The sequence below is a fragment of the Pseudomonadales bacterium genome (assembly GCA_024234215.1).
Classification (GTDB): Bacteria; Pseudomonadota; Gammaproteobacteria; order Pseudomonadales; family UBA5862; genus JACKOQ01.
Window position 1 is genome coordinate 113,909 of sequence record JACKOQ010000002.1, and the last position, 228,431, is coordinate 342,339.

222 protein-coding genes, 3 tRNA genes and 1 CRISPR repeat array (2 of these 226 running past the window's edge) are annotated in these 228,431 nt (G+C 64.2%); of the genes, 114 read left to right on the plus strand and 111 right to left on the minus strand.

Translation table 11 applies throughout. The annotated features are described in order from the left end of the window. The 3 genes in view from cas4 to cas2 are tightly spaced (at most 8 nt apart) and all read left to right on the plus strand, a layout consistent with a single transcriptional unit that may run on beyond the window. Positions 1–133, plus strand: the final stretch of a protein-coding gene (gene cas4, locus H7A13_04855) for a CRISPR-associated protein Cas4 (protein MCP5332670.1). 494 nt of this gene lie to the left of the window's left edge; 133 of the gene's 627 nt are visible here — the last part of the coding sequence; its start codon lies off the left edge, out of view; the stop codon is at positions 131–133. Between the two features lie 5 nt (positions 134–138). Next, positions 139–1,173, plus strand: a complete 1,035-nt coding sequence (gene cas1c, locus H7A13_04860; protein MCP5332671.1) for a type I-C CRISPR-associated endonuclease Cas1 — start codon at positions 139–141, stop codon at positions 1,171–1,173. A gap of 8 nt (positions 1,174–1,181) precedes the next feature. Beyond that, positions 1,182–1,472, plus strand: coding sequence for a CRISPR-associated endonuclease Cas2 (cas2, locus tag H7A13_04865; protein MCP5332672.1), 291 nt, complete (start codon positions 1,182–1,184; stop codon positions 1,470–1,472). A gap of 185 nt (positions 1,473–1,657) precedes the next feature. Then, positions 1,658–4,784: direct repeats of the CRISPR family, unit length 37 nt; unit sequence GTTTCTCCCGGCCGAAAAGCCGGGAGCGGATTGAAAC. A gap of 11 nt (positions 4,785–4,795) precedes the next feature. Here the strand turns inward: cas2 and H7A13_04870 are convergent. From H7A13_04870 to trxB, 3 genes are read right to left on the minus strand one after another with little or no spacing between them, the layout of a single operon-like run. Then, the gene (locus tag H7A13_04870) at positions 4,796–5,503 is read right to left on the minus strand and encodes an arginyltransferase (protein MCP5332673.1); all 708 of its coding nucleotides are present in this window, start codon (positions 5,501–5,503) and stop codon (positions 4,796–4,798) included. Positions 5,504–5,512: 9 nt separating this feature from the next. Further along, entirely contained in the window at positions 5,513–6,247 is a 735-nt protein-coding gene (locus tag H7A13_04875; GenBank protein MCP5332674.1) for a leucyl/phenylalanyl-tRNA--protein transferase, read from the minus strand. A gap of 18 nt (positions 6,248–6,265) precedes the next feature. Beyond that, a complete protein-coding gene (gene trxB / locus H7A13_04880) occupies positions 6,266–7,219 on the minus strand; it encodes a thioredoxin-disulfide reductase (protein MCP5332675.1) in 954 nt (317 codons plus the stop codon). Between the two features lie 168 nt (positions 7,220–7,387). Between trxB and H7A13_04885 the strand changes: the two genes are divergently transcribed. From H7A13_04885 to H7A13_04905, 5 genes are all read left to right on the plus strand, one after another. Then, the gene (locus tag H7A13_04885; GenBank protein ID MCP5332676.1) at positions 7,388–8,398 is read left to right on the plus strand and encodes a GTP-binding protein; all 1,011 of its coding nucleotides are present in this window, start codon (positions 7,388–7,390) and stop codon (positions 8,396–8,398) included. 64 nt (positions 8,399–8,462) lie between these two features. Next, positions 8,463–10,370 carry a histidine kinase gene (locus H7A13_04890; protein MCP5332677.1) on the plus strand — a complete coding sequence of 636 codons (1,908 nt, stop codon included), beginning with the start codon at positions 8,463–8,465 and terminating at the stop codon, positions 10,368–10,370. A gap of 10 nt (positions 10,371–10,380) precedes the next feature. Further along, positions 10,381–11,022, plus strand: a complete 642-nt coding sequence (locus H7A13_04895) for a response regulator transcription factor (protein MCP5332678.1) — start codon at positions 10,381–10,383, stop codon at positions 11,020–11,022. A 154-nt stretch (positions 11,023–11,176) separates the two neighbouring features. Continuing rightward, positions 11,177–11,878, plus strand: a complete 702-nt coding sequence (locus H7A13_04900; protein MCP5332679.1) for a hypothetical protein — start codon at positions 11,177–11,179, stop codon at positions 11,876–11,878. 171 nt (positions 11,879–12,049) lie between these two features. Continuing rightward, positions 12,050–12,712 carry a discoidin domain-containing protein gene (locus H7A13_04905; protein ID MCP5332680.1) on the plus strand — a complete coding sequence of 221 codons (663 nt, stop codon included), beginning with the start codon at positions 12,050–12,052 and terminating at the stop codon, positions 12,710–12,712. Between the two features lie 51 nt (positions 12,713–12,763). On the opposite strand, the gene H7A13_04910 is transcribed toward H7A13_04905, so the two are convergent. The 13 genes from H7A13_04910 to H7A13_04970 form a co-directional block, all read right to left on the minus strand. Beyond that, positions 12,764–13,567 (minus strand): TatD family hydrolase, encoded by an 804-nt coding sequence (locus H7A13_04910; protein MCP5332681.1) that lies wholly within the window; start codon positions 13,565–13,567, stop codon positions 12,764–12,766. Between the two features lie 41 nt (positions 13,568–13,608). Further along, entirely contained in the window at positions 13,609–13,959 is a 351-nt protein-coding gene (locus H7A13_04915; protein MCP5332682.1) for a PilZ domain-containing protein, read from the minus strand. 69 nt (positions 13,960–14,028) lie between these two features. Then, the gene (holB, locus tag H7A13_04920) at positions 14,029–15,057 is read right to left on the minus strand and encodes a DNA polymerase III subunit delta' (GenBank protein MCP5332683.1); all 1,029 of its coding nucleotides are present in this window, start codon (positions 15,055–15,057) and stop codon (positions 14,029–14,031) included. Next, on the minus strand, positions 15,054–15,695 hold the full coding sequence (locus tag H7A13_04925; protein ID MCP5332684.1) for a dTMP kinase: 642 nt from the start codon (positions 15,693–15,695) through the stop codon (positions 15,054–15,056). The genes holB and H7A13_04925 overlap by 4 nt, the downstream gene beginning before the upstream one ends. A 1-nt stretch (position 15,696) precedes the next feature. Continuing rightward, positions 15,697–16,749, minus strand: coding sequence for an endolytic transglycosylase MltG (mltG, locus tag H7A13_04930; GenBank protein MCP5332685.1), 1,053 nt, complete (start codon positions 16,747–16,749; stop codon positions 15,697–15,699). Next, a complete protein-coding gene (pabC, locus tag H7A13_04935) occupies positions 16,746–17,648 on the minus strand; it encodes an aminodeoxychorismate lyase (protein ID MCP5332686.1) in 903 nt (300 codons plus the stop codon). Before pabC ends, mltG begins: the two co-directional genes overlap by 4 nt. Positions 17,649–17,775: 127 nt before the next feature. Continuing rightward, positions 17,776–19,017 carry a beta-ketoacyl-ACP synthase II gene (fabF, locus tag H7A13_04940; protein ID MCP5332687.1) on the minus strand — a complete coding sequence of 414 codons (1,242 nt, stop codon included), beginning with the start codon at positions 19,015–19,017 and terminating at the stop codon, positions 17,776–17,778. Positions 19,018–19,112: 95 nt separating this feature from the next. Further along, the gene (gene acpP, locus H7A13_04945; protein MCP5332688.1) at positions 19,113–19,352 is read right to left on the minus strand and encodes an acyl carrier protein; all 240 of its coding nucleotides are present in this window, start codon (positions 19,350–19,352) and stop codon (positions 19,113–19,115) included. 137 nt (positions 19,353–19,489) lie between these two features. Continuing rightward, complete coding sequence (fabG, locus tag H7A13_04950) at positions 19,490–20,233, minus strand: 3-oxoacyl-ACP reductase FabG (GenBank protein ID MCP5332689.1); 744 nt, start codon at positions 20,231–20,233, stop codon at positions 19,490–19,492. A gap of 38 nt (positions 20,234–20,271) precedes the next feature. After that, a complete protein-coding gene (gene fabD, locus H7A13_04955; GenBank protein MCP5332690.1) occupies positions 20,272–21,225 on the minus strand; it encodes an ACP S-malonyltransferase in 954 nt (317 codons plus the stop codon). 45 nt (positions 21,226–21,270) lie between these two features. Then, on the minus strand, positions 21,271–22,284 hold the full coding sequence (gene plsX / locus H7A13_04960) for a phosphate acyltransferase PlsX (GenBank protein MCP5332691.1): 1,014 nt from the start codon (positions 22,282–22,284) through the stop codon (positions 21,271–21,273). Positions 22,285–22,287: 3 nt separating this feature from the next. Beyond that, complete coding sequence (gene rpmF / locus H7A13_04965; GenBank protein MCP5332692.1) at positions 22,288–22,470, minus strand: 50S ribosomal protein L32; 183 nt, start codon at positions 22,468–22,470, stop codon at positions 22,288–22,290. A 46-nt stretch (positions 22,471–22,516) separates the two neighbouring features. Further along, positions 22,517–22,999 (minus strand): DUF177 domain-containing protein, encoded by a 483-nt coding sequence (locus tag H7A13_04970; protein MCP5332693.1) that lies wholly within the window; start codon positions 22,997–22,999, stop codon positions 22,517–22,519. A gap of 433 nt (positions 23,000–23,432) precedes the next feature. Between H7A13_04970 and pdxH the strand changes: the two genes are divergently transcribed. Beyond that, entirely contained in the window at positions 23,433–24,050 is a 618-nt protein-coding gene (gene pdxH / locus H7A13_04975; GenBank protein MCP5332694.1) for a pyridoxamine 5'-phosphate oxidase, read from the plus strand. A gap of 353 nt (positions 24,051–24,403) precedes the next feature. On the opposite strand, the gene H7A13_04980 is transcribed toward pdxH, so the two are convergent. From H7A13_04980 to H7A13_04995, 4 genes are read right to left on the minus strand one after another with little or no spacing between them, the layout of a single operon-like run. Then, entirely contained in the window at positions 24,404–25,069 is a 666-nt protein-coding gene (locus tag H7A13_04980; protein ID MCP5332695.1) for a glutathione S-transferase family protein, read from the minus strand. A gap of 42 nt (positions 25,070–25,111) precedes the next feature. Beyond that, the gene (gene purT, locus H7A13_04985; GenBank protein MCP5332696.1) at positions 25,112–26,293 is read right to left on the minus strand and encodes a formate-dependent phosphoribosylglycinamide formyltransferase; all 1,182 of its coding nucleotides are present in this window, start codon (positions 26,291–26,293) and stop codon (positions 25,112–25,114) included. Beyond that, entirely contained in the window at positions 26,290–26,499 is a 210-nt protein-coding gene (locus H7A13_04990; GenBank protein MCP5332697.1) for a DUF1289 domain-containing protein, read from the minus strand. Before H7A13_04990 ends, purT begins: the two co-directional genes overlap by 4 nt. 10 nt (positions 26,500–26,509) lie before the next feature. Next, entirely contained in the window at positions 26,510–27,046 is a 537-nt protein-coding gene (locus tag H7A13_04995) for a gamma carbonic anhydrase family protein (GenBank protein MCP5332698.1), read from the minus strand. Positions 27,047–27,501: 455 nt separating this feature from the next. Here H7A13_04995 and H7A13_05000 point away from each other — a divergent pair, with 455 nt between their 5' ends. Then, positions 27,502–27,849, plus strand: coding sequence for a DUF3135 domain-containing protein (locus tag H7A13_05000; protein ID MCP5332699.1), 348 nt, complete (start codon positions 27,502–27,504; stop codon positions 27,847–27,849). Positions 27,850–27,935: 86 nt separating this feature from the next. After that, a complete protein-coding gene (locus H7A13_05005) occupies positions 27,936–28,499 on the plus strand; it encodes an NUDIX hydrolase (GenBank protein MCP5332700.1) in 564 nt (187 codons plus the stop codon). A gap of 33 nt (positions 28,500–28,532) precedes the next feature. Here the strand turns inward: H7A13_05005 and prmB are convergent, their stop codons facing one another. The 4 genes from prmB to H7A13_05025 form a co-directional block, all read right to left on the minus strand. Further along, positions 28,533–29,444 (minus strand): 50S ribosomal protein L3 N(5)-glutamine methyltransferase, encoded by a 912-nt coding sequence (gene prmB, locus H7A13_05010; protein MCP5332701.1) that lies wholly within the window; start codon positions 29,442–29,444, stop codon positions 28,533–28,535. Between the two features lie 9 nt (positions 29,445–29,453). Next, complete coding sequence (locus H7A13_05015; protein ID MCP5332702.1) at positions 29,454–31,097, minus strand: acyl-CoA synthetase; 1,644 nt, start codon at positions 31,095–31,097, stop codon at positions 29,454–29,456. 102 nt (positions 31,098–31,199) lie between these two features. Next, positions 31,200–31,529, minus strand: coding sequence for an NGG1p interacting factor NIF3 (locus H7A13_05020; GenBank protein ID MCP5332703.1), 330 nt, complete (start codon positions 31,527–31,529; stop codon positions 31,200–31,202). Between the two features lie 47 nt (positions 31,530–31,576). Beyond that, complete coding sequence (locus H7A13_05025) at positions 31,577–32,788, minus strand: tyrosine--tRNA ligase (GenBank protein ID MCP5332704.1); 1,212 nt, start codon at positions 32,786–32,788, stop codon at positions 31,577–31,579. A gap of 244 nt (positions 32,789–33,032) precedes the next feature. Between H7A13_05025 and H7A13_05030 the strand changes: the two genes are divergently transcribed. Together H7A13_05030 and H7A13_05035 are read left to right on the plus strand one after the other, a co-directional pair. Next, positions 33,033–34,346 carry a peptidoglycan DD-metalloendopeptidase family protein gene (locus H7A13_05030; GenBank protein MCP5332705.1) on the plus strand — a complete coding sequence of 438 codons (1,314 nt, stop codon included), beginning with the start codon at positions 33,033–33,035 and terminating at the stop codon, positions 34,344–34,346. A 41-nt stretch (positions 34,347–34,387) separates the two neighbouring features. Beyond that, entirely contained in the window at positions 34,388–35,479 is a 1,092-nt protein-coding gene (locus tag H7A13_05035; GenBank protein MCP5332706.1) for an anhydro-N-acetylmuramic acid kinase, read from the plus strand. A 9-nt stretch (positions 35,480–35,488) separates the two neighbouring features. Here H7A13_05035 and erpA read toward each other — a convergent pair whose 3' ends face one another. Then, a complete protein-coding gene (gene erpA / locus H7A13_05040; protein ID MCP5332707.1) occupies positions 35,489–35,842 on the minus strand; it encodes an iron-sulfur cluster insertion protein ErpA in 354 nt (117 codons plus the stop codon). A gap of 90 nt (positions 35,843–35,932) precedes the next feature. Further along, positions 35,933–36,973 (minus strand): N-acetyl-gamma-glutamyl-phosphate reductase, encoded by a 1,041-nt coding sequence (locus H7A13_05045; protein MCP5332708.1) that lies wholly within the window; start codon positions 36,971–36,973, stop codon positions 35,933–35,935. 155 nt (positions 36,974–37,128) lie between these two features. On the opposite strand from H7A13_05045, the gene hemJ reads away from it, so the two are divergent. The 8 genes from hemJ (at position 37,129) to H7A13_05085 (ending at position 43,439) form a co-directional block, all read left to right on the plus strand. After that, on the plus strand, positions 37,129–37,551 hold the full coding sequence (gene hemJ, locus H7A13_05050) for a protoporphyrinogen oxidase HemJ (GenBank protein ID MCP5332709.1): 423 nt from the start codon (positions 37,129–37,131) through the stop codon (positions 37,549–37,551). Positions 37,552–37,564: 13 nt separating this feature from the next. Then, positions 37,565–38,341 carry a hydroxymethylpyrimidine/phosphomethylpyrimidine kinase gene (locus tag H7A13_05055; GenBank protein MCP5332710.1) on the plus strand — a complete coding sequence of 259 codons (777 nt, stop codon included), beginning with the start codon at positions 37,565–37,567 and terminating at the stop codon, positions 38,339–38,341. After that, on the plus strand, positions 38,338–38,970 hold the full coding sequence (locus tag H7A13_05060) for a thiamine phosphate synthase (protein ID MCP5332711.1): 633 nt from the start codon (positions 38,338–38,340) through the stop codon (positions 38,968–38,970). Before H7A13_05055 ends, H7A13_05060 begins: the two co-directional genes overlap by 4 nt. After that, entirely contained in the window at positions 38,967–40,253 is a 1,287-nt protein-coding gene (hemL, locus tag H7A13_05065) for a glutamate-1-semialdehyde 2,1-aminomutase (GenBank protein MCP5332712.1), read from the plus strand. The genes H7A13_05060 and hemL overlap by 4 nt, the downstream gene beginning before the upstream one ends. A 14-nt stretch (positions 40,254–40,267) precedes the next feature. Further along, the gene (locus H7A13_05070; GenBank protein ID MCP5332713.1) at positions 40,268–41,830 is read left to right on the plus strand and encodes an AAA family ATPase; all 1,563 of its coding nucleotides are present in this window, start codon (positions 40,268–40,270) and stop codon (positions 41,828–41,830) included. 248 nt (positions 41,831–42,078) lie between these two features. Then, positions 42,079–42,624 carry a hypothetical protein gene (locus tag H7A13_05075; protein ID MCP5332714.1) on the plus strand — a complete coding sequence of 182 codons (546 nt, stop codon included), beginning with the start codon at positions 42,079–42,081 and terminating at the stop codon, positions 42,622–42,624. Positions 42,625–42,765: 141 nt separating this feature from the next. Beyond that, positions 42,766–43,059 carry a hypothetical protein gene (locus tag H7A13_05080; protein MCP5332715.1) on the plus strand — a complete coding sequence of 98 codons (294 nt, stop codon included), beginning with the start codon at positions 42,766–42,768 and terminating at the stop codon, positions 43,057–43,059. Continuing rightward, entirely contained in the window at positions 43,056–43,439 is a 384-nt protein-coding gene (locus H7A13_05085; protein ID MCP5332716.1) for a hypothetical protein, read from the plus strand. Before H7A13_05080 ends, H7A13_05085 begins: the two co-directional genes overlap by 4 nt. Before the next feature lie 33 nt (positions 43,440–43,472). Here H7A13_05085 and H7A13_05090 read toward each other — a convergent pair whose 3' ends face one another. The 5 genes from H7A13_05090 to H7A13_05110 all read right to left on the minus strand — a co-directional run bounded on the left by H7A13_05090 (position 43,473) and on the right by H7A13_05110 (position 48,943). Continuing rightward, the gene (locus H7A13_05090) at positions 43,473–44,768 is read right to left on the minus strand and encodes a S41 family peptidase (GenBank protein MCP5332717.1); all 1,296 of its coding nucleotides are present in this window, start codon (positions 44,766–44,768) and stop codon (positions 43,473–43,475) included. 53 nt (positions 44,769–44,821) lie between these two features. Next, entirely contained in the window at positions 44,822–46,135 is a 1,314-nt protein-coding gene (locus H7A13_05095) for a peptidoglycan DD-metalloendopeptidase family protein (protein MCP5332718.1), read from the minus strand. Then, complete coding sequence (locus H7A13_05100) at positions 46,135–47,715, minus strand: 2,3-bisphosphoglycerate-independent phosphoglycerate mutase (GenBank protein MCP5332719.1); 1,581 nt, start codon at positions 47,713–47,715, stop codon at positions 46,135–46,137. The genes H7A13_05095 and H7A13_05100 overlap by 1 nt, the downstream gene beginning before the upstream one ends. A gap of 110 nt (positions 47,716–47,825) precedes the next feature. Next, positions 47,826–48,509 carry an RES family NAD+ phosphorylase gene (locus tag H7A13_05105; GenBank protein ID MCP5332720.1) on the minus strand — a complete coding sequence of 228 codons (684 nt, stop codon included), beginning with the start codon at positions 48,507–48,509 and terminating at the stop codon, positions 47,826–47,828. A gap of 68 nt (positions 48,510–48,577) precedes the next feature. Then, positions 48,578–48,943, minus strand: coding sequence for a DUF2384 domain-containing protein (locus H7A13_05110; GenBank protein MCP5332721.1), 366 nt, complete (start codon positions 48,941–48,943; stop codon positions 48,578–48,580). A gap of 126 nt (positions 48,944–49,069) precedes the next feature. On the opposite strand from H7A13_05110, the gene H7A13_05115 reads away from it, so the two are divergent. Further along, positions 49,070–49,429: a cupin domain-containing protein gene (locus H7A13_05115; protein ID MCP5332722.1), complete on the plus strand. Its 360-nt coding sequence runs from the start codon at positions 49,070–49,072 to the stop codon at positions 49,427–49,429. 6 nt (positions 49,430–49,435) lie between these two features. On the opposite strand, the gene H7A13_05120 is transcribed toward H7A13_05115, so the two are convergent. The 7 genes from H7A13_05120 to H7A13_05150 all read right to left on the minus strand — a co-directional run bounded on the left by H7A13_05120 (position 49,436) and on the right by H7A13_05150 (position 54,928). Continuing rightward, positions 49,436–50,062 (minus strand): TetR/AcrR family transcriptional regulator, encoded by a 627-nt coding sequence (locus tag H7A13_05120; GenBank protein ID MCP5332723.1) that lies wholly within the window; start codon positions 50,060–50,062, stop codon positions 49,436–49,438. 113 nt (positions 50,063–50,175) lie between these two features. Continuing rightward, positions 50,176–50,631 carry a YaiI/YqxD family protein gene (locus H7A13_05125; GenBank protein ID MCP5332724.1) on the minus strand — a complete coding sequence of 152 codons (456 nt, stop codon included), beginning with the start codon at positions 50,629–50,631 and terminating at the stop codon, positions 50,176–50,178. Positions 50,632–50,639: 8 nt separating this feature from the next. Beyond that, positions 50,640–51,032 (minus strand): MAPEG family protein, encoded by a 393-nt coding sequence (locus tag H7A13_05130; protein ID MCP5332725.1) that lies wholly within the window; start codon positions 51,030–51,032, stop codon positions 50,640–50,642. Between the two features lie 64 nt (positions 51,033–51,096). After that, complete coding sequence (locus H7A13_05135) at positions 51,097–51,654, minus strand: cytochrome b (GenBank protein MCP5332726.1); 558 nt, start codon at positions 51,652–51,654, stop codon at positions 51,097–51,099. Positions 51,655–51,798: 144 nt separating this feature from the next. Continuing rightward, positions 51,799–52,365, minus strand: a complete 567-nt coding sequence (locus H7A13_05140) for a sel1 repeat family protein (protein ID MCP5332727.1) — start codon at positions 52,363–52,365, stop codon at positions 51,799–51,801. A 139-nt stretch (positions 52,366–52,504) separates the two neighbouring features. Further along, complete coding sequence (locus tag H7A13_05145) at positions 52,505–53,767, minus strand: acyl-CoA dehydrogenase family protein (GenBank protein MCP5332728.1); 1,263 nt, start codon at positions 53,765–53,767, stop codon at positions 52,505–52,507. A gap of 51 nt (positions 53,768–53,818) precedes the next feature. After that, entirely contained in the window at positions 53,819–54,928 is a 1,110-nt protein-coding gene (locus H7A13_05150; GenBank protein ID MCP5332729.1) for an acyl-CoA/acyl-ACP dehydrogenase, read from the minus strand. 327 nt (positions 54,929–55,255) lie between these two features. Here H7A13_05150 and H7A13_05155 point away from each other — a divergent pair, with 327 nt between their 5' ends. The 8 genes from H7A13_05155 to H7A13_05190 all read left to right on the plus strand — a co-directional run bounded on the left by H7A13_05155 (position 55,256) and on the right by H7A13_05190 (position 62,322). Continuing rightward, positions 55,256–56,785, plus strand: coding sequence for a carboxylesterase/lipase family protein (locus H7A13_05155; GenBank protein MCP5332730.1), 1,530 nt, complete (start codon positions 55,256–55,258; stop codon positions 56,783–56,785). Positions 56,786–56,829: 44 nt separating this feature from the next. After that, positions 56,830–57,267, plus strand: coding sequence for a DNA lyase (locus H7A13_05160; GenBank protein MCP5332731.1), 438 nt, complete (start codon positions 56,830–56,832; stop codon positions 57,265–57,267). A 7-nt stretch (positions 57,268–57,274) separates the two neighbouring features. Beyond that, positions 57,275–57,646: a DMT family protein gene (locus H7A13_05165; GenBank protein MCP5332732.1), complete on the plus strand. Its 372-nt coding sequence runs from the start codon at positions 57,275–57,277 to the stop codon at positions 57,644–57,646. Positions 57,647–57,701: 55 nt separating this feature from the next. Continuing rightward, positions 57,702–59,096, plus strand: a complete 1,395-nt coding sequence (locus H7A13_05170; GenBank protein MCP5332733.1) for an FAD-binding oxidoreductase — start codon at positions 57,702–57,704, stop codon at positions 59,094–59,096. Positions 59,097–59,142: 46 nt separating this feature from the next. Next, positions 59,143–59,808 (plus strand): fumarylacetoacetate hydrolase family protein, encoded by a 666-nt coding sequence (locus tag H7A13_05175; GenBank protein ID MCP5332734.1) that lies wholly within the window; start codon positions 59,143–59,145, stop codon positions 59,806–59,808. Between the two features lie 430 nt (positions 59,809–60,238). Continuing rightward, positions 60,239–61,039, plus strand: coding sequence for an OXA-10 family oxacillin-hydrolyzing class D extended-spectrum beta-lactamase OXA-17 (locus tag H7A13_05180; protein ID MCP5332735.1), 801 nt, complete (start codon positions 60,239–60,241; stop codon positions 61,037–61,039). Between the two features lie 129 nt (positions 61,040–61,168). After that, entirely contained in the window at positions 61,169–61,564 is a 396-nt protein-coding gene (locus H7A13_05185) for a VOC family protein (GenBank protein ID MCP5332736.1), read from the plus strand. Positions 61,565–61,659: 95 nt separating this feature from the next. Next, the gene (locus H7A13_05190) at positions 61,660–62,322 is read left to right on the plus strand and encodes a DJ-1/PfpI family protein (GenBank protein MCP5332737.1); all 663 of its coding nucleotides are present in this window, start codon (positions 61,660–61,662) and stop codon (positions 62,320–62,322) included. A gap of 65 nt (positions 62,323–62,387) precedes the next feature. Here the strand turns inward: H7A13_05190 and H7A13_05195 are convergent, their stop codons facing one another. Further along, positions 62,388–62,606 (minus strand): DUF2798 domain-containing protein, encoded by a 219-nt coding sequence (locus tag H7A13_05195; protein ID MCP5332738.1) that lies wholly within the window; start codon positions 62,604–62,606, stop codon positions 62,388–62,390. A gap of 284 nt (positions 62,607–62,890) precedes the next feature. Beyond that, positions 62,891–63,580, minus strand: coding sequence for a ribose-5-phosphate isomerase RpiA (rpiA, locus tag H7A13_05200; GenBank protein ID MCP5332739.1), 690 nt, complete (start codon positions 63,578–63,580; stop codon positions 62,891–62,893). A gap of 177 nt (positions 63,581–63,757) precedes the next feature. Between rpiA and rpmB the strand changes: the two genes are divergently transcribed. Both rpmB and rpmG read left to right on the plus strand, forming a co-directional pair. Next, positions 63,758–63,994 carry a 50S ribosomal protein L28 gene (gene rpmB, locus H7A13_05205; protein ID MCP5332740.1) on the plus strand — a complete coding sequence of 79 codons (237 nt, stop codon included), beginning with the start codon at positions 63,758–63,760 and terminating at the stop codon, positions 63,992–63,994. A gap of 31 nt (positions 63,995–64,025) precedes the next feature. After that, the gene (rpmG, locus tag H7A13_05210) at positions 64,026–64,181 is read left to right on the plus strand and encodes a 50S ribosomal protein L33 (GenBank protein ID MCP5332741.1); all 156 of its coding nucleotides are present in this window, start codon (positions 64,026–64,028) and stop codon (positions 64,179–64,181) included. Between the two features lie 92 nt (positions 64,182–64,273). Here the strand turns inward: rpmG and hisF are convergent, their stop codons facing one another. From hisF to hisB, 4 genes are read right to left on the minus strand one after another with little or no spacing between them, the layout of a single operon-like run. Further along, positions 64,274–65,047, minus strand: a complete 774-nt coding sequence (gene hisF / locus H7A13_05215; GenBank protein ID MCP5332742.1) for an imidazole glycerol phosphate synthase subunit HisF — start codon at positions 65,045–65,047, stop codon at positions 64,274–64,276. 5 nt (positions 65,048–65,052) lie between these two features. Next, complete coding sequence (hisA, locus tag H7A13_05220) at positions 65,053–65,793, minus strand: 1-(5-phosphoribosyl)-5-[(5-phosphoribosylamino)methylideneamino]imidazole-4-carboxamide isomerase (GenBank protein MCP5332743.1); 741 nt, start codon at positions 65,791–65,793, stop codon at positions 65,053–65,055. Continuing rightward, positions 65,790–66,455, minus strand: coding sequence for an imidazole glycerol phosphate synthase subunit HisH (gene hisH, locus H7A13_05225; GenBank protein ID MCP5332744.1), 666 nt, complete (start codon positions 66,453–66,455; stop codon positions 65,790–65,792). Before hisH ends, hisA begins: the two co-directional genes overlap by 4 nt. An 8-nt stretch (positions 66,456–66,463) precedes the next feature. Then, positions 66,464–67,057: an imidazoleglycerol-phosphate dehydratase HisB gene (hisB, locus tag H7A13_05230; GenBank protein MCP5332745.1), complete on the minus strand. Its 594-nt coding sequence runs from the start codon at positions 67,055–67,057 to the stop codon at positions 66,464–66,466. Between the two features lie 166 nt (positions 67,058–67,223). On the opposite strand from hisB, the gene H7A13_05235 reads away from it, so the two are divergent. After that, positions 67,224–67,670 carry an acetyl-CoA sensor PanZ family protein gene (locus H7A13_05235; protein ID MCP5332746.1) on the plus strand — a complete coding sequence of 149 codons (447 nt, stop codon included), beginning with the start codon at positions 67,224–67,226 and terminating at the stop codon, positions 67,668–67,670. 26 nt (positions 67,671–67,696) lie between these two features. Here the strand turns inward: H7A13_05235 and radC are convergent, their stop codons facing one another. Further along, entirely contained in the window at positions 67,697–68,371 is a 675-nt protein-coding gene (gene radC / locus H7A13_05240; protein MCP5332747.1) for a DNA repair protein RadC, read from the minus strand. 176 nt (positions 68,372–68,547) lie between these two features. Between radC and H7A13_05245 the strand changes: the two genes are divergently transcribed. The 9 genes from H7A13_05245 to ssb all read left to right on the plus strand — a co-directional run bounded on the left by H7A13_05245 (position 68,548) and on the right by ssb (position 74,209). Beyond that, positions 68,548–68,623: transfer RNA gene (locus H7A13_05245), tRNA-Ala, on the plus strand. A gap of 19 nt (positions 68,624–68,642) precedes the next feature. Next, positions 68,643–68,717: transfer RNA gene (locus H7A13_05250), tRNA-Glu, on the plus strand. 133 nt (positions 68,718–68,850) lie between these two features. Next, a complete protein-coding gene (locus H7A13_05255) occupies positions 68,851–69,339 on the plus strand; it encodes a CYTH domain-containing protein (GenBank protein ID MCP5332748.1) in 489 nt (162 codons plus the stop codon). Next, positions 69,326–70,339 (plus strand): alkaline phosphatase family protein, encoded by a 1,014-nt coding sequence (locus tag H7A13_05260; GenBank protein MCP5332749.1) that lies wholly within the window; start codon positions 69,326–69,328, stop codon positions 70,337–70,339. The genes H7A13_05255 and H7A13_05260 overlap by 14 nt, the downstream gene beginning before the upstream one ends. A gap of 125 nt (positions 70,340–70,464) precedes the next feature. Next, complete coding sequence (locus H7A13_05265; GenBank protein ID MCP5332750.1) at positions 70,465–70,908, plus strand: Hsp20/alpha crystallin family protein; 444 nt, start codon at positions 70,465–70,467, stop codon at positions 70,906–70,908. Positions 70,909–71,135: 227 nt separating this feature from the next. Next, on the plus strand, positions 71,136–71,804 hold the full coding sequence (locus tag H7A13_05270) for an acyltransferase (protein MCP5332751.1): 669 nt from the start codon (positions 71,136–71,138) through the stop codon (positions 71,802–71,804). A gap of 53 nt (positions 71,805–71,857) precedes the next feature. Then, the gene (locus tag H7A13_05275) at positions 71,858–72,175 is read left to right on the plus strand and encodes a PA4642 family protein (protein MCP5332752.1); all 318 of its coding nucleotides are present in this window, start codon (positions 71,858–71,860) and stop codon (positions 72,173–72,175) included. Positions 72,176–72,320: 145 nt separating this feature from the next. Beyond that, positions 72,321–73,694, plus strand: a complete 1,374-nt coding sequence (locus tag H7A13_05280; protein ID MCP5332753.1) for an MFS transporter — start codon at positions 72,321–72,323, stop codon at positions 73,692–73,694. Positions 73,695–73,729: 35 nt separating this feature from the next. Beyond that, complete coding sequence (ssb, locus tag H7A13_05285; GenBank protein MCP5332754.1) at positions 73,730–74,209, plus strand: single-stranded DNA-binding protein; 480 nt, start codon at positions 73,730–73,732, stop codon at positions 74,207–74,209. A gap of 46 nt (positions 74,210–74,255) precedes the next feature. On the opposite strand, the gene H7A13_05290 is transcribed toward ssb, so the two are convergent. The 8 genes from H7A13_05290 to polA all read right to left on the minus strand — a co-directional run bounded on the left by H7A13_05290 (position 74,256) and on the right by polA (position 84,407). After that, positions 74,256–74,639, minus strand: coding sequence for a RidA family protein (locus tag H7A13_05290; protein ID MCP5332755.1), 384 nt, complete (start codon positions 74,637–74,639; stop codon positions 74,256–74,258). Between the two features lie 18 nt (positions 74,640–74,657). Further along, positions 74,658–76,850: a RelA/SpoT family protein gene (locus tag H7A13_05295; GenBank protein MCP5332756.1), complete on the minus strand. Its 2,193-nt coding sequence runs from the start codon at positions 76,848–76,850 to the stop codon at positions 74,658–74,660. A 30-nt stretch (positions 76,851–76,880) separates the two neighbouring features. Then, positions 76,881–77,129: a DNA-directed RNA polymerase subunit omega gene (rpoZ, locus tag H7A13_05300; GenBank protein ID MCP5332757.1), complete on the minus strand. Its 249-nt coding sequence runs from the start codon at positions 77,127–77,129 to the stop codon at positions 76,881–76,883. A gap of 66 nt (positions 77,130–77,195) precedes the next feature. Then, the gene (gmk, locus tag H7A13_05305) at positions 77,196–77,810 is read right to left on the minus strand and encodes a guanylate kinase (GenBank protein ID MCP5332758.1); all 615 of its coding nucleotides are present in this window, start codon (positions 77,808–77,810) and stop codon (positions 77,196–77,198) included. Positions 77,811–77,895: 85 nt separating this feature from the next. Further along, positions 77,896–77,972, minus strand: a tRNA-Pro gene (locus tag H7A13_05310). A gap of 20 nt (positions 77,973–77,992) precedes the next feature. Further along, a complete protein-coding gene (locus H7A13_05315) occupies positions 77,993–78,994 on the minus strand; it encodes a polyprenyl synthetase family protein (protein MCP5332759.1) in 1,002 nt (333 codons plus the stop codon). A 148-nt stretch (positions 78,995–79,142) separates the two neighbouring features. After that, positions 79,143–81,497, minus strand: a complete 2,355-nt coding sequence (locus H7A13_05320) for an EAL domain-containing protein (protein MCP5332760.1) — start codon at positions 81,495–81,497, stop codon at positions 79,143–79,145. Positions 81,498–81,701: 204 nt separating this feature from the next. Further along, a complete protein-coding gene (gene polA, locus H7A13_05325) occupies positions 81,702–84,407 on the minus strand; it encodes a DNA polymerase I (protein ID MCP5332761.1) in 2,706 nt (901 codons plus the stop codon). An 89-nt stretch (positions 84,408–84,496) separates the two neighbouring features. On the opposite strand from polA, the gene H7A13_05330 reads away from it, so the two are divergent. Together H7A13_05330 and H7A13_05335 are read left to right on the plus strand one after the other, a co-directional pair. Beyond that, positions 84,497–84,775 carry a DUF2782 domain-containing protein gene (locus H7A13_05330; protein MCP5332762.1) on the plus strand — a complete coding sequence of 93 codons (279 nt, stop codon included), beginning with the start codon at positions 84,497–84,499 and terminating at the stop codon, positions 84,773–84,775. 219 nt (positions 84,776–84,994) lie between these two features. Continuing rightward, complete coding sequence (locus H7A13_05335) at positions 84,995–85,768, plus strand: sulfite exporter TauE/SafE family protein (protein ID MCP5332763.1); 774 nt, start codon at positions 84,995–84,997, stop codon at positions 85,766–85,768. 8 nt (positions 85,769–85,776) lie between these two features. Here the strand turns inward: H7A13_05335 and H7A13_05340 are convergent, their stop codons facing one another. The 5 genes from H7A13_05340 to H7A13_05360 are packed head-to-tail and all read right to left on the minus strand — an operon-like array spanning position 85,777 to position 89,905. Continuing rightward, positions 85,777–86,433, minus strand: a complete 657-nt coding sequence (locus H7A13_05340; protein MCP5332764.1) for an SCO family protein — start codon at positions 86,431–86,433, stop codon at positions 85,777–85,779. Then, positions 86,430–87,353, minus strand: coding sequence for a protoheme IX farnesyltransferase (locus H7A13_05345; protein ID MCP5332765.1), 924 nt, complete (start codon positions 87,351–87,353; stop codon positions 86,430–86,432). The genes H7A13_05340 and H7A13_05345 overlap by 4 nt, the downstream gene beginning before the upstream one ends. Continuing rightward, positions 87,350–88,375, minus strand: a complete 1,026-nt coding sequence (locus H7A13_05350) for a COX15/CtaA family protein (GenBank protein MCP5332766.1) — start codon at positions 88,373–88,375, stop codon at positions 87,350–87,352. Before H7A13_05350 ends, H7A13_05345 begins: the two co-directional genes overlap by 4 nt. A 7-nt stretch (positions 88,376–88,382) precedes the next feature. Continuing rightward, positions 88,383–89,030 carry a hypothetical protein gene (locus tag H7A13_05355; GenBank protein ID MCP5332767.1) on the minus strand — a complete coding sequence of 216 codons (648 nt, stop codon included), beginning with the start codon at positions 89,028–89,030 and terminating at the stop codon, positions 88,383–88,385. Next, positions 89,027–89,905 carry an SURF1 family protein gene (locus tag H7A13_05360; GenBank protein MCP5332768.1) on the minus strand — a complete coding sequence of 293 codons (879 nt, stop codon included), beginning with the start codon at positions 89,903–89,905 and terminating at the stop codon, positions 89,027–89,029. The genes H7A13_05355 and H7A13_05360 overlap by 4 nt, the downstream gene beginning before the upstream one ends. Here H7A13_05360 and H7A13_05365 point away from each other — a divergent pair. Then, positions 89,886–90,101 carry a DUF2909 domain-containing protein gene (locus tag H7A13_05365; GenBank protein ID MCP5332769.1) on the plus strand — a complete coding sequence of 72 codons (216 nt, stop codon included), beginning with the start codon at positions 89,886–89,888 and terminating at the stop codon, positions 90,099–90,101. The two genes, H7A13_05360 and H7A13_05365, sit on opposite strands and share 20 nt — an antisense overlap. A 49-nt stretch (positions 90,102–90,150) precedes the next feature. Here H7A13_05365 and H7A13_05370 read toward each other — a convergent pair whose 3' ends face one another. The 11 genes from H7A13_05370 to H7A13_05420 form a co-directional block, all read right to left on the minus strand. Next, the gene (locus H7A13_05370; GenBank protein MCP5332770.1) at positions 90,151–91,047 is read right to left on the minus strand and encodes a cytochrome c oxidase subunit 3; all 897 of its coding nucleotides are present in this window, start codon (positions 91,045–91,047) and stop codon (positions 90,151–90,153) included. Between the two features lie 41 nt (positions 91,048–91,088). Then, the gene (locus tag H7A13_05375; GenBank protein MCP5332771.1) at positions 91,089–91,667 is read right to left on the minus strand and encodes a cytochrome c oxidase assembly protein; all 579 of its coding nucleotides are present in this window, start codon (positions 91,665–91,667) and stop codon (positions 91,089–91,091) included. A gap of 33 nt (positions 91,668–91,700) precedes the next feature. Then, complete coding sequence (ctaD, locus tag H7A13_05380; GenBank protein ID MCP5332772.1) at positions 91,701–93,296, minus strand: cytochrome c oxidase subunit I; 1,596 nt, start codon at positions 93,294–93,296, stop codon at positions 91,701–91,703. Positions 93,297–93,308: 12 nt separating this feature from the next. Then, positions 93,309–94,409 (minus strand): cytochrome c oxidase subunit II, encoded by a 1,101-nt coding sequence (gene coxB / locus H7A13_05385; GenBank protein ID MCP5332773.1) that lies wholly within the window; start codon positions 94,407–94,409, stop codon positions 93,309–93,311. 355 nt (positions 94,410–94,764) lie between these two features. Next, complete coding sequence (locus tag H7A13_05390; protein MCP5332774.1) at positions 94,765–95,028, minus strand: YheV family putative metal-binding protein; 264 nt, start codon at positions 95,026–95,028, stop codon at positions 94,765–94,767. Further along, positions 95,021–97,081: a M3 family metallopeptidase gene (locus H7A13_05395; protein MCP5332775.1), complete on the minus strand. Its 2,061-nt coding sequence runs from the start codon at positions 97,079–97,081 to the stop codon at positions 95,021–95,023. The genes H7A13_05390 and H7A13_05395 overlap by 8 nt, the downstream gene beginning before the upstream one ends. 21 nt (positions 97,082–97,102) lie before the next feature. Next, positions 97,103–97,915: a shikimate dehydrogenase gene (gene aroE / locus H7A13_05400; protein ID MCP5332776.1), complete on the minus strand. Its 813-nt coding sequence runs from the start codon at positions 97,913–97,915 to the stop codon at positions 97,103–97,105. A 13-nt stretch (positions 97,916–97,928) separates the two neighbouring features. Then, positions 97,929–98,849 carry an oxygen-dependent coproporphyrinogen oxidase gene (gene hemF / locus H7A13_05405; GenBank protein ID MCP5332777.1) on the minus strand — a complete coding sequence of 307 codons (921 nt, stop codon included), beginning with the start codon at positions 98,847–98,849 and terminating at the stop codon, positions 97,929–97,931. A 46-nt stretch (positions 98,850–98,895) separates the two neighbouring features. Next, entirely contained in the window at positions 98,896–99,453 is a 558-nt protein-coding gene (locus tag H7A13_05410) for a Sua5/YciO/YrdC/YwlC family protein (protein ID MCP5332778.1), read from the minus strand. Between the two features lie 79 nt (positions 99,454–99,532). Next, on the minus strand, positions 99,533–100,696 hold the full coding sequence (dprA, locus tag H7A13_05415) for a DNA-protecting protein DprA (protein ID MCP5332779.1): 1,164 nt from the start codon (positions 100,694–100,696) through the stop codon (positions 99,533–99,535). Positions 100,697–100,725: 29 nt separating this feature from the next. After that, a complete protein-coding gene (locus H7A13_05420) occupies positions 100,726–101,787 on the minus strand; it encodes a LysM peptidoglycan-binding domain-containing protein (protein MCP5332780.1) in 1,062 nt (353 codons plus the stop codon). Between the two features lie 228 nt (positions 101,788–102,015). Here H7A13_05420 and def point away from each other — a divergent pair, with 228 nt between their 5' ends. Next, complete coding sequence (def, locus tag H7A13_05425; GenBank protein ID MCP5332781.1) at positions 102,016–102,519, plus strand: peptide deformylase; 504 nt, start codon at positions 102,016–102,018, stop codon at positions 102,517–102,519. Positions 102,520–102,554: 35 nt separating this feature from the next. On the opposite strand, the gene H7A13_05430 is transcribed toward def, so the two are convergent. Beyond that, complete coding sequence (locus tag H7A13_05430; GenBank protein MCP5332782.1) at positions 102,555–104,387, minus strand: phosphogluconate dehydratase; 1,833 nt, start codon at positions 104,385–104,387, stop codon at positions 102,555–102,557. Between H7A13_05430 and H7A13_05435 the strand changes: the two genes are divergently transcribed. The 4 genes from H7A13_05435 to H7A13_05450 all read left to right on the plus strand — a co-directional run bounded on the left by H7A13_05435 (position 104,386) and on the right by H7A13_05450 (position 107,442). Next, complete coding sequence (locus tag H7A13_05435; protein ID MCP5332783.1) at positions 104,386–104,583, plus strand: hypothetical protein; 198 nt, start codon at positions 104,386–104,388, stop codon at positions 104,581–104,583. The genes H7A13_05430 and H7A13_05435 overlap by 2 nt on opposite strands. After that, positions 104,580–106,046 carry a glucose-6-phosphate dehydrogenase gene (gene zwf / locus H7A13_05440; GenBank protein MCP5332784.1) on the plus strand — a complete coding sequence of 489 codons (1,467 nt, stop codon included), beginning with the start codon at positions 104,580–104,582 and terminating at the stop codon, positions 106,044–106,046. The genes H7A13_05435 and zwf overlap by 4 nt, the downstream gene beginning before the upstream one ends. Positions 106,047–106,052: 6 nt before the next feature. Then, positions 106,053–106,748, plus strand: a complete 696-nt coding sequence (gene pgl / locus H7A13_05445) for a 6-phosphogluconolactonase (protein ID MCP5332785.1) — start codon at positions 106,053–106,055, stop codon at positions 106,746–106,748. A gap of 64 nt (positions 106,749–106,812) precedes the next feature. Continuing rightward, a complete protein-coding gene (locus H7A13_05450) occupies positions 106,813–107,442 on the plus strand; it encodes a glutathione S-transferase family protein (GenBank protein ID MCP5332786.1) in 630 nt (209 codons plus the stop codon). An 11-nt stretch (positions 107,443–107,453) separates the two neighbouring features. Here H7A13_05450 and prpF read toward each other — a convergent pair whose 3' ends face one another. After that, entirely contained in the window at positions 107,454–108,641 is a 1,188-nt protein-coding gene (gene prpF / locus H7A13_05455; GenBank protein MCP5332787.1) for a 2-methylaconitate cis-trans isomerase PrpF, read from the minus strand. An 8-nt stretch (positions 108,642–108,649) separates the two neighbouring features. Beyond that, positions 108,650–111,259 carry a Fe/S-dependent 2-methylisocitrate dehydratase AcnD gene (acnD, locus tag H7A13_05460; GenBank protein MCP5332788.1) on the minus strand — a complete coding sequence of 870 codons (2,610 nt, stop codon included), beginning with the start codon at positions 111,257–111,259 and terminating at the stop codon, positions 108,650–108,652. Between the two features lie 549 nt (positions 111,260–111,808). Here acnD and H7A13_05465 point away from each other — a divergent pair. The 8 genes from H7A13_05465 (at position 111,809) to H7A13_05500 (ending at position 123,518) form a co-directional block, all read left to right on the plus strand. Then, a complete protein-coding gene (locus H7A13_05465) occupies positions 111,809–115,012 on the plus strand; it encodes an efflux RND transporter permease subunit (protein ID MCP5332789.1) in 3,204 nt (1,067 codons plus the stop codon). Then, positions 115,002–116,216 (plus strand): efflux RND transporter periplasmic adaptor subunit, encoded by a 1,215-nt coding sequence (locus H7A13_05470; protein MCP5332790.1) that lies wholly within the window; start codon positions 115,002–115,004, stop codon positions 116,214–116,216. The genes H7A13_05465 and H7A13_05470 overlap by 11 nt, the downstream gene beginning before the upstream one ends. After that, on the plus strand, positions 116,200–117,642 hold the full coding sequence (locus H7A13_05475; GenBank protein MCP5332791.1) for an efflux transporter outer membrane subunit: 1,443 nt from the start codon (positions 116,200–116,202) through the stop codon (positions 117,640–117,642). The genes H7A13_05470 and H7A13_05475 overlap by 17 nt, the downstream gene beginning before the upstream one ends. A gap of 66 nt (positions 117,643–117,708) precedes the next feature. Further along, positions 117,709–118,902, plus strand: a complete 1,194-nt coding sequence (locus tag H7A13_05480; GenBank protein ID MCP5332792.1) for an MFS transporter — start codon at positions 117,709–117,711, stop codon at positions 118,900–118,902. A 101-nt stretch (positions 118,903–119,003) separates the two neighbouring features. Then, entirely contained in the window at positions 119,004–119,597 is a 594-nt protein-coding gene (locus tag H7A13_05485) for a hypothetical protein (GenBank protein MCP5332793.1), read from the plus strand. 139 nt (positions 119,598–119,736) lie between these two features. After that, a complete protein-coding gene (locus tag H7A13_05490) occupies positions 119,737–121,692 on the plus strand; it encodes an acyltransferase (GenBank protein ID MCP5332794.1) in 1,956 nt (651 codons plus the stop codon). A 183-nt stretch (positions 121,693–121,875) separates the two neighbouring features. Next, the gene (locus tag H7A13_05495) at positions 121,876–122,184 is read left to right on the plus strand and encodes a hypothetical protein (GenBank protein MCP5332795.1); all 309 of its coding nucleotides are present in this window, start codon (positions 121,876–121,878) and stop codon (positions 122,182–122,184) included. A gap of 74 nt (positions 122,185–122,258) precedes the next feature. Then, positions 122,259–123,518 carry an MFS transporter gene (locus tag H7A13_05500; GenBank protein MCP5332796.1) on the plus strand — a complete coding sequence of 420 codons (1,260 nt, stop codon included), beginning with the start codon at positions 122,259–122,261 and terminating at the stop codon, positions 123,516–123,518. A 51-nt stretch (positions 123,519–123,569) separates the two neighbouring features. On the opposite strand, the gene H7A13_05505 is transcribed toward H7A13_05500, so the two are convergent. The 3 genes from H7A13_05505 to argH form a co-directional block, all read right to left on the minus strand. Beyond that, complete coding sequence (locus tag H7A13_05505) at positions 123,570–124,064, minus strand: DNA starvation/stationary phase protection protein (GenBank protein ID MCP5332797.1); 495 nt, start codon at positions 124,062–124,064, stop codon at positions 123,570–123,572. 139 nt (positions 124,065–124,203) lie between these two features. After that, complete coding sequence (locus H7A13_05510) at positions 124,204–126,969, minus strand: class I adenylate cyclase (GenBank protein ID MCP5332798.1); 2,766 nt, start codon at positions 126,967–126,969, stop codon at positions 124,204–124,206. A gap of 53 nt (positions 126,970–127,022) precedes the next feature. Continuing rightward, positions 127,023–128,432 carry an argininosuccinate lyase gene (gene argH / locus H7A13_05515; GenBank protein MCP5332799.1) on the minus strand — a complete coding sequence of 470 codons (1,410 nt, stop codon included), beginning with the start codon at positions 128,430–128,432 and terminating at the stop codon, positions 127,023–127,025. Between the two features lie 90 nt (positions 128,433–128,522). Between argH and H7A13_05520 the strand changes: the two genes are divergently transcribed. The 6 genes from H7A13_05520 (at position 128,523) to H7A13_05545 (ending at position 134,547) form a co-directional block, all read left to right on the plus strand. Then, positions 128,523–129,593 carry a histidine kinase gene (locus H7A13_05520; protein ID MCP5332800.1) on the plus strand — a complete coding sequence of 357 codons (1,071 nt, stop codon included), beginning with the start codon at positions 128,523–128,525 and terminating at the stop codon, positions 129,591–129,593. A 15-nt stretch (positions 129,594–129,608) separates the two neighbouring features. Beyond that, a complete protein-coding gene (locus H7A13_05525) occupies positions 129,609–130,385 on the plus strand; it encodes a response regulator transcription factor (GenBank protein ID MCP5332801.1) in 777 nt (258 codons plus the stop codon). A 75-nt stretch (positions 130,386–130,460) separates the two neighbouring features. Next, positions 130,461–131,402: a hydroxymethylbilane synthase gene (gene hemC / locus H7A13_05530; GenBank protein ID MCP5332802.1), complete on the plus strand. Its 942-nt coding sequence runs from the start codon at positions 130,461–130,463 to the stop codon at positions 131,400–131,402. Further along, complete coding sequence (locus H7A13_05535; GenBank protein ID MCP5332803.1) at positions 131,386–132,186, plus strand: uroporphyrinogen-III synthase; 801 nt, start codon at positions 131,386–131,388, stop codon at positions 132,184–132,186. The genes hemC and H7A13_05535 overlap by 17 nt, the downstream gene beginning before the upstream one ends. Beyond that, a complete protein-coding gene (locus H7A13_05540) occupies positions 132,164–133,291 on the plus strand; it encodes a uroporphyrinogen-III C-methyltransferase (protein MCP5332804.1) in 1,128 nt (375 codons plus the stop codon). Before H7A13_05535 ends, H7A13_05540 begins: the two co-directional genes overlap by 23 nt. A gap of 2 nt (positions 133,292–133,293) precedes the next feature. After that, the gene (locus H7A13_05545) at positions 133,294–134,547 is read left to right on the plus strand and encodes a heme biosynthesis protein HemY (GenBank protein ID MCP5332805.1); all 1,254 of its coding nucleotides are present in this window, start codon (positions 133,294–133,296) and stop codon (positions 134,545–134,547) included. On the opposite strand, the gene H7A13_05550 is transcribed toward H7A13_05545, so the two are convergent. The 3 genes from H7A13_05550 to rho are packed head-to-tail and all read right to left on the minus strand — an operon-like array spanning position 134,506 to position 138,169. After that, complete coding sequence (locus tag H7A13_05550; protein MCP5332806.1) at positions 134,506–135,423, minus strand: 2Fe-2S iron-sulfur cluster binding domain-containing protein; 918 nt, start codon at positions 135,421–135,423, stop codon at positions 134,506–134,508. The two genes, H7A13_05545 and H7A13_05550, sit on opposite strands and share 42 nt — an antisense overlap. Before the next feature lie 6 nt (positions 135,424–135,429). Continuing rightward, positions 135,430–136,896, minus strand: coding sequence for a 4-hydroxy-3-polyprenylbenzoate decarboxylase (gene ubiD, locus H7A13_05555; GenBank protein MCP5332807.1), 1,467 nt, complete (start codon positions 136,894–136,896; stop codon positions 135,430–135,432). A 13-nt stretch (positions 136,897–136,909) separates the two neighbouring features. Then, positions 136,910–138,169, minus strand: coding sequence for a transcription termination factor Rho (gene rho, locus H7A13_05560; GenBank protein MCP5332808.1), 1,260 nt, complete (start codon positions 138,167–138,169; stop codon positions 136,910–136,912). A 579-nt stretch (positions 138,170–138,748) separates the two neighbouring features. Between rho and H7A13_05565 the strand changes: the two genes are divergently transcribed. The 3 genes from H7A13_05565 to H7A13_05575 all read left to right on the plus strand — a co-directional run bounded on the left by H7A13_05565 (position 138,749) and on the right by H7A13_05575 (position 142,537). Continuing rightward, positions 138,749–140,752: a potassium transporter Kup gene (locus tag H7A13_05565; GenBank protein ID MCP5332809.1), complete on the plus strand. Its 2,004-nt coding sequence runs from the start codon at positions 138,749–138,751 to the stop codon at positions 140,750–140,752. Between the two features lie 199 nt (positions 140,753–140,951). Beyond that, entirely contained in the window at positions 140,952–142,142 is a 1,191-nt protein-coding gene (locus tag H7A13_05570; GenBank protein MCP5332810.1) for a thiolase, read from the plus strand. Further along, on the plus strand, positions 142,139–142,537 hold the full coding sequence (locus H7A13_05575; GenBank protein MCP5332811.1) for an OB-fold domain-containing protein: 399 nt from the start codon (positions 142,139–142,141) through the stop codon (positions 142,535–142,537). The genes H7A13_05570 and H7A13_05575 overlap by 4 nt, the downstream gene beginning before the upstream one ends. Before the next feature lie 211 nt (positions 142,538–142,748). On the opposite strand, the gene H7A13_05580 is transcribed toward H7A13_05575, so the two are convergent. The 3 genes from H7A13_05580 to H7A13_05590 all read right to left on the minus strand — a co-directional run bounded on the left by H7A13_05580 (position 142,749) and on the right by H7A13_05590 (position 145,488). Continuing rightward, entirely contained in the window at positions 142,749–143,822 is a 1,074-nt protein-coding gene (locus tag H7A13_05580; protein ID MCP5332812.1) for a ferritin-like domain-containing protein, read from the minus strand. A 159-nt stretch (positions 143,823–143,981) separates the two neighbouring features. Continuing rightward, a complete protein-coding gene (locus H7A13_05585) occupies positions 143,982–144,728 on the minus strand; it encodes a thioredoxin fold domain-containing protein (protein MCP5332813.1) in 747 nt (248 codons plus the stop codon). A gap of 37 nt (positions 144,729–144,765) precedes the next feature. Beyond that, on the minus strand, positions 144,766–145,488 hold the full coding sequence (locus H7A13_05590; protein MCP5332814.1) for a ComF family protein: 723 nt from the start codon (positions 145,486–145,488) through the stop codon (positions 144,766–144,768). 120 nt (positions 145,489–145,608) lie between these two features. Between H7A13_05590 and bioB the strand changes: the two genes are divergently transcribed. The 4 genes from bioB to bioD are packed head-to-tail and all read left to right on the plus strand — an operon-like array spanning position 145,609 to position 149,384. After that, positions 145,609–146,679 carry a biotin synthase BioB gene (bioB, locus tag H7A13_05595; protein ID MCP5332815.1) on the plus strand — a complete coding sequence of 357 codons (1,071 nt, stop codon included), beginning with the start codon at positions 145,609–145,611 and terminating at the stop codon, positions 146,677–146,679. A 10-nt stretch (positions 146,680–146,689) separates the two neighbouring features. Beyond that, positions 146,690–147,892 carry an 8-amino-7-oxononanoate synthase gene (bioF, locus tag H7A13_05600; protein ID MCP5332816.1) on the plus strand — a complete coding sequence of 401 codons (1,203 nt, stop codon included), beginning with the start codon at positions 146,690–146,692 and terminating at the stop codon, positions 147,890–147,892. Further along, positions 147,889–148,713 carry a malonyl-ACP O-methyltransferase BioC gene (gene bioC / locus H7A13_05605; protein ID MCP5332817.1) on the plus strand — a complete coding sequence of 275 codons (825 nt, stop codon included), beginning with the start codon at positions 147,889–147,891 and terminating at the stop codon, positions 148,711–148,713. The genes bioF and bioC overlap by 4 nt, the downstream gene beginning before the upstream one ends. Further along, a complete protein-coding gene (gene bioD, locus H7A13_05610) occupies positions 148,710–149,384 on the plus strand; it encodes a dethiobiotin synthase (GenBank protein MCP5332818.1) in 675 nt (224 codons plus the stop codon). The genes bioC and bioD overlap by 4 nt, the downstream gene beginning before the upstream one ends. A 9-nt stretch (positions 149,385–149,393) precedes the next feature. Here the strand turns inward: bioD and H7A13_05615 are convergent, their stop codons facing one another. After that, positions 149,394–149,840, minus strand: coding sequence for a DUF1499 domain-containing protein (locus H7A13_05615; GenBank protein MCP5332819.1), 447 nt, complete (start codon positions 149,838–149,840; stop codon positions 149,394–149,396). A 137-nt stretch (positions 149,841–149,977) separates the two neighbouring features. Between H7A13_05615 and H7A13_05620 the strand changes: the two genes are divergently transcribed. Continuing rightward, positions 149,978–151,276 (plus strand): M18 family aminopeptidase, encoded by a 1,299-nt coding sequence (locus H7A13_05620; protein ID MCP5332820.1) that lies wholly within the window; start codon positions 149,978–149,980, stop codon positions 151,274–151,276. 5 nt (positions 151,277–151,281) lie between these two features. Here H7A13_05620 and H7A13_05625 read toward each other — a convergent pair whose 3' ends face one another. Further along, positions 151,282–151,626 carry a TusE/DsrC/DsvC family sulfur relay protein gene (locus H7A13_05625; GenBank protein MCP5332821.1) on the minus strand — a complete coding sequence of 115 codons (345 nt, stop codon included), beginning with the start codon at positions 151,624–151,626 and terminating at the stop codon, positions 151,282–151,284. 238 nt (positions 151,627–151,864) lie between these two features. Here H7A13_05625 and H7A13_05630 point away from each other — a divergent pair, with 238 nt between their 5' ends. The 8 genes from H7A13_05630 to tatC all read left to right on the plus strand — a co-directional run bounded on the left by H7A13_05630 (position 151,865) and on the right by tatC (position 159,894). Next, a complete protein-coding gene (locus tag H7A13_05630) occupies positions 151,865–155,002 on the plus strand; it encodes a VPLPA-CTERM sorting domain-containing protein (protein MCP5332822.1) in 3,138 nt (1,045 codons plus the stop codon). A 172-nt stretch (positions 155,003–155,174) separates the two neighbouring features. After that, complete coding sequence (ubiE, locus tag H7A13_05635; protein ID MCP5332823.1) at positions 155,175–155,948, plus strand: bifunctional demethylmenaquinone methyltransferase/2-methoxy-6-polyprenyl-1,4-benzoquinol methylase UbiE; 774 nt, start codon at positions 155,175–155,177, stop codon at positions 155,946–155,948. 10 nt (positions 155,949–155,958) lie between these two features. Further along, on the plus strand, positions 155,959–156,573 hold the full coding sequence (locus tag H7A13_05640) for an SCP2 sterol-binding domain-containing protein (GenBank protein MCP5332824.1): 615 nt from the start codon (positions 155,959–155,961) through the stop codon (positions 156,571–156,573). Further along, positions 156,570–158,195, plus strand: a complete 1,626-nt coding sequence (gene ubiB / locus H7A13_05645; protein ID MCP5332825.1) for a ubiquinone biosynthesis regulatory protein kinase UbiB — start codon at positions 156,570–156,572, stop codon at positions 158,193–158,195. Before H7A13_05640 ends, ubiB begins: the two co-directional genes overlap by 4 nt. A 28-nt stretch (positions 158,196–158,223) precedes the next feature. After that, entirely contained in the window at positions 158,224–158,565 is a 342-nt protein-coding gene (locus tag H7A13_05650) for a phosphoribosyl-ATP diphosphatase (GenBank protein MCP5332826.1), read from the plus strand. Positions 158,566–158,576: 11 nt separating this feature from the next. After that, on the plus strand, positions 158,577–158,801 hold the full coding sequence (locus tag H7A13_05655) for a Sec-independent protein translocase subunit TatA (protein ID MCP5332827.1): 225 nt from the start codon (positions 158,577–158,579) through the stop codon (positions 158,799–158,801). 15 nt (positions 158,802–158,816) lie between these two features. Next, complete coding sequence (tatB, locus tag H7A13_05660; protein ID MCP5332828.1) at positions 158,817–159,122, plus strand: twin-arginine translocase subunit TatB; 306 nt, start codon at positions 158,817–158,819, stop codon at positions 159,120–159,122. Continuing rightward, positions 159,109–159,894 carry a twin-arginine translocase subunit TatC gene (gene tatC / locus H7A13_05665; GenBank protein MCP5332829.1) on the plus strand — a complete coding sequence of 262 codons (786 nt, stop codon included), beginning with the start codon at positions 159,109–159,111 and terminating at the stop codon, positions 159,892–159,894. The genes tatB and tatC overlap by 14 nt, the downstream gene beginning before the upstream one ends. Before the next feature lie 26 nt (positions 159,895–159,920). Here the strand turns inward: tatC and H7A13_05670 are convergent, their stop codons facing one another. After that, complete coding sequence (locus tag H7A13_05670; protein MCP5332830.1) at positions 159,921–160,358, minus strand: D-tyrosyl-tRNA(Tyr) deacylase; 438 nt, start codon at positions 160,356–160,358, stop codon at positions 159,921–159,923. Beyond that, positions 160,355–161,326 carry a prolyl aminopeptidase gene (gene pip, locus H7A13_05675; GenBank protein MCP5332831.1) on the minus strand — a complete coding sequence of 324 codons (972 nt, stop codon included), beginning with the start codon at positions 161,324–161,326 and terminating at the stop codon, positions 160,355–160,357. The genes H7A13_05670 and pip overlap by 4 nt, the downstream gene beginning before the upstream one ends. 310 nt (positions 161,327–161,636) lie before the next feature. Between pip and H7A13_05680 the strand changes: the two genes are divergently transcribed. From H7A13_05680 to H7A13_05695, 4 genes are all read left to right on the plus strand, one after another. Then, positions 161,637–163,994, plus strand: a complete 2,358-nt coding sequence (locus H7A13_05680) for an EAL domain-containing protein (GenBank protein MCP5332832.1) — start codon at positions 161,637–161,639, stop codon at positions 163,992–163,994. A gap of 76 nt (positions 163,995–164,070) precedes the next feature. Next, positions 164,071–166,032 carry a hypothetical protein gene (locus H7A13_05685; GenBank protein MCP5332833.1) on the plus strand — a complete coding sequence of 654 codons (1,962 nt, stop codon included), beginning with the start codon at positions 164,071–164,073 and terminating at the stop codon, positions 166,030–166,032. A 124-nt stretch (positions 166,033–166,156) separates the two neighbouring features. Beyond that, complete coding sequence (locus H7A13_05690) at positions 166,157–168,802, plus strand: glycosyltransferase (GenBank protein MCP5332834.1); 2,646 nt, start codon at positions 166,157–166,159, stop codon at positions 168,800–168,802. A gap of 55 nt (positions 168,803–168,857) precedes the next feature. After that, positions 168,858–169,670 carry an alpha/beta hydrolase gene (locus tag H7A13_05695; GenBank protein ID MCP5332835.1) on the plus strand — a complete coding sequence of 271 codons (813 nt, stop codon included), beginning with the start codon at positions 168,858–168,860 and terminating at the stop codon, positions 169,668–169,670. Here the strand turns inward: H7A13_05695 and H7A13_05700 are convergent. Continuing rightward, the gene (locus tag H7A13_05700) at positions 169,645–170,139 is read right to left on the minus strand and encodes an LEA type 2 family protein (GenBank protein MCP5332836.1); all 495 of its coding nucleotides are present in this window, start codon (positions 170,137–170,139) and stop codon (positions 169,645–169,647) included. The two genes, H7A13_05695 and H7A13_05700, sit on opposite strands and share 26 nt — an antisense overlap. 170 nt (positions 170,140–170,309) lie before the next feature. On the opposite strand from H7A13_05700, the gene H7A13_05705 reads away from it, so the two are divergent. Together H7A13_05705 and H7A13_05710 are read left to right on the plus strand one after the other, a co-directional pair. After that, complete coding sequence (locus H7A13_05705; GenBank protein ID MCP5332837.1) at positions 170,310–170,570, plus strand: zinc ribbon domain-containing protein; 261 nt, start codon at positions 170,310–170,312, stop codon at positions 170,568–170,570. 186 nt (positions 170,571–170,756) lie between these two features. Continuing rightward, positions 170,757–172,001, plus strand: a complete 1,245-nt coding sequence (locus H7A13_05710; GenBank protein MCP5332838.1) for an MFS transporter — start codon at positions 170,757–170,759, stop codon at positions 171,999–172,001. A 15-nt stretch (positions 172,002–172,016) separates the two neighbouring features. Here H7A13_05710 and H7A13_05715 read toward each other — a convergent pair whose 3' ends face one another. Next, the gene (locus tag H7A13_05715) at positions 172,017–173,153 is read right to left on the minus strand and encodes an N-acetyltransferase (GenBank protein MCP5332839.1); all 1,137 of its coding nucleotides are present in this window, start codon (positions 173,151–173,153) and stop codon (positions 172,017–172,019) included. A gap of 10 nt (positions 173,154–173,163) precedes the next feature. Further along, positions 173,164–174,039: a 4-hydroxybenzoate octaprenyltransferase gene (ubiA, locus tag H7A13_05720; GenBank protein ID MCP5332840.1), complete on the minus strand. Its 876-nt coding sequence runs from the start codon at positions 174,037–174,039 to the stop codon at positions 173,164–173,166. A 216-nt stretch (positions 174,040–174,255) separates the two neighbouring features. Between ubiA and H7A13_05725 the strand changes: the two genes are divergently transcribed. Continuing rightward, a complete protein-coding gene (locus tag H7A13_05725; protein ID MCP5332841.1) occupies positions 174,256–174,429 on the plus strand; it encodes a rubredoxin in 174 nt (57 codons plus the stop codon). Further along, the gene (locus H7A13_05730; GenBank protein MCP5332842.1) at positions 174,359–174,760 is read left to right on the plus strand and encodes an HU family DNA-binding protein; all 402 of its coding nucleotides are present in this window, start codon (positions 174,359–174,361) and stop codon (positions 174,758–174,760) included. The genes H7A13_05725 and H7A13_05730 overlap by 71 nt, the downstream gene beginning before the upstream one ends. A gap of 24 nt (positions 174,761–174,784) precedes the next feature. Here the strand turns inward: H7A13_05730 and H7A13_05735 are convergent, their stop codons facing one another. After that, positions 174,785–176,125 carry an HDOD domain-containing protein gene (locus tag H7A13_05735; GenBank protein MCP5332843.1) on the minus strand — a complete coding sequence of 447 codons (1,341 nt, stop codon included), beginning with the start codon at positions 176,123–176,125 and terminating at the stop codon, positions 174,785–174,787. A 106-nt stretch (positions 176,126–176,231) separates the two neighbouring features. Then, complete coding sequence (gene recG / locus H7A13_05740; GenBank protein MCP5332844.1) at positions 176,232–178,319, minus strand: ATP-dependent DNA helicase RecG; 2,088 nt, start codon at positions 178,317–178,319, stop codon at positions 176,232–176,234. Positions 178,320–178,396: 77 nt separating this feature from the next. Here recG and H7A13_05745 point away from each other — a divergent pair, with 77 nt between their 5' ends. Then, a complete protein-coding gene (locus tag H7A13_05745) occupies positions 178,397–179,236 on the plus strand; it encodes an SDR family oxidoreductase (protein ID MCP5332845.1) in 840 nt (279 codons plus the stop codon). Positions 179,237–179,247: 11 nt separating this feature from the next. Here H7A13_05745 and typA read toward each other — a convergent pair whose 3' ends face one another. Next, the gene (typA, locus tag H7A13_05750) at positions 179,248–181,071 is read right to left on the minus strand and encodes a translational GTPase TypA (protein ID MCP5332846.1); all 1,824 of its coding nucleotides are present in this window, start codon (positions 181,069–181,071) and stop codon (positions 179,248–179,250) included. A gap of 197 nt (positions 181,072–181,268) precedes the next feature. Here typA and H7A13_05755 point away from each other — a divergent pair, with 197 nt between their 5' ends. Continuing rightward, entirely contained in the window at positions 181,269–182,093 is an 825-nt protein-coding gene (locus tag H7A13_05755) for an SDR family oxidoreductase (GenBank protein MCP5332847.1), read from the plus strand. A gap of 33 nt (positions 182,094–182,126) precedes the next feature. On the opposite strand, the gene H7A13_05760 is transcribed toward H7A13_05755, so the two are convergent. Then, positions 182,127–182,555 (minus strand): TIGR01244 family phosphatase, encoded by a 429-nt coding sequence (locus H7A13_05760; GenBank protein ID MCP5332848.1) that lies wholly within the window; start codon positions 182,553–182,555, stop codon positions 182,127–182,129. A 176-nt stretch (positions 182,556–182,731) separates the two neighbouring features. Between H7A13_05760 and H7A13_05765 the strand changes: the two genes are divergently transcribed. Then, positions 182,732–182,998 carry a hypothetical protein gene (locus H7A13_05765; protein MCP5332849.1) on the plus strand — a complete coding sequence of 89 codons (267 nt, stop codon included), beginning with the start codon at positions 182,732–182,734 and terminating at the stop codon, positions 182,996–182,998. 18 nt (positions 182,999–183,016) lie between these two features. On the opposite strand, the gene thrH is transcribed toward H7A13_05765, so the two are convergent. Continuing rightward, positions 183,017–183,634, minus strand: coding sequence for a bifunctional phosphoserine phosphatase/homoserine phosphotransferase ThrH (gene thrH, locus H7A13_05770; GenBank protein ID MCP5332850.1), 618 nt, complete (start codon positions 183,632–183,634; stop codon positions 183,017–183,019). Positions 183,635–183,875: 241 nt separating this feature from the next. Here thrH and H7A13_05775 point away from each other — a divergent pair, with 241 nt between their 5' ends. From H7A13_05775 to aroQ, 14 genes are all read left to right on the plus strand, one after another. Beyond that, on the plus strand, positions 183,876–184,601 hold the full coding sequence (locus H7A13_05775) for a phosphoadenylyl-sulfate reductase (GenBank protein ID MCP5332851.1): 726 nt from the start codon (positions 183,876–183,878) through the stop codon (positions 184,599–184,601). A 220-nt stretch (positions 184,602–184,821) separates the two neighbouring features. Continuing rightward, positions 184,822–186,375 (plus strand): bifunctional phosphoribosylaminoimidazolecarboxamide formyltransferase/IMP cyclohydrolase, encoded by a 1,554-nt coding sequence (purH, locus tag H7A13_05780; GenBank protein MCP5332852.1) that lies wholly within the window; start codon positions 184,822–184,824, stop codon positions 186,373–186,375. A 15-nt stretch (positions 186,376–186,390) separates the two neighbouring features. Next, positions 186,391–187,686 (plus strand): phosphoribosylamine--glycine ligase, encoded by a 1,296-nt coding sequence (gene purD / locus H7A13_05785; GenBank protein ID MCP5332853.1) that lies wholly within the window; start codon positions 186,391–186,393, stop codon positions 187,684–187,686. 7 nt (positions 187,687–187,693) lie between these two features. Next, the gene (locus H7A13_05790; GenBank protein ID MCP5332854.1) at positions 187,694–188,287 is read left to right on the plus strand and encodes an LON peptidase substrate-binding domain-containing protein; all 594 of its coding nucleotides are present in this window, start codon (positions 187,694–187,696) and stop codon (positions 188,285–188,287) included. A gap of 36 nt (positions 188,288–188,323) precedes the next feature. After that, positions 188,324–188,593 carry a DUF493 domain-containing protein gene (locus H7A13_05795; GenBank protein ID MCP5332855.1) on the plus strand — a complete coding sequence of 90 codons (270 nt, stop codon included), beginning with the start codon at positions 188,324–188,326 and terminating at the stop codon, positions 188,591–188,593. Beyond that, positions 188,590–189,252, plus strand: a complete 663-nt coding sequence (gene lipB / locus H7A13_05800) for a lipoyl(octanoyl) transferase LipB (protein MCP5332856.1) — start codon at positions 188,590–188,592, stop codon at positions 189,250–189,252. Before H7A13_05795 ends, lipB begins: the two co-directional genes overlap by 4 nt. Positions 189,253–189,256: 4 nt before the next feature. Continuing rightward, entirely contained in the window at positions 189,257–190,240 is a 984-nt protein-coding gene (gene lipA / locus H7A13_05805; GenBank protein MCP5332857.1) for a lipoyl synthase, read from the plus strand. A 139-nt stretch (positions 190,241–190,379) separates the two neighbouring features. Next, entirely contained in the window at positions 190,380–192,158 is a 1,779-nt protein-coding gene (locus H7A13_05810) for a DUF1446 domain-containing protein (GenBank protein MCP5332858.1), read from the plus strand. A gap of 65 nt (positions 192,159–192,223) precedes the next feature. Next, entirely contained in the window at positions 192,224–193,033 is an 810-nt protein-coding gene (locus H7A13_05815; protein MCP5332859.1) for an enoyl-CoA hydratase/isomerase family protein, read from the plus strand. Positions 193,034–193,103: 70 nt separating this feature from the next. After that, positions 193,104–194,726 (plus strand): acyl-CoA carboxylase subunit beta, encoded by a 1,623-nt coding sequence (locus tag H7A13_05820; GenBank protein ID MCP5332860.1) that lies wholly within the window; start codon positions 193,104–193,106, stop codon positions 194,724–194,726. Positions 194,727–194,795: 69 nt separating this feature from the next. After that, a complete protein-coding gene (locus tag H7A13_05825) occupies positions 194,796–196,784 on the plus strand; it encodes an acetyl/propionyl/methylcrotonyl-CoA carboxylase subunit alpha (GenBank protein ID MCP5332861.1) in 1,989 nt (662 codons plus the stop codon). A gap of 226 nt (positions 196,785–197,010) precedes the next feature. Further along, positions 197,011–200,490, plus strand: coding sequence for a transcription-repair coupling factor (gene mfd, locus H7A13_05830; GenBank protein ID MCP5332862.1), 3,480 nt, complete (start codon positions 197,011–197,013; stop codon positions 200,488–200,490). Between the two features lie 119 nt (positions 200,491–200,609). Beyond that, complete coding sequence (locus H7A13_05835) at positions 200,610–201,527, plus strand: alpha/beta hydrolase (GenBank protein MCP5332863.1); 918 nt, start codon at positions 200,610–200,612, stop codon at positions 201,525–201,527. 5 nt (positions 201,528–201,532) lie between these two features. Then, positions 201,533–202,855, plus strand: coding sequence for a gamma subclass chorismate mutase AroQ (gene aroQ, locus H7A13_05840; GenBank protein MCP5332864.1), 1,323 nt, complete (start codon positions 201,533–201,535; stop codon positions 202,853–202,855). Positions 202,856–203,128: 273 nt separating this feature from the next. On the opposite strand, the gene H7A13_05845 is transcribed toward aroQ, so the two are convergent. The 8 genes from H7A13_05845 to gatC all read right to left on the minus strand — a co-directional run bounded on the left by H7A13_05845 (position 203,129) and on the right by gatC (position 210,364). Then, positions 203,129–203,437, minus strand: a complete 309-nt coding sequence (locus H7A13_05845) for an RNA-binding protein (GenBank protein MCP5332865.1) — start codon at positions 203,435–203,437, stop codon at positions 203,129–203,131. 406 nt (positions 203,438–203,843) lie between these two features. Further along, positions 203,844–204,707, minus strand: a complete 864-nt coding sequence (locus tag H7A13_05850) for an ABC transporter permease (protein ID MCP5332866.1) — start codon at positions 204,705–204,707, stop codon at positions 203,844–203,846. Then, positions 204,707–205,465 (minus strand): ABC transporter ATP-binding protein, encoded by a 759-nt coding sequence (locus tag H7A13_05855; GenBank protein MCP5332867.1) that lies wholly within the window; start codon positions 205,463–205,465, stop codon positions 204,707–204,709. Before H7A13_05855 ends, H7A13_05850 begins: the two co-directional genes overlap by 1 nt. A 9-nt stretch (positions 205,466–205,474) precedes the next feature. Beyond that, positions 205,475–206,464 carry an ABC transporter substrate-binding protein gene (locus H7A13_05860; protein ID MCP5332868.1) on the minus strand — a complete coding sequence of 330 codons (990 nt, stop codon included), beginning with the start codon at positions 206,462–206,464 and terminating at the stop codon, positions 205,475–205,477. 37 nt (positions 206,465–206,501) lie between these two features. Next, positions 206,502–207,125 (minus strand): 5'-nucleotidase, encoded by a 624-nt coding sequence (locus H7A13_05865; protein MCP5332869.1) that lies wholly within the window; start codon positions 207,123–207,125, stop codon positions 206,502–206,504. After that, positions 207,122–208,555, minus strand: coding sequence for an Asp-tRNA(Asn)/Glu-tRNA(Gln) amidotransferase subunit GatB (gene gatB, locus H7A13_05870; protein ID MCP5332870.1), 1,434 nt, complete (start codon positions 208,553–208,555; stop codon positions 207,122–207,124). The genes H7A13_05865 and gatB overlap by 4 nt, the downstream gene beginning before the upstream one ends. 5 nt (positions 208,556–208,560) lie before the next feature. Continuing rightward, positions 208,561–210,030 (minus strand): Asp-tRNA(Asn)/Glu-tRNA(Gln) amidotransferase subunit GatA, encoded by a 1,470-nt coding sequence (gene gatA, locus H7A13_05875; GenBank protein ID MCP5332871.1) that lies wholly within the window; start codon positions 210,028–210,030, stop codon positions 208,561–208,563. 52 nt (positions 210,031–210,082) lie between these two features. Then, positions 210,083–210,364 (minus strand): Asp-tRNA(Asn)/Glu-tRNA(Gln) amidotransferase subunit GatC, encoded by a 282-nt coding sequence (gene gatC, locus H7A13_05880; protein MCP5332872.1) that lies wholly within the window; start codon positions 210,362–210,364, stop codon positions 210,083–210,085. A gap of 219 nt (positions 210,365–210,583) precedes the next feature. Here gatC and H7A13_05885 point away from each other — a divergent pair, with 219 nt between their 5' ends. The 6 genes from H7A13_05885 to H7A13_05910 all read left to right on the plus strand — a co-directional run bounded on the left by H7A13_05885 (position 210,584) and on the right by H7A13_05910 (position 217,959). Next, positions 210,584–211,621, plus strand: a complete 1,038-nt coding sequence (locus tag H7A13_05885; GenBank protein ID MCP5332873.1) for a rod shape-determining protein — start codon at positions 210,584–210,586, stop codon at positions 211,619–211,621. Positions 211,622–211,671: 50 nt separating this feature from the next. Beyond that, positions 211,672–212,544 carry a rod shape-determining protein MreC gene (gene mreC / locus H7A13_05890; GenBank protein MCP5332874.1) on the plus strand — a complete coding sequence of 291 codons (873 nt, stop codon included), beginning with the start codon at positions 211,672–211,674 and terminating at the stop codon, positions 212,542–212,544. Further along, positions 212,534–213,022: a rod shape-determining protein MreD gene (gene mreD / locus H7A13_05895; protein MCP5332875.1), complete on the plus strand. Its 489-nt coding sequence runs from the start codon at positions 212,534–212,536 to the stop codon at positions 213,020–213,022. The genes mreC and mreD overlap by 11 nt, the downstream gene beginning before the upstream one ends. Continuing rightward, on the plus strand, positions 213,023–213,640 hold the full coding sequence (maf, locus tag H7A13_05900) for a septum formation inhibitor Maf (protein ID MCP5332876.1): 618 nt from the start codon (positions 213,023–213,025) through the stop codon (positions 213,638–213,640). It abuts the gene before it with no gap. Positions 213,641–213,703: 63 nt separating this feature from the next. Continuing rightward, on the plus strand, positions 213,704–217,534 hold the full coding sequence (locus tag H7A13_05905) for a TIGR02099 family protein (protein MCP5332877.1): 3,831 nt from the start codon (positions 213,704–213,706) through the stop codon (positions 217,532–217,534). A 155-nt stretch (positions 217,535–217,689) separates the two neighbouring features. Next, positions 217,690–217,959: a hypothetical protein gene (locus H7A13_05910; protein ID MCP5332878.1), complete on the plus strand. Its 270-nt coding sequence runs from the start codon at positions 217,690–217,692 to the stop codon at positions 217,957–217,959. On the opposite strand, the gene H7A13_05915 is transcribed toward H7A13_05910, so the two are convergent. From H7A13_05915 to H7A13_05960, 10 genes are all read right to left on the minus strand, one after another. Beyond that, the gene (locus tag H7A13_05915) at positions 217,960–218,472 is read right to left on the minus strand and encodes a DUF615 domain-containing protein (protein MCP5332879.1); all 513 of its coding nucleotides are present in this window, start codon (positions 218,470–218,472) and stop codon (positions 217,960–217,962) included. Between the two features lie 15 nt (positions 218,473–218,487). Continuing rightward, positions 218,488–219,852 (minus strand): magnesium transporter, encoded by a 1,365-nt coding sequence (gene mgtE / locus H7A13_05920; protein ID MCP5332880.1) that lies wholly within the window; start codon positions 219,850–219,852, stop codon positions 218,488–218,490. A gap of 113 nt (positions 219,853–219,965) precedes the next feature. Continuing rightward, the gene (rapZ, locus tag H7A13_05925; protein MCP5332881.1) at positions 219,966–220,886 is read right to left on the minus strand and encodes an RNase adapter RapZ; all 921 of its coding nucleotides are present in this window, start codon (positions 220,884–220,886) and stop codon (positions 219,966–219,968) included. 77 nt (positions 220,887–220,963) lie between these two features. Further along, a complete protein-coding gene (raiA, locus tag H7A13_05930) occupies positions 220,964–221,272 on the minus strand; it encodes a ribosome-associated translation inhibitor RaiA (GenBank protein ID MCP5332882.1) in 309 nt (102 codons plus the stop codon). Positions 221,273–221,326: 54 nt separating this feature from the next. Continuing rightward, entirely contained in the window at positions 221,327–222,814 is a 1,488-nt protein-coding gene (locus H7A13_05935) for an RNA polymerase factor sigma-54 (protein ID MCP5332883.1), read from the minus strand. A 42-nt stretch (positions 222,815–222,856) separates the two neighbouring features. Continuing rightward, entirely contained in the window at positions 222,857–223,615 is a 759-nt protein-coding gene (gene lptB, locus H7A13_05940) for an LPS export ABC transporter ATP-binding protein (protein ID MCP5332884.1), read from the minus strand. Beyond that, the gene (gene lptA, locus H7A13_05945; protein ID MCP5332885.1) at positions 223,612–224,145 is read right to left on the minus strand and encodes a lipopolysaccharide transport periplasmic protein LptA; all 534 of its coding nucleotides are present in this window, start codon (positions 224,143–224,145) and stop codon (positions 223,612–223,614) included. Before lptA ends, lptB begins: the two co-directional genes overlap by 4 nt. Then, positions 224,142–224,735 (minus strand): LPS export ABC transporter periplasmic protein LptC, encoded by a 594-nt coding sequence (gene lptC, locus H7A13_05950; protein MCP5332886.1) that lies wholly within the window; start codon positions 224,733–224,735, stop codon positions 224,142–224,144. The genes lptA and lptC overlap by 4 nt, the downstream gene beginning before the upstream one ends. After that, positions 224,732–225,256, minus strand: a complete 525-nt coding sequence (locus tag H7A13_05955) for an HAD hydrolase family protein (protein MCP5332887.1) — start codon at positions 225,254–225,256, stop codon at positions 224,732–224,734. The genes lptC and H7A13_05955 overlap by 4 nt, the downstream gene beginning before the upstream one ends. 30 nt (positions 225,257–225,286) lie before the next feature. Continuing rightward, positions 225,287–226,270, minus strand: coding sequence for a KpsF/GutQ family sugar-phosphate isomerase (locus tag H7A13_05960; protein MCP5332888.1), 984 nt, complete (start codon positions 226,268–226,270; stop codon positions 225,287–225,289). Between the two features lie 206 nt (positions 226,271–226,476). Between H7A13_05960 and H7A13_05965 the strand changes: the two genes are divergently transcribed. The 3 genes in view from H7A13_05965 to mlaD are tightly spaced (at most 2 nt apart) and all read left to right on the plus strand, a layout consistent with a single transcriptional unit that may run on beyond the window. Continuing rightward, entirely contained in the window at positions 226,477–227,292 is an 816-nt protein-coding gene (locus tag H7A13_05965; GenBank protein MCP5332889.1) for an ATP-binding cassette domain-containing protein, read from the plus strand. Continuing rightward, complete coding sequence (gene mlaE / locus H7A13_05970) at positions 227,292–228,068, plus strand: lipid asymmetry maintenance ABC transporter permease subunit MlaE (GenBank protein MCP5332890.1); 777 nt, start codon at positions 227,292–227,294, stop codon at positions 228,066–228,068. Before H7A13_05965 ends, mlaE begins: the two co-directional genes overlap by 1 nt. 2 nt (positions 228,069–228,070) lie before the next feature. Beyond that, a protein-coding gene (gene mlaD, locus H7A13_05975) for an outer membrane lipid asymmetry maintenance protein MlaD (protein ID MCP5332891.1) crosses the window boundary here: on the plus strand, positions 228,071–228,431 show its 5' portion. The gene runs 110 nt beyond the window's last position; only the first 361 of its 471 coding nucleotides appear in the window; its start codon is at positions 228,071–228,073; its stop codon lies off the right edge, out of view.

A 228,431-nucleotide genomic window follows, 5' to 3' on the forward strand; every position in this document is an offset into this window, starting at 1 on the left:
CCTGCCGCCGCCGGTGAACGACGCGCGCTGCCGCGAGTGCTCGCTGATCGAGATCTGCCAGCCGGCGCTCGCCGCACGGGACGTGCAAAGTGAACTGCGCGCCGAAATGTTCAGCGCCACAGATGGGGCTTAGCCGCCGTGTACACGCTGCAAAACACGCTCTACGTGATGACGCCCAACGCCTACGCGCACCTGGAAAACAGCACCCTGCGCATCGACGTGGAGCGCGAAAAGCGCCTGCAGGTGCCGCTGCATCACCTCGGCAGCCTGGTCTGTTTCGGCAATGTGCTGGTCTCGCCCGCGCTGCTGCACCGCATGGCCGACGAGGGCAAATCCGTGGTACTGCTGGATGGCAGCGGCCGCTTCAAGGCGCGGCTCGAAGGGCCGGTGTCCGGCAACATCCTGCTGCGCCAGTCACACCACCGCAGCGCGGCGGATGGCGCCTTTGCGCTGGAATTCGCCCGCGCCCTCATCGCCGGCAAGCTCAAAAACAGCCGCGGCCTGCTGCTGCGCGCGGCGCGCGAGGCCGCCGATGCCGATGAACAGGCGCAGCTCACCCGCGCCGCGGACAACCTGGCCGCCTCACTGCGCGCCCTGGCGCAAACACGCGATCTCGATACCCTGCGCGGCGTGGAGGGCGAGGCCGCGCGCGGCTACTTCGCGGCGCTCAATCTCGTCGTCAAACCGCAGGCGCGCGAGCACTTCGCCCTCAACGGCCGCACCCGCCGCCCGCCGCTCGACCGCTTCAACGCGCTGCTGTCGTTTCTCTATTCCATGCTGATGAACGACTGCCGCTCGGCGCTCGAAACCGTCGGCCTCGATCCGCAACTCGGCTACCTGCACGCCGTGCGCCCAGGACGCGCCGCGCTGGCGCTGGATTTGCAGGAGGAATTCCGCTCAACGCTGGCCGACCGTTTGGCGCTCACCCTCATCAACCGCGGTCAGCTCGGCCCGCGCGACTTCGACGAACGTGAAGGCGGCGCCGTGATGCTGAATGACAGCGGCCGGCGCGCCGTCGTCACCGCCTGGCAGGAACGCAAGCAGGAGGAGATCACCCACCCGCTGCTCGGCATCAAGGTGCCGATCGGCATCGTGCCCTTCGTCCAGGCGCGGCTGATGGCGCGCACCGTGCGCGGCGAGATGGACGGCTACCTGCCGTACCTGCCGCGATAGGAGCCGCCATGCTGGTCGTCGTCACCTACGATGTCTCCACCGAAACCGCCGCTGGCCGTCGGCGCCTGCGGCGCGTGGCCAAGGTCTGCGAAAGCACGGGCCAGCGGGTGCAGAAATCGGTGTTCGAGTGTCAAGTCAACGAGATGCAGCTGGAACAGCTCGAACGCGCGCTGCTCGCCGAGATCGACGAGGCGCAAGACAACCTGCGCTTCTACCGCATCACCGAATCGGCCCACCTTCGGGTGAAGCAGTACGGCGTGTTCCGGGCGGTGGACTTCGAGGGGCCGTTGGTGATTTGATGGACTTGCGCGGACCCTGAGTGAGGTGAAATTCCCCGGACGGTTCGCGCGACACGTTTCCAATTGAAAACATAGAGAATTGTTGTGCCGCACGTGCTTCAACCAAGACGCAAGCAGACCTGCCGCGGAAGGTTCGCGCAGCACACGACAAATTCGCTTTGGCGGCCAACGGTTGCCGAGGCGGAGTTTCTCCCGGCCGAAAAGCCGGGAGCGGATTGAAACATGCACGGGCCGCGGGAACCGGCCCTCTTGCATGGTTTCTCCCGGCCGAAAAGCCGGGAGCGGATTGAAACATGATGGGGTGAGCGTAGATGTTGCTCATTGTGCGTTTCTCCCGGCCGAAAAGCCGGGAGCGGATTGAAACCGTCCGCCCGAGGAGTTCCCGGGTGCGTCCGTTGCGTTTCTCCCGGCCGAAAAGCCGGGAGCGGATTGAAACCTACGCTGCTGCTCAAGACTCTGCGCATATCGCCGTTTCTCCCGGCCGAAAAGCCGGGAGCGGATTGAAACTAGATGAGCTTGTGAATGGTACTCACGTTGGTCGCGTTTCTCCCGGCCGAAAAGCCGGGAGCGGATTGAAACAAGGTAGTCGTTGCCGCCCACATCGAGCTGCGACGGTTTCTCCCGGCCGAAAAGCCGGGAGCGGATTGAAACTTCGCTTGAGCTGATGGAGCCAGACCTGATACCGGTTTCTCCCGGCCGAAAAGCCGGGAGCGGATTGAAACTTGAACGACCCAGCGGGGCAGGCTCGGCTGGCGCGGGTTTCTCCCGGCCGAAAAGCCGGGAGCGGATTGAAACACGGCAGAGATGCTGGCCGCCATCTGGGATGTCGGTTTCTCCCGGCCGAAAAGCCGGGAGCGGATTGAAACACCCGCAACAGCGACCAGCAGCAGGTGGCCCCCTGTTTCTCCCGGCCGAAAAGCCGGGAGCGGATTGAAACTATCACTGCCCGGTCTTCGGCGGCAATGCCGTCGGTTTCTCCCGGCCGAAAAGCCGGGAGCGGATTGAAACAGATCGGCCGAGATGTTCTGCAGGTCAAGCAGCGGTTTCTCCCGGCCGAAAAGCCGGGAGCGGATTGAAACATCGACATGGCGGATGACGTGGCCGCCGCTCTGGTGTTTCTCCCGGCCGAAAAGCCGGGAGCGGATTGAAACAAAAAGGGGTTGTGGTATCAGCTCGGCGTATCGAGGTTTCTCCCGGCCGAAAAGCCGGGAGCGGATTGAAACATCGATACTGCGCCGCGCATCGTGCAGGCGCTGGGTTTCTCCCGGCCGAAAAGCCGGGAGCGGATTGAAACCTGACCCGCGACCAGCAAGCAGCAGTGAGTAGGCGTTTCTCCCGGCCGAAAAGCCGGGAGCGGATTGAAACGATGGTCGGCAATTTGTCTGAGGGTGATGCCACGTTTCTCCCGGCCGAAAAGCCGGGAGCGGATTGAAACACCATGGTGCGCGATGAAGTTGATGTCAAGCGGCAGGTTTCTCCCGGCCGAAAAGCCGGGAGCGGATTGAAACGGCCAACGCCGGCGCCGGCTCGCGGGTAATCCGCGTTTCTCCCGGCCGAAAAGCCGGGAGCGGATTGAAACAGTGCCACGCCCAGCATGGTGCCCAGCAACACGCGTTTCTCCCGGCCGAAAAGCCGGGAGCGGATTGAAAACAAGGTAGTCGTTGCCGCCCACATCGAGCTGCGACGGTTTCTCCCGGCCGAAAAGCCGGGAGCGGATTGAAACAGCCCGCCGCCGGCTTTGTAGCCGCCGAACAGGTGTTTCTCCCGGCCGAAAAGCCGGGAGCGGATTGAAACTTGCGCTGCGACCTTGACGGATCCACGGTGCCGCCGTGTTTCTCCCGGCCGAAAAGCCGGGAGCGGATTGAAACCGGCAATCAGCCGGCAACATCAATGGGTCGCTGCCGTTTCTCCCGGCCGAAAAGCCGGGAGCGGATTGAAACTCGCTCGATTGGATATAGCAGGGGGGCACAAACAAGTTTCTCCCGGCCGAAAAGCCGGGAGCGGATTGAAACGCAAACAGAATAGCCGCCATATCCGTGCGCAATAAGTTTCTCCCGGCCGAAAAGCCGGGAGCGGATTGAAACGAATTTTGTTCCGGCACCTCCCAGGTGCAGGATAGTTTCTCCCGGCCGAAAAGCCGGGAGCGGATTGAAACACTCCTCAATAACAACTTAAATTAAGATGCGGTAGGTTTCTCCCGGCCGAAAAGCCGGGAGCGGATTGAAACAGGCGAGAACCCTGAGACGTCAGCCTCTATGCGCGTTTCTCCCGGCCGAAAAGCCGGGAGCGGATTGAAACACAACGCACCACAGCAAAAACAGTTGTGAAACCAGCGGTTTCTCCCGGCCGAAAAGCCGGGAGCGGATTGAAACACCTGAATAGGAATCGGCGCGTTCTGTGATGCACCTGTTTCTCCCGGCCGAAAAGCCGGGAGCGGATTGAAACGGTCGACATTGCAACATCAATGCAGGCAATGGCAACGTTTCTCCCGGCCGAAAAGCCGGGAGCGGATTGAAACAGGCGCTGGCGTGTTGCTGGGCACCATGCTTGGAGTTTCTCCCGGCCGAAAAGCCGGGAGCGGATTGAAACCAGCTCATAATCGGTGCCTGCCACATAGGTTGGCGTGGTTTCTCCCGGCCGAAAAGCCGGGAGCGGATTGAAACACGGCGGCGCTGCGGAACAAAATCCAGACGACGGGTTTCTCCCGGCCGAAAAGCCGGGAGCGGATTGAAACAACGATGACCTCGGCGCATTCAGCCGGCCAGTGAGTTTCTCCCGGCCGAAAAGCCGGGAGCGGATTGAAACAATTTGCTGTCGTCGAACGGCACTGGGATGGGTGGTTTCTCCCGGCCGAAAAGCCGGGAGCGGATTGAAACCATTATCGGTGGTGCATTAATATCTGGCGGCGCATCTCTGTTTCTCCCGGCCGAAAAGCCGGGAGCGGATTGAAACATACGCTGGTGCAGCGGTTGCCGCAGAGCCTGAGCGTTTCTCCCGGCCGAAAAGCCGGGAGCGGATTGAAACGGTCTCGGACGTTATCGACGGTACTGGGTACCGGCGTTTCTCCCGGCCGAAAAGCCGGGAGCGGATTGAAACTTAGGCTCGTCGTTCATTTCTGCATTCCTCCACAAGGTTTCTCCCGGCCGAAAAGCCGGGAGCGGATTGAAACTCAGTGCTGAGCGGGACAGGGGCGGTGATGGTGTGGTTTCTCCCGGCCGAAAAGCCGGGAGCGGATTGAAACCACCCATTTGGAGGGTAGTGCGCTTTCCACCATGGTTTCTCCCGGCCGAAAAGCCGGGAGCGGATTGAAACCGGGCCGCCGCTCAGTTGAGCTGGATCCAGCGCTGGTCGATCAGCAGTTCGGCCGGCCGATAGCGCAGCTTGTAGCGCATTTTCCGGCAGTTCTGAATCCAGTAACCCAGGTAGAGATAGGGCAGCCCGCGCTGACGGCAGTACTCGATCTGCCACAGCACCGCCAGCACGCCGAGGCTGCGTGGCTCCAGGTCAGGATCAAAGAAGGTGTAGACCGCCGACAGTCCATCATCGAGCAGGTCGGCCACCGCCACCGCGATCAACTGCTCGCCGATGCGCAGTTCGATGAAGCGGGTGAAGTCGCAGGCGGTGGCCAGAAAGGAGTGAAACTGCTCGGGCGTGGGCGGGAACATGTCGCCATCGGCATGGCGCTGGCAGATGTAGCGCTCGTAGAGGTCATAGTGGAGGGCGCTGTCGATCGATTCGACCAGTTGCAGGGTGACATCGTCGTTCTTCTTCCAGACCCGGCGCTGCTGGCGGTCGGGCGCAAAGCGTTGCACCGGAATGCGGATCGACAGGCAGGCGCTGCAACTGCGGCAGTTGGGGCGGTAGACATGGGCGCCGCTGCGACGAAACCCCATGCGTGACAGCACGGTGTAGAGCCGGCCGGTCATCGGCAGTTCCGGATCGACGAAGAGCGAGGTGGCCACCTCATCGGGCAGGTAGCTGCATGGATGGGGCAGCGTGCTGAAGAGCTTGATCTGGGTCTGACTGGTCATGGCCTCCACTCACTGGTTCGCGGGCGGTTGATCGGCAACCGCTCCAGCATCGCGCACCCATGGCCGGCAACTTTGCCCGCGCTGACAATATTCGTGCAACAACCGTGCAAAACGTGCCCGGTCGATCTGCTCGGCACCCAGGCTGATCATGTGGTCATTGGCCACCTGACAGTCAATCAGCCGATAGCCCCACTCTCGCAGCCAGTCGACCAGCTGGGCAAAGGCCACCTTGGAGGCATCGCTGCGGCGACTGAACATCGATTCGCCGAAGAAGACCCGGTCGATCGCCACGCCATAGAGGCCACCGACCAGTTCACCCTGCTGCCAGCTCTCCACCGAATGGGCAAAGCCGAGGCGATGCAGACGGCAGTAGGCGGCATGCATCTCGCGGGTGATCCAGGTACCGGTCGCCCCGGCGCGCGGGGCCGCACAGTGGGCCACCACGGCGCTGAATGCCTGGTCGGTGGTGACCTGGTAATCGCCACGGCGAATCCGCTTGCGCAGGCTGGTCGAGGGGCGGTAGTGCTCCGGAAAGATCACCGCACGCGGGTCGGGCGACCACCAGAGGATCGGCTGCCCGGCCTCATACCAGGGAAAGATGCCACGCCGATAGGCGTGCAGCAGCCGCTCGGGGGAGAGGTCACCGCCAATCGCCAGCAGGCCGTTGGGCTCCTCCAGCGCCTGCTCGATCGGCGGAAAGTGTATCTGGCCGGGGTCGAGCAGCGCCGGCGCCTGAACGCTCATCCGCTGACTCCGCCGCCATCAGCCATGGCCGTCGAGATAGCGCTCGGCATCGAGTGCCGCCATGCAGCCAAAGCCGGCCGAGGTGATGGCCTGCCGGTAGACCGAGTCGGCCACGTCACCGGCGGCAAAGACGCCGGGCACCGAGGTGGCCGTGGCGTTGCCCCAACCGCCGCCCTGAATCCTGATGTAACCACCCTCCATCTCCAGTTGCCCACTGAAGATTCCGGTGTTGGGTTGGTGACCGATGGCGATGAAAATGCCATGCAGGTCGATCTGCTGGCATTGGCCATCCAGCGTCGAGCGCAGCCGCATGCCGGTGACGCCGCTGTCATCGCCCAGCACTTCGTCGAGCGTCTGGTTCCATTCGATGCGGATGTTGCCGGTGGCGGCACGGTCGAGCAGCTTCTGCTGCATGATCTTCTCGCCGCGCAGCTGATCGCGCCGGTGCACCAGCACCACTTCGGCGGCGATGTTGGAGAGGTAGAGCGCCTCTTCGATCGCGGTGTTGCCGCCACCGATCACCGCCACCCGCTTCTTGCGGTAGAAAAAGCCATCGCAGGTGGCACAGGCGCTGACGCCACGGCCGCGGTAGAGCTGTTCGGAGGGCAGGCCGAGGTAGCGGGCCGAGGCGCCGGTGGCGATGATCAGCGCATCGCAGCTGTAGGCCTGACTGTCGCCCTGCAACCGGAACGGGCGGCGGCTGAGGTCGGCCTCGATGATGCGGTCCATCACGATCCGTGTCTCGAACCGCTCGGCATGTTGCTGCATCCGCGCCATCAGCGCCGGTCCCTGCAACCCCTCGACATCACCAGGCCAGTTGTCGACATCGGTGGTGGTGGTCAACTGTCCGCCCAGCTCCAGGCCACTGATGACCACCGGAGCGAGGTTGGCGCGCGCGGCATAGATGGCGGCGGTCAGGCCGGCCGGGCCTGAACCGAGGATGATGAGCGGATGGTGCTGGACGGTGGTCATGAGGCAGTGCGGCTCCACAGTTGGATTTGGGAGGCCGATTATAGCCATGCGCCATGAAGAGCGCCCAGCCGCGCTTGGGCAGGCCTGCTGCCGGGCCGATCGCCAGCCGTCACGCGGACGGCTAGAATCCGTGCGCAATTCAGTCCTATCTTTCTGCAAGGAGTCCCGATGTCGGCATCCCGGCCCATTCCCACCAATCTGATCAGTGGCTTTCTCGGCGCGGGCAAGACCACCGCGATTCTGCACCTGCTCAGACAGAAGCCGGCCGATGAGCGCTGGGCAGTGCTGGTCAACGAGTTTGGCGAGATCGGCATCGATGGCGCGATTCTGGCCGGCGAGGGCGCCTATGTGCGTGAGGTGACCGGCGGCTGCATCTGCTGTGTGGCCGGGTTGCCGCTGCGGGTCGGACTCAATTTGCTGATCGCCCAAGCCCGGCCCGACCGGCTGCTGATCGAGCCGACCGGCCTCGCCCATCCGCAGCAGATCGGCAAGATGCTGACCGACGAGCACTACCGGTCACAGCTCGAGCTGCGCGCCAACCTCTGTCTGGTCGATCCACGCAAGCTGGGCGATGCGCGTTACCTCGACAATGACACCTTCAACGCGCAGTTGCGGCTGGCCGATCTCATCGTCGGCACCAAGAGCGACCTGTGCGATGCGCAGGACCGGCAGCGCTTCGAACAGCTGCTGGCCGCGCTGCCGACCCCGCGGCCGGCGCAGGAGTGGGTGGCCCATGGCCAGATCGATCCCGCCTGGCTCGACCTGCCGCGGCTGGCGCGCCCTTCCACCACCGCGGTGGTGCTCGATGCGCACCACCATCACCACCACGGCGAAGACGACGCCGAACCGGCCAGCATCGAATCGGTGCGGCTGGCTGTCGGTCAGCGCTTCGTCCGGCGCGAGAACCAGGGACAGGGACACTACAGTTGCGGCTGGCTGTTTGCCCCTGACACCCGCTTTTCGCTGTCGCTGCTGATGCAATTGGTGTCACAACTGACGGTGCTGCGCTGCAAGGCGGTGGTCGACACCAGCCAGGGGCGTCTGGTGCTGAACATGGAGAGCGGCGCGCTGTCGGTGTCACCGACCCGCAGCGAGGAGGCCGGTCGCATCGAGATCATCGACAGCGAACCGCTCGACTGGGATGCGATCGAACAGGATCTGCTGCTGACGCTGCAATAGCCGGGACTGCCGGCTATGCTCAAGCGATGAGCCATCTGATCGACAACGCGGTCGTCACGACCGCATGAACGCCAGACACACCGCACGCCCACGCCTTCTGAAAGGACGGTCTGCCCTCTGTCTGCTGCTGGGCGGCTGGCTGCTGCTGGCCCTGCAGCCGGGCTGGACGCAGGTGCTGGAGCTGCACGAGGCCCGCTTTCTGCTCAGTGATGCGCAGCAGCCTCCAGCGGACGATGCCGCCTGGCAGCCGCAGCCACTGCCCGACATCTGGACCCAGAGCCGCAATGGCATCGGCGGTGTCGGCTGGTACCGCTTCGATTTCGACTGGTCGGGCGATGAGCCTCTGACCCAGGCCATCTACCTGCCACGGCTCTGCATGAACGTGGCGGTCTACCTCAACGGCGTGCTGATCGGCGATGGCGGCCGCTTCGATGAGCCGCTGGCGCGCAACTGGAACCGCCCGCTGCTGTTTCTGCTGCCACGGGATGCACTGCGCTCCGGCCACAACCGCCTCCATCTGCGGCTGCACACCCTCGGCTACTCGCAGAACAGCCTCTATCCACCCTTCATCGGACCGGAGCGCGAGCTGCGCCCCGACTACGAGCGGCTGCACTTTCTGCGCATCACCTTCAACCAGAGCATGACGCTGCTGATCACGGCGACCGGGTTGCTGATGCTGGGCCTGTGGTGGCGGCGCCGGCAGGACACCATGTATGGCTACTTCGGCCTGTCGGCACTGCTCTGGGCGCTCAACTCGACCAACCTCTACCTGGTGAAGGTGCCGCTCGCCAGCCGCGACTGGGAGATTCTGATCCATTCGGTCTTCCCGCTCTTTGCCGCCCTGCTGCTGATCTCGCTGCTGCGCCTGCTCGACCTGCGCCCGCGCCGGCTGGAGCAGGGGCTGTGGCTGACCCTGCTGCTGCCGATCCTGACGCTGCCGCTGGCCTTCACCGACGGATTGCCACAACTGCTGGTCATCTGGCAGAGCGCACCGCTGCCCGCCACCGGCGCGATGACGCTGCTGCTGACCCGGGTCGCCTGGCAGCGGCGCACGCCGGAGAGCCTGCTGCTGGCACTGGCGCTGTGGCTGACCATCAGCCTCGGATTGCATGACTGGCTGCTGCACAACCGCTGGCTGGTCTGGAGCCGATCGATCCTCTGGGTCCGTCCGGGCGACCTGCATCTGCTGCACTATGGCGCGCCACTGCTGTTTCTGGTGGTGGGCTGGATCATGACCAGCCGCTTCGTCGATGTGCTCAACCGCTTCGAACAGCTCAACCGCGATCTGGAGCTGCGGGTCGCCAGCAAACATGCCGCGCTGGAGGCCAACTTCGCCCGCATCGAGGAGCTGAACCGTGAGCAGGCGATGCTGGCCGAACGACAACGCATCGTCGCCGACCTGCACGATGGTCTGGGTGGACAACTGGTCACCGCGCTGCGACTGGTGGAGTCGAAACGCATCGATGCCACCGGCATGGCGGAACTGCTGCGCGAATGTCTCGATGAGATGCGCATGGTGATGAACTCCATCACCCCGCAGGAGCATGACCTCGACGGCGTGCTGGCGACACTGCGCCACCGCTTTGCCAGCCGGCTGGAGCAGGCCGGCATCGAGCTGTTCTGGCAACTCGACAGCACGCTGCCCGACCGTCTGCTGAGCGCCCGGCAGGCGTTGCAGATGCAGCGCATCGTGCAGGAGTGCTTCACCAACATCCTCAAACATGCCGGCGCCAGCCAGGTTCATGTTCACAGCAGCGAGGTCGATGGAGTGCGCCAGCTCTGCATCGCCGACAACGGCCGCGGCATGGCACCGCAGGCGGATGGCACTGGCCACGGCATCGCCAACATGCGCAGACGCATGGCCACGCTGGGGGGCAGCATCGACATCGACAGCTCGGCAGCGGGCACCCGGATTCTGCTGCGGCTACCCCCCGTGGGCAAGGGGTGGCGCACCCTGCCGGAACAACCATAATGGCCCGATGATGAAAAACGGATTGATCGTCGAGGATCTGGCCGAAAACAGACTCTGGCTGAGCCAGACGCTGCAACAGAGCTTTGCCGACATGGCCATCCATTGCGCCACCAGCCTCGCCGAGGCACGCCACTGGCTGGCCACCTCCCCACCGCCCGACATGGCACTGATCGATCTGGGCCTGCCCGATGGCAGCGGCATCGAGCTGATCGAACTGCTCAATCAGCGCGCGCCGGCGACCCTCTGCGTCGTCGCCACCATCTATGACGACGACAACCACCTTTTTGCCGCCCTGCGCGCCGGCGCCCAAGGCTACATCCTCAAGGATCAGGGCCGCGACGAGGCAGCCCGGCTGCTGCAGGGCATCGCCGCCGGGCAGCCACCGCTGTCGTCGAGCATCGCCCGGCGGATTCTTGGTTCGTTCAAGGCAGAGCCGCCCCAGCCACTGCCGGAGGCGCAGCCGACGCTGACCCCGCGCGAGCATGAGGTGCTGCGGCTGATCAGCAAGGGCATGACCCTGACCGAAACCGCCCGGCTGCTGCAACTGAGCCGCCACACCGTCGATGGCTACGTCAAGGAGATCTACCGCAAGCTCAATGTCTCCTCCCGCGCCGAGGCGGCACTGACCGCCCACAACTTCGGGCTGGTGTAGGCCCGCTTTCGCACCTGCTCTGGCGCGTCTCCCCCGTGTTCACGGGGATGCGTTGACCGATCCACTGGATATTCTGACGCACCGCACCGCCGGACACCCCGTCGGTGCGGTGCGGATCAGTCAGCATTCCCCGTCCACTGCACAGGAATCAGCCATGAACACCTCCGTCAAGTCGATCGCAATCTCGACCTTCACTGCCATTGCACTGGCAACTCCGCTCACCAGCCTTGCTGCCCTCGCCCTCAACAGCGGCGTATCGAGCAGCGGCACCACACTGGCTGCGGGCAGCATCGATCCCTTCTGGACCATCTCCACCGATGGCATGAACTTTTCGGCTGCCCGCGTGGCCTATCCCGGCTCCAACATGGTTTCAGGGCAGATCTGCTGTGGCATGGAATCGGTCAACAGCAACGCGGCCTGGATCAGCACCCCCAGCGTGACCGCCACCAATCCGACGACCGGTTGGGGTGTCAACAACACGGTCTATGCGCGCCGAACCTTCGATCTGACTGGCCATGACCTCGCCACAGTGGCGCTGAGTGGCGCCTTCCGTGTCGCCGACGTCGCCAGAGGGGTCTACATCAATGGCACGCTGATCGCCGGCACCAGCGGGAACAGCTACTCCTTTGCCGCGGACAACCCTTTCTCCATTGCCGCTGGCAGCGGTCTGTTCCTGCAGGGACTCAACACCCTCGAACTGCGCGGTCTGTCGGTCAACAACGGCTGGGATGCCTTCTGGTTGAACAGCACACTGACCTCTCAACCAGCACCGGTGCCGCTGCCGGGTGGCCTGGGACTGCTGCTCTCCGGACTGGGCCTGCTTGGGCTGGCGCCGCGCCTGGCCCGGTCGTGCTGAACCGCACCCGCAACCAAAGACCATTGCCCAAGGCCGTGCCAGCGCGCACGGCCTTGGCGCATTCGACACAACCCGAAAGCCGTCTCCCCCCGTAACCACGGGGTGCCGCACATCGATCCACTCCAATAGCATCTGCTCCAGTACTTTTTGATCAACCCCCTGGAGTCGAAGATGAACAGCATCCATCCGCAACCGCCGGCAACCCTGCGCAAACTCACCCTGGCCATCCTGGCCTGTGCCACCACACTGTCGGTCGCCGAGGCCGCAGTGCTGACCGATCTGCCCGGCATCACCACCTCTGCCGGCAGTTGCTACACCGGCTGCGACAAAGCTCAATATGACCACAGCAACATCCTCGACAAGGACTATGGCGCCAGCGGCAACACCGGACTCAATACTTGGAACTCAGGCTATTGGGGCGGCTGGGTAGAGGTCGACTTCAAATCGGCCTACCTGCTGGACCGTGTCGAGCTGTATGGCATCTATGCTTATGGCAACCCCTACACCCTCTCGGCCAGCAGCGATGGCACCAGCTGGGTGACGGTCGGCTCCGGCGCCTACCATCAGGAGCCGGCCCTGTCGCAACCGGCCTCGGTCAATCTGGGTGGCATCGAGTTCGGCGGCGTGCATGATGTGCAGAACAGCACCCTCACCAGCAATGTGCTGGCCCGCTACCTGCGCTACACGGTCAGCTCAGGCAGCCTGCACTGGGGTTACATGGCCGAGCTGCGCGTCGAGGGGCATGCGCCGCCGGCACCGGTGCCCACCCCGGCCGCCTGGAGCCTGCTGGCTTCCGGCCTCGGTCTGCTGACCGTGATGCGCCGTCGCCAGTGATCCGATCTTGTTGAGGGCTGCGACTGCCAGAGGGCACTGGCAGTGCGGGAGCTATGACCGCGTCGCCACCGCCAGCAGCGCCGGATCGATTCTGAACAGGGTGCAAAAGTTGGCGCTGGTCTGTTCGGCCAGCGCCTGCGGCGCGATGCCGCGCAGTTGCGCCACAAAGTGGCCCACCGCCGGCAGGTAGCGCGGCTCGTTGCGTTTGCCGCGATAGGGGATCGGTGCCAGATAGGGGGCGTCGGTCTCGATCAGCAGCCGATCGAGCGGCACCCGACGTGCCACCTCGCGCAGTGCATCGGCATTCCTGAAGGTGACGATGCCCGAGAACGAGACATGGAAGTTGAGCTCGAGCGCACGCTCGGCCATCGCCCAATCTTCGGTGAAGCAGTGCAGCACGCCGCCCACCGCCGGGTCGGCATGGGCTTCGAGCAGGGCCAGGGTCTGCGCCCGGGCATCGCGGCTGTGCACCACCACCGGCTTGCGCAGTGCCCGGCTGGCCAGCAGATGACGACGAAAACTCTCCTGCTGCAGTGCGCTCTGCTCGCTGCCGTAGTGGCCGTCGAGCCCGGTCTCGCCAAGGGCCACCACCCGCGCATCCGCCGCCAACGCCAGCAGTTGCTCGACCGTCGGCAGTGGCTCCGCCACCTCCAGCGGATGCAGACCACAGGTTGCCCACACCGCCGGCTGGCTGGCAGCGGTCGCCAACACCTGGGGAAACTCGTTCAGATCGACAGCGACGTTGAGAATGCCGCTGACGCCAGCCGCGCGGGCCGCCGCAATGGCAGCCTCCAGCGAGCCGCCATGGGGGGTGAGATCGATACGGTCGAGATGGCAGTGGGAATCTACGAACATCGGACAAATCCGCGGCGCCGGCTTGCTGCCGGCCAGTCGGGTCACAGGGTGTGGTTGGGCCGGTCGGTTTCGAGCATGCCGGCCAGATAGGTCTCGATCTTGTTGCGCGCGGTGTCATCCTGACCACTGAACTGCACGCCAATGCCGGCGACGCGGTTGCTCTGCGCCCCCTTGGGCGTCACCCAGACCACCTTGCCGGCCACTGGCAGCTTGTCGGGCTCTTCCATCAATTGCAGCAGCATGAACACTTCATCATGCAGCTGGTAGTTTCTGGAGGTGGGAATGAACAGGCCACCATGCCTGACAAAGGGCATGTAGGCGGCAAAGAGCACGGCCTTGTCCTTGATGGTCAGGGAAAGAATTCCATGCCCGCTGCCCTGACGAGGCTTCATGCGGTCGATCTCCCGGTTGATACTGCGTTCCACATCATCAGAACCATGAACTGTTGCGATTGTATCAGTCTAGCCCATTTGCAACGGCTGCCGCCGTGCAAAGGCATCGCGCCAGCGCAGGGCCAGATCGCCCAGCAGCAGCGAACGGTTCAGCGTGATCTGCTGCCCCTGAATCGTGCGCGCCTGCTCCAGCCGGTTCAGAAAGTCGAACAGCGCCAGCGGACTGGCCTGCCCGGCCCGGGTCGTCAGCTCCGTCGGCAGCGGCAGGTCGGCCGCCAGACCGCTGGCCAGCCGGATCGCCGCGACCAGCCAGCCCCACCACCAGTCGATCAGCAGTTCGGGATCGAACTGCTCGCCCCCTTCGGCCAGCAGCAGCGGATCGCTCCGCCCAGTCGAGATGGCGCTCAACAGGGTCAAGGCCCGGTTGTACTGCTTCCAGAGCGGCTCCCGCGCCAGATCGAGCGCGCGCAGCGGCCGGTTGCGGCTGGCAGCCAGAATTTCATCCCACGGCAGTTCGGCATCGGTGTGGTCACGCAGCCACGCCTGCGCCTGCGGCGCCGTGGGTTCGACCATCGTCAACCGCTGACAGCGGCTGACGATGGTCGGCAGCAACATGCCATAGCGGCTGCTGACCAACAGCAGCCAGCGCTCGGCGGCCGGCTCCTCGAGCGATTTCAGCAGCGCATTGGCGGCATTGCGGTTGAGCTGATCGGCCGGGTCGATGATCACCACCTTGCCGTGACCGGCCTGGGCGCTCAACTGCATGAATTCGTTGGCTTCGCGCACCTGATCGATCTTGATCACCCGCGCCGGCGATTCCGGCAGCAGCCAGAACAGGTCGGGATGGGTGCCGGCACGAATCCAGCCGCAGCTGCGGCAGGCGCCACAGGCCTGCTCGCGCCCTGGCTGGTGGCAGAGCAGCCAGGCGGCCAGACGCTCGGCAAAGCAGCGCTTGCCGATTCCCTGCGGACCGCTCAGCAGCAGCGCGTGGGCCAGCTTCTGCTGCTGTTGCAGCTCGACCAGCCGTTGCCACTGCGGCCGCTGCCAGGGCAGCGGCGGCGCCAGCGGATCCTGACCCGCTTCGCGTGGAACGCTCATGGCGCGCTCCAGCGCTGAATCGCCTGCCGCAGGGTCTGTTCGATGGCTGCCGTCACCTGATCGAGCGGTGCGGAGGCATCGATGCGGCGGACACGCTCCGGTTCGGCCGCGCTGCGCGCCAGATAGCAGGCCCGTATCCGTTCGAAGAAGTCGATCTGTTCACGCTCGAAACGGTCCAGCTCACCATCCCGCCCATCGATCCGCCGCAGGCCATCCGCCACCGGCAGGTCGAGAAACAGCGTCAGGTCGGGACGCAACTCGCCCTGCACCAGCTGCTCCAGCTGTGCAATCATCGACTGCGGCACTCCGCGCCCGCCGCCCTGGTAGGCATAGGTGGCATCGGTGAAGCGGTCGCTGACCACCCAGATTCCGGCCGCCAGCGCCGGTTCGATCAGCTGCTGGATATGTTGTGCCCGGCCGGCAAACAGCAGCAGCAGTTCGGTCAACGGCTGAACCGGCTCAGCCCAGGGCCGAAGCAGCAGGTCGCGGATCGCCTCCGCCAGCTCGGTGCCACCCGGTTCGCGGGTGATGCGATGCTCGATCGACAACTGCTGCAACAGCGCGGAGATCTTGCGCAGGCAACTGCTCTTGCCCGCCCCCTCGCTGCCTTCGATGGTGATGAAACGGCCCCGCTGCATCTCACTGCCCGCCATTTCGCGGCGCCGACCGGTAATCGGCACGGCGCTGACGCTGTTGATACTGTTCAACGGCCTGCTGATGCGCTTCCAGCGTGGCCGAAAAGTGGTGGCTGCCATCACCCTTGGCGACGAAGTAGAGCGCATCCCCCGCCGCTGGATGCAGCACCGCCTGAATCGCCGCCTCGCCCGGCAGGCCGATGGGCGTCGGCGGTAACCCCTTGTTCAGGTAGCTGTTGTAGGGGCCGGGGCGGCGCAGATCGGCCAGGGTCAGGTTGCCGTCGAAGCAGGCACCCAGACCGTAGATCAGGGTCGGGTCGGTCTGCAACGGCATGTCACTGTGCAACCGTCGCACGAAGACGCCGGCAATCTGCGGTCGTTCGCTGCCCTGTCCGGTCTCCTTCTCGACGATCGAGGCCAGAATCAGCGCCTCATAGGGCGATTTGAGCGGCAGGTCGGTCGCCCGCCCGCTCCACTGCTCGGCCAGCCGCTTTTTCATGCTCTGATGGGCACGTCGCAGCAGTTGCACATCACTCTCTCCCTTGCGGTAGTGGTAGGTGTCGGGATAGATCCACCCTTCTGGTTGCGCCGAATCGAGCTCGAGCACCCTGGCCAGTTCGGCATCATCCGCTGCGGCCAGACGGTGCTCCAGTTTGGGCTGTCTCTGCAGCAGGTCAAGCACCTGCCGGAGCGTCCAGCCCTCGACGAAGGTGACGCGATAAACCACCACCTCGCCCCGCAGCAGCTTCTGCAGCAGTGATTGTGGCGTGCTGCCGACATCGAGCTGATATTCGCCCGCCTGAATCCGCCCCGCCACCCCGTGCCACTGACCGACGGCAGTCAGCAGCCAGGCGGGTGACAGCAGACCCTGCCGTTGCAGCCGCTGCCCCACCGCCCAGAGCGAATCGCCGGGAAGGACCTCGAACAACTGCCCCTGCGCCGGAAGTGGCCGGTTCAGCCATGCCTGAACGCTCGAATGGACAAAGAGCGCGGCGGCACCCACCACCACGCCAAACAGCGCCATCCACAGCGTGACAGTGCGAAGCGATCGCTTCATGACGCAGCGAGAAAGAGTGAATTCACTTCCACCTGCAGGCGCCGCAGCACTGGATTCCCGCCAAGGCGCCAGCCCAGGTCACCGCCCGCCTCATCGAGCCACTGCGCCACCGGCCAGAGACCAAACAGGCTGTTGCTGAGAAAGATCTCCTCGGCCGACAACACCTGTTCGAGCGACAGTGCCACCTCGCGACAGGGAATCGACAGCGCAGCACAGCGCGCGATGATGAAGGCGCGCATCGCCCCGGCCACTCCGCACTGGTCGAGCCGCGGCGTCTCCACCACACCACCGCGCACGACGAAGAGGTTGCTGATCACGCCATCGATCAACTGGCCTGCCTCGTCGCGCAGGATCCCCTCGGCGATCCGCGCATCATGCCACTCGCTGCGCGCCAGCACCTGTTCGAGGCGGTTCAGATGCTTGATGCCCGCCAATGCCGGCTGACGGGAGAGCCGCAGCCGGCAGAGCCGAACCGTCACCCCCGACTCGCTCTGCGGTGCCGGAAAGGGCGTTCCGGGAAACAGCGCCAGCATCCGCGTCGGCACCACTCCGGCCGCCGGCAGATAGCCGCGTCCGGCAACCCCGCGGGTCAGGGTCAGCTTCAGGACCCAGTCGGCCTTGGCCTCCTCCGATCCCAGCGCGGCCAGAAACTGGCCGATCTCCCGCTCGATCGATGCAAGGTCACACTCGATCGCCAGCCGCTGCAGCCCCTCGCTCAGCCGTTGCAGGTGGTGACCCAGCAGCGGGATGGCGCCCCCCACCACCCGCATGGTCTGGAACAGCCCGTCGCCATAGGCCAGACCACGGTCGAGCGGATGCAGAAACGGCTCGGCCCGGCCATTGACCCACAGCAGCCGAAGATCACTGCCTGGTATTGCGGCGTCACGGAGTGTCGACATCGGTCATCGTGTCAGTGGACGTGTTCTGGAAGGAATCAACAGCGACACCACCTGTCGCACCCGGCGTGGTGACGCAACGCCGATGCAGCGGCGGCAAGGCCTCACGGCTGCCGGGCCGCCTGGGCAATCAGCGCATTCTGGAAAAAACCAGGCTGCCGTTGGTGCCGCCAAAGCCAAAGGAGTTGGAGAGCGCGGCATCGATGCGCATCGGTCGAGCCTGGTGCGGCACATAGTCGAGGCGGCACTCGGGATCGGGGTTGTCGAGGTTGATGGTGGGCGGCGCCACCTGATCGCGCAGTGCCAGGATGCAGAAGATCGCCTCGACCGCACCGGCCGCGCCGAGCAGATGGCCGATCATCGACTTGGTGGAACTGACCGCGACAGTGCGGCTGGCCTCGCCGAACAGCGACTCGATGGCCTTCGATTCGGCCACATCACCCAGCGGGGTCGAGGTGCCATGGGCATTGATGTACTGAATCTGCTCCGCAGTCAGTCTGGCATCCAGCAGCGCACTGCGCATTGCCTGCGCGGCGCCGGCGCCATCTTCCGGCGGTGAGGTGATGTGGTGCGCATCGGCGCTCATGCCGAAGCCCGCCAGTTCGGCCAGAATCCGTGCACCGCGGGCCTTGGCGTGCTCATACTCCTCCAGCACCAGTGCACCGGCACCATCGCTCAGCACGAAACCATCCCGGTCACGGTCCCAAGGCCGACTGGCGGCCTGCGGCGCCTCATTGCGGGTCGACAACGCCTTGGCGGAGGAGAAACCGGCCAGACCACCTTCGGTGGTGGCCATCTCGGCACCGCCGCAGACCATCACGTCGGCATCGCCCGACTGGATCAGCCGCGCCGAAATGCCGATGTTGTGCGCCCCGGTGGTGCAGGCGGTGGCAATGGCGATGTTGGGCCCCTTCAGACCATACCTGATCGACAGGTTGCCCGAGATCATGTTGATGATGGCCGACGGCACAAAGAAAGGTGAGGCGCGCTTCGGGCCTTTGTCCCGCACCACGTCGCGGCTCTGCTCGATGGTCAGCAGGCCACCGATGCCCGAGCCGATGGCCACGCCGATGCGCTCGGCGTTGGCTTCGGTGACCGTGATCGCCGCATCCTCGAAGGCCTGAATGCCTGCCGCCATGCCATATTGAATGAAGGGATCCATGCGGCGGGCATCCCGCTGCGGGATGTACTGCTCGACGTCGAACCCTTTCAATCCTCCACCAAACTGCGTGGCGTAGGCGGTCACATCGAAGGTCTCGATCGGGCCGATGCCGCTGCGTCCAGCCAGGATCGCAGCCCAGGTTTCGGCAACCGTGTTGCCGAGGGGGGTCAGCATCCCCATGCCCGTCACCACCACCCTGCGTCTTGACACGGCATTCACCCTCTTTCACTCGCCCAAAACAAAAGCCGCTCTGTGCGGGACAGAGACGGCTTTACCACTGCTCACTTGACTGAACAGGCGCGGTCTCAGGCTTCGAGATTGCGCTTGACGTAGTCGATGGCTTGCTGAACGGTCGTGATGTTTTCGGCATCTTCATCGGGAATTTCGGTCTCGAATTCATCTTCGAGCGCCATCACCAGTTCGACGGTGTCCAGGGAGTCTGCGCCCAGATCCTCGACAAAGGAAGAGGCGTTGGTGATGTCTTCTTCCTTCACGCCAAGCTGTTCGCAAATGATCTTCTTGACGCGGTCTTCGATGCTACTCATGGTGCGTATTATCTCCCGATAATGTTGAATTCCAAGAAGTGGGCCAACGGCCACCCTTCAGGCATCTTCATGAAAAGGCAACAACCCGAATTGGGCCCGCCGATTTTGCGGCGGCATTGTAGCCCAAAAAGTTGACCTTAAGCCATATACATTCCGCCATTGACATGCAGGGTCTCTCCGGTGACGTAACCGGCTGATTCACTGCAAAGAAATGCCACCACCGCCGCCACTTCGGCCGCCGATCCAAGGCGTCCGAGCGGAATCTGCTGCTGGAGTGTCTGACGATGAGCCTCATCCAGCGCGCGGGTCATGTCGGTGTCGATGAAGCCCGGCGCGACCGCATTGACGGTGATGCCGCGCGAGCCCACTTCACGGGCCAGCGCCCGGGTGAAGCCACCCATGCCCGCTTTGGCCGCAGCATAGTTGGTCTGGCCGGCATTGCCCATGGCCCCTACCACCGAACCGATGTTGACGATGCGTCCCCAGCGCGCCTTGGTCATGCCGCGCAGCATGGCCTTGGAGGTGCGGTAGAGAGCACTCAGATTGGTGTCGATCACCTCATCCCACTCGTTCGACTTCATTCTCATCAGCAGGTTGTCGCGGGTGATGCCGGCGTTGTTGACCAGAATCAGCGGTGTGCCGAATTGTGCTTCGATCTGCTGCAACACCGCAGCGACTGATTCATCGCTGCAGACATCGAGACAGAAGCCGCTGCCGCTGATGCCCTGTTCGGCCAGGGTGGCCGAAATCTTCTGCGCGCCGGCCTCGGTCGTTGCGGTGCCGACCACGGTGGCACCCTGGGCACCCAGCGCCAGCGCGATGGCCTGGCCGATGCCCCGGCTGGCGCCGGTGACCAGTGCAATTCTGGCTTCCTGACTCACGCTCTGCTCTCCTGATGGGGATGAAAAAACTGATGCGATCAGCCGATGCTGCCATTGGCGAGCTGCGTCGCCACCTCGTGCAGTGAGGCCGACTCCTGGATGGCGAAGGTGTTCAGGCGCTTGTCGATGCGCTTGTTGAGCCCGGACAGCACCTTGCCCGGTCCACATTCGATGGTGGTTGCCACGCCGGCGGCAGCCAGCGTCTCGACCGAGCGGGTCCAGCGCACCGGGTGGTCGAGCTGGGCGACCAGGTTGGCGCGAATCGCTTCGATCTGGTGCTCCTCACGGGCATGAACGTTCTGCACCACCTTGATCTGCGGCGCGCGAATCTGAATCGACGCCAGCTCGCCGCGCAGCCGCTCCGCCGCCGGGCGCATCAGCGCGCAGTGCGAAGGGACACTGACCGGCAACGGCATGGCACGCTTGGCGCCGCGCGCCTTCATCAACTCGATGGCCCGCTCGACCGCCGTCCGGTGGCCAGCAATCACCACCTGCCCGGGAGCGTTGTAGTTGGCTGCGGCCACCACTTCATCACCAGCCGCTTCAGCGCAGGCCGCCTCGACCTCGGCATCTTCCAGACCCAGAATGGCGGCCATCGCACCGACGCCGACCGGCACCGCCTCCTGCATCAGCAGCCCACGGGTGCGCACCAGCCGAACCGCATCGGCAAAGTCGATCGACTCGGCCGCCACCAGCGCGGAGTATTCACCGAGGCTGTGTCCTGCCACCCACTCCGGCAGCGGTGCGGCCAAGGAGCGCCACACCCGCCAGATCGCCACACTGGCCGCCAGCAGCGCCGGCTGGGTGTTGGCGGTCTGGTTGAGCTGCTCTTCCGGCCCCTGTTGCGTCAATTGCCACAGATCGAAGCCAAGCTGTTCGCTGGCCTCGGCAAAGGTCTCCTGCACCAGCGCGAAGTGCTGCGCCAGATCGGCCAGCATGCCGACCTGCTGTGAACCTTGGCCCGGAAAGACGAAAGCGGTGAAGCCAGACATTGCATCCCTCATCGTGGATCGACGGCAGAGTGTGATTATTCTTGATTACGCCAGTGTGGCTTCGAGCATGCGGTGAATCTGTTGCGGCACATCGGAGTCGACCTCCCGTACCGCCACCTCGATGGCCTGACGGAAGCCATCGACATCGGCATCGCCATGGCTCTTGACCAGAATGCCCTGCAGCCCCAGCAGGGTGGCGCCATTATAGCGGCCAGGATCGATTTGTCTGCGCAGCCGCCGCAGGATCGGCCATGCCAGCAAGCCAACGAACCGGCTCAGAATGTTGGCTCTGAACGCCGCATTGAGCCGCTGGTCGATCAGTTCGGCCAGCCCTTCGCTGGTTTTGATGGCGACATTGCCGACAAAACCGTCACACACCACCACGTCGGCGGCGCCGCGAAAGATGTCATCGCCTTCGATGTAGCCGATGTAGTTGAGCCGGGCATTCTCCCGGATCAGTTGCGATGCCAGCTTGATCTGCTCATTGCCCTTGATCTCCTCCTCACCGATGTTGAGCAGGCCCACCCGCGGCGCCTCAAGACCATCCATCGCGGCAGCGGCCACCGAGCCCATGATGGCAAACTGATGCAGATGCTCGGAGGTGAGCGCGACATTGGCGCCGAGATCAAGCAGATGGCAATGGCCAGTGGCGGTCGGAATCTGGGTGATGATGGCGGGACGGTCGATGCCGGCCACCATCTTCAGCAGATGACGACCGATCACCATCAGTGCGCCGGTGTTGCCGGCACTGACACAGGCCTGCGCCCGACCGGACTGCACACATTCGATGGCCAACCACATGGACGAAGGTTTTCTGCTGCGCAGCGCCACCGACGGGCGCTCATCCATGGCCACCACGTCACGGGCATCGATGGTCTGCAGCCGCTCGTGCAGCGCAGCCGGAACATCGCGCAAAAACGGAGTGATCTGCTCCTGCCGCCCGACCAGCAGCAGATGGAGCAGCGGATCGCGGGAGAGCGACTGAAGCGCGGCCGGAACCGTGACGGCGGGACCGTGGTCCCCGCCCATCACATCAATGGCGACGGTCCGCATGGTCAGACATCAATCGTCGTCCTTGCCCGAGACGATCTTGCGTCCACGGTAGTAGCCATTGGCGCTGACATGGTGGCGGCGATGGGTCTCGCCGGTGACACTGTCGACCGACAGCGTCGGCGGCGTCAGGGCATCATGCGAGCGTCTCTTGTCACGCTTGGAGCGGGTCACACGGTTCTGTTGTACGGCCATCTTCTGTTCTCTCGTTCAATGACGGAATCAATGTCTCACTCAAAATTCATTGCGCCGGATCGGTCCGATCGGCCGCAGCAAAGTACTCCCCGGGCGCCGAACACTCCGCCCACGGATGGCGGGGAATGATCGGCAAGCTCAACAGCAGCTCATCCTCGAGCAGCACCGGCCACTCGACGGCGCCGGCCTCTGCCGGCAGCACCAGCGGATCGTAACTGTCGGGCAACCGCTCGATCGACGCCTCGCTCTGCAGCAGTGCCAACCGAAACGGCACATCGATCGGGTGGCGCATCGGCTCCAGACAGCGCTGACAGATCAGCCCCACCTCGCCGGTCAGACGGCCCGCCAGGCAGGCAACCCCCTGCTCATCACGTCCGGCCTGCAACTGGACGAAGAGCTGACCTTCATCGCCGGTCAGCTCGGCACAGAACCGGCGAAAGCGCCCCATCTGGAGCCGTCCCTCGAGCACAGCACCGCTTTTGACCAACTTGAACGGATCGACCCGAAGAGGCAGCAAATCAGATGACATAAGGGGGCGAGATTCTAAATGCCGCAAGCAGACGTGTCAAAGAGTCGCACTGCTCCAGCACCTTCGGCACCGGGTGGTTCTGGAGGCGCCAGTTTACCGGGGAGATCAGGCCGAGCAACGATTTAAGATGAAAGCGTGGCAGATGACAAGCCAGCCGGCGAGCTTTGAGTTGAAGCAGGCCGGGTTGATGCAGAGCAGTGTTGCATGGCAATCGATGAACCGCTCCTGGAGGGTGGGTTCGCGGCGGTTGCTGCGCTGGATCGCATACAGCGGTTGGCCAAGCACAAAGGTCGCGACAGGCGGACCATGGAACACCCTGTTCAGATCGGACAGCTCACCAGACTATCCTGATGAGGGAAATGATCCGGGCCTGAGCTATCTTGGGATAGATCAGACTGTCCCCATTTTCTTGTCTGGAGCAGCCATCTTGACCATGACCACCCTCTTCCCTCCCTTGAATGAACACGAAGCGCCGCCCCACCCGTGGGGATTGTTCCGTGAATGGTATGATGCTGCCCGGCCCCTGCATCCACCCGAACCGGACGCCATGACCTTGGCGACCGTCGGTGTCGATGGTCGCCCCAGCGCGCGAATCGTGCTGCTCAAGCAGTTCGATGAAGATGGGCTGGTCTTCCATACGCATTATGAAAGCCGCAAGGGTGCGGAACTCTCCCACAACCCCTCTGCGGCCCTGCTGTTCTACTGGCCGGTTCAGCTTCGGCAGGTGCGCATCGAAGGCGGCGTCGAACGGATCGATCCCGCCGAATCGGACGCCTACTTCCGCACCCGCCCACAGGGCAGTCAGATCGGCGCCTGGGCGTCGCCGCAAAGCCGGGTGCTGCAAGGACGCGAGGAGCTGGACGCGAGAATCGATCGCTTCACCCGCGATTTCGCCGACAGGGAGATTCCGCGGCCGCCGGGCTGGGGCGGATACCGGCTGCTTCCGTTGCGTTTTGAATTCTGGCAGGCGCGAATCGACCGACTGCACGACCGCTTGCTGTATCAGCGCCGCCCGGATCAAACCTGGTCCCTGAAACGTTTGGCTCCGTGATGGTCCCTGTACCAATGGCGCGACCGGGCGCCCCTTGATCTGTTCGCCCTCCCGGGAATCGACCGCCCTCTTTTTCCTCCCTTCCCGACGAAACGAAACTCGATCCCAAACCAGAAGGCGCCTGCCGGCCAACTGGCTGATTTTTCCAATTAACGGGTCTTCAACGGACATCCATCGCGCAGAGAGACCAAACGACACGGTCGGCCCTCCCATCGCGGTCCGACCGATGACGGAGCATCTCATGCAGATCGATGCCGTCTCGAACTGGCAGACCCAACCCCAGCGGCGATCCGATCAGCGCTCCAGGAACTTCCGGGCGAACAGCCATTGAAACATCGCCGGGTTGATGCAGCTCAGCCGCCAGCCGTGCGAGCGCGAATCTTGTCGATGATCGCCGCCTCTTGCGCCAGGCAGTCCGCGGCACTGGGGCGTGCCTTCACCCGCTCGACCAGTGCTGCCAGCGTCGGCCAGCGCTGGGCATCGACACATTCGCCGCCATGCCCCATGTTGATGCACTGCGAAGCCACCGCGATGTCGGCCACGGTGAGACGGTTGTCGATCAGATGGTCGGCGCCGTCGAGCTGCTGCTCCAGGTAGTCGAAGTGGGCCGGCAACTTCTGCAGCGCGCTCTGTACCAGCTGCTCATCGCAACCCTGTCCCATCATCGGCATCAGCAGGCGCTGGCGAAAAACCGAAAAGGTGCACAGTGGCACCAGTTCGTAGTCGGCGTACTTCTCGAACCAGACCACCCGTGCATGCAGGTAGGGGTCATCGGCATAGAGCGGCGGCGTCGGCCACTTCTTTTCGAGGTATTGGGCAATGACGCCGGAGTCGGCCAGGGTTTTTCCATCGTCGACCAGCGCCGGGACCCGTCCGAGCGGACTGAGTCGCAGCAGCTCCTCACTCTTGCGAAACGGATCGAGCGGCACCAGATCGTAGTCGATGCCCTTTTCGGCCAGCACGATGCGTGCCTTGCGCACAAAGGGTGACAGTGGAGCGCCATAGAGGGTCGGCTTCATGCGAGTCTCCTTGGTGATCTTATTGAGTGGGACAGCATCGATTTACAGCCTGACCCTGACCGCGGCTGCCACCCGCTTGGCCTTTTCCAGCGCCGCTTCGACGCTGTCGGCCCGTGCCAGGCCGACGCCCATGCGCCGCTGTCCGGCCACATCGGGCTTGCCGAACAGGCGCAACTGGGTATCGGGCTCGGCCAGAGCGAGCTCCAGGGCACCATAGCTCGGCTGTTGCGACGCCCCCTGCACCAGAATCACCGCCGAGGCGGCAGGCCCCAGCTGGCGCACATTCGGAATCGGCAACCCCAGCAGGGCGCGTGCATGCAGGGCGAATTCGGAGAGATCCTGCGAGATCATCGTCACCATGCCAGTGTCATGGGGGCGGGGCGACACCTCGCTGAAGTAGACCTCATCGCCGCAGATGAACAGCTCGACACCGAACAGGCCAAAACCGCCCAGCGCTTCGGTCACCTTGGCGGCCACCGCTTCGGAGCGTTCGAGCGCAGCCCGGCTCATCCGCTGTGGTTGCCAGGATTCACGGTAGTCGCCCGCCTCCTGTCGGTGGCCGATCGGCGCACAGAAGGTGGTGCCGTCGCGGTGACGGATGGTCAGCAGGGTGATCTCATAGTCGAACCGGACGAAGCCTTCGATGATGACCCGTCCGGCACCGGCCCGACCGCCCTCCTGGGCATAGCGCCACGCCTTGATGAGCCCGGCCTGGTCATGCGCCACCGACTGCCCCTTGCCGGAGGAGCTCATCACCGGCTTGACCACGCAGGGAAAGCCGATTCGCGCGACCTGCTCGATCAGCTCCGCCTCGCTGTCGGCAAAGCCGTAAGGTGAGGTGGGCAGGCCCAGCTCTTCGGCAGCCAGCCGGCGAATGCCCTCCCGGTCCATCGTCAACCGTGCCGCCCGCGCGGTGGGCACCACCCGATGGCCTTCGGCCTCGAGTTTCAGCAGCTCATCGGTGGCGATCGCCTCGATTTCCGGAACGATGTAGTGGGGCTGCTCCAGCTCGACCACCCGCCGCAGCGCAGCGCCATCGAGCATCGAGATGACATGGGCGCGATGCGCCACCTGCATCGCCGGCGCATCGGCATAGCGGTCGACAGCGATCACCTCGACACCGAGCCGTTGCAGCTCGATCGCCACCTCCTTGCCGAGTTCACCGCTGCCCAGCAGCAGCACCCGCAGCGCGGTCGGGGAGTTCGGGGTACCTATCTCTGTCACGGTTCTGCTCCATCCGGGGGAATCAGCCAGCCACCCGCAGCCCGGACGCGTGCCTGACTCAATTGAATGACCTGCCACTTCTGCGCAGCGCTGAGCTGCGACCACGCCGCAATCTCATCCACGGAGCGGTGACAGCCGATGCAGATGTCCATTTCATCCAGCGCACAGACCGACACACAGGGCGACGGCGGCGGCCGCTCACCCATGATCTGCGGATCAGCCATGAAAGCGCGGATCGAGCCGCAACTGCTGCGTGTAGCGCCTGGAATTTTCGACATAGTGTTGGGCGCTGCCCTCGAGAATCTTTCTCTGCAAATCAGAGATCTCGCGTACCACCTTGCCCGGCGAACCCATCACCAGCGAGCCGTCGGGAATCTCCTTGCCCTCCGGAATCAGCGTGTTGGCGCCGATCAGACAATATTTTCCGATGCGGGCGCCGTTCAGCACCACTGCGTTCATGCCGATCAGACTGTAATCACCGATGGTGCAGCCATGCAGCATCACCTTGTGACCGACGGTGACCCCCCGACCCACGGTCAGCGGCACCCCATGGTCGGTGTGCAGCACCGAGCCATCCTGGATGTTGGAATCTTCGCCGATGGTGATCAGGTCGTTGTCACCCCGCAGCACTGCGTTGAACCAGATGCTGGCATTTCTCTCGAGCCGCACGCTGCCGATGACCACGGCGCTGTCGGCGACAAAGAACTCATCGCCACACACTTCGAGCTGACGTTCACCCAGACGGTAGATCACTGTTCTCTCTCCATGGCGGGTTGATCAAGGATGAAGCGGGACAGGGCTGCTTCGAGTCTGCCGCCATTCTAAACCAATCCACCCATAGACGGCGGCAAGCCAGCGCCGCCAACAGCGTCGGAATTTCTGCCAAAACCGGGCGTGACAGGACAAAAAACCGACGATTTCGGCTTTCAAATAAGAAAATGTTCTTGCCTATGCCTCTATTATGCAAATGGATTGATTGAGATCCATGCAGACAACTTCGCTCAACAGCCAGCATCCATACGCTTTTTGCAGCGATATTTCGACAAAAACACCAAAAAATTCCGGTGCCGCACCACCGCCAGCCACAGTCTGTGCAAATATTGATCAGCTCGACCGCGCCGGGTAGACTGCTTTTGAGTTTTAGCAAGTCGCGCGGGCAAATTTTTCTTTCATGCACTGTTTGCCTGCCTTCACCGGGAGCCACTGCCATGCCTACATTCACCCCGCTGCCCGCCCCCGAGCAACTGCGCCAGCTCGCCGAGCAGGATCCACAGGCACTCGAAGCCCTGCGCCTGCAACTGGTCGATGAGCTGATCGCACAGGCGCCTGAAAGCCGGCAGCAGCGGCTGCGCGGGTTGCAGTTCCAGATCGACATGGAACGCCGGCGCGCCAAGACCCCGATGGCCGCCTGCATCAAGCTCTCGCAGATGATGCATGACTCGCTCTACACGCTGAATCTGGCACTGAAGGGCGAACCCCTCCCGACCAGCCAGCAGGCGCGCGCCGAACCCACCGCCACGGTGACGCCGTTTCGCACCCGCGAAGCACGGGCCTGATCACTGCTCGCCCACCACTTTCATTCAGGGCAGTGGTTGCGTAGATTGGTGCTGGTTCCACCGTCATTGCCTGCCGGAGTCAGCCCATGAAGTTCTGCACCCACTGCGGCGAGGCCATCGTGCTGAAAGTGCCGGAGTCGGACAACCGTGAACGCCATGTTTGCGGCGACTGCGGCACCATCCATTATCAGAACCCCAAGATCATCGCCGGCTGCCTGATCACCCAGAATGATCAGGTGCTGCTCTGCCGACGCGCGATCGAGCCGCGCCTGGGTTTCTGGACCCTGCCGGCCGGCTTCATGGAAAACGATGAGACCACCCAGGAGGCGGCCGCGCGGGAAACCTGGGAAGAGGCCAATGCGCGGGTACGGGTCGGCGATCTCTACACCCTCTTCAACCTCGTGCACATCAATCAGATCTACCTGTTTTTTCGCGGCGAACTGATCGAGCCCGGCTTTGCCGCCGGCAAGGAGAGCCTGGAGGTGAAGCTGTTCGCGCGCGAGGAGATTCCGTGGGAAATGCTCGCCTTTGCGGTTATCAGAAAGACCCTCGAATTCCACTTTGCCGACCGTGAACGAGGTGACTATCCACTGCGGATGCAGGACATTCGCGCCGCGGATCCTCGTTTCTTCCAGCCAAAACCACTCTGATTGGCCGACTGAAACAGAGAACCGACAGGCCGATCAGAGCTGATCGGCCTCCAGAATGAAGATTCCCTCGCCACCCTGCTCGAAATCGGGCCAGAAGAAGCCGAGGTCAGGATGGCGCGCCACCAGCGCCTCGGCCGCCGAGCCCACCTCGACCACCAGCAGACCGCCCGGACGCAGATGGCGCCGGGCCTGCGCCAGAATGCGCTCGACGATGTCGAGCCCCTCCACCCCCGCCGCCAGCGCCAGTCGCGGTTCATGGCGATACTCAGCGGGCAGCGCGGCCAGCTCCTGCTCGGCCACATAGGGCGGGTTGCTGACGATCAGATCAAAGGTGCCGGTCACTCCGGAAAAGAGGTCACCTTCGATCAGCGTCAGCCGCTGTTCGAGGCCATGGCGGGCCCGGTTGATGGCCGCCACCTCGAGTGCGGCGGCCGAGAGATCGGTCGCCACCACCTCGGCAGCCTCGAACGCATGGGCCAGAGCGATGGCGATGCAGCCACTGCCGGTGCAGAGGTCGAGCACCCGATCGACCCGGCTGGAATCGATCCAAGGCTCGAAGCGGCGCGCGATCAGCTCGGCCAGCGGCGAGCGCGGAATCAGCACCCGCTGATCAACGAAGAATGGCAGGCCGGCAAACCAGGCCTCGCCGGTCAGGTAGGCATTCGGCAATCGATCGACGATGCGGCGCCGGAACAGCTCGACCACCTGCTGACGCTCGCGCGGCAGCAGCCGGGCATCCAGCACCCGGTCATCGACCTCCAGCGGCAGATGCAGCGCGTGCAGAATAAGCCGCAACGCCTCATCCCACAGATCATCGCAGCCATGGCCCAGGGCCACCTGCGCTGCCCCCAGACTGCTGACCCCCCAACGCAGAAAGTCGCGCAGGGTCAGCAGCTCGGACTGGGCGGCCTCGAAGTCGGGCTGGAACGCTGCCGTCGGTGCCATTGCGACCATTCAGCCTCCCATCTCCAGTTTGCGCGCCTCTTCGTCGGCGCGGCTGCGGGCCCACTTGTAGTCGGCCTTGCCGTTGCTGGCGCGCTGCACCTCATCGACGATGAAGATGTTGCGGGGCTTCTTGTAGCCAGCCAGCCTGTGTGCCACATGGTCGATCAGCGTCTGCTGGTCGGCCTGCTGCCCGGGACGCAGTGAGACCACGGCCGCCACCCGCTCGCCATATTTTGGATCCTTGACCCCCACCACCAGGCAGTCATAGACCGCCGGATGGGTCTTGATCGCCTCCTCGACCTCTTCGGGATAGACCTTCTCGCCCATGGTGTTGATGCACATCGAGCCGCGCCCCAGCAGACGAATGGTGCCATCGGCCTCGACAGTGGCGAAATCGCCGGGAAACGAGTAGCGGAGCCCGCGAATGGTACGGAAGGTCTTGGCCGATTTCTCCGGATCCTTGTAGTAACCGGTCGGCACCCGACCGGCTTGGGCGATCATGCCGATCGCGCCGGAACCGGGCTTGACCTCCTCGTCGTTGTCGTCGAACACCTTGGTCGACTCCATCATCTGGAACTTGGCGGTCTCGCCGATGTTGGCGCGGGTGGTCAGCGAACGGCCCATGCCGCCCTCGGTGGAGCCCAGCCCATCGTTGAGGATCATGTCGCCGAACTCCAGCAGCCCGGCCTTGACCTCCTGGGTCCACATGACGCCGGAAGAGCTGATGAACCTGACCGACGAGATGTCATAAGAACGGCCTGCTGCCTGTGCAGCGCGCAGGGCATCCAGCATCGGTTTGGCAAAGGCGTCGCCAACGATGACGATGTCGGTCACCCGTTCGCGCTGCACCGCCGCCCACAGCTCATCGGCATCGAACTTGGTGCCGGCCAGGGTGACCACGGTCCCGCCCATGTTGTGCGGCATCATCGCGCCAAGCCACATGCCGGTGCCGTGCATCAGCGGACAGGCCACCAGCGTGACCGGCAGCAGTCCGGCCGGCTCCAGCCGCTTGATCGCCGCCAGCGTCTCTTCGATGGTGGCGGGAGGCGGCGAGACGCCGCGCGCCTCGAACGGCGCCAGAAATCCGGCACACATCTCGCCCAGCTTGTACATCACCCCCTTCGGCATGCCGGTGGTGCCACCGGTATAGAGCATGTAGGTGTCATCCCAGCCGCGTTCGATCGGCGCCATCGGCGCATGGGTACGAATGATCTGCTCATAGTCGTGCGCACCGGCCAGCAGTGGCGCACCACTGCCATCATCCACCTGGATCAGGCAGCGCACCTTGGGCAGCTTGTGCCGAATGTTGGCGATGCGCTCGGCGAAGCGGCCATGAAAGAACAGCGCCTCGCTGTCGGAGTTGTCGAGCAGATAGACCAGCTCATCCTCGAGGTAGCGGTAGTTGACGTTGACCGGAACGCCGCGAATCTTGAAGCCGGCGAACTGCGCTTCCATGTACTCCGGCGAATTGTAGAGATAGAGCCCCATCTTGCTGTCATGCCCCAGCCCCTGCTGATGCAGAAACTGGGCGATGCACGCGGCGCGCTCCTGGTAGGGGCCCCAGGCGACCTTGCGCTCGCCATGGATCAGCGCGGTACGCTGGGGAATCTGGGCAGCGATCTGCTCCCACAGGGTGGCAAAGTGCATCTCCATCGACAGTTCTCCTTTGAGTTGTAGTTATCGTTTTGGCTGACGCCACGCGGCGCCTTTTCGAGCATCAGGTTGCATTGTACCCACTGCGCTGACCCATCGGCTTCAGGTCGGCTTCAGATGTGAAAAATCCTCCAGGTGGCACACATCATAAGCCGGCTCTTCATAGGGGTGAACGGCATGGAGCGCCCGGATCACCGGCTCGATCAGTGCATCGGCCACCACCATTTCGACCCGGTACTCCTGCACCTGCTCCAACTGCTCCTGGCTGCCCAGAAAAGGATTGCTGCCGGCACGTGGACGAAATTGACCCAGCCCCAGCACCTGCCAGGCACAGCAGTCATAGTGGCCGATCCGCCCGCCACCTGCGGCAAAGAGCGCTGCTTTCACCGCTTCGAGCTGCTCGATCGGAACGAAAAAGACCAGTTTGTACATGGGGCCTCAACAGTGCTCCAGCGCTCCGTGTCGGTGCGCGGGACGCATCAATTCACCCGAATCCGGGCAAAACGGTGCTTGCCGGCTTGATAGAGATGCTCGCTGCCGGGTGCCACCCGATGGTTTTTTTCCTGCAAACGGATCCCATCGATCCTGACCCCACCCTGGCCGATCAGCCGCAGCGCCTCGGAGGTGCTGGCGACCAGACCGGCCTCCTTCAGCAGGTTGGCGATCGGCACCCCCTCTGCCGGATAACCGCCATGGGCGATGCACAGTTCGGGAATCTCCTGCGGCAGGGCACCCTGCTGAAAGCGGGCCACGAACGCCTGATGCGCCGCCTCGGCCTCGGTGGCGCTGTGGAACCGCGTCACCAGCTCCCGGGCCAGCTCCACCTTGGCATCACGCGGATTGAGCTCTCCTGCCTCGCACTGCGCCTGCATGGCGGCGACCTCTGTCGGCAACCGCCTGCTCAGCAGTGCATAGTAGCGCCACATCAAGGTGTCGCTGATCGACATCAGTTTGCCGAACATCGTGTTGGGCGGTTCACGCAGGCCAATGTAGTTGTCGAGCGACTTGGACATCTTCTGCACGCCATCCAATCCCTCGAGAATCGGCATGGTCATCACCACCTGCGGCGTCTGACCGGCATCGCGCTGCAACTCACGCCCGACCAGCAGATTGAACTTCTGGTCGGTGCCGCCCAGCTCGATGTCGGCGCGCAGTTCGACCGAGTCATGGCCCTGAATCAGCGGATAGAGAAACTCATGCAGTGCGATCGGCTGGCCACCACGGTAGCGTTTGTGAAAATCATCGCGCTCGAGCATGCGGGCAACGGTGTAGCGACTCGCCAGCTTGATCATGTCACTGGCATCGAACCTGCCCATCCACTGCGAATTGAACACCACCTGGGTTTTTGCCCGGTCGAGCACGGTGAACACCTGCTCGCTGTAGGTCTGCGCATTCTGTTCGACCTGCTGACGGGTGAGGGGCTTGCGCGTGACATTCTTGCCAGTGGGGTCGCCGATCATGCCGGTGAAGTCACCGATCAGAAACAGCACCTCATGGCCCAACTGCTGGAACTGATGGAGCTTGTTCAGCAGCACCGCGTGACCCAGATGCAGATCGGGCGCGGTGGGATCGAAGCCCGCCTTGACCCGCAGTTTGCGGCCACTGCCCAGTTTTTCGATCAGCTCCGGCTCGGAGATGATCTCATGCGCCCCGGCCTTGATGAGCTCGAGCGCGGCCTTTACCGATGTCATTCGTCACAACCCATTAAATTGGTGTCTATATTGCTTATTTGAGGTTGACACCTTGTTTCAGTGCCAATTTTCAGACGGCACCGAACAGATGCATTGAACCATTGGCCCGGATGTCGCACTAACGCACCGGGCCGCCCACTCGACGGGGTAGCCCTGCCGGATTCAGTTGATATAATCCGGCCCGCAACGGAAGAACGATAAAGTGAGATTGTATCCGATGGCAGCACTGCCACCAGCTTCTGCTGTGAAAACAGCCTTCCCTCGACTGCACCTGATCGCCGCCACCCTGCTGCTGAGCGCCACCGTGCTGATCGCCTGGCTGCTGCCAAGCGAAGAGGCCGCCGCCATCAAGAGTGTCGTGCCGCTGACCCTGCCCGCCCCCACCACACCGCAGAGCACCGAACAGCCGGCGGTGGCCGTCACCACCGCTCTGGTCGAGCCGGAACTGTGGGATGAATATGTCGTCCAGACCGGCGACACGCTGGGCACGCTGTTCAAACGCGCCGGCATCGCACCCAACGAACTGGCGATGCTGCTCGATTCGGGCAAGGAGACCAAGCGGCTGCATCAGATCCATCCAGGGCACAAACTGGCACTGCAAGTCGGCACGGAGGGTCAACTGGAGAGGTTCAAATTCAGCCCCAACGCGCTTGAGTCGGTACAGTGGCAAAGGACCAACGACAGCTTCGATGTCACCGTTGAGAAGCGCGAGCCCGAGCTCCAGCTCCGCCGGCACAGCGGCGTGATCGATCAGTCGCTGTTTCTCTCTTGCCAGAAAGCGGGGCTCTCCCAAGCCGTGGCCAGCCAGTTGGCCGACCTCTTCGGCTGGGACATCGATTACACCGAGGATCTGCGCCAGGGCGACCGCTTCTCTGTCATCTATCAGGAGCGCTTCATCGACGGCAAGAAGATCGATGACGGTCCGATTCTGGCCGCCGAATTCATCAATCAGGGACGCCGCTACCAGACCGTGCGCCATGTCGATGCGCAGGGCAACGAGGGTTACTACACTCCAGACGGCCGCGGCATGCGCAAGGCGTTCATCCGCAACCCGCTCGACGTCGTGCGCATCACCTCACTGTTCAGCCTGAGCCGCTTCCACCCGATTCTGCACACCATGCGCGCCCACAAGGGCATCGACTACTCGGCCAGTGCCGGCACGCCAGTCAAGAGCGTCGGCGATGGCCGGGTAACTTTCGCCGGCCGCAAGGGTGGCTACGGCAACACCATCACGATCCAGCATGGTGACCGCTACACCACCCTCTATGCCCACCTCCAAGGGTTCGCCCCCTCGATCCGCAACGGGCAGAAGGTGCGGCAGGGTGAAGTGATCGGCTATGTCGGCGCCAGCGGTCTCGCCACCGGCAACCACCTGCACTATGAGTTCCAGGTCGATGGCGTGCACCGCAACCCGCTGACCGTCCCGCTGCCGCAAGCGCCCGCCGTGGCCGGGCGCGAGCTCGACCGCTTCAAGTCACAGACCGGCCCCTTGGTGGCGATGCTGAAGCAGGGTGAGTCCACCCCCGCGGCGGTGGCACGCGCCGGGTTGAATGATTGAGCACGGAAGAGAGATCCGACGGCGACTGCTATCTGGGGGTCATGTCCGGCACCAGCCTTGATGCCGTCGATGTCGGCCTGTTCCGGTTCACCGACACCTCCTGTCTGCTGCTGGCGAAGCACAGCCTGCCGATTCCCGCCGACATCCGGCAGGAGGTCATCGCGCTCGCCACACCGGGCCCCGATGAACTCAATCGCCTCCATCGGCTCGACATCGACCATGCCGAGCTGATCGCGACGGCGGTCAATCAACTGTTGGCGCAGTGCGGCATCGATCGCGCGCGCATCCGCGCAATCGGCAGCCATGGCCAGACCCTGCGCCATTCACCCGGCGGCGACCATGCCTTCACCTGCCAGGTGGGCGATCCCAACCGCATCGCCTACCTGACCGGCCTGGTCACGGTGGCCGATTTCCGCCGCAAGGACATGGTGGCCGGAGGAGAGGGGGCACCGCTGGCGCCGGCATTCCACCACTGGCTGTTCTCCCACCCCACTGAATATCGGATGGTGCTCAACCTGGGCGGCATCGCCAATCTGACGGTTCTGCCGCCGACGCAGCACCCTGCCGCGGTCGTTGGCTTCGACACCGGGCCGGGCAATGCGCTGCTCGATGGCTGGTGTCAGCGCCACCTCGGCCAGCCCTATGATCACCGTGGCAACTGGAGCCGCAGTGGCAGTTGCCATGAACCGCTGCTGCGCGCCTTGCTGGACGACGCTTTTTTCCAGGCAACTCCGCCGAAGAGCACCGGTCGTGAACGGTTCAACCTCAACTGGCTGACGCAACGACTGCGCGACTTCGCGCACTGCGCTCCGGTCGATGTGCAGGCGACGCTGCTCGAACTGACCGCCCGGAGCGTGGCGCAGGCCATCGACCGCTGGGGGTGCGGGACCGAACTCTACCTGTGTGGAGGGGGCGTCGAGAACCGCGCGCTGGTCGATCGGTTGCAGGCTGCCCTGCCCGGGCGGCGGATTCACTCCACCGAACTGCTGGGACTACCGCCGCAGTGGGTCGAGGCCGCCACCTTCGCCTGGCTGGCACGGCAGCGGTTGCTGGGTCGACCGGGCAACCTGCCCAGCGTCACCGGCGCCCGCCGGCCCGTCATGCTCGGCGGGGTCTATCTGCCTGACGACTGATCCGCTGGATCAGACCGCGAAACTCGATCCACAGCCGCAGGTGGTGGTCGCGTTGGGATTGCGGACCACGAAACGTGACCCTTCGAGCCCTTCGGAGTAGTCGATCTCCGAGCCGACCAGATATTGAAAGCTCATCGGATCGACCAGCACGGTGACGCCATCGCGCTCGATCCGGGTGTCATCCTCGGCCGCTTCGTCATCGAAGCTGAAGCCATACTGAAAACCGGAACAGCCACCGCCGGTCACGAACACCCGCAACTTGAGCTGGCTGTTGCCCTCTTCATCGACCAGACGACGCACCTTGCGTGCCGCGGCCGCGGTCACCTCGAGTGCAACCGGCTGCTGCACCTGTACGCTGCTCATTGCTCACTCACCTGCATTGTGAAAGCACCGGCAATCACCCTATTAAAACCAAGCATTAAAGTCAACTATTTCGTCGGCAGAGCGCTCGCTTCAGGGCAGCAGCGCCGGCGCGTCGAGACCACTCGTCTCCGGCAGCCCGCAACAGAGGTTCATGTTCTGGATCGCCTGCCCGGCAGCCCCCTTGACCAAGTTGTCGATCACCGAGAGCACGACCAGGGTGTCGCCCCCTTGCGGGCGGTGCAGCGCCAGCCGGCAGAGGTTGGCGCCGCGCACGCTGCGGGTCTCCGGATGCTCTCCGGCGGGCAGCAGATCGACGAAGGGTTCATCGCGGTAACGCTCGGCGTAGAGCTGCTGCAGATCGGGCTGGACTGCCGGATCCTTCAGCCGCGCATAGAGGGTGGCATGAATGCCGCGAATCATCGGCGCCAGATGGGGCACGAAGGTGAGGCCAGGTGCGGCGCGGCCGAGGTATTGACCAAGATGAGCGGTGATCTCGGGCAGATGACGGTGGCCAGGAACGCCATAGGCCTTGAAGCTGTCCGCAACCTCACACAGCAGGTTGGCGATCTTGCCCTGACGGCCAGCGCCGCTCACCCCCGATTTGGCGTCGGCGATCAGCGACCGTTCGTCGACCAGTTTCGCCTCCAGCAGTGGCAGCAGGCCCAGCTGTATCGCCGTCGGATAGCAGCCCGGCACCGCCACCAGCCGCGCCTGCCGAATCTGCGCGCGGTTGCATTCCGGCAGACCATAGACCGCCTCCTGCAACAGGTCGGTGGCGCTGTGCGGCATCCCGTACCACTTCTGGAACAGCAGCGGATCCTTCAGGCGAAAGTCGGCGGAGAGGTCGATCACCCGCACGCCGGCCGCCACCAGTGCTGGCGCCATCTCCATCGCCACGCCGTGAGGGGTGGCGAAGAAGACCACATCCAGCTCGCTCAGGGCGGCAGGATCGGGGGCGACAAAGGCCAAGTCATAGAAGCCGCGCAGGTTGGGATAGATCTGGTCGACGCGAATGCCGGCCTCGCCGCGCGAGGTGATCAGCTCGACCGAAACCTCCGGATGGCGCGCCAGCAGCCGCAGCAGCTCCACACCGGTGTAGCCGGTGCCCCCGACAATGCCCACTTTGACCACGACGATCTCCTTTGATCTCTTCAGAACAGCCAAGACGAATGGCGGAGATTATAGCGGCTCGGCTACCCGGGAATGAGTGCGTCAACGCCGACAGATCAGCGGCACCGCATTACAATGGTGCCGGTTTCGCCCAACTCAATGCGCGGGAGTGCTCGATGCTCTGGCTCAAGGCCTTTCACCTGATTGCCGTGGTCTGCTGGTTTGCGGGCCTCTTCTACCTGCCTCGGCTGTTCGTCTATCACAGCATGAGCGAAGATCAGCCGAGCCGCGACCGCTTCAAGGTGATGGAGCGCAAGCTCTATCGCGGCATCATGACCCCTTCGATGGTGGCGACGGTCGCTCTGGGGCTGGCGATGCTGCTGCCCAACTGGGAGAGCTACCGCACTGCCTACTGGATGCACGCCAAGCTGACACTGGTGCTGATCCTGCTTGCCTACCACCTATACTGCGGCCGGCTGCTGCAACGCTTCGCGGCCGATCAGAATCGCCATGGCGAGATTTTTTACCGCTGGTTCAATGAGTTCCCGGTACTGATCCTGCTGCCGGTGGTGATTCTGGTGATCGTGCGTCCCTTCTGAGCCAGCCCCGACCATGCGCCCGCTGATCCTCTGCCTTGGCGGTCACGATCCGACCGGCGGCGCAGGCATCCAAGCCGACGCCGAGGCCGCCGCCGCGGCAGGCTGCCATGCGCTGACCGTGGTGACGGCACTGACCGTGCAGAACAGCCACGACATCGCGCGGATCGAGCCGGTGCCAGCCGGCTGGATCACTGCCCAGACCCGTTGCCTGCTCGACGACTTTGCCATCAGCGCCATCAAGATCGGTCTGCTTGGCAGCACGGCCGCCATCGACGAAGTCGCCGCCCTGCTGGAAACCGCACTGTCACGGCTGCCGCTGGTGGTCGATCCGATCCTGCGCAGCGGTGGCGGACACCTGGTCACCGACCGCGCCTACCTCGATGCGCTGCGCCAGCGGCTGCTGCCACGGGCGACCTGCCTCACCCCCAACCGCGAAGAACTGTTCCAGCTCGCCGGGGTCGACGACGAAGCCAGTGCGGTCGGCCGGCTGCTCGACAGGGGCTGCGAGCACCTGCTGGTGAGTGGTGGCCATGATGGCGACACGCCCTGGCTGGAGAACCGCCTCTACGGCCGGCAGGGGCTGATCCAGCGTGACCGCTGGCCCCGGCTGCCGCACCGCTTCCATGGCAGCGGCTGCACCTTGGCGGCCCTGCTCTGCGCCCAGATCGCGCTGGGCCAGCCACTGCCGACGGCGGTGAGATTGAGCAGCGAGCAGAGTCACCGCGCCATGGTGCTGGCAGAGCCGCTGGGCGGTGGACAGTGGATTCCCCGGCGGATCGCGCCCCGATGATCCGCGGACTCTACGCCATCACCCCGACCACCACTGACGACGCACGGCTGTTGCAGTGGGTCGAAGCCGCATTGAAAGGCGGCGCCCAACTGGTGCAGTACCGCGACAAGTCGACCGATGCCCAGCGCCGCCGGCAGCAAGCCGAGGCCCTGCTCGCGCTCTGCCGCAAGCAGGGTCGGCCGCTGATCGTCAACGACGACCTGCAACTGGTGCTCGACATCGGCGCCGATGGACTCCATCTGGGCCGTGAAGATGGCGATCTCGCCACCGCACGGCGCCAACTGGGCCCGACGGCACTGATCGGCGCCACCTGCCATCAGCGGCTCGACTGGGCCGAAACGGCCGTGGCCGCCGGCGCCAGCTATGTTGCCTTCGGCCGCTTCTTTGCCTCACGCAGCAAGCCACAGGCGCCGCCGGCGCCGCTCGGGCTGCTGCATGAGGCGCGTCGACGGCTCGACGTGCCGATCGTGGCCATCGGCGGCATCAGCGTCGATAATGCCCGCAGCGTGATCGAAGCCGGTGCCGATGCCATCGCCGTGATCGAAGGGCTGTTCGGCAGCCACGACATCGCGCAGCGCGCTCTCCAGTTTCAACGACTCTTCATCGAACCGCAGGCAGCCAGACCATGACCCACTCAGAGACCCTCTTCAGCGCCGCCCAGCAGGTGATTCCCGGCGGCGTCAACTCGCCGGTGCGCGCCTTTCGCTCGGTCGGTGGCACGCCACGCTTCATCGAACGCGGCGAAGGCGCCTGGCTGATCGATGTCGATGGCCGCCGCTATGTCGACTATGTCTGCTCCTGGGGCCCACTGATTCTCGGCCACGCCCATCCGGCCGTGGTGGCAGCCGTCGAGTCGCGGCTGCGGCTGGGTTTCAGCTTCGGCGCCCCCACTGCGCTCGAAACCGAACTGGCCGAGAAGATCCGTGCGCTGATTCCATCGATCGAACAGGTGCGGATGGTCAGCTCCGGCACCGAGGCCACCATGAGCGCAATCCGGCTGGCACGCGGCTTCACCGGCCGTGACAAGATCGTCAAGTTCGAGGGCTGTTACCATGGCCATGGCGACTCACTGCTGGTCAAGGCCGGTTCGGGTGCCCTCACCTTCGGCGTGCCCAGCTCGCTGGGCGTGCCCAAGGCACTGGCCGAACTGACGCTGACCCTCGAATACAACAACCTGGCACAGCTCGAAGCGCTCTTCGCCGCGCAGGGCAGTGAGATCGCCTGCGTCATCATCGAGCCGGTGGCCGGCAACATGAACTGCATCCCGCCGCTGCCCGGCTTTCTCGAAGGGTTGCAGCACCTCTGCAACCGCCATGGCGCCCTGCTGATCTTTGACGAGGTGATGACAGGCTTTCGCGTCGCGCTGGGCGGTGCCCAGGCGCGCTATGGCATCACGCCGGACCTGACCGTGCTCGGCAAGGTGATCGGTGGCGGCCTGCCGGTCGGCGCATTCGGCGGCCGGCGTGACGTGATGGCCAGGCTGGCGCCGCTCGGACCGGTCTACCAGGCCGGCACCCTGTCGGGCAATCCGCTGGCGATGGCCGCCGGGCTGGCCACGCTGCAACAGCTCGAACAGCCCGGCGTCATCGCCCGGCTCGAAGCCCAGACCAGCGCCCTCAGCCAGGGGCTGGCCGAACTGGCCCGCAGCGCCGGCATCCCCTTCATCACCCAGCATGTCGGCAGCATGTTCGGCCTCTTCTTCACCACACAACCCGAGGTCAGCAGCTACGACCAGGCCACCCGCTGCGACAGCGCACGCTTCAACCGCTTCTTTCATGCCATGCTGGACGAAGGAGTCTATCTGGCACCCTCGGCCTTCGAGGCCGGCTTTCTCTCCACCGCGCATGGTGCAGCCGAACTGGAACACACCTTCGCTGCCGCCCGGCGGGTCTTCGCCCGCCTCATGGAGTGAACACGAAGGGCGCCATGGCCGCACATTGGATCGAGCAACTGCTCAACCCCGCCTGCTACCCCCACCCGACCGGGCGGATCGAGCTGATCGAGACCCACATCTCCTGGGTGATCCTGACCGGCGAACTGGCCTACAAGGTCAAGAAGCCGGTCAACTTCGGCTTCGTCGATTTTTCGACCCTGGCGCTGCGCAAGCGGTTCTGTGAGGAGGAGCTGCGCCTCAATCGCCGCTTCACGCTGTCGCTCTACCTGCGGGTGGTGCCGATCACCGGCACGCCGCAGGCACCGCGCATCGGCGGCACCGGTGAGGTGCTCGACCATGCGGTGGTGATGCGCCAGTTCGACCAGAGTGCCCTGCTCGACCGTCAGCTCGCGGCTGGCCAGCTCAGCCTCGAAGAGGCCTTTCGCCTCGGCGCCCTGATCGCCGAAAAGCACCAACTGCTCGCCGAGGCCGCCGCCGACTCGGCCCATGGCAGCGCGGCCAGGGTGATGGCGCCGGTGCGGGAGAACTTCACCCAGCTGCGGCCGCGCATCGATGACCCGGTCGACGCCGCCCGGCTGCTGCGGCTGGAGCGCTGGAGCGAAGCCGAGGGCAAGCGGCTCGGCCGCCACTTCACTGCCCGCAAGGCGGCCGGCTGCGTGCGCGAATGCCATGGCGACCTGCATCTGGGCAACATCGCCCGCATCCAGGGTGAGTTCGTGCTGTTCGACTGCCTCGAATTCAACGCCGATCTGCGCTTCATCGACGTGCAGAGCGAGCTGGCCTTCGTCACCATGGATCTGACCGACCGCGGTCACCCCGAACTGGCCGCTGGCCTGCTGAACGGCTACCTCGAGGCCAGCGGCGACCATGAAGGGCTGCTGCTGTTCAATTTCTACCAAGTCTACCGCGCGCTGGTGCGCGCCAAGGTGGCGCTGCTGCGCGCCGAACAGCTGCAAGGCGCAGCACGCCAGCAGGCCGTGCAGCAGGGCAGCCACTACCTGCGGCTGGCCGAGCAGTTCATCCAGCCCAGACACCCCTGGCTGGGACTGGCCCATGGCCTCTCCGGCAGCGGCAAGTCACACCTGGCGCTCTACATCGCCAGCCAGACCGGCGCCGTGCGGCTGCGCTCCGATGTCGAGCGCAAACGGCTGCATGGCCTCGACCGCACCCAGCGTGGCGGTGCAGCGGCGGGGCTTTACAGCGCCGAAGCCACCCAGCGCACCTTCGCGCGGCTGGCCGAACTGGCCCGCACCCTGATCGCGGCCGGCTTTGCCGTCATCGTCGATGCCACCTTTCTGCATCGACCGCAACGCGCCACTTTTGCCGCCATCGCCACCGAGCTCGGCGTGCGCCGGATCATCCTCTCGATCAGCGCGGAACTCGCCACCCTGGTGAGCCGACTCAAGGCCCGCGCCAGCGACCCGAACGAGGTCTCCGATGCCAACCTGGCGGTGCTGGAGAGCCAGTTGAAAACGCAGGAGCCACTGACGGCCGATGAGCTCGCTGACACCATCACCCTCAGCGCCGAACGGCTGCCCGCCATCAGCGAGCTGGTCGAGGAGATCGAGCGGCGGGCACAGACGCCGGCACAATGAAAACGCCTTCCATGACGGCGCCATCCCGACCACCGGCACCGCCATCACCAAGGTGCTGCCGCCGGGATCACGCTTCTCCAGGGAAAACGGCCACGGGCTGAAGAAGCAGGCCGTGCTGGACAAACTCGCGGCGTTTTTTGAATGCTACTTCGGGTTGGCATGATGAACAGGGATCCCGGATGAATGGAAGAAAATCATCACCCGCCGCCCAAGAGGAACGGAGCCGGCCAGCGACGAGGAACAAGACGATGACCACGAAGAAAAACAGGCCCAGCTGGAGCGACGTCAAAGCCAGGCTGGCCGGCTTCGACCGTGCCGGCCTGATCGGTCTGGTGCATGACCTCTACGCCGCCAGCAAGGAGAACCAGACATTCCTGCACGCGCGCTTTGCGCTCGGCGACGATGTTCTGCAACCCTACAAGAGCACCCTCGACCGCTGGCTCTGGCCAGATGCATTCAAGAACCAGGACACCTCGGTCGCCAAGGCCAAGAAGGCGATTGCGGACTACAGAAAAGCGGTTGGTCAACCCGACGGACTGGCGGAACTGATGGTGTTCTACTGTGAGCGTGCGGCGGGTTTCAGCCACGACATTGGCCTGCAGGACGAGGGCTACTTCGATGCATTGGTGCGGATGTTCGGCCAGGCATTGACAGCCATTGCCGCGCTGCCTGATGCGGCGCGACCCGCCTTGCTGGAACGCCTGGCGGTGGTACGAAACATCAGCCGCGACCTTGGTTACGGCGTCAGCGACGACATGGATGAGTTGCTTGAAGCGCATGGGGGCGATGACTGATCTGCCGCTCCTTGCAGCGCTCCAGGCCAGGAACCACCGGCGGCGCGTTGCTTTTACCCGGCCGATTTGCTTAATTCAGCTGCGCTGACCCCGATTGAACGACCTGTCTGATCCACCCTGGGTCGGCAGCAGGAGACACCCATGCGCGAACCGAACTCGCTTTCCGATGCCATCACCCAGTTGCAGGCGCAGGGTGGTTCGACCATTACCGATGAGGCGAAGGCACTGCTGCGGCGGGACATCGAACGGCTGCGGCAGACGGTGGCCGAGCTGAAACCGCAACTGGCCGAGCTGAAGGCCGAACTCGGCATCGATGCGCAGACATTGCAGCAGCAGGTCGAGCAGAGCACCGCCGAGCGCCCCTGGACGGCACTCGGCCTGGCCGGACTGGCCGGCCTGATGCTGGGGCTTCTGCTCAGAAGTGGCCGCAAATGAAGCTGGGCTTTTTCGGCCGCGCGGCGCGTCTGCTGCTGCAACAGCGCCTGTTGAGTGCCACCTGGCTGCACTGTGAACGGCAGGGGTTGATCGCCTATCTGAAACTGCTGCAGGCAGTGCGTCTCGGCATGGCCGGCGCACTGCTGTTGCTATGCGCCGCGCAAATGCTGGTCGCCGGACTGATTGGCGGCACTGTGACCGCGCTCTTTCTGTTCGTCGATGAGCCACGCACCCGGCTCTGGCTGCTGCTGGGGTTCTTTGGCCTGCTGCTCCTGCTCTCGCTGATTGCCATCGGCACGCTGCTGTCGCAGCGGCTGTGGCTGAAGCATTCCGGCGCGGCCCGGCAGATTGCCCAGCTCAAGGGGCAGGAGCCGCCCTGACCACCACCCTTCGCGACAGCCGACCGTGGCCTATCAGCCCCCCTTGAGTGGCCGGTTCAGAATGGCGAGCCCCTTGAGCAGGTTGAGCGCCTCCTGCAACTGGTAGTCGCCGTCGAGCTCATCCTGCTCCGCCGGCTTTTTCCTGCTGCTGGATGGCTCATTCTTGTGGCTGCCATTGAGCAGGTGGCCGGCGAGATCCTGCTCCTTGATCGACCGATCATCCTCCTTGAGCCGGGTGATGCGGGCACGCTCGACGACGATGTCGGGCTGGATGCCCTCGGCCTGGATCGACCGGCCGGACGGGGTGTAGTAGAGGGCGGTGGTCAGCTTGACACCGGTCTCCTCGGTCAGCGGCAAAATGGTCTGCACCGACCCCTTGCCGAAGCTGCTGGTGCCCATGATCACGGCACGGTGCTGGTCTTGCAGCGCGCCAGCAACGATCTCGGCCGCCGAGGCGGTGCCGCCATTGGTCAGCACCACCACCGGCATCTCGCCGGCCGGATTGGGCGGTGTCGCCCCATAGGTCATTCTGGAGTCGGACAGCCGCCCCTGGGTGTAGACGATCAGGCCATCGCTCAGGAAGGCATCGGCCACCGCGACGGCCGCGTCGAGCAGACCGCCGGGATTGTTGCGCAGATCGAGCACCAGCCCCCGCAGCGGCTTGGCCTCCTTGCGCAGCTTCTCCAGCGCCTTCAGCAGGTCGGTGCCGGTGTTGGCCTGAAACTGGGCGATGCGCAGGTAGCCATAGCCCGACTCGAGCAGCCGGCTCTTGATGCTGGGCAGCTTGATGGTGTCGCGCGCCAGCGTGAACTGGCGCGGCTGCTGCTCGCCTTCGCGCATGATGGTCAGCGTCACCTTGGAACCGACCTCGCCGCGCATCAGCTTGACCCCTTCACTCAGGTCGACCCCCTTCATCGACCGCTCGTCGATCTTGAGGATGATGTCACCCGCCTCGATGCCGCCACGCTGTGCCGGGGTGTCATCGATCGGCGTGATCACCTTGATGAAACCATCCTCGACACCCAGTTCGATGCCCAGACCACCGAACTCGCCGGTGGTGCCCACCTCCAGCTCCTTGAAACTCTCGGCGTCGAGATAGCTGGAGTGCGGATCGAGCTCGTTCAGCATCCCCTTGATGGCGTTGCGCAGCAGGGTCCGGTCGTCCACCTCATGCACATAGGCGGTGCGGATGCGGTCGAACACCTCGACGAAGATGCGCAGATCATCGAGCGGCAGCGGATCGCGCGGTTCCGAAGGGGCCGCCATCGGTCTGACGACGACGGCGCAGAGCAGCAGAAGCAACAGCGGACGGTGCGGTTTGAAGGCCATTGAGGGTCATTCCAGTGAGGAGGTGAGGAGACAGGAGAATGGATCGGACCGGCTCAGCCAGGTGGCGTCAGCCAGGTGAGCGGATCCTGGGGCTGGCCCTGATAGCGAATCTCGAAGTGCAGACCGCTGCTTCTTTGGCCACCGCTCGATCCGACCGTGCCGATCGGCTCGCCGGTCCTGACCGCGTCGCCCACCCTCTTGCCGAGGCTCTGATTGTGGGCATAGAGGCTCATGAAGCCATTCTGGTGGTCGATGATGAGCAATAGCCCGGTTCCACGCAACCAGTTGGCGAAGACCACCCGACCACCCTGCACGGCGGTCACCGGGCTGCCCTCTTGCGCGGCGATCAGAATGCCCTGGCGGGCGATGCCGCCGGCACCGGCACTGCCATAGCGGTAGAGCAGTTTACCGCGGACCGGCCAGGGCAACTGGCCACGGGCGAAACCGCCCCTGGGCGACGCAACGACCTCCCTGGCGGGTGCCTCTTCGTCATGCCTGGGGGCCTCGGCCTTGGCCGAAGCCGATTTTTCTGCCTGTTGTGCACGCTCGGCACGCGCTTTTGCCTGCTGGGCCTGTTTTTGTTCCGCCTCGGCCTGACGTCGCGCGGCCTCGGCCCGCTTGCGTTCGGCTTCACGGTTGGCGGCCAGAATGGCTTCGAGCACCTGCTGCAACTCGGCACGGTCTTTTTCGAGCCGCTTCAGCTCGCTCTGCTTGTCGACGATGCTGCTCTGCAGCCGGTTCAGTGCGGCACTGTGGCGGGTTCGCTCCTGCTCGAGGCTGGCGAGCTGTGCCTGCTGCTGTCGCTGCGCCGCCTGCAGCGCCTCCTGCTGCTGGCGGATGCGCGGTTCGAGCGCATCCAGCTCGGCCAGGTTGCGCCGATAGGCTTCGATGCGGCTGTTCTGCGCCCGGCTGAGGTAACCGTAATAACTCATCAACCGCGCCACCTGGCTGGGATCCTGCTGGTTGAGCAGCAGCTTGAGTGGCTCATCCTGGCCGCTGCGCTGGGCCAGCCGCAACTGCTCGGCGATCTGCTGCTTCTGCTCATCGAGCTGCTGCTGCAACTGCTGGCGCCGTCCGTCGAGTTCGGCGATGGCGGCTTCGTGCTGGCGGATCTGCGTCGCGCTGGCAGCGAGCGCCGCTTTGTGTTCGGCCAGCGCCAGCTCACTGTTGCGCAGTTGCCGGGTGATGGCATCGCCCTGGCCGACGGCATCCTTCAGCCAACGGGTGGCCTCGCCGATGCCCTGCCTGACCTGCTCAATGCGCTGGCGGGTGGTGCCCTCCTCGGCGCTGGCGCTGGCCGAGGCCAGCAGCAGCCAGAGGATGACCAGCCACGGTCGGCAGCGCTGGAGAAGCGCCAGAGTCGTCATCAACCGCGGGCGAGATGCCGTTGCGGCTGCACCGGCTCGATCAGCGAGTGGCCGGTCATCTCCTCCGGAATCGGCAGTTGCATCAGCTCCAGCAGGGTGGGTGCGACATCGGCCAGCACGCCGCCCGCCTTGATTTGCAGCGTCCGGGGGCCGACATAGACCAGTGGCACCAGGTCACTGGTGTGGGCGGTGTGCGGCTGACCGGTCTCGTCATCGAGCATCTTCTCGACATTGCCATGGTCGGCGGTGATCAGCATCTCGCCGCCGCTGGCATCGATCGCCTCGATCAGCCGGCCCAGGCAGTGGTCGAGCGTCTGCACCGCAAGGATGGCCGCCTCCAGCTTGCCGGTGTGGCCGACCATGTCGCCATTGGCATAGTTGCAGACGATCAGGTCGAACCGGCCGCTGCCGATGGCCGCCACCATCTGGTCGGTCACCGCCTCGGCACTCATCTGCGGTTGCAGGTCATAGGTGGCCACCTTCGGTGACGGAATCAGGATGCGCTCCTCGCCGGCGAAGGGGACTTCGCGTCCGCCGCTGAAGAAGAAGGTGACATGGGCATACTTCTCGGTCTCGGCGATACGCAACTGCGTCTTGCCAAGGCTGGACAGATATTCGCCCAGCACGTTGACCGGACGGTCCGGCAGATAGGCCACCTGGGCCGCCAGATCCTCGGCATAGCGGGTCAGGGTGACGAAGGCGCCCAGCTTCGGCCGGCGCGCGCGAACGAAACCGGAGAAGTCATCGCGGGTCAGGGCGTAGCTGATCTGTCGGGCGCGGTCGGCACGAAAATTCATGAAGATGACCAGATCGCCATCCTGCATGGTCACCGGCGGATGGTCGGCATCGCTGATCCGGGTGGCGGTGACGAATTCATCATCCTCACCGCGGGCGTAGGCCGCCTCCAGCGCAGCAGTCGCGCTCGCCGCCTGATGCCGCCCCTGACCATCGACGATCAGCGCATAAGCCTGTTCGACCCGCTCCCAGCGCTGATCGCGGTCCATCGCATAGTAACGACCGATCACCGAGGCGATGCGACAGTCGGCACCCTGAAAACCGGCCAGCAGGTTCTCCATGCGCCGCAACGACGGCGCCGCACTGCGCGGCGGCGTGTCGCGTCCATCGAGAAAGGCATGCAGGTAGAGCCGCTGCACCCCGCGCTGCGCCGCCGCCTCAAGCAGCGCGGCAATCTGATCCTCATGGCTGTGCACGCCACCCGGCGACAGCAGGCCCAGCACATGCAGCGCGCGGTCGCCCTGCACGGCCTGTGCGATGGCCGCAGCAAGCACCGGATTGTCGGCAAAGGTTCCCTGCTCGATCGCCAGATCGATGCGGGTCAGATCCTGATGGAGCACCCGACCGGCACCGAGATTCATGTGGCCCACCTCGGAGTTGCCCATCTGCCCTTCCGGCAGCCCGACATCGTGGCCGGAACCGGAGATCAGCCCATGTGGCGCCTCGCGCCAGAGCCGATCCCACACCGGTGTATCGGCCAGCGCGATGGCATTGGCCTCACATGCCTCACGGTGGCCCCAGCCATCGAGGATGGTCAGCACGGTGGGCTTGCGGGTGGTCTCCATGCGAAATTCCTTCGGTAAAATCGGTGAAAGGGCGCTGTTCAACAGATCAATTGCCAATGCTAGGCGCTGTCACCCGCAGGCGCAACGCGCCATCGGTGCCACACCGAGACTCAACTGGCCGGGGCCGGCAGTACGCCAGCCACGGTGAAGGCATCGCGATGGTGGATGATCGGCTGCGGCTGGCTGCGGCTGCGGAACAGCACCTGCTGATCGCTGGTCTCGCACAGCCACTCCTCCTGCTCCAGCGGCCGTTCGACGGCCAGCGCGCCCGGCTCGAACAGCGCAATGTTGATCCCGCCCGCGCGGTCACGCGCCGAGGGGTATTCAAAGGCCATGACCTGGGCGGCGCGCAGCCGGCTGCCCAGTGGCTGGGTCGCGCTGTAATCATCGGGGCTGATCAGCCAGTCGCGGTAGCGGTCGAAGGGCGGCCGTTGCAGCGACAGCCCCTGTTCGGTGCGGTAGCTGGCGGAGAACTGGGTGTGCTGCGTCCGATAGATCGCCGTGGCCGGCTGCACCATGCCGGCCCGGAACAGCAGCCGGTAGTAGGCCACCTCGGCCAGCAGCGTGGTCAGCGACAGTGAGCCATAGAACAGGCTCGGCTCACTGCGCCGGCCATACCGCGAGCCATGTCTCAGTGGCGGATAGCGCCAGGGGGTGGCCAGCAGGTAGTGCAGCCGCCCGGTGCCGGGGCGCGGCGCCGGCTTGGTACGCTCGAGCATCCGTTCGAGCAGGGCCTGCTCGGTCAGGTCATCGACCAGGGCGGTGGTCGCCACCTGCTCCTGACTCTCGACCATCCGCAGCAGGATGCCGTCCAGCGGCCGCAACGTCACCTCGGCCTGACAGGCCGTCCAGATCTCCACGGCTACACTTTGGCCCGCATCGCATCGAGGTATTCGAGCACGGTCAGCAACCCCTGCACCTGCCTGATCTGCTGCGCCGGGATGCCGCCGGTGTGGCGGTTTTCGCTCTGCATCCAGTGCCGCATCTGCGCTACATCGCCACCCACCAGCACATAGAGCGATCGATAGCAGCGGATCAGCAGCAGCGCCAGTTCACCCGCCTTGCTGTCGGGATCGACACCGCCGCGGCTGATCGCCGTGCGGTCCTTGCCAATCACCTGTCCCAGTTGCGCCTGGGTCAACCCCAGCGCCTTGCCGGCATTCAGCAGCGCCTTGGTCAGCACCACCTGCTCCGACCCCACTGCTGCCGTTGCCACCGAAGTTGCCATGCGCCGCCCCCAGAATGCAATATATGCACATTTGTATTGATGAATGCAGCATATAGCACATCAAGATGGCTGCCAACACCCTTCCACGCAGATGCACGGCAGAAACATAAATCAAAGGAGCGCGCTATGAATCATCCGTTGAAGCCCATCGGCCCGCTCAACCTGCTGACCGATCTACCCAGCCAACTGGCGGAAGAACGGGTCGAGATCCTGGTCGAGCATCCGGGGCTGCGCATCGAGCGGATCGTCTCGACCGGGCAGGCCAGCCCGCCGGGTTTCTGGTATCAACAACCGGAGCATGAATTCGTGCTGCTGCTGCAAGGCACGGCCAGCCTGACGCTGGAACGGGAGGATGGCGCGTTACAGCAACATCGGCTGCAACCCGGTGACTGGCTGCTGCTGCCGGCGCACTGTCGGCATCGGGTCGATTCGACCGCCGCCGATACCCCGACGGTGTGGCTCGCCGTTTTCCAGATGGCAACGTGAAGCGGATCAGCCGCGCGGTGGATCGACGCAGAGGCCATCCAGCAGCAGATCGAAGGCGCTCTCGACGTGGCGCATCTGCGCTGCGGTATCCCAATCGACCTGTTTGTTGCGAAAGATGGTCGCAAAGCCATGCGCCAGTCCCCAGGCGGTCTCGGCCATCGCATGGCTCTCGCGGTTTTGCAGCAGGCCCTGGCGAATGCCCTGCTCCATCAGTTCACTGATCACCCCGAGCGCGGCGGCGCCGGCTTCATCGAGTTGCGGATTGGCCCGACAGCGGACCAGACCACCGAACATCAGGTCGAACAGTTCGCTGTTCTCCTTGGCAAACCGGATATAGGAGCATGCGGCAGCCCGCAGCGCAGCCCGCAGGTCATCGCCCGCCAGCCGTATCGCCGCCAGATTGCAGGCCCGCAGATTCCGGTAACCCTCGACCGCCAACGCCTGCAACAGCTCGGTCTTGTCCTTGAAGTGGCGATAGGGTGCGGTCTGGGAGACGCCGATCTCCCGCGCCAGCGCGCGCAGGCTGAGCCGCTCGGCCCCCTGCTGGCGCAGTTGGCGCAGCGCGCCTTCGAACAGCGCCTGCTTGAGGTTGCCGTGGTGGTAATCGTTCGGTTCGACTGCGGAATGCATCATGACGGTCTTGATTGTTATCGCTGGTCAGCAGCGTGCGATGGCAATGTACTCATCGCACACATTGGCGAGGATTGTAGCCGTTCTGGCGTGCTTTCCCAAGCGCCGTCAGGCCATCAACCGTTACCGGCTCGCCGCGTCAGCCAGGCATCGAGCTGATTGGCGAACTGCTGTCGCTCCCGCGGGCTCAGCGTGGCCGGACCGCCAGTCCGCACCCCGCTGTCACGCAGCTCGCTCATGAAGTTGCGCAGCGAAAGCTGCTGCCGCATGTTTTCAGCGGTGTAGAGCTGGCCACGCGGATTGAGTGCAACACCACCGCGGTCGATCACCTGTGCCGCCAGCGGAATGTCGGCGGTCACCACCAGATCACCCGGCTGCATCGCCTCGGCAATCCGCTGGTCGGCCATGTCGAAGCCGGCCGGCACGCAGACCATCTTGAGGTGGGGCGAAGGGGGCAGACGAATGGCCTGGTTGGCCACCAGCGTCACGGTGACCGCGCGCTTCTGCGCGGCGCGAAACAGAATCTCCCTGATCGCGCCCGGACAGGCATCGGCATCGACCCAGATCTGCATCGACAGACTCAACCGGCGCTGAAGCCCTTCATCGCCACCCCCACCAGCACGCTCAGCAGCAGCCCGACGGTCGGCAGAAAACTGAGGGCAAACCCCAGACTGCGCGACGCCGGCTCACGCACATAGGCGCGCAGATAGATCACCCGTCCCACCAGAAAGACCGCGCCAACCAGCGCAACCCACTCCGGCGACCAATAACGCGCAGCCAGCCAGAGCGCGGGAATGAAGGCCACCAGCTGCTCCAGGGTGTTCATCTGTACCCGGTAGTAGCGCTCGAACATCTCGTGGCCGCTGGTGGCCGGCGCCGCCACGCCATACAGACCGCGCGCCCGTCCCACCAACATGCCGAAGGTGAGGAACTCCAGAATGGCCAGCACCGTCACCAGATCAATCCACAGCATCATTCAATCTCCAGTCGATGAAAGGGAAAGCAAAAACAGCACTGCACAAGCGACCCTACCCTGCTCACGCCTGATCGTCGCCACCCGGCCACATCCGTGACAGCAGCGAGTCGCGCAGAAAGAACTGATGCCACAGTGCCGCGGCACTGTGCAGCGCCACCAGCAGAAAAACCAACGTGGCCAGAATTTCGTGCAGCTCTTTCAACTGCTCGGCCAGCGGCTTGTTCTCGCCCAGCAGCACCGGCAAGGCGATCTGGTTGAACAGCACCACCGGCCTTCCTGCGGCCAGCGACATCAGGTAGCCGCTGAACGGCAGCACGATCAGCAGCAGATAGAGCCCCCGATGGGTCCAGAGCGTCAGACTCTGCTGCCACTGCGTCGGGGCGAACACTGGCGGCGGCGCTGTGTCGAGCAGCCGCCATCCCAGCCGCAGCAGCGTCAGCAGCATCACTGTGATGCCGATCGACTTGTGCCAGCCGATCACCACCCCCTTCTCGGGTCCGGCCGGCATCTCCTCGAAGTAACTGGCCAGCGCAAAGAGTGCCACCACCAACAGCAGCGTGACCCAGTGGAACAGTTGCGCCGTCAGGCCATAGCGTTTGGGACTGTTATGCCAACCCATTGTCACTCCTCCTTTTTTATTACTTTGGTGGTCTGCGAGGCAGTCAGGTCGATTCTACCCTGCTCCGGGCATTCGGCCCACTCCGGGAGGCCATCGTCAGTCTTTTTGTCATGGCTGCAGATCGCTGTGGTGAAACTCAGTTGCTCAAGGCGCGTCGTCTGTTCGCTCCAGCTTGCTCAATTCGAGCCGCGCCAGCGGGTTGTCCTGCTTCGCGGCCCGTTCGAGCCAGCGGCGCGCCTCGCTCAGGTTGCGGCTGACGCCGTCGCCATGGGCATAGATCTGTCCCAGCCGAAGCTGGGCCAGGTCGTAGCCCTGCTCGGCAGCCATCTGGTAGTAGCGCACGGCCTGCTCGGGCTGGCGTTCGTCACTGCGACCGAGGCTGAACATCTGTCCCAGGTTGTACTGGGCAAACTGGTTGCCGGCATCGGCGGCGCGCTGATACCAGATACGGGCCTGCTTGCGATCGACCGGGCCACCCTCGCCACGCTCGGCCATGACGCCGAGCGAGAAGAGCGCGGTGGGGTTCTGCTGGGCCGCAAGTTCATTGTAGAGCGCCATGGCCCGGGGGAAATCGCCCTGCTGGTAGGCGTCGAGCGCCTCCTGCAGGGCATTGAGGTCACGAAAGTAGAGAAAGTAACCCGCCACCAGCAGCAGGGCCAGACCCAGCAGAAAGTAAAGCCGGCGCTTGCCATCGTAGACAAATCTGTTCATCGATCGAACCCGGATTTGATCAAAAAATCAGTGTGTTGAAGTGATGATGCCGGTTTGCGGCCGCCCTGGAAACCTCTGACCCCGACATAAAGAAAGGCCCGGCGTGGCCGGGCCCTTCGATCGGCGGTTTGCCTGGCGCTCAGCGCACGCCGGCCGAGCCGGTTGGAATCTCCTTGAAGGGCACATTCTTGTCGATGCGCGCCTCCTGCGGCAGACCCAGCTCACGCTCGGCGATGACGTTGCGCTGCACTTCATCCGAACCACCGGCGATGCGCATGGCCGGAATGCCGAGGTAGATGTCCTGAAACAGTCCGCCGCCGAACTGGGCACCCGCCCCGTGATCGGCTCCGAACGGACCTTGCAGCTCCATCGCGAAGGCCGAAAGCTCCTGCAGCAGAATGCCGCCGGAGAGCTTCAGCACCGCGCTCTCGGTGCCGGGTGCGGCACCGCTCGACAGCTTCGACAGCACGCGGTAGCCGGTCAGCTCCAGCGCCTTCAACCGGCTGTAGAACTCGCCGATCTTGCTGCGCACCAGTCCATTCTCGATCGCCGGCTTGCCATTGACGTAGCAGTTTTTGGCCAGCGCGGTGAGCGCCGTGTAGGCGGCATCGGGGGTGAGCCCCATGCCGGTGCCGATCGACATCCGCTCGTTCATCAGCGTGGTGATGGCCACCGCCCAGCCGTTGCCTTCGCGGTCGAGCCGGTTGGCGTCGGGGATGCGCACGTTGGTGAAGAAGACTTCGTTGAAATTGGCGCCGCCGGTCATCTGCTTGATCGGCCGGATCTCGATGCCCGGGCTCTCCATGTCGACCACGAAGTAGGTCAGTCCCTTGTGCTTCGGTGCGTTGAAGTCGCTGCGGGTGACCAGAATGCCCCACTTGGAGTAGTGGGCACCGGAGGTCCACACCTTCTGGCCGTTGATGACCCACTCGTCACCCTGCCGCTCGGAGCGGGTGCGCAGGGCCGCGAGGTCAGAGCCGGCGCTTGGTTCGCTGAACAGCTGACACCAGATGATGTCGCCACGCGCCATGGTCGGCAGGTGACGCTTCTTCTGCTCTTCGGTGCCGTGGTACATGATGGTGGGGCCGGCCATGCCGAGGCCGATGCCGAAGACGTTGGGCGGGGTCTCGTAACGGCGCTCCTCCTGGCTGAAGATGATGTTCTCCATGACGGTGCCGCCACGGCCACCATACTGCTTGGGCCAGGTGATGCAGGCCCAGCCGGCATCGTACTTCTTGGCCTGCCAGGCCTGCGCCTGCTTGACCATCTCCTTGCTCTCGTTTTCGGAGAACATGCCGTAGCGCTCGGATTTTTTCGGGTCTTTCAGTACGGCATTCTGGTCGAGCCAGGCACGCGCCTCGGCGCGAAACGCCGCTTCTTGGGGGGTATCGTTGAAGTCCATGTTCCGTTCCTTTTGATTATCGGGGTGTCAGCAACCGGTCGCCGGGGCCACTCAGGCCACCTTGCGCTCCAGGGCCTTGAGCAGTTTTTCCCGCCACAGGATGCGGCCGCCCAACAGGGCCTCGAGGTGGCGCATCCGCTTGACGAACATGTGGCAGTTGCCCTCCCAGGTGAAGCCAATGCCGCCATGCACCTGCAGGTTCTCCTGCGCGGCAAACTCGTAGGCATCGCAGAGGGTGCTGCGGGCCAGGGCGGCGGCCTCGGCGATGTCGGCCGGGCTGCTGTCGAGTGCCCAGGCGCCGTAGAGGCAGTTGGAGCGGGCCAGCTCGATCTTGGCGTGCATGTCGGAGATGCGGTGCTTGATGCCCTGGTACATCGCCAGCGGCCGGCCGAAGATGTAGCGCTCCAGCGAGTAGTCGCGCGCCATTTCGACGCAGCGCTGGGCGCCGCCCAGTTGCTCGAAGGCCACCAGAATCGCCATCCGGTCGTACAGCGCATCGAGCAGTTGCGCACCCTGACCCTCGCCACCAAGCAACTCGGCAGTGGCACCGTTGAACTTGACGGCCGCCTGCTTGCGGGTCAGCTCCATGCTGCGCAGCGGTTCGATGGTGACACCCGACTGCTTGAGGTCGACCAGATAGAGCGAGACACCGGCCGCGCCACGCGCCGCCACCACGGCGAAATTGGCACAGGCCGCGTCGGTGACCGGCATCTTGGTGCCGGAAATCTTGCCGCCACTGGCCTGGGCGGTCACGCCCTCGGCGTCGTAGCGGCCATTCTGCTCGCAGTAGGCGAAGGTGCCGATCCACTCACCCGACGCCAGTTTGGGGAGGTACTTCTGCTTCTGCGCTTCGCTGCCGGCCAGCATGATCGCCTCGGCCGCACCGACGATCGAAGAGGTGTAGGGGGTGTGGGCGAGCACATAGCCCAGTTCGTCGGCCACCACCACCTGGTTGATGTAACCCATGCCGGCACCGCCATAGGCTTCGGGAATGCCGATGCCCTGATAGCCGTTCTCGGCCATCAACGCCCACAGCTCCCTGTCATAGTCGCTGCCCTGGTCCATGTGCTTGTGGAATGCCTCCAGGGTGGCCTTGCTGGTCAGCAGCTTGCGTGCTGCACTGCGCAGGGCATCCTGGTCTTCGTCGAATTGAAAGTTCATTGACTCTTTACTCCCTCTTTCTTGTTGGGGTTCCGCTCACCTGCGCATGGCGATCCACACTGACCCGATGATTCAAAGACAAACCGGCCAGATCGCCCATGCACCCTTCGACCAATTGCTTGATCGCGACCTAGGGTACCGCAACTGCGGTGATGGAATAAACAGACCGCTCGGCCGCGGCCGGCATGGCTCCGGCACGCCCGGGGCCGCGGCTGCGGGGTTCACCACGACCACCCCTGCGGTCTACCATTGCACCGCTTGCACGCCGATCGAGAACCGGCCGTTCCAGCACGGATGAATCTCCCCGCCACTGCCCAGGAGCCCACCATGCCGATCGTCGAAACCCGCCACGGCCGTCTGCGTGGCAGCCTGCATCAGGGCATCGCGGCATTCAAGGGCATCCCCTACGCCGCACCACCGGTCGGTGCACTGCGCTGGAGGCCGCCGGCCGATCCCCTGCGCTGGAGCGGCGTGCGCGACGCCATCGACTACGGCCCCTGGGCACCGCAGCGCAGCTCCACCCTCGATGGCGTGATGGGCGCAGAGCAGGCGGCGCAGTCGGAGGATTGTCTGACGCTGAATCTCTGGAGCCCCGGCCTCGACCAGACCCGACGGCCGGTGATGGTGTGGATTCATGGCGGCAGCTTCGCCCGTGGCTCGGGTGGGCAGGGGTTGTTCGAGGGTCATGCGCTGAGCCGCCACGGCGACCTGGTCGTCGTCACGCTCAACTACCGCCTGGGGGTCTTCGGCTTCAGCCATCTGGCCACGGCGACCGCCGGCGCAGTTCCCGCCACCGGCAACGAGGGGCTGCTCGATCAGATCAAGGCGCTGCAGTGGGTGCAGGACAACATCGAACACTTTGGCGGCGATCCGCACAATGTCACGCTGTTCGGCGAGTCGGCCGGCGCGATGGCGATCGGCGCCCTGCTGACGTCGCCGGCGGCACGCGGCCTGTTCCACAAGGCGATCCTGCAATCGGGCGCCTGCCACAGCTTTGCCACCCTGGCCTCGGCGCCGCTGCTGGGCGAGGCGCTGCTGAAGGCCACCGGCCTCGACGCCGACCGGCTGTGCATGGCCAGCACGGCAGAGCTGCTGCTGGCGCAGCAGTCGATCGAGCATGGGCAGGTCGAGGGCTACCCGCTGGCACGCATCGGCGGTCTGCCATTTCGGCCGGTGGTCGACGGCACGGTGCTGCCGGTCAGACCCTATGCAGCGATCGAGGCGGGGGTCGCGGCCGGCATTCCGCTGATGGTCGGCACCACCGCCGATGAGTGGCGGCTGTTCGGGGCGCTGCAACCGGCCATCACCGGTCTCAGCGAGGCGAACCTGTTCAAACGCCTGGGCTACTTCATCGACCACGCCCAACTCCCCGCACTGGTCGACAGCTACCGGCAGACACTGGTTGCACGCGGCATCGAACCCACCCCGCCCGAGCTGTTCATGGCGATTCAGACCGACCGCGTCTTTCGCATCCCTGCACTGCGGCTGCTGGAGCGGCAGCAGCCGCATGAGCACCGTCTCTACAGCTACCTGTTCGACTGGAAATCGCCGGCCGCCGGCGGCGCACTGGGCGCCTGCCATGCCATCGAGCTGGCCTATGTCTTCGGCACCCACACCAAGCCGGGCGCCGCCGGCTTCTTTGGCACCGGCGCGGCGGCGGATGCGCTGGCGCGGCAGTGCATGAGCGCCTGGAGCGCGTTCGCCCGCAACGGCGATCCGGGCTGGCCTGCCTATGATTCCGAGCAGCGTGCCACGATGATCCTCGGCGAACGCTGTCGCAGCGAACAGGCGCCGTTCGACCGCGAACGCGCGGCCTGGGAGTCGATCGACGACCTGGCTCTGGGGTCGCTGGCATGATCGGTTCGACCCAGCAATTCACACCCGCTGGAGCATGAGACCCCATGCGCATCTGGTCTCTTCATCCCCGTTACCTCGACACCAAGGGCCTGGTCGCCCTCTGGCGCGAGGCCCTGCTGGCACAGGCCGTGCTGGCCGGGCAGACCCGCGGCTACCAACGCCACCCGCAACTGCTGCGCTTCTCGCGCAGTGCCAATCCGGATCATGCCATCGCCAGCTACCTGCGGGCAGTCCATGCCGAAGCGACCCACCGCGGTTACCGCTTCGATGCCGCCAAGATCGGTCCGGGTGAGGTGACGACGCCCATGCCGGTGACGCAGGGACAACTGCTGTACGAGTGGAGCCACCTCGTCCGCAAGCTGCACACACGCGCACCAGCCTGGCTCGACGGGCTCGACAGCGTGGGGCAACCCGATCCCCACCCGCTGTTCAGGGTGGTGGCCGGCGAGATCGAACCCTGGGAAGTGATCACGGCACAGTGAGATCCCGATGCTGACCGGCACCCTCCATCCCCTCTGGCTGACCGTGCTGCTGCTGTCGCTCAGCAATGTCTTCATGACCTTCGCCTGGTATGCCCATTTGAAGGCGTTGAGCCACAAACCCTGGATCGTCGCCGCACTCATCAGTTGGGGCATCGCCCTCTTCGAATACCTGCTGCAGGTGCCCGCCAACCGCATCGGCCACAGCGTGCTGTCGGTCGCCCAATTGAAGATTCTGCAAGAGGCCATCACCCTGACGGTCTTCGTCCCCTTTGCGCTGTTCTACCTGAAGGAGCCGCTGAAGCTCGACTACCTGTGGGCCGCGCTCTGCGTGCTGGGGGCGGTCTACTTCATTTTCCGCAGCCGCTGGAACGCCATTTGATATGCTGTCATGCGTCACAGCCGCATGACCCGCCATCCACCCGAAGTCACCGCCGATGAACCAATTCGCCTCCTCTCCTTTTCTGCAAAACCTCCACACCCTGCTCGGCAGCGGTCTGCTGACCGATCCGGTCGAGTGTCATCCCTATGGCGGCGACTGGAGCCGGCAGCATGAGCCCGCGCCACTGGCGGTGGCGCTGCCGCGCAGCGTCGACGAAGTGGTGACGCTGGTGAAGCTGGCGCGCGAGTTCGGCGTGGCGCTGGTGCCTTCGGGCGGACGCACCGGCCTCAGTGGCGCGGCGGTGGCCGCCCACGGCGAGCTGGTGGTCGCTTTCGACCGGATGCAGCGCATCCTCGATTTCAACCCGATCGACCGCACCGTCACCGTCGAGGCCGGGCTGGTGACCGCGCAGTTGCAGCAGTTCGCGCAGCAGCAGGGGCTGTTCTATCCGGTCGATTTCGCCTCGGCCGGCTCCAGCCGCATCGGCGGCAACATCGCCACCAATGCCGGCGGCATCAAGGTGATCCGCTACGGCCTGACCCGCGACTGGGTGGCCGGACTGAAGGTGGTGACCGGCAGCGGTGAACTGCTCGAGCTGAACCAGGGGCTGATCAAGAATGCCACCGGCTACGACCTGCGCCACCTCTTCATCGGCTCCGAAGGCACCCTCGGGCTGATCGTCGAGGCCACGCTGCGGCTGACGCTGCCGCCACGACCGCTCAAGGTGGCGGTGCTCGGCGTGCCGGGGCTCTCCGCCATCATGGAGGTGCTCGCAGCCTTTCGCAGCCGGGTGGCCCTGACCGCCTTCGAGTTCTTCTCCGAGGCCGCACTCACCCACGTGGTGCAGCGCACCGGCCTGCCACGCCCCTTCGAAGAGGCCACCCCCTACTACTGTCTGGTGGAACTGGAGTGCGAGCCACATGAAGAGGCGCAACTGCTGGCCTGCTTCGAGCACTGCCTCGAATCAGGCTGGGTCAGCGACGGCGTGATCAGCCAGAGCGAGGCGCAACTGCGCAACCTGTGGCGGCTGCGCGAGGACATCTCCGAGACCATCGCCCCCTTCACCCCCTACAAGAACGACCTGGCGGTGCGCATCTCGGCCATCCCGGCCTTTCTGCAGGCGGTCGATGCACTGGTACAGCAGCACTATCCCGAATTCGAGGTGATCTGGTTCGGCCACATCGGCGATGGCAACCTCCACCTCAACATCCTCAAACCGGCCAACTGGGAGAAGAGCGCCTTCTTCGCCGAATGCGCCAAGGTCAGCGAACTGATCTTCGCCGAGGTGAAGCGGGCCGGCGGCAGCATCTCCGCCGAACATGGCGTGGGTCTGCTGAAGAAGCCCTACCTCGGCTACAGCCGCGCCCCGGCCGAGATCGCACTGATGCGCGGCATCAAGGCGGCCTTCGACCCCGATGGCATTCTCAACCCCGGCAAGATCTTCGATTGACCTGGGGCCGCCCGGCAGGTCCCCCGCAGCACCACGGAGCAGACCGATGAGTCACCCACCCCATTGGCAGCATGGCGGCGCGACACCCTGGCCGCTGGGCAAGATCCTCTGCGTCGGCCGCAACTATGCCGAACATGCCCGCGAGCTGGGCAATCCGCAGCCGGCGGAACCGATCCTCTTCATCAAACCCGCCACGGCGGCCGTAGACTTCAAACGCCCCTGGTCGATTCCGACCGACCGGGGCGCCTGCCATGTCGAAACCGAACTGGCGCTGCTGATCGGTCAGCCGCTGCGCCGGGCAGCCGCGGAGCAGACCATGGCGGCGATCGCCGGCTACGGCATCGGGCTCGACCTGACGCTGCGCGAGCTGCAGAACCGCCTGAAGCAGGCCGGCCACCCCTGGGAGGTGGCCAAGGCCTTCGACGGCAGTTGCCCGCTCACCCCCTTCATCCCGGCCGCCGAACTGGGCGACCCGACACGACTGTGCTTCACGCTCGAACTCAATGGCCGACCGCAGCAGCGCGGTGACGTGACACAGATGCTGTTTTCGATTCCGCAACTGCTGCAGACGATGAGCCACCACTTCACCCTGCTGCCCGGCGACGTGGTGCTGACCGGCACCCCGGCCGGCGTCACTGCGCTGCAACCGGGCGACCGGTTGCGGTTGACGCTGGCCCAGCACCAGTGGCAGGGCGAGGTGGCGGCAGGCTGAGGCTTGTTATCCTTGGCTGCGCGCCCTTTGCTTGCCGCTCACCTCGTGCGGCCGATGATCGCACCGGAAAAAGAGAGATCGGAGCGCGGAAATGGCGACAGACCACGGTTCATTCAATATCGCAGTTTGGGAAAGCGCCTTGATCAAGAATGGGAAACCGTGGTCTGTCCCCGATTCTGCAGTCCGTCCCCGATTCGGTCCCGGATGCTGTAGTTCAACCGCCGGATGTGGGCGCGTACCTCATCCAGCAGCTTCGGCTTGGATGCCCCGCCGGAGGCGTGGTCGACAATCGTTTTGGGGTGTACTACCACGTTTGACATGACGCTTAACCTCGGTATAGCCTTGCCCGGCAAGATATTAGACACCCGTAAGGTGTAAAACAAGCCACCTTTTGGGGTGTCCATTTATAGTTAGCCACCAAGAAGGTGCCATGAAAACATTTGCCGCATATGTAATTATCGCGTGTCTTTCGAGTACGGCATTAGCTGGTTCAATTACAGAAAATACGTCTTGGAACAAAGAGTTCTCTGCCGAAGCCGTCAATGGTGTCTTCGTGCTTTGTAAAAGTAGCAGTAAATCCTGCGCTACCAATGACTTAGCTCGTGCATCAAAGGAATATCTTCCAGCATCAACATTTAAGATCCCCAGCGCAATTATCGGCCTAGAAACTGGTGTCATAAAGAATGAGCATCAGGTTTTCAAATGGGACGGAAAGCCAAGAGCCATGAAGCAATGGGAAAGAGACTTGACCTTAAGAGGGGCAATACAAGTTTCAGCTGTTCCCGTATTTCAACAAATCGCCAGAGAAGTTGGCGAAGTAAGAATGCAGAAATACCTTAAAAAATTTTCCTATGGCAACCAGAATATCAGTGGTGGCATTGACAAATTCTGGTTGGAAGGCCAGCTTAGAATTTCCGCAGTTAATCAAGTGGAGTTTCTAGAGTCTCTATATTTAAATAAATTGTCAGCATCTAAAGAAAACCAGCTAATAGTAAAAGAGGCTTTGGTAACGGAGGCGGCACCTGAATATCTAGTGCATTCAAAAACTGGTTTTTCTGGTGTGGGAACTGAGTCAAATCCTGGTGTCGCATGGTGGGTTGGGTGGGTTGAGAAGGAGACAGAGGTTTACTTTTTCGCCTTTAACATGGATATAGACAACGAAAGTAAGTTGCCGCTAAGAAAATCCATTCCCACCAAAATCATGGAAAGTGAGGGCATCATTGGTGGCTAACAAGTCGCTCAAGGTCGCTCCCTGCGGTCGCTGGACAGTCCCAGTCGGCGCATGCTTCGCATTTTATGCGCCGCCTGTGCCTGCCCCTTAGCTCCAACGTTAGCGCCCGCAAGAAATCGTGAGGTAATCATGTACATTCCGCCCGGCTTCAATACGATCACGCCGTACTTTTTCGTCAAGGGTGCCGACCAATTCGTTGCGTTCCTTGTCAAAGCTTTTGGTGGCATCGAAGTGCTTCGCAGCTTGCGCCCCGACGGCTGCATTGCCAATACGCAGGTTCGCATCGGCACATCCACCATCATGGCAAGCGAGGCTGGCGGCCAGTACGCACCCATGCCAATGGCTTGCTACATCTACGTCGAGAACGCTGATAAGGCTATGGAACAGGCGCTTGCGGCCGGGGGCACGCTGGAAATGGAGGTCAGCGACATGCCCTATGGCGACCGTCAAGGCGGCATCAAAGATCCGCATGGCAATATCTGGTGGGTCTCTGAGCGCCTTGTCCACGCGCCGTATTCAACGTGAGCGTGCGGGCTCTAACATGTCAATGCAGCGGACGCGGTTCCCGCGCCGCTGATTTCCGGCGTTAGGCGCCATGCCCCAAATCAGAGGTAGCTAAAATGCACATCGCCATACTCACTTTCCAAGGCTTCAACGAGCTCGACTCCCTCGTGGCGCTCGGCGTGCTTAACCGAATCAAGAAACCAGACTGGCGCGTCACGCTCTGCTGTCCGGAGAGCGCAGTCACTTCAATGAACGGCGTGACCGTGCATGGGCAGTCAACCCTTGCGGAAGCGGTTTCCGCTGACGCGGTTATTGTCGGCAGCGGCATCAAAACGCGAGAGGTCGTAAACGACTCAGCCGTCATGTCGGCTCTGCGCCTGGATCCCGCGCGCCAGCTTATCGGAGCGCAATGCTCCGGTACGCTCATCCTTGCCAAGCTTGGCATACTCGCCAACGTTCCTGCATGCACCGATCTCACAACCAAACCCTGGGTACAAGAAGCCGGGGTTGAAGTACTGAACCAACCCTTCTACGCATCGGGCAACATCGCCACCGCCGGAGGTTGTTTCGCGTCGCAATATCTGGCCGCATGGATTATTGCCCGCGCCGAGGGCAACGAAGCCGCCAAGGAAGCATTGCATTACGTGGCCCCGGTTGGCGAGAAGGACGAGTACGTTTCAAGAGCAATGAAAAACATAGAGCCGTATATCGGTACGGTAACGCCTAACCATGCGCTGCACCGGACTCCGCTTCGCTCCGCCGGTGAGCTTGGTCGTTAGGCCACTGCGGATCTAACGTCGCAGCTGCCCTTTATGCGAGAAAATCCGATCCATCTGCTTCTAGATTAAGCGGTTACTCGGCCGACTATTCGTCGTACCCAGGGAGCCACGATTGCGACAGTTGGAAAGGCTACCGGCCATGTCGTTAGACAGCTTCTGAGCCACTGTGCAGGGAATCCGGACTGCACCCCCTGTGAGATCGCGAGGACGAAGGCCGACACGATGCAGACCATGATGGCCGAGAGTAAGGCACTGAAAAGGATTGGTGCAAAACGAGCGGGAATACGCATTGAATTCTCCTGAGTTTGGTTGACCTAAATAAGAAAATTGTTGTTGGTTGGACCGCGTTTCAAGTAATGAGGCTCTGCAGTCGGAGAATTGGGGACAGACCACGGTTTCTTCGGTTTCCTGCCGCTCAGCGTACCACAGTAGTAGGGTGGGCAAAGGCCGCCAGGCCGTGCCCACGCGAAACGGGGCCAGAACCAGCGTGGGCACGCTGCGCTTTGCCCACCCTCTTCTTCTGCTTCGGGGATAGCTCAAAACCACGGTTTCTCCTGTTTCCGGACGCTCAGCGCACCATGGCAGCGGCAGCCCGATAACGCTTCACCCCTTCATCGGTGGCCAGCAGCAACAGGTCGGCCGGACGCTGGGCGAAGAGGCCATTGCAGACCACGCCGGTGATGTTGTTGATCCGCTGCTCCATCTCGCGTGGTACGTCGATGCGCAGGTTGTGCAGGTCGAGAATGATGTTGCCATTGTCAGTCACCACCCCCTCGCGATAGACCGGATCCCCGCCCAGCTTGACCAGTTGGCGGGCAACATGACTGCGCGCCATCGGGATCACCTCGATCGGCAGCGGGTAGCCGCCGAGCAGATCGACATACTTGCTCTGGTCGGCAATGCAGATGAACTCGCGGGCCACCGCTGCGACGATCTTCTCCCGGGTCAGGGCGCCACCACCGCCCTTGATCATCTCCAGCCGGGGGTTGATCTCATCGGCGCCGTCGACGTAGAACTGCAACTCCGCCACGCCATTCAAATCGTAGACCGGGATGCCATGCTGGCGCAGCCGCGCCTCGCTGGCCTGTGAGCTGGCCACCGCGCCATCGAACTGGCTCCTGATGCCGGCCAGCAGGTCGATGAAGTGGTTGGCGGTCGAACCGGTGCCGATGCCCACCACGCTGCGGTCATCGAGCCGAGGACGCAGATGGTCGAGCGCTGCCTGGGCGGCAGCCAGTTTCAAGTGGCTCTGATCCATGCGGCCTCTCCTGTTGCTTCTGGGAATGGGCCGCCATTATAGCGCCTGCAAGGTCCGACGCCGGCCGCCGCTGCCGGCAGGATGCGCGCCTGACACCACATGCCTTTTGCTTGGCAGTGCGCTTTCTGGTATAAAGGTCACCCTTTTTTCTGGATGCGGCCCAGGGGCGTAACGAAGATGTCGAGAGTCTGTCAAATCACCGGGAAACGGCCAATGACTGGCAACAATGTCTCCCATGCCAACAACAAAACCCGGCGCCGGTTCGAGCCGAATCTGCACTACCACCGCTTCTGGGTCGAGTCGCAGAAGCGCTTCGTCAAGCTGCGGGTCTCGTCGAAGGGCATGCGCATCATCGACAAGGTCGGCATCGATCAGATACTGGCCGACCTGACCGCCCGTGGCGAGAAGTTCTGAGCCCAGACCCACCTGAATCAGGAGAGATCCGATGCGTGACAAGATCAAACTGCTCTCAACCGCCGGCACCGGCCACTTCTACACCACCGACAAAAACAAGCGGACCATGCCCGAGAAGATGGAGATCAAGAAGTTCGATCCCATCGCCCGCAAGCATGTGATCTACAAGGAAGCCAAGATCAAGTGATCTGATGCGGCCAGCTCACCCTGGCCATCGGACCGGCAAACAAAAAGCCCGCCTGCGACAGCCGGCGGGCTTTTTGTTTGCTTGCTTGTTGGCTACAGTCGCATCTCGATGCCATGCGCCGCCATGTAGCGCTTGGCATCGGGAACGGTGAACTCGCCAAAGTGGAAGATGCTGGCGGCCAGCACGGCATCGGCCTGGCCGATCAGCACACCATCGACCAGGTGTTGCAACGTGCCAACCCCGCCCGAGGCGATGATCGGAATCGGCACCGCCTCGCTCATCGCGCGGGTCAATCCAAGGTCGAAGCCGATGCGGGTACCATCGCGGTCCATGCTGGTCAGCAGAATCTCACCGGCACCGAGCTGCTGCATCCGCACGCCCCACTCGATGGCGTCGATGCCGGTGGGCTTGCGTCCGCCATGGGTGAAGATCTCCCAGCGCGCCGGCTCATCGTCACCACTGACCCGCTTGGCGTCGATGGCGACCACGATGCACTGCGCGCCAAAGCGTTCGGCCGCCTCGGAGACGAAGTGCGGATTGGAGACCGCCGCGGTGTTGATCGCCACCTTGTCGGCACCGGCGTTGAGCATGCGCCGGACATCCTCGATGGCGCGGATGCCGCCGCCGACGGTGAGCGGAATGAAGACCTCCCCGGCAATCGCCTCGACCACCTGCACCATGGTGGCACGGTCTTCATGGCTGGCGGTGATGTCGAGAAAGGTCAGCTCGTCCGCCCCCTGCTGGTCATAGCGGCGGGCAATCTCGACCGGATCGCCGGCATCGCGAATCTCGACGAACTTGACCCCCTTGACCACCCGGCCACGGTCGACGTCGAGACAGGGAATGATCCGTTTGGCGAGACCCATGTCGGTCACTCCTCGCTGTCGGCCAACCGCTGCGCCGCGGCCAGATCGAGGCTGCCCTCGTAGATCGCCCGGCCGGTGATCGCGCCGATGATCCCGCTGCTGGCCACCTTTTTGAGCGCACGAATGTCGTCGATCGAGGTGACACCGCCGGAGGCGATCACCGGAATCGCGGCAGCCCGCGCCAGTTCGACGGTGGCCTCGATGTTGACCCCCTGCATCATGCCGTCACGGCCGATGTCGGTGTAGATCAGCGCGCTGACACCGCAGTCGGCGAACTGTCGCGCCAGTTGCACCGCCTCGATGCCCGACTGCTCGGCCCAGCCTTCGGTCGCCACCCTGCCGCCCCGGGCATCGAGCCCAACCATGATGTGCCCCGGAAAGGCACGGCAGGCCTCGGCAACGAAGCTCGGCTGCTTGACCGCCTGGGTGCCGATGATCAAATGACTGACCCCGGCCGCCAGATAGCGCTCGGCGGTCTCCAGGCTGCGGATGCCACCGCCGATCTGGATCGGCAGTTGCGGAAAGCGGCGCGAGATCGCCGTGATGATCTCGCCATTGACCGGATTGCCGGCAAAGGCGCCATTGAGGTCGACCAGATGCAGCCGCCGGGCGCCGGCCGCCACCCAGTGGGCCGCCATCGCCAGCGGGTCCTGCGAGAAGACCGTGCTCTCCTCCATGCGTCCCTGCCGCAGGCGAACACATTCGCCATCCTTCAGATCGATCGCGGGAATGACCAGAAAGGTCATGATGTGACTCCTTCAACAACGGCGGCGCCATCCCAGCGGCTGAAGTTGCGCAGCAGGGCCAGCCCGGCCTGCTGGCTCTTCTCGGGATGAAACTGCACCGCAAAGAGGTTGGGGCTGGCCATGGCGGCGGCAAAATCGACCCCATAGTGGCACTGGCCGACGACCTGATCGGCACGCGCCGCCTCGACATAGTAGCTGTGGACGAAATAGAAACGGCTGCCATCGGCAATGCCGCTCCAGAGTGGATGGGGCTGTTGCCATACCCGGCTCCAGCCCATGTGCGGCACCTTCAGCCGGCTGCCATCGGCCTCGAGCAGCGGCGCACCGAAGTGGCGGACCCGCCCCGGCAGCAGTCCGAGGCAGGTGACACCGCCATTCTCCTCACTCGACTCGAGCAGTGCCTGCAGACCGACGCAGATCGCCAGCAGCGGCTTGCGCTCGATCACCTCCGGCAACAACTGGTCGATGCCAAGACGGCGCATCTCGCCGATGCAGTCGCGGATGGCCCCCACCCCCGGCAGCACCACCCGATCCGCCGCCAGAATGGTGCGTCGATCGGCCGTGACTTCGACCTTGGCAGCGGGCGCGACATGCTCGAGCGCCTTGGCGGCCGAGTGCAGATTGCCCATGCCATAGTCGATGATGGCAATACGCTGAGCCATGCCGCGCCTCAAAGGCTGCCCTTGGTCGATGGCGTGCTGCCGGCCATGGCCGGATCGCGGGCGACCGCCATGCGCAGCGCGCGGCCAAAGGCCTTGAAGACGGTCTCGATCTGGTGGTGGGTGTTCTCGCCGCGCAGGGTGTCGATGTGCAGGGTCACCATTGCATGGTTGACGAAACCACGAAAAAACTCCTCGAACAGGTCGACATCGAAGCCGCCGACCGTCGCCCGCCGATAGGGCACCGCCATCTGCAAGCCGGGCCGACCGGAGAGATCGATCACCACCCGCGACAGCGCCTCGTCGAGCGGTACGTAGGCATGGCCATAGCGCTGGATGCCCTGCTTGTCGCCCGCTGCCTGGCGAAACGCCTGGCCGAGGGTGATGCCGATGTCCTCCACGGTGTGGTGGGCATCGATCTGCAGATCACCACGCGCCTGCACATCGAGGTCGATCACGCCATGGCGCGCCACCTGATCGAGCATGTGCTCAAGAAAAGGCACCCCGGTGTCGAACCGGCTCTGGCCGCTGCCATCGAGGTCGATGGCGACCGTGATTTCGGTCTCAAGCGTGTTGCGCTCGACCCGGGCTCGACGCGGATTCAATGTGGCGCTCTCCTTTACTTTGTGATGGTTTACACGACGCAAAGCGCAAAGGCGCGCAGTATAAACCAGCCAGCCAGCCGGCGCCGCAGCAGGCCGCACCGGGCCACCGATTTTACGTTATAGTACTTTGCCCTCCATCTCCACCGCCCATTCGCCGGAGTCCACCATGCCGGTCCTGCTCGAACAGCTCGTCACCCCTTCGGCCCAGGATGTCGCCGATCTGATCAAGATCTACCACGACGACCCCGGCTTTGCCGGCCAGGATGAGGCGAGAATCCAGCGCTTCGTTGAAGAGCGCCTGCAGACGCATTCACTGTATGGCGGGCGCTTCAATGGCCGCCTGCTGGCCGCGATGGTGGTCGACCGGCAAAGCACGCCATGGCGCATGGAACTGCTCTGCGTCCGCTCGCTGACCCGCCGCCGCGGTGTCGCCCGTCGCATGATGGAGCTGATCGAAGCCGAGGCCGCCACCGCTGGTCAGGGGTTGATCGCCACCATCCCGACCGGTGATGCCACCCTGCTGCAACTGGCGCGCAAGGCCGGTTTTCATGTCAAGCAGGTGATGCCGCCGGCCACCATCGAGATCGAGTGGAGCCCGCTGCGAATCGCCTGACTCCACCGGGTCTGCGGACGCCGCCCCTACAGACACCCCAGCTCGGCCAGCGAAATCACCTCGGTGTCGCCCACCACCATGTGGTCGAGCAGTCGCACATCGACCAGCGCCAGTGCGGCACGCAACCGCTGGGTGATCTCGCGGTCGGCCTGACTCGGCTCGGCAATGCCGGAGGGGTGGTTGTGCGCCAGAATCACCGCCGCTGCGTTGAAATGGAGCACCCGCTTGATCAGCTCGCGCGGATGCACCTCGGCACTGTTGATCGAGCCCTTGAACAGCTCCTCGAAGGCGATCATCCGGTGGCGGTTGTCGAGATAGAGCACCATGAAGACCTCGCGCTCGAGATGACGCAGGCGCGAGCTCAGAAAACGCCGCGTCTGCGCCGGCGAGGTGAGCGCATCGCCACGCTCAAGCCCCTGCTGCAGGTGGCGGCTGCTCATCTCCAGCACGGCCTGAAGCTGCACATACTTGGCTTCGCCAAGGCCGGAGCCGCGGCAGAAACGTTGCAGATCCGCCTCCAGCAGCGGCCGCAGGCCACCAAACTCGACCAGCAGCTCGCGCGCCAGATCGACCGCGCTCTTGCCGCGCACGCCGGTGCGCAGAAAGATCGCCAGCAACTCGGCGTCGGAGAGTGCAGCAGCACCGCGCATCAACAGTTTTTCGCGGGGCCGTTCGGCCGCCGGCCAATGCTTGATCGACATCGAAAACCTCCCTGCATTCGGCTCCATGCCGCCAATTATCCATCGGGCGGCAGCGCACGCACAGCGCCGTGGTGTGGCAAACCGTCACGCCGCACCCGACCTGAAAAAATATGAACCCGGGTCTTTGACAGCATGACATGCCCTCCTTATAATTGCCGACTCTTTTGGGTGAGGCTGGGGCTATAGCTCAGCTGGGAGAGCGCTTGCATGGCATGCAAGAGGTCGGCGGTTCGATCCCGCCTAGCTCCACCACCACACCCGACAGCCGAGAGTCCCCTTCGTCCAGCGGTCAGGACACCGCCCTTTCACGGCGGGAACAGGGGTTCGAATCCCCTAGGGGACGCCACTTGACTGGCTTCATCTCCTTGAGACTCTCCACCCTGCAGGCCGATCGGCCTGTTTCGATCCGTTGCAACGCGATCTTCATCTGACGCTGCCAGCCTGTATACAGCATCGGACCCAAGACGGAGCCTTGGATCGTGGCCATCGAAATCGAGCGCAAATTCCTCGTCAACGCCGCACTGTGGCAACCGCAGGGGCAGGCCAGCCATTATCGTCAGGGTTATCTCTGCGTTGCTGATGATCGCGTACTGCGGGTGCGCATCGCCGGGCAGTCGGCCTGGCTGACCCTGAAGGGCAGCCTGCCTGGCCAATCGATTGCCCGCCTGGAGTACGAATACCCGATCCCGCTGACCGATGCGCAGGAGATGCTCGACAGGCTCTGCCTCTGGCCACCGATCGACAAGGTGCGTCACCGACTCCAACATGGCCAACACCTGTGGGAAGTCGACATCTTCGCTGGCGCCAACAGCGGGCTGATGCTCGCCGAGGTCGAACTGGAACACGTCGACGAGCTTGTCGAACTGCCGCCTTGGGTCGGCCGCGAGGTCAGCGACGATCCGCGCTACAGCAATGCCTGCCTCAGCCAGCATCCCTACAGCCTCTGGACCGCGCATGAAAAGGGGTGAGTCACACCGACGCCGGCGCGGAGCGGGCCACTTCCTGCTGCTGGGACTTCTGCTGTGCGGCACACTGGCAAGCGCCAGCGAAGCACCGCTCGATCGCATCGCCTTCGGCTCCTGCAACCGCTCCGACCAGGCACAACCGATCTGGCCGGCTGTGCTGCAATTGCGCCCGCAACTGTGGATCTGGAGTGGCGACATCATCTATGCCGACACCGAAGAGATGGACAGCATGGCCAAACTCTATCGGCAGCAGAAGAGCCAGCCCGATTACCAGAAACTGCTGGCCTGCTGCCAGGTCATCGGCACCTGGGATGACCATGACTACGGCCGCAACGATGGCGATCGCAGCTATCGGCAAAAAGTCGAAAGCCAGCGCCTGCTGCTCGATTTTCTCGACGAACCGGCCAACAGCCCCCGGCGTCGTCGGGCGGGCATCTACGCCAGCCATCTTCAGGGTCCGCCGGGACAGCGGGTCAAGGTGATCCTGCTCGACACCCGCTTCCAGCGCGAGCCACCCGGGCGGATGGCTGACATCCTCGGCGCCGAACAGTGGCAGTGGCTGGCGCGGGAACTCGACCCCGGCAGCGCCGAGCTGTTCATTGTGGTCTCCAGCATTCAGGTCATTCCGGTCGAACACCGTCACGAGAAGTGGGCCAACCACCCCGCCGCCCGCACCCGCCTGCTGCAACTGCTGGCCGACGCCCGGCTCCCCGCGCTGGTTCTGCTCAGCGGTGACCGCCACTTCGCCGAGATCATGCGACTCGATCTCGACAGACTGCCCTACCCGCTGTTTGAAATCACTTCGAGCGGGTTGACCCACAGTTGGGAGAATTTTCCCGGCGAACCCAACCGTTACCGCATCGGCGAACCTTACACCGGCCTCAACCATGGTGTGCTGCTGATCGACTGGCAAGACAATCAGCCCCGGGTGGAGGTGCAGATTCGCGACCGCGATGGCCATCCACAGCTGCGCCAGCCAATCCAGTTCAACCGCAATCCCTGAGCTGCGGCTTGAAATCGACCGGAGAGATGCCATATGCAAAGTGTGTGATAAGCACGGCGCCGCAGCGGCTGCAACGGGACCGGCCACTGCGCGCAAAGGGAGTCCCGCCTCAGCACAGGAGCATCATCATGGCATTGGTAAAATGGGAGCCACTGCGCGAAATCGAAGAGATGTTCGACCGCTACAGCAAGGCGATGGGCTGGCCAAGAGCCAACATCGGCCAGGAGCTGGTCTCCGGCGACTGGCTGCCGAAGGTCGACATCGCCGAGACTGACCAGGCCTTCGAGATCAAGGTCGAGCTGCCCGAGGTCAACAGGGAGGACATCAAGATCGGCGTGGAGAACGGCGTGCTCTCCATCCGCGGCGAGCGAAAGCAGGAAAAAGAGGAAAAAGGCAAGAAGTTCCACCGCATCGAGCGCCACTACGGCAGCTTCGTTCGCAGCTTCTCCCTGCCGGAGAATGTCGACCCAGACAAGGTCAAGGCAACCTTCAAGGATGGGATGCTGAACCTGCATCTCGAAAAGAGCCAGAAGAGCACGCCCAAGGCAATCGACGTCAAGGTCGAATAGCCCACCACAGTTGTCGGCGACCACCCCGCTTCAGCCGGATCGGGGTGGTCGCACATCTTTTTGCTCATCGGCCCGCCGCGCCAGAGCAGAACGCCCCTCGACGCCCGATCCGCGCCTCGAGCGCTACCGTCACCGCGGCAACTTCCGTATCATGCCGCCTTCAATTCAGTTGACGGCAACGGATCTTGATCAACGAACACCGCCCCTACTACATCAAGCGACTGCACATGGCGGTGCAGAGCTTCTATACGCGCCATTTCGTCGCGCCGCAATTGACCCATCTCGGCCACGGTCATGCGATCCTGAAGCCGTGGCATCTGCTGATCTATGGCCAACCGATCTCGATCGGTGACTTCGCCCACATCATCTGCACCCCCAATGCCCAGGTGCAGTTGACGGTGCTGGGCAAGGGCCGCATCGAGATCGGCAAGCATGTGCTGATCACCCCCGGCGTGCGCATGTCGTCCGCTTCGATGATCCAGATCGGCGACGACTGCATGTTCGCCTACAACGCCTATCTGACCGACGCCGACTGGCACGGCATCTACCACCGCGAGAAGGCCATTGGCGCCACTGCACCGATCGTGCTGGGCAACAATGTCTGGGTCGGTGACAGCGCCATCATCTGCAAGGGGGTGACCATCGGCGACAACAGCATCATCGGTGCCGGTGCGGTGGTGGCCAAGGACATTCCACCCAACTCGATCGCCGTCGGCAATCCGGCGCGGGTGGTCAAGGAGCTTGATCCGCAGATTCCGATCACCACCCGTGCCGAGCTGTTCCGCAATCCTGAGCAGCTCCAGCGCGAACTGGAGCACATCGACCGCAATCTGCTGAAGAACAACAGCCTGCTTGGCTGGCTGCGCAGCAAGCTGCTGCCGCGGCCGGGCGATTGATTCAACGGTTTTTCATCCGCTTTTTCCTGCCATCTGCTTTCTGGTTTTGAAACATGACCACCACACCCCCCAAACGCAAGGACAAAAAGGCCGTCATCGGCCAGAGCTGGAGCGATGAACATCTGCGCAGCCTGCTCGATCTGCAACCTCCCGCAGGCCTGTCAGCCGATCACCATCGGCTGCTGCAGGCCTACCGGAGCATGATCGCCGAGGATTTCAGCCGCTTCATCGGCCACTTCATCGCGGCGGGCCATGACCTCGATGCCACCGATCCACGTGGCCAAAGCGTGGCCCGGATCATTGCCGGCCATCCCAAGGGAGAGGAATACCTGATCGCCTTGCGACAGGCCGGCGCGCGGATGACTGATTGATTGACCACACGATCCATTCGCCATCGGTCTTCGCTGGCCACTGCCGTACCATGAAGCCACACGCCTGTTCCCACCATCGGTCTCCTTGCCAGCGTCACCTGTCGATGCAGATGCGGGCGCGGCCCGCTGTCCGGATCACCGCCCGATGAACTCCGCCGAGCTTCGCGCGACCCTCGCGCTCTCGCTGCTCTTTGCGCTGCGCATGGTCGGGCTGTTCATGGTGCTGCCGGTGCTGACCCTGCATCAGTCCGAACTGCGCGACGCCACACCGCTGCTGATGGGATTGGCCCTCGGTGCGCATGGGCTGACCCAGGCACTGCTGCAGATTCCCTTCGGATTGTTGTCGGACCGCATCGGTCGCCGGCCGGTGATCTCGCTGGGCCTGCTGCTGTTCATCGCCGGCAGCGTGGTGGCGGCGCTGTCATCCAGCGTCTACGGCATCATCGCCGGCCGCCTGCTGCAGGGCAGCGGCGCCATTGCCAGCCCGCTGATGGCACTGCTGGCCGACCTGACCCGCGACCAGGTGCGCACCCAATCGATGGCCATCATGGGGGTCAGCATCGGCCTCTCCTTTTCGGCCGCCTTGATCCTGGGTCCGATGGTGACCCACGTCAGCGGCCTGAGCGGCATCTTCTGGATCAGCGCGCTGCTGGCCATCGCTGGCGAACTGATCCTGCTGCTGCTGGTGCCCAAGGCGCGCCAGCAGATCATCCACCGCAACGTCGAGGCCGTGCCGGGGCAGCTGGGACAGGTGCTGGCTGACCGCGAGCTGTTGCGGCTCAACTTCGGTGTCTTTGCGCTCCATTTCATGATGATGGCCAGCTTCGTCGTGCTGCCGATGATTCTGACCCAGCAACTGTCGATTCCAGTCGGTCAGCATTGGCACTACTACCTGCCGATCATCGGCGTGTCCTTCTTCGCCATGTTGCCGTTCCTGATCATTGCCGAAACCCGGCAGCAGATGAAGCCGGTCTTTCTCGGTGCGCTGGCGCTGGTGATCATCAGTCAACTGCTGCTGTCGCTCGATCAGAGCGACCTCTGGTCTGTGGTCGCGGCACTGTTTGTCTTCTTCATGGGTTTCAACCTGCTGGAGTCGACCCTGCCCTCGCTGGTGAGCAAGATGGCGCCGGCCGGCAGCAAGGGCACGGCAATGGGAATGTTCTCCAGCAGCCAGTTTCTCGGCGCCTTCTTCGGCGCGGCCAGTGGCGGCGCCCTGATGCACTGGTTCGCCAGCAGCCACGGCTACCGACCGCTGTTTCTGACACTGAGCGGTATCGGCCTGCTCTGGTTCCTGCTCGCCTGCGGCATGAAGAGACCGCGCACGCTGCTCGATCTGCGGCTCGATGAACCCGCTCCCGAGGATCCCTACCAAGCCGAACTGCTGCTGCATGAACTGCGTGCGCTTGCCGGCGTTGCGGAAGTGGCACTCTTTCCCGACAGCGGCGAGATTTACCTCAAACTCGACCGGCAGCGGTTGGATGACCATGCCCGCCACCGGTTATCATTGCTCGATGCGTGACATCCGATCGCGCGCGTGACAACAGGAGAACCCCCATGGCCCGAGGCATCAACAAGGTCATTCTGATCGGCAATCTGGGCGCGGACCCGGAGGTGCGCTCGACCGCCAGCGGCACCCAGATCACCAGCATCCGTCTGGCCACCAGCGACAGCTGGACCGACAAACAGGGACAGCGCCAGGAGCGCACCGAGTGGCACCGGGTGGTCTTCTTCAGCCGCCTCGCCGAGGTCGCCAGCCAATACCTGCGCAAGGGCTCCAAGGTCTACATCGAAGGCTCGCTGCGCACCCAGCAGTGGGAAAAAAACGGCGAAAAGCGCTACAGCACCGAGATTCACGCCAACGAGATGCAGATGCTCGACGGCCGCGCCGGCGGTGGACAGGAGAGCTATGGTGGTGACTACGGCGAAGGCCCGCCCATGTCGCCACGTCAATCCAGTGGCGGCAGCAGCCGCGCCAACGCCGATGCCGACATGGGCGGCCGCTTCGATGACTTTGACGACGACATTCCGTTCTGAAACTGTCCTGTCGACATGCACTTGGCAGGCGTCGGCCGCAGCAGGCTTACCGCCTGACCACCACTGCATCGACCTCGACCCGCGCACCGCGTGGCAACTGGGCCACGCCCACTGCGGCGCGAGCCGGATAGGGCTCATTGAAGAAGCCGGCCATGATCTGGTTGAGGGTGGCAAAATGAATCAGATCGGTGAGGTAGATGTTGAGCTTGACCGCCTCATCCAGGGTCATGCCAGCGGCCGCGACCACCGCCTGCAGGTTGTTGAAAACCTGGGTGATCTCGTTCTCGATCGAGTCGTTGACCAGCACCATGGTGACCGGATCGAGCGCGATCTGACCCGAAACATAGAGGGTGCCTTGGGCTTCAACGGCCTGGGAGTAGGTACCGATGGCCTGCGGGGCCTGATCGGTCCGGATGATGCGTCGATTCATCGTGCTTCCTGAGGTTGCTCAACTTCTGCTGCGAAAGACGCGGCTGACCGCGTCGATCGCCTTGATCTTGCGGATGACCCGCGCCAGGTGGACCCGATCACGCACGCTCACCTCGATGACCAGCATCGAGATGTCGCCATGCCGGTCGGCGGTGGTCACCCGCTCGATGTTGCTGTCGCTGTCGGCGATGGCACTGGCCACGCTGGCCAACATGCCACGCTTGTTTTTCATCTCGACTCTGAGTCCGGCGACGAACTCACCCTCGATCCCGCTCTGCCACTGCACCGCCAGGCAATGCAGGCTGTCGCCCAGAATGGGTTCGACATGCCGGCAGGTCTCCTGGTGAATGGTGATGCCACGCCCGCTGCTGAGCTGGCCCACCACCGCATCGCCGGGAATCGGATAGCAACAGCGCGCATAGTTGAGCAGCATCCCGCCCTTTTCGCCGATGATCAGGGCATTGGTGCCGCTGTCGACCATGCCGAGTTGAAGCGTGCCGCTGACTCCGGGCAGCAGTTTTCGCACAATCTCCTGCACCGGACGGTTGCCCAGGCCGATTTCACTCAGCAGCGCATCCAGCCCGTTCAGGCGATACTCCTGCAACAGCTGATCGATCTGCGCCTGTGGCAGTTCGTCCAGACTCTTCTGGCAGACCGACAGGCTCTTTTGCAGCAGTCTGCGGCCGAGGTCGACGGCCTCGGTATATTGCTGGTTCTTCAGGTAGTGGCGAACACTGCTGCGCGCCTTGGCGGTGACGGCGAAGTTGAGCCAACTGACATTGGGCCTGGCGCCCGGCGAGGTGATGATCTTCACTGTCTGGCCACTTCTGAGCTGCTCGCTGAGGGGAGCCAGACGCTGGTCGATCTGGCAGCCCACACAGCTGTGGCCGATGTCGGTGTGGATGGCGTAGGCAAAGTCGATGGCCGTTGCACCCACCGGCAGTTCGAGAATCTTTCCTTTCGGGGTAAAGACATAGACCTCGTCGGGGAACAGATCGATCTTCACATTTTCGATGAACTCGATCGAATCTCCCGCAACCTTCTGCATCTCCAGCAGCCCCTGCAGCCACTGGTTGGTGCGGTCCTCACCACTGGACGGGCTCTCGCTGCATCCATCCAGAAAACGTCGTGCGGCCACACCATGGTGCGCCATGGCCTCCATCTGTTCGGTGCAGATCTGGATGTCGATCGGCACGCCACGCAGGCCGATCAGTGTGGTGTGCAGCGACTGGTAGCCGTTGCCCTTGGGGATGGCGATGTAGTCTCTGAAACGCCCGGGCACCGGTTTGTAGAGTCCATGCAACACACCGAGCGCACGGTAGCAGCTGTCCACTTGGTCGACGATGACCCGAAAGGCATAGACGTCCATGATCTTGTTGAAGGATTTGCGCTCTTCACGCATCTTGCGGTAAATGCTGTAAAGGTGACGCTCACGACCCATGACCCGGCACGGCAGCCCGGTCTGCTCCAGCCGCGCCTGGATCGCCTGCCGCAGGGTGGCCAGCATCTCGTCGCGGTTGCCACGCGCTTTGCGCACCGCCGCCTCGATGCGACGTGCCCGCATCGGGTAGAGCGCCTGAAAGCCCAGATCCTCCAGTTCGGCGCGAATCTCATACATGCCCAGCCGATGGGCGATCGGAGCGTAGATCTCCAGCGTCTCCCGGGCAATCCGTCGCCGCTTGGCCGACGCCAGCACGCCCAGCGTACGCATGTTGTGCAGTCGATCGGCCAGCTTGACCAGAATGACCCGGATGTCCTTGGCCATCGCCATGGTCATTTTCAGAAAGTTCTCGGCCTGTGCCTCGGCCTGGCTGGCGAAATTCATCCGCTGCAGCTTGCTGACACCATCGACCAGCTCGGCCACGGTGTCACCGAACAGGGTCCGCAGCTCCTGCTCATCGGCACTGGTGTCTTCGAGCACATCATGCAGCAGGGCCGCCATGATGCCATGGTGGTCCATGTGCATCTCGGCCAGTATCTGCCCCACCGCGACCGGATGGGTAATGTAGGGCTCGCCGCTGCGGCGGGTCTGGCAGCCATGCGCCGCGGCGGCATAGTGGTAGGCGCGGATTATCTCGTCGATCCTTGCGGCGTCGAGATAATCAGCCAAGGTGGCAATGAGACGCGCAAGACCAGGGGACACCGGCCCGGCCTCGCGTCCGTCGGTCGGGCTGTCGACTGCTGTCGCGGTGATGGTCGGTGCGCCGTTCATCACCTTTGCTCCGCTCTTCGACGCAGGATCCTAGGGCATCGCGTCGAACAGCACACTGTGCTGCTCGTCTTCACGTTCGAGCCGATTCACATAGCCACGGTCGATCAGTCCGGCCGCGATTTCGCGCAGAGCCACCACCGTGGGCTTGTCGTTCTCCCACGGGACCAGGGGCTCACGACCCTGGACTGCCAACTGCCGGGCGCGCTTGGAGGCCAGCATCACCAGATCGAAACGGTTATCGACATGGGGCAGACAATCCTCAACGGTAATTCTTGCCATATAAACCTCTTTCTGTCACATCGTTACGGCTCGAATGAGCCAGATTCAATGCCATGTGGCTCTCTGTCATGACAACAGTTCGGCGATCAGGTTGCGCGCCTTGTCACTCTGTCGCGGCAACTCCAGCCGCTTGGCCAGCACGATTGCCTGCAACTCGGTCAGGGCCCGCTCGAAAGAGTCGTTGATCAGCAGGTAATCGAACTCCGGATAGTGCGACATCTCGGCGGTGGCCTTGGCCATGCGCGCACTGATCACCTCGACCCCATCCTGCCCACGCGCGGTCAAACGCCGTTCCAGTTCAGCCCGCGAAGGGGGCAGAATGAAGATCGACACCGCATCGTCGATCAGACGTCTCACCTGCCGCGCACCCTGCCAGTCGATCTCCAGAATCACATCCTGACCACGTTCGAGCTGCCGTGCAACCGCAAGGTGCGACGTGCCATAGTAGTGGCCAAACACCTCGGCATGTTCGAGAAAGGCATCCTGCGCCAGCAGATCGAGAAACTGCTGGGTGGTGATGAAGTGGTAGTTGACACCATCGACCTCGCCAACCCGACGCGGCCGGGTGGTGTGCGAGACGCTGACCGCCAGATCAGAGTCCTGCTCCAACAGCGCCTTGACCAGGCTGGTCTTGCCAGCACCGGAGGGCGCGGAGATGATGTAGAGCTGGCCTGTGGGCATGAGTCCGGCTACTGGGGAATGGGCTCTTTTTACTACGAATATCGAGCAGATTCCATTCCATCAACTGTTCGCGCAGTCAGACCATTGGTCGGGGTGAGAGGATTTGAACCTCCGGCCCCTGCCTCCCGAAGGCAGTGCTCTACCAAGCTGAGCTACACCCCGAATGGTCTGAAACAGATCGATCAGTACTGACGTTCGACCGCAAAGCGGGCCAGTCTGATCAGCCCATCCCGATGGCGGGACGGCGCGAGAACGTGCAGTGATTCTATCGCACTTTCGGCCTCATGGCGGGCCAATTCACGGGTATATTCCAACCCACCGGAGCGCTTGACCGCGTCGATGACCGCATTCAGCGCGTTGCTGGAGCCATTCAAAATGGTGTCGCGCACCAGCGCGGCATCGGCGGGTGCGCCGCGTTCGAGCGTGATGATGAGTGGCAGCGTCGGTTTGCCTTCGGCCAGATCATCACCCAGATTCTTGCCCAGCAGGTCGCTGTTGCCATCGAAATCGAGCACGTCGTCGATCAACTGGAAGGCCAGACCCAGATGGCGACCATAACTGGCCAGCGCCTCGACCTCTGTCGCGGGACGCCCGGCCAGGATCGCCGCGCTCTGCGCGGAGGCCTCGAACAGCTTGGCGGTCTTGCGCAGAATCACCTCACGATAGCGGGTTTCATCCACATCGGGGTTGCCCGCGTTCAGCAGTTGCATCACCTCGCCCTCGGCGAGTTTGTTGGTGGTCTCGGCCAGCACCTGCATGATCTGCAGGCTGCCGATCTTCACCATCAGCTCGAAGGCACGTGAATAGATGAAATCACCCACCAGGACGCTCGGTGCATTGCCCCAGCGCGCATTGACCGTGGTGCGACCGCGCCGCAACTGCGACATGTCGACCACGTCATCATGCAGCAAGGTGGCGGTATGCAGAAACTCCACCACCACTGCCAGGTCGATGTGGGCACTGCCCCGGTATTGGCAGGCCCCGGCAGCAAGCAATACCACCAGCGGGCGCAGCCGCTTGCCGCCACTTTCGATCAGGTAGTGCCCAATCTCGCGCACCAGCTCGACGTCGGAGTGGAGCTGCCGCAGGATGGTCTGATTGACGAGGGCGAACTCATCGCGTGCCAGAGCATGCAGATCGTGCTGAAGCGCAGTGTCGATCGGTTTTCTGACGGATTCTGGCATGCAGAGCGGCTGTGGAGGGCGATTTTTCGGCCATTTTACACTGAAGCAGCCGAGCCACGAAATCAAAATCCCATGAACTGGGCCCATTCGGTCAATGCAGCAAATCTCCTGCAGGGCCAGCTCGACGCCTCGCCAGCCAATGGACTGCTCACTGAGCGCCAGCGCCAATCCTGATCGGTGTCACCTGCTTTCTTCTGCCGGCAAGCTCCTGCAGCAACAATTCAAACTCCGCCAGCGGCAGCGGTTTGCCGAACAGATAGCCCTGAAAGTTCAGACAGCCACATTCGATCAGAAAGTTGCGCTGCAACTCACTCTCCACCCCTTCGGCAATCACCTCCATGTCGAGATTTTTCGCCATGGCGACGATGGTCTGCACGATGGTGGCGTCATCCGGATCGGTGTCGATCTCGCTGACAAAGCTCTGATCGATCTTCAACTGATCGAGCGGCAGCTTCTTCAGGTAAGCGAGCGACGAATAGCCGGTACCAAAATCGTCCATCGAGAACTGCACGCCGCTCTCCTTCAATCTCTGCATGGTCGCGATGGCCTCGGCGACATTGTCAAGCACCAGGCTTTCGGTGAGTTCGAGCTTCAATTTGCGCGGATCGATGCCGGTCTGTTGCAGCATGCCGACCACCCGCTCGACGAAATCGGGCTGCCGGAACTGGCGGGCACTGACATTGATGGCCAGATGCAGCTGCGCCCTGTCCGGTTCGCGCTCCCATTTTTTAAGCTGCCAGCAGGCCTCCTCCAGCAGCCACTCCCCAATCGGAATGATCAGCCCGGTCTCCTCGGCCAGCGGAATGAACTCGGCCGGCGCGATGAGGCCCCGTTCAGGATGGTGCCAGCGCAGCAGGATCTCGGCACCAAGCGGCTGGCCATCGTGGTCGACCTGAACCTGATAATGGAGAACGAACTGCCGCTGCTGCACGGCTTGGCGCAATTCGGTTTCGAGTCTCGATCGCTGCTCGATGCTCGCCTGCATCTGCGGATCAAAGAAGCGGATGGCATTGCGACCCGCCTGCTTGGCCTGATACATGGCGATGTCGGCCTGCTTGAACAGTTGATCCGCACTTGCTTGAGCATCCATGAACAGTGCGATGCCGATGCTGGCGGTACAGTGGCGGCCATGGTGACCGGCGAGCTGGTAAGGCTGAAGGAGGCTTTCCCGGATTTTTTCGGCCACGCGCTCCGCCTGCGCAATGGCCTCCTCGTCCGTGGGTCCCAATGCCTCGAGCAGCACCACGAACTCATCACCACCCTGACGGGCCACGGTGTCGGCCTGACGCACGCAGTGTGCAAGCCGGTTGGCCACTTCGCGCAGCAACAGGTCGCCCACACCATGCCCCAGGGTGTCATTGATGGTCTTGAAATCGTCCAGATCGATAAACAGCAGTGCCCCGGGTCGCTGGCTGTGCACGCTGGACCGCAACGCCTGCTGCAGGCGGTCGAACAGCAGACGGCGGTTGGGCAGCCGGGTCAGCGAGTCGTGGAACGCCAGGCGATTGATCTCCTCTTCGGCCTCCTTGCGAGCAGTGATGTCGATCGACAGTACGGAGATGCCCTCCTCCACCGGCTGGATGCTCAGCTCGAACCAGCCCTGCGAACCATCATGCAGGGTAATCTTCTGCTCCACATGCAGCGGCTGACGTTGCTCCATGCACTGTTCGAGCAACGCGAAGAACGCACTTTTCTTCCACTGTTCCGGCAACTCACCCAACAGCACCTGCCGGCTCCGGCGCAACTGCCGCGCGGCAGCGTCGTTGATGTAGAGACGACGCCAGTCGTGACTGAGAATCTGAAAACCCTCCTGCAGGGTGTCGATCAGGGCACGGTAACGCTCTTCTTGCTGCCGCAACATCCGCTCACGCGGTTCGGCCTCCATACGCAGACAGAGGTTCTCGACAATGGTGTGATGAATGCGCAGTGCGTTGCTGATGAGGCTGGCCAGAAACAGCAACACCATGACGCTCATGACAAGCTGGATCGACGCTTGCGCGACCATAAGCTGAACCAGCAGCGGCAGCAGCGACAGCAGCATGAACGCCAGCACCGAGGGTCGGTCAGCCGACATCGCACTCAGCGCACCAGCCGACATGCCGGCCAGCACCAGGGCCAGAAATGCCTGGTGGGCCACGTCATCGGGGATGAACAGCCACCAGCCGGCCACCCCCCAACAGAGACCCACCGCCACCACGCCGATGCGAAACCCTCGAATCCAGACCTTGGGCCGAGTCACATCGGATGCCATGCGTCGATAGCCGAGCAGCAGCAGGCCACGCCCCAGCGTCACCAACTGAATCGACACCAGCCAATTCAGCAGACGGGTCGTGTCGATGGCTCCCCACAGGATGAATGCCAGCAGCGAGGCATTGACGACGTTGATCAGCAATGACAGCGGCAGGCTGGCATAGAGCAGACGAACCTGCTCGCCATGCACCTTTGCAGTGAGTGCCGTGGAATCAACCCCGCCACTGGGCAAGGTCGTGTCCTGCAGGACCATTTTCACTCGATGCCACACCCGAGGCGCGGCCTCATTGGTCGACAGGGAGTTGATGGAAAAGATTGAAACGCACGCGGCCTATACGACATCACGCATCCAGAGCTGATCGATCGATACTGAACGGCTTTGCCAAAACCGACTCCATGGCTTTAAAGCGTAGTCGGTTTTTGGGACCTGAGGGTTCGGTTCCCAATGGTGCGCCTCTCAGCGCTGGGCCGCCACATCCCAATCGGGCCCGGTACCGATCTCGACCAGCAGCGGTACAGCCAGCGTCGTCGCCTGCTCCATGATCCGCTTCACTTCGGGTCTGACCTGCTCCAGCGCTTCGTTGGCCACCTCCAGCACCAGCTCATCGTGCACCTGCATGATCATCCGTGCCGGTGCCCGCGTGCGTTCAAGCCATTCATCGAGCTGGATCATCGCCAGCTTGATGATGTCGGCGGCGCTGCCCTGCATCGGCGCGTTGATCGCGGTGCGCTCGGCAGCGCGACGGCGCGCCTGGTCGCGCGCGTGGATTTCTGGCACATGCAGGCGGCGCCCATGGAGGGTCTCGACATAGCCCTGCTCACGGGCCGTCTGCCGAATCCGCTCCATGTAGTCGAGCACACCGGGATAGCGGCTGAAGTAGCCATCGATGTAGCCCTGCGCCTCGTTGCGCGAAATGCCCAACTGCCGCGCCAGCCCAAAGGCGGACATGCCGTAGATCAGGCCGAAGTTGACGGCCTTGGCACGGCGCCGCTCTTCGCTGGTCACCTGCTCGTAGGGGATGCCCTGCACCTCGGCAGCGGTGGCGCGGTGGACATCGAGCCCACGGCCAAAGGCATTCAACAGACCGGCATCGCCGGAGAGGTGGGCCATGATGCGCAGTTCGATCTGCGAATAGTCGGCGGCCAGCAGCTGATGACCCGCTGGAGCGATGATCGCCTGGCGGATGCGTCGCCCCTCCGACGTGCGGATCGGGATGTTCTGCAGGTTAGGGTCGGAGCTGCTGAGCCGGCCGGTGGCGGTAACAGCCTGATGGTAGGAGGTGTGCACCCGACCGGTGAGCGGATGGATCTGCTCCGGCAGGCGATCGGTGTAGGTCGACTTGAGCTTGCTGAGGCTGCGGTGCTCCAGCAGCACCTTGGGCAGCGGATAGTCGAGCGCCAGCTCCTGCAATACGGCTTCGGCGGTCGAGGGCTGCCCGGTGGGCGTGCGTTGCAGCACTGGCAACTGGAGCCGCTCGTAGAAGATCTCCTGCAGTTGCTTGGGCGAACCGAGATTGAAGGTGGCCCCGGCGAGTTGCCAGGCCTGCTGCTCCAGTTCGGCGATACGCACGGCCAGCTCGCCGCTGTGGCGGGTGAGCCGCTCGGCATCGATCAGCACACCGGCACGCTCGATGCGCGACAGGATCGGCACCAGCGGCAGCTCCAGCTCGCGATAGACCTGCCGCAACCGGGGTTCGGCATCGAGTTGCGGACCCAGAACCTGGTGCAGCCGAAGGGTCACCTCGGCATCCTCGGCGGCATAGGGGGCCGCCTGCTCCAGCGCGATCTGGTTGAAGCTGAGCTGCTTGCTGCCCTTGCCGGCGATCTGCTCGAAGGAAATGGTCTGCCGACCCAGATACCGCAGGGCCAGGCTGTCCATGTCGTGGCGGCTGGCGGTGCTGTTGAGCACATAGGATTCCAGCATGGTGTCTTCGGCGATGCCGCGCAGCGCGATGCCATGGCGGGCCAGGATGCCGAGGTCGAACTTCAGGTTCTGGCCGATCTTGCCATGGCCCGGATCTTCGAGCAGTGGCCGCAACCGTGACAACACCCAATCGCAGTCGAGCTGGGGCGGCGCGTCGGGATAGTCATGCCGCAGTGGCAGATAGGCCGCCTCACCCGGCTCGACGGCAAAGGCGAGCCCGACCAGTTGCGCGCTGATGCAGTCGAGGCTGCTGGTTTCGGTGTCGATCACGAAATTCGCAGCCGCCGTCAACTTCTGCAGCCAGCGCTCGAACTGCTCCGCTGTCAGCAGGGTCTCGTGCCGCAGCGGGAGATGGCTCGCTGACGCAGGCTGCTTGTCGCGGTACTCATCGAGCCAGCTGTTGAACTCCAGTTGCGCGAACAGCTCGACCAGCCGCGCTCGATCGACTTCACCGTACTGAAGCGTGGCCAGATCGATCGGTAATTCCAGATCGCAGCGAATGGTGGCCAACTGCCGTGACAGTGCCAGTTGATCGAGATGCAGACGCAGACTCTCCCCGACCTTGCCGGGAATCTCCGCAGCCTGTGCCAGCAGGCCATCGAGATCGCCATGGCTGCTCAGCCACTTCACCGCGGTCTTGGGACCCACCTGCGGCACCCCGGGGATGTTGTCGCTGCTGTCACCGACCAGCGCCAGATAGTCGCGGATCAGCTCCGGCGGCAGGCCAAACTTCTGCTCCACCCCGGCCCGGTCGAGCCGGGTGTCGGTCATGGTGTTGATCAGCGTGACATGGCCGTTGACCAGCTGCGCCATGTCCTTGTCGCCGGTCGAGATCACTGTCGGAATCTGCATCTCTGTCGCTTGCCGCGCCAGGGTGCCGATCACATCATCGGCCTCGACCCCCTCCACCACCAGCAGTGGCAGCCCCAGCGCCCGGATGATCTGCTGAATTGGCTCGATCTGCTGGGCAAGATCGGTCGGCATCGGTGGCCGATGCGATTTGTACTGGGCAAACAGCTCGTCGCGGAAGGTCTTGCCCTTGGCATCGAAGACCACCACCACCGTGGCGTCCGGATACTCCTTCAGCAGCTTGCGCACCATCGAGATCACCCCCTTGACCGCACCGGTCGGCGCTCCGTCACGGGTGGAGAGCGGCGGCAGGGCGTAATAGGCGCGATAGAGGTAGGAAGAGCCATCGACCAGCACCAGCTGCCGCGGCCTGTTCTGGGTTTCACTCATGGTTTTTCTGCAACGAATCCTTCAGATCGGAAGATAACGCCAAGACTACAGTGGTAAGATTCGCCGTGCACCCACTGCTGGACCCCATCATGAGATCTTTGCGCCTGCTGTCGATTCTGTTTGCGCTCTGCCTTGCCCTGCCTGCCTTCACCGAGGAGGCCGCGCCAGGAGAGGCCGAGGTGATCATCCACGAAGGCAAGGATAAAACCATCCATGAATACCGGATCAACGGCTTCACCTACGCCGTCAAGGTGATTCCCAAGAACGGCAAGCCCTATTTTCTGGTCACCACCAACGGCAAGGATTTCCAGAACATCGATCAGCCCAACATGCTGATTCCGAGCTGGGAGATTTTCACTTGGAAGTGATCGCCCATCGGCACTCTTGTCCCTTGGGCCATTTGCCACACCCTGCGCACCATCCAGTCAGCAATCCTGTTCATCAAGAATCGGCAACCATGCCGCCGCTGCGCAGATTGACAGCCCCTCTTATTCTTTTTTTATATCCTCTATAATCTTTTATTCTTTTTAGAATTATAAGGGGCTGCTAGCATCACGCCATCTTCTGATGGAACCGTGCCCCAGCTCATGACATCTGCCTACATCTTCTCTGGTTTTGTCGTCGGCGCCATCGTTGGCGTGACTGGCGTCGGCGGCGGCTCGCTGATGACACCGCTGCTGATGCTGCTGTTCGGCGTCCACCCTGCCACCGCCGTCGGGACCGACCTGCTCTATGCGGCCATCACCAAGATGGGCGGCACCACGGTGCATGCCCGCAAGGGGCATGTGGACTGGAAGATCACCGGCCGTCTGGCGGCTGGCAGCATTCCGGCCACCATCCTCACGCTCTCGGCGCTCAGTTATTTTGGATTGCCGGAGAAGCACCTGTCGGTGGTCATCTCCTCGGTGCTGGGTGTCGCCCTGCTGCTGACCGCCGTGGCCCTGATTTTCAAGCAGAGAATTCAGGCGTTCGCACTCAGTCACCACAGTGACCACTGGCGCACGCGCTGGCTCGGCCCGGTCACTGTCGCAACCGGTGCACTGCTGGGCGTGCTGGTGTCACTGTCGTCGGTCGGCGCCGGCGCGATTGGTGTCGCGGTGCTGTTCTTTCTCTATCCGCAACTTTCGGCGATTCGCATCGTCGGTTCCGATCTGGCCCACGCTGTGCCTCTGACGCTGGTGGCCGGCATCGGCCACTGGATGATGGGCAGCGTCGACTGGAGCCTGCTCGGCAGTCTGCTGATCGGCTCGCTGCCGGGCATCTACCTCGGCAGCCACCTGGCCGCGCGGATGCCGGAGCGGCTGCTGCGGCCAGTGCTCGCCTCGATGTTGGTATTGATCGGCGTCAAGTTGCTCGTGTGAACCGCAGATCAGCGCAGCAGCCCGGCACGGGCAGAACGGTAGGTGACCAGCATCTGCGCCGCATCATGCGGCGGCTTGAAGTAACCTCGGTAATGGCCGTCGGCATCGATCAGGGCAATCATGCCGGCATGGTCGATGGTGTAATCACCATTGGCCAACGGCAACTTGGCGAAGGAGAAGCCCAGGCTCTGGCTGAACTGGAATATCTGCTCGAAACTGCCGGTCACTCCGGTGAAACCGGGGTTGAAGCCATTCAGGTAGCCGGCCAATTTCTCTGCACTGTCCCGCTGCGGGTCCAGCGACACCATCACCACGCGGGTGTCGGCCGCATAGGGCGTCTCACCCAGTTTGCCAGTGACCAGCTCGTTCAACGTGGCCAGCGTGGTGGGGCAAAAGACCGGGCAATGGGTGAACCCCATGAACAGCAGCGTCCAGTGACCGCGCAGTTCGGCAGCGGTAAAAGCAGTTCCGGTTGCCGTGGTCAGCGCAAATTCACCCAGTGACTTGGGCTGCTCCAGCAGATAGAGGCCATTGGTGCGCAGTTGCTCGACCGACAGCGCTCGGGGCTTGGTGACATTGCTGGAAAAAACCAGCCCGATCGCGGTCACGACGACGGTGAGAATCGCTACGGTGATCCACTTCCCGCGAGTCGCCCCACCGCTCATAGCCGAATCAGAAAGTAGTGGTCGACCAGCAGTACGACAAAGAGCGCCATCAGATAGAGAATGGAGTAGCGAAAGGTCGCCATCGGCGCGCCCGACTTTTCATCCAGACAGAGCTGCACGGCACGGTAGATGAAGCCCGCTCCCAGCAGGCTGGCGCCGGCCAGGTAGATCCAGCCACTCATCCCGGTCGCGGCCGGCAGCAGCGCCGCCGCGAACAGCACTGCCGTGTAGAGCAAAATGTGCAGCTTGGTGTAACGGTCCCCATGGGTCACCGGCAACATCGGGATGTTGGCCTTGGCATAATCCTCCTTGCGGTGGATCGCCAGCGCCCAGAAGTGCGGGGGCGTCCAGGCAAAGATGATCAGCACCAGCAGCAGGGCATGTGGATCGACCGTCCCGGTCACCGCGCTCCAGCCCAGCAGTGGCGGCGCGGCACCGGCAATGCCACCGATGACGATGTTCTGCGGTGTCGCCCGCTTCAGGTAGCCGGTGTAGATGAAGGCGTAACCGACGAAGGCCGCCAGCGTCAGCCAGGCACAGAGCGGATTGACGAAGATCAGCAGGATGGCCATGCCGACCACGCCGATCAACAACGCGAACAGCATGGCACGTGCTGGAGAGACACGGCCTACGGCCACCGGCCGCTTGTGGGTTCTGGCCATCAGGGTGTCGATGCGCCGGTCGATCACATGGTTGATCACTGCCCCCGAGGCCGACACCAGCGCAATGCCCAGGTTGCCGAGCAGCAGTACATCCCATGGCACCATCCCCGGCACGGCCAGAAACATCCCGACGATCGAGGTCAGGATCATCAAGGCCACCACCTTGGGCTTGCACAGCTCCAGATAGTCATTGAACTGATCGAGCAGGCCGATCGGCTTTCCAGCTTGCTCCATGGAGGTCGAACTCATGACACTCATCTCCCGGCGGCGGTGCGCCTGCTCAAAAAGTGGTCGATCGCCGTAAGCGTCAGCAGCAGCAGCGCGGCAACGCCATTGTGCGCAACCGCGATCGGCAGTGGCAATTGCAGAAGGATGTTCCCAACCCCCAGCGACAGTTGCAGTGTCAAGACCAAGAGCAACAAACCCGCCAGCTTTCGCACCACTCCGGAGTGGCGAAACAGGTTGAAGGCAAGCAGCAGCAGTATGGCCGTCACGACCAATGCGCCCAGTCGATGGGTCACATGAACAGCCATGCGCGCACTGTTGTGCAGCAGCCCGCCCAGATAGCTGGGGCCCACATCCTGCAACAGGTTGAATCCTGCACGAAAATCCATCTCGGGCCACCACTGAGCCTGACAAGTCGGCAGATCAGGACAGGCAAGTGCCGCATAGTTGGAGCTCAGCCAGCCACCCAATGCGATCTGCAACAGCAGCAGCAACAGACCCAAACGAGTCAACCGGCGCATACCGGCCGATCGAGTTGAGATGGCCGCCGCTGAGTCTCCCCAGTTCGACAGCCGCAACGTCAACAGCCACAGCAGCGTCAAGGTGGCAAAGCCACCCAGCAAATGCGCGGTCACCACCTGCGGCCAGAGCTTCAGGGTCACCGTCCACATGCCGAACAGCGCCTGCACGACCACCAGCACGGCCAGCGCCAGCGGCAACCCCAGTGGCTGCTGCGGCAGATGGCGGTGGCGCCACGCCACGATCAGATTGGCCAATACCAGCAAGCCCAAGGTACCGGCAAAGTAACGGTGCACCATCTCCGGCCAGGCCTTGTGGGCCTCGACCGGCGCATGAGGATAGCGACTTTCCGCCAGATCGATCTGGGCCTCACTGCGAGGAACGCTCACAAAGCCATAACAACCAGGCCAATCAGGGCAGCCCAATCCGGCGTCGGAAAGTCGTGTATAGGCGCCCAGCAGCACCACGATCAGAGTAAAAAACGTGCTGCACAACGCCAGCATGAAACCCGGTTTGCGCTTGAACCCAGTAACCATCGCGCCATCAGCCAATTTGTGAAGCCTTGAGCAACTTCTGCAGATCCTTGAGCAGATCCTTGCCACTGTGAGTGGGGGTGTAGTACATCATGATGTTGCCCAGCGGATCGACCAGAAACACCAGTTCACTCACCTCACCGCTGCGCAAGGCGTCGATCTGTGCCAGATGATGCCTGATCTCCAGCAGATCACCGTACGCGACCCTCAACGGCGGCTCATTTTCTTTTGTCTGCTGATCGTCAACGAAATTCCGATCCTCTCGGCCCTGGACCAGCAGACGATTCACTCTGGTCATCTCTTTGCCAAGTGCCACATGTACCTGGCGCAACTCATGTCGACGTACCTGACAAGGCTCACCACACTCGTCACTGGCGATTTGCAGGATGAGCCACTTCCCTGGAAACTCCTCTTTGAAGAACGGTTGACCCGCCCGATCCAGCAGTTTGAAATTCTGGATATTCAAAGGCGGGGAGAGCAGAACTCCGCGGTTGACCGTCTGCGAGCCTGGCTGCCATACCGAGGCGTAATAATGAAACAGATAGGCTGCAAGCACCGGCAATGCGGTGCCCAGTACAATTGCATAAAGCACCCATGGCCTCTTTTGAGGCTGCGACTGAGCGTTCATTACATTTTTTGCCGGTTGACTTGATTTCACGCAGCCTCTTCTTCAACAACACACGAGGAGTATAGATAGAGCAGCAACAGTGCTGCAGCCAACGCAAACCACTGCACCGCATAACCCAGATGTTTTTCTGGCGTCACGTTCACCGTTGTCCATGGCCGCTGCAGCACCCCTGGCTGTTCCGGCAGCAGGCGAATCTGGTGAGGATAGAGCTCAACACCCCAAAGCACGCGGAGCATGGAGAGTTCGGCCGCCTGCACCACCTTCGGCCAGTCCCGGCCCTCTGCCTGATTGGCACCCAGCAAAATCGCAGCGCCATAGGGAACATAGATCTCTCCAACCACCGTTACCTGCCCAACCACAGGCGCAATTTCAGGCAGTCGTTGGCGGTTGCCATCCGCTGCCACCCAGCCGCGATTGAGCCACAGATTTCTTGCCCCCGATGCAGTCCTGAACAACACCAGCACTTCATAACCGGCATGTCCTGCCATGATCCGGTTGTCGAGCAAGATGACCCTGTCGTTGTCGAACTCACCGGTGATTTTCACACGTCGACCACGCAGCTGCTCAAGCTGATCGGGCAATTCTTCCATGCTGACCGGAGACAACCGTTGCTGCAGCTCGAGCTGTTCCAGAATCTTCTGCTTTTCCGCCATCCGCCCAAGCTGCCAAAAACCCAAGGCGCAGAGCAAGGGAAACATGACCAGTGCAAGCGCCGTCAGTTTGAGATTGGGCTTGAACCTGAAAAAACGCTGCCGCTTTTCTTTCGAAATCAAGGAACCTGCCCATTCAGGCACTTCGCCCTTTGATCCAGCATAAGGCCCTTCCCGTGTCTCGACACGGCTTTCATGATTTAATGAACCCGACCAACCCTCAGGATGTTCTGAAATGTGGCTCAAAACGACCATTATGCTGCTCTTCTGCGCCATTCTCGCCAGCTTGAGCAGCGGTTTCTATTTTTTCATCAAGGACCGCGGAGACACTCAAAGCCGCCGACTGCTCAACTCCCTCGCAATCAGAGTCAGCCTGGCAGTGCTGTTGCTGCTCTGCGTCATCTATGGCTTGTGGAGCGGAGAACTGGCACTGCGAGCACCTTGGCAGTAAACCAAAGGCTCGCAACACGGCTCTTCGTTCGTACTTGACCGGTGGTTTGCTACCACAGATAGACAAAGATAAAGAGGCCGACCCAGACCACATCAACGAAATGCCAGTACCATGCGGCGGCTTCGAAACCGAAATGGTCATTTGGCTTGAAGTGCCCTTTCAGGGCTCGCAGAAGCATGACAATCAACATGAGGGTGCCGATGGTGACGTGCGCACCATGGAAACCGGTCAGCATGAAGAAAGTCGTACCATAGATTCCTGAATTGAGCGTCAGGCCGTAGTGATGGTAGGCCTCGTAATATTCGTAGGCTTGCAGCACGAGAAACGAAACACCCAACGCAACCGTGACGAACAGCCAGAAATTGAGCTTGGAGCGCTGCTCGGCCTTGAGCGCATGGTGCGCCCAGGTCAAGGTCACACTGGAGGAGACCAGCAGAATGGTGTTGATCAGCGGCAGGTGCCAAGGGTCGACCACTTGCGAAGGCACCGAGAACCCTGTTGCCGATGGCATGTTGATCATCGGCCACACCGCCTGGAAATCAGGCCAGAGCATGTGGCTGACACCCTTGTCACCCTCACCCGCCAGCCATGGCATCACCAAGGTGCGCACATAGAAGAGCGCTCCGAAGAAGGCAGCGAAGAACATCACCTCAGAAAAGATGAACCAGCTCATGCCCATGACAAAGGAACGGTTGAGCTGATCACTGTAAAGACCGGAATCGTTCTCTCGAATCACCTGCCCGAACCAGGCATAGAAAATCACTGCCATCATGGCAAAGCCGGACAACATCCACCAAAACGCGAAAGTCGAATCAGTCTGATGGCTGTTTGCCGTAATGAAGTTCCCGCCGCCTATCAGCATGCAAAAAAGAGCCAGCGCTGTCAGCACCGGCAACTTGCTCTGCTCGGGAACATAATACAGAGGCGTTTCTGTCGTCTTTGCCATGGAAATCTCCATCTTCATTTGCCTGGCTGGCCAGTATTGTTTTAGTTGGTTGATTCTGATTGTTGCGCCCTGGCTTCAGCACCATGCGCAAGTGTATCGACATCAAAAAGCGTGTACGAAAGCGTCAGCTTGGTGACATGCGCCGGCAGCTTCGGATCGACAAAGAATCGCAACGGCATCTCGACCGCCTGCCCCGCCATCAGATGCTGCTGGGCAAAGCAGAAACACTCGACCTTGTGCAGATACTCCGCAGTCGCGCCCGGCGAGACGCTCGGGATCGCCTGCGCGGTCATGGCCTTCGCTTCGGGATTCCGCGCGTAGAACTTCACCTCCTTGACCTCACCAGGATGGAGCTGAATCGACGCCACCATCGGACGAAACTCCCATGACATGCGGTCATTGTTGGTAGCCACGAACTGTACCGTGACCAACCGACTCTGATCCACCTGCACTGCCTCTGCGGATGAGAGTTCGTACTGCCCCGCAGTCTTGCCATTCAAACCGGTCCACCTGCAGATCACGTCATACAGCGGCACCAGCAGAAACCCGAAGGCAAACATGCCCACGACAACCAAAGTCAGCGTCAACAGGAGTCGACTCTGCTTTTTTTGGGTCCTCATTTCCATTGGTTTCTGCCTGCCACAGGAAAATCGCTACTTCACCACCGGCGGAGTCGAAAAGGTATGGAAGGGCGCAGGCGAAGGCACCGTCCACTCGAGCCCCTCATCGGCACCTTCCCACACCTTGGCCGTTGCCGGCGCACCGCCGCGGATGCATTTGATGACGATGAACAGGAACAGCAACTGGCTCAAACCGAAACCGAAGGCGCCAACACTTGCCATCATGTTGAAATCGGCAAATTGCAGCGCATAGTCGGGGATCCGCCGCGGCATGCCTGCGAGCCCGACAAAGTGCATCGGAAAGAACAGCAGGTTTACAAAGAAGAACGAGAGCCAGAAGTGCAACTTGCCAAGACGCTCGTCATACATGTGTCCAGTCCACTTCGGCAACCAGAAGTAAGCGCCAGCGAAGATCGAGAAGACTGCACCCGGCACCAGCACATAGTGGAAATGGGCCACGATGAAGTAGGTGTCATGGTACTGGAAATCGACCGGCGCGATCGACATCATCAGGCCCGTGAAGCCACCGATGGTGAAGAGCACGACGAAGGCGATCGCAAACAGCATCGGCGTTTCGAAGGTCATGGCGCCACGGAACATCGTCGCCGCCCAGTTGAAGACCTTTACGCCAGTGGGCACCGCGATCAGCATGGTGGCATACATGTAATAAAGTTCGCCGGCCAACGGCATACCCACCGTAAACATGTGATGCCCCCAGACGATAAACGAGAGGAAGGCAATCGACGCAGTGGCATAGACCATCGACTCATAACCGAACAGCTTCTTGCGGGCAAACACTGGAATGATCTGCGAGGCCACCCCGAAAGAGGGCAGAATCATGATGTAGACCTCCGGGTGACCGAAGAACCAGAAAACATGCTGGAACAGCACCGGATCACCGCCACCCGCTGCATTGAAGAAGCTGGTGCCGAAGTGAATGTCCATCAGCATCATGGTGACCACACCCGCCAGCACCGGCATCACCGCAATCAGCAGGAATGCCGTGATCAGCCAAGTCCAGACGAAGAGCGGCATCTTCATCAGGGTCATGCCCGGCGCACGCATGTTGAGGATGGTGGCAATGATGTTGATCGCCCCCAGAATCGACGAAACCCCCATCATGTGCACCGAGAAAATGAACAGGGTTACGCTCGGCGGCGCATAGGTGGTGGAGAGCGGCGCATAGAAGGTCCAGCCGAAATTTGGCGCCCCGCCCTCCATGAACAGCGTCGAGGCCAGCGTCAGAAAGGCAAACGGCAGAATCCAGAATGAAAAATTGTTCAATCGCGGCAGCGCCATGTCAGGCGCGCCGATCATCAGCGGCACCATCCAGTTGGCCAGGCCGACGAAGGCTGGCATGACTGCACCGAAGACCATCACCAGACCATGCAGCGTGGTCATCTGGTTGAAGAACTCCGGCTGAACCAACTGCAGACCCGGCTGGAACAGCTCGGCGCGGATCACCAGCGCAAAGGCACCTCCAAGCAGAAACATTGCAAAACTGAGCCACAGATACATCGACCCGATGTCCTTGTGGTTGGTGGCGAAGAGCCAGCGAGCAACCCCCTTGGCCGGGCCATGATGATGATCGTCGTGATGACCCTCGACTGCGGGATTTAACGTACCCATCAGAAGCCCTCCTTATTTCGAATTCTTGAAGTTGACGATGTCGATCGGGTTCACCTGGTCACCGGTGCTGTTGCCCCAGGCATTGCGCTCGTAGGTGATGACCGCCGCTAGGTCAACTTCACTCAACTGCGGCCCATAAGCTGCCATGTAGGTGCCCGGCTTGCCGTTGACCACGATTTTGATGTGCTCGGCACGGTCCCCCGTGGCGATCTTACTGCCCTTGAGCGGCGGGAAGGCCGGCGGGGCACCCGCACCATTGACCTGATGACAGGCAGCACAGTTTTTGCTATACACCTCTTCTCCACGCGCCGTCAACTCGGCGAGCGTCCACTGCTTGCTCTTCAGCTCAGCCTCCTTGCGGGCAACCTCCTTGCGCTCGGACAACCACTTGTCGTAATCCTCTTGACTCTTGGCCACCACCACGATCGGCATGAAGCCATGGTCCTTGCCGCACAGCTCGGCACACTGACCACGGTAGACGCCCGGCTTGTCGATTCTCGTCCAGGCCTCGTTGACGAACCCCGGAACCGCATCCTTCTTGACTGCAAGATCCGGCACCCACCAGGCGTGAATCACATCCTTGGCGGTCACCAGAAAACGGATCTTCTTGCCAACCGGGACAACCAGCGGCTGATCGACCTCGAGCAGATAGAACTCACCCTTGGCCTCCTGGTTGTGAATCTCATTCTGCGGCGTCGCCAGCACACTGAAGAAGGAGACATCCTGCCCCATGTACTCGTACTTCCACTTCCATTGGTAGCCGGTGATGAAGATGTCGAGATCGCTCTCCTTGGTGTCATACATCGACACCAAGGTGGTGGTCGCCGGAATGGCCATCGCCACCAGGATGAAGACCGGGATGATGGTCCACAACAGTTCGATCTTGGTGCTCTCATGGAAGTCGGCCGGCTTGACCCCCAGAGACTTGCGGTGCATCAGGATCGACCAGAACATGATGGAGAAGACCACCACGCCGATCGCCACACAGATCCAGAGGATGATCATGTGCAGATCGAAAGCCTTTTGGCTGACTTCGGTCACACCTGGTCGCAGGTTGAGCTTCGACAGCGGCTCTTCGGCAAGAGCGATTGAAGAGAAGAGCAACAGCCCCATCAGAGTTTTGAGCCGCGACCATGCACCGAGCAGCATCGTCCTGCCTCCATTTAGCGTTGTTGTGTGAATCATGTTCGAGTTGTTCTTAATTCTGCTCGACACCGGGCGCATCGACGAGACGTCCGGGTGCGACAAAATGCCGCGCCATGATAGCAGCCGCTGGTTTTTTCTCAACCCGATGTGACAAAGAAACCGGCTTGCGCCTTTGTTCCTGACGCAAGCCAAGACACATGCGTACAGACTGCTTTATTCTTATGGTTGTCTGCCGAACAGACGACGACCTTGCTCAGCAGGGCTGATTCTCTACCGATATCGAAGCAAAATGCCTTGATCTTGATCAATTTTCAGCAAAATATCAGTCATCGTTCCGGGCGGGTGGTTTGGGAAAGAAAATCAGCGGCTGCCCCTCGATCTGCGGGGCTGCACGCTGCTCAAGCCGACCCGCAGGCCAGACCGGGGTGAGCGACTCGGCGGTCATGGCCAGCTGATGGCCGCAGCGAACGCAGGCGCGATGCGGCACACCCGCCTCCTCCCACATCTGCAATGTGTCGATCTGCTGGCATTGCGGGCAGAGCGCCCCGGCGATGAAACGCTTTCGTACAGGCGGCTGATCAACCATTGGCCTCGCTCTCCGATCCGATACCACTGTGTCGCAGCAGCGATTCAATCTGTGGCGGCCGTCCGCGAAACGCGATGAAACCATCCAAGGCATTCCGCGAACCGCCGCGCCGCAAGATCTCGCGCGCAAAGGCCTGGCCGCTCTCACGGTCGAACAATCCTTGCTGCTCGAAGCGGGAGAAGGCATCGGCCGAGAGCAGCTCCGCCCATTTGTAGCTGTAGTAACCGGCCGCATAGCCGCCCGCGAAGATGTGGCTGAAGCCATTCTGGAAGCGGTTCCACGCTGGTGGGTTCACCACCGCCACCTCAGCCCTGATCTGGTCGAGCTGCGCCTGCACCTCGGCCACGCTCAAGCCGTGCCCGGCACTGTGGATGGAGAGGTCAAACAGGGCGAATTCGATCTGCCGCACCATCTGCATCCCGCTCTGGAAGTGGCGGGCCGCCGCCAACCGGGCCAGCAATTCGTCAGGCAGGGGCTCTTCGGTCTGGTAGTGGCCAGAGATCAGCCTGAGCGCCTCGGACTGCCAGCACCAGTTCTCCAGCAACTGGCTCGGCAGCTCGACGGCATCCCACTCCACACCATTGATGCCCGCTGCGGCCGGATGGTCGACCTCGGTCATCAGGTGATGCAGCGCATGGCCAAATTCGTGGAACAGCGTCAGCACCTCGTTGTGGGTCAACAGTGCCGGCAGCCCTGGCGCCGGTGGATCGAAGTTGCAGACCACCGCAGCCAGCGGTCTTTGCAATGCGCCCTGCGGCCGGAGAAAACGGCTGCGCAGGCTGCCCATCCAGGCACCGCCGCGCTTGCGTGGCCGCGCATGGAGGTCGAGATAGAGGTGGCCCAGCAGTCGATCATCGCTGTGGAGCGCAAACAGACGGGCATCGGGATGCCAGCGGTCGAACTGCGACTGCTCGGTGAAGCGAACCGCGAACAGCCGGTCGATCAGCTCGAAAAGCCCCGCCATCACCCGCGGCAGCGGAAAATAGGGGCGCAAGGCCTCCTGCGAGATGGCAAAGGCCGACTCGCGCAGCTTTTCGCTGTAGTAGGCGACATCCCAGGCTTCGAGCCGATCGATGCCGTCCGCGGCGGCAAAACGGGCCAGCTCCGCATGGTCGGCGCTCGCTTTGGCGCGCGAGCGCTGCGCCAGTTCGCGCAGGAACTGCTCGACCCGCTCCGGCGAATCGGCCATTTTGGTGGCCAGCGAGAGCTCGGCGTAGCTGGCGAAGCCGAGCATCCGCGCCTGCTCGGCGCGCAGCGCCAGAATCTCCTCGATCAGTGGACCATTGTCGCGTTGCGGCGATTGCGCACTCTGCTCCGAAGCACGGGTGTGGTAGGCGCGGTAGATCTCAAGACGCAGATCCCGGTCATCGGCATGGGTGATGACGGCCTGATAGACCGGAAACTCCAGCGTGAGCCGATAACCAGCCTCGCCTTTGCCCTGTGCCCGCTCGCGCGCTGCCGCAATCGCCAGCTCGGGCACGCCACGCAATCGCTCGGCGCTGTCCAGGGTCAGGCTCCAGTCGTCGGTGGCATCCAGCAGCTGATCGCTGAAGCGGCTGCTGAGCTCCGCCAGACGCGCGCTGATCTGCCGATAGCGCTGCTGCTGAGCTGCCGGCAGATCGATGCCACCGAGACGGAAATCACGCAGGGCATGCTCGATGATGCGCTGCTGTGTGGCATCGAGGTCGGCATGGGCCGGCGACTGGGCCAACCGCTGGTAAGCCGCGAACAGCAGCGGATTCTGGTCATACTCCGCGTTGTAGTCGGCCAGCCTGGGCAGCAGTGCATTGTAGGCCTGTCGCAGGGATTCATCGCTCACCACCGCATTGAGGTGCGAAATCGGCGCGAGCGCTTGGCCGATGCGGTCGGCCAGCTCATCGAGCGGCTCGATCAACCCGGCCCAACTGTCGCTGTCGGGCGCGCTGACCAGCCGCGCGATGGCCTGACGGTTCTCGGCAAGAATCTGCTCGAACGCCGGCCCGATCTGTGCCGGTGCGATGGCCGAGAAGGGTGGGAACTCATGCCGCTGCAACAGCGGGTTGTCCATGACAATCACCTCGATGGAAATCAGTGGTCAGTGCTGCCGCAGTTGCGCGATCACCGGCGCCGTCTGCGGCAGCACGCCATGCCAGATGCGGAAGGACTCCGCCGCCTGCTCGACCAACATGCCGAGTCCATCGGCCACCCGCCGGGCACCGCAGCGCGCCGCCCAGTCCAGAAAGGGTGCCGCCTTGTCGCCATAGACCAGGTCGTAGACGCTGCCGCCAGCCACCAGACTGGCAGGCAGTGCGAGCCCTTCACCACTGAAGGCGGCGCTGCTGCCCTGAATCAGCAGATCACACTGCTCGGTTGCCAGTTCGGCGAAATCGCCGCTGCGCAGGCTGCCCAGCGCCGCGAAACGCTCGACCAGCGCATCGGCCCGCGACCGCGTCCGATTGACCAGCAGCAGTTCACCGGGCGCCGCAGCCAGCAGTGCCGGCAGAATGCCCCGCACCGCCCCACCGGCGCCGATCACCAGCAACCGCTGTCCCAGCAGTGGGATGCCAAGATTGTCGGTCAGGTCGCGCACCAGGCCGATGCCATCGGTGTTGTCACCGCGCAGCCGTCCGTCGCCGGTCAGTGACAGCGTGTTGACCGCACCCGCAGCCTCGGCCTGCGGTCCCAGCTCATCGGCCAGCGCACAGGCGGCCTCCTTGAACGGCAGGGTGACGTTGAGTCCATGCCCCCCTTCTGCAAAGAAGGTCGTCACCCGCTCGGCGAAATCGGCTGCCTCGGTCAGAATGCGCCGGTAATCGAGTTCGATGCCGAACTGCCCGGCAAAGGCGGCATGGATCTGCGGCGACCGGCTGTGCGCCACCGGGTTGCCGATGACGGCAAACTGTTTCATGCGCGCTCCGGTCTCAGGTCGTGGCCCAGTCGCGGGGACGCAGGAACTCCTCGGTCAGACGCGCCTCCTCGCTGCCGAACGGCGGCTGGTAGTCATACTCCCAGCGCACCAGGGGTGGCAGCGACATCAGGATCGATTCGGTCCGTCCACCCGATTGCAGGCCGAACTGGGTACCACGGTCCCAGACCAGATTGAATTCGGCATAGCGTCCACGGCGAATCAACTGGAACTGCCGCTCCCGCTCGCCATATTCGAGCAGACGGCGCCGCTCCAGAATCGGCAGATAGGCGGCCAGATAGCTGTCGCCGACGGCGCGCAGAAAGGCGAACTCCCGCTCGAAACCCAGCTCGTTCAGATCGTCGAAAAAGAGCCCACCCACACCGCGCGCCTCGTTTCGGTGCGGCAGAAAGAAGTAGTCGTCACACCACTTCTTCAGTCGGGGATAGCGCTGCGCGCCAAAGGGGTCACAGGCTGCCTTGGCGGTGTTGTGCCAGTGGCGGCAGTCGCTCTCGAAAGGATAGTAAGGGGTCAGGTCATAGCCGCCACCGAACCACCACACCGGCGGCGCATCGGGCGCCTCGGCGACAAACAGCCGGACATTGGCATGGGATGTCGGCAGATAGGGGTTGCGCGGATGCATCACCAGCGAGACGCCCAGCGCCTGAAAGCTGCGTCCGGCCAACTCCGGCCGGTGCTGGGTGGCGGAGGGCGGCAGGTTGCCGCCATGGACGTGGGAGAAGTTCACCCCCCCTTTCTCGAACAGCCCGCCCTCGGCGATCACCCGGGTGCGACCACCGCCGCCGCCGGGGCGCTGCCACGACTCCTCGCGGAACCGGGCCACCCCATCGATCTGTTCGAAGCTGGTGCAGATCGAATCTTGCAGACCCTGCAAATAGTCACTCACCCGGGCAATGCCGTCACTGCCGAAACTCATCGTCGACTCCTGAAATCATCGTGCAAATGAAATGATATGGACGGAGCTAATCCCGTATCCGCCGCCCCGATGCCAGATCGCGAATCTGGCTCGGCCGGGCCGCACCGCCGAGCGCGCCAGGCAGAATCTCATCGAGTTCGGTGCCGAAATAGCGCAACAGTTGCAAACGATCGCGCGCTGGCGGTCGTCGATGGGGATTGGCCGAAGTCGAAACCAGCATACCACCAAAGGTCCGACAGAGTTCCGCCGCCACCGGATGTGCCGTGAGCCGCACCGCCACGGTAGCGTGATGGCCGCTGATCCAGTGCGGAACGCGCCCGTGGTGAGGAATCAGCCAGGTGACCGGACCGGGCCAACTGGCCTCCAGTTCGTCGCGCTGCGAAGGCGACAGATCACGCAGCAGCGGTTCCAGTTGCGCCATGCTGCCGGCAATCAGGATCAACCCCTGCGAGACGGCACGCTGCTTCATCGCCAGCAGCCGCTCGACCGCCTGCCGGTTGGCCGGGTCACAGCCCAGCCCCCAGACCGCTTCGGTCGGATAGGCCAGCACCCCACCCTGCCGCAGCAGTCGGGCGGCGCGCAGCAGTCGCCACTGACTGACCATCGGAATCTCTTGAACAGTGAATCGGGCCCGGCAAACTAGCCGAGCCACGCAGAGGTTGCAAGCCGGTCACCGCCACCCTTCACAACTGCGCCCAGTGGTCGGCACCGAGCGCCGGATCGCGCAGATAGCCACCCAGTCCGGCGCGGATCCAGCCCTTGAGTTCGAGCTGCGACAGCAGGCCGAGCAGTTGCGGGACCGCCAGTCCGCTGCGCTCCACCAACAGGTCGACGCTGGTCGACTCAAAGTCGATGCAGCGCAACAGCTCGCGCTCCGTCGGGGTCAACAGCCCGGGTGGTTGAGCCATGCCCGGTCCGGCTGCCGTGGCAGCGCGGCCACTCAGGGTGAGGCCAAGCTCCTCCAGCACATCCTCGGCGCGCTCGACCAGCCGGGCGCCATCTCGCAGCAGCGCATGGCCACCACGGCTGAGCGGGTTCAGAATGGAGCCGGGCACAGCGAAGATCTCGCGCCCCGCCTCCAGCGCATGGCGCGCAGTGATCAGTGAGCCACTGCCCAGTCCGGCCTCGACCACCAGCACCCCCAATGCCAGGCCGGCAATCACCCGGTTGCGGCGCGGAAAGTGGTCGGCACGCGGCGGCGTGCCGAATGGAAATTCACAGACCACCGCCCCTTGTGCGGCAATCTGCTCGCAGAGCTGCCGATGTCGCGCCGGATAACAACTGTCGAGCCCGGTACCGACCACGGCGATGGTCTGCCCAGCGGGCACCGACAGCGCGCCGCGGTGTGCCGCGCCATCGATGCCCAGCGCCAACCCGCTGGTGATGATCAAGCCCGCCTCGGCCAGCGCCCGCGCCAGCATCTGGGCGATCTCGATCCCGGCCGGCGTCGGACTGCGACTGCCAACCACCGCCAACTGCGGTCGTTGCAGCAGCGCGACATCGCCACGCACGAACAGCAGCGGCGGTGGCGTCGCGGTCTGTGCCAATAACGGTGGATAGGCAGGGCTGCCCCAGCTCAACAGATGCAGCGCGTCACGTTCGAGCCAGCTCAGATCGTTTTCGACCAGCGTCCGCCACGGCGGGTCGGCCTCGCGGTTGCGCAGCAGATTGGCCAGCAGCTCGCCATCCAGGCCCAGCGCCCGCAAGCGATCCATGTTGGCCTCGATGATGGCGGCTGGCGAACCGAGCGCCTGCAGCAGCCGCAGCAGCCGGCGCGGACCCAGGCCGGGCGTGTGCAGCAGAGCGAGCCAGAGCCGCTGCTCATCGACCGCCAGCGGCTGGCTCATCGCGGTTTCAGGTTGACGGCGAGGGCTGTCTAGGGGGAGGAGACCAGATCACCGACATTGCCCGGTTGCGAGGATTCGAGCACCAAGGCATAACTCATCTTGTCGAAGGTGCGAAACACCATCAGCAGCCCCACCCGCTCGGCCGGCAGATCGACCCAGTCACCACGCTGCCGGTCACGCACCGCCGGCGGTTTCTTGCTGATGGCGAGCGTGTTGCCCACCTCCAGACCCGACGACCGACCGCGATTGAGCGCCACCACACTGTAACGGCCCACCTTCTTCACTCCACCCAGCACGGCGATGATCTTGCCATCGACCGCATTGGCCGGCGCACTGGGAAGATAGCTGGAGTTCACCCGCTCCTCGACCATCGGCAGCAGCCGATCATCGAGCCGTACCTCTTGTGCCGACTGATCGAGTTCGAGCGTGGCCACCTCCCCCTTGCCGGAGAGGTAACCGGCACGCCCCACTTCGATCAGTTCGATGCCCAGCAACTCACCGCTGTCCGGATCGACATAGCGCTCACCACTGCGAAACACCGCATAGGCCTGGACCGCCGATTCAGGCAGTCCTCTGGCCACGAAGCGGTCACCGGCCCCCATCAGCAGCCGCCCTTCCGGCCCGGCGATCACCCGCGCAGCGTCTTCAACCTCCTGCGCGCTGACGATGCGCCCCTTGATCAGATAGGGGCCCACCAGCTCGGCCGGCAGCGTCTCGATCGCACTCTCCAGCGGTTGTACCCGCACCTGTGGCGACAGGCGGGTCACACCATCCGACTCAAGAGCGTCGCCGCCCCGGTCGAGCAGCAGACGGGGCTCACCATCGACATGGACCAGCCGAAGCTGATCGCCGGGATAGATCAGATGGGGGTTCTTGATCTGCGGGTTGGCCTGCCACACCCGCGGCCAGTGCCAGGGCTTGTTCAGAAACAGGCCGGCAATGGCCCAGAGCGTATCGCCCTTCTTCACCACATAGCGGTCGGGATGGCCCGCCTTCAACGTCACCTCATCGGCAGCCACGCCAACCGTCGCCAACAGCAGTGCCAACACCAGCGCGGCGGTGGTCCGGACCTGCCCGATACTCTTCTTCATTGTTCTGTACTCACAGTGTGGCCGATGCGAACTCTCGTGCACCGGAACCGCCATTCGGCAGCATGAAAGGGGGATTGAAAAACCGGTGCAACCACCTCATCTCAAGCAGAGCCGGCCGAGCCGGCAGGCGCTGCCTGGTGAACGGCAGCGTGCCTTGTGGGCGCGCTGCTGGATACGATAATCTTAGCAGTACCCTTTCGAAATCCGCCAGAGCGCAGGCGCACCAGCATGACCATCCTCCAGATCCTCGAATATCCAGACCCCAGACTGCGCACCCGCGCGGCCCCGGTTTTGACATTCGATCAGGCATTGCGCCGTCTGGCCGACGACATGCTCGAAACCATGTATGACGCCCCGGGTGTCGGCTTGGCGGCCACCCAGGTCAATGTGCACCAGCAACTGGTGGTGATCGACGTCAGCGAAACGCGCAACGCGCCCTTGGTGCTGGTCAACCCCACGGTGCGGCCGCTTTCGACCGAACTGCTGGAGTGGGAGGAGGGCTGCCTGTCAGTGCCCGGCTTTCATGACACGGTCGCACGTCCCAGGCATATTCTGGTGAAGGCACAGGACATCGACGGCAACTCATTCGAACTCGAACCTGCGGGATTGCTGGCGGTCTGCATTCAGCATGAACTGGACCATCTCAACGGCAAGCTCTTCGTCGACCACCTCTCGCCTCTGAAGCGCCAGCGCATCCGCAAGAAGATCGAAAAACAGCAGAAGCGGGCCTGATCGGGGCTTTCAGGATGGAACCGCCGCGCTGAACTTCAACCGATCGGCGCCAGCAGCGTCGCACCCTGCTCCGCCGAGCCCACCTGCTGTCTGAACGGCGCGAAGAGCTCCCGCCCGTATCCTGACTCGTTCGCGCTCAGGTCGGCCGTCGCCAGCGGCCGCTTCTGCCACTCATCGTCAGCCACCTGCGCCATCAGGATGCCACGCTCGCAATCGAGCAGCACCCTGTCACCCTCGCGCAGTTTCGCCAGCGCACCACCCTGCGTGCACTCGGGTGTGACATGGATCGCCGCCGGCACCTTGCCCGAGGCGCCCGACATGCGGCCATCGGTCACCAGCGCCACCTGCTGTCCGCGCGCCTGCAGCAGGCTCAGGATCGGTGTGAGGCCATGCAGCTCCGGCATGCCATTGGCCATCGGTCCCTGGAACCGCACCACCGCTACCAGATCACCGCTGAGATTGCCGGCCTCGAACGCCTGCTGCAGCGCCTGCTGGGAGTCGAAGATCCGCGCCGGCGCCAACACCCGCCGATGTGCCGGCGCCACCGCCGACACCTTGACGATGGCGCGCCCGAGGTTGCCCTCGACCAGCCGCAAACCGCCGCTGGCGGAGAAGGGCTGCGCAACACCACGCAGCACATCAGGGTCACCACTCGCTGCCGGCGCCGGCCGCCAGATGAGCTGGCCAGTCTCATCGAGCAACGGCACCTCGGTGTAGGCGGCCAGACCGCGCTCCCCGGCGACGGTGCGGACATCGCCATGCAGCAGACCACCTTCCAGCAGTTCACGAATCAGCAGTCCCATGCCACCAGCGGCCTGAAAGTGGTTCACATCGGCCGCGCCATTGGGGTAGATGCGCGCCAGCAGTGGCACCACCGCCGACAGTGCGTCGAAATCGTTCCAGTCGATCAGAATGCCGGCGGCCCGGGCGATGGCCACTAGGTGGATGCAGTGGTTGGTCGAACCGCCGGTGGCCAGCAGGCCGACGATGCCATTGACGATGGCCCGCTCATCGATCACCTCCCCCACCGGTGTGCAGTGCGGTCCCAGTGCGGTGATCTCCATGGCCCGTTGTGCTGCCGCCTCGGTCAAGGCGCGCCGCAGTGGCGTGCCAGGGTTGATGAAGGCCGATCCCGGCAGATGCAGTCCCATCACTTCCATCAACATCTGGTTGGAGTTGGCCGTGCCATAAAAGGTACAGGTGCCGGGACTGTGGTAGGCGCGCGCCTCGACATCGAGCAGTTCGATCTGGCTCAGCTTGCCCTCGGCATGGCGTTGCCGCGCGGCCGCCTTCTCGCTGTTGGAGAGCCCGGATGGCATCGGACCTGCCGGCACGAAGAGCGCCGGCAGGTGGCCAAAGCTGAGCGCACCGATCAGCAGCCCCGGCACGATCTTGTCGCAGACGCCCAGATAGAGTGCCGCATCGAACATCTCGTGCGAGAGCGCCACCGCGGTGGCCATCGCGATCAGGTCGCGGCTGAACAGTGACAGCTCCATGCCTGGCTGCCCCTGGGTGACACCATCGCACATCGCCGGCACCCCACCGGCAAACTGGGCACTGCCGCCGGCGCGGATCGCGGCCGCCTTGATCCAGCCGGGATAGTCGACGAAGGGTTGATGCGCCGACAGCATCTCGTTGTAGGCCGAGACGATGGCGAGGTTGGCGCCCTCAGCCCCGCGCAGCAACTGCTTTTCGGCATTGGCGCAGCCGGCGAAACCATGGGCCAGGTTGGTGCAGGAGAGCGCCCGCCGACGTGGTCCGCGCCCTCGGGCCGCGCTGATGCGATCGAGATAGGCGGCGCGCGGGCCACTGCTGCGCTGGCGAATGCGCTCGGTCACCGATGCGATGCGGGGATGAAGCCTGGTCATGACGCCCTCCGATGCAGATCAGCCACTTAAAGACAAGAAAAAGGGCCACTTCACCCGCCTGGCTGACAGTGCCCTTTATAAGAAGATAGAAATTCCATGCCACCTTGGTGAGTTCGCGCCGCACATGCAGCGGGAGAAAAACTGGTATGGTTGCTGCGTGGCTGATGGCGGTTGCAACCTGGAGCTGTCGCGATGACCCTGACCCCGCTCTGCCCGTTCGAGATGGTCGTCTTCGGTGGCACCGGCGACCTCGCCCTGCGCAAGCTGATGCCGGCACTCTACCACCGCTATCAGGAGGGGCAATTCCCGGCCGACTGCCGCATCATCGCGGTCTCGCGCACCCCGCTGAACCGCGAAGGCTATCTGGTCGAACTGCGGCGCGCCCTGCAGAAATATGTGGCGGGCTCCCACTTCGAGGAGCACAGCTTCAACAGCTTCGCCGCCTTTGTCGACTATGTCGAACTCGACGGCAGCCAGCCCGAGGGCTATCAGCAGCTGCGTCAGCGGCTGCATGGCGACCACGACACCCCACGCGTTTTCTATCTGGCCACGGCCCCGTCGCTGTTTGGACCGATCTGCCACCAACTGCGACAGGCCGGACTGGTGCATGCCGGCACCCGGGTGGTGCTGGAAAAACCGCTGGGTCATGACCTGGCCTCCTCGCGGCTGATCAACGACCAGGTGGGTGAAGTCTTCGGCGAGCAGCAGATCTACCGCATCGACCACTACCTGGGCAAGGAGACCGTGCAGAACCTGATGGTGCTGCGCTTTGGCAATGCCCTGTTCGAACCGATCTGGCGCACTGGTTTCATCGACCATGTGCAGATCACCGTGGCCGAGCAGGTGGGGGTCGAAGGACGCGGCGGCTACTACGACCAGGCCGGTGCACTGCGCGACATGGTGCAGAACCACCTGCTGCAACTGCTCTGCCTGGTGGCGATGGAGCCCCCCTCGACCCTCGATGCCAATGCGGTCCGCGACGAGAAAGTCAAGGTACTCAATGCACTGGAACCGATCACCGCGCAGAACGTGACCAGCCAGACCGTACGTGGACAGTACCGTGCCGGCGCGGTCGGCGGCGTACCGGTGCCCGGCTACCTCGACGAGTCGGGCATCGATCCGCTCAGCAGCACCGAGACCTTCGTCGCCATCAAGACCCAGATCTCCAACTGGCGCTGGGCCGGCGTGCCGTTTTACCTGCGCACCGGCAAGCGGCTGCAGAACCGCATCTCCGAGATCGTCATCAATTTTCACCAGGTGCCCCACTCGATCTTCGAGCCCGGCTCCGGCGCGCTGATCAACAACCGGCTGGTGCTGCGATTGCAGCCCGAGGAGGGGGTCCGGCTGGCGATGATGGCCAAGCAGCCCGGACCGGGCATGCAACTGCGCTCGGTCGATCTCAACCTCGACTTCGCCGAAACCTTCAAGGGGCGGCTGCCCAATGCCTACGAACGGCTGCTGATCGATGTGATTCGCGGTCGACCGACGCTCTTCATGCGCCGCGATGAGCAGGAGGCCGCCTGGCGCTGGTGTGAGCCGATCCTCGCCGGCTGGGACCAGCACCCAGAAAACCTCAAGAAGTACATCTCCGGCACCTGGGGACCCACCGCCGCCATCGCACTGATCGAGCGCGATGGCTTCACCTGGCACGAGGAGTGAGCCGACGTGGTTCGCGAGCACCGTTTCGCCGACTCGACACAACTGGTCGCGGCACTGACCCAGTCCATCGTCGCCGACCTGCAACAGGCCCTCGACCAGCGTGCGGCGGCGACACTGCTGGTCAGCGGTGGACGTACGCCGACAGCGCTCTTTCAGCGACTGAGCCAGCAGCCACTGCCCTGGTCACGCATCATCGTCAGCCTGACCGACGACCGCTGGGTGCCAGAAACCCATCCGGACAGCAATGCCGGGCTGGTCAGGCGCGAACTTCTGCGCGCAGCCGCCGCGGCGGCGCGGTTCGTGCCACTGGTGACCGCCGCTGCCGACCCCTGGCTCGGCCATGCCGAAAGCGAACGGCTGTTCGCCCAACTGCATCGCCCGTTCGATGCGGTGATTCTCGGCATGGGCACGGATGGCCACACCGCCTCGCTCTTTCCAGGCAGTCCGCAGCTGCAAACCGGTCTGCATGAACAGCACAGCGCCACCTTTGCCGCCATGCCGCCGGCCGGCGTCGACCATCCGCGCGTCAGCCTGACCCTCGCCACCCTGCTCGACAGCCGGCAGCTCTATCTGCACATCGAGGGCGAACAGAAGTGGCAACGCTACCTGCAGGCGCGACAACCCGGCGCGGTCGAAACCTGCCCGGTGCGGGCAGTGCTGGAGCAGCAGAGGGTGCCGCTCGATCTGTACTGGAGTGCCTGAGGCCGCCTGCAGGGTGGATCGCAATCATCACCGCCGAAGAGGGCTTTTTACAGCGACGAATGCAATGAGGCGCAGCGTGAAGCTCTACGACGACCCCAGATCGGGCAACGGCTACAAGGTGCGACTGTTGCTGGCGCAACTGTCACAGCCTTACCAGTACCTGCCGATCGACATTCTGCGGGGGGAGTCCAGAACGCCGGCGTTCCTGAAAAAGAACCGCAACGGCCGCATTCCGCTGCTTGAGCTGGAGGATGGCAGCTGCCTGCCGGAATCCAATGCCATTCTCTGTTTTCTGTCCCAAGGCACACCCTTCTGGCCGACGGAGCGCCTCGAACAGGCGCAGGTGATGCAGTGGCTCTTCTTCGAGCAGTACAGCCATGAGCCGAACATCGCCACGCCAAGGTTCTGGCTTGTGATCAAGGGGTTCGAACCGACACCCTTCAACCTTGAGCTGCTGGCACAGAAGCAAAAGGCCGGAAATCAGGCATTGGCGGTGATGGATGAGCATCTGCAGCACCGTCAGTTCATGGTCGCTGAGCGTTACACCATCGCCGACATCGCCCTCTATGCCTACACCCACGAGGCCCATGAGGGCGGCTTCGATCTGTCACGCTATCCGGCCGTGCTGGCGTGGCTGCAACGGATCCGGGCGCAACCCGGTCACATCACCATCGACCAGTGGACTGCCGGGTAGTCGCTTGCGGCTCAGAAGCTTCCTTTCGGCACCCGCACCCAGCCTTCCATCAAGATCCGCGCGCTGCGGCTCATGATCGCCTTCTTCGCCACCCACTCGCCGTTTTCCTGCCGCGCCTCGGCACCCACGCGCAGGGTGCCCGACGGATGGCCGAAGCGCACCGCCTCGCGCTCGCCGCCACCGGCGGCCAGGTTGACCAGTGTGCCGGGAATGGCTGCCGCGGTGCCAATGGCGACCGCGCAGGTGCCCATCATGGCGTGGTGCAGTTTGCCCATCGAGAGCGCACGCACCAGCAGGTCGATGTCGCCCACCGCAATCTGTTTGCCACTGGACGCCACATAATCCTTCGGCGGCGCCACGAAGGCGATCTTCGGCGTGTGCTGGCGCGTCTGGGCCTCTTCCGGCGTCTTGATCAGGCCCATGCGCAGCGCACCGGCGATGCGGATCTGCTCGAAGCGCTCAAGTTGCTTCGGATCGGTGTTGATGGCTTCACGCAGTTCGGTGCCGCTGTAGCCGATCTCTTCGGCATTGACGAACACGGTGGGAATGCCGGCGCTGATCAGTGTCGCCTTGAGTGTGCCGATACCGGGCACGTCGAGGTCATCAACCAGATTGCCGGTGGGAAACATCGCGCCGCCGTCCTCGCCATCATCGGACGGATCGAGAAATTCGAGCACGATTTCGGCCGCCGGAAAGGTCACGCCGTCGAGTTCGAAATCACCGGTTTCCTGCACCTGGCCATCGGTCACCGGCACCTGTGCGATGATGGTTTTCTTGATGTTGGCCTGCCAGATGCGCACGACGCAGATGCCGTTCTGCGGCACGCGCGACGCATCGATCAGCCCGGCATGAATCGCAAAGGCACCGGCAGCGGTGGATAAGTTTCCACAGTTGCCGCTCCAGTCGACGAAGGCCTTGTCGATGGAGACCTGCCCATAAAGGTAATCAACGTCGTGATCGGGCTGCGTGCTTTTGGAAAGAATCACGCACTTGCTGGTGCTGGAGGTAGCGCCGCCCATGCCGTCGATCTGCGCGGCGTAGGGATCGGGGCTGCCGATCACGCGCAGGAACAGTTTGTCGCGCGCTTCACCCGGCTGCTGACAGCTGGTCGGCAGATCCTGCAGGCGAAAGAACACGCCCTTGCTGGTGCCGCCGCGCAGGTAGGTGGCGGGAATTTTGATTTGTGGGGCCTGTGCCATGGTCTACCTCAAGCGCTCTTCGCCGCGGCCAGAAAATCCTGCGCGAAGCGCTGCAACACACCACCCGCGTCATACACGGAGACCTCTTCGGCTGTGTCGAGACGGCAGGTGACCGGCACTTCCACCTTCTCACCATCTTTGCGATGGATGACCAGCGTCAGGTCGGCGCGCGGGGTGCGCTTGCCGATGACGTCGTAGGTCTCCGTGCCGTCGAGCGCCAGCGTCTTGCGGTTGGTGCCCGGCTTGAACTCCAGTGGCAGCACACCCATGCCGATCAGGTTGGTGCGGTGGATGCGCTCGAAGCCCTCGGCGACGATCGCCTCCACACCGGCCAGACGCACCCCTTTGGCCGCCCAGTCACGCGATGAACCCTGGCCGTAGTCGGCGCCGGCGATGATGATCAGCGGCTGCTTGCGGTTCATGTAGGTCTCGATCGCTTCCCACATGCGCATCACCTTGCCGTCCGGCTCGACCCGCGCCAGCGAACCCTTCTTCACCTTGCCGTCGACCACCGCCATCTCGTTGACCAACTGCGGATTGGCGAAGGTGGCGCGCTGGGCGGTGAGGTGATCGCCGCGGTGGGTGGCGTAGGAGTTGAAGTCCTCCTCCGGCAGGCCCATCTTCGCCAGGTATTCGCCCGCCGCCGAATCCAGCAGGATGGCGTTCGACGGCGACAGGTGATCGGTGGTGATGTTGTCCGGCAGCAGCGCCAGCGGCCGCATGCCTTTCAGCGTGCGCTCGCCGGCCAGCGCGCCTTCCCAGTACGGCGGGCGGCGGATGTAGGTGGATTGTGGGCGCCAGTCGTACTGCGGCTTGGCACGCTCGCCGGTGGTGTCGCGCAACTCGAACATCGGGATGTAAACGGCGCGGAACTGCTCCGGCTTCACGCTCTTGGCCACGATGGCGTCGATTTCCGCGTCGGACGGCCACAGGTCCTTGAGATAGATCGGCTTGCCGTTCTTGTCGGTGCCGAACGAATCCTTCTCGATGTCGAAACGAATGGTACCGGCCAGCGCGTAGGCCACCACCAACGGTGGCGAGGCGAGGAAGGCCTGCTTGGCGTACGGATGAATACGGCCGTCGAAATTGCGGTTGCCGGAAAGAACGGCCGTGGCGTACAGGTCACGGTCGATGATTTCCTGCTGGATCTTCGGATCGAGCGCGCCGGACATGCCGTTGCAGGTGGTGCAGGCGAAGGCGACGATGCCAAAGCCGAGTTTCTCCAGCTCGCCCTTCAGGCCCGCTTCTTCCAGATAAAGCGCCACGGTCTTGGAACCGGGTGCCAGCGAACTTTTTACCCAGGGCTTGCGGGTCAGGCCGAGCGCGTTGGCTTTCCTGGCCAGCAAAGCGGCGGCGATGACGTTGCGCGGGTTGGAGGTGTTGGTGCAGCTGGTGATGGCGGCGATGATCACCGCGCCATCCGGCATCAGCCCTGCTGCTTCCTGCTTGCGTGCGGCGTCGAGATTGCCGGCGATGCCCTTGGCAGCCAGGTCGCTGGTGGCGACACGCGCATGCGGGTTGGACGGGCCGGCCATGTTGCGCACGACGCTGGACAGGTCGAACTCGAGGCCACGCTCATACACCGCGCTTTTCAGCGCGTCGGCCCACAGGCCGGCTTCTTTCGCGTAGGTCTCGACCAGTTTCACCTGTTCGTCACTGCGACCGGTCAGGCGCAGGTAGTCGAGCGTCTGCTGGTCGATGGTGAACATCGCTGCGGTGGCGCCGTATTCCGGGGCCATGTTGGAGATGGTCGCGCGGTCGCCGATCGACAGCGAGGAAGCGCCCTCGCCGTAAAACTCCAGATAGGCGCCGACCACTTTCGATTGGCGCAGGAACTCGGTGAGTGCCAGCACCATATCGGTGGCGGTGATGCCCGGTTGGCGCTGGCCGGTGAGTTTCACGCCGACGATCTCCGGCAGCCGCATCCAGGAGGCGCGGCCGAGCATCACGTTCTCGGCTTCCAGGCCACCGACGCCCACGGCGATCACGCCCAAGGCATCCACGTGCGGCGTGTGGCTGTCGGTGCCCACGCAGGTGTCCGGGAAGGCCACACCGTCCTGCACATAGATCACCGGCGACATCTTCTCCAGGTTGATCTGGTGCATGATGCCGTTGCCGGCCGGGATCACGTCAACGTTATCGAAGGCGAGCTTGGTCCACTCGATGAAGTGGAAGCGGTCTTCATTGCGACGATCCTCGATGGCGCGGTTTTTCTCGAAGGCCTGCGGATCGAACCCGCCGCACTCCACCGCCAGCGAGTGATCGACGATCAGCTGCACCGGCACCACCGGATTCACTTTCGCCGGATCACCGCCCTGCTCGGCAATGGCGTCACGCAGGCCGGCGAGATCGACCAGCGCGGTCTGGCCGAGGATGTCATGGCACACGACGCGGGCCGGGAACCACGGAAAATCGCGCTCGCGTTTCACTTCGATGATCTGTTTCAGGCACTCATCAATGATGGCCGGATCGGCCTTGCGCACGATGTTCTCGGCGTGGATGCGGGCGGTGTAGGGCAACCGGTCCCAGGCGCCGGGCTGGATGGCGTTGACGGCTTCGCGCGCGTCGAAGTAGTCGAGAGAAGTGCCGGGCAGGGCTTTGCGGTATTGGGTATTCATCGGCAGTTGATCCACAACATGTTTTTGATTCTTGACGAGATGCCAGCTCATTGGTCATGCCTGAAGCTGTGGCAACGGTCGGAAAGACCATGCCGGTTCAATCGATCCGTTGACCCGTCTCGGCACTCTGCATTGGCCGAAGTTTACCGCAAAAAGTTGATCATCGAGTCGTGACGGGCAATGCGCAGTCGTCTTGAACAACCCTGTCGCCCCTCTCACGCACGTCATCGAGCCATGCTCGGCCTTGCAACGCAAAAACGCACCAGGAAGATGCACTGCCACTGCCCGAAGGCGCTTTTCCGTCCTTTGCCCAAGCTGTTATGCTCTGCAACGATTGAGCTCCCCCCACGACTCCACCAGGGTGACAGGGCTGATGCACTGAGCATGACGCCCTTACTGGCGCCTCTTGTGCGGAAATGCTTAGCCATCGAACTATTTGGTGACTGATATCTATCTTTTTGTGCTTCACGCAGTGATGGGTCTGTTCTTGTTCCGGCATCAACCGAACAACCGGCATGACAGCCGATTGAAATGGAATCCGATCCAATGATGCTGGGTCTGGTCCGCATCGCCCTGCAACGGCCCTACACCTTCATAGTGGTAGCGCTGCTGCTGCTGATCATCGGCCCGCTGGCCGCGCTGCGCACCCCCACCGACATTCTGCCGGCAATCCGCATTCCGGTGATCGCGACGGCCTGGCAATACACCGGGTTGCCGCCGGATCAGATGGCGGGGCGCATGATCACACAGTTCCAGCGCACCCTCAGCACCACCGTCAACGACATCGAGCACATGGAGGCCAACTCCTACGCCGGCTACGGCATCATCAAGGTGTTCTTCCAGCCGGGTGTCGATCTGGCGATTGCCAATGCCCAGGTGACGGCAGCCTCGCAGGTGGGGATCCGACAGATGCCGGCCGGCACGACACCGCCGCTGATCCTGAACTACGAAGCCTCGACGGTGCCAATCATCCAGCTGGCGCTCTCGGGCAAGGGAATGTCCGAGCAAAGCCTGGCCGACATCGGGTTGAACAGCGTCCGCATCGGTCTGATCACGGTGCCGGGTCTGGCGATTCCCTACCCCTATGGCGGCAAGAGCCGGCAGGTGCTGATCGATCTCGACCCCACCGCGCTGCAGGCGCGCGGCCTGTCGGCACAGGATGTCGCCAACGCACTGGCGGCACAGAACCTGATCGTGCCGATCGGCAAGCAGAAGATCGGTGAATTCGAATACACCATGCAACTGAACAGCGCGCCCGATGCGATTGCCGAATTGGGCAATCTGCCGATCAGGGTGGTGAATGGTGCGATGGTCTACATCCGCGATGTCGCCCAGGTACGCGATGGCAATCCGCCCCAGAGCAACATCGTCCATGTCGACGGCAACCGCTCGGTGCTGATGTCGGTGCTGAAGAACGGGTCGACCTCGACGCTGGCGATCGTCGATGGGGTCAAGCGCAAGCTGGCCGAAATCACCCCCTCGCTGCCGGAGAACCTGAAGGTCGAACTGATCAACGACCAGTCGCTGTTCGTGCGTGCTGCCATCACCGGCGTGGCGGTCGAAGGCGTGATCGCCGCGGTGCTGACCAGCCTGATGATCCTGCTGTTTCTGGGCAGCTGGCGGGCCACGCTGATCATCGCGCTGTCGATTCCGCTGTCGGTGCTGGGGGCGATCATCGCCCTGTCGCTGACCGGAGAGACCTTCAACATCATGACCCTGGGCGGTCTGGCGCTGGCGATCGGCATTCTGGTCGACGATGCCACCGTGACCATCGAGAACATCAACTGGCACCTCGAACAGGGCAAGCTGGTCGAAACCGCGATCATGGATGGCGCCCGGCAGATCGTCACGCCGGCCTTCGTCTCGCTGCTGTGCATCTGCATCGTCTTCGTGCCGATGTTCTTTCTCGAAGGGGTCGCCCGCTTCCTGTTCGTGCCAATGGCCAAGTCGGTGATCTTTGCGATGATCTGCTCGTTCCTGCTGTCACGCACACTGGTGCCGACGCTGGCCAACCATCTGCTGCGCACCCATGCGTCCCACACCGACCTGCATGGCAACGACCTGGCGCTGCCGCCCTCGCGCAACCCGCTGGTGCGCTTCCAGCGCCGCTTCGAGGCCGGTTTCGAGCGGTTTCGTGACCTCTATCGACAACTCCTGCTGCTGGCATTGGCGAACCGTCGCCGTTTCGTCGGCGGTTTCATGCTGCTGGTGCTGGCCTCCTTTGCCCTGGTGCCCTTTCTGGGCCGCAACTTCTTCCCGGCGGTCGACAGCGGGCAGATTCTGATCCACGCCCGTGTGCCGGTCGGCACCCGGGTCGAAGAGACCGCTGCCCAGTTCGCCAGAATCCAGGCGGCCATCCGCCGCATCATTCCGGCCGATGAGATCGCCACCCTGGTCGACAACATCGGCCTGCCGATCAGCAGCATCAACCTGACCTATAACAACACCGGGGTGATGGGGAGTCAGGATGGCGACATCCAGATCGCCCTGAAGCCGGGACACGCCCCCACGGCCGACCATGTGCGCGCGCTGCGCGAGCAGCTGCCACGGCTGTTTCCCGGCGTCACCTTTTCGTTTCCGCCCGCCGACATCGTCAGCCAGATTCTCAACTTCGGTGCGCCGGCACCGATCGATGTGCAGATTCGCGGCAACAACCTCGATGCCAATTTCGACCATGCCAACCTGCTGCTGAGCAAGATCCGGCGCATTCCCGGCATTGCCGATGCGCGCATCCAGCAGTCACGCAGCAACCCGGTCTTCAGGGTCGATCTCGATCGCACCCAGGCGCAGCAGGTGGGGCTCACCACCCGCGATGTGACCAACAGCCTGCTGGTCAACCTGGCCGGCAGCAGTCAGGTGGCACCCACCTTCTGGCTCAATCCGGTCAATGGCGTCTCCTACCCGATCGTGATGCAGACACCGCAACATCAGCTCGACTCCCTGTCGACACTGGCCAACCTGCCGATCAGCGGACCTGGCAACAGCAGCCCGCAGATTCTCGGGGCGCTGGCCAGCATCGAACGCAGCCGCAGCAATGCGCTGGTGAGCCAATATGACATCCAGACCATGGTGCAGATTCATGCAACCACCCAAGGGCGCGATCTGGGCGCGGTGGCCAAGGAGGTGCGACGCGTCATCGATGAGAACGCCCATGCGCGTCCCAAGGGCAGCACCGTCGTGCTGCTGGGTCAGGTCAATACCATGGAGCTCTCCTACAGTGGCCTGCTGTTCGGCCTGCTGGGCGCCGTGGTGCTGATCTACCTGCTGATCGTCATCAATTTTCAGTCGTGGAGCGACCCCTTCGTCATCATCTGTGCGCTGCCGGCCGCGCTGGCCGGCATCGTCTGGATGCTGTTCGTCACCTACACCCCGCTGTCGGTGCCGGCGCTGACCGGCGCCATCATGTGCATGGGGGTCGCCACCGCCAACAGCGTGCTGGTGATCAGCTTCGCCCGTGAGCGGCTGCTGGAACTGGGCGATGCGACGGCAGCCGCACTCGACGCCGGCTTCATCCGCTTCCGTCCGGTGCTGATGACGGCCCTGGCGATGATCATCGGCATGGCGCCGATGGCGCTCGGTCTGGGCGAAGGCGGTGAGCAGAATGCCCCGCTCGGCCGGGCGGTGATCGGCGGTCTGATCTTCGCCACCCTCGCCACACTGATTTTCGTGCCTGTCGTGTTCAGCCTCGTGCATGCCGGAGCGGGGCATGACCGCATGCCCGAGGCCGCCACTGGAGAAGCCCATGCCCGTTGACCCTTCCACCCCGACGCTGTCGCGCACCCGCTTGCGCCTCGCCGCGCTCATGCTGCTGCTGTTGGCTGCCACGCTGGTGGTGATCGGCATTCTCAGCCGGGCCAACGCCGAAGCCGAGCTGAAAGCCGCGACCGAAGCGCAGGCAATACCCACAGTCGCCGTGCTGCTGCCGATAAAGAGCAAACAGGCCAGCGAGATCGAGCTGCCCGGCCGGCTCGAAGCCCACGCCCGGGCGCCGATCCATGCGCGGGTGGCCGGCTATCTGAAGAGCTGGAAGGTCGACATCGGCAGCGAGGTCAAGGCCGGTCAACTGCTGGCCGAGATCGAAACCCCCGAACTCGACCAGCAGCTGCTGCAGGCGCGGGCCGACCTTGCCAGCGCACAAGCCAATGCCACCATGGCGCAAAAGAGCGCCCGGCGCTGGCAGGCGATGGTCGGTTCCGACGCGGTGTCGCAACAGGAGGCCGACGAAAAGAGCAACGACCTGATGGTCAAGCAGTCGGTGGTCAAGGCGCTGCAGGCCAATGTCGAACGGATGGAGGTACTGAAGGGCTTCGCCCGCATCCAGGCCCCCTTTGCCGGCACGGTCACTGCACGTTCGACCGACGTCGGCGCGCTGATCAACCCCGGCAGCAGTGGCGGCGCGGAGCTGTTCGTGATTGCCGACACCCGGCGGCTGCGGCTCTATGTCAGCGTGCCACAGAATCAGACAGCGAAGATCGGACCGGGCACCGATGCGCAGGTGACGGTGCCCGAACGGCCCGGCAAGCGCTATCCGGCAAAGGTCGAGGCTTCGGCCCAGGCGGTGCAGGCCGCCTCGGGCACGGTGCTGATGCAGCTGAGCGTGGACAACAGCGCCGGTGAACTGCTGCCCGGCAGCTACGCCCGGGTGAGCCTGGCGCTGCCACAGGCGGCGGAAGGGCTCAACATCCCGGTCAGCGCGCTGCTGTTCGACAAGTCCGGGCTGCGCGTCGCCACGGTGGATGCCGAGAACCGGGTCCGGCTGAAAACGGTCACCCTGCTGCGCGATCTCGGCAAGAGCATCGACATCGGCACGGGATTGACGGCCAGCGACCGGGTGATCGAAAGCCCGCCCGATGGCATCAATGAGGGCGATCCGGTGCAGATCGCAGCGCCCGAGAACAAGAGCCCTGCCGAGGGCAAACCAGCGACGGATGGCAAGCGCGATGCCGGCAAGGGCTGAGCGCAGGCTCACTGGCTTGCTGGCGCTGACTCTGGCGCTGGCCGGCTGTTCGTTGGCACCGCCACCGCAACTGCCGGAGGTGCCGGTGGCCGCCAGCTACCGGGAGGAGGCGCCCTGGACCCCGGCCCAGCCCGCCGACCAGTTGCCGCGTGACGGCTGGTGGCAACTCTACGGCGATGCCGAACTGGATGCCCTGCAGCAGCGGCTGCTGGCGAACAGCCCCGATCTGGCCGCCGCGCTGGCGCGCTATCGGCAAGCCGAGGCGGTGACCCGGCAGAGCGAGTCGGCGCTGCTGCCGCGCCTGAACGGTTCGGCCACGGTGCAGCGGCTCCAGCAGTCGCAGATGCGCCCGTTGCGCCCTCCTCCGGCGCCGAACGCCGCCGACCAATACAACTCCAACACCCTTGGCGTGTCCGCCGACTATGAAGTCGACCTGTGGGGCCGCATCAGCAATCAGGTGACATCGAGCCAGTCGACCCAGCAGGCGGTGGCCAATGACCTGGCCTCGGCACGCCTCAGTCTGGCGGCACAGCTTGCCGACGGCTACCTGGCGTTGCGAGGACTGGACCGGGAGAGTGCCTTCCTGCAGCAGAGCGTGGAGAGTTATGTCAAGGCGCTGGAACTGACCCAGACTCGCCATCAGGGCGGAATCGCCTCCGGGCTCGATGTCGCCCGTGCCCAGACCCTGCTCGACAATGCACGTTCACAACTGGCGCAGAGCCGGGCGCAGCGGGCGCTCGTTGAACATGCGATTGCCGCACTGGTCGGCGAGTCGGCCTCCAGCTTCAGCATCGCGCCCAGACTGACCGAGGTCAGGGTACCACCGGTTCCGGTCGAGCTGCCCTCGACCCTGCTGCAGCGGCGACCCGACATCGCCGCCGCGCAGCGGCGGGTCGCAGCGGCCAATGCCAATGTCGGCGTGGTGCGCGCCGGCTACTATCCGGCGATCATGCTCGGTGCCTCGGCGGGCTACCAGAGCAGCGATGCCAGCGACTGGATCAAAGCCCCCAACCTTTTCTGGTCGGTCGGCCCCTCCCTGGTCGTCAACCTCTTCGATGCCGGCAAGCGACGTGCCGAAGAGGCACAGTCACGGGCGCTGCTTGACGAGGCCGGCGCGAAGTATCGCGGCGTGGTGCTGACGGCCTTCCAGCAGGTCGAGGACAATCTGGCGCTGCTCAACCACTACCAGAGTGCGCGCGAGGCCGAGCAGTCGGCCGTCGCTGCCGCCCAACGTTCGGTGCAACTGGCGCAGAGCCGCTACCGCGAAGGCGTGGCCAACTACCTCGAAGTGGTGACCGCGCAGGTCGCGGCCCTGCAGAGCGAACGCAACGCGCTCAATCTGGCCGTGCGCCAGCAGCGTGCCAGCGTGCAGCTGATTCGCGCGCTGGGCGGCGGCTGGTCGGAGAGCGAAGCACCCTCGCCGTGATGAATGCGGCGCCTGCACCCGGCTGCCACTGATCTCCACGGATTGAGTCCATCGAGGATGAACGCCTTGTCAAACCCTGCCGTCGCAGCGCCCCCTGAAACACTGCTCAACCGGCCATTTCTGCTGGTGCTGATGGTCGCTGCGGTCTTTGGCTTCTCATTTTCGAGCTTTTTCCTGCTGCCCAAATTTCTGTCGGTCGCCCTGGCGGCCGACGCGGTCAGCATCGGCAGCATCACCACGCTGTTCTGGCTCGCTTCGGCATTGACGGTGCCCTACATCGGCGGCTTGATCGACCGCCACGGCCGCAAGCGCTATGCCCTGATCGGTGCATTGATTCTGGCACTCTCCTGCATCGGCTTCGTGTGGGTCGACAGTCTCGGTCCGCTGATCTGGCTGCTGCGCATCCTGCAGGGCATCGGCTTCACGCTGTTTCTGGTCGCGCTCTCCACGCTGGCGGTCGATCTGGCGCCACCGGCGCGCCTGGGCCAGGCGCTGGGGATCTTTGGCGCGGTGATGATCCTGACCAATGCGGCAGGACCCGCCTTCGCCGAATGGACCTCGGCCCACTACGGCTGGCAGCCGGTGTTCGTGGCCACCGCCGCGGCCGCGCTGCTGGCCGCCCTGCTCTGCCGTCTGCTGCCGGAGCAGCGGCTGCTGCTGGCCGACACCCGCCATGCCACGCTGTGGCAGGTGCTGCGCCGACCCGGCATCGGGCCGATCATCCTGGTGTCGGCCATGGTGGGCTGGGTGTTCGGCACGCTCTTCACCTTCTACCAGCCCTGGGCGCTGTCGCTCGGCATCGAGCAGGTGGCGAGCTACTTCATCGCCTATGCGGTGGTGGCGGTGACGATACGGATCTTCTTCGGCGACCTGCCCGACCGGCTCGGGCGGCTGCGGGTGGTGCGCGCCAGCCTGCTGCTCTATGTGCTGACCCCGCTGGCGCTGGTCTGGCTGGACCAGTTGAACCTGTATGTCGCGGGCGCCATTCTCGGACTGACCCAGGGCGTCTACTACCCGGCACTGAATGCAGTGGCCATCGACTGCGCCACCCCGCAGGAGCGCGGCAAGGTGATGGCGGCCTACAGCGGCGCCTTCAACTTCGGTCTGGCGGCGGCGGGGTTGATCCTCGGCCATCTGGTGCTGGCGATGGGCTACCGCAGCGTCTTCGCCTTCGCCAGCGTGATCAGTCTGGTCGCCTTTGCACTGCTGGCCGTCACGCCACAGCGCCACTTCCGGCCGGCACCGATGACGCCGGAGTGACCCTGCCGGCGCGCAACGCTGCTTTGCCAAGCTGGACAGCCCTGCTTATGCTGCGACCTCCCATTCGATGGATGCACAACCCATGAAGGAGCAACTGATCCATGACTGAACAGAAACCGGGCGCTCCCTGGTGGCAGACCCTGCCTGGGGTTCTGACCGCCACCGGCACCCTGATCGTCGCCGTGACCGGTCTGCTCGGCATGCTGCATCAAAGCGGCCTGCTCGGTGGCGGCAGCACGGCCGGCAAGCAGCCGGCCACCGTCGAGGCATCCGCTGCTGCACCCTCGGCGGCCCAGCCCAGGCCGGCGGCACCGGCTGACAGCGACGAAGAGACCGATCGGCTCGACACAGCGGAAAAACGCCCAACAACCCCGTCGACAGCCAATGGCGAACCGGCCGTCACCGCAGGACTGACGGCCGCAGCGCAGCAGGCGGAGTTCCGGCGGCGGGTGCAGCAGGGTCTCTACCCCAGCGAGGTCGAAGGCCAGTGCAAGGAGGGGGTCGAGACCTTCCGCACCCTCTGGAAGCCGCTGCCGGCCGGTGCCGAGTTCGTTTCGGTGCGCAGCATGTCCAAGGAGGGCTTCCAGACCAAGCGCGACAAGTTCGCCGGCGACGGCTATGCGATCGAGTCGGTACACAGCTACCAGAACTGCAAGGGTGTCGAGCGCTACCACGCCACCTGGATCAAACGCTGATCCAGCCTCCACCCCGTTGAAACACGGCCTCCGGCCAACCGACTCCGATGGCGCCAAGCCACTTCCGCTTCCCCACATCGGTTGCACGCCTTTTTGAACAGCACCGTCACCCGATGATTCAATCGAGCACGACCACCGCATGAGCACCCGGCACTACCGCCCGGAGATCGATGGCCTGCGGGCGCTGGCCGTCGTGCCGGTGATCCTGTTTCATGCCGGATTGCCTGCCTTCTCTGGCGGCTTCGTCGGCGTCGACATCTTCTTCGTGATCAGCGGTTACCTGATCACCTCGATCGTCATCAAGGAGCTCGACCAGGGCCGCTTCAGCTTCGGCAACTTCTACGAACGCCGGGCGCGGCGCATCCTGCCGGCACTGCTGCTGGTGATGCTCTGCTCGATCCCGTTCTCCTGGCGCTGGATGATGCCGGATGAACTGAAAGACTTTGCCCAGAGCCTGCTGGCGGTGCTGCTGTTCTCTTCCAACCTGCTGTTCTGGCAGGAGTCGGGCTATTTCGATGGCGAGGCCGACCTCAAACCGCTGCTGCACACCTGGAGCCTGGGGGTCGAGGAGCAGTTCTATCTGCTGTTCCCGCTGAGCGCCTGGCTGGCGTGGCGCTGTTTTCGCCGGCATGTCTCGCTGTTCTATGTCGCGCTGCTGTTGGTGAGCCTGCTGGCTTCGCAGTGGCGCCTGGCCGGCGATGCCAGCGCGGCGTTCTACCTGCTGCCGTTTCGTGCCTGGGAGCTGCTGCTCGGCGCACTGCTGGCGCTGCACGAAGCCAGAGCGGGCGGACGCACAGCGCCACGTTGGAGCGAATGGAGCGGTGCTGCCGGGTTGGTGCTGATTCTGCTCAGCCTCGCTCTTTTTGGAAGAGAGACGCCGTTTCCGGGCGTCGCCGCCCTGCTGCCGACGCTCGGCACCCTGCTGGTGATCCATGGCGCTTCGCCCGCCACCTTGGTCGGCAAGCTGCTGGGCCAGCGACTGCTGGTCGGCATCGGTCTGATCAGCTACAGCGCCTACCTGTGGCACCAGGTGCTGTTCGCGCTGACGCGGCTCTACACCTTCAACACCGCCCACATCGATGTTTACAAGATATTGGCGCTGCTCAGCTTTGCGCTCGCGTTCATCAGCTGGAAGTATGTCGAAGGCCCCTTCAGAAGTGCCAGCCGCGTGCCACTCAAGCCCTTCATCGCCATGCTGACCGTGGCCATGCTGGCGGTGGCCGGCTTTGGCCTCGCCGCGGTGGCCACCGATGGCTTCGAGGCCCGCTTCAACCGCAGCCTCGATGAGACGCAGCGGCTCTACCATCTCAATGCCAGAGAGAGCGCCAGGCTGAAAAAACTGGGAGAAAACCACATCAGCCACGGCGAGTGCATCATCGACAGCCCCAGCGTCAGCGAACTGTTCCTCTCACAGTTCCAGCACTGCGCCCGCAGCCGGGGCAAGGCACTGCTGGTCATCGGCGACTCCCACTCCGGCAATCTCTTTCGCGCACTGGCTTCGGCTGCGGGGCGGCCCGATTTTCTCATTCGCCTCGGTCGGGGCTCCTGTCGCCCGGCCGATCAACAGGCCAAGTGCGACATCGGCGAGATGGCCGACTTCCTGCTGACACACAAGGAACAGATCTCCGCAGTGGTCTTCGCCCAATCCGGCTTCTATCTGCTGCAGGGTGCCCGACGCGAGTCGATCCTGCACAATCGGACCCTGCTCGCGCCCGATCAGGCCCTCATCGACCGGACGCTGGAGTTTCTGATCCCGATCAGCGAGGCCGTGCCGACCTACTGGTTCGGCCCCTGGATCGAACCGCATCTGCCGCTCGACAATCCACGCCGGATGGCCACGACCGCGCTCGATCAGCTCGATTTCAGCGCGCTGAACCGCGACATGTTCGCCCAGCTCGACCGATCCATCGCGCAGCGGGCGAGCGCCCGGGCACCCCTGCTGAACTATCGCTCGCAGGTGCGGGAAGAGGGCGCATCCGCTGACTTCATTCCACTGCATGTCGCAGGCTGCATCACCTTTCGCGACAGCAACCACCTCAGCCAGTGCGGCGAACGGCTGATGGGGCAGAAAATGCTGGACAGGATTGCCCGCTGACGCCCGCCGCCTTTGGATAGAATCGCTGGATCGCCGACAGCATCAACAAAAAGAAGCCGGATGCCGGGTGAACACGGACCAAACCAGCGACCTCATCACCGGTTGCAGGTGCAACTCCAGTAGCGGGTCGACGAACGCACCCTGTTTACCGTCCAATGGGAAATCGCCTGAAGGAGATCCAGAATGGCCGCCACAAATTTCAAGACCGAAAACAACACCTTCCGCAAGCTGATCGGCAATGGCCTGACCTACCGCATTCCGCGCTTCCAGCGCGACTACAGCTGGGATCTGATCACGCGCCTGAAGGAACAACCTACCCGCGAGTGGTATGCCCGAGCCACATTGCAGTGGTGCCAGCACGCATCGGCCTTCACGGCGAGCGTCGGCGGCAAACCGTGGAAGTATCTGCTGGTGCCGCACGACGAGGTCAATGAGTCGCGGCGGCTTGCGGATTACCTGCACTTTGAGGTCAAGCCGCACTCCTGCGGTTGAGCGCGCCATGATGGCGCTTGCAGCCCGCTGACACCGAAAAACCACCGCCGAAGAGGCTCCTGGGCAAAGAACAGATGGCGACCGAAACCCCTGCGCAATCCTCGCTCGCCGCCCTGCTGCGGCAGCGCGCGTTCATCTTCTTCTGGCTGGCGCGGGTCTGCACCGCCAGCGCTTTTCAGATGCAGGGCGTGGTGCTGGGCTGGCAGGTCTATCAGTTGACCGGCCGTGCGCTCGATCTGGGGCTGGTGGGGCTCTGTCAGTTCCTGCCCCGGGTGGTGCTCACCCCTTGGGCGGGCCATGTCGCCGACCGCTTCGACCGCCGCCGCGTCACCCTGCTGATGCAACTGCTGCAGGGAATACTGCTGTTGCTGCTCTGCCTGGTCAGTGCGCAGGGTGCGGTGAACCGCGAACTGGTGCTGCTGCTGGTGGCTCTGGGCGGTGCCGCCCGCACCTTCGAGGTGCCGGCCACCCAGGCATTGCTGTCGGCAGTGGTGCCACCGCTGCTGCTGCCACGCGCGGTGGCGATCAGCTCTTCGGCAATGCAGGCCGCCACACTGATCGGTCCGGTGGTGGCCGGGCTGCTCTATCTGCTCGGCGCGACCGAAGCCTATGGCGTCACCGCACTGCTCTATGTCGCCGCGGCGGCGATGATGGCGGCCGTGCGGCCGTTGGTTCATCAGGACCGCAGCGGCCCGCAGAGCAACTTTCTGGCGTCGTTCATGGAGGGGATTCGCTTTTTGCGCCGTCAACCGATGCTGCTGGGCGCCATCTCGCTCGACATGTTCGCGGTGCTGCTGGGCGGCGCCACCGCGCTGCTGCCGATCATTGCCGATCAGTTGCTGCAGACCGGTCCGGTGGGTCTGGGGCTGCTGCGCGCAGCGCCGGCGGTCGGCGCGCTGGCGATGTCGTTCTGGCTGGCCAGCCACCCGCTGCATGCGGCCGGTCGGGCGCTCTTCCTCGGTGTCGCGCTGTTCGGCCTCGCCACCCTCGCGCTCGGGCTGTCACGCTCGCTGCCGCTGTCGCTGGCCATCTTGCTGCTGCTGGGGGCGGCGGACATGGTGAGCGTGGTGATCCGTCAGACCCTGGTGCAACTGCACACGCCGGATGAGATGCGCGGCCGGGTCAGTTCGGTCAACGCCATCTTCATCGGTGCGTCGAACCAGTTGGGCGAGTTCGAGTCGGGCCTCACCGCGCAGTGGTTCGGGCTGGTGCCGTCGATTCTGCTCGGCGGCAGCGGCACCCTGCTGGTGGTGGGGCTGTGGATGCGCTGGTTCCCGCAGTTGTTGCAGGTCAGGAGTCTGGAAGAGGCGATGCCGGCGCAAAACCGACCCTGACTGGAAACCGGCCAGGCCCTGCGCACGCCGGCGCCGCCACGCGAGAAAAGGTCACGCCTCCAGCAGGCTGCGCAGCATCCAGGCGGTCTTTTCGTGGAGATTCAGCCGCTGCGTCAGCAGATCGATCGTCGGCTGGTCGTTGGCGGCATCGGCGATCGGCAGCAGCTTGCGTGCCGTCCGCGCAGTGGCCTCCTGCGCGGCCACCAGATGGCGAACCATCTCCATCGCGGCGGGAACTCCTTCGACCTCCTCGATCGAGGCCAGCTTGGCAAACTCCCGGTAGGTGCCGGGCGCCGGATGCCCCAGGGCGCGGATGCGCTCGGCGATCAGATCCAGCGCATTCCACTGCTCTGTGTACTGCACCATGAACATCTGATGCAGGCTGTTGAAGTGCGGTCCGGTGACGTTCCAGTGGAAGTTGTGGGTCATCAGGTAGAGGGTGTAACTGTCCGCCAGCAGGGCCGACAGCCCATCGACGATCTTCTGGCGATCAGCGCCGTCGATGCCGATGTCGATGGCTGAACCCTTGGACTTCTTTTCTTTCATGCGTTCTGCTCCTGTCGTGCCGAGTGGGGATCGAACCGGCGCGGACAACGCAGCGAGCCCGCCGGATCACGATCAACTCTAATGGCTCGGGCAACAGAAAAGAAGCTGGTATCAGAGGCCGCAGCGCACGCGCCAGCAATCAGCCCACCGACTCCTGCCGCATGAAGAAACGGTTGATCGCCGCCTCGATGCGCACCTTGTGGTGCAGGTAGCTGGCCGTGGAGGGTGGCGGACCACCGAGCGCACCCAGATCGAGGTCGGAGAGATGGGCCGGGTAGCGTTCGCCGCTGCGACGTTGCCGAAGCAGCGCCTCGGCGACGCGACCGTAGAGCGCTTCGTCATCGTGCCGGCTGGAAAATTCGGCATCGCCAACCCGCAGCATGAAGCGGGATTCGCCGCCCTCCGCCGGTTCGGCCACCGCCTCGACACCCTGGTAGGCGAGCCGGGAGACCAGACTTGCAAAGCTGCGCGGCGTGGCGAGCGGCTCGCGGCCGGTCAGTTCGAAGCAGTGCAGCGCCAGCGCGGGCGCGCCGTCGCGCTGGCGTCGCTCGTCGATCCGCTCCAGAAAACCGAGCCAGGGACCCACCGCCTGCCGCGGATCGCTGCCGGGGTGCGCAAGCGCGAAGAGCGCGCCGCTCTCATCGACGATGTAAATGCGGATCTGTTGCCCCTGCAGCCGGTAGAGCAGCTCGATCCGGTTGGGCTGATTGAGCCGTGCGACGACATGCAGGTCATGTTGCGGCAGGCTCATCGGGTCGATCTGCAAGGTGCGGAACTGCGCGGCCGGCATGGTCAGGTGTCCAAACAGCATACCCATCGAGCCGAATCGGCGCTGCACGACACGTGCACCCTCCCACTCCAGCATGAACAGCTCCTTTTCGATCTCGAACAGGTAGCGCGCCGTCCGGCTGCCATGCGGTGCAAAATGCTGCCGCACCGCGACAAAGCACTGCTCGATGCGCTCGCTGATCAGCAGCTCCCGCCCCTCGGTCATGCAACTGATGACCGGCGGTGGCGGCAGGCGCTCCAGCGCCATGCCATGGCCGTTGAGGTGGTCGACCAGGGTGTCGATCAGGGCGGCATTGCCGACATGGCGCTGGGTCAGCAACTCGCCCCAGCTGGTGAGGATGAAACTGTCGATGGTGCGCACCAGATTCTGCCGCAGACCACTGTAACCGAGGGCATCGCTGCGGCTGGAGATGCGGGCCAACCCGGAGGCATGCAGTGTGGAGGGGGTCTCACTGTCGAGGTTGATCACCAACATGCTGGAGAGTGGCTGCTGCACGCTGGCGAAGGCCTGATGGGGGGTGGGCGGCAACGGCATCGGCTGCCAACGCTCCAGTTCGGCAAACAGACGCTGCAGGGCCCGTTCACTGAGGCTGCCCTCCACTGTGCTGCGGCTCGACCGTCCGGCCAACTGGTTGAAGTGAGCCCAGGCGATCAACTCGCCCAACTGGCGCGCCTGCCGGATCGGCGGACTGGTCGCCACATCGACCTGATCGAACAGTGCCCAACCGACGTCAGACGCCGGTCGCGGTTTGAAGTGCAGCCGCGGGGCGAAGGGCAGCGGCAGACAGGCAGGTTGCAGGTCGATCTTGCCGGGGCGACGCTCGAAGGCGGTGTTGAGTTTGCGCTGCAGGACCTGCAACTCCCTGGCATCCATGACATTGGTCAACTGCCGGTCACGGGCAAAACGGGTGAGCGCGCGATAACTGAAGGTGAGTTCGACCACCAGCCGCCGCCACTCCTCGATGGTGCGCTCGATGCTCCACTGCGCGCGATCGAGGCGAGCGAGGCGCCCACGGTCCCAGCCCCATTCATCGGTCAACCGCCGCATCAGCGCCCGCCGCCAGCCAGTGCCACCGCCCTCGGCCTTGTGGTAGAGGCAGCGTCGAATCAGCTCGATCCGCTGCGGATCATGCTGCTCCTGCAGATGGGCTTCGAGCCGGCGGTAGAGAAAGACATAGGGATCGAGCTGGTCCGGGTCGGTGATGCCGGCGTAGATCGCCGTCTTGTAGTCGAGCGCCAGCGCACGGTTGACCGAGTGCTGGCTGGCGTAGCATTCGATCAGCAGCAGCTTGAGCACCGACTTGTAGGGCGCATCGATCGACTTGAACAGTTGCCAGATGCCCGCGCCCAGAAACTCCTCGGACGGCACCCGCGCCACCGACCCGAAGTCGATCACCTCCCGGGCGTCGATGAAGCGGCGCTGCCGCAGCCATTCGGCATGTTCGGCATGGTGGAGCTCGAGCTCGGGCGGCGTCAGCCACCAGATCGGGTAGCGCCCGGCCAGCAGCAGCCCGGTGCGGTAGAACTCATCGAGCAGCAGGCCATGCTGGGCCGAGCCACTGCTCTCGCTCGACAGCTCGCTCTGCTCGCCGCGACGAAAGCTGTCGCAATCGAAGACGAAAAAGTGCAGGTCGAGATCGAGCTCCGCCGCCCAGCGTGCGATGCGCTGCGCCTTGCGTCGCAACCGATCGACTGCCGCGTCGTCGAGACCCGGGCGGTGGCAGAGCCAGATGTCGAGGTCACTGCTGGCATTGCAGGCAAAGGAGCCGACACTGCCCATCAGATAAATCGCATCGATGTCGCGCTGCTGCTCGGAGACCGGGTTGTAGCGAAAGGCGCGGCTCAACTGCTGCGCGGCATGCAGCACCTCGCGCCCCGGCTGATAGCCGGCCACACCGAACGGGGTTGGCCCGCTGCCGGCGCCGGGCAGCAGTGGATGGTCGAGGTGAAACAGCAGCGGCAGCAGATCGAGCAGTTGGCGCTGCCGTTCGTTGCGCGATCCGCGGTAGCGCTCCAGCCGGGCATCGTTGACCCGGCGGAAACGTTCGACGGTCTGGCGCAACGCCTTGCGGTCGACGCCGGCGTCGCTCCAAGTCTCGACTGTGCTGCTGTCCATCCCATAACTATAGACAGCCGAACGGAATCCGGCCTGTCGCGGGCCACCCCCGGCTAGCGGGCGGCAGCGCGCCCGGCCAGCCCGGTCCTGGCACGGGCCACAGCCTCGCGCACCTGCCGTGGCGCGGTGCCACCCAGATGGTCGCGGGCCGCCACCGACCCTTCGGGGGTCAGCACCTGGTAGACATCCTCGTCGATGCTGGCGCAGAACTGCCGCAGCAACTCGAGCGGCAGCTCGCTCAGCGCCAGTTGCTGGCCGATGGCGTGCTGTACTGCCCGACCGACGATGTGGTGGGCATCGCGGAACGGAACGCCGCGCTTGACCAGGTAGTCGGCCAGGTCGGTGGCGGTGGCATAGCCCGACTCGGCCGCCGCGCGCAGCACCGGGCGGTTGAGTTCGATCGCCGCCATCATGTCGGTGTAGGCCAGCAGCGAGTCGGTCACGGTGTCGATGGTGTCGAACAGCGGCTCCTTGTCCTCCTGGTTGTCCTTGTTGTAGGCCAGTGGCTGCCCCTTCATCAACGTCAGCAGCGCGACCAGATGGCCGTTGACCCGGCCGCTCTTGCCGCGCACCAGTTCGGGCACGTCGGGGTTCTTTTTCTGCGGCATGATCGAAGAGCCGGTGCAGAAGCGGTCGGGCAGCTCGATGAAGCGGAACTGGGCGCTGCTCCAGAGGATCAGCTCTTCGGAGAAGCGCGAGAGGTGGGTCATCAGCAGCGCGCAGGCGCTGACGAACTCGATGGCGAAGTCGCGGTCGCTGACCGCATCCAGCGAGTTGCCGGCCGGGGCGCTGAAACCGAGCAGCGCGGCGGTCAGCGTGCGGTCGATCGGGTAGGTGGTGCCAGCCAGCGCCGCGGCGCCGAGCGGCATCCGGTTGACCCGCACGCGGCAGTCGAGCAGCCGTTCGCGGTCGCGTTCGAGCATCTCGTACCAGGCCAGCATGTGGTGACCGAAGGTGACCGGCTGCGCGCTCTGCAGGTGGGTGAAGCCGGGCATGATGGTGTCGGCCTCGCGCTCGGCCAGGTCGACCAGAACAGCCTGAAACCGGTTGATGAGCCGTTCGATCTGGTCGATCTCGTCACGCAGGTAGAGCCGGATGTCGGTCGCCACCTGGTCGTTGCGCGAGCGGCCGGTGTGCAGCTTCTTGCCGGCCGCGCCAATCAGCTGGGTGAGCCGCTCCTCGATGTTCATGTGCACATCTTCGAGCTCGATCGACCAGCGGAACTGTCCGCTTTCGATCTCCTGACGGATCTGGCCCAGCCCGCTGCTGATCTGCCGGAACTCTTCGTTGTCGAGCACGCCGACCCGTGTCAGCATCTCGGCATGGGCCAGCGAGCCGCGAATGTCATGCAGCGCCAGGCGCTGGTCGAAACCGACCGAGGCGGTGAAGCGCTGGACGAAGGCGTCGGTCGCCTGCTGAAAGCGGCCACCCCACAGTTGATGGGTCGAAGAGGCGTCATTCATCGGTTCTGGACTACGCTATAAAAGATGGACGGGGCGGCCATTGTACCAAGGTGATCCGCCACCGAACGAACCTTGCAGGAGCCCGATCGATTGCACCGCACCACCGCCAAGCGCCCCGCCACGGCGCACCCCCTGCCGACATCGGTCGAATCGGGACTGGTGCCCGACTTCAGCCGGGTCGGGCCGCTGCTCTTTCTGCTGCTGCTGTGCGAGCTGCTGGTGATCGTGCTGGTGCTGGCCGCCAGCGGCGTGCGCCAGTTCGACTGGCAGATGCTGGCGCTCTGGTCGCTGCAGGTGGAGTGGATCGCACTCACTTCGGCACTGCTGATCAGCCGGCTACGCGCCCGGCTGCTGCGGCTGGAACCGGCCGCCGCGGTGAGCGCACTCTATCTGCTGGTGCTGGCGGTGGTGATGGTGGTGACCCTCTGCGGTCAGTGGTTCACCACATGGGCAGTGGCCGAGACCACCGACTGGTTCGATCCTTACGCGCTGGCCACCGCACTGGTGATCGGTGCCATCACCACCGGCGTGGCGCTGCGCTACCTCTATCTGAGCGATCGGCTGCGCGTCGAACAGCAGGCAGCGCTGACCGCCCGGCTCGATGCGCTGCAGGCGCGCATTCGCCCGCACTTCCTGTTCAACAGCCTCAACAGCATCGCGGCGCTGATCAGCATCGATCCGCTGGCGGCCGAGGAGCTGCTGGTCGATCTGTCGGAGCTGTTCCGTGCCACGCTCAAGGAGGGCGAGCGGCTGGTGCCATTGACGCGGGAGATCGAACTCTGCCAGCGCTACCTCGCCATCGAGCAGCGACGCCTCGGCGAACGGCTGCGGGTGGTCTGGCAACTGGCACCCCACCCCGACAGCGCCCGGCTGCCGCCGCTGACGCTGCAACCGCTGCTCGAAAATGCCATCTACCACGGCGTGCAGCCACTGCTCGATGGCGGCGAGATTCACATCCGGCTGTCGCGCCGAGGCGAGCGCATCGAGATCGAGATCACCAATCCGCTGCCTGCCGCCAGCGCGGCGAGCGAGGGGCACCGCATTGGATTGACCAACACCCGGGCGCGGCTGCGAAACTGCTTCGGCGACCGCGCCGAGGTGCAGGGCTCTGCCACCGATGGCGGCTACCGCACGCTGCTCTCTTTTCCTGACCAGATCTGACGAGGCGAAGGACGCATGAGTGAGCGTGGCCAGCGAGGCATCGATGCAGTGCGCCGGGTGATGGTGGTGGATGACGAGCCGCTGGCGCGACAGCGGCTGGCATCGCTGGTCAACGACCTGGAGCACTATCAGGTGGTGGCGATGGCCGGTGACGGCCATGCCGCGCTGGAGCTGCTGGCCCTTGAGGCGCCGGAGATCCTGCTGCTCGACATCCGCATGCCGGGACTCAACGGCCTCGACCTGGCGGCACGGCTGCGCGACCTGCCGCGCCCGCCGGCGATCCTGTTCTGCACCGCCTACGACCACTACGCCCGCGAAGCCTTCGGCGTGCGCGCGGCCGGCTATCTGTTGAAGCCGGTGCGCCGTGCCGACCTGCTGCAGGCGCTCGAGGATGCCTGCCAGCTCAGCCGGTTGCAGTGGGCGGCGATCGAGCAGGCGCGTGCCCGACCCGTCGCGGGTGGTGGCCGCAGCCACCTGTCGATCCAGCGGCGCCATGGCATCGACCTGATCGCGCTCGACGAGGTGCGCGCCTTCATCGCCGAACAGAAGTACGTCACCGTCATCCATGCGGCTGGCGAGGCGCTGATCGATGAGCCGCTGCGCGCGCTGGAGCAGGAGTTTGCCGACCGGCTGGTGCGCATCCATCGCAACGCGCTGGTGGCGCTCGATGCGGTGGAATCGCTCGAAGCGACCGACAGCGGCCATCGGCTGCGGCTGCGTGGCGTCGAGCGACCGCTGCTGGTGAGCCGGCGCCATCTGACCGAACTGAAGCGACGATTGCGCCGCGTCTGAACGCTTGGTCCGTGCCGCACCCCGGCAATGGCGCTATCATGCGCGCTCTGTCGTCACCACCGCCGAGGAGAGCCCATGGCGTCGCGCCTGCTCCGCATCGCCACCCGCAAAAGCCCGCTGGCCCTGTGGCAGGCCAATGACGTCCGCGCCCGTCTGCTGGCGCTCCATCCCGGCCTGCGGGTCGAACTGGTCACCTTCACCACCCGTGGCGACAAGCTGCTCGACGCACCGCTGGCCAAAATTGGCGGCAAGGGGCTGTTCGTCAAAGAGCTGGAGCAGGCGATCTTCGACGGCGAGGCCGATCTGGCAGTCCACTCGATGAAGGATGTGCCGATGGAGCTGCCCGCCGGGCTGACGATCGCCACCCTCTGCGCCCGCGAAGAGCCGGCCGATGCGCTGGTCACGCCGCTGCCCTGCACGCTGCTCGACCTGCCGCAGGGCGCCCGCATCGGCACCTCGAGCCTGCGCCGGCAGGCGCAACTGCGCGCGCTGCGGCCCGATTTCGAGCTGCTGACCCTGCGCGGCAACGTCAACACCCGGCTCGCCCGGCTGGATGAGGGGCAGTTCGACGCCATCATTCTGGCCGCGGCCGGCTTGCGGCGACTCGGCTTCGCGGCGCGCATCCGTGAATCGCTGGATGACCGTCTGCTGCTGCCGGCGGCCGGACAGGGCGCAGTCGGCATCGAGTGCCGTCAGGACGATGTCGCGCTGCATGCACTGCTGGAACCGCTGGCCGACCTGCCGACCACCCTCTGCGTCACCGCCGAGCGGGCGATGAACCGCCGCCTCGACGGCGGCTGTCAGGTGCCGATCGCCGGCCATGCCCAGCTCTCGCCACGGGGACTGTGGCTGCGCGGACTGGTCGGCGATGTCGAGCGCGGCACCCTGCTGCGCGCCGAGCAGTGGGGTGATCCGGCCCAGGCCGAGGCCATCGGCATCGCGGTGGCAGAGCAGCTGCTGCGCGCCGGCGCCGGCCCACTGATCGAGGCGGCACGGGTCGATGCAGCCGCAGACTAGGCCGCTCGCCGGCCTCGATCTGTGGGTCACCCGACCCGCCGGGCAGGCCGATCGCCTGATCGCACTGCTGCAACAGGCGGGCGCAGCCGTGTCTCACCTGCCGCTGCTGGCGATCGAGCCGCTGCCGCCGACGGCCGCCGCCCGCGCGCTGCTGCTCGACCTCGACCGCTATCAGGCGGTGATCTTCATCAGCAGCAATGCGGCACGGCTGGGCGCCGAGGCGATCCTCGATCTCTGGCCGCAGTTGCCGACCGGCATCGACTGGCTGGCAGTGGGCGCAGCCACCCAGGCGACCCTCGCCGAGTTCGACATCACCGCAGAGATTCCAGCCGGCGGCAGCGACAGCGAGGCACTGCTGGCACTGCCGCAACTCGGCAGCGAACGGGTGGCCGGTCGGGCGATTCTGATCGTGCGTGGCACCGGCGGCCGCGAGACGCTGCGCGAGCAGTTGCAGACGCGGGGTGCCCGGGTCGACTATCTGGAGCTCTACCGGCGCATCTGCCCCGCATCGACCCTCGAGCAGATCAGGAACTGGAGCCGGCCCCTGCCCGACCTGGTCATCGCCAGCAGTGGCGAGGGCATCGACCATCTGCGCCGGGCGCTGACCGGCCCGCTGCTGGCGATGCTCGAGCGGCCACTGCTGCTGCCCTCGACGCGGCTGGCGCAACTGGCTGGCGAGCTGGGGTTCCGTCAACCGCTGGTGGCCGATGACGCCAGCGACGATGCGCTGCTGACCTGTCTTCTTCAATGGCGAGCCCGCAATGCCGAAACCCTCCTTGCCTGATTCACCCGAACCCGCACTGCTGGGCGCTGCCCAGGTGGTGCAGGCTTCGCACACTGCACCCGCTGCACGCCCTGTCTCGCGCTGGCCGGCCTGGCTGGCGCTCGGCATTGCGCTGCTGGGCCTGCTGGCGCTGGCGGCCCTGCTGCTGTGGTTGCAGCCGCAACTGAGCACGGCATGGCAGCGGCTCGACCAGTTGAGCGACGCCTCCAGCCGGCTCGATGGTCGCATCGACGGGCTGCTGCAGCAGCTCGAACAGCAGGGCACGGAACAACAGCAGCAGAAGGCACGGCTGACCGCACAACAGGAGCAGCTCGGCCAGCGGCTCGATGCAGTGACCGCCGCCCAGCAGCGGTTCAACCAGGGTGATGCACCACGGCAGTGGCGGCTGGCCGAAGCGGAGCATCTGCTGCGACTGGCCAATGACCAACTGCTCGCCGGCCGGCTGCTCCGGTTTGCCCGCCAGCAGGTGGCAACGGCCGACCGGTTGGTCGCCGAACTCGACGATCCGCAGCTGCAACCGCTGCGCGCCGCTCTGGCCGCCGATCTGGCGGCACTCGACGGCCACGCTCCAGCCGATGTCGAAGGCCAGTTTTTCCGTCTGTCGGCCGGCATCGGGCAGGTCGACCGGCTGCCGCCACGCGGCACACCCAGCCTGGCCGAGGCGACGACCGGCGAGCCAGCCGCCCCCGTGCAACCGGGTTGGCGCGGCTGGCTCGACCGCATCTGGCAGCAGTTGCGGCCACTGGTGGTCATTCGCCAGCGCACGCAATCGGTCGAACCCCTGCTGACGTCGTCGCAAACGGCAATGCTGCGCCAGCAGTTGCAGCTCCAGTTGCAACTGGCCCAGCTGGCACTGCTGCGCGGGGAGCCGTCGATCTACCACACCAGCCTCGATGCGGCGCTCGACCTGCTCGATCGGCAGTTTGACGGCAACGCCGCCGAGGTGACGGCGCTGCGTGCGACGCTGCGCGAGCTCACCCAACAGCCGATTGCAACGGCAGCACCGACGCTGGAGGCTTCGCTGTCGGCAGTGCGTCAGGCCATCGAGGCCGAGAGAAACACGCCGGCCATGACGCCAAGCCCATTCCCGGCCGAGGCACCCTGAGGATGCGTCGTCTTCCATGGATGCTGCTGCTGGCGCTGCCGCTCACCGTACTGCTGGTGCTGCTGGCGCAGCGCGACCCCGGTTATCTGCTGTTCAGTTACGGCGGCTTCTCGATCGAAACCAGCCTCTGGTTCGCCCTGCTGAGCCTGTTGGTGCTGCTGTGGCTGCTGCGGCTGTTGCAGCGGCTGCTGCGCGGTGGGCAACGACTCGGCAGCTGGTGGCAGCACCGGGATGTCCGCCGGCAGGCGCAACGGGTCGATGAGGGCTTGATCGCCTTTGCCGAGGGCCAGTGGCGGCAGGCACACCATCGGCTCTCCCGGCTGGGCGGTGCGCACCACGAGCGGTTGCCGCTGCGACTGCTGGCGGCGCAGGCGGCCGAACGCGCCGGCGACCTGCAGGCCAGCCAGGCACTGCTGGCATCGATTCGTCAGGAGGGGAGCGCCGAGGATCGGCTGGCAGCCGATCTGACCGAGGCACGGCTGTGGATCGACCGAGGCGCGCCCGAACGGGCCGTGGCGCTGCTCGATGCGCTGGGCGCGGCACATCCCGACCATCCGGCACGGCTGCGGCTGCTGGCCGAGGCGCTGCTGCGCCAGCGGGCCTGGCCACTGCTGACCGAACTGCTGCCGAAGCTGAAAAAGCCCAAGCTGCTGAACGACGACGAGTTGCGGACGCTGGAACGGACGCTCCAGTGCGGCCTGTTCAGCGCTGCCGTCGCCCAAGGTGCAGCAGCGCTGGAGCAGCAGTTCACGCGACTCTCCCGGCCACTGGCGCGTGACCCACAGGTGATTGCGGCCTATGTCGATGCCCTGATCGAGAGCGGTGCCGAACCGCGTGCCGAACGGGCAGTGCGCGAAGCGCTGGGCCGTGACTGGCAAGCGGCGCTGGTGGAGCGTTATGGCCGCATCGGTGGCGAACATCCCGACCAGCAACTGGCCACCGCCGAGCGCTGGCTGAAGAGCCATCCGCACGATGCAATCCTGCTGCGGGCCGTGGCACGGCTGGCACTGCGCAACCGCCTATGGGGACGGGCACAGCAGGCATTGCAGGCCAGCTTCGCGCTGCACCCCGACCCGCAGACCGCCGCCGAACTGGCGCGGCTCGACACGGCGCTGGGCGAGGCCACGACCGGAATCGGCCACTATCAGCAGGCGCTCGGGCTGCTGGCGGTGACGCTGCCGGAACTGCCGCTGCCGGGCAAGCCCCGCCCATCCTCAGGCCGACTCCCCGGCCAGATCGATCCTCATCGCACCTGAGCGGCACAACCGCGCGCGCCACGACTGGCCGGTGTCGGCCGCGCAGAAGATCAGCACCCGGGCAAAGCCCATGCATCCATCCCAATCGACCTGCCGCAGGTGCGGTTGCGCCTGCTGCCACTGCTCGACATGCGGCGGTGGCGCGCACGTCGCGTCGTCCAGCCAGAGCCAGCCGGTGCACGGGCTGACCTGCCGTTGCAGCCGCCACTCGGCCAGACTGGCCGCACCGGCAAAGCCGTGGCGATCACAGGCGATCAGCAGTGAATCGGCTTCGTGCAGCCGCCCGGCGTGCCACTCACCCACCGGCCAGTGACAGCGAATCACCGGCTCGCGACGCAGCCAGTCGAACAGCGACGGCCACAGATCGCCCAGCGGCAGCGGGTCGAGCAGGAATTCGAGCAGCCGCCCATCCGGCCATGGGGCGCGAAAATGGAGCTCGACCTGCCGATCGGCATAGATCAGTCGCGCCCGTTGCCCGGCGAAATAGCGCGGCAGACCGCCCGCGGCCGGAGTGCGCAGCAGCAGCCGCCAACAGCCATCCGCAGTCGGATCGAGCGCCGCGACCTGGCAGGCGCGCTGGACCTGAGGCAGGGTGGACGGCGGCAGCAGCGCCGGGTTGTCGAGCAGCAGATCGCTCAGCGCGATGGCGCAGCAGGGCAGGATGGCACAGGAGGTTCCGTCCGCTTCGATGATGCCCTGCGCGGTCAACACCCTGCCGCGCAACAGTTGCGAACGGCAGCGCTCACAGTTGCCGTTGCGACAGGAGGCCGGCAGGCTGAAGCCATGCCGCTGCGCGGCGGCGAGCAGGGTTTCGTTGTCGGTGGCGGGGTGTCGATGGTCGGGTTGCCAGCAGAGGCTGTGCAGCATCGCAACCACCCTGCCTCAGTCGATGCCGAGTTCGGGCCAGAGCTGGTCGATCCGTGCCTTGACCGCGGCATCCATCCGGATCGGCCGTCCCCACTCCCGCTGCGTCTCGCCCGGCCATTTGTGGGTGGCATCGAGCCCCATCTTGCCGCCAAGACCGCTGACCGGCGAGGCGAAATCGAGGTAGTCGATCGGGGTCTGGTCGATCAGCAGGGTGTCGCGCACCGGATCCATCCGGGTCGTCACCGCCCAGATCACCTCCTTCCAGTCGCGGGCATCGATGTCGTCGTCGGTGACGATCACAAACTTGGTGTAGATGAACTGCCGCAGAAACGACCAGACCCCGAGCATGATGCGGCGGGCATGGCCGGGATAGCCCTTCTTGATGGTGACCACCGCCAGCCGGTAGGAGCAGCCCTCCGGCGGCAGATAGAAGTCGATGATCTCCGGAAACTGCTTGCGCAGCAGTGGCACCACCACCTCATTGAGCGCGACGCCGAGAATGGCCGGCTCATCGGGCGGCTTGCCGGTGTAGGTGCTGTGATAGATCGGCCGTTCGCGCTGGGTGATGCGCTCGATGGTGAGGACCGGAAAACGCTCGACCTCGTTGTAGTAACCGGTGTGATCGCCAAAGGGGCCCTCATCGGCGAAATCGCCGGGATGGATCACCCCCTCCAGCACGATCTCGGCACTGGCCGGCACCTGCAGGTCGCTGCCGATGCAGTTGACCAGCTCACTGCGCTCACCACGCAGCAGGCCGGCGAAGGCATACTCCGAAAGGGTGTCGGGAATCGGCGTCACTGCCGCCAGGATGGTGGCCGGATCGGCACCCAGCGCGACCGCCACCGGAAAGGGACGGTCAGGATGGCGCTGCCAGAATTCGCGCAGATCCTGCGCGCCACCCCGATGGGCCAGCCAGCGCATGATGACACGGTTGCGGTCGATCACCTGCTGACGGTAGATGCCGAGGTTCTGCCGCGGCTTTTCGGGTCCGCGGGTCACCACCAGTGGCCAGGTGATCAGCGGTGCCGCATCACCGGGCCAGCAGGTCTGGATCGGCAACCGTCCCAGATCGACCTCGCTGCCCTCGAAGATCTGGCTCTGGCAGGGGGCGGTGCGGGTCAGCTTCGGCGCCAGGTTGAGTGCCTGCTTCAGCAGCGGCCACTTCTCCCAAGCATCCTTCAGACCGCGGGGCGGCTCGGGCTCGCGCAGCGCCGCCAGTGTCTCGCCGATCGCACGCAGCCGGCTCGGCTCCTCCTCCCCCATGCCGAGCGCGACCCGCTGCACCGTGCCGAACAGGTTGCTCAGAAGCGGCATCGAGTGGTTCAGCGGCTGCTCGAACAGCAGCGCCGGACCGCCGCGCAACAGGGTGCGCTGGCTGATTTCGGTCACTTCGAGGCGGGGGTCGACCGGTGTCCTGATCCGCTTCAGCTCGCCCCGCTGTTCGAGCAGGGCGATGAAGTCGCGCAGGTCGCGGTAGCGCATGGCCGTTACGCCATCACTTGCGTTTCATCGAGGCGAAGAACTCATCGTTGCTCTTGGTCTGCCGCAGCTTGTCGACCAGGAACTCGATCGCATCCAGGTCATCCATCGAATTGAGCAGCTTGCGCAGGATCCACATCCGTTGCAGTTCGTCCTCGCTGGTGAGGAACTCCTCGCGGCGGGTGCCGGAGCGGCGGATGTTGATGGCCGGATAGATGCGCTTCTCGGCAGCACGGCGGTCAAGGTGGATTTCGGCGTTGCCGGTGCCCTTGAACTCCTCGTAGATCACCTCGTCCATCTTGGAGCCGGTGTCGATCAGCGCCGAGGCGATGATGGTGAGGCTGCCCCCCTCCTCGATGTTGCGCGCGGCGCCGAAGAAGCGCTTGGGCTGGGCCAGCGCGTTGGCATCGACACCGCCGGTCAGCACCTTGCCCGAGGAGGGCACCACGGTGTTGTAGGCGCGGGCCAGCCGGGTCATCGAGTCGAGCAGGATCACCACATCCATCCGATGCTCGACCAGCCGCTTGGCCTTCTCGATGACCATCTCCGCCACCTGCACATGGCGGGTCGGCGGCTCGTCGAAGGTGCTGGCGATCACTTCGCCACGCACCATGCGCTGCATCTCGGTCACCTCCTCGGGACGCTCGTCGATCAGCAGCACGATCAGATAGCATTCGGGGTTGTTGCGGGCGATCGACTGGGCGATGTTCTGCAGCAGGATGGTCTTGCCGGCCTTGGGTGGCGAGACGATCAGCGCGCGCTGCCCCTTGCCGATCGGCGAGACCAGATCGATGATGCGGGCGGAGATGTCCTCGGTGCTGCCGTTTCCGGCCTCCAGCAGCAGCCGCCGCTGCGGAAACAGCGGTGTGAGGTTCTCGAACAGGATCTTGTTCTTCGAACTGTCGGGGGTGTCGTAGTTGATGGTGTCGACCTTGAGCAGCGCAAAGTAGCGCTCACCCTCCTTGGGCGGACGAATCTTGCCCACCACCGTATCGCCGGTGCGCAGGTTGAAGCGGCGAATCTGACTCGGCGAAACATAGATGTCGTCGGGACCGGCCAGATAGGAGCCCTCCGCCGCCCGCAGAAAGCCAAAGCCATCCTGCAGGATCTCCAGCACTCCATCGCCGCTGATGTCCTCACCACTGCGCGCATGTTTCTTCAAAATGGCGAAGATGATGTCCTGCTTGCGCGAGCGGGCCATGTTCTCCAACCCCATCTCGTTGGCAATCTGCAGCAGTTCTGGAATGGGTTTGGTCTTGAGTTCGGTCAGGTTCATGTGCGGGCGTGTTGGCTGGTGACTGTGGCTGGCGGGTTGTTGCATGGTCGAAGCGTGATGAGGGTTGAGCTGTGGGCTATTGAGCCGAGGCGTGGTGCCTGGCCAGAGGAAACATGGCAAAGATAAAAGATAGAAGAGGACGAATGGACTGCGGGTGTGCAGACTGGACGAACCCGAGGTGGCGAATGTGATCGCCCGAAAGACCGGGATGGGTCTGTTCCGATGCTTGGGTCACACAGAAAGCGGCGCCTCAGCGGCGCGCTCCTTCTGCCTAATTTAGAGCCGATTGCAAAAAAAGCAAGAGATGCGTTGCGCGGATCCGGTTTTCGTCATCGCTGAAGGCGGTCGCACCGGGTGGATTGGCGCCGACAGGGGGAGTAGAATCGGCCACCTTTTGTCAGGCAAGGGTACCCACCTTTGATGTCATCCGATGCTCGCACCAGCCATTTCGCTGCAATGTGAAGCCATGACTCTTTTCTCGCCGCTTGTCAGCCTGGCCATTGCGGTCACGGCAACGACACCTTTCATCAGCAGGTGACATCCGTGGCTGATTCCAGTTCGATCCCTTCATCCACCGAAATGCACGCTTCCGAACGCGGACCGGAAAACCGCGACAGCCGACTGATGGTGCTCAGTCTGGCGGCACTGGGGGTGGTGTTCGGCGACATCGGCACCAGTCCACTCTACGCATTGCGGGAGTGCTTTTTCGGCAGCACCCAGCTGCCGGTCAACGAGGCCAATGTGCTGGGCGTGCTGTCGCTGATCTTCTGGACCCTGATCTGCGTGATCTCGATCAAGTATCAGACCGTGGTGCTCAAGGCCGACAACCGCGGCGAAGGCGGCATCCTGGCGCTGCTGGCACTGCTGGACCCCTGGCACTCATCACAGGGCGGCAACAAACCCAAGACGCTGGTGATCCTGGCGATCATCGGCGCCTCTTTGCTCTACGGTGAAGGGGTGATCACGCCGGCCATCTCGGTGCTGAGCGCGGTGGAGGGGCTGGAGGTGGCGGCACCGGGTCTGGCGCACTACGTGATACCGATCACCGTGGTCATTCTGATCGGGGTGTTCCTGCTGCAAAGTGGCGGCACCCACAAGGTGGGGGCGCTGTTCGGTCCGGTGATGGTGGTCTGGTTCAGCGTGCTGACAATCCTCGGCCTGCTGGCCATCGGGCGCAATCCGGCGGTGTTGGCGGCACTCAACCCACTGCACGCGGTGAATTTTTTCATCGACAACAAAATGGTCGGCTTTTTCACGCTCGGCGCGGTCTTTCTGGTGGTGACCGGCGGTGAAGCGCTCTATGTCGATCTGGGCCACTTTGGCCGCAAACCGATCCGGCGGGTCTGGTTCTTTCTGGTTCTTCCAGCCCTGGTGATCAACTACCTGGGGCAGGGGGCACTGCTGCTGACGAGTGGCGGCGCAATCAAGGATCCCTTCTTCGCACTGGCGCCGGAGTGGGGTCTCTATCCGCTGATCATCCTGGCGACCATGGCCACCGTGATCGCCTCGCAGGCGGTGATCTCGGGCGTCTTCTCGCTCACCAACCAGGCGATCCAGCTGGGTCAGGCACCACGGATGAATGTGGTCCAGACCTCGCCGAACGAGATTGGCCAGATCTACATCCCCTTTCTCAACTGGGTGATGATGCTGACCACCATCGCACTGGTACTCGGCTTCAAGTCATCGAGCAATCTGATCAGCGCCTATGGCATCTCGATCAGCACCGCGATGCTGATCACCTCGCTGCTGACCTTCTTCGTGATGTCCGAGAAGTGGCAATGGCCGCGCCCGGCGGCACTGGCCATTGCCGGGCTGTTTGCGCTGATCGACCTGTCGTTCTTCAGTGCCAACGTGGTCAAGATCGAACATGGCGGCTGGTTCTCGGTGCTGGTGGCACTGCTGGTCTACACGCTGATGTCGACCTGGAGCTCCGGACGGCAGGCGGTGATCAACCAGTTGCGCGGCTCGGTCGCCCCCCTCGATGAGTTCCTGAGCCATTTCACGGCGCAGTGGCCGCTGCGGGTACCGGGCACCGCCATCTTCATGACCGCGCCTGATCTGGGCGTGCCGCCGATTCTGCAATACCACCTGATGCACAACCAGGTGCTGCATGAGCGGGTGATCCTGCTGACGGTGGTGACCGAGGATGAACCCTGGGTGCCAGCCTCGAAGCGGCTGAAGATCGTCGAACTCAGCCACGGCTTCTACCGGGTGCATGTGACCTACGGCTTCATGCAGAGCCCCAACCTGCCGGTGGCGCTGCGCCTCGGCGAACGACTGGGTCTGACCTTCGATCCGGAGGCCACCAGCTACTACCTGGGACGTGAGACGCTGACGCCGCACGGCTCGGTCTCGCGCATGATGCGCTGGCGGCAGATGCTGTTCGCCGTCATGGCGCGCAATGCCGTGCGCGCCACCGACTTCTTCAAACTGCCCCCCTACCGCACCGTCGAACTCGGCATGCGGCTCGAACTGATGCCGATGGCCTATCTCGGACTGAAGCCCCACAAGAAAAATGGCAACGGCAAACAGAGCGAGCCAGACGCGGCCGCTGCCCCGGCGGACTCCAGCATCGTGCCATGACCGCAGCGGCGGAGCGGCCGGCCGCGCTCCGCCATCCCATTCTGCTTGCTTGCGACGCCACCGCTTATCACTTAGTCTTCGGCCGGTTCCAAACGGCAGCCATGCCTGTCGATGCGCCGTTGGTGAACGGGATGAATGGACTTTCCGCTTGCGGTAAAGAAAACAGCCTAAAGACAAGATCAGTTAAGGAAGGCAACACATGGCCTATGATTCGACGTACATGCGCGGCAAGGCCGCGATCGTGGGGGCGGTCGACGCCGTCTCCCCAACCGGCGAGCTGGGGATTCACGAGCGCACCCTGCAGGTGCAGATGATCCATGCGGCACTGGAAGATGCCGGGCTCAGACTCTCCGATGTGGATGCGCTCTTCGCCACCGGCACCATGATGTCGTCGATGGAGCTGGCCGAGCATCTGATGATCACGCCACGCTACACCGACACCACCATGACCGGCGGCTCCAGCTTCGAGGTGCATGTCGAACATGCCGCCGCCGCGATTGCACTGGGACTGTGCGAAGTGGCAGTGATCGTCTATGCCGCCACGCCGCGCGCCAAGGGTGGCGCCAACTTCATGGCAGCGCAGATGGCCGCGCTCGACAAGAACAACCCGCCCCCCAACATCGAGTGGGAGCTGCCCTACGGCACCATCTCGCCACCGGGCAACTATGCGCTGGCCGCCAGCCGCCACATGGCGCTCTACGGCACCACCCGCGCGCAACTGGCACAGATCGCTGTCTCGACCCGTGAGTGGGCCTGCAAGAATCCGCGTGCCCGCCATCAGGAGCCGCTGACCCTCAAGGAGGTGCTCGAAGCACCGATGATCGCATCGCCGCTCGGCAAGCTCGACTGCTGCCTGGTCACCGACGGTGCCGGCGCACTGGTGATGACCTCGGCCGAGCGGGCCCGCAGCCTGCGCAAGAAGCCCGCCTATGTGCTCGGCGCCGGCACGGCCCACGACCACGCGATGATGATCAGCCAGATGCCCGACCTCTGCACCACCGCCGGCGCGATCTCCGGACCCAAGGCGTTCAAAATGGCCGGCATCACACCCAGGGATGTCGATGTCGTGGAAATCTACGACTCCTTCACCATCACCGTGGCGCTGGCGCTCGAAGACCTCGGCTTCTGCAAGAAAGGTGAAGCCGGCGCCTTCGTCCAGGATGGCAGGCTGGGGCCCGGTGGCGCCCTGCCCACCAACACCAATGGCGGCGGACTCTCCTACACCCATCCGGGCATGTACGGCATGTTCCTGCTGGTCGAGGCGGTCAAGCAGATTCGTGGCGAGAGCACTGGCCAGGTCAAGGATGCGAAGATCGCGGTGGCGCACGGCTGCGGCGGCATTCTGTCATCGACTTCCACTGTGGTATTGGGTTCGGAGGAGACACTATGAAACGGATGATCCTGGGTACATCACCGGTTGCAGCCCCCTTCTGGGAGGCCACCAAGGAGAAGAAATTCCTGCTGCAATTCTGCGCCACCACCGGCAAGGCGATCTGGTATCCGCGCGACTTCTCGCCCCATGCGCTGGGCGGCAACGTCGAGTGGCGCGAAGCCAGCGGCAAAGGGGTGGTCTATGCGGTCAGCGTCATGCATCGCCCCGGCAATCCGGCGATGGCCGAAGCCGTGCCCTATGCCGTCGCGCTGATCGATCTCGAGGAAGGCGCGCGGATGCTCAGCAATGTCGTCAACTGCGATCCTGATTCGATCAAGGTGGGCGACAAGGTCAAGCTGGCCTGGGAGCCGCTGGAGGGCGGGCGGCATCTGCCGGTGTTCGAACTGGCCTGACGCGCACTGCCTGCATCACCGCAAACCCCGGTTCATGCCGGGGTTTGTCGTTTCAGAACAATCGTCGACGTTCCCGGCAGACCGGCGATCCAGTGCAGCATCCTCGTCAGGACGGCCGCGCCTTCACGCTGTCGAAAAAAAACCCTCTGCATGGCGTTTCCATGCAGAGGGCACAGTGGTCAGATCAAGAGCTCAACGGGACGCACCCGGATCAGGCGCTCTTGTCGAACAGCGGCTTCTCCAGTTCGACCCAGTCGATCTCATGGTTGTCCGGGTAGGTCGAATAGGTCAGCAGACCCAACTGGTCATACTTCGACCGGATCTTGTCGGTCAGCAGGCCGACCCGGTTCAGGTTCGGCATCACCCGGGTGAAGAGCAGATTGCGGAAGTTGCCGGCCACATCGGAGTCGAGCTGCCATTTGCGGGCCTCCTCGGGATCCCAGCCGAACTGCGCAAAGACATCGCTGGTGATCAGCCGTTCGCGCATCAGCACGCAGACATCGAAGGCAATCGCCGCGGCATCCTCGCGCTCCTGGGTCGGCAGGGTCTTGACGAAGTCCTCGAGGAAATTGACGCCAAAGGTGACATGGCGCGCTTCGTCACGGATCACCAGATGGCAGACCTGGGCGAACAGCGGATCGACGGCGGACATCTTGGCGCTGTTGAAGGCCGCCAGCGCCAGCCCCTCGATGATCAGCTGCATGCCGATGAACTTGAGATACCAGCGCTCATCGCCCAGCACCTTGTCGAGAATCGCCTTCAGCGTCTCGCTGATCGGATACATGAAGCCGATCTTGCGCCGCAGGTATTTGTTGAACACCTCGACATGGCGGGCCTCATCGAAGGTCTGGGACGAGGCATAGAGCTTGGCCTCATAGGTGGGCGCGCAGCTGACCAGCTGCGAGGCCACCAGCATGGCGCCCTGCTCACCATGCAGGAAGTTGCTGCATTTCTGCGCCATCATGTGCCAGTCGAATTCGATCTTCTTCTCTTCCGACATCGCTTCATAAGGCGCAAAGCCACGGAAGGCATTGTACTTCTGGTCGGTGATGAACTTGGTCCGGTCGACCGGGGTGTCCCAGTCCAGATCATCCTCGGCATTCCAGTTGAGCTGTTTGCCGAGCTCGTAGAGCCGCTCCAGCCGGTCATTGGTGATGCTGTAGTCCCAGTTGTAGGAGCCGACCAGCGGCGTGTGGAAGATCTCCCGGATGATCTCGATCTCGTTCGGTCCCAGTCTGGCGTTGATCTCTTCCTGCTGATGCAGGTCAATCAGGTCACGATGCATCTTCTCTACGATCTTGACGTTGGGCATGGCAGTACTCCGGCGTGGAAAGTGTGGTGTGATGGCTGCGACCGCCACTCATCCACGCTGTGGCACATCGCCTGACCATAAGACCATTCCAAAAACAGGGTTGTATTGACCCACGTCAAGCGCCCGAGACATTCACTCAGCCGCACCCGGTTCGCCTTTGACCGCAGCCACCAGATTCTCGAACGGCACCATGCCGGGAATCAGCTGCCCATCGGCCAGAATGATGGCCGGCGTGCCCTGCACGCCGAGCTTCAGCCCCAGCGCATACTCCTTGGCCACCGGATTGCTGCAACGGGCGGTCGGCACCTTCTTGCCGGCCTTGGCATCGGTGAAGGCCTGCTGCCGCTCCTTGGCACACCAGACCGACACCATCTTGTCATGGGTGGCGGAGCTGAGCCCCTCGCGCGGGAAGGCCAGGTAGCGCACCTCGATGCCCGCCTTGTTGAGCGCCGGCACCATCTTGTGCAGCTCGCGGCAGGCACCACAGTCGACATCGCTGAAGATGGTGATGGCGTGATCGGAGGGCTGCCCCGGAAAGATCACCATCTCCTCCGGTTTGATCTCACTCAGCAACTTGACGCGCTCCTGGGCACGCCCCTCCTCGCTGACATTGATCGCGCCGGCACCGGTCAGCCGGTAGAGGTCGCCGACGATGAAGTGGCTGCCATCGGCCGTGCTGTAGAGCACCGGGCCCTGCTCGGTGGTGACCCGGTAGATCCCGGTGATCGGGCTCGGGCTGATCTCGGCAATGCGCACTCTGGGCACACCCTTTTCGATGGCGGCCCGGATGGTCGCCTCGGCAGTGGATTCGGCCAGCACGGCCTGGATGCCAAGCATCGACCCGCACAGCAGCAGCACCCACGACAATCGTCTGATCATCACTTTCATCTCCTGAAGTTGTTCAACACGGTTCGCATCAGCCGCGGCGTGGCGTGCGGGCCACGGCCCACACCTCCACCTCGATCGCGCCGGCACGGCGCAGGACGCGGCTCATCGCCTGCGCCGTCGCGCCGGTGGTGACCACGTCATCCACCACTGCCACCCGCCGGCCGGCCAGCAACCCTTTGACCACGAAGGCGTCACGCAGGTTGCGTTGCCGCGCCTTGAAATCGAGCTGGCGCTGGTCGACACCCGAGCCACGCTGTTTCAGCAGATGGCAATCGACCTCGATGCCAAGTCGTCGACCCAGACCGACCGCCAGCTCCTGCGCCTGATTGAAGCCACGCTGACGCAGCCGGCGGGGATGGCTCGGCACCGGCAACAGCAGCTCGGGTGGCGGCGCGCTGGCCAGCCGCCCGACGCGTAGATGGCTGGCCAACAGATCGGCGAACAGCCGGCCGAGTGCCGGTTGCGGCTGCTGCTTCCAGTCGCGCAGCAACTGGTCGAGCGGCGGCGCGAAGGCCAGCGGCGCCACCACTTGGCTGAAGGGGGGCTCCTGCGCCTGACAGCGGCCGCAGAGCAGTTCGGCCGCCGGCAGCGGCAGTGCACAGCGGCGGCAGCCATGTGTGATCCATGGCAGTTCGGCCTCGCAGGGTGCGCAGAGGTCGAGCGGCCGGTTGCTGCCCATTGCGCAGAGCAGGCAGTGGCCCGGCAGCAGCGCGAATTGCAGCCGATCGAGCGATTGGTAAACCGCCCTCATCCACCTGGGTTGACAATTCTGCCGCCACTGCCGTACCGTCATCGGCCACTGCGCAGGCTGCGGTCGTCGCACGCGCATCGAACAGACTCCATTTTCGTCACCCTGGTCAAGGAACCCGCCATGCACAGCCCCGCCGCCCACCCCATCCGCCATGACTGGAGCCGCGGGGAGGTCGAAGCACTCTTCGCCCTGCCATTCAACGATCTGATCTTCAGGGCGCAGAGCCTGCACCGGCAGTTCCATGATCCCAACCAGGTGCAGATCAGCACCCTGCTGTCGATCAAGACCGGTGCCTGCCCCGAGGATTGCGCCTACTGCCCACAAAGCGGGCACCATGATACCAGCCTCGAGAAAGAGAAACTGCTGGAGCTGGAGCGCGTCGTCGAGGCCGCCCGCAACGCCCGCGACAAGGGCGCCACCCGCTTCTGCATGGGCGCCGCCTGGCGCTCGCCGCATGAGCGCGACATGCCCCATGTGCTGTCGATGGTGCGGGCGGTGAAGGGGCTCGGCATGGAGACCTGCATGACCCTCGGCATGCTGACCGGGCCGCAGGCGCAACAGCTGGCCGAGGCCGGACTCGACTACTACAACCACAACCTCGACACCTCGCCGGAGTACTACGGCGCCATCATCACCACCCGCACCTATCAGGACCGGCTCGACACGCTGGCCCATGTGCGCGAGGCCGGCGTCAACATCTGCAGCGGCGGCATCGTCGGCATGGGCGAGGCGGAACGTGACCGCGCCGGCCTGTTGCAGCAGCTCGCCAACCTGCCACAACATCCCGAGAGCGTGCCGATCAACCTGCTGGTGCGGGTCGAGGGCACGCCGCTGGCGCAGGTCGACGCGCTCGACCCCTTCGACCTGGTGCGCACCATCGCCGTGGCGCGCATTCTGATGCCGGCCGCGCAGGTGCGCCTCTCCGCCGGCCGCGAGGGGATGGAGGATGGCATCCAGGCCCTCTGCTTCCTGGCCGGTGCCAACTCGATCTTCGTCGGCGAGAAGCTGCTCACCACCCCGCTGCCCGAGACCAGCGCCGACCTGAAGCTGTTCGCCCGGCTCGGCATTCGTCCCGAAGCCCGCACCGAGTCGGCCGACAACCTGGCTGCCACTGCGGCGCTCATCGATGCCGCGCAGCGCACCGCGAACGACGACCGTTTCTACGACGCCATGTCACCCTCTGCCCACTGACGTCACGGCCATGAACCCCCTGCTGGAGGCGCTGACACAGCGGCTCGAAACCCGTGTCGCTCAGCAGCTCTACCGGCAGCGGCGTGTCACCGACTCACCGCAGCAGCCGCTGCTCAAGCAGGATGGCCGTGAGCTGCTCGCCTTTTCGAGCAACGACTACCTGGGGCTGGCCAACCATCCGCGGGTCATCGAGGCCTTCACCGCCGCCGTCCGCCAGTATGGCGTCGGCAGCGGCGCCTCCCACCTGATCAATGGCCATCTGCGCCCGCATCACCAGCTCGAAGAGGCGCTGGCCGACTTCACCGGCCGCGAGCGGGCAGTGCTGTTCTCGACCGGCTACCAGGCCAACCTCGGCACCCTGAGCGGACTGCTCGGCCACCACGACCGGATCTATCAGGACCGCCTCAACCACGCCTCGCTGATCGATGGCGCCACATTGAGCCGGGCCAGACTGCTGCGCTATCGCCATGCCGACAGCGGCCATCTGGCCGAACTGCTCTCGCGCCGGCCGCCGGCCACCACCGCCCTGATCGCCACCGACGGCGTCTTCAGCATGGATGGCGATCTGGCGCCGCTGCCGCAACTGGCGCGGCTGGCCAGCGACCATGGCGCCTGGCTGATGGTCGACGACGCCCATGGCATCGGTGTGCTGGGCGAGCAGGGCGGCGGCAGCCTCGAACGGTTCGGGCTGGGGCAGGCGCAGGTGCCGATCCTGATGGGCACCCTCGGCAAGGCACTCGGTACCTTTGGCGCCTTCGTCGCCGGTGCCGCGCCCTTGATCGAGACCCTGATCAACACTGCCCGACCCTACATCTACACCACCGCGCTGCCACCGGCGGTGGCAGCGGCGAGCTGCGTCAGCCTCGAACTGCTGCGTCAAGAGGGGTGGCGGCGGGAGCGGCTGCGGCAGTTGATCGACCAGCTGCGCGCCGGTGTCGCCAGCCTTGGTCTGCCGCTGATGCCGTCCACCACGCCGATTCAGCCGCTGCTGCTGGGATCGAGCGCCACCGCGCTCACCTGGAGTCAGGCGCTGGAGGCGCAGGGCATTCTGATCACCGCGATCCGGCCGCCGACGGTGCCGCAGGGCAGCGCCCGACTGCGGATCACCCTGAGCGCCGCCCACCAGCCACAGCAGATCGACCGGCTGCTGGAGGCGCTGGACAAGGTCAGGCGACAGCTCGGCGCGCCCGAACTCGCGCAGGCCAACCCATGAACCCTCCACCCTCCGCCGAGACAGTGGCCGCAGCGGCCGCGCCGCCGATCGACAAGGGGCGCATCGCCCGCTCCTTCGGCCGCGCCGCCGGCAGCTACGACAGCGTCGCCGACCTGCAACGCCACGCCATCCAGCGGTTGATCGAGCAGTTGCCGGCCGATCTGACGCCACAGCGGATCGTCGATGGCGGCTCCGGCACCGGCCTTGGCGCGCTGGCACTACGCGAACGCTACCCGCAGGCGCAACTGACATTGCTCGATCTGGCGCCGGCGATGGTCCGTCATGCCCGTGCCCGCCCGCCGTTGCAGGCTGCCCAGCACCTCTGCGCCGACCTCGAAGCCGTGCCGCTGGCCAGCGGTTCGGTCGAGCTGCTGTTCTCCAGCCTGGCACTGCAGTGGCTGCCGCGGCTCGATCTTTTTCTCGATGAAGCCTGGCGACTGCTGGCCCCCGGCGGCTGGCTGCTGTTCTCGACCCTGGGGCCGGCCACGCTGCAGGAGCTGCGCGGCGCCTGGGCCAGTGTCGATGCCAACGTCCATGTCAACCGCTTTCTGCCGGTCGATCAGATCGAAACCGCCCTCGGCCGCCACCCGTGGCGGCAGCGCCGGCTGATTCCGGCGCCGCTGGTCAGACACTACCCCAGTCTGCGCGCGCTGACCCATGAGTTGAAGGCGCTCGGCGCCCACAACCTCAATCCGGACCAGCCGACCGCTCTGACCGGTCGCCAGCGCATCACCCGCGTGAGCGCGCACTACGAAACCCTGCGCACCGCAACAGGGCTGCCCGCCAGTTGGCAACTGCTGCTGGGGGTGCTGCAACGGTGAAGCGGGCCTACTTCGTCACCGGCACCGACACCGATGCCGGCAAGACGCTGGTGTCGAGCGCGCTGCTGCTGCGTGCCCGCCAGCAAGGCTGGCAGACCGCCGCGGTCAAGCCGGTGGCCACCGGCGGTCTGCCGCACCAGGGCGTGCTGAAGAACGACGACGCGCTGCAACTGCAGCGACAGAGCACACTGCCGCTCGACTATGCGCTGGTCAATCCGGTCTGCCTGCATGATCCGATCGCGCCGCACATCGCCGCCCAGGAGGCCGGCATCGCGCTGCACGCAGCACTGCTCGCCACTGCCTGCCGCCGGGTGCTGGCGCTGGGCGCCGACTTCACGCTGATCGAGGGTGCCGGCGGCTGGCGGGTGCCGCTCAATGACCGCGAGACCCTGGCCGATCTGGCCCGCCTGCTCGGCCTGCCGGTGATCCTGGTGGTCAACATGAAGCTCGGCTGCATCAACCATGCGCTGCTGAGCTGCGAAGCCATCGCCGCCGATGGCCTGCCACTGGCCGGCTGGGTCGCCAACCGTGCCGCACCGCAGATGAGCCGCTTCGAGCAGAACCTCGCCAGCCTCGACCGGCTGCTGCCGGCGCCCCGGCTGGGCATGGTGCCCCACCTGACGCCGGTCAGCGCCGAACAGGCCGCCCCCTGGCTGCGGCTGCCCGACTGACCGCGTCCTTCAGCCCGAGAACTGCCGTCGCAGCATCTCGATTCGTTCGCGGTTGGTGCCGAGGTCGGAGCGACCGACCCGCGACGCAGATCGCACCTCGATCCGTCCCGGCGTGATGAACAGAAACTCCACATCATCGACAAAGCGCAGCAGGCGGGTGGTGAACTCGGCATGGAGGTAGGTGGGCGAGACCGTCACCAGCCGAACCCGCGGCTGGCTGCCAAGCAACTGCTCCAGCCGGGCGCGCGCCTGCTCCGTGCTGCCGGAGTAGCTCAGCGGTGCGATGGCATGTTCGGCGTCGGCGGCCGCCGCCTCGCTCGACACACAGTTGGGGCTCTGCGGACAGGGATGCAGGTGGTTGTCGACCACGCCGATGTTTTGCGGTGGCGGGGCCGAACAGCCGCCCAGCAGCGGCAGACAGAGCAGGGCGAGCCGAGTGGCATGTCGCGGGCGCATGGCGGACTCCTCATTGGTGCACTGGAACTGCCGCACACTATAACCGGCCGGCGCGCCTGGCCCGCATCGATGGATTGTCGCCGGCGTCATCGCTGTGTAACAGTAGCCGCGCCCTGTCCAACCGCTGCGAGGTCCGCATGGAACTTCCCCACTTCAACGACGGCCTGTTCCGCTATCTGCGCCGCTCACCGACCCCCTTTCATGCCGTGGCCGAAGCGGTACGGCTGTTGGTCGAACGCGGCTTCACGCCGCTGAACGAGGCCGACGGCTGGTCGCTGACGCCGGGGCAGCGCTATCTGGTCACCCGCAACGGCTCGTCGCTGATCGCCTTCGTGCTCGGGCAGCGCAGTCCGCTGGAGTCGGGCATCCGCATGGTCGGCGCCCACACCGACAGCCCCTGCCTGCGGGTGAAGCCGGAGCCGGTGCTGCGCTCACAGGGCTGCCTGCAACTGGGCGTCGAACTCTACGGCGGCGTGCTGCTGAACCCCTGGTTCGACCGCGACCTGTCGCTGGCCGGCCGCGCCACCTGCCTCACCACCCGTGGCGAGCTGGTCAACCTGCTGATCGATCTGAAAAAACCGCTGGCGGTCATTCCCAGCCTGGCGATTCACCTCGACCGCGACGCCAACAGCCAGCGCAGCATCAACGCCCAGAACGACCTGCCACCGATCCTGCTGCAACTCGACGACAGGCAGAGCTTCTCCTTCACGCTCTGGCTGCGCGAACAGTTGCAACTGGCCCATCCCGAGGTCGAAATCGGCGAGGTGCTGGGCCACGAACTGAGCTTCTACGACACCCAGCCCCCCGCCTATGTCGGCTGGGATGACCAGTTCATCGCCAGCGCGCGGCTCGACAACCTGCTGAGCTGCCACGTCGCCCTCGCCGCCATCGCCGAGGCCGGCAGCGAACTCAGCACGCTGATCGTCCTCAATGACCACGAAGAGGTCGGCAGCGGCTCGGCGGCCGGCGCCCAGGGGCCCTTCCTGCGCGCGGTGCTGGAGCGGATGGTGCCGGGCAGCGAAGCCCTGACCCGCGCCATCGACCGCTCGCTGTTCGTCTCGGCCGACAACGCCCACGGCATCCATCCCAACCATGCCGCCAAGCATGACGCCAACCACGGCCCGAGGCTCAACCAGGGTCCGGTCATCAAGTTCAACGCCAGCCAGCGCTACGCCAGCAACAGCGAAACCGCCGCCTGGTTCCGCCACCTCTGCACCCAGAGCCGGGTGCCGGTGCAGAGCTTCGCCGTGCGCAGCGACATGGGCTGCGGCAGCACCATCGGCCCACTGACCGCGGCCGAGATTGGCGTGCGCACCGTCGATGTCGGCGTGCCCACCTTTGCAATGCACTCGATCCGCGAACTGGCCGGCCGCAGCGACGCCCACCACCTCTACCGGGTGATCAAGCGGCTATTCGCGACCGAACGGCTGTCGTAGCCGCGCTACAGGCAGTGGGTGGGCTTGGGCAGCCCGGCGATCTTGGCCGCCAGCTTGGCCGGACTGCCCGGAAAGAGCCGCAGCAGATGAATGCTGCGCCCCTGCTCCGGCCCCAGCTCGCGGGCAATGAAGTTGACCAGCGGCCGCATCGCCGGTGACTGCTGGTAGCGGCGGTAGAACTCACGCAGCAGGTGGATGATCTGCCAATGCTCGGCGGTCAGGGTGATGCCCTCGGCCAGCGCGATCTGCTGCGCCACCGCCTCGCTCCACGCATCGAGCCGGCACAGATAGCCCTCGGCATCGGTTTCGACCGCCATGGTGACCCTGCTCACGCTCTCCGACTGCTGCATGGCACCCATTCTAGGCGTTTTCGCCCCCTCTGCTCACCTGCCACGCTGACCAGAAAAAGTGTCAACATTTTTTACAAAATCATGAATAAAAAGCCAATCCACACGCACGCTCAAACAATTTATGTTTAAAAAACAAAAACATGACAACTGTGGCACGATTTTTATATGGAAAATGTGCCCAGAGACAGAAACAGCGCACTTGCTGACAATTCCACTCACTGAAAGCGAGAACGATCAGATGAAAACAAAACCGCCACATCCCTTCACGCCACGTCTGCTGAGCCTGATGGTCGCCGTGGCCTTTCTTCCCTCCGTACCGGCCATGGCCGCCAATTGCGTCTGGAACCCAGCCGCCGGGAATTGGGCCACTGCCGGCAACTGGTCCTGCGCACAGGTGCCAGGCAGCGCTGACAGTGCCGGCATTGCCGGCGGCCAGACTGTCATGGTCAACTCGGCACAATCGATCTTCAATCTGAACAACGCCGGCAGCCTCAACATTGACATCTTTCTGCTGACCCTGAACGGCGGCGGTGCCACCCGCAACAGTGGGGCCATCAATGTCGGCAGCGGAGCGATCCCGTTCAATGCCGCACTGCAGGTCGGGGGTGGGCACAACATCGACAACAGCGGTGGCACCATCAATATCTCGGCTGACAGCGTGCTCAACCAGTTTGGCAGCACGATCAGCGGCGGCAGCATCAACACCTTTGGCAGCGGCAAGGTCGTCGCCTTCAACAGCAACAGCAATGCCCTCAGCGCTGTCACCCTCAATGGCAACCTCGATCTGGCGAGTGCGACCGGTGTCGAGCGGGTGTTCGGTGGCCTGACGCTCAATGGCGTCATCGACCTCAACAGCAACAGCGTGCTGTCGTTCGGCGGTGACCAGACCCTGGGCGGCACCGGCAGCGTGGTCCTTGGCGACTCTGGCAGCAGCAACCGTGCCCTGAGCCTGGAGGGTGACACCACCCTCACCATCGGCTCGGACATGGTGGTACGCGGCAAGCATGGCACCCTCGGACAGGCCTACCTCTCCGGCGGCTCCCAGAAGCTGGTCAATGATGGCCGCATCGCTGCTGACGTCAGTGGCGGCATTCTCTATCTCGCCCCTTCGCACGGCACCACCAACAACGGAGTGATCGAGGCGCAGAATGGCGGCACCCTGGTGCTCAACAGCAATGTTGCCGGAACCACCGGCAGCGCCCTCAATGCCGGTGCCGGCAGCCTGATTCTGCAGAACGGCGTCACGCTGAGCGGGGTGATCAACACCAGCGGCAGCGGCAACCTGCGGGCCAGCAACAGCAACAGCAATGCCCTCAGCGCTGTCACCCTCAATGGCAACCTCGATCTGGCGAGTGCGACCGGTGTCGAGCGGGTGTTCGGTGGCCTGACGCTCAATGGCGTCATCGACCTCAACAGCAACAGCGTGCTGTCGTTCGGCGGTGACCAGACCCTGGGCGGCACCGGCAGCGTGGTCCTTGGCGACTCTGGCAGCAGCAACCGTGCCCTGAGCCTGGAGGGTGACACCACCCTCACCATCGGCTCGGACATGGTGGTACGCGGCAAGCATGGCACCCTCGGACAGGCCTACCTCTCCGGCGGCTCCCAGAAGCTGGTCAATGATGGCCGCATCGCTGCTGACGTCAGTGGCGGCATTCTCTATCTCGCCCCTTCGCACGGCACCACCAACAACGGAGTGATCGAGGCGCAGAATGGCGGCACCCTGGTGCTCAACAGCAATGTTGCCGGAACCACCGGCAGCGCCCTCAATGCCGGTGCCGGCAGCCTGATTCTGCAGAACGGCGTCACGCTGAGCGGGGTGATCAACACCAGCGGCAGCGGCAACCTGCGGGCCAGCAACAGCAACAGCAATGCCCTCAGCGCTGTCACCCTCAATGGCAACCTCGATCTGGCGAGTGCGACCGGTGTCGAGCGGGTGTTCGGTGGCCTGACGCTCAATGGCGTCATCGACCTCAACAGCAACAGCGTGCTGTCGTTCGGCGGTGACCAGACCCTGGGCGGCACCGGCAGCGTGGTCCTTGGCGACTCTGGCAGCAGCAACCGTGCCCTGAGCCTGGAGGGTGACACCACCCTCACCATCGGCTCGGACATGGTGGTACGCGGCAAGCATGGCACCCTCGGACAGGCCTACCTCTCCGGCGGCTCCCAGAAGCTGGTCAATGATGGCCGCATCGCTGCTGACGTCAGTGGCGGCATTCTCTATCTCGCCCCTTCGCACGGCACCACCAACAACGGAGTGATCGAGGCGCAGAATGGCGGCACCCTGGTGCTCAACAGCAATGTTGCCGGAACCACCGGCAGCGCCCTCAATGCCGGTGCCGGCAGCCTGATTCTGCAGAACGGCGTCACGCTGAGCGGGGTGATCAACACCAGCGGCAGCGGCAACCTGCGGGCCAGCAACAGCAACAGCAATGCCCTCAGCGCTGTCACCCTCAATGGCAACCTCGATCTGGCGAGTGCGACCGGTGTCGAGCGGGTGTTCGGTGGCCTGACGCTCAATGGCGTCATCGACCTCAACAGCAACAGCGTGCTGTCGTTCGGCGGTGACCAGACCCTGGGCGGCACCGGCAGCGTGGTCCTTGGCGACTCTGGCAGCAGCAACCGTGCCCTGAGCCTGGAGGGTGACACCACCCTCACCATCGGCTCGGACATGGTGGTACGCGGCAAGCATGGCACCCTCGGACAGGCCTACCTCTCCGGCGGCTCCCAGAAGCTGGTCAATGATGGCCGCATCGCTGCTGACGTCAGTGGCGGCATTCTCTATCTCGCCCCTTCGCACGGCACCACCAACAACGGAGTGATCAGCACGGTGGCTGGCAGTACGGTGTCGATCGGCAACAGCTTCCTCAATGCCGAAACCGGGCTCATCACCGGCAATGGCACCGTGGTGGCACCCAGCGGCGGTCTGACCAACGCCGGCCATGTGGCACCGGGCGCTTCGCCAGGCACGCTGACCATCGCTGGCAGCTATGTACAGACCACGGCGGGCACCCTCGACATCGAACTGGCTGATTTGAGCAGCTTCGACCTGCTGAAGGTGACCGGCAACGCCACGCTGGCCGGCACGCTGGCGCTGCACTGCTTTGGCGCCTGCAACTTCGCGGTCGATGACACGCTGAAGATTCTCGACGCCGCCGACAACGCCAGCAGTCTGACCGGCAGCTTCGACAGTCTGCTGCTGAGCGGCTTTGGCTCCGGCCAGTTCGACGTCATCTACGACCGGGCGCTGGGCGATGTGCTGCTGAAGGTGACCCAGGCAGTCACCCCGGCACCGGTGCCACTGCCGGCCGCCTCCTGGCTGATGCTCGGCGGCCTTGGCCTGCTTGGCGGCCTGCGCCGGGTGAAGCGCGCCGGTTGATCGGTTCCATCCCCCCTCCCGGTCTTGCGCACCTCAGGCAAGGCCGGGAGGGGCACCCCGCTTCCCGTCCCTGTCGCGCGCTGCGCACCACGGCCGACTGCCCCGCACCGGCCCGATCAAATCCACCCGAAGGGTGTACAATCGCGTAGCCTCCACTTTTGCGTGATCCGCCATGTCCCACCTCGACCCTGCTGCCGACGAGGGCAGCCAGACCACCGATTTCGGTTACCAGCAGGTGCCGCTGCGCCAGAAGCGGGCGCGGGTCGCCGAGGTGTTCGACTCGGTGGCCGGTCGTTATGACCTGATGAATGACCTGATGTCGTTCGGCATCCACCGGCTGTGGAAGCGGCTGACGGTGGAGGTGAGCGCGCTGCGGCCGGGCGACTGGGCGCTCGATGTCGCCGCCGGTACCGGCGATCTGACCGATCTGATGAGCCGCAAGGTGGGCCGCCATGGCCGGGTGGTGATGAGCGACATCAACAGCGCGATGCTGCAACGGGGCCGCGACCGCCTGCTCGACCGTGGCGTGGCCGGCAATGTCGACTGGCTGATCAGCGATGCCGAAGCGCTGCCCTTTGCCGACGACAGCTTTGCCGTCGTCACCATCGGCTTCGGTTTGCGCAATGTCACCGACAAGGCGCGGGCGCTGGCCGAGATGGCGCGCATTCTGAAGCCGGGCGGGCGGCTGCTGGTGCTGGAGTTCTCCAAACCGACCCACCGCCTGCTGGAGCAGTGCTATGACCGCTACTCCTTCAGCGTCCTGCCGCGCCTCGGTCGGCTGGTGACCCAGGACAGCGAGAGCTACCGCTATCTGGCCGAGTCGATCCGCATGCATCCCGATCAGGAGCGGCTGCGCGCGATGATGGCCGAGGCCGGGCTGGCCGAGTGCCGTTACCACAACCTGACCGGCGGCATCGTGGCGCTGCACCGGGCGATCAAGCCCTGAGGCACCACCGATGACCGTGCTGCGCCGTCTGGCACTGCTGCCACTCGAACAGAGCATCAACCAGTTGCTGCACCACGATCCGCGCAGTCTGGCGCGGCTGGAGGCACTGGCCGGCCACTGCATCGCGGTGCGGCTGACCACGCCGCCGCTGCGGCTCTTTCTGCTGCCGCGGCACGGCGGGGTGTCGCTGCGGCTCGACCACCCCACCACCGCCGATGTGCAGATCGTGGCCACGCTGCCGGCGCTGGTCGCCTACCTCGGTGGCCATGACAACGGTCCGGCGCTGCAACTGCAAGGTGATGCCGAGCTGGCCGGCACACTGCAATCGATTCTTGCCCAGCTCGACATCGACTGGGAGGCGGCGCTGTCACGACTGACCGGCGGCCTGCTGGCCCATCAGACCGGGCGGCTGCTGCGCGCCACCCGCCGGCAACTGGCACGCGGCGGCGACCACCTCACCGACATGGTCGCCAACTGGCTGGTCGAGGAGTCGCATACGCTGCCGGCGGCAGTCGAGGTGGCGCGGCTCAACGATGCCGTCGATCAGCTGCGGTTCGACAGCGACCGGCTCGAAGCGCGGCTGAAGCGGCTCGAACGACAACGCGGCGGGCATGGCGCGGCATGAAGAATCTGCTGCGCCTGCTCTCCATCCTGCGGGTGCTGTTGCGCCACCGGCTCGACCTGCTGCTGCCCGCCTCGCACCGGCCAGCGCCGTTGCGGCTGCTGCTGTGGCCGCTGGCGCTGCTGCCGGCGCCGGTGCGACCACCGGGTGAACGGCTGCGGCTGGCCTGCGAGTCGCTGGGGCCGCTCTTCATCAAGTTCGGACAGATGCTGTCGACCCGCCGCGATCTGCTGCCCGAGGAGATCGCCGATGAGCTGAAGAAGCTGCAGGACCAGGTGCCGCCCTTTGCCAGCAGCGAGGCGATGGCGCTGGTGGAGCGTGATCTCGGCCAGCCGATCGAGGCGCTGTTCAGCAGCTTCGACCCGACACCGTTGGCCTCGGCCTCGATCGCCCAGGTGCATGCCGCCCAGTTGCCCGATGGCCGCGCCGTCTGCGTCAAGATCGTCCGGCCCACCATCGAGCCGGTGATCCGCCGCGACCTGGCGCTGCTGCAACGGCTGGCCGACTTTGCCGAGCGCAACTTCAACGACGCCCGCCGCCTGCAACTGAGCCGGGTGGTGCGCGACTATCAGACCACCCTGCTCGATGAGCTGGACCTGAAGCGCGAAGCGGCCAACACCATGCAGTTGCGCAGCAACTTCGCTCACTCGCCGCTGCTCTACGTGCCCGAGGTCCATTGGGACTACAGCCGGCCATCGCTGCTGGTGATGGAGCGGATCCATGGCATTGCGGTCTCCGAGATCGATCAGTTGCGCGGCGCCGGCATCGACCTGAAGAAGCTGGCCGAACGCGGTGTGGAGATCTTCTTCACCCAGGTCTTTCGCCACAACTTCTTTCATGCCGACATGCACCCCGGCAACATCTTCGTCTCGACCCGGCGGCCCGACAGCCCGCAGTACATCGCCATCGACTGCGCGATCATGGGCGCGCTGACCGAAGCCGACCAGCGCTATCTGGCCACCATCCTGCACGCCTTCTTCCAGCGCGACTATCAGGAGGTGGCCCGGCTGCACAGCGAGTCGGGCTGGATCGGCGCCGCGGTGCCGGTGCACGACTTTGCGGCGGCGATCCGCACGGTCTGCGAGCCGATCTTCCAGAAGCCACTGAAGGAAATCTCGCTCGGCGAGCTGCTGATCTACCTGTTCCAGACCGCCCGCCGCTTCGACATGGAGATCCAGCCGCAACTGGTGCTGCTGCAGAAGACCCTGTTGCAGATCGAAGGACTGGGGCGGCAGCTCTACCCCGACCTCGACCTCTGGAGCACCGCCAGCCCCTTCATCCAGCGCTGGATGCAGGAGCGCAGCGGACCGCGCGCACTGGCCGGCCGGCTGTTGCGGCAGTTGCCGAACTGGGCCGAGCAACTGCCGGAGCTGCCGAGGCGGCTGCAGCAGAGCTGGTTGCAGATCGATCAGCTTGGTCAACTGCAACGGGCGCAAGCGGCGGCACTGCAGCAGCTCCAGCAGGGCATCGAACGGCGGCAGCGGCGGCAACGGCTGATCGCATTGCTGCTGCTGGTTTCGGGTCTCGGCTGGCTCTTCAGCAGCCACCACGACCCGCAGGGCAGCCTCAGCGGCGGCGGGCTGCTCAGCCTGCTGGCCGGACTGTGGCTCTACGCGGCAAAATGAACCGCTCTCATTCCGGAGGCAGTCGACCATGAGCGATGTCCTGCAACGGCTGGCCGAGGTGCTGGAGGCACGCAAGACGATGGCCGCGGCCGACTCCTATGTCGCCAGCCTGCATGCCAAGGGGCTCGATCAGATTCTGAAGAAGGTGGGCGAAGAGGCGGTCGAGACCGTGCTGGCGGCCAAGCAGATGCAGTCGAGCGGCGACGGCGAGCCGCTGATCCGCGAGACCGCCGACCTCTGGTTCCACTGCCTGGTGATGCTGAGCCACCTCGGCCTGCACCACGACCAGGTGCTGGCGGAGCTGCAACGGCGCTTTGGCCTGTCGGGCCTGGCCGAGAAGGCCGCCCGGCCCACATCCAATCACAGCTAGGAGGAGTCGACATGGGACGCTTTGGTCTCACGGAGTTACTGCTGATCTTCGGCATCGTGCTGCTGCTGTTCGGCACCAAGCGGCTGCGCAACCTGGGCGGCGACCTCGGCAATGCGCTGAAGGGGTTTCGCGATGCCATGAAGGATGACAAAGGCGGCGACAAGGTCGAAGAGCAGCCGAGTGCACGGGTGATCGAAGGCGAAGCCAAAGAGAAGAGCCCGGAACGTCAGCCGTAGCGGCGGGAGTTCGCCATGTTCGACATCGGTTTCAGCGAACTGCTGCTGGTGGGGGTCGTCGCCCTGCTGGTGTTCGGCCCGGAGCGGCTGCCCGAACTGGCGCGCAACGGCGCACTCTGGCTCGGCCGGCTGCGCCGCGCCATGCGCGATGCCAAGCAGAGCATCAAGGATGAGCTGGGCACCGACGAGATCATGCAGCAACTGCACAACGAAGAGGTGCTGCGCAAGCTGGGCGAGGATCCCAACCGCCTGAGCAGGCCCGCACCACCGCCAGCGCCACCCGTCACCACCGCGCATGACCCGGCCAATGAGCGCCACTGACCCACAAGCGGATGATGCAGCCACCGAATCGTCGCTGCTGTTCCACCTGCGCGAGCTGCGCAGCCGACTGATCCGCATCGTGGCGGTGACGGTGCTGCTGCTGTTGGCGCTGCTGCCGTTTGCCAACGAGATCTACCTGTTCTTCTCCAGGCCGTTGACCGCACTGCTGCCAGCCGGCAGCAGCATGATCGCCACCGAGGTGGCCTCGCCCTTCTTCGCCCCGTTCAAGCTGACCTCGGTGGTGGCGCTGCTGCTGGCGATGCCCTATCTGCTCTACCAGCTCTGGAGCTTCATCGCCCCGGGCATGTATCGCCACGAAAAACGCTTTGCGCTGCCGCTGCTGCTGGCCAGCATCCTGCTGTTCTATGGCGGCATCGCCTTTGGCTATTTTCTGGTGCTGCCGACACTGTTCGCCTTCTTCACCAGCACGGCGCCGCAAGGGGTCGCGCTGATGACCGACATCAACCAGTATCTCGACTTCGTGCTGAAGTTTCTGTTCTCGTTCGGCATCACCTTCGAGGTGCCCGTCGCCACCGTGCTGCTGATCCGCGCCGGCATCGTGTCGGCCGCCGCCCTGGCCGACAAGCGTCCCCATGTGATCGTGCTCTGCTTCGTCATCGGCATGGTGCTGACGCCACCCGATGTCTTCTCGCAGACGATGCTGGCAGTGCCGATGTGGCTGCTGTTCGAGGCCGGACTGCTGTGCGGACGGCTGCTGACGCCGCCAGCGGAGCCGGTGAAGACGGAGGTCACGACGCAACCGCCGCACTGAAACCCCGTCCCGGCCGGTCGCGGGCGTCAGCTTTCCAGCCAGAAGGTGACCGGACCCTGATTGAGCAGGCTGACCGCCATGTCGGCGCCGTAGCGTCCTGACGCCACCTTGCAGGGGAGCTGCGCTGCCTGCGCCAGCAGCAGGTCGAACAGCTCGCGCCCCTGCGCCGGGCTGGCGGCGGATGAGAAGCTGGGTCGCAATCCCCGGCGGGTGTCGGCCACCAGCGTGAACTGCGGCACCAGCAGCAGCTCACCTCCGGTGTCGAGCAGACTGCGGTTCATCCGGCCACTCTCATCGGCAAAGATGCGGTAGCGCACCAGCCGATCGAGCAGAAGCGCTGCCCGCGCCGGCGTGTCGTCCGGCTCGACGCCGATCAGCGCGAGGATGCCCGCACCGATCGCGCCGACCTCTTCACCCGCCACCACCACCCTGGCCCAGGCGACCCGCTGGATCACTGCCTTCATGCGGTCGGCAATGTGCCATCGCTGAACCGGCGCGCCATCTCGTCGGTGGCGCGAATCAGCGCATCGGTGATGCCCGGTTCGGTGGCGGCGTGGCCGGCCTCGCGGATGATCTGCAACTCGGCGTCGGGCCAGTGGTTCTGCAGGGCGATGGCGTTGTCGAGCGGACAGACCATGTCGTAGCGGCCATGGATCAGCATGCCGGGAATGCCGGCCAGCCGTTCGGCGTTGCGCAGAATCTGGTTGGCTTCGAGAAAGGTCTCATGGGCGAAGTAGTGCGCCTCGATGCGCGCCAGGGCCAGCGCCCGCTGTGGTTTGATGAACCAGTCGATCAGATCCTTGCGCGGCTTCAGCGTCGAGCAGCGCGCCTCCCACTGTGCCCACACCTTGGCAGCGCCCATGCGGGCGATCTCGTCGCTGCCGGTCAGCCGGTGGTAGTAGGCGGTGATCATCGCATCGCGCTCCGCCGGCGGAATCGGTTCGAGGTAGTCGCGCCAGTAATCGGGAAAGACCAGACTCGCCCCCTGCTGATAGAACCAGTGCAGATCCTGCTGGCGACAGAGAAAGATGCCACGCAGCACCATCGCCAGCACCCGTTCGGGATGGCTCTGGGCATAGACCAGGCTGAGGGTCGAGCCCCAGGAGCCGCCGAACAGCAGCCAGCGCTCGATGCCAAGCAGTGTGCGGATGCGCTCCATGTCACCGACCAGATGGTGGGTGGTGTTCTCTTTCAGTTCGGCATGCGGGGTCGAGCGGCCGCAGCCGCGCTGATCGAAGCAGATGATGCGGTACTTCTCGGGGTTGAAGAAGCGGCGGCTGTTGGCATCGCAGGCGGCACCCGGTCCACCATGGACGAAGAGCACCGGAATGCCCCGTGGATTGCCACTCTCCTCCAGATAGAGCTCATGCAGGTCGCTGACCTTCAGCCAGTGGCGTTGATAGGGTTTGATTTCCGGATAAAGCACCTGCATCACGTAAGCCCGCTGCTGTGTGTGGATGAAAAAGAGCGTGGCCAGCCGCCAGGACTCTCCCGCTCTGGCGCCGATCAGGCAGAGATGGTAACGGATTGATTCGCCCGAGGGTGAATCCGTTGCGGCCGGATCGACCGCCCCATCTCTGCCTGCATCTGGCAAAATCTCGACTATGCTTGATCAGTGAGGCTCTTCGCCGATGCCCAACCCTCTACCGTTGCCGACGCTCGGCCCTTGACGCATCACGCAAAAGAATTCCGCCTTGCAAAATCCAGACCCCCAAAACGATAAAGAGAGGAATGGGGAAGCCGTGCTTCATCCGGTGCTGGCCGAATTCATCTCGGACCGGCTGGAGCGGCGCTTTCTGCGCGCACTCTGGCCACGCCGACGCGATCAGATCCATCTGCTCTCCCTGATCGGCTGCCTGCTGTTCTCGATCGCAGCCTATGGCGACTATCTGCGCTTTGGCGCAGCCACTCTCTCGACCCCCATCGGGCTGGCGCGGTTCGGTCTGATTCTGCTCTGCGCTCTGCCGGCCGTGGCGGCCGCCTGCGACAGAGCACGCCTGGCCAACCAGCTCTGCTTTCTCAGCATGGCCGGCATTGGCGGGCTCTACCTCTATCTCTGCCACGCGCAGGCCCTGGATCCACAGGCGCGCCTTGGCACGCTGTTTCTGATGACGACCCTGTTCTATCTCTGCGCACCACTGCGTCTGCTGTGGACCATCACCTTCAACCTGCTGTTGAGTCTGGGTTTTCTGTGGGTGAACAGCCTGACGCCCGGGATCGCCCCCTATGACCTGATCGCCACCGGATTGAAGCTGGCCGCGTTCAATCTGGCCATCTCCGGCTACCTGTGGCAACACCAGCGGGCCGTGCGGATCAACTTCTGGAAGGATCTGGATCTCTCACGAGTCAACGCCGCGCTACAGCGAGAGGTCGACAAACGCATCGATTCGGAGCAGATGTTCCGCGCCCTCACCGAAAACAGCCCCAGCATGGTGACCATTCTCGATGCGCAGCATCAGGTGCGCTATCTGAGTCCATCCACCTATCGGGCACTGGGCTGGTCGAAACCGACCCAAAACACGCTGTCGATACAGGGCATCGTGCATCCGGAGGATCTGGCGCTCTTCATGGGCCAGCTCAATCTGGCACGACAGCAGAGCGGCACTGTCCACCGTTTCAGCAACGTCCGCATCCACCACCGACAGGGCCACTGGCTCGATGTGGAGGGCTACATCGTGCCGATGCTCGATGTCCCGGGCGTGCAGGGCATCGTCGTCAACTACCACGATGTCTCGGAGCTGAAGGCCGCGCAGGCCGACCTGACCCAGCTCGCCTTTTTCGACAGCCTGACCCGACTGCCCAACCGCCAGCTGTTCAGGGACCGGCTCGAACAGACCTTGCAATCCTGCCGGCGCCACCATGAGACCGCCGCCCTGCTGTTCATCGACCTCGATCGCTTCAAGGAGGTCAACGACACCCTCGGCCACGAAGCGGGTGATCAACTGCTGCAGAGCGTGGCACAGCGTCTGACGGCCCATGTGCGCCGGGAGGATTCGGTCGCACGGCTCGGCGGCGATGAGTTCACCATCCTGCTGCACAAGGCGGACATCAAGGCGGCCGAGAAGGTGGCCGGCAACATTCTCGACGCCCTGCGTCAGCCGGTATCGATCAACGGGCACGCAGTGACCGTCGGCGCCAGCATCGGCATTGCGATGATCCCGGCCGATGGCCAGGAGAGCACCGAACTGATGCGTTACGCCGACCTGGCGATGTACAGCATCAAGGAGCAGAACCGCAACGGCTACCGCTTCTTTGCCGAAGAGATGAACCGGTCGGCGCTGGCGCGGATGCGCGCACAGGATGAGCTGAAAAGCGCACTGGCCGACCAGCAGTTCCAGCTCCACTACCAGCCGCAGTTCACCCTGGCCGATCAGCGCCTGATCGGCTTCGAGGCGTTGAGTCGCTGGAGCCACCCGACCGAAGGGCTGCTCGGTCCAGAGCGATTCCTCGGCACGCTGGAGCAGAGCGGCCTGATCATCGAGCATGGCCACTGGACGGTGGCCGAGGCGATTGCCCAAGGCGCATGGCTGCGAAACAGCGAGCCGGGCAAGGCCTACCGGATGGCCATCAACCTCTCGGTGCGCCAACTGCTCGACCCGGCCCTGATCGACACGCTCGCTGCCAGCCTCGACCGGCACCGCTTCCCTGCCAGCCTGCTGACGATCGAGATCCACGAAAGTTTTCTCTCCCAGCAACTGGAGGCCGCCAACCGGGTGCTGTGGCAGTTGCGCAGACTCGGCGTCACCATCGCCATCGATGATTTCGGCACCGGTTACTCCTCACTGCATCTGCTCAAGGAGCTGCCGATCGACAGCGTCAAGATCGATCGGCGCTTCATCCAGGGCATTCCGAACCGCGAGGAGGATGTCGCCATCACCGAAGCGGTGATCGTGATGGCTCACCGGCTGGGGCTGACCGTGGCTGCGGAAGGGGTCGAGAGCGTGCAGCAACTGCGGTTTCTGCTCGACCAGGGCTGCGACCTCGCCCAGGGCCATCTGTTCGGCGCTGCCATTGCGGCCGAACAGTTGCCGGCGCTGATTCAGGAGCTCTCAGCGCGCAAATCGATGCTGCCCCGTCCGCAGCTCGTCTTCGACGTGTAGAATCCGCGCCTGCGGTTTGGCACGCGCAACCCGCAATGCCACACGTTCGATTCAACCCGCATGGAATTCGCCGCCGATGACGCGCCTGTCCGGACCCATTGCCTACCTCCTTGCCCTGTTGCTGCTCGTCGCGCTGTGGTCGCTGCTCGGCCAGCCGCGAGCGGTGCAGCCAGCCGGGCTGACCGCAGGACAGAAGTTGCAGTGCGTCTCCTATGCGCCTTTCGAGAAGGCACAGTCACCGTTCGACCTCGATGATGGCCTGACCATCTCCGAACGGCGCATCGAGCAGGATCTGGCGCTGCTGTCGCAGCGCTTCGAATGCGTCAGAACCTACTCGGTCACCGGTCTCGAAGCGGTGCCGAAGCTGGCCGGAAAGTTCGGCCTGAAGGTGCTGCTCGGTGCCTGGGTCAGTGCCGATCCAGTGGCGACCCGCAAGGAGCTGGAACGGGTGATCGCACTGGCAAAACAGCATCCCGCCGTGGTGCGCGCCGTCATCGTCGGCAACGAGACACTGCTGCGCAAGGAGGTGACCGGCGCGCAACTGGCCAGCTACCTGCGCCAGGTCAAGGCGGCGCTGCCCGAGGTTCCGGTCACCTATGCCGATGTCTGGGAATTCTGGCTCAAACACCCCGAGGTCGCTCCCGCCACCGACTTCGTCACCATCCATATCCTGCCCTACTGGGAGGATGATCCGGCCAGCATCGACACGGCCATCGCCCACATCAGCCAGGTGTACGGCGAGGTCACAGAACAGATTCCCGGCAAGCGTCTGCTGATCGGCGAGACCGGCTGGCCCTCCGCCGGCCGGATGCGCGAGGGGGCCCTGCCCAGCCTGACCAACCAGGCTCGCTTCATTCGCGGCTTCGTGCAGCTCGCCGAACAGCAGGGATGGCAGTACAACCTGATCGAAGCCTTCGACCAGCCATGGAAGCGGATCAACGAGGGGGCTGCCGGCGGCTACTGGGGTCTCTACGACACCCATCGGGCCGACAAGGGGGTGCTCTCCGGCGCGGTCAGCCACTTTGCGCAGTGGCGGACACTGCTGTTGCTGTCGGCCTTCGCCGTGGCGCTCTGCCTGCCACTGCTGATTCAGCCGCGCAGGCTGCCGACTGCGCGCTGGGCGCTGGTCATTGCCACCCTGGTCGCGGGCGCGCTGCTGCTGGCGATGCAGGCCGATCAGTTCAGCCAGAGTGCGCGCAACGGCTGGGAGTATGCCTGGGCCGCATTCATCATGGCGCTGAGCCTCGGTGTCTACCTGTTGACCATCCAGGCGCTGACCGGTGGCCAGATCGCGCCACCGTTGCCGATCGCCACGCTGCTCGATCCCACAGCGCACCGGACCCGCTTCGACCTGCCCTGGCTGAATGGCTGGCTGCGCGCCGCAATTCTGTTCTGCGCGCTGGTCGAGAACACCGGACTTGTCTTCAATGCCCGCTACCTCAGTTTCAACAGTCAGGCCTTCGTGCTGCCGGCACTGGCCTATCTGTGGCTGTTCAGGCGTCCGGTCACCTCCGCCAATGCCAGTCTGATCGAGCGCCACATCGCACTCTTTCTGACTTTCAGCGCCGGTTTCATCCTGCTGAACGAGACCCCGCTCAACCTGCAGGCCGACCTGTGGCTGCTGGTGACGCTGCTGCTGGCCTGGCCGCTGTGGCGCGAAAGCCCGGGGCAGCGACTGTCGGCGCTCAGGCCGATGCTGATCGCCGGTGTCACCGCCTATGCCGCCACTGCAAGCGTTCGTTATGGCCTGATGGAGTCGGTCGAGATGGTGAACCGCTGCGCCGAGGCGGCGCATGGGCTGTCCTGCACCCTGCGCACCGGCATGGGGTTGATCATCCACTGGCGGCTGCTCGGCTGGCTCAGCCTCGGCATTGCCCTGCTGGCAGTGACGCGGCGCAGCCGTCGACTCGGCATCCTGGCGCTGATGCTCGGCATCCTCGGCCTGGTGCTCTACAACGCGGCGCAGGCCACCTTCGCCCTGGTGCTGGCCTTCCTGCTGCTGAGCTGGCTGGCCGCCCGTTCACCATCGACTCGATGACAGTGAACATTTGGCGGTTTCATCGGTCACACGCGGTACGCCACCGTTCGACCCCGCAGTTGTAAAACCGGTTCGGCTGGCCCGAGAATTTCAATCAACGCCCCCTTCAGCGACACCTTCATCAATGAACAAAGAGAGCTTCATCATCGCCATTGCCGTCGCGGCACTCACATTGATGTTCTGGGCCGGCATGAACCGCCCCGACACCGAGCCGGCCTGGCCAAAGACCATCCAGGGCTTCTCCTTTGCGCCGTTCCGCGCCGATCAGGATCCGACCGATCAGCGTTATCCCAGCATCGAGCAGATTGACGAGGATCTGGCGCTGCTGTCGGGCCGGACCCATGCGGTGCGCACCTACACCGTGGAGGGCAGCCTGGGGGAGATTCCCGACCTCGCCAAGGCGCACAAGATCAACGTCACGTTGGGCGGCTGGGTCAGTGGCGATGCCGAGGCGACCCAGCGTGAGCTGAAACGGCTGATCGACATCGCCAACCGCTCGACCAACGTCGTGCGGCTGATGGTCGGCAACGAATCGCTGCTGCGTGGCGAGGTGAGCATCGAGCAGTTGACCGCCTACCTGGATCAGGTGCGTGGCCGAACCGACATTCCGATCAGCACCGCCGAACCTTGGCACATCTGGCTGAAGTACCCCGAACTGGCCGACCATGTCGATTTCATCACCATCCACCTGCTGCCCTACTGGGAGGGCATCGCGCTGGAACATGCCGTCGACTACGTCAAGGAGCAGACCGACAAGATCAAGGCCGCCTTTCCCAACAAGCCGGTGATCATCGGCGAGGTCGGCTGGCCGAGCAATGGTCGCACCCGGCAGAGCGCGGTGGCCTCGTCAGCCAACGAGGCGATTTTTCTGCGCCGCTTTCTTGCGCTGGCCAAAGAGGAAAATTACACCTACTACCTGATGGAGGCCTTCGACCAGCCCTGGAAGCATGGCGTCGAGAGCGGCGTCGGTGCCTACTGGGGGGTCTACAACGTCTGGCGCGAGCCGAAGTTCCCCTTCTCCGAACCGATCGTCGAGATTCCGAACTGGCCGATGCTGGCCGGCATCTCGATCGTCGTGGCGCTGGTCACCTTCGGCCTGCTGCTGATCGACAGCAGGTTCCTGCGCAGCCGCGGCCGCAGCTTTCTGGCGATCGTCGCCTACAGCGCGGCCACCGCGGTGGTCTGGATCATCTATGACTACAGCAACCAGTACCAGACCCTCACCTCGGTGGTGGTAGGCATTCTGCTGGTGCTGGGGATGATCGGCGTCATCGTGGTGCTGTTTGCCGAAGCCCACGAATGGGCCGAGGCGCTCTGGCTGCAACAGCATCGTCGGCTGTTCAAGCCGACCGAGGTGGATGAGGCGCTGCTGCCGATGGTGTCGATCCATGTGCCGGCCTACAACGAGCCGGCGCCGATGATGATCGAGACGCTGGATGCGCTCGCCAAGCTCGATTATCCCCGCTTCGAGGTGCTGGTGATCGACAACAACACCAAGGATCCGGCGGTGTGGCAACCGGTCGCCGCCCACTGTGAACAACTGGGCGAGCGGTTCCGCTTCTTCCACGTCGACCCGCTGGCCGGCTTCAAGGCCGGCGCGCTCAACTATGCACTGCGCGAAACTGCCGCAGAAGCCGAGGTGGTGGCGGTGATCGACAGCGACTACAAGGTCGACCCGCGCTGGCTGCGCGACCTGGTGCCGCAACTGCTGAAGGAGAAGATCGCCATCGTGCAGGCGCCGCAGGATTACCGCGACGCCCACGAGAATGCCTTCAAGGCGATGATCCATGCCGAATACCGTGGCTTCTTCTACATCGGCATGATCACCCGCAACGAACGCAACGCCATCATCCAGCACGGCACCATGACCATGGTGCGCAAGGATGCGCTGCAACAGGTCGACGGTTGGGCCGAGTGGTGCATCACCGAGGATGCCGAACTGGGACTGCGCATCTTCGAGCAGGGACTCGAAGCCACCTACATCCCCAAGAGCTATGGCCGCGGCCTGATGCCCGACACCTTCACCGACTTCAAGAAACAGCGTTTTCGCTGGGCCTTCGGCTCGATTCAGATCATGCGTGGTCACCTGCGCCAACTGCTGCGCGGCGAGGGCAGGCTGACGCCGGGACAGCGTTACCACTTCCTGGCTGGCTGGCTGCCATGGATCGCGGATGGCATCAATGTGATCTTCAACCTGGCGGCGCTCGGCTGGTCGGCCGCGATGCTGCTCGCGCCCAGGACCATCGATCCGCCGCTGCTGATCTTCTCGGTGCTGCCGCTGACACTGTTCGTGTTCAAGCTCGGCAAGCTGATCTACCTCTACCGCACCCGGGTCGGCACCAGCCTGCGCCAGACGGTCGCCGCCGCGGTGGCCGGGCTGGCGCTGACCCACACCATCGGCATGGCGGTACTGACCGGTTTCTTCGTCAAGGACAAGCCCTTCTTCCGCACGCCGAAGCAGGCGGATGCCCAGGCACTGCTGAAGGCGCTGAGCGCCGCACGCGAGGAGAGCCTGATGCTGACCGCGCTGCTGCTGGCCTCCGGCGCGATAATCAGCCAGTTCGGCACCGAGACCCTCGATCTGCTGGCATGGGCGATCATGCTGCTGATGCAGTCGATTCCCTATGCCTGCTCGCTGCTGCTGTCGCTGATCAGCGCGCTGCCCAAGCTGCCGGCCGGGCTGATCGGCCAGAGCGACAGCATGCGCGATGCGGCCCAGCAACTGCTGGCGCCACTGCCTGATGCCGGCACCAAGCTGACGACCCAGTAATCCCTCTCGACGGGGCAGTCAGCCTGCTGGCTGCCCCGTCACATCGGCCCGCGCCATGGCTGAAACGCTCTTCATGATTCACGGCATGTGGGGCGGCCCCTGGTACTGGGCCGGCTATCGGCGGCTGTTCGAGGCCGCCGGTCATCGCACCTTCGCCGCAACCCTGCCGTTCCACGACATCGCACCGGGCCAGCCGCCCGACCCGAGACTCGGCTGCGCCAGCCTGCTCGACTATGCCGATGCGCTGGCGCGGCAGATCGGCGAGTTGGAGCAGAAACCGGTTCTGATCGGCCATTCGATGGGCGGCCTGCTGGCGCAGATGCTGGCCAGTCGCGGACTGGCCAGGGCGGTGGTGCTGCTGGCGCCGGCCTCTCCGGCCGGCATCCTCGCCCTCTCCCCTTCGGTGATCAGGAGCTTCTGGCGCATTGCCACCCGCTGGGGCTTCTGGCAGCGGCCGACACGGCAGGGCTTCGACGAGGCCGTCTACTCGATGCTGCACCGGCTGCCACCGACGCTGCAACGTGAAACCTATGACCGCTTCGTCCACGAATCGGGCCGGGCGACCTTCGAGATCGGCCTGTGGCCGCTCGATCTGCGCCACGCCTCACGGCTGGATGCATCCCGCATCGACTGCCCGATGCTGATCATTGCCGGCCGTGAGGACCGCATCACCCCAGTCCGTGTGGTGCGACAGGTCGCACAGCGGTACCGGCGGGTGGCCACCTATCTGGAGTTGCCGAACCATGCCCACTGGCTGGTGGCTGAACCGGGCTGGGAGCAGATCGTGGCGGCCATCGACCACTGGCTGCACGCTGTGGGTCCGGCGCATCGAACCATTTCACTCATCTCCGCCGGGGCAGCGACCTGAGGTCGGGCAGCGAGAGCGAACCCTCCTGCCGGAAATCGACACCGAGATGGCCGCGGGTCAGCGTCAGCCGCCCGTTCAGTCGATAACGAACCGACGACTGCCCACGCAGCGCCATGCGCGAGAGCTGCGTCAGCAGCTGGGTGGAGCGGACGCGGGCGCGCAGCTCGATCTCACTGTCGCCGAGCGCCGGCAGCGTCACCGCCTCGGCGCTGCCACCCTCGGCAAAGAGCTGGTCGTTCAGCTCGACACGGTAGGTCAGCTCGCGGATCGGCACCGGATAGTCGTTGGGATTGTGCAGCCACAGCCGGAACAGCAGCACCTGCTCGGCCAGCGCCAGCGATTCGATGTGAATGCTGGAGATGAAGACCTCCGGCGGCTTCGGTTTGCTGAACAGCAGGCTGCACCCCGCAATGCCGCAGAGCAGTGCCAACAGCAGCAGTGCCATGAACCGCCGAACGATCAACTTCATCCTCCCCGCTACACCAGGCGACAGCATCCACAGTGACACATCCACTTTCGACTCTGTTGCCATCATACCCCAGCACCGTTTCAGAGCCGTTGCGCCACGCCATTCAACCATTGCAATGGTGATGATTTGGACCTATTTTTGACCGCCACCCACAGCCTGGAGAGATCGGGATGCCCACCTACGATTACATCTGCGACAGCAACGGCCAAGTCGTCGAGGTCAAACACGCCATGTCGAGCGAAGTGCACTCATGGGGTGAGCTGTGCGAACTGGCCGCCATCGATGCACAAGGCACTCCGCTCGATGCACCGGTGCGCCGACTGGCCACCGGCGGTCAGGTGATGAGCGGTCGCAGCAGTGCCAAGGCCGAACCAGCGGCTGCGGTGCCAGCAGCCACCGGCCACCGCTGCGCCGCCGGCTGCTGGCACTGAGACTCGACCCCAAGGGGAGAACCGGTTTCTCCCCGACCAGGCGCCATGCCAAAGAGGCCAGGTTTCCACACCCAGGTCGACAGGGCTGACGAACTCTTCGCCACTGTGCGGATTCGATAGACCGATGCGGAGCCGGGGTCCCCGGCGGCCCCACCCTGCCCATCGGCAGCGGCAACAGGAACACTCATGTTTTACGGCTGGATACTGCTGGCGGCACTGTCGCTGATCTATTTTCTTTCGCTCGGATCGATCTATTACGGCTTTTCGGTGGTCATCCCCGAAGTGGTTGCCAGCATGGGCTGGAGCCGCACCGAGGTGAGCGCGGGCTTTTCGATCATCAACCTGATGCTGGGTTGCGCCCCCTTTGTGGCGGACTGGCTGATCCGTCGCCGCGGCAGCCGCTTCTGCATCGCCCTCGGCGGAGCAGTGGCGGCCGTGGGTGCGGCCGTGGTCTACCTGTGCAGTTCGCTGCCGCTGTTCTACCTCGGCACCGCCGTGCTGGGCCTTGGCATGACGATACAGACCGTGCTGCCGGGCACCCAGTTGCTGACCCGCTGGTTCAGCCGGCGTCGGGCGCTGGCGATGGGCGTCTTCATGGCGGCGTCGGGTCTGGGCGGCTTCGTCGCGGCGCCCAGCTTTGCCTGGATCATCGCCGCCAGCCACAACTGGCGGCTGGTGTTCGTCGCCATGGCGCTCTGCACACTGGCTGCCTCGCTGCTGGCACTGGTTTCGGTGAAGGAATCACCCGAGGAGGTCGGCGAAGTGCCCGATGGCCGCAAGGCCACCCAGGCCAATGCGGCAGCGACCACGGTGAAGCGCAGCCGTGTCCACCAGACCCAATATCCCTGGACCTTTCGCGAGGCGCTGCGCACCTACCCATTCTGGGCCATCGTGATCAGCGGCGCCTTTGTGGTGATCGGCAACACCATCGTCAACAGCCAGGCGATGCTGCATCTGCAGGATCAGGGGCTTTCGATCGTGCTGAGCGCCACCGTGCTCGGCCTGATCGGGCTGTTCAACACCGGCGGACGGCTGCTCACCGGGGTGCTGGGCGACCGCTACGACCCCCGCTATCTGCTCGGTGCCGGCCTGCTGGTGCAACTGCTTGGCATCGTGGTGCTCGACCAGACCACCCAGCCCTGGATCGCCTACCTGTTCGCAGTGCTGTTCGGCATCGGCTATGGGATGGCCTCGGTGGCGAGCTTTCCGCTGATCGCCAACTACTTTGGCGCCAGCAGCTATGCCCGGCTGTTTTCGGTGCGCAGCCTGGTGGCCACGGCGCTGGGGGCGGTCGGACCGGTGGCTGCGGCCATGGCGCATGACAGCCTGCACAGCTATCGGCCGGTCTTTCTCGGCTTTGCCGCCATCGCGCTGCTGATGGTGGTGATGGCCATCACGATGCGGCCACCGTTGCCGCCGACAGCGGACTGAGCTCTGCGACGACGCTCAGTCACCCTGCCGGAACGGCAGCAGCGTCGCGGCCTGCTGGCGGTAGCGGTCGATGCCGAGCGCCTCTTCGGCGACGAAGTCGGCGATCGCCCGGCGAAAACGGCCATCGGCGATCCAGTGCAGCGAATGGGTTTCGACCGGGGCAAAGCCGCGCTGAATCTTGTGTTCGCCCTGGGTGCCCGGGTCGAATCGCTTCAACCCGCGCTCGATGCAGAACTCGATGCCCTGGTAGTAGCAGGCCTCGAAGTGCAGTTGATCATGCTGCTCGAGCGCGCCCCAGTGGCGTCCGTAGAGCGTCTCGTCGTCATGCAGACTGAGCGCGGCCGCCACCACCTCTGCCTCGCGGCGCGCCACCACCAGCAGCAGTGATTCGCCCATCTGTTGCGCCAGACGCAGAAAGAAGTCGAGGTTGAGGTAGCCGCGCTGGCCACGCTGCCGGTAGGTCGACTGGTAGCAGGCGTAAAAGCGCTGCCAGAGCGCCTCGCTGACCTGGTCGCCGGTCAGCCGCTCCAGGCGCAGCCCCTGCTCTTCGACCAGACGCCGCTCGCGCCGCACCGCCTTGCGCTTGCGCGAGTTGAAGCCGTCGAGAAAATCGGCGAAGTCGCGAAACCCCGGGTTGTGCCAGTGAAACTGGCAGCCCTTGCGCAGCAGATGGCCCTGATCGAGCCAGTGCGGCAGTTGTGCCGGTTCGAAGAAGAGCCCATGCCATGACGAGGCGCCCAGACGTTCGGCCAGGTTGTGCAGGGTCATCGACACCCGTCCGATCGCCTCGGCGCTGTCGAGGCCGTCGGCCAGCCGCAACCGCGGTCCGCTGGCCGGTGTGAACGGGATCGCCGTCACCAGTTTGGGATAGTAGTCGAGACCATGGCGGCGGTAGGCATCGGCCCAGCTCCAGTCGAAGACATACTCGCCATAGGAGTGGCTCTTGAGATAGAGCGGCATCAGCCCGAGCAGACGCTCCTGCTCCCACAGTGTCAGGTGCAGCGGCTGCCAGCCGGTCTCGACACTGACCGCGCCACTGGCCTCCAGTGCCTGCAGAAACGGGTGGCGCAAAAAGGGATAGTCGCGGCCGACCACTGCATCCCACCGCGCTGGATCGATCTCGTCGATCCGGTGGCTGAGGCGAACTTCCACATGACCTCCGTCAGCGCAGCAGTTGATCGAGCACGATGCCGACGAACAGCACGGCACCGACCCACTGATTGTGCAGAAAAGCGGCCAGACAGGCGGCGGGTGCCCGATCGCGGATCAACCACTGCTGATGACCGAACAGCAGGGCGGCCGCCACCACCGCCAGCGCATAGCAGAGGCCCAGATCGAAGTTGACACCGATCAGCGCCCAGCCGAGCAGACTCAGCAGTTGCAGCAGGGCGACCATCGCCCGGTCGGCACTGCCGAACAGGATCGCGGTCGATTTGATGCCGATCTTCAGGTCATCCTCCCGGTCAACCATTGCATAGAGGGTGTCGTAAGCGACGGTCCAGAGCAGGGTGGTCAGATAGATCAGCCAGGCCGTGGCCGGCACCCGCTCCTGCACCGCGGCAAAGACCATCGGCACCCCCCAGGCAAAGGCCGCCCCCAGCACCAGTTGCGGCAGGTGGGTGTGGCGCTTCATGAAGGGGTAGAGCGCGGCCAGCAGCAGCGCGCCAATGGCGAGCAGCATCGTCAGCCGGTTGGTCAGCAGCACCAGCAGCAGCGCCAGCAGCAGCAGGCCCAGGCCATAGCCGAGCGCATCGCGGCTGCTGGCGAGGCCGGTGACCAGCGGTCGCTGCCGGGTGCGGGCCACATGGCCGTCAAGGTCGCGGTCAGCCCAGTCGTTGATGATGCAGCCCAGCGAACGCATCACCACCGTCCCCAGCGTGAAGACCAGCAGGTGGCGCCAGCCCGGCCAGCCATCCGCCGCCAGCCACAACGCCCAGGCGACCGGCCACAGCAGCAGATAGATGCCGATCGGACGATCGAGTCGGGTCAACTGAATGAAAGCGTGCAGAGGTCGACGGCGCGGGAACATGAAGAGCATCCAGACCACAATCGGGCGATTCTACCGCCACCGCGGTTTGGGTCACGCCTTTCTGTTGCGCCGGCCGCACATTCCACTGCCTGCATCAGGCGAAGCAACGACTGCACCACCGCCGGGGATCGGCTAGAATGTCGGCCGCTCTGGCGCCTTGCCATTGCCGCGCAGCGCCAACCGTTATCAGCAGAGCCACCGAACCACCTGCATGGGACTCCGCCAATGAGTGACTGGAAGAAGTATGAGTGCATCGTCTGCGGATGGGTGTATGACGAAGCCTTGGGGTGCCCCGAAGAGGGCATCGAACCCGGCACCCGCTGGGAGGATGTGCCCGAGGATTTCATCTGCCCACTCTGCGCGGTGGGCAAGGAGATGTTCGAGATGGTCGAGTTCTGAATTCGTTGCTGCCCGCCCGACCTTCGGAAACTGTCAGGCCACGCACCCGGTGACGAAGAGCGAACTGATCCGCGAGGTGGCCGAGCGCATCGACATGAGTCCCGAGCGCACGGCCTGCGTGATCGATGCGATTCTCGATCAGATCACCCGGGCATTGCAGCGGGGTGAATCGGTGACGCTGACCGGCTTCGGCAGCTTCACTCCGCGCCGGCGCAACGCCCGCACTGGACGCAATCCACGCACCGGCGCCGCGCTGGAGATACCGGCACACACCACCGTGCTGTTCCGTCCGGGCAAACAGTTGAAGGCGTGGATGGCCGGAAACGGGTAGACCGCTCCTCCGCAAGCCTGCCGCTCAACGCCCCAGACTCTGTGCCAACTGGTCGAGGGTTTCTGAATTCTCGATCAGCTCATCCAGCCGCAAGGCCACCTCGGCCTCATCGATCTGCAACGCCACGTAGAGTTGCGGGTCGATCAGATCGCACGGCAGGTCGCCCACGCCACGCTGGCGCAGCAGGCGACTGCACAGATAGAGCAACTGGCCAAGACAGGCATGGCGGGACTCGCCCCAGCCACCATGCTGGCTCTGAATGGCGGAAACCACCTCATCGGGCAGCGACCACTGCCGAAACATCCAGCAACTGATCTGTTCGCGGGTCACGCCCAGCAGCTGCTGCTCCATCCAGTGCCGTGGAAGCCGCGGATTGAGCTCCTGATGACGACAGATCAGCGAAAAGTGCGGCGGAAACAGACAACCCAGCAGCAGGTGGCCATAGTTGTGCAGCAGGCCGCAGAGATAAGCCGCGCCATACGTGGGCCGCTGGTTCCTCGGCATCATCGTCGACAGCAGCGCCGTGCTCGCCGCGAGATAGATCGACTGCCGGGCGTAGGAGGTCAACCCCTGCGGTGCATCCTGCGGCTGCCCCAGACTGCGCTTCATCGCCAGACCGATGGCGAGGTTCAGCACCAGGTCGAAGCCGAGCACCCGGATGATCGCCTCGCGCACCGTGCGCACGCCGCCACGCTTGCCATAGAAGGGCGATGACGCCCACCCCACCACCTGCGCGGCCAGGCTGGCATCGCACTCGACGATGCGCGCCAGATCCTCACCGGTGGCGTCGGGATTGGCCTGCAACTGGATCAACCGGCGCGCCACCTCGGAGAGCGGCGGAATCGACAGCGTCTCGCTCAGCCGGGCACGGATGCGCTGTGCAGTGAAGCTCTCACCGCCATCCTCCTCGCGCTCGGCCTCGATGCGTGCCTGTTCCGCGTGCAGATAGGCCGCTTCCAGTTCATCGACCGGCAGCGAAACCTCGGCGATGCGAGCGCCATCGCACCATCCGCGCCAGCTCTCTTCGGAAAGAGGAATGCTCTGGCCATCGCCATCGATCTCGATGAAGCCGCGTGGCGCATCGATCAGGGCTGCATCGATGATGCAGGGCAGGCGGTCGTCCGCGCCCTGTGCCAGCCACTTCGCGCTCCAATGCGCCTGATCGCCGGGGCGAGCGGCACGCAGATCGGCACCGAGCAGCCGCGACAGCGGTTCGAGCTGCACCATGCGGTCGGCACCGGTCAGCAGCATCAACTTCTGCTTGCCACCCCGCTCCAGCAGCAGCGGACGCAGTCGCATCGCGGCCTCGATGGGTTGATCCGGCGTCATCAATGGATCGGACGCAACGGCGGTGGCAAAAGACATGGCACACTCCAGACAGTCATCACGGCCGTACATCGGCCACAGGCATGAATCGAAACTTCCCCTGAAGTGTAGACCAGAGATTGATCAACGCACCGTGCCGGGCGGCTCATACCGTGATGAATCCCTCCTTGTGCGCGAACCAGCGCGCGATCAGCGGATCGATCAGTTCGGGACGGTGTGCCGGCAACCGCTCGGCCCACTGTTTCACCTCCGGCAGCAGGTCGGCATCGCGGCCGAGGTCGGCCTGGCCGAACTGCATCAATCCGGTCTGGCGGGTGCCCAGCAGCTCGCCGGGGCCGCGCAGCCGCAGATCCTCTTCGGCGATGCGAAAGCCATCCTGCGATTCACGCATCACCGCCAACCGCGCCCGGCCATTCGGCGACAGCGGCGCGCGGTAGAGCAGCAGACAGTGGCTGTCGATCTGGCCACGGCCGACCCGGCCGCGCAGCTGATGCAGCTGCGACAGCCCCAGCCGTTCGGCATTCTCGATGATCATCAGGCTGGCGTTGGGCACATCCACCCCCACCTCGATGACGGTGGTGGCCACCAGCAGATCGATCTCGGCCGCCTTGAAGCGGGCCATCGTCTGCTGCTTCTCCGCCTCCTTCATCCGCCCATGCAGCAGGGCCACCCGCACCTGCGGCAGCGCGGCGGCCAGTTGCGCGGCGGTGTCGGCCGCCGCCTGCGCCTCGATCTGCTCGGAGGCATCGATCAGCGTGCAGACCCAGTAGACCTGCCGTCCCTGGGCGCAGTTGAGGCGAATCCGCTCGATCACTTGGTCGCGGCGCGCCGCATTGATGACCGAAGTGGTGATCGGCTGACGACCCGGCGGCAACTGATCGATCAGCGACAGGTCGAGGTCGGCATAGGCACTCATCGCCAGCGTGCGCGGAATCGGGGTGGCGGTCATGATCAACTGATGCGGCCAGAGCTGCTCGCCGCCCTTGTTGCGCAGCGCCAGCCGCTGATGTACCCCGAAGCGGTGCTGCTCGTCGATGATCACCAGCCCCAACCGCTGGAACTGCACCGATGTCTGAAACAGCGCATGGGTGCCGACCGCCAGCATCGCCCGACCAGAGGCGACGGCCTGCGCCTGGTCGGCCCGCACCTTGCCCTTCTGGCTGCCACTGAGCAGCGCCACCTCCCAACCCAGCGGTGCCAGCCAGCGGTCGAAGTTCTCGGCATGTTGCCGTGCCAGCAGCTCGGTCGGCGCCATCAGCGCCACTTGGTGGCCACTCTCCAGCGCCTGCAACGCCGCAAAGGCCGCCACCAGTGTCTTGCCGGAGCCGACGTCACCCTGCACCAGCCGCTGCATCGGCCGACGCTGTTGCAGATCGGCGCCGATCTCGGCAATCACCCGCTGCTGCGCCGCGGTGAGCCGAAACGGCAGCGCGGCCGCCAGCCGTTCGGCCGCCGCCCGGCTCTGCTCCACCGGCAAGGGTGGTGCACGGTGCCGCTGCGCCTGCTGCTTCAGCCGTCCCAATGTCAGCTGATGGGCGACCAGCTCCTCGCGGGCCAGATGGCGGCGCAGCCGGTCGAGCTGCTGCTGACGCAGCGCCGCATCCTGCGAGGGCGGCGGATGGTGCACGGCCCGCAGCAGTTCACTCCAGTCATCCCCCTGTTGTGCAGTGAGGCCAGCGAGGTAGTCAGGTGGCGCGCCCAGTTGCTGCATCCGCAGCAGCAGTTGATCGATCAGGTTGCGCAGCCGCGTCTGCGTCAAGCCGTCGGTGGCAGGGTAGATCGGCGTCAGATGGGGGGACAGCGGCGGCTGGCCCGGCGCGCTCAGGAGTTCGAGTTCGGGATGGACCAGCTCCAGCCCAGCCATGCCGCTGCGCACCTCGCCATGGCAGCGCAGCCAGAGACCGGCGCGCAGCCACTGCTGCTGCTTCGGCGAAAAGTGAAAGAAACGCAACGTCAGGGCGGCACGGCCATCGCTGATCCGGCACAGCAATGTCCGCCGGCGCCCGGGTGCGATCTCGCTGAACTGCACCTCACCCTCGACCAGCGCTTCATGACCGGGGCGAAGCTGGCCGATCGGTGTCAGGCGGGTGCGGTCCTGATAACGGTGCGGCAGGTGGAACAGCAGATCCTCGACCCGGTGCAGATCGAGACGCGCCAGCCGGGCCGCCAACTGCGGCCCCACGCCACTGAGCCGGGTGAGGGGTGCCTGCCAGAAATCGACGGCCTGGGTCATCTCTGCATCACTGTCTCTGAACTGCCGATGGGCGCTATGGTATGGTGGCAGCCCCATTTATCGAAGCAGGTGTCGAGATGAGCGAACCGTTGCGAGTGCTGGTGGCCGGCTGTGGTGATGTCGGCAGTCAGGCCGCGACGCTGCTCGCCGTCCGCGGTGCACAGGTGTGGGGATTGCGCCGCCAGAGCAGCCTGCTGCCGACCGGGGTGCGTCCCTGCAGCGCGGATCTGGGCGATCCTGCCACGCTGCGCGCGCTGCCCGCCGTCGACTACCTGCTGTTCACCGCGGCCGCCGAGCATTCCAGCGAAGCCGGTTACCGCGCGCTCTATGTCGAGGGGCTGCGCAACCTGCTCGCCGCCCTGCCGGCCGCGCCCCGGCGCCTGCTGTTCACCTCGAGCACCGGCGTCTACGGCCAGTCACAGGGGGAGTGGGTCGATGAAGAGAGCCCGACCGAGCCGCAGCGCTTCTCGGGTCGCATCATGCTCGAAGCCGAACGGCTGGCGCTCGCCAGTGGCCTGCCGACCACGCTGGTGCGCCTCGGCGGCATCTACGGACCGGGACGCAACCATCTGATCGAACGGGTCCGCAGCGGCCAGGGCAGCCCGCTCTCGCCGACCCTGTATGGCAACCGCATCCACAGTGCGGATGCGGCGCGCCTCCTCGACTTTCTGGTCGAACGTGACCGGCAGGGGCTGCCAGTGGCGCAGTGCTACCTCGGTGTCGACGATGAACCGGCACCGCTGCACGAGGTGGAGGCATTCATCGCCGGGCTGCTCGGCGTCACCCTGCAACGGCGCGGCGAAAGCCAGCGCCTGGGCGGCAGCAAACGCTGCAGCAACCAGCGGCTGCGGCGCAGCGGCTTCGAGTTGCGCTACCCCAGCTACCGCGACGGCTACCGGGCACTGCTGTCACAGTGACGGCCTGAGTCTCATTCGCTGGAGGCCGACCGCGAATCGCGCCGCCGGTCGCTCTCTTTCAGTTGCTTCTTGCGCAGACGGATGCTGCCGGGCGTCACCTCGACCAGCTCATCCTCGGCGATGAACTCCAGCGCCCGCTCCAGCGTCATCCGGATCGGTGGCGTCAGCACGATGTTCTCGTCCGAGCCGGCGGCGCGGATGTTGGTGAGCTGCTTGCCCTTCAGCGGGTTGACCACCAGGTCGTTGTCGCGCGAATGGATGCCGATGACCATCCCCTCATACACCTCCTCACCCGGACCGATGAAGAGGCGGCCGCGGTTCTGCAGGTTGAACAGCGCAAAACCGAGCGCCTTGCCCTGGCCATTGGCGATCAGCACGCCGTTGTTGCGCCCACCCACGTCACCCGGATGGGCCTTGCCGTAGGCGAGAAAGTTGTGGCTCATGATGCCGCTGCCGGAGGTCATGGTCATGAAGTCGGAGCGAAAACCGATCAGCGCCCGCGCCGGGATGCGATAGCGCAGCCGCACCCGCCCCTTGCCATCGGGCACCATCTCCTGCAACTCGCCACGCCGCGCCCCCAGCGTCTCCATGATCGCCCCCTGATGGGTCTCCTCGATGTCGACCACCAGCTCCTCGAAAGGCTCGAACCGCTCGCCATTTTCGACCTTGATGATCACCTCGGGCTTGGAGACGCCCAGCTCGTAGCCCTCGCGGCGCATGGTCTCGATCAGGATGCCCAGATGCAGTTCGCCGCGGCCGGAGACGCGAAAGCGGTCGGCGCTGTCGGTCGCCTCGACCCGCAACGCGACATTGTGCTTGAGCTCCTCCTCCAGCCGCTCCTTGATCTTGCGCGAGGTGACATACTTGCCTTCGCGCCCGGCGAAGGGCGAAGTGTTGACCTGAAAGGTCATCGACACCGTCGGCTCCTCGACACTGAGTGCCGGCAGCGCCTCGGGCAGCGCCGGGTCGCAGAGCGTGTCGGAGATGTTCAGCTCATCGAAACCGGTGACGCAGACGATGTCACCGGCCTCGGCCTCTTCGACCTCGACCCGGCCCAGCCCCATGTAGCCCATGATGGTCGCCAGCTTGCCGGCACGGCGGCTGCCATCGGCGGCCACCACCGTCACCGGCTGGCCGCGCCGCGCCCTGCCGCGGTTGATGCGGCCGATGCCGATGATGCCGAGATAGCTGGAGTAGTCGAGGGTCGAGATGCGCATCTGCAACGGGCCGTCGAGGTCGACCTGCGGCGCCGGCACCCGCGCCATGATGGTCTCGAACAGCGGCGCCATGTCCTCGGCCAGCGCATCGGGCTCCAGCCCGGCGATGCCATTGAGCGCCGAGCAGTAGACCACCGGAAAGTCGAGCTGATCTTCGGTGGCACCCAGATTGATGAAGAGGTCGAACACCTGATCGACCGCCCAGTGCGGCCGCGCGCCGGGACGGTCCACCTTGTTGACCACCACGATCGGATTGAGCTTCTGGGAAAAGGCCTTCTGCGTCACGAAGCGGGTCTGCGGCATCGGACCATCGACCGCGTCGACCAGCAGCAGCACCGAGTCGACCATCGACAGCACCCGCTCCACCTCGCCGCCAAAGTCGGCGTGGCCCGGCGTGTCGACGATGTTGATGCGGTTGCCCTGCCAGGCGATGGCGGTGTTCTTGGCCAGAATGGTGATGCCGCGCTCCTTCTCCAGCTCATTGGAGTCGAGCGCACGCTCGATCTGCTCCTCACCCCGCTTCAGCGTGCCCGACTGCTGCAACAGCCGATCGACCAGCGTGGTCTTGCCATGGTCGACGTGGGCGATGATGGCGATGTTGCGAATCTGCTGGGTCACGGCAAGGCACCTGAAAATGGGCGGGCGGTGAAAGGGGGCGGCATTATAGCCGAAGCCGCTGCCACTGGCGTGTCGCGGTCACGTCCGGCCCCGCTCACGGCGTCGCTATTGATTTCGCCGACCGGCAGCGGGGAGAATGCGCCATCACGCTGGAGACAGCCAGACGATAACAACAGGGACTCAAGGAGCAACTCACGATGATCAAAAGCGTATTCAGTGCCAACCTCTTTGCCGGCAAGGTGGCGGTGGTCACCGGTGGTGGCTCCGGCATCGGCCTGCGCACCGCGCGCGAACTGGCGCAACTGGGCGCCACCGTGGTGATCGGCGGACGCAACGAAGAGAAGCTCAAAAGCAGCGTCGAGACGATTCGAGCCGAAGGCGGCACGGTGCACGCATTCCCGCTCAACATCCGCGAGCCGGAACAGGTCAAGAGCTTCTTCGAGCAGGTCGTCGCCACCTGCGGCACCCTCGATTTTCTGGTCAACAACGCCGGCGGGCAGTTTCCGTCACCGGCCGAGAAGATCTCGCCCAAGGGGTGGCGCGCCGTCGTCGACACCAATCTCAATGGCACCTTCTTCGTCACCCAGGAGGCCTTCAACCAGGCCTTCAAGGAGAAGGGCGGCGCCATCGTCAACATCATCGCCAACATGTGGAACGGTTTTCCCAACATGTGCCACACCGGCGCGGCACGTGCCGGCGTCGACAACCTCACCAAGACTCTGGCCGTCGAATGGGGCCGCTACGGCGTGCGCATCAACTCGGTGGCGCCGGGTGCGATCTACTCCAGCGGCATCAAGACCTACGACCCGGAGTTCCAGAAGTTCTTCCTGCAGGCGGGCAAGCACAACCAGACCTACCGCCTCGGCAGCGAGGCCGAGGTGGCCGCCGCCATCTGCTTCCTGCTCTCGCCGGCCGCCAACTTCATCAGCGGTGAAACCCTGAAGGTCGATGGCGCCGAGTCACTGCCGCACCACAGCTTCGCCCCGGTCGACCACGGCCTGCTGCCACCCTGGGACGAGTGAGACCCGGCCGGCACGGCCGGATCCGCTGCGCGCTCACTGATCGCCGAAGTGGCGAATCAGCGGCTCCTGGGCGGTGAGGTCATAGCCATTGCGAGCCGCCTCGGCCAGCAGCTCGGCCAGCGGCCGCCCGGCACGCACCGCCATGATGGCATGCAGGATCGCGCAGCGGGTGCCGGTGCGGCAGAAGGCGAAGACCGGTGCCTGATCGGCCACCAGTGCCTCCATCTGCTCGATCTGCGCCTCATGCAGGCCCGGCAGCGTGATCGGCAGGTGGTGGTACTCCAGCCCCAGCGCCTTCGCCTTCGCTTCCAGTTCGGCGCTGCGTGGCTGTCCCGGCTCCTCGCCATCGGGCCGGTTGTTGATCACCCGGCGGTAGCCGAGCGCCGCCACCTCTTCGAGCGCCTCGGGACGAATCTGCGGATGGACCGCAAAGCGGTCGGTGAAGCGGATCGGCTTGACCATGAAAGACTCCTTGACCAGTTTCGCGCCATGATAGCCCAGATCGGCCACGCCGCCGCACGAGGGCGCGGGCCGAACATCCGGTTCGTCGCTGCGAATCGATGCGCTTGCCGGTCAGCGCCACCGCCCGCCTTTTGCCTTGAACTTGCCAGCCCCTGTTCTCCAAATGGAAAACTGCCATGAAAGTGGTCTCTTTTTATGAAATGGCGCCCGATGCCTTGCCGAAAATCAGGGCGCACTACCCGGCGCATCGTGCCAGGCTCGATGCGTTCCATGCGCGCGGCATCGTGCTGGCGGCCGGGCCCTTCGGTGACCCGACGGAGGGGGCCATGGGCATCTTCGCCAGCCGCGAGGGGGCCGAGGAGTTCATTCAGGGCGACCCATTCGTGACCGAAGGTCTGGTCAGTCGCTGGCGTCTGCTCGCGTGGAACGCGCTCTTTATCTGAATGTGTCGAGGCAGCCGTTCAGCGCGACAATTTCCTGTCGCTGGCGGCCAGAAAACGCTCCTTCAGCTCGTCATACTCCCGGGCCGTGGGGAACTGCGGGAATTCGGCCACCACATTGGCCGGCGCACGAAACAGGATGCCGGCATCCGAGGCGGCCAGCATCGTGGTGTCGTTGTAGGAGTCACCGGCGCTGATCACCCGGAAGTTGAGGCTCTTGAAGGCCTCGACGGCGTGACGCTTGGGATCTTTCTGCCGCAGCAGGTAGTCGACCACCCGCCCCTGCTCATCGACCTGCAGGCGGTGACAGAGCAGCGCCGGCCAGCCGAGCTGGCGCATCAGCGGCTGGGCGAACTCATAGAAGGTGTCGGAGAGAATCACCACCTGGAACCGCTCGCGCAGCCAGTCGACGAACTCCAGCGCGCCCGGCAGCGGCCCCATGCGGTCGATCACCCGCTGGATGTCGGGCAGGCCGAAGCCATGCTGATCGAGCAGCGCCAGCCGCTGGCGCATCAACCGGTCGTAGTCGGGGATGTCGCGGGTGGTGGCGCGCAGCTCGGCGATGCCGGTTTCGTCGGCAAAGTTGATCCAGATCTCCGGAACCAGCACCCCTTCCAGATCAAGACAGGCGATCTCCACGGCTTACCCCTTGTTTGCATGGTGAAACAGCGCCGGACCGGCTCCGGCTTGGTGGCGTCAGTATATCAACCCGCCCCGATCGGGTCGCTGCTCGATGGCGCCCCCACCGTTCATGGCCTGACTGGCCATGAATCCAGCTTCTATCGATAAAACGATTTGATCTTTATGCCGCTGTCACACCGTTGTTACACTGCGTGCCCGCTCCAGCACACCACTTCAGATCAAGCCACGGGTCATTGCCATGCAGCTCTCCCCCGCCGACATTGCCAGCCAGGCCGAACAGTTGGCCGCCAAAAGCCCGCGGGAGATCCTGCGCCACGCCTTTGCCCGGTTCGACGCCATCGCCATCTCCTTCAGCGGTGCCGAGGATGTGGTGCTGATCGACATGGCCGTGAAGCTGAACAAGGCGGTGCAGGTCTTCTCGATCGACACCGGTCGGCTGCACCCCGAGACCTACCGCTTCATCGACCGGGTGCGCGAGCACTATCAGATTCCGATCGAGCTGCTCTTCCCCGACGCCGACCAGGTGCGGCAACTGGTCAACGCCAAGGGGCTGTTCAGCTTCTACCGTGACGGCCACCAGGAGTGCTGCCAGATCCGCAAGACCAACCCGTTGCGGGCGAAACTGGCCGCCCTCGATGGCTGGATCACCGGTCAGCGGCGCGACCAAAGCCCCTCGACCCGCCAGCAGATTCCAGTGATGGAGCTCGACCCGGCCTTTTCGAGCGAAGCGCGGCAGCTGGTCAAGTTCAACCCACTGGCCAACTGGAGTTCGCAGCAGGTGTGGGACTACATCCGCAGCTTCGATCTGCCCTACAACCCGCTGCACGAGCGCGGTTTCGTCAGCATCGGCTGCGAGCCCTGCACCCGGCCGGTGCTGCCCGGCCAGCACGAGCGCGAGGGGCGCTGGTGGTGGGAAGAGGCCGCCCACAAAGAGTGCGGCCTGCATGTGATCAACCTGAAGTAGTCACGGCCGTTCATCCGGCATCGCCGGCGCCGCGGGCCGTGGCCGCGCGCTCTCCCCCTCCCCGCTTCACGCGCGAAACGGGCCGCTTTTTCGTATAATCGCCGGCCTTTCGACCGTGCCAGTGCCGGTTCACCCACCACCCGGATGGCGCGCCCTCGACCCCGCCTCACCCTTGAGCCTTTTCAGAGCAGAGATGAACAGCCCCTCCTCACCCGATTCGATGACCCCCCGGCGCGCGCTGTTGAGCGTGTCGGACAAGACCGGCCTGATTCCCTTCGCCCAGGCGCTGGCCGCCCGCGGCATCGAGCTGCTGTCGACCGGCGGCACCCACCGTGCCCTGCAGCAGGCCGGCATCGCGGTGCAGGAGGTGTCGGGCTACACCGGCTTTCCGGAGATCATGGGTGGACGGGTGAAGACGCTGCATCCGAAGGTGCATGGCGCCATTCTCGGGCGCCGTGGCGAGGATGACGCCATCGCCGCGGCCCATGGCATCGACTACATCGATCTGGTGGTGGTCAACCTCTACCCGTTCGCCGAGACCATCTCCCGCCCCGACTGCGACCTGGCGATGGCGATCGAGCAGATCGACATCGGCGGCCCGACGATGATCCGGGCGGCAGCCAAGAACCATCGCGATGTCGCCGTGGTGGTCGAGCCGGCGGACTATGAACGGCTGCTGAGCGAACTGGCGTCGACCGGCAGCCTGAGCGCCGCCACCCGGCTGCGGCTGGCCGGGGTCGCCTTTGCACACACTGCCCGCTATGACGATGCGATTGCCAACTATCTGGGCCGCCTCGACGAAGTCGACGGCGAATGCTTTCCGCGCAGCCTCAACCTGCAGTTCGACAAGGTCGAACCGATGCGCTACGGCGAAAACCCGCATCAGCGCGCCGCCTTCTACCGTGAGCGCGACAGCCGCGAGGCGGGCATCGCCACTGCACGGCAACTGCAGGGCAAGGCGCTCTCCTACAACAATGTGGCCGACACCGATGCCGCGCTCGAATGTGTCAAGAGCTTCAGCGAACCGGCCTGCGTGATCGTCAAGCATGCCAACCCCTGCGGCGTGGCGGTGGCCGCCACCCCGCTCGCCGCCTATGAGCTGGCCTATCGGACCGACCCGACCTCGGCCTTTGGCGGCATCATCGCCTTCAACCGTCCGCTCGATCTGGCCTGCGCCAGCGCCATCATCGAACGGCAGTTCGTCGAGGTGATCATCGCGCCGGCGGTGAGCGAGGAGGCGCTGCCGGTGCTGGCCAGCAAACCCAATGTCCGACTGCTGGTCACCGGCGCCTGGGGTGAGCCGCAGCCGGCGCTCGACTACAAGCGGGTGCAGGGCGGCCTGCTGGTGCAGGAGCGCGATCTGGGACAGGTCAGCGCGGCCCAGTTGCGACAGGTGACACGCCGCGCACCCACTGCCGAGGAGCTGGAAGATCTGCTGTTTGCCTGGAGGGTGGCGAAGTTCGTCAAATCCAATGCGATCATCTACGCCCGTGGCGGCAGCACCATCGGCATCGGCGCCGGACAGATGAGCCGGCTCTACAGCGCCCGCATCGCCGGCATCAAGGCCGCCGACGAGGGGCTGACGGTGGCCGGTTCGGTGATGGCCTCCGACGCCTTCTTCCCGTTCCGCGATGGCATCGACACCGCAGCAGCGGCCGGCATCCGCGCGGTGATCCAGCCCGGCGGCTCACTGCGCGATGCCGAGGTGATTGCCGCCGCCGATGAAGCCGACATGGCCATGCTGTTCACCGGCATGCGCCATTTCCGCCACTGATCAGGAGTCCATTCGATGTCTGCCCACACTGTTCTGGTGATCGGCTCCGGTGGCCGTGAACATGCACTGGCCTGGAAGCTGGCACAGTCGCCCCAGGTGGCCAGGGTGCTGGTGGCGCCCGGCAATGCCGGCACAGCCAGTGAGCCCAAGGTCGAGAATGTCGCCATCGATCCGCTCGAGTTCGACCGCCTGGTCGAACTGGCGCGCCAGCAGCAGGTGCGCTGCACGGTGGTGGGGCCGGAGGTGCCGCTGGTGGCGGGCATCGTCGACCGCTTCCAGGCCGAGGGGCTGGCCTGCTTCGGTCCGACCCGGGCGATGGCACAGCTCGAAGGCTCCAAACGCTTCGCCAAGGACTTTCTCGCACGCCACCACATTCCGACCGCCGCCTACCAGAGCTTCACCGAGGTGGCGCCGGCACTGGCCTACATCGATGCCTGCGGCGCCCCGATCGTCGTCAAGGCCGATGGGCTGGCGGCCGGCAAGGGGGTGATCGTGGCACAGAGCGTCGACGAGGCCAAGGCGGCGGTGCAGGAGATGCTGGCCGGTAACGCCTTCGGCGATGCCGGCCATCGGGTGGTGATCGAGGAGTTTCTGACCGGCGAAGAGGCCAGCTTCATCGTCATGGCCGATGGCCGGCATGTGATTGCGCTGGCCACCTCGCAGGACCACAAGGCGCGCGACGACGGTGACCTCGGCCCCAACACCGGCGGCATGGGCGCCTACTCACCGGCACCGGTGATCACGCCGGCGCTGCACCAGCGCATCATGGCCCAGGTCATTCAGCCGACGCTGGCCGGCATGGCCGCCGAGGGGCACCCCTACCACGGCTTTCTCTATGCCGGCCTGATGATCGATGCGGCCGGCGAACCCAGAGTGCTCGAATTCAACTGCCGGTTTGGCGATCCGGAGACGCAGCCGATCCTGCTGCGGTTGCAGTCCGATCTGTTCGAGCTGATCAGCGCAGCGCTCGATGAGCGGCTCGATGGCTGCGAATGCCGCTGGGATCCGCGCCCGGCACTCGGCGTGGTGATGGCCGCTGGCGGCTATCCGGGTGAGTATGCCACCGGCGATCCGATCGAGGGACTCGCACAGCCACTGCCCGACTGCAAGGTGTTCCATGCCGGCACCCGCCTCGATGACGGCCAGGTGGTCACCGCCGGCGGCCGGGTGCTCTGCGTCACCGCGCTCGGCGACAGCGTCGCCGCCGCACAGGCACTGGCCTACCGCAACGTGGCGCAAATCCAGTGGCGGGGCGCCTACTGTCGCCGCGACATCGGCTACCGCGCCGTGGCCCGGGAGCGGCAGCCCTGAGTCGGCGATGAGCAGTTCGATCCCGCTGTTTCCGCTCAAGACCACGCTCTTTCCCAGTGGCCGGATCCAGTTGCAGATCTTCGAGCCGCGCTATCTGGAGATGGTCTCCTTCTGCATGAAACAGAAGGTCGACTTCGGTGTCGTCACCATCATCGAGGGCGAGGAGGTGGGCGAGCTGCCGCGGTTCCACCCGATCGGCACTGAAGCGCGCATCGTCGACTTCCAGCAGCTGCGGCACAACCGGCTCGGACTGCTGGTCGAAGGTGGACGCAAGTTCAGCATCGCGCACCACGCCAGCACCCCCAGTCGCCGGCTGCAGGCCGAGGTAGAGTGGCTGGCGCCAGAACCGCCGCTGGAGGTTCCGGCCGGTCGCTTCGAGATCCTGCAGAGCACCCTGCAGCAGCTGCTGGAGTATCCTTTCGTCGAACGGCTGGCGATGGCGAGCGACCCCACCGAGGCGCGCACGCTGGGCTGGCAACTGTCGCAACTGCTGCCGCTGCCGGCCGATGAGAAGCAGGCGCTGCTGACGCTCGACGATCCACTCGAACGGCTGCTGCAACTGGAACAGATCTTCGACGCGCTGCGACAGGAAGCGCAGTAAACCGCCCCGCCACCCTGGCACCAACCGAGGTCCCGGATGCAACCCACCGAACCGCCGCGCATCGAATTTCCCTGCCGCTATCCGATCAAGGTGATGGGCGAGGCCCGCGATGACTTCGCCGATTTCGTCGTCGCCACCGTCTCCCGCCATGCCCCCGGTTTGCTGTATGAAGAGGTCAGCATCCGCCCCAGCCGTGACGGCAACTACCTGGCGGTCACCCTCTTCATCGAGGCACAGGGCGAGGCGCAACTGGCGCTGATCTTCGGCGCGCTCAAGGGCGACCCGCGGGTGCGCATGGTGTTATGAACCCGGCGGCTGGGCTCAGCGACCTGCTGCGGCTGCGCACCCTCGGCCTGCAACCCTATGATGACTGCTGGCAGGCGATGCAGCGGTTCACCGCGACCCGCGATGCCCACACGCCGGATGAGCTGTGGATCGTGCAGCATCCGCCACTGTTCACGCTGGGTCAGGCCGGTCGGCCGGAGCATCTGCTCGACCCTGGCACCATTCCGGTGCTGCAGAGCGACCGTGGCGGTCAGGTCACCTACCATGGTCCGGGGCAACTGCTGATCTACCTGCTGCTCGATCTGCAACGCAAGGGCATCGGCATCCGCCAGCTGGTGGATGCGATCGAGCAGGCAGTGATCGACTGCCTGAAGACGCTCGGCATCGATGCCGCAACGCACAGCGGCGCGCCCGGCGTCTATGTCGGCGCCGAGAAGATCGCCTCGCTCGGCCTGCGGGTGCGGCGCGGCTGCTCCTATCATGGTCTGGCGCTCAATGTGGCGATGGATCTTGCGCCGTTCCGACGGATCAACCCCTGCGGCCATCCCGGCCTCGGCATGACCCAGGTGAGCCACTTCGTGGCGGAGGCCACGCCCGAATCGGTCACGCCACCGTTGTGCCGGCATCTGATGCAGCGGTTGGCGTATACTCACGGCCACCCACTCACCGGCTGGAGTTGAGCCGATGTCCGAATCCCCGCCCATCCGCTCCCGGCCGCTGGGAGTCCCTGCCGCCGCCGGCATCAAACTGCGCGGCGAAGAGAAGGTCGCCCGCATCCCGGTCAAGGTGATCCCCACCGACACCCTGCCGCGCAAGCCCGCCTGGATCCGGGTGCGCCTGCCCAGCTCTGGCGAGGTGCAGCGCATCCGCACGATTCTGCGGCAGCATCGCCTCAGCACCGTCTGCGAGGAGGCGGCCTGCCCGAACCTGCCGGAGTGTTTCGGCGGCGGCACCGCCACCTTCATGATCATGGGCGACATCTGCACCCGCCGCTGCCCCTTCTGCGACGTCGCCCACGGCCGACCCCAGCCGCTCGATGTCGACGAACCGGCGCAACTGGCCGCCGCGGTGGCCGAACTGAAGCTGCGCTATGTGGTGATCACCTCGGTCGACCGCGATGACCTGCGCGATGGCGGCGGCGGCCACTTCGCCGCCTGCATCGCCGCGCTGCGCCAACGGAGCCCCGGCATCGAGATCGAGATTCTGGTGCCCGACTTTCGCGGCCGCATCGCGCCAGCGCTCGATGCGCTGCTGAGCGCACCGCCCGACATCTTCAACCACAACCTCGAAACCGTCCCCCGGCTCTACCCGTCGGTCCGTCCCGGTGCCGACTACCTGGGCTCACTGCAACTGCTGCAAACATTCAAGGCACGTCAGCCGGCAGTTCCGACCAAATCGGGGCTGATGCTGGGGCTGGGCGAGGCGCGCGACGAACTGATCGAAGTGATGCACGACCTGCGTGCCCATGGGGTCGACATGCTGACGCTCGGCCAGTACCTGCAACCCAGCCGGCACCACCTGCCGGTCAGCCGCTTCGTCACTCCGGACGAATTCAGCGAGCTGGGGGAGATCGCCCGCGGCCTTGGCTTCAGCCAGGTGGCCAGCGCGCCGCTGGTGCGCTCCTCCTACCATGCCGACCGCCAGGCCCACGGTGAAGCGGTCGATTGACCCCGTCAAAATCGGGGGCAGTCTTGTCAGCCGACTGCCTCTGCGTATACCCTTGCTGGCGATTTCGGGGCTGGCGACAAAACAGCCGTCGGCCGGCCTCAGACAGAAAATAACGACAGGCCATTAAGGAGCAGCAACCATGGCGGGTTCCCCCAACGACAAAATCATCATCGGCAACTGCAGCGGCTTCTATGGCGACAAGGTTTCTGCCGCCAGGGATCTGGTGATGGGCGGTCCCATCGATGTGCTGACCGGCGATTACCTGGCCGAGCTGACCATGGTGATCCTCTACCGACAGCGCCTGAAGGATGGCTCTCGCGGCTGGGTCAACACCCATCTGAAGCAGATGGAGCAGGTGATGGGCACCTGCATCGACCGCGGCATCAAGGTGGTCACCAATGCCGGCGGTCTCAACCCCAGGGGCTGCGCCGAAGCGACCCAGGCCCTGGCCGACCAGCTCGGTCTCAAGGTGAAGGTGGCCTACATCGAAGGCGATGACCTGCTGCCACGCATCGGCGAGCTGCAACAGAAGGGTGAGCAGCTCATCAACATGGACAAGGGGATGCCGCTGGCCGAGAGCACCTTTCCACCGGTGACCGCCAACGCCTATCTCGGCTGCTGGGGCATGGTCGATGCGCTCAATCAGGGGGCCGACATCGTCATTGCCCCACGGGTGACCGATGCGGCGGTGGTGATGGCCCCCGCGGCCTGGAAGTTCGGCTGGAAGCGCGACGACTGGGACCGCCTGGCCGGTGCGCTGGCGGCAGGCCATGTAATCGAGTGCGGCTGTCAGGCCACCGGCGGCAACTACTCGTTCTTCCATGAGATTCCCAGCTTCGTCAATGTCGGCTATCCCTGGGCCGAGATCTACCCCGATGGCTCCTTCACCATCTCCAAGCACCCCGACACCGGCGGCGCGGTCACCGTGGGGACGGTCACGGCGCAGATCATGTACGAGATTCGCGGCACCCAGTACCTCAACCCCGATGTCACCGCCCACTTCGACACCCTGCGCATCGAGCAGCGCGGCCGTGACCGGGTCTTCGTCTCCGGCGTCAAAGGCTCGAACCCCCCCCCCTCGCACAAAGTCTGCATCAACACGATGGGGGGCTACAAAAACAAGATGACCTGCGCCATCTATGGCCTGGATGCCGAGAAGAAGGCCAACACCTTCCTCGACGCCTACCTGACCATGCTGGGCGGACGCGAGCAGTTCGACAAGATCGAGACCCAGTTCATCCCGACCCAGAAAGAGAATCCGCCAACCAACGAAGAGGCCTTCTCGCTGTTCCGCATCAATCTGGTGTCGCAGAACCAGAAGCTGGTCGGCCCCTATCTGACACCGAAGATGATCGAGATGGGCCTGGCCAACGTGCCTGGTTTCTCGACCATCGAGAGTGCCGGCGAAGGGCAGGCACTGATCAAGTACTGGCCAGCCCTGGTCAGCAGTGAGTTCATCAGTGAAACGGTGACCTTCGACGGCCAGCAGAAGAGCGTCGCGCCGACGCAGCAGCTCGGTCTGCCCCAGGCAGTGGTCACCAAGCCGGGCTTTCCGATTCCGCCGGTGCCGACCGGTCCCACCGCGCCCACTGCGCTGGGACGGATCTACGCAGCCCGCTCCGGCGACAAGGGCGGGTCGGCCAACGTCGGCATCTGGGGCACGACGCCCGAGTCCTACGCCTTCTTGCGCGACTTCCTCACCGTGGAGCGGCTCAAGGAGATCATGGTCGACGTGCGTCCGTTCGAGATCGAGCGCTACGAGTTCCCCAACCTGTTCGCGCTGAACTTCTACATCCACGACATCCTGCAGGATGGGGTCTCCTCCTCGACCCGCATGGATCCGCAGGCCAAGACCCTGGGCGAATATCTGCGCGCCAAGGTGGTCGAGATTCCGCTGTCAATCCCGCGGGTGTGCTGAAGCAGATGGAAATGCCGGCGTGGCCGATCCACGCTGGCACAGAATAACAATCAAGGAGCAGTTCCATGGCCACACTCACACTCGATGGGCTGGTGTTCGAGTGCGTGATCGTCAGCGTCAGCGATCACATCATGACCATCACCCTCAACCGTCCCGAAAAGAAGAATTCGATCAGCCCGACCCTGGGCACAGAACTCACCTACGCCCTGCGGGTGGCGGAGCAGGAGCGCGACATCCGCGTGGTGGTCCTGGCCGCCAATGGCGACACCTTCTGCGCCGGCGGCGACCTCGGCACGATGGGCGGCGGCGCTGCGCAGCAGAGCCAGAGCACCGTGCCCAAGATCGACGATGGCCGCGAGCTGGCCTCGCTGCTGCGTGACCTCTGCAAGCCCGTCATCGTCAAGGCGCAGGGGCCAGTGCTGGCCGGCGGTCTGCTGATCATCTGCAACGCAACCCATGTCGTCGCCGCCGACCACATCTTCTTCAGCGCGCCGGAGATCAAGCGCGGCATCTGGCCGTTCATGGTGATGGCCGGGCTGTTCCGGGTGATGCCGCGGCGAATCGGCCTCGACTTCATCATGCGCGGCTACAAGATGGATGCCAGAACGGCGCAGCAGCATGGCCTGGCGACCGAGGTGGTGCCGGCCGCGCAGCTCGATGCCCGGGTGGCTGAACTGGCCCAGGAGCTGGCCGATCTCTCGCCAGCCGCCATGCGCCTTGGCCTCGAAGCCTTCTATCGCCAGGAGCTGATGGCCTTCGATGAAGCCATTCCCTTCCTAAAGGAGATGCTCGACAAGAGCCTGAAGACCGCGGATGCCAAGGAGGGCATCACCGCCTTTCTCGAAAAGCGCAAACCGGTCTGGAAAGGTTGCTGAATCCCCCCGTCCGCACGGCCACTCGATCGAAAACCCATCACGAGATTTTGCAGGTACCAAGGAAGCAGTCATGCCCGTCATTCGCACCAAGATCGACTCCAACAGCAGCACCTTCAAAGAGAACGCCGAGTTCATGCTCGAGCAGATCGAAGCGTTTCGTGCCATCGAGCGCAAGATGATCGAGCAGGCCAACAAGGCCGAGAAGAAATTCCGCGAGCGGGGCCAGTTGATGCCGCGCGAGCGGATCGAGATGCTGCTCGATGAAGGCTCGCCCTTCCTCGAACTCTCCACGCTGGCCGGCTACCAGATGGATCCGGAAGATCCCGATGGCGGTGGCGGCGGCAACATCATCGGCATCGGTTATGTCGAAGGCATCCGCTGCATGATCAGCGTCTCCAACTCGGCCTACAAGGGCGGCACCGGCGGTCCGGCCACCGGCAAGAAGAGCTTCCGGATGCAGGAGATCGTGATGGTCAACAACCTGCCGCTGATCTCGCTGACCGAGAGCGGTGGCGCACGTCTGACCCAGGCTGCCGACGTCTTCGTCGATGGCGGTCGCGGTTTCTGCAACCAGAGCCGGATGTCGGCCAAGGGCATTCCGCAGGTGACCGTGGTGCATGGCAATGCCACCGCCGGCGGCGCCTACCAGCCTGGCCTCTCCGACTACATCATCATGGTCAAGGAGCAGGCGAAGATGTTCCTGGCCGGCCCGCCGCTGCTGAAGGCGGCCACCGGTGAGGTCGCCACCGACGAAGAGCTGGGTGGTGCCGAGATGCATTGCAGCGTCTCCGGCTGCGCCGAGTACCTGGCCGAGGATGACGCCGACGGCGTGCGACTGGCGCGTGAGGTGTTCGCCCGCATCCCCTGGAACGAGCAACTGCCACCACGGCCACAACTGAAATACAGCGAGCCGCTCTACCCGAACGAAGAGCTGCTCGGCATCGTGCCGAAGGATCCCCGCGTCCCCTATGACGTGCGCGAGATCATCGCCCGCATCGCCGATGGCTCAGACTTCCTGGAGTTCAAGGGACTGTGGGATCCACACACCGTCTGCGGCCACCTCTCGATCGAAGGCTGGCGCTGCGGCTTCATCGGCAACAACGGCCCGATCACCCACACCGGCTCGGCCAAGGCGGCGCAGTTCATCCAGCTGTGCGACCAGGGACAGATTCCGATCCTGTTCTTCCAGAACACCACCGGTTTCAACGTCGGCACCGAGTATGAGCAGAACGGCATCATCAAGCATGGCTCGAAGATGCTGCAGGCGGTGGCCAACACCCGTGTGCCCAAGATCACCATCGTGGTCGGCTCCTCCTACGGTGCCGGCAACTACGCCATGTGCGGACGCGGGCTCGACCCCCGCTTCATCTTCGCCTGGCCGGTGGCCCACACAGCGGTGATGGGCGGCACCCAGGCCGGCATGGTGATGCGCATCATCTCCGAAGCCAAGTTTGTCCGCATGGGCGTGCCGGTCGACGAGAAGAGCGAGCAGATGATCGCCAAGCTCGAAAAAGAGACCAAGGATGCGCTCGACATCGCCGCCGGCACCATCTACGGCTCGGCCCGGCTGTGGGACGATGGCATCATCGATCCACGCGATACCCGCAAGCTGATCGGCTTTCTGCTCGATCTGTGTTGGGAGGCCGACCACCGCAAGCTGCAGCCCAACACCTTTGGCGTTGGCCGGATGTAACACCAAGACGATTAAGGATAAAAAGCGGCGCCGCAAGGCGCCCGTCAGCCACGGGTCTGGAGTTAACTGATGTTTTCAAAAATCTTGATTGCCAACCGCGGCGAGATCGCCGCCCGGGTCATCCGCACCGCAAAATCGCTCGGCTATCGCACGGTCGCGGTCTACAGCGAGGCCGATGCCGGCGCCCGCCACGTCCGCGAGGCCGACCAGGCCGTGCTGATCGGCCCTTCGCCGGTCGGGCAATCCTACCTGTCGATCGAACGGATCATCGATGCCTGCAGACGTTCCGGCGCCGACGCAGTGCATCCCGGCTACGGCTTTCTCTCCGAGAATATGGCCTTCGCCGCCGCCTGCGAGGCTGCCGGCATCGTCTTCATCGGTCCACCGGCGCCGGCGGTTGAATTGATGGGCAGCAAGCGCCTCTCCAAGATCGCGATGCAGGCCGCCGGCGTACCGACCATCCCCGGCTATGAAGGCGCCGATCAGAGCGATGAGACACTGATCCGCGAAGCCAGGCGGGTCGGCTTTCCACTGATGGTCAAGGCGTCGGCCGGTGGCGGCGGCCGTGGCATGCGGCTGGTGTTCGAAGAGGCCCAACTGGCCGAGCAGATCCGCTCGGCCCGCTCCGAGGCCGAGAACGCCTTCGGCAGCGGCGAACTGATTCTGGAGCGGGCGATCATCGAACCGCGTCACATCGAGATTCAGGTCTTCGCCGACCAGCACGGCAATGTGATTCACCTGGGCGAGCGGGACTGCTCGGTGCAGCGCCGTCACCAGAAGGTGGTCGAGGAGAGCCCGTCGCCCTTCATGGTGCCCGAGCTGCGCGCCAAAATGGGCGAGGCTGCCGTCGCGGCCGCCCGATCCTGCAACTATGTCGGCGCCGGCACCGTCGAATTCCTGGTCGACAAGCACCACAGCTTCTATTTTCTGGAGATGAACACCCGCCTGCAGGTCGAACATCCGGTCACCGAACTGGTCACCGGCACCGATCTGGTCGAGTGGCAGATTCGGGTGGCGGCTGGCGAAAAACTGCCGATGAGCCAGGAGCAGGTCACGCTCACCGGCCATGCCATCGAGGTGCGGCTCTATGCCGAGGAGCCGGCGCTCAACTTCATGCCGCAAACCGGCCCGGTGCTGATGTGGAAGGCGCCCGAACGGCCGGGCCTGCGCATCGACCACGGCATGGTCACCGGCTATGAGATCAGCCCCTTCTACGATCCGATGGTGGCCAAGGTGATCACCTATGGCCAGACCCGCGACGATGCACGTCGCCGGCTGATCACCGGTGTCGAAGACACCGTGCTGCTCGGTCTCAACAGCAACAAGGCGTTTTTGACCAGCATCCTGCGCCACCCGGCCTTTGCCGCCGGCGAAGCCACCACCGCCTTCATCGACCAGCATCTGGGCGATGAGCCGAGCCTGCACCCCTTCAAGCCCGGCGCCCTCGAACTGGGACTGGCTGCGGCCATCCGCTACCTGCAGCAGGGGGCGAAGATCGCCCACCGCCCCGGACTGGCAGGCTGGCGCAATGCGCAGCGGCAACTGAACCGCTACCGCTTCGAGCTGGGGGAAGAGACGCTCGAAGTGTCGCTGAAGGTCGCCGGCAACCTCGAAAACCAGCTCAGCTTCACGGTGTCGACGGCCAGCGGCGAGTCACTCGCCATCGACCGGATCACGCTCGACGGCGAGCGCTGCCACTATCAGCTGAATGGTGTGCTCAACCGCCTGCACTACTTCATCCGCGACCGGGAGATCTACCTCGACACCGCACACGGCAACCTCAAACTGATCGATCGCACGCTCAAGGAACCCGAAGAGGCCGATCTGGCCGGCAGCGGCAAGATCGCTGCGCCGCTCGATGGCACGGTGATCGCCGTCAACGTCAAACCGGGTGACCGGGTTGCCAAGGGCGACATCGTGGTGGTGCTCGATGCGATGAAGATGGAGCATCAACTGCGCAGCGACGTCGACGGCGTGGTCGCCGCAGTCTCGGTCAGCGAGCGGGCCCAGGTGAAGATTCGGCAGATTCTGGCCGAGGTCACCCCCGACGAGGAGTGACACGCCCCGCGCAGGATGGCAGGGCAACCGGCACAGCTGCCCTGCGCGGCCCCTCGCCCGGCAATCCACTGCTGCCCGGCCACTGCTTCACGCGCGTCCGCCTTGGCCCGCGAACGATAAAGGCGGATAATCGCCGCCAGCCAAGGCCTGCCGCCGCGCCCCCCACGGTGGCGGCGACTGGGCCTGTGACCCATCCGCCCGCTCCCTCCTGCCTGCTCTGACCAAGATGACACCTTTTGCTGCTCTGCTCGACAGGCTGCCCACCCGGGCAGCCGAACGGCTGGCGATCGCCCCATTGCCGGGCGCGCTGCCGAGTCTGCTGATCGCCCAGCTGGCCGCCGCGCATGAACGGCTCATTCTGGTGGTCACCATCGACAGTGACGAGGCGATGCGCATCGAGGCCGAACTGCGCTTCTTACTCGCCGCCCAGCCGCAGGTGCCAGTGCTGACCTTTCCCGACCGGGAGACCCTCCCCTACGACAACTTCTCGCCGCATCAGGAGATCATCTCCCAGCGTCTGTCACTGCTCTACCAGTTGCCACAGATCAGACGAGGCGTGCTGGTCATCGCGCTGCCCACCCTGATGCAGCGGCTGCCACCCACCCACTTCCTGCAGGGCCACCATCTGCAACTGCACACCGGGCAGACCTTCTCGATCGAGCGGATGCGCCAGCAGCTCGACGCCGCCGGTTACCGGGCGGTGGAGAATGTCTACGAGCATGGCGAGTTCGCCGTGCGCGGTGCGATCTTCGACCTCTATCCGATGGGCAGCAGCAGCCCCTACCGCATCGAACTGCTGGATGACGAGATCGAATCACTGCGCACCTTCGATGCCGAAAGCCAACGCACCACCGCCAGGGTCGACCGGGTGGAGCTGCTGCCGGCACGCGAATTTCCACTCGACGGCGCCGGCATCGCCACCTTTCGCCGCCGCTGGTATGAATTTTTCGATGTCACCCCCAAGGAGTCGCCGATCTTCGGCGACATCAACCAGGGGATCGCGCCACCCGGCGTAGAATACTATCTACCGCTGTTCTTCGATGAGAGCGCGACCCTGTTCGACTATCTGGCGACCTTGAGCCTGGTGGTCACCATCGGCGAACCGATCCGCGCCGCCCAGCAGTTCTGGCAACAGGTCGGCAACCGTTACGACGAGCTGCGCCATGACCGCGAGAAGCCACTGCTGCCGCCTGCCGAGCTGTTTCTGCCACCCGATGTGCTGACTGAACGGCTGAACCAATTCCCGCAACTGCAACTGCACGGCACCGCGCTCGGCTCCGGAAAAGCGGAGATCCAGCACGATGGCCCGGCGCTGCCCGACCTCACGATCGATGCCAAGGCCAAACACCCACTGACCAAGGTACAGACGTTCCTGCACAACGACGTCAGTCGGCTGCTCTTCGTCGCCGAATCGCCGGGCCGTGCCGAGGCGCTGACCGAACTGCTGAAAAAGGCTGCGCTGCGCCCGGCACCGAGTGCCGGCTGGGAGGCGTTCGTCACCGGCGAAGCCCCCTGTGCCATCACCGTGGCGCCGATCGAGCGCGGCCTCTGGCTGAAGGAGCAGGGCATCGCGCTGGTGACCGAGGCAGAACTTTTTGGCCGCCAGTTGGTACAGCGCAGAAAAAAGGGCCGCGAGAGCGACCAGAGCGACTGGATCTTCAAGAACCTGGCCGAGCTGAGCACCGGCGCGGCGGTGGTGCACATCGACCATGGTGTGGGGCGCTATCAGGGACTGGTCACATTGAGCGTCGACAACCAGGTCAGCGAATTTCTGATGCTGGAGTATGCCGGCGGTGACAAGCTCTATGTACCGGTGGCCTCGCTGCAACTGATCTCGCGCTACAGCGGCGCCGATGATGCCCACCTGCCGCTGCACCGGCTCGGCAGTGATCAGTGGGGCAAGGCCAAACGCAAGGCGGCCGAGAAGATTCGCGACGTCGCCGCCGAACTGCTCGACATCCATGCCCGCCGTGCCGCCCGTGCCGGCCATGCCTGTCGGCTCGACGACGAAGATTATCGTCGCTTCTGTGCCGACTTCCCGTTTGAAGAGACCCCGGACCAGCAGCGGGCGATCGATGCCGTCATCGCCGACATGCTGGCTGCCAAGCCGATGGACCGGCTGATCTGTGGCGATGTCGGTTTCGGCAAGACCGAGGTGGCCATGCGGGCTGCCTTCATCGCGCTGGCCAACCACCGGCAGGTCGCCATTCTGGTGCCAACCACCCTGCTGGCCCAACAGCACTTCGAAAGTTTCCGCGACCGCTTCGTCGACTGGCCGATACGGATCGAGCTGCTGTCACGCTTTCGCACCGCGCGCGAACAGCAGGCCGCACTCGCCGGGATGGCCGATGGCCGGGTCGACATCATCATCGGCACGCACAAGTTGCTGCAGCCCGAGGTGAAGTTCAAACAGCTGGGGCTGATCATCATCGACGAGGAGCACCGCTTCGGCGTGCGGCACAAGGAGCGGCTGAAGGCATTGCGCGCCGAGGTCGACATCCTCACGATGACCGCCACACCGATTCCTCGCACCCTGAACATGGCCATGTCGGGGATGCGCGACATCTCGATCATCACCACCGCGCCGGCACGGCGGCTGTCGGTCAAGACCTTCGTCTGCCGCAAGTCGGCCAGCATCATCCGCGAGGCGGTGACCCGCGAGATTCAGCGTGGTGGCCAGCTCTTCTATCTGCACAACGAAGTCAAGAGCATCGACAAGGCAGCACGCGAGCTGCAGGAGTTGGTGCCGCAGGCCAGGGTCATCATTGCCCATGGACAGATGAGCGAGCGCGAGCTGGAGCAGGCGATGGCCGATTTCCAGCACCGTCGCTTCAACGTGCTGGTCTGCAGCACCATCATCGAAACCGGCATCGACATTCCCAATGCCAACACCATCCTGATCGAGCGGGCCGACCGGTTCGGCCTGGCACAGCTGCACCAGCTGCGTGGCCGGGTCGGCCGTTCCCACCATCAGGCCTACGCCTACCTGCTGGTGCCCGATCGTGAGGCCCTGACCCCCGATGCCACCAAACGGCTGGCGGCGATTCAGGAGGCCGACACCCTGGGGGCCGGCTTCATGCTGGCCAGCCACGATCTGGAGATTCGCGGCGCCGGCGAGCTGCTGGGCGAAGATCAGAGCGGACACATCGGCGAGATCGGCTTCACCCTCTACATGGAGATGCTCGAACGCGCCGTCGCCACCCTGCGCGAAGGCAAGGTCTATGATCCGGAACAGCCATTGGCCAGCGGGCTGGATGTCAACCTGCGCGGGGTGCCAGCACTGATTCCCGAGGAGTACCTGCCCGACGTGCATGGCCGGCTGGTGCTCTACAAGCGCATCGCCAGTTGCCGCTCCGATGCGGCACTGCGCGAATTGCAGGTGGAGATGATCGACCGCTTCGGCCTGCTGCCGATGCAGATCAGGAACCTGTTCGCCATCAGCGCGCTCAAGCTGCGCTGCACGGCGCTGGGTATCATCCGACTCGAAGCCGGTGGCAGTGGCGGCAGCCTCGAATTCGATGTCAAAACCCCGATCGACCCGCTAACCCTGGTGCGCCTGGTGCAGCGCGACCCGGCCCGTCATCAGCTGCGTGGTGCCACCACCCTCAAATTCAGCTGGCAGCAGGCCAACCCCGATGCCCAGCAACGGCTGCTGGAAATCGAAGCTCTGCTGGCCACGCTGGCGGGGGAGATGCCATCGGCCTGACCCGACTGCCGAGGCGGCTGTCCGCTAGGTGGCAAGGCACGGAAAATGCTAAGGCTCCTGTATAATCGGCCGTTTAAAACGCGTGTCCAAGCAGTCATTCGTCCCGTCACGGAGCCGTCATGTCAGGAACCATCACCTCACCCCCCGCCTGGTTCAGCAATGCAGTTGCCGCCCCCTACGAAGACCACTTCATCGAGGTCGAGGGGTGCCGGATCCACTACCTGCACTGGGTCGACCCGGAACGGGCCCAAAAGCCAGGCCTGTTGTTCGTCCATGGGGGTGGCGCACATGCCCACTGGTGGAGCTTCATTGCCCCGTTCTTTCGTGACACCCACTCTGTCGCCGCCATCGACATCAGCGGCATGGGCGACAGCGGGCACCGCGAGGCGTACCCCCCTGCCACCTATGCCCGTGAACTGATCTCGGTCTGCGAAGCGGCCGGCTTTGGCAATGATGCCGTCATTGTCGCCCACAGCTTCGGCGGCTTCGGCACCATCAAGACCGGCTTTCTCTATCCCGATCGCCTGAAAGGCATCATGATCGTCGACACTGTGGTGATGTCACCCGAGACCTTTGAGAAACGAGACGAAACCAGCACGCCATTCCGGCCGAAAAAGACCTATCCCGACATCGAGACCGCACTTAGCCGCTTCCGTCTGCTGCCCGAACAGCCCTGTGCCAATCACTACATCATCGACCACATTGCCCGTCATTCGCTGATGCCGGTCGAAGGTGGCGTGATGTGGAAGTTCGACCACGAATTCAACACCAAGATGGACTACCGCGAACTGGTCGAGGACATTCCCCGGCTGCGCTGCAAACGGGTGGTGATCCATGGCGCCGAAAGCATCTTCTTCAACTCCAAGGCAACTGCCTGGATGCAGCAGCTCTACGGTCCCGAGGTGCCTTTCATCGCGGTGCCGCGCGCGCAGCACCACGTCTTTCTCGATGAACCGCTGGCCTTCATCGAGACCGTGCGCGGCGTCCTGACCGATTGGGACGCGCAGGCCACCCCGCGCAGCGCCAACGCCGGTTGAACGCCTTGTCCGGCGCGCTCCCGGCAACTGCCTGCCGGCCGTTCAGATGGCTGCTGCAGGCCGCACTCCTTGGCCTGCTCTGCTGCGCGTCACTGCACGCAGCGGAACCGCCGCTGCGTGCACTCTATGGGCTGGTCGATGAGCGGCTGGAACTGATGAAAGCCGTTGCACTCTACAAGCGGGCCCATCAGCTTCCAGTCGAGGATCTCAAGCGCGAGCAGGCGATCATCGATCGGGTTGCCAGCGATGCCGGACAGCTCGACCTCGACCCGACCACCACCCAAGCCTTTTTCCAGGCGCAGATGGAGGCAGGTAAACAGCTTCAGCACGGTTGGTTGCAGCGGTGGCAGCAGCAGCCTCCTCAGGGATTGGAGGTGGTCGATCTGGCCAAGGAGATTCGGCCACGACTGGATCAAATCAACAGCCGGATGTTGGTCGCTCTGAAGGCTGCTCTGCCGACATTGATCGAAGTTGATCTCTACGCGGCACACCAGGCGCAGTTCAATCGGCAGGTCGATGCCGAACTGCTGAGCGACACCGACCGACAGGCGCTTCTCACCCCGCTGCTGGCGGTCAGAGCAACCAGCGCCGCCACGGCCTACAGCCGGCTCGATCAAATCATTGCGCGTGGTTATCTGCGGATCGGCACCACCGGCGACTATCCACCGTTCAGCGAATGGCGCCAGGCGGACAATGGCTTTGCCGGCATCGACATCGAGCTGGCACGGGAGCTGGCCAAAAGCCTGGGGGGGGTAGAGGCGCGATTTGTACGCACTTCCTGGCCACAATTGAGCAGCGATCTGCTGGCAAACCGCTATGACCTTGCGATGAGCGGTGTCAGCATCACGCTGGCGCGGCAGCAGATCGGGCTCTTTTCGCAGCGCTACCACCTCGGCGGCAAGACGCCGATCGCCCGCTGTTCTGAGCGCGAACGCTTCTCAAGCCTTGAAAGGATCGATCAACCGGGCATCGAGGTGATCGTCAACCCGGGTGGCACCAACCAGCAGTTTGCCGAAACCAACCTGAAACGGGCCACCCTGATCCGCCACCCCGACAACAACACCATCTTCGATGAGATCATTCAGGGGCGGGCGGACGTGATGATCACCGATGACATCGAGGTCACACTGCAAAGTCGCAAACACCCGGAACTCTGTCCCACCATGCCGGGCAGCACCCTAAACAAGAGCGCCAAGGGCATCCTGCTGCCACGTGATCCAATCCTGAAGGCCTATATCGACACTTGGCTCGAGCAGATGCGGCTGGACGGCAAGATCGACCGTCTGTTCATCGAACATCTGGGCAGTGCACCAGTCACAGCGCCCTGATGGAGGGGCTTTTTCTTATTCTTGCGCAAGATTCAGGCAGCAACAGACAGCACAAGGCTGATCTGCACTGGGTGACGCAGCACATGAAGCGCACGAATGGATGACACCGAATTCGAGCCGAAATTCGCACTCAAAAAAGATGTCTGCCCGAAATTGGGCCACGTCAGACCTCGTCAGCAGCCGCAGGGCTCCTTTGAGCTTAAAGTGCCCTGCGGACTGAACTGATCTGCTTCACCATCGAACCCTGCCGACGGCGAAGCAGGACGGGTATGCTCAGAAACGGTCCCGACGGGGTGGACGGCCAGCGCCCGCGCCCCCGCCAAAGCCGCCACCGCCGTTTTCACGCGGACGGGCTTCGTTGACGCGCAGGTTGCGGCCTTCGATCGGACGATCATTGAGCGACTTGATGGCGGTTTCGGCTTGGCCTTTATCAGCCATCTCCACGAAACCAAAGCCTTTCGACTGGTTCGTGGCCCGGTCAATGATCACATTTGCGGACCGCACCTCACCAAATTCAGCAAACAGTTCACGCAACTGATCGCTGCTGAATTTATAAGGGAGGTTTCCAACGTAGATATTCATGCAAAATTCTCATCAAAAAAACGTGCGTTTGAGCTTCAAGTACACCACCATCCGGTCGAGCGCACTTACCGGATCATGGCAATTGGCCGGTCATGGCCAATTCTTTTGGAACAGATTCCGCAGGTTGAATGCGCCTGAAAGACCGACTTGACAGGATTTTGATCCACTTCGCTGGCGATGCTGTCGAGGTGACGAGAGGGCCGGAACCTGAACTGATCAGGTGGGAACACAGAGCCTCCACGACCATTGATCGCGGCATGAGAACGAGGGTCTATCGCTGACTGGGCGGTCTTCTCTTCATGATTCAAAGTCGCGGATTGTCCATGACGCCAAATTATATGGATGATTGACAGACCTTGCAACCCTCTTCGGCTATTTTTTCATGACAATCCGCAGCACGGCAGGCTCAGTGCACCATGCCCCAGCGACGAATGGTGCATTGCTCCAGAATGGAAAAGAGCCCTTCGAACAGCAAGCCGATGAGCATGATGGCGAGGATTCCGGCATAGACGGTGGGCATCTCCAGATTCTGTTTCGCAGTCATGACGAACCAGCCCAACCCGCCATTGCCGGAGACCGCGCCCAGCACCATCTCGATCGCGATCAGGGCACGGAAGGCATTGGCCACACCGCCACGGATGCCGGTCATGATCGAGGGCAGTGAGGCGGGCACCAGAATGCGCAGGGTATAACCCAGCCCATGCAGCCCGATGTTGAGTCCGACCTGCCGCAAGGTGTCAGGCACACTGCGAAACCCCTGAAACATCGCCACCGCCACCGGAAACAGGGTTGCCCAGGAGGTGATGAAGACGATCGATGACCAGGAGATGCCGAACCACATCAGCGCCAGCGGAAAGATCGCCACTGCCGGCAGCGGCGCAAAACCGGAGGTGATGGTGCCGAGCAAGGTTTCGCCGAAACGCAGATTGATCGCCAGGATCACCAGCAGCGTGGCGATCACGCTGCCGACTGCAAAACCGGTGCAAAGCGCCCGCAGCGACTCCCACAGATGGGCCAGAAGATCGCCTTGCGGAGCCACCATCGCATCGCGCAGGGCCACGAGGGTGTCGCCGAGGGTGGGGAGCAGCAGCGGCGCATTCGCCTGGCGGGCGGTGACCTCCCACAGCAGGCAGAGCAGAATCACCACTCCAAGCTGTCGAACCAGTGGGCGATCGAACAGCCAGTGCCAGGCGCTCCGGGTTATGGCCTCGAGCCCGACGGGCTGACTCTGCTGCTCGACGATGTAGTGCGGGCGTGGAGCCGAATTCATCAGTTGGACTCCTGTTCCAGATCACCGCTGTCGGCATGGATCAGCCGGGAGATGGTCTGGGTCAACTCCTGAGATGAAACTCTGCCGGGGTCGAGCAGCGCCTTGATCTGCCCGGGGTGGGGTGAGAGCACCAAGATGGCGCTGCCCAGCTTGACCGCCTCGGGAATGTCGTGGGTGACGAACAGCAGCGTGGTGCCGGTCTGCCGTTGCAGTTGCAGCAGTTCATCCTGCAGGCGGCTGCGGGTCAGCGCATCGAGCGCCGAGAAGGGCTCATCGAGCAGCAGCATGACCGGCTCGACCGCCAGCGCGCGGGCAATGGCGACCCGCATCTTCATGCCGCCGGAGAGCTGATGCGGATAGAGGTCGAGCGCACGGCTCAGGTCGACCTTGTCCAGAAAGGCCCTGGCCCGCTCGCGGGCCTCGCCCTTGGCCACACCGTTGCGCAGCAGCGGGTAGGCGACATTGTCCAGCACCCGCTTCCACGGCAGCAACTGGTTGGCATCCTGCCAGACCACCATGCGGTCGATGCCGGGCGCGGTGACCGACTTGCCATCGAGCTCGATCTGCCCCGATCTGGGGCGCAAAAAACCGGCAATCGCCTTGAGCAAGGTCGATTTTCCACAGCCGGAACGGCCGAGGATGATGAAGCGGTCGCCACGCCGGATGTCGAAGCTGACCCGATGCAGCACCGGCATCGCATTGTTTCCAGCCCCATACACGAGGGTCAGATCACGCACTGTCAGCAGCGGCGCGCTCATGGCCGCCCCTCAGCTGCCCGGCTGATCGTGCAGTTCGGGCATGCTCAGCGCCTTCCAGTCATAGCGGCCCTTGACACTGCCAACCTCATGCATGAAGCGGGCATAGTGACCGATGCCACGCGGCACTTCGCCAAACTCGAGGTCGGTCGAATCGAGCTGCTTCAGCACCTCATCGAGGGTTTCACGGCTGTTTTCGCGGCGCAGGTAGAGTTGGGCGGCGGCGGTCCCGTCCTGTGCGATGCGCGCCTTCGCACGCTGGATGGCACTGCGCACGGCGGCATGGAGGTTGGGATTGCGCGCGCGGAAGCGCTCGGACCCCACCAGCACGATGAAGGTGCTCTTGTCACCCAGAATGCTGTAGGAGTCGAGCAGCGGTCTGACCTTGCCTTGGCCGCGCTCGATCTCGGCCTGCGCAAAGGGCGGCGAAGTGAAGTGAGCCGAGACCACACCGGACAGCAGTGCGTTCATGCCGTCGGGATGGGCCATCGATACGGTCAGACGATCGAGCAGAAACGGATCGCCACACTGCGCCTTGGCCGCCATCTGCAGTGTCACCGCCTGCACCGAGATCTTGATGGTGGGCAGCGCGATCTTGTCACCGGTATCGAACTGGCAGATCGATTTGACGCGGTCGTTGGTGGTGTTGAGCGTCATCGGCAGGCTGACGATGACCGAGACCAGTTTGATGTCACCTCGGGTCTTGTCATGCATGTTGACCAGCGTGGGTGGACCCACTGCGCCGAAATCGACCTGCCCGGCAATCAGTGCATCGCGGATCATGCCCGCGGAGCCGAGATTGAGCAGCTTGACCTTGAGGTTGGGCAGACCCAGCCGGGCCGCCTCCTCTTCGATCAGATGCTGTTCATCGGCCAGCAGCAGTGGCAGATAGGCAATGCCGTTCTGGATCGCCAGCGTGACGCTCTCGGCCTCATCGGCATGCACCGGTGCCAGGCCGCCCAGCGACAATGTCAGCAGCAGGGTACGCAGGAGTCTTCGCATCGACCGTCTCCGGGTCAAGTTGCCACCTCGTCCGGGGTCATGCGCGAGAGGATTGCCAGTCGGCGAAGGCTGCCAGCACCAACTGCTCCACCTCATCCCAGTTGCGGGCTGCTGGCGGTGCCAACTGGTGGTTGGTGGAGTTGACGACGACGATGGTGGGAAAACCCTGGGCGCGCAGTGCGGCGATGTTGGCGGGATTGTCCTCCAGATAGAGGTCAGCGCCGACCGCCGCCTTGTCACGCATGAAGCAGAGATCCCAGTAGGGAATGCCGTGGTGTTCGAGCCAGTCGATGGTCTGCTGCACGGCTTCACGATGGAACCAGGGAATGTAGAGGCGATGGGTGATGATGCGGATGCGGATATCCTGTGCCGAGAGACGGCGCAGCACGGCCGGCGCACCGCTGATCGGTGGCAACCGCTTGAACAGGTCGCGCTGCTTGACGGCAAAACGGTGCAGCGCGTCGTAGCCGCCGGCGGACTCCAGCTGCCATTCGTTGAACCCATAGCTGACTTCCTCGCTCAGCGACGCCAGTGGTACACCCAGCCATTCGGCGGCGATGGGCCGCAGCCCGCCGATGAAGTCGGCGACCACGCCATCGAGGTCGACCCCCAGCACGAACTGGGGATGGGTGGGCACGCGCTCACTGTTCATCGCTGTCATGCACCCAATTTCTGCCGCAGCAGATCGCCGACCTGGGTTGGATTGGCGCTGCCGCGCGAACTTCTCATCACCTGCCCCACCAGAAAACCGAGCACCTTCTCCTTGCCGGCACGGAACTGTTCGGCCTGCTCCGGATGGGCTGCGATCACCGCAGTGACCAGCGCATCGAGCGCACCGCTGTCGGAGATCTGCCTGAGTCCGCGTTCGGCAATCAGCTCGTCGACATCGCCTTCGCCACTCCACAGCGCCTGCAGCAGCCCCTTGCCACTGCTGCCGGAAATGGTGCCATCGGCAATGCGCAGCAACAGATTTGCCAACTGTTCGGCAGTGACCGGACTGGCGGTGATGTCGAGGTTCTCGCGGTTGAGTCGCCCCATCAACTCGCCGGTGACCCAGTTGGCGGCCAGCTTGCAATCGCCGACGACCGCTGCCACCGCCTCGTAGTAATCGGCCAGCTCTCTGGAGGAGGTCAGCACCCCCGCGTCGTAGGGCGTCAATTGATGTGCGCTGATGAACCGGGCGCACCGCGCTTCGGGCAGTTCGGGCAGTTCGCCGCGTACCGCCTCGATGAAGGCTTCGCTCAGCTGCAACGGCAACAGATCGGGCTCGGGAAAGTAGCGGTAGTCGGTGGCAACCTCCTTGCTGCGCATCGACCGGGTCTCATCACGCACCGAATCGTAGAGCCGGGTCTCCTGCACCACCCGTCCGCCGGCTTCGATCAGCTCGATCTGCCGCTCGACCTCATGGCGAATCGCCCGCTCGACAAAGCGGAACGAGTTGATGTTCTTGATCTCGGTGCGGGTGCCGAGTTCACGCTGGCCACGCGGGCGCACCGAAACATTGGCATCGCAGCGCAGCGACCCTTCGGCCATGTTGCCGTCGGAGACCTTCAGCCAGCGCACCAGGGTGTGGATGGTTCTGAGGTAGGCAACGGCCTCCTCGGCCGAACGCAGGTCGGGCTCGGAGACGATTTCGAGCAGCGGCGTGCCGGCGCGGTTGAGGTCGATGCCGGTCATGCCATGAAAATCTTCGTGCAGCGATTTGCCGGCATCCTCTTCGAGGTGGGCGCGGGTGATGCCGACCGTGCGGGTCGAACCATCGGCCAGGGTGATCTCCACCTGACCACGTCCGACGATCGGGTGCTCCATCTGGCTGATCTGATAACCCTTCGGCAGATCGGGGTAGAAGTAGTTCTTGCGGGCGAAGATCGACTGGCGATCGATCTGGGCACCGATGGCAAGACCAAAGCGCACCGCCAGCCGCACCGCAGCCTCGTTCAGCACCGGCAACACCCCCGGCAGTGCCAGATCGACCGCGCAGGCCTGGCCATTCGGGCGGGCGCCGAAGCGGGTGCTGGCACCGGAGAAGATCTTGCTCTGAGTCGCGAGCTGGACATGGATCTCCAGCCCGATGACGGTTTCCCATTCCATAGCGGTCATGATGCCTGCAGGGTTGAAGAGGACAGGGGTTCACGCTGGTGCCAGTCGGTCTGTTGCTGGAAGCGGTGTGCCGCCGCCAGCAGTCGCCCCTCGTCGAAGTAGTTGCCAATCAGTTGCAGACCGACCGGCAGGCCATCCAGCAGACCGGCCGGGATCGACAACGCCGGCAACCCGGCCAGGTTGGCGGCGATGGTGTAGATGTCCTCCAGATACATGGTGATCGGGTCGCTGCTCTTCTCGCCGAGTTTGAAGGCCGGTGAGGGCGAAGTGGGGCCCAGCAGCAGATCGACCTCGTCGAAAGCACGGGCGAAGTCGTCACGGATCAGCCGGCGGATCTTCTGCGCTTTCAGGTAGTAAGCGTCATAGTAGCCGGAGGAGAGCACGTAGGTGCCGGTGAGGATGCGCCGCTGCACTTCGGCGCCAAAGCCCTCGGCACGGCTACGGGTGTAGAGATCTTCCAGGTCGACCGGATCGGCGCAGCGGTGGCCATAGCGGACACCATCGTAGCGCGCCAGGTTGGCGGAGCACTCCGCCGGGGCGATGACATAGTAGACCGGCACCGACAGCGCGGTGTGGGGCAGACTCACCTCGCGGAACTGCGCGCCGAGGTCGCGATAGATCTCGATCGCAGCGCGGATCACCCGCTCCATCGGTGCGCTCAGTCCCGCTTCGAAATACTCTTTCGGTAAACCGATGCGCAGCCCCTTCAGCGGCTGGTCGAGCTGACCCAGGTAGTCGGGCACCGGCTGGTCGATGCTGGTCGAATCACGCGGATCGAAGCCGGCCATCACCTGCAACATCAGCGCAAGGTCAGCCGCCGAGCGCGCCATCGGTCCACCCTGATCGAGGCTGGAGGCGAAGGCGATCATGCCGTAGCGCGAGACCCGGCCATAGGTCGGCTTCAGGCCGCTGATGCCGCAGAGCGCGGCCGGCTGGCGAATCGAGCCGCCGGTGTCGCTGGCAGTGGCGCCGGGCGCCAGCCGCGCCGCCACCGCCGCGGCCGAACCACCGGATGAACCGCCCGGCACCCGCGACCGATCCCAGGGGTTGCGCACCGGACCAAAATAGCTGGTCTCGTTGGAGGAGCCCATCGCGAACTCATCCATGTTGGTCTTGCCGAGACAGACCCAGCCGGCGGCACGAAACCGCTCGACCACGGTGGCATCGTAGGGCGAGACGAAATTGCCCAACATCCGCGAACCGCAGGTGGTGCGCACCCCATCGGTGCAGAAAATGTCCTTGTGCGCCAACGGCAGGCCGGCACCCAGGCCAGCTTCGCCACGCGCGCGACGCGCATCGGCCGCGGCCGCTGCATCCAGCGCCTGCTCGGCGGTTCGCGTGATGAAGCTGTTGTAGTGGCCGTCGAGCCTGTCGATGCGCTGCAGGAAGTGGCGTGTCAGCTCGACCGAGCTGAACTCTCCCGCATCGAGCCCATGCGCCAGTTGGATCAGAGTCAGATTATGCATGCAGGGTGTGCTGGTGGGGTGATGGAACGCGGACGGCAGCAGTTCAGACGGCTCACTCGATCACCTTGGGTACCAGATAGAGCCCATCCTCGGTCAAGGGCGCGAGCTGCTGAAAACGCTCGCGCTGGTCGGTTTCGGTGACCTCATCGCCACGCAGCCGCTGGGTGACATTGAGCGGGTGGGCCAGCGGCTCGATGTTTTGCGTGTCGACCTGATGCATCTGCTGCACCAGATCGAGAATCGCCGACAACCGCACGCCAACCTCCGCATGGTGATCGGCATCGATCCTGAGCCGGGCGAGCTGGGCGATGCGCTGAATCTCTTCTGGTTTCATCTTCAATCCGTGCTGCTCTGTACCAATGATGCAACTCTTTGCCCAGCCCCTGCCCCACAGGGGGCAACTGCGGTAAAATTATCATATTTTTACCTTGCCCCCAATGACCCGCACTGTCGGAAGCCGGTCGAGAATGCGTTTACAGTCACCCTTCGAACCCGACCGCTTTCGCTGTGCACCGCATGAGCTCCCACCCATCCCGAGGTTTGCCAGCTGAATATGTTCAAACGACTGCGTGGAATGTTCTCCAACGATCTTTCGATCGATCTTGGCACTGCCAACACCCTGATCTATGTGCGCGGCAAGGGCATCGTGCTGGATGAGCCCTCGGTGGTGGCGATCCGCATTCAAAATGGCCAGAAGACCGTCTGCGCCGTCGGCAGCGCAGCCAAACGGATGCTCGGGCGCACCCCCGGCAACATCACCGCGATCCGGCCGCTGAAAGATGGCGTCATCGCCGACTTTCAGGTGACCGAGAAGATGTTGCAGCACTTCATCGCCAAGACCCATGCCAACAGCTTCATTCGCCCCAGCCCACGGGTGCTGATCAGCATTCCCTGTGGTTCGACCCAGGTCGAACGCCGCGCGATCCGCGAATCGGCGATAGGCGCAGGCGCCCGTGACGTGCGCCTGATCGAGGAGCCGATGGCCGCCGCAATCGGTGCCGGCATGCCGGTCGAGGAGGCCAGCGGCTCGATGGTCGTCGACATTGGCGGTGGCACCACCGAAATCGCCATCATCTCGCTCAGCGGCATCGTCTATTCCGATTCGGTGCGCATCGGCGGCGACCGCTTCGACGAGGCGATCATCACCCATGTGCGGCGCCAGTATGGCAGCCTGATCGGCGATGCCACCGCCGAGCGGATCAAGCAGGAGATCGGCATCGCCTTCGCGAGCGTCGAATCGAGCGAGATCGATGTGCGTGGCCGCAACCTGGCCGAGGGCATCCCGCGCAGCTTCACCCTCGACAGCGAGGAGATTCTCGAAGCGCTGCAGGAGCCGCTCTCCGGCATCGTGCAGGCGGTCAAGCGGGCATTGGAACAGTCGCCGCCCGAACTGGCATCGGACATCGCCGAGTCCGGCATCGTGCTGACCGGCGGTGGCGCGCTGCTGCGCGGGCTCGACCAGTTGATCTCCAAGGAGACCGGCCTGCCGGTGCGGGTGGCCGATGACCCGCTGACCTGTGTCGCCCGCGGCGGCGGTCGGGCACTGGAGATGATGGACGCCAGCAATTTCGAGCTGCTCTCCAGCGAATGAACGGACCGATCGGGTCGGCCCGCTGCAGTGACCGAACAGGCTGAGGTGAGATTGCCATCAAGCTGATCTTCGTCAAACGCCCCCGCCTCGGCCTGCGGCTGCTGCTGCTTGGCCTGCTGTCGGTCGGGCTGATGGTCGCCGATGCCCATTACCATGCCCTCGATCTGCTGCGCGAACGGCTCGACTGGGCGCTGGCGCCGATGATCGAACTGGCCGACTGGCCACTGCGGCTCTATGCCGGCAGCCGCGACAGTCTCAGCAGCCGCCAGCAGTTGGCACGCGAGAACGATGCACTCAGAACCGAGCGGCTGCTGCTGTCGCAGAAGGCGCAGAAGATGGCTGCGTTGCAGGCCGAAAACATCCGCCTGCGCCAGCTGCTCAATTCCACCACCCACCTCGATGAGAATGCGCTGATCGCCGAGATCATCGGGGTCTCCAGCGACCCGTCACGCCATTTCGTGATCATCGACCGGGGCGCGAAGAGTGGCGTCAGGGAGGGGCAGCCACTGCTCGATGCCAGCGGTATCATGGGACAGGTGATCTCGGTGCGGCCGCACCACAGCCGGGTGCTGCTGATCACTGATCAGAACCATGCCGTACCGGTGCAGGTGCTGCGCAACGGAGTGCGGGCCATCGCCGTCGGCACCGGGGACGACAGCCATCTCGAGCTGCTCAACGTGCCCGAGACCAGCGACATCGAGGTGGGCGACCAACTGGTGACTTCCGGCTTGGGCGGGCGCTTTCCGGCCAACTATCCGGTCGGGGTGGTGGAGTCGGTGAACCGCAATGCCGGCCAGCCTTTCACACAGATCAGGGCGATACCGACCGCACAACTGGCGATCAGTCGCCATGTGCTGGTGATTCTGACCACACCACAACCCGGACAGAACTCCGTGACCGAGGCCACCGACGATGCGCAGTAGCCCGATCGGCAACTGGCTGGTCATTCTGCTGACCTTCGTCATCGCGCTGCTGCTGGAGGTCGTGCCGCTGCCGGCCGACTGGCAACCCTGGCGTCCCACTTGGGCCCTGCTCTGCCTGATCTACTGGACCATGGCCCTGCCGGAACGCATCGGGCTGCTGTTCGGCTGGCTGCTGGGACTGCCGCTCGATGTGCTGCACGATGTCACCCTGGGCCAACATGGCCTGGCACTGATGGTGGTGAGCTACATCGACCTCAGCCTGCATCAGCAGTTGCGGCTGTTTCCCCGGGTGCAGCAGGCGTTGATCGTCTGCGTGCTGGTTTCGCTCTACCTGCTGCTGCTCAGCCTGATGCAACTGCTGATCAGCCAGCAGCCATGGCGCAGCGACCGGCTGTTGAGTGCATTGAGCAGCGGGCTGCTCTGGCCGCTGCTGTTTCCGCTTCTGCGCCGCCTGCGGCGCCACTACCGGGTGGAGTGAATGGACGCGCCCGGCTTCGTCTATCTGGCCTCGGCCTCGCCGCGCAGGCGGGCGCTGCTGGAGCAGATCGCGGTGCCCTGCCGGCTGCTGGCTGTCAATGTCGACGAATCGCCCTTGGCCGGCGAGTCATCCCCGGCGCATGTGCTGCGGCTGGCACAGGCCAAGGCCGAGACTGGGCGCGACAGCCTGCCGCTGGCTGATGCGCCGGTGCTGGGTGCCGACACCGTGGTGGTGGCCGAGGCGGACGAGATTCTCGGCAAACCGCGCGACCGCGACCACTTCATGGCGATGATGACGCAACTGAGCGGCCGCTGGCATCGAGTCATCAGCGCGGTCGCCGTGGTGACCGCCACTGCCTGCCACACGGCCGTGGTCACCACTCGGGTGCGGTTTCGTCCGCTCGATCCCGCGGAGCTGGCGCGCTACTGGGAGAGCGGTGAACCGCTCGACAAGGCCGGCGGCTATGCGATCCAGGGACTGGCGGCGCCGTTCGTCGAGCGCATCGAGGGCAGCTACTCTGCCGTGGTGGGATTGCCACTGTGCGAAACCCAGGCGCTGCTGGCACGCTGCGGCATGGTGACCTGGCCAGCACTCGATCGATCCGGTTCGCGATGTTAGGCTTGGGCCATGCGCGACCTTCCACCGCCCCCGCCTGTTCGCGCTGACCCGACTCCAGCCCCCATGACGCCCTGGCGCCTCATCACCTTGGCCCTGCAGGCCCTGCTGTGGCTCGGCTTTGCGCTGCTGCTGGGCGCAGCCGTGGTGGTCGGCGTGGGCCGCAATCTGCTGCCCAGGATCGATGAGTTCCAGAGTCAGCTCAGCGCCGAGGCCAACCGCCGCTGCCAATGCCGGATCACCTTCACGCAGATCACCGGCGATTGGGAGGGGTTGGCGCCGGTGATTCGCCTGCAGGGACTCGAAATCGAAACAGCGAACTGGTCACTGCGCGGTGATGCAGTGGAATTTTCGCTCCATCTGCTGCAATCACTGTGGCATCGCCAACCCAGGCTGGTCGCGCTGTCGGCCCGCGGCGTGACACTGTCGGTCGATGCCGGCGCAGGCGGCAGAGCGCGCCCGCTCGACGCACTGCTCGTCCCGCTTGGGCTGCCCGAACGGTTGCAGCTGCATGATGTCACGCTGCTGTGGCAGGATGCGGCCGCCACATCAACAGTGCCGCCGCTGCTGCTGCCACAGCTCGATCTGGAGCAGGCCGCAGCCGGCTATCGCATCGCGGCCGACTTCAAGCTCGATGCAACGGCCCCCGTCACCACGGCGATCCTCCATCTGCATGGTTTCGACGGAAGCAGTCTGCCCAGCACCGGCGAATTCCATCTGCGCCTGCCCCAACAGCCGATCGATGCCCGCTGGCTGCGGCTGCTGGGTGGATTCGAGCCACCAGCGCATCTCACGGCCACCGCCGAACTGTGGGGCGATCTCGAGGGCCTGCAACTGGTCGGGCTGACCGGAGAGATCAGCGCCGCCGTGGCGCCAACGGCAACTGCCGCTTCAGCCGATGCGCCCGTCATCCAGCTGGGCTTTCATTACCAGCACGAGAGCTCGGCAACACCCACCGCCTCGCTGGCACGGCCGGCCTGGCGGCTGGAACTCGAACCGCGCCTGCTGCTGCCGAATGAGGCGACCCGGATCACCCATCTGCGCCTGATCGGTGCCGGAGCGCCCGATCAGGCGGCCATCGAGCTGTTTGCCGATCGGATCGATCTGCGGCCATGGCGGAGCTGGCTCATCGGGTCGAACCTGCTGCCTTCCGCCTGGCAGCAGCGTCTGGAACAGCTTGCTCCCACTGGGCAGATCGAGGCACTCCATCTGCTGGCACCCCGGCTGACGACCGATGCATTCGACGACCTTGAGCTCTCGGCCCGACTCACCACCTTCAGCATGCAGGCCTGGCAGGGGGCGCCGGCCGTCAGTGGCGTCGACGGTACATTGTTCATCCGCGGCGGACACGGCCTGCTGCAGTTCGACTCGAAGCAACTCGACCTGCACTTTCCAAAGCTGTTTGCGCAAAGCTGGCGAATCGACACCGCCCAAGGCACGCTGTTCTGGCAGGTGACCCCGGAACTGATCGAAATTGATTCCGACCGCATCCAGCTCGGCTCCGACCGCTTCGGCGCCCAGGGAGTGTTCCGCCTGCTGCTGCCCCGACATGACCTCGATGCGGCCACACTGGGGCTGTCGATCGGCATCAACCCGGCCAGCCTGCTGGAGAAAGACCAGTTTCTGCCAACCCTGACCGAGAATGCCAGGCTGATCGACTGGATCCGCCAGAGCCTGACCACCGGGCTGCTGGAGCAGGGCAGCGTGGTCTACCAGGGCCGGCTCCATGGCCCCGAGCAGGGCAAACGGACGCTGCTGTTCTTTCGTGGCCGCGACATGCGGCTGCGCTTTCAGCCGGATTGGCCGATACTCGAAGAGTTGGCCGGCTCGGTCTGGGTCAGCGATGCCGACCTCGATATCGAGGTCATCAAGGGCAAGAGCGGCAACCTTGCTCTGACGCAAGGCAAGGTCGTCGGCCGCCGGAGCGACCGTAACCCGCACTATCATCTCTCGATCGAGTCAGATCTGACCAGTACGCTGGCCGAATCCAAAAAGTGGGTGTTGACCACGCCGCTGCGTCAGGAGCTGCTCCCCTGGCTCGGCGAACTGGAGCTGCGGGGGCCATTGCAGGGGCATCTGAAACTCGATGTCCCCCTCGGAGAGAAGCCGAAAATCGGCTATCAGCTCGACCTGCGCACCAATAACGGTCGGGTCGCCGCACCCCGTTACCGGCTGCGTTACGACCAGGTGGAGGGCGCGCTGCGCCTTGCCACGGATCAGGCAGTTCATGCCGACCAGATCAAGGCGCGGTTTCTCGGGCAGCCGGTGACGGTGCGCCTGCAACAGAGCAGTGACCCAACCGGCCATACCACCCTGCTGCTGACCCAGGAGGGGCGCGTCGACGTCGCGGATCTGACCGACTGGCTCGATCTGCAACCGCTCGACTTCTTCCAAGGCGAGGCCCCCTATCTGGCCCAGCTCCAGTTGCCACTGACCGGCGGAAACGGCAGCGAACTCACCTTCGAATCCAGCCTGGTCGGGCTCGGCAGCAGCCTGCCACCACCGCTGTCGAAGGCGCCGCAACAGGCGGTGCCGCTGTTCCTGCTCACCCGCTTCAACTCCGCCGGCCTGGAATCGCTGTCGCTGCTGCTGAACGAAGAGATCGGTTTTGATCTGACCTTTGATGCCGCAGGCCGCGACCGGGGGCAGATCCTGCTCGGCAGCAGTCAGAGTGCTCGGCCACTCTCGGCCCACAATCCGTTGCGCGGCAATCTGCCACCGATCGATCTCGACCAGTGGATCGCGTTTTACCGTGCCCACCTGGCCCATATCGATGGCATCGAGAAGAGTGTCGACTGGTTCACCGATGTCGGCAAGATCGACTTCACCCTGCCACAGCTGCGCTTTCTCGGGCAGACGCTCAATGAGGTCCATCTGACCATTTCCCAGCAGCAGGAGCGGGTCGATCTGCGGGTTGCCAGTGACAAGGTCCGTGGCACCCTCCAGCTGGCGCTCGACCATTCGGCGCCGATCCGGATCGCTCTGGAACAGCTCACGCTGACCACCGCCTCCAATCGTCCCGATAACGACCCACTGGCCAATTTCGATCCCGCCACGCTGCCATCACTCGATTTTCAGGCTGCCGCCATTCACATCGATGAGCAGCCGCTGGGAAGTTGGGCCTTTCAGTTGCGGCCCACTGCTCAGGGCATCACTGCGCAACAGATCAATGCCACCATCGATGGCTTCACGCTGCGCAACGCACTCATGGTGTGGCAGCGCGATACCGGTGGCCTGCACCGCTCGCAGCTGACCAGCACGCTGGAGGGGGGCGACATCGCCCAGCTGGCGCGCTATTTCGGCGTGGTGCCGGGCATCAGCAGCCAATCGGCCCGAATCGATATCAATCTGGCCTGGCCCGGCTCCCCCGCCCATTTCGCGCTGGAGCGGACACGTGGCGACTACCACCTGCTGTTCCGGAATGGTCGCTTCGAGACCGGTGGCGGCACCAGCCCACTGGGGCTGTTCAGCCTGTTCAACTTCAACAACCTGATCAGCAAGCTCCAGCTCAACCTCTCCGACTTCGGCGGCGGCAGCATTGGCTATCAGCAGGTCGATGGCCGAATGAAACTGGCCAACAATGTTCTGACACTGGATGACCGGATCAACATCGAGTCGGCTGTCGGGCGCTTCAAACTGGCAGGTACCATCGATCTTGCCAGCCAGAATCTCGATCTCGACATGGCGATGACGCTGCCGATCGGCACCAATCTGCCCTGGTATGTGGCTGCCATCGGTGGGTTGCCCACCGCCGCCGCCGCCTACCTCGCCGGACAGCTGTTCGAAAAACCGCTCGCCCAGCTCACCAGCACCCGTTACCAGGTCACTGGCCCGATCAATGACCCCAAGATCACCCTGGTCGAGTTGTTTCAGGATCAACCCACCCGCAACCGATGACCTCCGCAGGGTCCGAAACCAGACCGCGGTGAGTCGGGCCGCTCCGCAAAATCGAACCAACGACCATCGGCTTGACCTGTGGCAACACTGTTGCCCGGCCTCCCTGTATGATCCATCCTCTCCACCGGTTCAAACGACTACGACGGGAGCCAACGATGAGCACGCTTCAAGAGGATCTGAAACAGCTTGCCGAACAGTTGAAGGTCGAGCGGGACGCACTGCATCTGCAGGCCCACCTGCTCAAGCTCGACCTGCTTGATGAGTGGCAGAAGAGCGAGAAGAAGTGGGAGCAGCTCAACCAGAAGTTGCAGCGGGCCGGCGCGGAGGGGGTTGCCTCGGGCCAGGAAATTGGCGCGGCGGTCAAACTGCTGGGCGAAGAGCTCAAGAGCGCTTACCAGCGAATCAACCGGCAACTGAAGGGGTAGTCAATCGCTGGCGCTGGCGGCTGCCTCGAGCAGGCGGTGCAGCAGTCGGTAGAGCTGACGCGACTCCCGCGCCACCTCCTGCCCACGTCGCACTGCCTGGCGTGCCCGCTCGGCCTGAGCGTTCACCTGCGCCTGATCCGCGGGATCGAGCTGGACCAGCCAGGCTTGAAAGTGCACCGTCTCGCCCGCCAGCAGTGCGTCGCGCAGCCGCTCGGCCTGATGGTGCCAGGGATCGGCCCGCTGTGTACCCTGTTCCAGTGTCACGATGGCGATCAACAGTGCTTCATTGTCGGCTTCATCGAGCAGGCGCCCCAGAAACTGACAGTGCCGTTGCAGTGCCGCCGGCGCCTTGAGCCGCTTGCCTTCGCGCACCGCTTCACGCAGCGCTTCGGTCAGCGGCAGCCGCCGGAGCTGGGCATCGCTGAACTGCAACAGCGTGCCGCCCAGCCGTTGCAGTTCATGCATCCGCCGCTTGCGCGCACTCTTGCTTGGTTTCTCTTCTGGCGCCTGCATCCCGTCCTCCTCCTTTTACAGCAGCAACCAACTGGCCAGACCCAGCAGCACGACAAAGCCCACCACGTCGGTCACGGTGGTCAGCAGCACCGATCCGGCCAGAATCGGGTCGATGCCGAAGGTGCGCAGCATCAGTGGCAGCAGTACCCCGGTCAACGCCGCCGCCAGCAGGTTGCAGAGCATCGCCACTGCAAGGATCACCCCCAGCAGCCGGTCATCGAACCAGTAAGCCGTGGCCACGCCGACGATAGTGGCCCACAGCAGGCCATTCAGCAGCCCGATCAGCAGCTCCTGACGCAACAGCCAGAAGCGGTTGGCGCGGCCGATGTGGCCAAGGGCCATGCCGCGGATCATCAAGGTCAGCGTCTGGCTGCCAGCCACGCCGCCCATGCTGGGGATGATCGGCATCAACACCGCCAGCGCCACCACCTGATGGATGGTCTCGGCGAAGAGCCCCACCACGCCGGCCGCGATGAAGCCGGTCAGCAGGTTGGCGCCCAGCCAGGTGGCGCGCTGGGTCGCGGCCTTGAACGGGGCGATGAAGGTGGACTCCTCGTCGCCGAGGCCGGCCATGCTCATCACCTGCTGATCAGCCGCTTCGATGATCACGTCGACCACGTCATCGATGGTGATCCGCCCGAGCAGATGGCCAGTCTCATCGACCACCGGTGCCGAGACCCAGTCATGGCGCTCGAACAGCTTGGCCACCTCGCTGGCCGAGGTGGAGGCCGGAATCGCCGCGACATCGGTGACCATGATCTCGCGCACCGTGATCGACGGATCGCTGACCAGCATCTTGGTCAATGGCAGCAGGCCGATGAAGCGGTCCTCGCTGTTGACCACGATGATGTTGTCGGTCATCGGCGGCAGGCTGTCATGACGGCGCAGATAGCGGAACACCACGTCGAGCGTGAAGCGGGGCCGCACGGTGATGGTGTCGGTGTTCATCAGGCCACCGGCGCTGTCTTCCGGATAGGCCAGCACCCGTTCGACCCGATGACGGTCCTGCGCATCCATTGCATCGAGCACTTCGCGGATCACCCGCTCCGGCAACTGCTGCAGCAGGTCGGCCAGGTCGTCGGTGTCGAAGCCCTCCACCACCGAGGCGACCGTCTCGGCATTCATCCGCCGCAGAAACAGCCCCTGCAACTCATCGGAGAGATGCTGCAGGATCTCTCCCTCTTTCTCCTTGTCGACCAGCTCCCACAGCAGGTCACGCAGGTTGGGTGGCGAGGATTCCAGCAGCCGCGCCACGTCGACCGCCGGCACACCGTTCAACATGCGCCGAATCTGCACGAAGGTGCCGCTCTCCAGTGCGCTGCTGAGCGCCTGAAGCTGGGTCTGGGTGCGCGCGCGGGCGCCTTGGTTGGAGTCGGCCATGACGGGCATTCCGGACAAAACGGGCACTGCCCAGCCCGGTGAGAAGCCGGTGACACCGCATCGAACGACGGGGAGGAGCAGGCGGCAGCGATCGCTGCGAACTGGCCGGCAGGTTAGCCGGTTTCAGGCTCCGATGCCACCGCGACCTGCACCGGCTCGCGTGCGTTGCTCAGCTCGCGGTGGCGCAGCAGGACCGTGGGGAATCGACCGCAGAACCGTTCGGCCAGCCGTTCACACAGGTAGACCGAGCGGTGCTGCCCACCGGTGCAGCCGAGGGCCACGGTCACATAGCTGCGACCACTGGCCAGAAAGCGCGGCAGCCAGCGGTCGAGAAAAGTGCCGATGTCATCGAGCATCTGCCGCACTTCGGGCTGGGCCTCCAGGAATTCGATCACCGGCGGCTCACGCCCATCATGGACGCGCAGCGCAGTGTGCCAGTAGGGGTTGGGCAGCGCGCGGACATCGAAGACGAAATCGGCATCGGCCGGTGTTCCCTTCTTGAAGCCGAAGGATTCAAACAGCAGCGAGAAGTTCTCCCCTTCGGTGGTCGAGAAACGGCGGCGGATCAGATCGCGCAGGTCATGCAGGCTGAGACGGCTGGTGTCGAGGGTGACATCGGCCAGTGCCGCCACCGGCCGCAGCAGTTCACGCTCGCGACCGATCGCTTCCGTCAGCGGCAGGTGGGGGCCGGTCAGCGGATGGCGGCGGCGGGTCTCGCTGAACCGCTGCAACAGCGTCTGGTCGTCGGCATCGAGAAACAGGATCTGCGGCGTCAGCGTGATGCCGCTGACCTCCTCGAGGATCTCCGGCAACCGCGACAGGTCACCCGGTACATTGCGGGCATCGATGCTGACCGCGATGCGCCGCTGCTCGGCATACTGACCGGCAGCGACCCCCGCAGCCAAGGTGTTCAGCAGACTGGCCGGCAGGTTGTCGATGGCATAGAAACCGAGATCCTCGAGCACATGCAGCGCCGTACTCTTGCCCGAGCCGGAACGGCCACTGATGATGACGAGTCGGGTGCGGGTGTCCATCGATGGGAGGATGGTTGCATCAACCGGCGTTGACGCCGCCGACCGCGACGACATCAACGTTGCGGGGATGTGAACGGTTATCGATTCGAACCACCATGGTGGCGGCCAATCGACTTCTCCTTGTGCTTGATCATCTGCCGATCGAGCTTGTCGGCCATCGCATCGATGGCCGCATACATGTCATCCGACTCGATGTCGGCAAAGATCTCGCCACCGGAAAAGCGGATGGTCGCCTCGGCCTTCTGCCGCTGCTTCTCGACCGATAGGATCACATCGATGCTGGTGATCTGTTCGAAATGGCGTTCGATCCGGTTCATCTTGCTGGTGACGTAATCATGCAGCGCGGGTGAGACTTCGACGTGGTGGCCACTGACATTGATCTGCATGCGAAGGGTTCCTGTTGTGTGAGACGTGGAAGGCGACAGCGGGACCGCCATCGATCAGGGCAACTGCTTGCGCTCGTTGGAGGGGGCAATGCCCATCGATTCGCGGTACTTGGCGATGGTACGCCGCGCCACCTTGATGCCCTGCTGCGACAGGATGGCGGTGATTTTGCTGTCACTCAAGGGTTTTTTTGCACTTTCAGCGCTGATCAGCTTTTTGATGACGGCGCGGATCGCAGTGGATGAGCACTCCCCGCCCGAATCGGTCTCCAGATGGCTGGAGAAGAAATATTTCAGCTCGAAAATGCCACGTGGCGTGTGCAGGAATTTCTGGGTGGTGACGCGGGAGATGGTCGACTCATGCATGCCGACCGCCTCGGCAATGTCGTAGAGCACCAGCGGTTTCATCGCCTCGGCGCCATGGTCGAGAAAGCCGCGCTGCACCTCGACAATCTTGCGCGCCACCTTCAGCAGCGTCTCGTTGCGACTCGTCAGGCTCTTCAGAAACCAGCGCGCCTCCTGCAGGTTGTTGCGCAGAAAGGTGTTGTCGGCACCATTGTCGGCGCGGCGCACCATGGCGGCATAGTGCTCGTTGACCCGCAACCGCGGCATGCTTTCCGGATTGAGCTCGACCACCCACTCTCCGCGCACCTTGCGGGTGTAGACATCGGGAATGATGTACTCCGACTGGCTGCTGGAGATGATGCTGCCGGGACGCGGATTGAGCTGCTGGATCAACTGCACCACCTGGCCCAGCTCCTCACTGGTCAGCTTGAGCAGCCGCATCAGCTGGCTGTAGTCACGGCTGCCGAGCGCAGCCATGTGGTCGGTCAGGATCTTTTCGGCCTGCTTGCGCCAAGGGGTGTCGGCCGGAAACTGGCGCAATTGCAGCAGCAGACATTCGGCCAGCGTGCGTGCGCCGACACCGATTGGATCGAGCTGCTGCACCAGATGCAGCACCGCTTCGATCTCATCCAGATCGACCTCGATCTGATCGCGCGCCAGGCTGAGCTGTACATCCTCGATCGAGGTGGTGAGCATCCCATCCGGATTGATGCCATCGATGAGATTCAGCGCGATCAGCCGATCGACATCACTGAGATGGGTCAGGTTGATCTGCCAGCGCAGGTGGTCCTGCAGGCTCTCGGTGACGCTGTTGCGGGACTCGAAATCCTCATCGCTCTCCGGATTGGACGAACCGGTTCCGCTGCTCTGATAGATCTCGTCCCAGCTGGTGTCGATCGACAGATCTTCGGGAATCGCCTCGCTCCACTCATCATCGCCGTGACTGTCGAACTCTGCCCCATCGAGGTCGCCGCTGTCGTCCGCTTCGGCCGAAGTCTGCTCACCGTAGGCGTCGATCGACTCATCGGCACGCCGTTCATCTTCATCCTCGACCAGTTCGAGCATCGGGTTGGAGTCGAGCGCCTGCTGAATCTCCTGATGGAGATCGAGGGTCGAAAGCTGCAGAAGACGAATCGCTTGCTGCAGTTGCGGGGTCATGGTCAGGCTCTGACCCAGCTTGAGCTGAAGCGAAGGTTTCATGTCAGAGCCCGTGACCGAGGGTAAAACGAGGCATGATGCGCACTACAGACTGAACTCCTTGCCGAGATAAACCTCACGAACCTGCCTGTTCTGCATTATAGCCGCGGGATCACCCTCGGCAATGATGCCGCCATCACTGACGATGTAGGCCCGTTCACAGATATCGAGCGTTTCGCGGACGTTGTGATCGGTGATCAGCACGCCGATCGAACGCTGCTGCAACTGCCGCACGATGGCCTTGATATCGCTCATCGAGATCGGATCGACGCCGGCGAAGGGTTCATCGAGCAGCATGAAGCGCGGCTCCACCGCCAGCGCCCGGGCAATCTCCACCCGCCGGCGCTCACCGCCCGACAGACTCATGCCCAGCTCGTTGCGCAAGTGGGCGATGTTGAACTCATCCAGCAGCTGATCGAGCCGCTGGCGCTGTTCGGAGCGGCTCAATCGGGCACGGGTCTCGAGCACGGCCAGGATGTTGTCGGCCACCGACATCTGGCGGAACACCGAGGGCTCCTGGGGCAGATAGCCCAAGCCTCGGCGTGCCCGTCGATGCATCGGCAGATGGGTGATCTCCTGACCATCGAGGGTGATGGTGCCACCATCACCACGCACCAGGCCGATGATCATGTAGAAGCAGGTGGTCTTGCCGGCACCGTTGGGCCCCAGCAGACCAACGATCTCGCCGCTGCGCAGCGTCAACGAGACATCACGCACCACCTGTCGCTTCTGGTAGCGCTTGCACAGATGGCTGACGTTCAGACAACTGTCGGCCCGTGCCTGCTCGCTGGCGGCCACTGTCATGGCGTCGCCTCATCCTTGGGCGGCGGCAGGATCAACCGGACCCGCTTGCCCTCCCCCTTGGCCTCGCTGCCGCCAAAGGCGCGCATCAACCGCTTCTCCAGCTGGTATTCGATGCGCTCGCCATAGAAGAACCGCTCACCCTGCCGCAGTTTGGCGGTGCCTTTCAGTTCAAGCTGGCGGCTCTTGGCATGGTAGCTGATCGAGGTGGCTTCACCCTCCATCATCAACGGCTCCTGGCCATCGAGCTGCTGATGAAAACGGGCCGGGGTGCCGCTGGCCTTGACCTCGGTGACACTGCCCTTGTCACTGATCAGGAGCAGATCGTCGGCCTCGATGCGCAGCGAACCCTGTGTCACCACCACATTGCCGATGTAATGCGCCGATGCGCTGTTGTCGTCGAATTCGGCGCGGTCGGAGACGATTTCGATCGGCTGCCGGCTGTCGCCACTGAGCGCCAGCAGCGTGGAGGGCAGCCATGGCAACAGTGACAGCAGCAGAAGGCGCCGGAGCGAAAGCAGATTTTTTTTCACTTCGATGCTCCTGGTTGACTGGGAAGATAGTGCCCCCGCACCTGACTCGGCAACACGGCCTTGCCGGCAACCAGATCGATGTCGATGCCATTGCCACTCATTTCACCCTGCTCGGCCAGCAGCCTGACCGGCGCATCGGTATGGGCGGTGCGCCGCCGGTAGTCGATCTGCATGTGCGGCGTGAGCAGCTGTTGCAACCGCCGTTGCTGCGCCCACAACTCAAAAGTGACGGCCTGATCGAGGGTCAACACACCATCGCTCTCGACCCAGTAGCCGCGCTCGGCCTGTGCCTGCCAGCGCTGCGATGACTCGGTTCGATGGGCGATCAGATTCGGCTGCGCAAGCGATATGCCAGGCTCGCCGCGAACATGACTCCAGCGCTCGGCACTGAGCAGGTAAGCCACACGGCCCTCTTCATCGTAGATGCGGGTGGCAGCCCGGGCCATGAAAAAATCGGGCTGGTTGTCATCGACCAGACCGCCACGTTGCCGGGAAGCATCCATGTCGAGCGAGACCTTCAGCAGCAGCCCGCCACACAGCAGCAGAATGCAACCGATCCACCAGGTGTTGGCACGCATGGGAGTGGTCACTCGTAGGCTTGCAGCAACCGGCAGAGCGTACCCTGCGTCTGCATGATCAGGTCGCACGCTTCGCGCACCGCACCCTGGCCACCGGCCAGGGTGCTCTGCCAGTCGGCGCTTTGCCGCACCAGCGGGTGGGCATTGGCGACGGTCATCCCCACTGCGGCCCGCCTGATCAGCGGCAGATCGGGCAGGTCATCGCCCATGAACGCTGCCTGGCTGTAGTCGAGCCCAAGCTGCTCCAGCAGCCCATCGAATATAGGCAACTTCTGTTCGCTGCCCTGATGGAGGTGACTGATGCCGAGTTCGGCAGCACGGCGCGCCACCGCAGTCGAACTGCGTCCGGTGATCAGCGCCACCGTGACTCCACTGCGTTGCAGCATCTTCAGGCCATGCCCATCGAGGCTGTTGAACACCTTGATTTCGCCGCCATCGGGCAGAAAGTAGAGCCGGCCATCGGTGAGCACGCCATCGACATCCAACGCCAGCAGCCGGATTCGTTCGATTTTTTGCAACAGCTTGTCGGACAAGGAGATTTCTTCCAGATATTCAGCGCGCGATCATACCACACCCGAGCGGACCAGATCGTGCATGTGCAACACGCCGACCGGACGGCGCTCTTCATCGACGACGATCAGGGCCATGATCTGCCGCGCCTCCATGCACTGCAAGGCATCCACGGCCAGTTGCTCCGGCTGGACCACGGCGCCCTTCGGCGTCATCACTTCGGCCACCGAGGTGGCACGCACGTCGAGACCGCGGTCGAGCACGCGACGCAGATCGCCATCGGTGAAGATGCCGATCATGCGGCCCTGCCCATCGACCACACTGGTCAGGCCAAAGCCACAGCGGCTGATTTCGGCCAGCGCATCGCGCAGCGGGGTCGAGGCCGTGACCCTGGGCACTGATTCGTCGCCATGCATCAGATCCTCGACCTTCAGCAGCAGGCGGCGACCAAGGCTGCCACCGGGATGGGAGAAAGCAAACTGCTCGGCGGTGAAACCGCGTGCTTCGAGCAGGGCCACCGCCAGGGCATCGCCCATCGCCAGCGCCGTGGTGGTGCTGGCGGTGGGGGCCAGTCCGAGCGGACAGGCCTCCTGCGCCACCGCCACATCCAGATGCACCTCGGCAGCCTTGGCCAGTGGCGAAGCGGCATCGCCGGTCATGCTGATCAGGCGGGCCTGCATCCGTTTGATCAGCGGCACGATCGCCAGCACCTCGGCGGTGGTGCCGGAGTTGGAGAGCGCCAACACCACATCCTGCCGGGTGATCATGCCGAGGTCACCATGGCTGGCTTCGGCCGGATGCACGAAGAACGCCGGCGTCCCGGTGCTGGCCAGGGTCGATGAGATCTTGTTGGCGACATGGCCCGATTTACCCATGCCGGTGACGACGACCCGTCCCTGACAATCGAGCATCAGCAGGCAGGCCTGCACGAACGCCATGTCGAGCCGCGCCTCCAGCGCGGTCAGCGCGGCGCTCTCCAGCGTCAGGGTGCGGCGGGCAGAGCCGAGAAAGTCAAAGGTCCGGTAATCGGTTTTCATGCTGAATCGATCGGATTGACAGAAAAATGGTAAGGATGGAAAACCGGTGCGACATGGAGCCTCTGACCAGTTGCATCACCTGGCAGTTGAAGACGCCATGACAACCCTCTGCTAGAATTGAGAAAACTTTTTCAAAGCCTCCGCCGGCACGACACAGCCAGTGTGTCGTGCCAGAGCATTCTAGCCCTTTTTGTTTCGCGATACCGATGGCCAGGACCACCGACAACTTCGTCGAGATTCGCAATCTGACCTTTCGTCGCGGCAGCCGTGCGATCTTCGACAATGTCGATTTCGACATCCGCCGCGGCGCCATCACCGCCGTCATGGGACCGAGTGGCTGCGGCAAGACCACGCTGCTGCGGCTGATCGGCGCACAGCTGCGGCCCGATGCCGGCGCCATCCGTGTCGATGGCGAGGACATCGCCAGACTGAACCGCCGCCGGCTGTTCGAGGTGCGGCGCAAGATGGGCATGCTGTTCCAGAGCGGCGCCCTCTTCACCGACCTTTCGCTCTATGAGAATGTCGCCTTTCCGCTGCGCGCCCACACCCGGCTGCCCGAAGAGATGATTCGCGACCTGGTACTGATGAAACTGCATGCGGTGGGTCTGCGCGGTGCCCGCGACCTGATGCCGGCCGAACTGTCAGGCGGCATGGCGCGCCGGGCAGCGCTGGCGCGGGCGATTGCGCTCGACCCGGCGATGATCATGTACGACGAACCCTTTGCCGGACAGGATCCGATCTCGATGGGGGTGTTGGTCGAACTGATCAAACTGCTCAACCATGCACTGGGCATCACCAGCGTGATCGTCTCCCACGATCTGGTCGAAACCATGGAGATTGCCGACTACATCTACGTGATCGCCAACGGCAAGATCATCGGTCAGGGCCGTCCGGACGAACTTAAGAACAGCGACTCTGCGCTGGTGCGGCAGTTCCTGACCGGTTCGCCGGATGGCCCGATCGCGTTTCACTATCCGGCCCCCGACTATCGAACCGACCTGCTCGGGGGGCAGCCATGGTGATGGCACTGCTGCAACGGCTCGGCCGTGCCACGCTCGAATTCCTGGTCATCTGGGGCCGTGCCGGCAACCTGCTGCTGCATTCGCTCGCGGTCTGGCCCAGCCTGCAGGGCCTGCCGCTGCTGGTGAAGCAGATCCACTTCGTCGGCGTGCTGTCGCTCGTCATCATCCTGGTCTCCGGGCTCTTCATCGGCATGGTGCTGGGGTTGCAGGGCTACACCATTCTTTCCGACTACGGCACCACCTCGGCAGTGGGGCAACTGGTGGCCCTGAGCCTGACCCGGGAACTGGCACCGGTGGTCACCGCACTGCTGTTCGCCGGACGTGCCGGTTCAGCGCTGACCGCCGAGATCGGCCTGATGAAGGCAACCGAACAGTTGGCCAGCATGGAGATGATCGGTGTCGACCCGTTGCGGCGCATCATCGCACCACGCCTGCTGGCCGGCTTCATCTCGCTGCCTCTGTTGACCATGATCTTCTGCATGGTCGGGGTCTGGGGCGGCAAACTGGTGGCGGTCGATTGGCTGGGACTGCATGCCGGCACCTTCTGGTCGACCATGCAGGCCAATGTCTCCTTCCGTGATGATGTGGTCAACGGCCTGCTCAAGAGTCTGGCCTTTGCTTTTGTGGTGGTCTGGATCGCGGTGGTGCAGGGCTATGAGTGCCTCCCCACTTCCGAGGGAATCAGCCGGGCCACCACCAAGACCGTGGTCTTCTCTTCGCTGGCAGTATTGGGGATCGACTTCATACTGACGGCAGTCATGTTCGGGAACCTCTAGCCATGCAGACACGTACTCTTGAAATCCTGGTCGGACTCTTTCTGCTGCTCGGCGCCGCGGCCTTGACGGGTCTGGCGCTGCGGGTCAGCGGGCTGTCACTGACCGCTCCCGAGGCCACCTACACCCTCTACGCCGACTTTCAGAACATCGGCGGCCTCAAGGTGCGTGCCCCGGTCACCGTGGCCGGCGTCGAGATCGGCAGCGTGACCGCCATCACCCTCGATCAGCAGCGCTATGTCGGCCATGTCACCATGCAGATCAACGCCAGCGTCAACGCATTGCCCGTCGACAGCGCTGCGATGATCCTCACCCAGGGCATGCTCGGACAGCAGTACATCGGCATCTCGATCGGTGCCGAAGAGA

Coding starts and splice junctions, on each gene's coding strand:
- cas2 (MCP5332672.1), top strand. CDS start 1,182: ATGCTGGTCGTCGTCACCTACGATGTCTCCACCGAAACCGCCGCTGGC.
- H7A13_04870 (MCP5332673.1), bottom strand. CDS start 5,503: ATGACCAGTCAGACCCAGATCAAGCTCTTCAGCACGCTGCCCCATCCA.
- H7A13_04875 (MCP5332674.1), bottom strand. CDS start 6,247: ATGAGCGTTCAGGCGCCGGCGCTGCTCGACCCCGGCCAGATACACTTT.
- trxB (MCP5332675.1), bottom strand. CDS start 7,219: ATGACCACCGTCCAGCACCATCCGCTCATCATCCTCGGTTCAGGCCCG.
- H7A13_04885 (MCP5332676.1), top strand. CDS start 7,388: ATGTCGGCATCCCGGCCCATTCCCACCAATCTGATCAGTGGCTTTCTC.
- H7A13_04890 (MCP5332677.1), top strand. CDS start 8,463: ATGAACGCCAGACACACCGCACGCCCACGCCTTCTGAAAGGACGGTCT.
- H7A13_04895 (MCP5332678.1), top strand. CDS start 10,381: ATGAAAAACGGATTGATCGTCGAGGATCTGGCCGAAAACAGACTCTGG.
- H7A13_04900 (MCP5332679.1), top strand. CDS start 11,177: ATGAACACCTCCGTCAAGTCGATCGCAATCTCGACCTTCACTGCCATT.
- H7A13_04905 (MCP5332680.1), top strand. CDS start 12,050: ATGAACAGCATCCATCCGCAACCGCCGGCAACCCTGCGCAAACTCACC.
- H7A13_04910 (MCP5332681.1), bottom strand. CDS start 13,567: ATGTTCGTAGATTCCCACTGCCATCTCGACCGTATCGATCTCACCCCC.
- H7A13_04915 (MCP5332682.1), bottom strand. CDS start 13,959: ATGAAGCCTCGTCAGGGCAGCGGGCATGGAATTCTTTCCCTGACCATC.
- holB (MCP5332683.1), bottom strand. CDS start 15,057: ATGAGCGTTCCACGCGAAGCGGGTCAGGATCCGCTGGCGCCGCCGCTG.
- H7A13_04925 (MCP5332684.1), bottom strand. CDS start 15,695: ATGCAGCGGGGCCGTTTCATCACCATCGAAGGCAGCGAGGGGGCGGGC.
- mltG (MCP5332685.1), bottom strand. CDS start 16,749: ATGAAGCGATCGCTTCGCACTGTCACGCTGTGGATGGCGCTGTTTGGC.
- pabC (MCP5332686.1), bottom strand. CDS start 17,648: ATGTCGACACTCCGTGACGCCGCAATACCAGGCAGTGATCTTCGGCTG.
- acpP (MCP5332688.1), bottom strand. CDS start 19,352: ATGAGTAGCATCGAAGACCGCGTCAAGAAGATCATTTGCGAACAGCTT.
- fabD (MCP5332690.1), bottom strand. CDS start 21,225: ATGTCTGGCTTCACCGCTTTCGTCTTTCCGGGCCAAGGTTCACAGCAG.
- rpmF (MCP5332692.1), bottom strand. CDS start 22,470: ATGGCCGTACAACAGAACCGTGTGACCCGCTCCAAGCGTGACAAGAGA.
- H7A13_04970 (MCP5332693.1), bottom strand. CDS start 22,999: ATGTCATCTGATTTGCTGCCTCTTCGGGTCGATCCGTTCAAGTTGGTC.
- pdxH (MCP5332694.1), top strand. CDS start 23,433: ATGACCACCCTCTTCCCTCCCTTGAATGAACACGAAGCGCCGCCCCAC.
- H7A13_04980 (MCP5332695.1), bottom strand. CDS start 25,069: ATGAAGCCGACCCTCTATGGCGCTCCACTGTCACCCTTTGTGCGCAAG.
- H7A13_04990 (MCP5332697.1), bottom strand. CDS start 26,499: ATGGGTGAGCGGCCGCCGCCGTCGCCCTGTGTGTCGGTCTGTGCGCTG.
- H7A13_05000 (MCP5332699.1), top strand. CDS start 27,502: ATGCCTACATTCACCCCGCTGCCCGCCCCCGAGCAACTGCGCCAGCTC.
- H7A13_05005 (MCP5332700.1), top strand. CDS start 27,936: ATGAAGTTCTGCACCCACTGCGGCGAGGCCATCGTGCTGAAAGTGCCG.
- prmB (MCP5332701.1), bottom strand. CDS start 29,444: ATGGCACCGACGGCAGCGTTCCAGCCCGACTTCGAGGCCGCCCAGTCC.
- H7A13_05015 (MCP5332702.1), bottom strand. CDS start 31,097: ATGGAGATGCACTTTGCCACCCTGTGGGAGCAGATCGCTGCCCAGATT.
- H7A13_05020 (MCP5332703.1), bottom strand. CDS start 31,529: ATGTACAAACTGGTCTTTTTCGTTCCGATCGAGCAGCTCGAAGCGGTG.
- H7A13_05025 (MCP5332704.1), bottom strand. CDS start 32,788: ATGACATCGGTAAAGGCCGCGCTCGAGCTCATCAAGGCCGGGGCGCAT.
- H7A13_05035 (MCP5332706.1), top strand. CDS start 34,388: ATGTCCGGCACCAGCCTTGATGCCGTCGATGTCGGCCTGTTCCGGTTC.
- erpA (MCP5332707.1), bottom strand. CDS start 35,842: ATGAGCAGCGTACAGGTGCAGCAGCCGGTTGCACTCGAGGTGACCGCG.
- hemJ (MCP5332709.1), top strand. CDS start 37,129: ATGCTCTGGCTCAAGGCCTTTCACCTGATTGCCGTGGTCTGCTGGTTT.
- H7A13_05055 (MCP5332710.1), top strand. CDS start 37,565: ATGCGCCCGCTGATCCTCTGCCTTGGCGGTCACGATCCGACCGGCGGC.
- H7A13_05060 (MCP5332711.1), top strand. CDS start 38,338: ATGATCCGCGGACTCTACGCCATCACCCCGACCACCACTGACGACGCA.
- hemL (MCP5332712.1), top strand. CDS start 38,967: ATGACCCACTCAGAGACCCTCTTCAGCGCCGCCCAGCAGGTGATTCCC.
- H7A13_05070 (MCP5332713.1), top strand. CDS start 40,268: ATGGCCGCACATTGGATCGAGCAACTGCTCAACCCCGCCTGCTACCCC.
- H7A13_05075 (MCP5332714.1), top strand. CDS start 42,079: ATGACCACGAAGAAAAACAGGCCCAGCTGGAGCGACGTCAAAGCCAGG.
- H7A13_05080 (MCP5332715.1), top strand. CDS start 42,766: ATGCGCGAACCGAACTCGCTTTCCGATGCCATCACCCAGTTGCAGGCG.
- H7A13_05085 (MCP5332716.1), top strand. CDS start 43,056: ATGAAGCTGGGCTTTTTCGGCCGCGCGGCGCGTCTGCTGCTGCAACAG.
- H7A13_05090 (MCP5332717.1), bottom strand. CDS start 44,768: ATGGCCTTCAAACCGCACCGTCCGCTGTTGCTTCTGCTGCTCTGCGCC.
- H7A13_05095 (MCP5332718.1), bottom strand. CDS start 46,135: ATGACGACTCTGGCGCTTCTCCAGCGCTGCCGACCGTGGCTGGTCATC.
- H7A13_05100 (MCP5332719.1), bottom strand. CDS start 47,715: ATGGAGACCACCCGCAAGCCCACCGTGCTGACCATCCTCGATGGCTGG.
- H7A13_05105 (MCP5332720.1), bottom strand. CDS start 48,509: ATGGTCGAGAGTCAGGAGCAGGTGGCGACCACCGCCCTGGTCGATGAC.
- H7A13_05110 (MCP5332721.1), bottom strand. CDS start 48,943: ATGGCAACTTCGGTGGCAACGGCAGCAGTGGGGTCGGAGCAGGTGGTG.
- H7A13_05115 (MCP5332722.1), top strand. CDS start 49,070: ATGAATCATCCGTTGAAGCCCATCGGCCCGCTCAACCTGCTGACCGAT.
- H7A13_05120 (MCP5332723.1), bottom strand. CDS start 50,062: ATGATGCATTCCGCAGTCGAACCGAACGATTACCACCACGGCAACCTC.
- H7A13_05125 (MCP5332724.1), bottom strand. CDS start 50,631: ATGCAGATCTGGGTCGATGCCGATGCCTGTCCGGGCGCGATCAGGGAG.
- H7A13_05130 (MCP5332725.1), bottom strand. CDS start 51,032: ATGCTGTGGATTGATCTGGTGACGGTGCTGGCCATTCTGGAGTTCCTC.
- H7A13_05135 (MCP5332726.1), bottom strand. CDS start 51,654: ATGGGTTGGCATAACAGTCCCAAACGCTATGGCCTGACGGCGCAACTG.
- H7A13_05140 (MCP5332727.1), bottom strand. CDS start 52,365: ATGAACAGATTTGTCTACGATGGCAAGCGCCGGCTTTACTTTCTGCTG.
- H7A13_05145 (MCP5332728.1), bottom strand. CDS start 53,767: ATGGACTTCAACGATACCCCCCAAGAAGCGGCGTTTCGCGCCGAGGCG.
- H7A13_05150 (MCP5332729.1), bottom strand. CDS start 54,928: ATGAACTTTCAATTCGACGAAGACCAGGATGCCCTGCGCAGTGCAGCA.
- H7A13_05155 (MCP5332730.1), top strand. CDS start 55,256: ATGCCGATCGTCGAAACCCGCCACGGCCGTCTGCGTGGCAGCCTGCAT.
- H7A13_05160 (MCP5332731.1), top strand. CDS start 56,830: ATGCGCATCTGGTCTCTTCATCCCCGTTACCTCGACACCAAGGGCCTG.
- H7A13_05165 (MCP5332732.1), top strand. CDS start 57,275: ATGCTGACCGGCACCCTCCATCCCCTCTGGCTGACCGTGCTGCTGCTG.
- H7A13_05170 (MCP5332733.1), top strand. CDS start 57,702: ATGAACCAATTCGCCTCCTCTCCTTTTCTGCAAAACCTCCACACCCTG.
- H7A13_05175 (MCP5332734.1), top strand. CDS start 59,143: ATGAGTCACCCACCCCATTGGCAGCATGGCGGCGCGACACCCTGGCCG.
- H7A13_05180 (MCP5332735.1), top strand. CDS start 60,239: ATGAAAACATTTGCCGCATATGTAATTATCGCGTGTCTTTCGAGTACG.
- H7A13_05185 (MCP5332736.1), top strand. CDS start 61,169: ATGTACATTCCGCCCGGCTTCAATACGATCACGCCGTACTTTTTCGTC.
- H7A13_05190 (MCP5332737.1), top strand. CDS start 61,660: ATGCACATCGCCATACTCACTTTCCAAGGCTTCAACGAGCTCGACTCC.
- rpiA (MCP5332739.1), bottom strand. CDS start 63,580: ATGGATCAGAGCCACTTGAAACTGGCTGCCGCCCAGGCAGCGCTCGAC.
- rpmB (MCP5332740.1), top strand. CDS start 63,758: ATGTCGAGAGTCTGTCAAATCACCGGGAAACGGCCAATGACTGGCAAC.
- rpmG (MCP5332741.1), top strand. CDS start 64,026: ATGCGTGACAAGATCAAACTGCTCTCAACCGCCGGCACCGGCCACTTC.
- hisF (MCP5332742.1), bottom strand. CDS start 65,047: ATGGGTCTCGCCAAACGGATCATTCCCTGTCTCGACGTCGACCGTGGC.
- hisA (MCP5332743.1), bottom strand. CDS start 65,793: ATGACCTTTCTGGTCATTCCCGCGATCGATCTGAAGGATGGCGAATGT.
- hisH (MCP5332744.1), bottom strand. CDS start 66,455: ATGGCTCAGCGTATTGCCATCATCGACTATGGCATGGGCAATCTGCAC.
- H7A13_05235 (MCP5332746.1), top strand. CDS start 67,224: ATGCCGGTCCTGCTCGAACAGCTCGTCACCCCTTCGGCCCAGGATGTC.
- radC (MCP5332747.1), bottom strand. CDS start 68,371: ATGTCGATCAAGCATTGGCCGGCGGCCGAACGGCCCCGCGAAAAACTG.
- H7A13_05260 (MCP5332749.1), top strand. CDS start 69,326: ATGAAAAGGGGTGAGTCACACCGACGCCGGCGCGGAGCGGGCCACTTC.
- H7A13_05270 (MCP5332751.1), top strand. CDS start 71,136: ATGGCGGTGCAGAGCTTCTATACGCGCCATTTCGTCGCGCCGCAATTG.
- H7A13_05275 (MCP5332752.1), top strand. CDS start 71,858: ATGACCACCACACCCCCCAAACGCAAGGACAAAAAGGCCGTCATCGGC.
- H7A13_05280 (MCP5332753.1), top strand. CDS start 72,321: ATGAACTCCGCCGAGCTTCGCGCGACCCTCGCGCTCTCGCTGCTCTTT.
- ssb (MCP5332754.1), top strand. CDS start 73,730: ATGGCCCGAGGCATCAACAAGGTCATTCTGATCGGCAATCTGGGCGCG.
- H7A13_05290 (MCP5332755.1), bottom strand. CDS start 74,639: ATGAATCGACGCATCATCCGGACCGATCAGGCCCCGCAGGCCATCGGT.
- H7A13_05295 (MCP5332756.1), bottom strand. CDS start 76,850: ATGAACGGCGCACCGACCATCACCGCGACAGCAGTCGACAGCCCGACC.
- rpoZ (MCP5332757.1), bottom strand. CDS start 77,129: ATGGCAAGAATTACCGTTGAGGATTGTCTGCCCCATGTCGATAACCGT.
- gmk (MCP5332758.1), bottom strand. CDS start 77,810: ATGCCCACAGGCCAGCTCTACATCATCTCCGCGCCCTCCGGTGCTGGC.
- H7A13_05315 (MCP5332759.1), bottom strand. CDS start 78,994: ATGCCAGAATCCGTCAGAAAACCGATCGACACTGCGCTTCAGCACGAT.
- H7A13_05320 (MCP5332760.1), bottom strand. CDS start 81,497: ATGGTCCTGCAGGACACGACCTTGCCCAGTGGCGGGGTTGATTCCACG.
- polA (MCP5332761.1), bottom strand. CDS start 84,407: ATGAGTGAAACCCAGAACAGGCCGCGGCAGCTGGTGCTGGTCGATGGC.
- H7A13_05330 (MCP5332762.1), top strand. CDS start 84,497: ATGAGATCTTTGCGCCTGCTGTCGATTCTGTTTGCGCTCTGCCTTGCC.
- H7A13_05335 (MCP5332763.1), top strand. CDS start 84,995: ATGACATCTGCCTACATCTTCTCTGGTTTTGTCGTCGGCGCCATCGTT.
- H7A13_05340 (MCP5332764.1), bottom strand. CDS start 86,433: ATGAGCGGTGGGGCGACTCGCGGGAAGTGGATCACCGTAGCGATTCTC.
- H7A13_05345 (MCP5332765.1), bottom strand. CDS start 87,353: ATGAGTGTCATGAGTTCGACCTCCATGGAGCAAGCTGGAAAGCCGATC.
- H7A13_05350 (MCP5332766.1), bottom strand. CDS start 88,375: ATGGTTACTGGGTTCAAGCGCAAACCGGGTTTCATGCTGGCGTTGTGC.
- H7A13_05365 (MCP5332769.1), top strand. CDS start 89,886: ATGTGGCTCAAAACGACCATTATGCTGCTCTTCTGCGCCATTCTCGCC.
- H7A13_05360 (MCP5332768.1), bottom strand. CDS start 89,905: ATGGTCGTTTTGAGCCACATTTCAGAACATCCTGAGGGTTGGTCGGGT.
- H7A13_05370 (MCP5332770.1), bottom strand. CDS start 91,047: ATGGCAAAGACGACAGAAACGCCTCTGTATTATGTTCCCGAGCAGAGC.
- H7A13_05375 (MCP5332771.1), bottom strand. CDS start 91,667: ATGAGGACCCAAAAAAAGCAGAGTCGACTCCTGTTGACGCTGACTTTG.
- ctaD (MCP5332772.1), bottom strand. CDS start 93,296: ATGGGTACGTTAAATCCCGCAGTCGAGGGTCATCACGACGATCATCAT.
- coxB (MCP5332773.1), bottom strand. CDS start 94,409: ATGGGGCTGTTGCTCTTCTCTTCAATCGCTCTTGCCGAAGAGCCGCTG.
- H7A13_05390 (MCP5332774.1), bottom strand. CDS start 95,028: ATGGTTGATCAGCCGCCTGTACGAAAGCGTTTCATCGCCGGGGCGCTC.
- aroE (MCP5332776.1), bottom strand. CDS start 97,915: ATGAAACAGTTTGCCGTCATCGGCAACCCGGTGGCGCACAGCCGGTCG.
- hemF (MCP5332777.1), bottom strand. CDS start 98,849: ATGAGTTTCGGCAGTGACGGCATTGCCCGGGTGAGTGACTATTTGCAG.
- H7A13_05410 (MCP5332778.1), bottom strand. CDS start 99,453: ATGGTCAGTCAGTGGCGACTGCTGCGCGCCGCCCGACTGCTGCGGCAG.
- dprA (MCP5332779.1), bottom strand. CDS start 100,696: ATGAGCCAGCCGCTGGCGGTCGATGAGCAGCGGCTCTGGCTCGCTCTG.
- H7A13_05420 (MCP5332780.1), bottom strand. CDS start 101,787: ATGAAGAAGAGTATCGGGCAGGTCCGGACCACCGCCGCGCTGGTGTTG.
- def (MCP5332781.1), top strand. CDS start 102,016: ATGACCATCCTCCAGATCCTCGAATATCCAGACCCCAGACTGCGCACC.
- H7A13_05435 (MCP5332783.1), top strand. CDS start 104,386: ATGACGCCCTCCGATGCAGATCAGCCACTTAAAGACAAGAAAAAGGGC.
- H7A13_05430 (MCP5332782.1), bottom strand. CDS start 104,387: ATGACCAGGCTTCATCCCCGCATCGCATCGGTGACCGAGCGCATTCGC.
- zwf (MCP5332784.1), top strand. CDS start 104,580: ATGACCCTGACCCCGCTCTGCCCGTTCGAGATGGTCGTCTTCGGTGGC.
- H7A13_05450 (MCP5332786.1), top strand. CDS start 106,813: ATGAGGCGCAGCGTGAAGCTCTACGACGACCCCAGATCGGGCAACGGC.
- prpF (MCP5332787.1), bottom strand. CDS start 108,641: ATGGCACAGGCCCCACAAATCAAAATTCCCGCCACCTACCTGCGCGGC.
- acnD (MCP5332788.1), bottom strand. CDS start 111,259: ATGAATACCCAATACCGCAAAGCCCTGCCCGGCACTTCTCTCGACTAC.
- H7A13_05465 (MCP5332789.1), top strand. CDS start 111,809: ATGCTGGGTCTGGTCCGCATCGCCCTGCAACGGCCCTACACCTTCATA.
- H7A13_05470 (MCP5332790.1), top strand. CDS start 115,002: ATGCCCGTTGACCCTTCCACCCCGACGCTGTCGCGCACCCGCTTGCGC.
- H7A13_05475 (MCP5332791.1), top strand. CDS start 116,200: ATGCCGGCAAGGGCTGAGCGCAGGCTCACTGGCTTGCTGGCGCTGACT.
- H7A13_05485 (MCP5332793.1), top strand. CDS start 119,004: ATGACTGAACAGAAACCGGGCGCTCCCTGGTGGCAGACCCTGCCTGGG.
- H7A13_05490 (MCP5332794.1), top strand. CDS start 119,737: ATGAGCACCCGGCACTACCGCCCGGAGATCGATGGCCTGCGGGCGCTG.
- H7A13_05495 (MCP5332795.1), top strand. CDS start 121,876: ATGGCCGCCACAAATTTCAAGACCGAAAACAACACCTTCCGCAAGCTG.
- H7A13_05500 (MCP5332796.1), top strand. CDS start 122,259: ATGGCGACCGAAACCCCTGCGCAATCCTCGCTCGCCGCCCTGCTGCGG.
- H7A13_05505 (MCP5332797.1), bottom strand. CDS start 124,064: ATGAAAGAAAAGAAGTCCAAGGGTTCAGCCATCGACATCGGCATCGAC.
- H7A13_05510 (MCP5332798.1), bottom strand. CDS start 126,969: ATGGACAGCAGCACAGTCGAGACTTGGAGCGACGCCGGCGTCGACCGC.
- argH (MCP5332799.1), bottom strand. CDS start 128,432: ATGAATGACGCCTCTTCGACCCATCAACTGTGGGGTGGCCGCTTTCAG.
- H7A13_05525 (MCP5332801.1), top strand. CDS start 129,609: ATGAGTGAGCGTGGCCAGCGAGGCATCGATGCAGTGCGCCGGGTGATG.
- hemC (MCP5332802.1), top strand. CDS start 130,461: ATGGCGTCGCGCCTGCTCCGCATCGCCACCCGCAAAAGCCCGCTGGCC.
- H7A13_05535 (MCP5332803.1), top strand. CDS start 131,386: ATGCAGCCGCAGACTAGGCCGCTCGCCGGCCTCGATCTGTGGGTCACC.
- H7A13_05540 (MCP5332804.1), top strand. CDS start 132,164: ATGCCGAAACCCTCCTTGCCTGATTCACCCGAACCCGCACTGCTGGGC.
- H7A13_05545 (MCP5332805.1), top strand. CDS start 133,294: ATGCGTCGTCTTCCATGGATGCTGCTGCTGGCGCTGCCGCTCACCGTA.
- ubiD (MCP5332807.1), bottom strand. CDS start 136,896: ATGCGCTACCGCGACCTGCGCGACTTCATCGCCCTGCTCGAACAGCGG.
- rho (MCP5332808.1), bottom strand. CDS start 138,169: ATGAACCTGACCGAACTCAAGACCAAACCCATTCCAGAACTGCTGCAG.
- H7A13_05565 (MCP5332809.1), top strand. CDS start 138,749: ATGCACGCTTCCGAACGCGGACCGGAAAACCGCGACAGCCGACTGATG.
- H7A13_05570 (MCP5332810.1), top strand. CDS start 140,952: ATGGCCTATGATTCGACGTACATGCGCGGCAAGGCCGCGATCGTGGGG.
- H7A13_05575 (MCP5332811.1), top strand. CDS start 142,139: ATGAAACGGATGATCCTGGGTACATCACCGGTTGCAGCCCCCTTCTGG.
- H7A13_05580 (MCP5332812.1), bottom strand. CDS start 143,822: ATGCATCGTGACCTGATTGACCTGCATCAGCAGGAAGAGATCAACGCC.
- H7A13_05585 (MCP5332813.1), bottom strand. CDS start 144,728: ATGATCAGACGATTGTCGTGGGTGCTGCTGCTGTGCGGGTCGATGCTT.
- H7A13_05590 (MCP5332814.1), bottom strand. CDS start 145,488: ATGAGGGCGGTTTACCAATCGCTCGATCGGCTGCAATTCGCGCTGCTG.
- bioB (MCP5332815.1), top strand. CDS start 145,609: ATGCACAGCCCCGCCGCCCACCCCATCCGCCATGACTGGAGCCGCGGG.
- bioF (MCP5332816.1), top strand. CDS start 146,690: ATGAACCCCCTGCTGGAGGCGCTGACACAGCGGCTCGAAACCCGTGTC.
- bioC (MCP5332817.1), top strand. CDS start 147,889: ATGAACCCTCCACCCTCCGCCGAGACAGTGGCCGCAGCGGCCGCGCCG.
- H7A13_05615 (MCP5332819.1), bottom strand. CDS start 149,840: ATGCGCCCGCGACATGCCACTCGGCTCGCCCTGCTCTGTCTGCCGCTG.
- H7A13_05620 (MCP5332820.1), top strand. CDS start 149,978: ATGGAACTTCCCCACTTCAACGACGGCCTGTTCCGCTATCTGCGCCGC.
- H7A13_05625 (MCP5332821.1), bottom strand. CDS start 151,626: ATGCAGCAGTCGGAGAGCGTGAGCAGGGTCACCATGGCGGTCGAAACC.
- H7A13_05630 (MCP5332822.1), top strand. CDS start 151,865: ATGAAAACAAAACCGCCACATCCCTTCACGCCACGTCTGCTGAGCCTG.
- ubiE (MCP5332823.1), top strand. CDS start 155,175: ATGTCCCACCTCGACCCTGCTGCCGACGAGGGCAGCCAGACCACCGAT.
- H7A13_05640 (MCP5332824.1), top strand. CDS start 155,959: ATGACCGTGCTGCGCCGTCTGGCACTGCTGCCACTCGAACAGAGCATC.
- ubiB (MCP5332825.1), top strand. CDS start 156,570: ATGAAGAATCTGCTGCGCCTGCTCTCCATCCTGCGGGTGCTGTTGCGC.
- H7A13_05650 (MCP5332826.1), top strand. CDS start 158,224: ATGAGCGATGTCCTGCAACGGCTGGCCGAGGTGCTGGAGGCACGCAAG.
- H7A13_05655 (MCP5332827.1), top strand. CDS start 158,577: ATGGGACGCTTTGGTCTCACGGAGTTACTGCTGATCTTCGGCATCGTG.
- tatB (MCP5332828.1), top strand. CDS start 158,817: ATGTTCGACATCGGTTTCAGCGAACTGCTGCTGGTGGGGGTCGTCGCC.
- tatC (MCP5332829.1), top strand. CDS start 159,109: ATGAGCGCCACTGACCCACAAGCGGATGATGCAGCCACCGAATCGTCG.
- H7A13_05670 (MCP5332830.1), bottom strand. CDS start 160,358: ATGAAGGCAGTGATCCAGCGGGTCGCCTGGGCCAGGGTGGTGGTGGCG.
- pip (MCP5332831.1), bottom strand. CDS start 161,326: ATGCAGGTGCTTTATCCGGAAATCAAACCCTATCAACGCCACTGGCTG.
- H7A13_05685 (MCP5332833.1), top strand. CDS start 164,071: ATGACGCGCCTGTCCGGACCCATTGCCTACCTCCTTGCCCTGTTGCTG.
- H7A13_05690 (MCP5332834.1), top strand. CDS start 166,157: ATGAACAAAGAGAGCTTCATCATCGCCATTGCCGTCGCGGCACTCACA.
- H7A13_05695 (MCP5332835.1), top strand. CDS start 168,858: ATGGCTGAAACGCTCTTCATGATTCACGGCATGTGGGGCGGCCCCTGG.
- H7A13_05700 (MCP5332836.1), bottom strand. CDS start 170,139: ATGAAGTTGATCGTTCGGCGGTTCATGGCACTGCTGCTGTTGGCACTG.
- H7A13_05705 (MCP5332837.1), top strand. CDS start 170,310: ATGCCCACCTACGATTACATCTGCGACAGCAACGGCCAAGTCGTCGAG.
- H7A13_05710 (MCP5332838.1), top strand. CDS start 170,757: ATGTTTTACGGCTGGATACTGCTGGCGGCACTGTCGCTGATCTATTTT.
- ubiA (MCP5332840.1), bottom strand. CDS start 174,039: ATGCTCTTCATGTTCCCGCGCCGTCGACCTCTGCACGCTTTCATTCAG.
- H7A13_05725 (MCP5332841.1), top strand. CDS start 174,256: ATGAGTGACTGGAAGAAGTATGAGTGCATCGTCTGCGGATGGGTGTAT.
- H7A13_05730 (MCP5332842.1), top strand. CDS start 174,359: ATGTGCCCGAGGATTTCATCTGCCCACTCTGCGCGGTGGGCAAGGAGA.
- H7A13_05735 (MCP5332843.1), bottom strand. CDS start 176,125: ATGTCTTTTGCCACCGCCGTTGCGTCCGATCCATTGATGACGCCGGAT.
- recG (MCP5332844.1), bottom strand. CDS start 178,319: ATGACCCAGGCCGTCGATTTCTGGCAGGCACCCCTCACCCGGCTCAGT.
- H7A13_05745 (MCP5332845.1), top strand. CDS start 178,397: ATGAGCGAACCGTTGCGAGTGCTGGTGGCCGGCTGTGGTGATGTCGGC.
- H7A13_05755 (MCP5332847.1), top strand. CDS start 181,269: ATGATCAAAAGCGTATTCAGTGCCAACCTCTTTGCCGGCAAGGTGGCG.
- H7A13_05760 (MCP5332848.1), bottom strand. CDS start 182,555: ATGGTCAAGCCGATCCGCTTCACCGACCGCTTTGCGGTCCATCCGCAG.
- H7A13_05765 (MCP5332849.1), top strand. CDS start 182,732: ATGAAAGTGGTCTCTTTTTATGAAATGGCGCCCGATGCCTTGCCGAAA.
- H7A13_05775 (MCP5332851.1), top strand. CDS start 183,876: ATGCAGCTCTCCCCCGCCGACATTGCCAGCCAGGCCGAACAGTTGGCC.
- purH (MCP5332852.1), top strand. CDS start 184,822: ATGACCCCCCGGCGCGCGCTGTTGAGCGTGTCGGACAAGACCGGCCTG.
- purD (MCP5332853.1), top strand. CDS start 186,391: ATGTCTGCCCACACTGTTCTGGTGATCGGCTCCGGTGGCCGTGAACAT.
- H7A13_05790 (MCP5332854.1), top strand. CDS start 187,694: ATGAGCAGTTCGATCCCGCTGTTTCCGCTCAAGACCACGCTCTTTCCC.
- H7A13_05795 (MCP5332855.1), top strand. CDS start 188,324: ATGCAACCCACCGAACCGCCGCGCATCGAATTTCCCTGCCGCTATCCG.
- lipB (MCP5332856.1), top strand. CDS start 188,590: ATGAACCCGGCGGCTGGGCTCAGCGACCTGCTGCGGCTGCGCACCCTC.
- lipA (MCP5332857.1), top strand. CDS start 189,257: ATGTCCGAATCCCCGCCCATCCGCTCCCGGCCGCTGGGAGTCCCTGCC.
- H7A13_05810 (MCP5332858.1), top strand. CDS start 190,380: ATGGCGGGTTCCCCCAACGACAAAATCATCATCGGCAACTGCAGCGGC.
- H7A13_05815 (MCP5332859.1), top strand. CDS start 192,224: ATGGCCACACTCACACTCGATGGGCTGGTGTTCGAGTGCGTGATCGTC.
- H7A13_05820 (MCP5332860.1), top strand. CDS start 193,104: ATGCCCGTCATTCGCACCAAGATCGACTCCAACAGCAGCACCTTCAAA.
- H7A13_05825 (MCP5332861.1), top strand. CDS start 194,796: ATGTTTTCAAAAATCTTGATTGCCAACCGCGGCGAGATCGCCGCCCGG.
- mfd (MCP5332862.1), top strand. CDS start 197,011: ATGACACCTTTTGCTGCTCTGCTCGACAGGCTGCCCACCCGGGCAGCC.
- H7A13_05835 (MCP5332863.1), top strand. CDS start 200,610: ATGTCAGGAACCATCACCTCACCCCCCGCCTGGTTCAGCAATGCAGTT.
- H7A13_05845 (MCP5332865.1), bottom strand. CDS start 203,437: ATGAATATCTACGTTGGAAACCTCCCTTATAAATTCAGCAGCGATCAG.
- H7A13_05850 (MCP5332866.1), bottom strand. CDS start 204,707: ATGAATTCGGCTCCACGCCCGCACTACATCGTCGAGCAGCAGAGTCAG.
- H7A13_05855 (MCP5332867.1), bottom strand. CDS start 205,465: ATGAGCGCGCCGCTGCTGACAGTGCGTGATCTGACCCTCGTGTATGGG.
- H7A13_05860 (MCP5332868.1), bottom strand. CDS start 206,464: ATGCGAAGACTCCTGCGTACCCTGCTGCTGACATTGTCGCTGGGCGGC.
- H7A13_05865 (MCP5332869.1), bottom strand. CDS start 207,125: ATGACAGCGATGAACAGTGAGCGCGTGCCCACCCATCCCCAGTTCGTG.
- gatB (MCP5332870.1), bottom strand. CDS start 208,555: ATGGAATGGGAAACCGTCATCGGGCTGGAGATCCATGTCCAGCTCGCG.
- gatA (MCP5332871.1), bottom strand. CDS start 210,030: ATGCATAATCTGACTCTGATCCAACTGGCGCATGGGCTCGATGCGGGA.
- gatC (MCP5332872.1), bottom strand. CDS start 210,364: ATGAAACCAGAAGAGATTCAGCGCATCGCCCAGCTCGCCCGGCTCAGG.
- H7A13_05885 (MCP5332873.1), top strand. CDS start 210,584: ATGTTCAAACGACTGCGTGGAATGTTCTCCAACGATCTTTCGATCGAT.
- mreD (MCP5332875.1), top strand. CDS start 212,534: ATGCGCAGTAGCCCGATCGGCAACTGGCTGGTCATTCTGCTGACCTTC.
- maf (MCP5332876.1), top strand. CDS start 213,023: ATGGACGCGCCCGGCTTCGTCTATCTGGCCTCGGCCTCGCCGCGCAGG.
- H7A13_05905 (MCP5332877.1), top strand. CDS start 213,704: ATGACGCCCTGGCGCCTCATCACCTTGGCCCTGCAGGCCCTGCTGTGG.
- H7A13_05910 (MCP5332878.1), top strand. CDS start 217,690: ATGAGCACGCTTCAAGAGGATCTGAAACAGCTTGCCGAACAGTTGAAG.
- H7A13_05915 (MCP5332879.1), bottom strand. CDS start 218,472: ATGCAGGCGCCAGAAGAGAAACCAAGCAAGAGTGCGCGCAAGCGGCGG.
- mgtE (MCP5332880.1), bottom strand. CDS start 219,852: ATGGCCGACTCCAACCAAGGCGCCCGCGCGCGCACCCAGACCCAGCTT.
- rapZ (MCP5332881.1), bottom strand. CDS start 220,886: ATGGACACCCGCACCCGACTCGTCATCATCAGTGGCCGTTCCGGCTCG.
- raiA (MCP5332882.1), bottom strand. CDS start 221,272: ATGCAGATCAATGTCAGTGGCCACCACGTCGAAGTCTCACCCGCGCTG.
- H7A13_05935 (MCP5332883.1), bottom strand. CDS start 222,814: ATGAAACCTTCGCTTCAGCTCAAGCTGGGTCAGAGCCTGACCATGACC.
- lptB (MCP5332884.1), bottom strand. CDS start 223,615: ATGACAGTGGCCGCCAGCGAGCAGGCACGGGCCGACAGTTGTCTGAAC.
- H7A13_05960 (MCP5332888.1), bottom strand. CDS start 226,270: ATGAAAACCGATTACCGGACCTTTGACTTTCTCGGCTCTGCCCGCCGC.
- H7A13_05965 (MCP5332889.1), top strand. CDS start 226,477: ATGGCCAGGACCACCGACAACTTCGTCGAGATTCGCAATCTGACCTTT.
- mlaE (MCP5332890.1), top strand. CDS start 227,292: ATGGCACTGCTGCAACGGCTCGGCCGTGCCACGCTCGAATTCCTGGTC.